This is a genomic window from Streptomyces sp. NBC_00986, assembly GCF_045162565.1.
Classification (GTDB): Bacteria; Actinomycetota; Actinomycetes; order Streptomycetales; family Streptomycetaceae; genus Streptomyces.
The window spans coordinates 8,088,651-8,317,404 of sequence record NZ_CP108733.1 but is presented as its reverse complement, the minus strand read 5'-3'; the positions used below and the strand labels follow the sequence as shown (position 1 = coordinate 8,317,404).

General features: G+C 70.1%; 205 protein-coding genes, 1 tRNA gene, 1 other RNA gene and 1 pseudogene (2 of these 208 only partly in view). 110 read left to right on the top strand and 98 right to left on the bottom strand.

What is annotated here, in order from left to right; translation table 11 throughout:
* A protein-coding gene (locus tag OG504_RS37240; protein WP_405993737.1) for an AfsR/SARP family transcriptional regulator crosses the window boundary here: on the bottom strand, positions 1 to 418 show its beginning. The gene continues 3,098 nt to the left of window position 1, outside the view; the window shows 418 of its 3,516 coding nt (coding positions 1-418); the start codon lies at positions 416 to 418; its stop codon lies beyond the left edge, outside the window.
* Between the two features lie 285 nt (positions 419 to 703).
* On the opposite strand from OG504_RS37240, the gene OG504_RS37235 reads away from it, so the two are divergent.
* Complete coding sequence (locus OG504_RS37235) at positions 704 to 1,474, top strand: site-2 protease family protein (RefSeq protein ID WP_405993736.1); 771 nt, start codon at positions 704 to 706, stop codon at positions 1,472 to 1,474.
* On the opposite strand, the gene OG504_RS37230 is transcribed toward OG504_RS37235, so the two are convergent.
* The 3 genes from OG504_RS37230 to OG504_RS37220 all read right to left on the bottom strand — a co-directional run bounded on the left by OG504_RS37230 (position 1,471) and on the right by OG504_RS37220 (position 3,577).
* A complete protein-coding gene (locus OG504_RS37230) occupies positions 1,471 to 1,635 on the bottom strand; it encodes a hypothetical protein (RefSeq protein ID WP_405993735.1) in 165 nt (54 codons plus the stop codon). The two genes, OG504_RS37235 and OG504_RS37230, sit on opposite strands and share 4 nt — an antisense overlap.
* Before the next feature lie 81 nt (positions 1,636 to 1,716).
* The gene (gene npdG / locus OG504_RS37225) at positions 1,717 to 2,457 is read right to left on the bottom strand and encodes an NADPH-dependent F420 reductase (protein WP_405993734.1); all 741 of its coding nucleotides are present in this window, start codon (positions 2,455 to 2,457) and stop codon (positions 1,717 to 1,719) included.
* 37 nt (positions 2,458 to 2,494) lie between these two features.
* Positions 2,495 to 3,577 (bottom strand): exo-alpha-sialidase, encoded by a 1,083-nt coding sequence (locus tag OG504_RS37220; RefSeq protein WP_405993733.1) that lies wholly within the window; start codon positions 3,575 to 3,577, stop codon positions 2,495 to 2,497.
* A 105-nt stretch (positions 3,578 to 3,682) separates the two neighbouring features.
* Between OG504_RS37220 and OG504_RS37215 the strand changes: the two genes are divergently transcribed.
* The gene (locus tag OG504_RS37215) at positions 3,683 to 4,285 is read left to right on the top strand and encodes a hypothetical protein (protein WP_405993732.1); all 603 of its coding nucleotides are present in this window, start codon (positions 3,683 to 3,685) and stop codon (positions 4,283 to 4,285) included.
* 411 nt (positions 4,286 to 4,696) lie between these two features.
* Entirely contained in the window at positions 4,697 to 6,049 is a 1,353-nt protein-coding gene (locus tag OG504_RS37210) for an MFS transporter (protein ID WP_405993731.1), read from the top strand.
* A gap of 72 nt (positions 6,050 to 6,121) precedes the next feature.
* Here OG504_RS37210 and OG504_RS37205 read toward each other — a convergent pair whose 3' ends face one another.
* Entirely contained in the window at positions 6,122 to 6,349 is a 228-nt protein-coding gene (locus OG504_RS37205; RefSeq protein WP_390159017.1) for a hypothetical protein, read from the bottom strand.
* Between the two features lie 58 nt (positions 6,350 to 6,407).
* Between OG504_RS37205 and map the strand changes: the two genes are divergently transcribed.
* Together map and OG504_RS37195 are read left to right on the top strand one after the other, a co-directional pair.
* Positions 6,408 to 7,265 carry a type I methionyl aminopeptidase gene (gene map / locus OG504_RS37200; RefSeq protein WP_405993730.1) on the top strand — a complete coding sequence of 286 codons (858 nt, stop codon included), beginning with the start codon at positions 6,408 to 6,410 and terminating at the stop codon, positions 7,263 to 7,265.
* A gap of 137 nt (positions 7,266 to 7,402) precedes the next feature.
* Positions 7,403 to 8,050 carry a heme oxygenase (biliverdin-producing) gene (locus OG504_RS37195; RefSeq protein WP_405993729.1) on the top strand — a complete coding sequence of 216 codons (648 nt, stop codon included), beginning with the start codon at positions 7,403 to 7,405 and terminating at the stop codon, positions 8,048 to 8,050.
* Positions 8,051 to 8,225: 175 nt separating this feature from the next.
* Here the strand turns inward: OG504_RS37195 and OG504_RS37190 are convergent, their stop codons facing one another.
* The 4 genes from OG504_RS37190 to OG504_RS37175 are packed head-to-tail and all read right to left on the bottom strand — an operon-like array spanning position 8,226 to position 12,773.
* On the bottom strand, positions 8,226 to 8,870 hold the full coding sequence (locus OG504_RS37190) for a PhzF family phenazine biosynthesis protein (RefSeq protein WP_405993728.1): 645 nt from the start codon (positions 8,868 to 8,870) through the stop codon (positions 8,226 to 8,228).
* Positions 8,863 to 9,738, bottom strand: a complete 876-nt coding sequence (locus tag OG504_RS37185) for a hypothetical protein (protein WP_405993727.1) — start codon at positions 9,736 to 9,738, stop codon at positions 8,863 to 8,865. Before OG504_RS37185 ends, OG504_RS37190 begins: the two co-directional genes overlap by 8 nt.
* An 11-nt stretch (positions 9,739 to 9,749) precedes the next feature.
* A complete protein-coding gene (locus tag OG504_RS37180; protein WP_405993726.1) occupies positions 9,750 to 11,255 on the bottom strand; it encodes an HtaA domain-containing protein in 1,506 nt (501 codons plus the stop codon).
* A gap of 60 nt (positions 11,256 to 11,315) precedes the next feature.
* A complete protein-coding gene (locus OG504_RS37175; protein ID WP_405993725.1) occupies positions 11,316 to 12,773 on the bottom strand; it encodes an HtaA domain-containing protein in 1,458 nt (485 codons plus the stop codon).
* 99 nt (positions 12,774 to 12,872) lie between these two features.
* Between OG504_RS37175 and OG504_RS37170 the strand changes: the two genes are divergently transcribed.
* The 7 genes from OG504_RS37170 to OG504_RS37140 all read left to right on the top strand — a co-directional run bounded on the left by OG504_RS37170 (position 12,873) and on the right by OG504_RS37140 (position 20,636).
* On the top strand, positions 12,873 to 13,901 hold the full coding sequence (locus OG504_RS37170; protein WP_405993724.1) for a hemin ABC transporter substrate-binding protein: 1,029 nt from the start codon (positions 12,873 to 12,875) through the stop codon (positions 13,899 to 13,901).
* Positions 13,898 to 14,983: a FecCD family ABC transporter permease gene (locus tag OG504_RS37165; protein WP_405993723.1), complete on the top strand. Its 1,086-nt coding sequence runs from the start codon at positions 13,898 to 13,900 to the stop codon at positions 14,981 to 14,983. Before OG504_RS37170 ends, OG504_RS37165 begins: the two co-directional genes overlap by 4 nt.
* Before the next feature lie 376 nt (positions 14,984 to 15,359).
* Entirely contained in the window at positions 15,360 to 16,178 is an 819-nt protein-coding gene (locus OG504_RS37160; protein ID WP_405993722.1) for a heme ABC transporter ATP-binding protein, read from the top strand.
* 187 nt (positions 16,179 to 16,365) lie between these two features.
* Positions 16,366 to 17,502, top strand: coding sequence for an iron uptake system protein EfeO (gene efeO, locus OG504_RS37155; protein WP_405993721.1), 1,137 nt, complete (start codon positions 16,366 to 16,368; stop codon positions 17,500 to 17,502).
* 7 nt (positions 17,503 to 17,509) lie between these two features.
* Positions 17,510 to 18,811, top strand: coding sequence for an iron uptake transporter deferrochelatase/peroxidase subunit (gene efeB, locus OG504_RS37150; RefSeq protein ID WP_405993720.1), 1,302 nt, complete (start codon positions 17,510 to 17,512; stop codon positions 18,809 to 18,811).
* A gap of 3 nt (positions 18,812 to 18,814) precedes the next feature.
* Entirely contained in the window at positions 18,815 to 19,687 is an 873-nt protein-coding gene (gene efeU / locus OG504_RS37145) for an iron uptake transporter permease EfeU (protein WP_405993719.1), read from the top strand.
* Positions 19,647 to 20,636, top strand: a complete 990-nt coding sequence (locus OG504_RS37140) for a hypothetical protein (RefSeq protein WP_405993718.1) — start codon at positions 19,647 to 19,649, stop codon at positions 20,634 to 20,636. The genes efeU and OG504_RS37140 overlap by 41 nt, the downstream gene beginning before the upstream one ends.
* A gap of 10 nt (positions 20,637 to 20,646) precedes the next feature.
* Here OG504_RS37140 and OG504_RS37135 read toward each other — a convergent pair whose 3' ends face one another.
* From OG504_RS37135 to OG504_RS37120, 4 genes are all read right to left on the bottom strand, one after another.
* The gene (locus OG504_RS37135) at positions 20,647 to 21,384 is read right to left on the bottom strand and encodes a bifunctional DNA primase/polymerase (protein WP_405993717.1); all 738 of its coding nucleotides are present in this window, start codon (positions 21,382 to 21,384) and stop codon (positions 20,647 to 20,649) included.
* A 163-nt stretch (positions 21,385 to 21,547) separates the two neighbouring features.
* The gene (locus OG504_RS37130) at positions 21,548 to 22,534 is read right to left on the bottom strand and encodes a small ribosomal subunit Rsm22 family protein (RefSeq protein ID WP_405993716.1); all 987 of its coding nucleotides are present in this window, start codon (positions 22,532 to 22,534) and stop codon (positions 21,548 to 21,550) included.
* A 272-nt stretch (positions 22,535 to 22,806) separates the two neighbouring features.
* Positions 22,807 to 23,979, bottom strand: coding sequence for a serine hydrolase domain-containing protein (locus OG504_RS37125; RefSeq protein ID WP_405993715.1), 1,173 nt, complete (start codon positions 23,977 to 23,979; stop codon positions 22,807 to 22,809).
* Entirely contained in the window at positions 23,931 to 25,226 is a 1,296-nt protein-coding gene (locus OG504_RS37120; RefSeq protein ID WP_405993714.1) for a multidrug effflux MFS transporter, read from the bottom strand. Before OG504_RS37120 ends, OG504_RS37125 begins: the two co-directional genes overlap by 49 nt.
* Before the next feature lie 87 nt (positions 25,227 to 25,313).
* Between OG504_RS37120 and OG504_RS37115 the strand changes: the two genes are divergently transcribed.
* Positions 25,314 to 26,312: a Gfo/Idh/MocA family protein gene (locus OG504_RS37115; RefSeq protein ID WP_405993713.1), complete on the top strand. Its 999-nt coding sequence runs from the start codon at positions 25,314 to 25,316 to the stop codon at positions 26,310 to 26,312.
* A gap of 16 nt (positions 26,313 to 26,328) precedes the next feature.
* Complete coding sequence (locus tag OG504_RS37110) at positions 26,329 to 27,090, top strand: SDR family oxidoreductase (protein WP_405993712.1); 762 nt, start codon at positions 26,329 to 26,331, stop codon at positions 27,088 to 27,090.
* 242 nt (positions 27,091 to 27,332) lie between these two features.
* On the opposite strand, the gene OG504_RS37105 is transcribed toward OG504_RS37110, so the two are convergent.
* Positions 27,333 to 28,511, bottom strand: coding sequence for a D-alanyl-D-alanine carboxypeptidase family protein (locus tag OG504_RS37105; protein WP_405993711.1), 1,179 nt, complete (start codon positions 28,509 to 28,511; stop codon positions 27,333 to 27,335).
* 274 nt (positions 28,512 to 28,785) lie between these two features.
* Between OG504_RS37105 and OG504_RS37100 the strand changes: the two genes are divergently transcribed.
* Together OG504_RS37100 and OG504_RS37095 are read left to right on the top strand one after the other, a co-directional pair.
* Positions 28,786 to 30,276, top strand: a complete 1,491-nt coding sequence (locus OG504_RS37100) for an ABC transporter permease (RefSeq protein WP_405993710.1) — start codon at positions 28,786 to 28,788, stop codon at positions 30,274 to 30,276.
* A 152-nt stretch (positions 30,277 to 30,428) separates the two neighbouring features.
* Positions 30,429 to 31,163: an ABC transporter ATP-binding protein gene (locus OG504_RS37095; protein WP_405993709.1), complete on the top strand. Its 735-nt coding sequence runs from the start codon at positions 30,429 to 30,431 to the stop codon at positions 31,161 to 31,163.
* A gap of 156 nt (positions 31,164 to 31,319) precedes the next feature.
* Here OG504_RS37095 and OG504_RS37090 read toward each other — a convergent pair whose 3' ends face one another.
* Together OG504_RS37090 and OG504_RS37085 are read right to left on the bottom strand one after the other, a co-directional pair.
* A complete protein-coding gene (locus OG504_RS37090; protein WP_405993708.1) occupies positions 31,320 to 32,315 on the bottom strand; it encodes an aldo/keto reductase in 996 nt (331 codons plus the stop codon).
* Between the two features lie 88 nt (positions 32,316 to 32,403).
* Entirely contained in the window at positions 32,404 to 32,730 is a 327-nt protein-coding gene (locus tag OG504_RS37085) for a nuclear transport factor 2 family protein (protein WP_405993707.1), read from the bottom strand.
* Between the two features lie 122 nt (positions 32,731 to 32,852).
* On the opposite strand from OG504_RS37085, the gene OG504_RS37080 reads away from it, so the two are divergent.
* The 5 genes from OG504_RS37080 to OG504_RS37060 all read left to right on the top strand — a co-directional run bounded on the left by OG504_RS37080 (position 32,853) and on the right by OG504_RS37060 (position 36,996).
* Complete coding sequence (locus OG504_RS37080; protein ID WP_405993706.1) at positions 32,853 to 33,398, top strand: DoxX family membrane protein; 546 nt, start codon at positions 32,853 to 32,855, stop codon at positions 33,396 to 33,398.
* A 30-nt stretch (positions 33,399 to 33,428) separates the two neighbouring features.
* Complete coding sequence (locus tag OG504_RS37075) at positions 33,429 to 33,821, top strand: MazG-like family protein (RefSeq protein WP_405993705.1); 393 nt, start codon at positions 33,429 to 33,431, stop codon at positions 33,819 to 33,821.
* Positions 33,822 to 33,858: 37 nt separating this feature from the next.
* Positions 33,859 to 35,265 (top strand): DUF3616 domain-containing protein, encoded by a 1,407-nt coding sequence (locus OG504_RS37070; protein WP_405993704.1) that lies wholly within the window; start codon positions 33,859 to 33,861, stop codon positions 35,263 to 35,265.
* A gap of 89 nt (positions 35,266 to 35,354) precedes the next feature.
* Entirely contained in the window at positions 35,355 to 36,233 is an 879-nt protein-coding gene (locus OG504_RS37065; protein ID WP_405993703.1) for an NAD(P)-dependent oxidoreductase, read from the top strand.
* 115 nt (positions 36,234 to 36,348) lie between these two features.
* On the top strand, positions 36,349 to 36,996 hold the full coding sequence (locus OG504_RS37060; RefSeq protein ID WP_405993702.1) for a DUF4232 domain-containing protein: 648 nt from the start codon (positions 36,349 to 36,351) through the stop codon (positions 36,994 to 36,996).
* An 18-nt stretch (positions 36,997 to 37,014) separates the two neighbouring features.
* On the opposite strand, the gene OG504_RS37055 is transcribed toward OG504_RS37060, so the two are convergent.
* The 7 genes from OG504_RS37055 to OG504_RS37025 form a co-directional block, all read right to left on the bottom strand.
* Complete coding sequence (locus tag OG504_RS37055; protein ID WP_405993701.1) at positions 37,015 to 37,632, bottom strand: GTP-binding protein; 618 nt, start codon at positions 37,630 to 37,632, stop codon at positions 37,015 to 37,017.
* Positions 37,613 to 37,987 (bottom strand): DUF742 domain-containing protein, encoded by a 375-nt coding sequence (locus tag OG504_RS37050; RefSeq protein WP_405993700.1) that lies wholly within the window; start codon positions 37,985 to 37,987, stop codon positions 37,613 to 37,615. The genes OG504_RS37055 and OG504_RS37050 overlap by 20 nt, the downstream gene beginning before the upstream one ends.
* Positions 37,984 to 38,421, bottom strand: coding sequence for a roadblock/LC7 domain-containing protein (locus OG504_RS37045; RefSeq protein WP_405993699.1), 438 nt, complete (start codon positions 38,419 to 38,421; stop codon positions 37,984 to 37,986). Before OG504_RS37045 ends, OG504_RS37050 begins: the two co-directional genes overlap by 4 nt.
* The gene (locus OG504_RS37040; RefSeq protein ID WP_405993698.1) at positions 38,418 to 41,165 is read right to left on the bottom strand and encodes a nitrate- and nitrite sensing domain-containing protein; all 2,748 of its coding nucleotides are present in this window, start codon (positions 41,163 to 41,165) and stop codon (positions 38,418 to 38,420) included. The genes OG504_RS37045 and OG504_RS37040 overlap by 4 nt, the downstream gene beginning before the upstream one ends.
* A gap of 568 nt (positions 41,166 to 41,733) precedes the next feature.
* On the bottom strand, positions 41,734 to 43,626 hold the full coding sequence (locus tag OG504_RS37035; protein ID WP_405993697.1) for a helix-turn-helix domain-containing protein: 1,893 nt from the start codon (positions 43,624 to 43,626) through the stop codon (positions 41,734 to 41,736).
* A gap of 312 nt (positions 43,627 to 43,938) precedes the next feature.
* Positions 43,939 to 44,397 carry a hypothetical protein gene (locus tag OG504_RS37030; RefSeq protein WP_405993696.1) on the bottom strand — a complete coding sequence of 153 codons (459 nt, stop codon included), beginning with the start codon at positions 44,395 to 44,397 and terminating at the stop codon, positions 43,939 to 43,941.
* Between the two features lie 149 nt (positions 44,398 to 44,546).
* On the bottom strand, positions 44,547 to 45,434 hold the full coding sequence (locus OG504_RS37025; protein ID WP_405993695.1) for a hypothetical protein: 888 nt from the start codon (positions 45,432 to 45,434) through the stop codon (positions 44,547 to 44,549).
* Between the two features lie 402 nt (positions 45,435 to 45,836).
* Between OG504_RS37025 and OG504_RS37020 the strand changes: the two genes are divergently transcribed.
* From OG504_RS37020 to OG504_RS36995, 6 genes are all read left to right on the top strand, one after another.
* Entirely contained in the window at positions 45,837 to 48,956 is a 3,120-nt protein-coding gene (locus tag OG504_RS37020; RefSeq protein ID WP_405993694.1) for an AfsR/SARP family transcriptional regulator, read from the top strand.
* Positions 48,957 to 49,173: 217 nt separating this feature from the next.
* On the top strand, positions 49,174 to 49,866 hold the full coding sequence (locus tag OG504_RS37015) for a M15 family metallopeptidase (RefSeq protein WP_405993693.1): 693 nt from the start codon (positions 49,174 to 49,176) through the stop codon (positions 49,864 to 49,866).
* Positions 49,867 to 50,030: 164 nt separating this feature from the next.
* Entirely contained in the window at positions 50,031 to 50,567 is a 537-nt protein-coding gene (locus tag OG504_RS37010; RefSeq protein ID WP_405993692.1) for an RNA polymerase sigma factor, read from the top strand.
* A gap of 116 nt (positions 50,568 to 50,683) precedes the next feature.
* Complete coding sequence (locus OG504_RS37005; protein WP_405993691.1) at positions 50,684 to 51,820, top strand: C40 family peptidase; 1,137 nt, start codon at positions 50,684 to 50,686, stop codon at positions 51,818 to 51,820.
* A gap of 269 nt (positions 51,821 to 52,089) precedes the next feature.
* The gene (locus tag OG504_RS37000; protein ID WP_405993690.1) at positions 52,090 to 52,362 is read left to right on the top strand and encodes a type II toxin-antitoxin system Phd/YefM family antitoxin; all 273 of its coding nucleotides are present in this window, start codon (positions 52,090 to 52,092) and stop codon (positions 52,360 to 52,362) included.
* Complete coding sequence (locus OG504_RS36995; RefSeq protein WP_405993689.1) at positions 52,359 to 52,622, top strand: Txe/YoeB family addiction module toxin; 264 nt, start codon at positions 52,359 to 52,361, stop codon at positions 52,620 to 52,622. The genes OG504_RS37000 and OG504_RS36995 overlap by 4 nt, the downstream gene beginning before the upstream one ends.
* A gap of 674 nt (positions 52,623 to 53,296) precedes the next feature.
* Here the strand turns inward: OG504_RS36995 and OG504_RS36990 are convergent.
* Together OG504_RS36990 and OG504_RS36985 are read right to left on the bottom strand one after the other, a co-directional pair.
* The gene (locus OG504_RS36990; protein ID WP_405993688.1) at positions 53,297 to 55,114 is read right to left on the bottom strand and encodes an ATP-dependent nuclease; all 1,818 of its coding nucleotides are present in this window, start codon (positions 55,112 to 55,114) and stop codon (positions 53,297 to 53,299) included.
* A 17-nt stretch (positions 55,115 to 55,131) separates the two neighbouring features.
* Entirely contained in the window at positions 55,132 to 57,213 is a 2,082-nt protein-coding gene (locus tag OG504_RS36985; RefSeq protein ID WP_405993687.1) for a 3'-5' exonuclease, read from the bottom strand.
* A 125-nt stretch (positions 57,214 to 57,338) separates the two neighbouring features.
* On the opposite strand from OG504_RS36985, the gene OG504_RS36980 reads away from it, so the two are divergent.
* The 5 genes from OG504_RS36980 to OG504_RS36960 all read left to right on the top strand — a co-directional run bounded on the left by OG504_RS36980 (position 57,339) and on the right by OG504_RS36960 (position 67,091).
* A complete protein-coding gene (locus tag OG504_RS36980) occupies positions 57,339 to 59,786 on the top strand; it encodes an N-6 DNA methylase (protein WP_405993686.1) in 2,448 nt (815 codons plus the stop codon).
* Positions 59,779 to 60,987, top strand: coding sequence for a restriction endonuclease subunit S (locus tag OG504_RS36975; protein ID WP_405993685.1), 1,209 nt, complete (start codon positions 59,779 to 59,781; stop codon positions 60,985 to 60,987). Before OG504_RS36980 ends, OG504_RS36975 begins: the two co-directional genes overlap by 8 nt.
* 544 nt (positions 60,988 to 61,531) lie before the next feature.
* Positions 61,532 to 64,789, top strand: coding sequence for a type I restriction endonuclease subunit R (locus OG504_RS36970; RefSeq protein ID WP_405993684.1), 3,258 nt, complete (start codon positions 61,532 to 61,534; stop codon positions 64,787 to 64,789).
* Positions 64,790 to 64,837: 48 nt separating this feature from the next.
* Positions 64,838 to 65,563 (top strand): M48 family metallopeptidase, encoded by a 726-nt coding sequence (locus tag OG504_RS36965; RefSeq protein ID WP_405993683.1) that lies wholly within the window; start codon positions 64,838 to 64,840, stop codon positions 65,561 to 65,563.
* Between the two features lie 283 nt (positions 65,564 to 65,846).
* Complete coding sequence (locus tag OG504_RS36960; RefSeq protein ID WP_405989060.1) at positions 65,847 to 67,091, top strand: IS256 family transposase; 1,245 nt, start codon at positions 65,847 to 65,849, stop codon at positions 67,089 to 67,091.
* 479 nt (positions 67,092 to 67,570) lie between these two features.
* Here the strand turns inward: OG504_RS36960 and rnpB are convergent.
* From rnpB to OG504_RS36940, 4 genes are all read right to left on the bottom strand, one after another.
* Positions 67,571 to 67,996: RNase P RNA component class A (gene rnpB, locus OG504_RS36955), an RNA gene on the bottom strand.
* A gap of 202 nt (positions 67,997 to 68,198) precedes the next feature.
* Entirely contained in the window at positions 68,199 to 69,173 is a 975-nt protein-coding gene (locus tag OG504_RS36950) for a DMT family transporter (protein ID WP_405993682.1), read from the bottom strand.
* 22 nt (positions 69,174 to 69,195) lie between these two features.
* Entirely contained in the window at positions 69,196 to 70,026 is an 831-nt protein-coding gene (locus OG504_RS36945) for a helix-turn-helix domain-containing protein (RefSeq protein WP_405993681.1), read from the bottom strand.
* A gap of 49 nt (positions 70,027 to 70,075) precedes the next feature.
* Positions 70,076 to 70,735 (bottom strand): TetR/AcrR family transcriptional regulator, encoded by a 660-nt coding sequence (locus OG504_RS36940; RefSeq protein ID WP_405993680.1) that lies wholly within the window; start codon positions 70,733 to 70,735, stop codon positions 70,076 to 70,078.
* A gap of 46 nt (positions 70,736 to 70,781) precedes the next feature.
* Between OG504_RS36940 and OG504_RS36935 the strand changes: the two genes are divergently transcribed.
* Together OG504_RS36935 and OG504_RS36930 are read left to right on the top strand one after the other, a co-directional pair.
* Entirely contained in the window at positions 70,782 to 72,368 is a 1,587-nt protein-coding gene (locus tag OG504_RS36935) for an FAD-dependent monooxygenase (RefSeq protein WP_405993679.1), read from the top strand.
* Between the two features lie 33 nt (positions 72,369 to 72,401).
* Positions 72,402 to 72,956, top strand: coding sequence for a hypothetical protein (locus tag OG504_RS36930; RefSeq protein ID WP_405993678.1), 555 nt, complete (start codon positions 72,402 to 72,404; stop codon positions 72,954 to 72,956).
* Here OG504_RS36930 and OG504_RS36925 read toward each other — a convergent pair.
* Positions 72,907 to 74,346, bottom strand: coding sequence for an RNB domain-containing ribonuclease (locus OG504_RS36925; protein WP_405993677.1), 1,440 nt, complete (start codon positions 74,344 to 74,346; stop codon positions 72,907 to 72,909). The genes OG504_RS36930 and OG504_RS36925 overlap by 50 nt on opposite strands.
* A 108-nt stretch (positions 74,347 to 74,454) precedes the next feature.
* On the opposite strand from OG504_RS36925, the gene yaaA reads away from it, so the two are divergent.
* Positions 74,455 to 75,237 carry a peroxide stress protein YaaA gene (gene yaaA, locus OG504_RS36920; RefSeq protein WP_405993676.1) on the top strand — a complete coding sequence of 261 codons (783 nt, stop codon included), beginning with the start codon at positions 74,455 to 74,457 and terminating at the stop codon, positions 75,235 to 75,237.
* Between the two features lie 75 nt (positions 75,238 to 75,312).
* A complete protein-coding gene (locus OG504_RS36915) occupies positions 75,313 to 75,939 on the top strand; it encodes a bifunctional 4-hydroxy-2-oxoglutarate aldolase/2-dehydro-3-deoxy-phosphogluconate aldolase (protein ID WP_405993675.1) in 627 nt (208 codons plus the stop codon).
* Here OG504_RS36915 and OG504_RS36910 read toward each other — a convergent pair.
* From OG504_RS36910 to OG504_RS36900, 3 genes are read right to left on the bottom strand one after another with little or no spacing between them, the layout of a single operon-like run.
* Positions 75,931 to 77,631: a bifunctional RNase H/acid phosphatase gene (locus OG504_RS36910; protein WP_405993674.1), complete on the bottom strand. Its 1,701-nt coding sequence runs from the start codon at positions 77,629 to 77,631 to the stop codon at positions 75,931 to 75,933. The two genes, OG504_RS36915 and OG504_RS36910, sit on opposite strands and share 9 nt — an antisense overlap.
* A 12-nt stretch (positions 77,632 to 77,643) precedes the next feature.
* Positions 77,644 to 78,387 carry a C4-type zinc ribbon domain-containing protein gene (locus OG504_RS36905; RefSeq protein ID WP_327407303.1) on the bottom strand — a complete coding sequence of 248 codons (744 nt, stop codon included), beginning with the start codon at positions 78,385 to 78,387 and terminating at the stop codon, positions 77,644 to 77,646.
* Positions 78,384 to 79,256 (bottom strand): Nif3-like dinuclear metal center hexameric protein, encoded by an 873-nt coding sequence (locus OG504_RS36900; RefSeq protein ID WP_405993673.1) that lies wholly within the window; start codon positions 79,254 to 79,256, stop codon positions 78,384 to 78,386. The genes OG504_RS36905 and OG504_RS36900 overlap by 4 nt, the downstream gene beginning before the upstream one ends.
* A gap of 198 nt (positions 79,257 to 79,454) precedes the next feature.
* Here OG504_RS36900 and OG504_RS36895 point away from each other — a divergent pair, with 198 nt between their 5' ends.
* Positions 79,455 to 80,747: a hypothetical protein gene (locus OG504_RS36895; protein WP_405993672.1), complete on the top strand. Its 1,293-nt coding sequence runs from the start codon at positions 79,455 to 79,457 to the stop codon at positions 80,745 to 80,747.
* Between the two features lie 125 nt (positions 80,748 to 80,872).
* Entirely contained in the window at positions 80,873 to 81,040 is a 168-nt protein-coding gene (locus OG504_RS36890) for a hypothetical protein (RefSeq protein WP_405993671.1), read from the top strand.
* Positions 81,041 to 81,117: 77 nt separating this feature from the next.
* On the opposite strand, the gene OG504_RS36885 is transcribed toward OG504_RS36890, so the two are convergent.
* Genes OG504_RS36885 through OG504_RS36875 form a run of 3 tightly spaced genes read right to left on the bottom strand, consistent with a single transcriptional unit; the run spans position 81,118 to position 84,055 of the window.
* Complete coding sequence (locus tag OG504_RS36885; RefSeq protein WP_405993670.1) at positions 81,118 to 82,068, bottom strand: 3-oxoacyl-ACP reductase; 951 nt, start codon at positions 82,066 to 82,068, stop codon at positions 81,118 to 81,120.
* Positions 82,069 to 82,077: 9 nt separating this feature from the next.
* Positions 82,078 to 83,154 carry a Zn-dependent alcohol dehydrogenase gene (locus OG504_RS36880; RefSeq protein WP_019064374.1) on the bottom strand — a complete coding sequence of 359 codons (1,077 nt, stop codon included), beginning with the start codon at positions 83,152 to 83,154 and terminating at the stop codon, positions 82,078 to 82,080.
* Between the two features lie 40 nt (positions 83,155 to 83,194).
* A complete protein-coding gene (locus OG504_RS36875) occupies positions 83,195 to 84,055 on the bottom strand; it encodes a MaoC/PaaZ C-terminal domain-containing protein (RefSeq protein ID WP_405993669.1) in 861 nt (286 codons plus the stop codon).
* A gap of 267 nt (positions 84,056 to 84,322) precedes the next feature.
* On the opposite strand from OG504_RS36875, the gene OG504_RS36870 reads away from it, so the two are divergent.
* The 3 genes from OG504_RS36870 to OG504_RS36860 all read left to right on the top strand — a co-directional run bounded on the left by OG504_RS36870 (position 84,323) and on the right by OG504_RS36860 (position 87,400).
* Positions 84,323 to 85,246: an ABC transporter ATP-binding protein gene (locus OG504_RS36870; RefSeq protein WP_405993668.1), complete on the top strand. Its 924-nt coding sequence runs from the start codon at positions 84,323 to 84,325 to the stop codon at positions 85,244 to 85,246.
* Between the two features lie 154 nt (positions 85,247 to 85,400).
* A complete protein-coding gene (locus tag OG504_RS36865) occupies positions 85,401 to 86,117 on the top strand; it encodes an ABC transporter permease (RefSeq protein ID WP_405993667.1) in 717 nt (238 codons plus the stop codon).
* Positions 86,118 to 86,134: 17 nt separating this feature from the next.
* Positions 86,135 to 87,400, top strand: a complete 1,266-nt coding sequence (locus tag OG504_RS36860; protein WP_405993666.1) for a sensor histidine kinase — start codon at positions 86,135 to 86,137, stop codon at positions 87,398 to 87,400.
* On the opposite strand, the gene OG504_RS36855 is transcribed toward OG504_RS36860, so the two are convergent.
* Complete coding sequence (locus OG504_RS36855) at positions 87,378 to 88,940, bottom strand: alpha-L-arabinofuranosidase B (protein ID WP_405993665.1); 1,563 nt, start codon at positions 88,938 to 88,940, stop codon at positions 87,378 to 87,380. The genes OG504_RS36860 and OG504_RS36855 overlap by 23 nt on opposite strands.
* 357 nt (positions 88,941 to 89,297) lie before the next feature.
* On the opposite strand from OG504_RS36855, the gene OG504_RS36850 reads away from it, so the two are divergent.
* The gene (locus OG504_RS36850) at positions 89,298 to 89,930 is read left to right on the top strand and encodes a response regulator (RefSeq protein ID WP_405996537.1); all 633 of its coding nucleotides are present in this window, start codon (positions 89,298 to 89,300) and stop codon (positions 89,928 to 89,930) included.
* A gap of 467 nt (positions 89,931 to 90,397) precedes the next feature.
* Here OG504_RS36850 and OG504_RS36845 read toward each other — a convergent pair whose 3' ends face one another.
* From OG504_RS36845 to OG504_RS36815, 7 genes are all read right to left on the bottom strand, one after another.
* Positions 90,398 to 91,213, bottom strand: a complete 816-nt coding sequence (locus OG504_RS36845) for a class I SAM-dependent methyltransferase (RefSeq protein ID WP_405993664.1) — start codon at positions 91,211 to 91,213, stop codon at positions 90,398 to 90,400.
* Positions 91,214 to 91,499: 286 nt separating this feature from the next.
* On the bottom strand, positions 91,500 to 91,985 hold the full coding sequence (locus tag OG504_RS36840) for a hypothetical protein (protein ID WP_405993663.1): 486 nt from the start codon (positions 91,983 to 91,985) through the stop codon (positions 91,500 to 91,502).
* Between the two features lie 93 nt (positions 91,986 to 92,078).
* Positions 92,079 to 93,032, bottom strand: coding sequence for a GNAT family N-acetyltransferase (locus tag OG504_RS36835; protein ID WP_405993662.1), 954 nt, complete (start codon positions 93,030 to 93,032; stop codon positions 92,079 to 92,081).
* A gap of 131 nt (positions 93,033 to 93,163) precedes the next feature.
* The gene (locus OG504_RS36830; RefSeq protein ID WP_405993661.1) at positions 93,164 to 93,970 is read right to left on the bottom strand and encodes a hypothetical protein; all 807 of its coding nucleotides are present in this window, start codon (positions 93,968 to 93,970) and stop codon (positions 93,164 to 93,166) included.
* 29 nt (positions 93,971 to 93,999) lie between these two features.
* On the bottom strand, positions 94,000 to 94,548 hold the full coding sequence (locus tag OG504_RS36825; protein ID WP_405993660.1) for a SigE family RNA polymerase sigma factor: 549 nt from the start codon (positions 94,546 to 94,548) through the stop codon (positions 94,000 to 94,002).
* A 73-nt stretch (positions 94,549 to 94,621) separates the two neighbouring features.
* Positions 94,622 to 96,214 (bottom strand): MFS transporter, encoded by a 1,593-nt coding sequence (locus OG504_RS36820; protein ID WP_405993659.1) that lies wholly within the window; start codon positions 96,212 to 96,214, stop codon positions 94,622 to 94,624.
* Positions 96,215 to 96,316: 102 nt separating this feature from the next.
* The gene (locus OG504_RS36815; RefSeq protein WP_405993658.1) at positions 96,317 to 97,522 is read right to left on the bottom strand and encodes a lipid-transfer protein; all 1,206 of its coding nucleotides are present in this window, start codon (positions 97,520 to 97,522) and stop codon (positions 96,317 to 96,319) included.
* Positions 97,523 to 97,727: 205 nt separating this feature from the next.
* Here OG504_RS36815 and OG504_RS36810 point away from each other — a divergent pair, with 205 nt between their 5' ends.
* Complete coding sequence (locus OG504_RS36810; protein WP_405993657.1) at positions 97,728 to 99,461, top strand: MFS transporter; 1,734 nt, start codon at positions 97,728 to 97,730, stop codon at positions 99,459 to 99,461.
* A gap of 139 nt (positions 99,462 to 99,600) precedes the next feature.
* Complete coding sequence (locus tag OG504_RS36805) at positions 99,601 to 100,251, top strand: class I SAM-dependent methyltransferase (protein ID WP_405993656.1); 651 nt, start codon at positions 99,601 to 99,603, stop codon at positions 100,249 to 100,251.
* A gap of 2 nt (positions 100,252 to 100,253) precedes the next feature.
* Here the strand turns inward: OG504_RS36805 and OG504_RS36800 are convergent, their stop codons facing one another.
* Positions 100,254 to 101,231, bottom strand: coding sequence for an alpha/beta fold hydrolase (locus OG504_RS36800; protein WP_405993655.1), 978 nt, complete (start codon positions 101,229 to 101,231; stop codon positions 100,254 to 100,256).
* Positions 101,232 to 101,344: 113 nt separating this feature from the next.
* On the opposite strand from OG504_RS36800, the gene OG504_RS36795 reads away from it, so the two are divergent.
* From OG504_RS36795 to OG504_RS36785, 3 genes are all read left to right on the top strand, one after another.
* Complete coding sequence (locus tag OG504_RS36795; RefSeq protein ID WP_405993654.1) at positions 101,345 to 102,259, top strand: N-acetylmuramoyl-L-alanine amidase; 915 nt, start codon at positions 101,345 to 101,347, stop codon at positions 102,257 to 102,259.
* An 86-nt stretch (positions 102,260 to 102,345) separates the two neighbouring features.
* A complete protein-coding gene (locus OG504_RS36790; RefSeq protein WP_405993653.1) occupies positions 102,346 to 103,125 on the top strand; it encodes a hypothetical protein in 780 nt (259 codons plus the stop codon).
* 120 nt (positions 103,126 to 103,245) lie between these two features.
* A complete protein-coding gene (locus OG504_RS36785) occupies positions 103,246 to 104,250 on the top strand; it encodes an LLM class F420-dependent oxidoreductase (protein ID WP_405993652.1) in 1,005 nt (334 codons plus the stop codon).
* 18 nt (positions 104,251 to 104,268) lie between these two features.
* Here the strand turns inward: OG504_RS36785 and OG504_RS36780 are convergent, their stop codons facing one another.
* A complete protein-coding gene (locus tag OG504_RS36780) occupies positions 104,269 to 104,844 on the bottom strand; it encodes a hypothetical protein (RefSeq protein WP_393757011.1) in 576 nt (191 codons plus the stop codon).
* Positions 104,845 to 104,972: 128 nt separating this feature from the next.
* Between OG504_RS36780 and OG504_RS36775 the strand changes: the two genes are divergently transcribed.
* Positions 104,973 to 105,263 (top strand): hypothetical protein, encoded by a 291-nt coding sequence (locus OG504_RS36775; RefSeq protein WP_033281865.1) that lies wholly within the window; start codon positions 104,973 to 104,975, stop codon positions 105,261 to 105,263.
* A 122-nt stretch (positions 105,264 to 105,385) separates the two neighbouring features.
* Here OG504_RS36775 and OG504_RS36770 read toward each other — a convergent pair whose 3' ends face one another.
* Genes OG504_RS36770 through OG504_RS36760 form a run of 3 tightly spaced genes read right to left on the bottom strand, consistent with a single transcriptional unit; the run spans position 105,386 to position 108,578 of the window.
* Positions 105,386 to 106,453 carry a prenyltransferase/squalene oxidase repeat-containing protein gene (locus tag OG504_RS36770; RefSeq protein WP_405993651.1) on the bottom strand — a complete coding sequence of 356 codons (1,068 nt, stop codon included), beginning with the start codon at positions 106,451 to 106,453 and terminating at the stop codon, positions 105,386 to 105,388.
* Entirely contained in the window at positions 106,450 to 107,184 is a 735-nt protein-coding gene (locus OG504_RS36765) for a class I SAM-dependent methyltransferase (protein WP_033281863.1), read from the bottom strand. The genes OG504_RS36770 and OG504_RS36765 overlap by 4 nt, the downstream gene beginning before the upstream one ends.
* On the bottom strand, positions 107,178 to 108,578 hold the full coding sequence (locus OG504_RS36760) for a glycosyltransferase family 4 protein (RefSeq protein ID WP_405993650.1): 1,401 nt from the start codon (positions 108,576 to 108,578) through the stop codon (positions 107,178 to 107,180). Before OG504_RS36760 ends, OG504_RS36765 begins: the two co-directional genes overlap by 7 nt.
* Positions 108,579 to 108,788: 210 nt before the next feature.
* Between OG504_RS36760 and OG504_RS36755 the strand changes: the two genes are divergently transcribed.
* Together OG504_RS36755 and OG504_RS36750 are read left to right on the top strand one after the other, a co-directional pair.
* Entirely contained in the window at positions 108,789 to 109,430 is a 642-nt protein-coding gene (locus OG504_RS36755; RefSeq protein ID WP_405993649.1) for a TetR family transcriptional regulator, read from the top strand.
* 32 nt (positions 109,431 to 109,462) lie between these two features.
* Entirely contained in the window at positions 109,463 to 110,092 is a 630-nt protein-coding gene (locus OG504_RS36750) for a maltokinase N-terminal cap-like domain-containing protein (protein WP_405993648.1), read from the top strand.
* 276 nt (positions 110,093 to 110,368) lie between these two features.
* Here the strand turns inward: OG504_RS36750 and OG504_RS36745 are convergent, their stop codons facing one another.
* Positions 110,369 to 110,533: a hypothetical protein gene (locus OG504_RS36745; RefSeq protein ID WP_405993647.1), complete on the bottom strand. Its 165-nt coding sequence runs from the start codon at positions 110,531 to 110,533 to the stop codon at positions 110,369 to 110,371.
* A 235-nt stretch (positions 110,534 to 110,768) separates the two neighbouring features.
* On the opposite strand from OG504_RS36745, the gene OG504_RS36740 reads away from it, so the two are divergent.
* Positions 110,769 to 114,020, top strand: a complete 3,252-nt coding sequence (locus tag OG504_RS36740; RefSeq protein WP_405993646.1) for an AfsR/SARP family transcriptional regulator — start codon at positions 110,769 to 110,771, stop codon at positions 114,018 to 114,020.
* Positions 114,021 to 114,031: 11 nt separating this feature from the next.
* On the opposite strand, the gene OG504_RS36735 is transcribed toward OG504_RS36740, so the two are convergent.
* Both OG504_RS36735 and OG504_RS36730 read right to left on the bottom strand, forming a co-directional pair.
* Complete coding sequence (locus OG504_RS36735) at positions 114,032 to 114,265, bottom strand: ferredoxin (RefSeq protein WP_033281857.1); 234 nt, start codon at positions 114,263 to 114,265, stop codon at positions 114,032 to 114,034.
* 7 nt (positions 114,266 to 114,272) lie between these two features.
* Entirely contained in the window at positions 114,273 to 115,730 is a 1,458-nt protein-coding gene (locus OG504_RS36730) for an aldehyde dehydrogenase (RefSeq protein WP_405993645.1), read from the bottom strand.
* Positions 115,731 to 115,855: 125 nt separating this feature from the next.
* Between OG504_RS36730 and OG504_RS36725 the strand changes: the two genes are divergently transcribed.
* Both OG504_RS36725 and OG504_RS36720 read left to right on the top strand, forming a co-directional pair.
* The gene (locus OG504_RS36725; RefSeq protein ID WP_405996536.1) at positions 115,856 to 116,881 is read left to right on the top strand and encodes an MBL fold metallo-hydrolase; all 1,026 of its coding nucleotides are present in this window, start codon (positions 115,856 to 115,858) and stop codon (positions 116,879 to 116,881) included.
* Positions 116,882 to 116,944: 63 nt separating this feature from the next.
* On the top strand, positions 116,945 to 117,391 hold the full coding sequence (locus OG504_RS36720) for a nuclear transport factor 2 family protein (protein ID WP_405993644.1): 447 nt from the start codon (positions 116,945 to 116,947) through the stop codon (positions 117,389 to 117,391).
* Between the two features lie 6 nt (positions 117,392 to 117,397).
* Here OG504_RS36720 and OG504_RS36715 read toward each other — a convergent pair whose 3' ends face one another.
* Positions 117,398 to 119,560: an ATP-binding protein gene (locus OG504_RS36715; RefSeq protein ID WP_405993643.1), complete on the bottom strand. Its 2,163-nt coding sequence runs from the start codon at positions 119,558 to 119,560 to the stop codon at positions 117,398 to 117,400.
* A 307-nt stretch (positions 119,561 to 119,867) separates the two neighbouring features.
* On the opposite strand from OG504_RS36715, the gene OG504_RS36710 reads away from it, so the two are divergent.
* On the top strand, positions 119,868 to 120,896 hold the full coding sequence (locus OG504_RS36710; protein ID WP_405993642.1) for a PP2C family protein-serine/threonine phosphatase: 1,029 nt from the start codon (positions 119,868 to 119,870) through the stop codon (positions 120,894 to 120,896).
* A 12-nt stretch (positions 120,897 to 120,908) separates the two neighbouring features.
* On the opposite strand, the gene OG504_RS36705 is transcribed toward OG504_RS36710, so the two are convergent.
* The gene (locus OG504_RS36705) at positions 120,909 to 121,634 is read right to left on the bottom strand and encodes an alpha/beta fold hydrolase (RefSeq protein ID WP_405993641.1); all 726 of its coding nucleotides are present in this window, start codon (positions 121,632 to 121,634) and stop codon (positions 120,909 to 120,911) included.
* Between the two features lie 169 nt (positions 121,635 to 121,803).
* Here OG504_RS36705 and OG504_RS36700 point away from each other — a divergent pair, with 169 nt between their 5' ends.
* The gene (locus tag OG504_RS36700; protein WP_405993640.1) at positions 121,804 to 122,706 is read left to right on the top strand and encodes a helix-turn-helix domain-containing protein; all 903 of its coding nucleotides are present in this window, start codon (positions 121,804 to 121,806) and stop codon (positions 122,704 to 122,706) included.
* Here the strand turns inward: OG504_RS36700 and OG504_RS36695 are convergent.
* The gene (locus tag OG504_RS36695; RefSeq protein ID WP_405993639.1) at positions 122,624 to 123,307 is read right to left on the bottom strand and encodes a phosphotransferase; all 684 of its coding nucleotides are present in this window, start codon (positions 123,305 to 123,307) and stop codon (positions 122,624 to 122,626) included. The genes OG504_RS36700 and OG504_RS36695 overlap by 83 nt on opposite strands.
* A 364-nt stretch (positions 123,308 to 123,671) precedes the next feature.
* Between OG504_RS36695 and OG504_RS36690 the strand changes: the two genes are divergently transcribed.
* From OG504_RS36690 to OG504_RS36680, 3 genes are all read left to right on the top strand, one after another.
* Positions 123,672 to 124,088, top strand: a complete 417-nt coding sequence (locus tag OG504_RS36690) for a transglycosylase SLT domain-containing protein (RefSeq protein ID WP_329248674.1) — start codon at positions 123,672 to 123,674, stop codon at positions 124,086 to 124,088.
* 71 nt (positions 124,089 to 124,159) lie between these two features.
* Positions 124,160 to 124,852: a YoaK family protein gene (locus tag OG504_RS36685; RefSeq protein WP_405993638.1), complete on the top strand. Its 693-nt coding sequence runs from the start codon at positions 124,160 to 124,162 to the stop codon at positions 124,850 to 124,852.
* A 67-nt stretch (positions 124,853 to 124,919) separates the two neighbouring features.
* Positions 124,920 to 125,504: a TerD family protein gene (locus OG504_RS36680; protein ID WP_318016048.1), complete on the top strand. Its 585-nt coding sequence runs from the start codon at positions 124,920 to 124,922 to the stop codon at positions 125,502 to 125,504.
* A gap of 86 nt (positions 125,505 to 125,590) precedes the next feature.
* Here OG504_RS36680 and OG504_RS36675 read toward each other — a convergent pair whose 3' ends face one another.
* A complete protein-coding gene (locus OG504_RS36675) occupies positions 125,591 to 126,826 on the bottom strand; it encodes a cytochrome P450 (protein ID WP_405993637.1) in 1,236 nt (411 codons plus the stop codon).
* 241 nt (positions 126,827 to 127,067) lie between these two features.
* Between OG504_RS36675 and OG504_RS36670 the strand changes: the two genes are divergently transcribed.
* The gene (locus OG504_RS36670; RefSeq protein ID WP_405993636.1) at positions 127,068 to 128,237 is read left to right on the top strand and encodes a steroid 3-ketoacyl-CoA thiolase; all 1,170 of its coding nucleotides are present in this window, start codon (positions 127,068 to 127,070) and stop codon (positions 128,235 to 128,237) included.
* On the opposite strand, the gene OG504_RS36665 is transcribed toward OG504_RS36670, so the two are convergent.
* A complete protein-coding gene (locus OG504_RS36665) occupies positions 128,221 to 129,120 on the bottom strand; it encodes a LysR family transcriptional regulator (RefSeq protein WP_405993635.1) in 900 nt (299 codons plus the stop codon). The two genes, OG504_RS36670 and OG504_RS36665, sit on opposite strands and share 17 nt — an antisense overlap.
* Positions 129,121 to 129,267: 147 nt before the next feature.
* Here OG504_RS36665 and OG504_RS36660 point away from each other — a divergent pair, with 147 nt between their 5' ends.
* Positions 129,268 to 130,161: an SDR family oxidoreductase gene (locus tag OG504_RS36660; protein ID WP_405993634.1), complete on the top strand. Its 894-nt coding sequence runs from the start codon at positions 129,268 to 129,270 to the stop codon at positions 130,159 to 130,161.
* Here OG504_RS36660 and OG504_RS36655 read toward each other — a convergent pair.
* Both OG504_RS36655 and OG504_RS36650 read right to left on the bottom strand, forming a co-directional pair.
* Positions 130,145 to 130,426 (bottom strand): DUF397 domain-containing protein, encoded by a 282-nt coding sequence (locus OG504_RS36655; RefSeq protein ID WP_405993633.1) that lies wholly within the window; start codon positions 130,424 to 130,426, stop codon positions 130,145 to 130,147. The genes OG504_RS36660 and OG504_RS36655 overlap by 17 nt on opposite strands.
* Positions 130,383 to 131,246, bottom strand: a complete 864-nt coding sequence (locus tag OG504_RS36650; protein ID WP_405993632.1) for a Scr1 family TA system antitoxin-like transcriptional regulator — start codon at positions 131,244 to 131,246, stop codon at positions 130,383 to 130,385. The genes OG504_RS36655 and OG504_RS36650 overlap by 44 nt, the downstream gene beginning before the upstream one ends.
* 98 nt (positions 131,247 to 131,344) lie before the next feature.
* Between OG504_RS36650 and OG504_RS36645 the strand changes: the two genes are divergently transcribed.
* Positions 131,345 to 131,800 (top strand): ATP-binding protein, encoded by a 456-nt coding sequence (locus OG504_RS36645; protein WP_405993631.1) that lies wholly within the window; start codon positions 131,345 to 131,347, stop codon positions 131,798 to 131,800.
* 190 nt (positions 131,801 to 131,990) lie between these two features.
* On the opposite strand, the gene OG504_RS36640 is transcribed toward OG504_RS36645, so the two are convergent.
* The gene (locus OG504_RS36640) at positions 131,991 to 134,051 is read right to left on the bottom strand and encodes a bifunctional glycosyltransferase 87/phosphatase PAP2 family protein (RefSeq protein ID WP_405993630.1); all 2,061 of its coding nucleotides are present in this window, start codon (positions 134,049 to 134,051) and stop codon (positions 131,991 to 131,993) included.
* 226 nt (positions 134,052 to 134,277) lie between these two features.
* On the opposite strand from OG504_RS36640, the gene OG504_RS36635 reads away from it, so the two are divergent.
* Both OG504_RS36635 and OG504_RS36630 read left to right on the top strand, forming a co-directional pair.
* Complete coding sequence (locus tag OG504_RS36635; RefSeq protein WP_405993629.1) at positions 134,278 to 135,465, top strand: DUF2330 domain-containing protein; 1,188 nt, start codon at positions 134,278 to 134,280, stop codon at positions 135,463 to 135,465.
* Positions 135,466 to 135,518: 53 nt separating this feature from the next.
* Entirely contained in the window at positions 135,519 to 136,199 is a 681-nt protein-coding gene (locus tag OG504_RS36630) for an O-methyltransferase (protein ID WP_405993628.1), read from the top strand.
* 34 nt (positions 136,200 to 136,233) lie between these two features.
* On the opposite strand, the gene OG504_RS36625 is transcribed toward OG504_RS36630, so the two are convergent.
* Positions 136,234 to 136,626: a hypothetical protein gene (locus tag OG504_RS36625; protein WP_405993627.1), complete on the bottom strand. Its 393-nt coding sequence runs from the start codon at positions 136,624 to 136,626 to the stop codon at positions 136,234 to 136,236.
* A gap of 83 nt (positions 136,627 to 136,709) precedes the next feature.
* Between OG504_RS36625 and OG504_RS36620 the strand changes: the two genes are divergently transcribed.
* Positions 136,710 to 137,147, top strand: coding sequence for a DUF1992 domain-containing protein (locus OG504_RS36620; protein WP_405993626.1), 438 nt, complete (start codon positions 136,710 to 136,712; stop codon positions 137,145 to 137,147).
* Here OG504_RS36620 and OG504_RS36615 read toward each other — a convergent pair.
* Both OG504_RS36615 and OG504_RS36610 read right to left on the bottom strand, forming a co-directional pair.
* A complete protein-coding gene (locus OG504_RS36615; protein ID WP_405993625.1) occupies positions 137,136 to 137,924 on the bottom strand; it encodes a hypothetical protein in 789 nt (262 codons plus the stop codon). The two genes, OG504_RS36620 and OG504_RS36615, sit on opposite strands and share 12 nt — an antisense overlap.
* Before the next feature lie 5 nt (positions 137,925 to 137,929).
* Positions 137,930 to 138,568: a hypothetical protein gene (locus tag OG504_RS36610; RefSeq protein ID WP_405993624.1), complete on the bottom strand. Its 639-nt coding sequence runs from the start codon at positions 138,566 to 138,568 to the stop codon at positions 137,930 to 137,932.
* Between the two features lie 177 nt (positions 138,569 to 138,745).
* On the opposite strand from OG504_RS36610, the gene OG504_RS36605 reads away from it, so the two are divergent.
* A complete protein-coding gene (locus OG504_RS36605; RefSeq protein ID WP_405993623.1) occupies positions 138,746 to 139,372 on the top strand; it encodes a dihydrofolate reductase family protein in 627 nt (208 codons plus the stop codon).
* A 10-nt stretch (positions 139,373 to 139,382) separates the two neighbouring features.
* Complete coding sequence (locus OG504_RS36600; RefSeq protein WP_405993622.1) at positions 139,383 to 139,874, top strand: GNAT family N-acetyltransferase; 492 nt, start codon at positions 139,383 to 139,385, stop codon at positions 139,872 to 139,874.
* A gap of 22 nt (positions 139,875 to 139,896) precedes the next feature.
* Here OG504_RS36600 and OG504_RS36595 read toward each other — a convergent pair whose 3' ends face one another.
* Complete coding sequence (locus OG504_RS36595) at positions 139,897 to 141,978, bottom strand: DHA2 family efflux MFS transporter permease subunit (RefSeq protein WP_405993621.1); 2,082 nt, start codon at positions 141,976 to 141,978, stop codon at positions 139,897 to 139,899.
* Positions 141,979 to 142,135: 157 nt separating this feature from the next.
* Between OG504_RS36595 and OG504_RS36590 the strand changes: the two genes are divergently transcribed.
* On the top strand, positions 142,136 to 143,191 hold the full coding sequence (locus OG504_RS36590) for a peptidoglycan-binding protein (protein WP_405993620.1): 1,056 nt from the start codon (positions 142,136 to 142,138) through the stop codon (positions 143,189 to 143,191).
* 387 nt (positions 143,192 to 143,578) lie between these two features.
* Here OG504_RS36590 and OG504_RS36585 read toward each other — a convergent pair whose 3' ends face one another.
* Both OG504_RS36585 and OG504_RS36580 read right to left on the bottom strand, forming a co-directional pair.
* Positions 143,579 to 144,238: an HAD-IA family hydrolase gene (locus tag OG504_RS36585; RefSeq protein WP_405993619.1), complete on the bottom strand. Its 660-nt coding sequence runs from the start codon at positions 144,236 to 144,238 to the stop codon at positions 143,579 to 143,581.
* A 206-nt stretch (positions 144,239 to 144,444) separates the two neighbouring features.
* Positions 144,445 to 145,026, bottom strand: a complete 582-nt coding sequence (locus OG504_RS36580) for a TMEM165/GDT1 family protein (protein ID WP_405993618.1) — start codon at positions 145,024 to 145,026, stop codon at positions 144,445 to 144,447.
* Positions 145,027 to 145,422: 396 nt separating this feature from the next.
* Here OG504_RS36580 and OG504_RS36575 point away from each other — a divergent pair, with 396 nt between their 5' ends.
* From OG504_RS36575 to OG504_RS36560, 4 genes are all read left to right on the top strand, one after another.
* Positions 145,423 to 146,070, top strand: a complete 648-nt coding sequence (locus tag OG504_RS36575; protein ID WP_405993617.1) for an HNH endonuclease family protein — start codon at positions 145,423 to 145,425, stop codon at positions 146,068 to 146,070.
* Positions 146,071 to 146,151: 81 nt separating this feature from the next.
* Entirely contained in the window at positions 146,152 to 147,780 is a 1,629-nt protein-coding gene (locus OG504_RS36570) for an alkaline phosphatase D family protein (protein WP_405993616.1), read from the top strand.
* An 89-nt stretch (positions 147,781 to 147,869) separates the two neighbouring features.
* Positions 147,870 to 149,795, top strand: a complete 1,926-nt coding sequence (locus OG504_RS36565) for an FAD/NAD(P)-binding protein (RefSeq protein WP_405993615.1) — start codon at positions 147,870 to 147,872, stop codon at positions 149,793 to 149,795.
* 97 nt (positions 149,796 to 149,892) lie between these two features.
* Positions 149,893 to 150,354, top strand: a complete 462-nt coding sequence (locus OG504_RS36560) for a DoxX family protein (RefSeq protein WP_405996535.1) — start codon at positions 149,893 to 149,895, stop codon at positions 150,352 to 150,354.
* A gap of 51 nt (positions 150,355 to 150,405) precedes the next feature.
* Here OG504_RS36560 and OG504_RS36555 read toward each other — a convergent pair whose 3' ends face one another.
* Positions 150,406 to 150,942 carry a superoxide dismutase family protein gene (locus OG504_RS36555; RefSeq protein WP_405993614.1) on the bottom strand — a complete coding sequence of 179 codons (537 nt, stop codon included), beginning with the start codon at positions 150,940 to 150,942 and terminating at the stop codon, positions 150,406 to 150,408.
* Positions 150,943 to 151,171: 229 nt separating this feature from the next.
* Here OG504_RS36555 and OG504_RS36550 point away from each other — a divergent pair, with 229 nt between their 5' ends.
* On the top strand, positions 151,172 to 151,813 hold the full coding sequence (locus OG504_RS36550) for a DedA family protein (protein ID WP_405993613.1): 642 nt from the start codon (positions 151,172 to 151,174) through the stop codon (positions 151,811 to 151,813).
* A 415-nt stretch (positions 151,814 to 152,228) separates the two neighbouring features.
* Here the strand turns inward: OG504_RS36550 and OG504_RS36545 are convergent, their stop codons facing one another.
* Positions 152,229 to 152,453, bottom strand: coding sequence for a DUF2277 domain-containing protein (locus OG504_RS36545; RefSeq protein WP_405993612.1), 225 nt, complete (start codon positions 152,451 to 152,453; stop codon positions 152,229 to 152,231).
* Between the two features lie 122 nt (positions 152,454 to 152,575).
* Between OG504_RS36545 and OG504_RS36540 the strand changes: the two genes are divergently transcribed.
* Positions 152,576 to 153,481, top strand: a complete 906-nt coding sequence (locus OG504_RS36540) for a ketopantoate reductase family protein (protein ID WP_405993611.1) — start codon at positions 152,576 to 152,578, stop codon at positions 153,479 to 153,481.
* A 30-nt stretch (positions 153,482 to 153,511) separates the two neighbouring features.
* Here the strand turns inward: OG504_RS36540 and OG504_RS36535 are convergent, their stop codons facing one another.
* From OG504_RS36535 to OG504_RS36525, 3 genes are all read right to left on the bottom strand, one after another.
* On the bottom strand, positions 153,512 to 154,012 hold the full coding sequence (locus tag OG504_RS36535) for a GNAT family N-acetyltransferase (protein WP_405993610.1): 501 nt from the start codon (positions 154,010 to 154,012) through the stop codon (positions 153,512 to 153,514).
* Positions 154,013 to 154,053: 41 nt separating this feature from the next.
* Entirely contained in the window at positions 154,054 to 156,846 is a 2,793-nt protein-coding gene (locus OG504_RS36530; RefSeq protein ID WP_405993609.1) for an ATP-binding protein, read from the bottom strand.
* Between the two features lie 67 nt (positions 156,847 to 156,913).
* Entirely contained in the window at positions 156,914 to 157,825 is a 912-nt protein-coding gene (locus OG504_RS36525; protein ID WP_405993608.1) for an NADP-dependent oxidoreductase, read from the bottom strand.
* Positions 157,826 to 158,103: 278 nt separating this feature from the next.
* Here OG504_RS36525 and OG504_RS36520 point away from each other — a divergent pair, with 278 nt between their 5' ends.
* Entirely contained in the window at positions 158,104 to 158,454 is a 351-nt protein-coding gene (locus OG504_RS36520) for a hypothetical protein (RefSeq protein WP_405993607.1), read from the top strand.
* A 136-nt stretch (positions 158,455 to 158,590) separates the two neighbouring features.
* Here the strand turns inward: OG504_RS36520 and OG504_RS36515 are convergent, their stop codons facing one another.
* Together OG504_RS36515 and OG504_RS36510 are read right to left on the bottom strand one after the other, a co-directional pair.
* Positions 158,591 to 158,944: a hypothetical protein gene (locus tag OG504_RS36515; protein WP_327404389.1), complete on the bottom strand. Its 354-nt coding sequence runs from the start codon at positions 158,942 to 158,944 to the stop codon at positions 158,591 to 158,593.
* Positions 158,945 to 159,001: 57 nt separating this feature from the next.
* Complete coding sequence (locus OG504_RS36510; RefSeq protein ID WP_405993606.1) at positions 159,002 to 159,892, bottom strand: SDR family NAD(P)-dependent oxidoreductase; 891 nt, start codon at positions 159,890 to 159,892, stop codon at positions 159,002 to 159,004.
* Between the two features lie 151 nt (positions 159,893 to 160,043).
* On the opposite strand from OG504_RS36510, the gene OG504_RS36505 reads away from it, so the two are divergent.
* The 3 genes from OG504_RS36505 to OG504_RS36495 all read left to right on the top strand — a co-directional run bounded on the left by OG504_RS36505 (position 160,044) and on the right by OG504_RS36495 (position 162,221).
* Complete coding sequence (locus tag OG504_RS36505) at positions 160,044 to 160,523, top strand: MarR family winged helix-turn-helix transcriptional regulator (protein ID WP_405993605.1); 480 nt, start codon at positions 160,044 to 160,046, stop codon at positions 160,521 to 160,523.
* A 62-nt stretch (positions 160,524 to 160,585) separates the two neighbouring features.
* Positions 160,586 to 161,458 (top strand): hypothetical protein, encoded by an 873-nt coding sequence (locus OG504_RS36500; RefSeq protein ID WP_405993604.1) that lies wholly within the window; start codon positions 160,586 to 160,588, stop codon positions 161,456 to 161,458.
* Positions 161,459 to 161,468: 10 nt separating this feature from the next.
* On the top strand, positions 161,469 to 162,221 hold the full coding sequence (locus OG504_RS36495; RefSeq protein ID WP_405993603.1) for an HAD family hydrolase: 753 nt from the start codon (positions 161,469 to 161,471) through the stop codon (positions 162,219 to 162,221).
* 14 nt (positions 162,222 to 162,235) lie between these two features.
* On the opposite strand, the gene OG504_RS36490 is transcribed toward OG504_RS36495, so the two are convergent.
* A tRNA-Val gene (locus OG504_RS36490) sits at positions 162,236 to 162,310 on the bottom strand.
* A gap of 192 nt (positions 162,311 to 162,502) precedes the next feature.
* Here OG504_RS36490 and OG504_RS36485 point away from each other — a divergent pair.
* From OG504_RS36485 to OG504_RS36475, 3 genes are all read left to right on the top strand, one after another.
* Complete coding sequence (locus tag OG504_RS36485; RefSeq protein ID WP_405993602.1) at positions 162,503 to 163,312, top strand: DUF4097 family beta strand repeat-containing protein; 810 nt, start codon at positions 162,503 to 162,505, stop codon at positions 163,310 to 163,312.
* A 71-nt stretch (positions 163,313 to 163,383) separates the two neighbouring features.
* The gene (locus OG504_RS36480; protein ID WP_405993601.1) at positions 163,384 to 164,943 is read left to right on the top strand and encodes a hypothetical protein; all 1,560 of its coding nucleotides are present in this window, start codon (positions 163,384 to 163,386) and stop codon (positions 164,941 to 164,943) included.
* Positions 164,944 to 164,980: 37 nt separating this feature from the next.
* A complete protein-coding gene (locus tag OG504_RS36475) occupies positions 164,981 to 165,268 on the top strand; it encodes a hypothetical protein (RefSeq protein ID WP_405993600.1) in 288 nt (95 codons plus the stop codon).
* Positions 165,269 to 165,337: 69 nt separating this feature from the next.
* Here the strand turns inward: OG504_RS36475 and OG504_RS36470 are convergent, their stop codons facing one another.
* The 3 genes from OG504_RS36470 to OG504_RS36460 all read right to left on the bottom strand — a co-directional run bounded on the left by OG504_RS36470 (position 165,338) and on the right by OG504_RS36460 (position 170,127).
* Positions 165,338 to 166,507: an amidase domain-containing protein gene (locus OG504_RS36470; protein WP_318016082.1), complete on the bottom strand. Its 1,170-nt coding sequence runs from the start codon at positions 166,505 to 166,507 to the stop codon at positions 165,338 to 165,340.
* 109 nt (positions 166,508 to 166,616) lie between these two features.
* Entirely contained in the window at positions 166,617 to 167,900 is a 1,284-nt protein-coding gene (locus OG504_RS36465) for a hypothetical protein (RefSeq protein WP_405993599.1), read from the bottom strand.
* Positions 167,901 to 167,943: 43 nt separating this feature from the next.
* Positions 167,944 to 170,127 (bottom strand): transglycosylase domain-containing protein, encoded by a 2,184-nt coding sequence (locus OG504_RS36460; protein WP_405996534.1) that lies wholly within the window; start codon positions 170,125 to 170,127, stop codon positions 167,944 to 167,946.
* Positions 170,128 to 170,427: 300 nt separating this feature from the next.
* Here OG504_RS36460 and OG504_RS36455 point away from each other — a divergent pair, with 300 nt between their 5' ends.
* Entirely contained in the window at positions 170,428 to 170,640 is a 213-nt protein-coding gene (locus OG504_RS36455; protein WP_033286894.1) for a zinc ribbon domain-containing protein, read from the top strand.
* A gap of 62 nt (positions 170,641 to 170,702) precedes the next feature.
* On the opposite strand, the gene OG504_RS36450 is transcribed toward OG504_RS36455, so the two are convergent.
* The 3 genes from OG504_RS36450 to OG504_RS36440 are packed head-to-tail and all read right to left on the bottom strand — an operon-like array spanning position 170,703 to position 175,413.
* Positions 170,703 to 171,515, bottom strand: a complete 813-nt coding sequence (locus OG504_RS36450) for an HAD family hydrolase (RefSeq protein ID WP_405993598.1) — start codon at positions 171,513 to 171,515, stop codon at positions 170,703 to 170,705.
* Positions 171,515 to 174,232, bottom strand: coding sequence for a phosphoribosyltransferase (locus OG504_RS36445; protein WP_405993597.1), 2,718 nt, complete (start codon positions 174,230 to 174,232; stop codon positions 171,515 to 171,517). Before OG504_RS36445 ends, OG504_RS36450 begins: the two co-directional genes overlap by 1 nt.
* 14 nt (positions 174,233 to 174,246) lie before the next feature.
* Positions 174,247 to 175,413, bottom strand: a complete 1,167-nt coding sequence (locus OG504_RS36440; protein WP_390159196.1) for an HpcH/HpaI aldolase/citrate lyase family protein — start codon at positions 175,411 to 175,413, stop codon at positions 174,247 to 174,249.
* A 176-nt stretch (positions 175,414 to 175,589) separates the two neighbouring features.
* Between OG504_RS36440 and OG504_RS36435 the strand changes: the two genes are divergently transcribed.
* Positions 175,590 to 176,363, top strand: coding sequence for a TerD family protein (locus OG504_RS36435; RefSeq protein ID WP_405993596.1), 774 nt, complete (start codon positions 175,590 to 175,592; stop codon positions 176,361 to 176,363).
* A 91-nt stretch (positions 176,364 to 176,454) separates the two neighbouring features.
* On the opposite strand, the gene OG504_RS36430 is transcribed toward OG504_RS36435, so the two are convergent.
* From OG504_RS36430 to OG504_RS36405, 6 genes are all read right to left on the bottom strand, one after another.
* A complete protein-coding gene (locus OG504_RS36430) occupies positions 176,455 to 177,189 on the bottom strand; it encodes a Tellurium resistance (protein ID WP_033286889.1) in 735 nt (244 codons plus the stop codon).
* Positions 177,190 to 177,305: 116 nt separating this feature from the next.
* Positions 177,306 to 178,451, bottom strand: coding sequence for a DUF475 domain-containing protein (locus OG504_RS36425; RefSeq protein WP_365300011.1), 1,146 nt, complete (start codon positions 178,449 to 178,451; stop codon positions 177,306 to 177,308).
* Positions 178,452 to 178,604: 153 nt separating this feature from the next.
* The gene (locus tag OG504_RS36420; protein WP_033286888.1) at positions 178,605 to 179,180 is read right to left on the bottom strand and encodes a TerD family protein; all 576 of its coding nucleotides are present in this window, start codon (positions 179,178 to 179,180) and stop codon (positions 178,605 to 178,607) included.
* 160 nt (positions 179,181 to 179,340) lie between these two features.
* Positions 179,341 to 179,916 (bottom strand): TerD family protein, encoded by a 576-nt coding sequence (locus OG504_RS36415; protein ID WP_019060360.1) that lies wholly within the window; start codon positions 179,914 to 179,916, stop codon positions 179,341 to 179,343.
* A 113-nt stretch (positions 179,917 to 180,029) separates the two neighbouring features.
* Positions 180,030 to 180,488 (bottom strand): peroxiredoxin, encoded by a 459-nt coding sequence (locus OG504_RS36410; protein ID WP_318016088.1) that lies wholly within the window; start codon positions 180,486 to 180,488, stop codon positions 180,030 to 180,032.
* Between the two features lie 138 nt (positions 180,489 to 180,626).
* A complete protein-coding gene (locus OG504_RS36405) occupies positions 180,627 to 181,064 on the bottom strand; it encodes a DUF3052 domain-containing protein (RefSeq protein ID WP_019060358.1) in 438 nt (145 codons plus the stop codon).
* Between the two features lie 429 nt (positions 181,065 to 181,493).
* Between OG504_RS36405 and aceE the strand changes: the two genes are divergently transcribed.
* Both aceE and OG504_RS36395 read left to right on the top strand, forming a co-directional pair.
* On the top strand, positions 181,494 to 184,241 hold the full coding sequence (gene aceE / locus OG504_RS36400; protein WP_405993595.1) for a pyruvate dehydrogenase (acetyl-transferring), homodimeric type: 2,748 nt from the start codon (positions 181,494 to 181,496) through the stop codon (positions 184,239 to 184,241).
* Positions 184,242 to 184,366: 125 nt separating this feature from the next.
* Positions 184,367 to 185,095, top strand: a pseudogene (locus tag OG504_RS36395) (potassium channel family protein); the annotation flags it as partial.
* Positions 185,096 to 186,402: 1,307 nt separating this feature from the next.
* On the opposite strand, the gene OG504_RS36390 reads toward OG504_RS36395, so the two are convergent.
* On the bottom strand, positions 186,403 to 186,681 hold the full coding sequence (locus tag OG504_RS36390) for a small hydrophobic protein (RefSeq protein ID WP_405993594.1): 279 nt from the start codon (positions 186,679 to 186,681) through the stop codon (positions 186,403 to 186,405).
* Between the two features lie 389 nt (positions 186,682 to 187,070).
* Positions 187,071 to 188,690, bottom strand: a complete 1,620-nt coding sequence (locus tag OG504_RS36385; RefSeq protein ID WP_405993593.1) for an MFS transporter — start codon at positions 188,688 to 188,690, stop codon at positions 187,071 to 187,073.
* Positions 188,691 to 188,773: 83 nt separating this feature from the next.
* Here OG504_RS36385 and OG504_RS36380 point away from each other — a divergent pair, with 83 nt between their 5' ends.
* The 3 genes from OG504_RS36380 (at position 188,774) to OG504_RS36370 (ending at position 191,639) form a co-directional block, all read left to right on the top strand.
* Positions 188,774 to 189,409 carry a TetR family transcriptional regulator gene (locus OG504_RS36380; protein WP_405993592.1) on the top strand — a complete coding sequence of 212 codons (636 nt, stop codon included), beginning with the start codon at positions 188,774 to 188,776 and terminating at the stop codon, positions 189,407 to 189,409.
* 93 nt (positions 189,410 to 189,502) lie between these two features.
* Positions 189,503 to 190,735, top strand: coding sequence for an alpha/beta hydrolase (locus OG504_RS36375; protein ID WP_405993591.1), 1,233 nt, complete (start codon positions 189,503 to 189,505; stop codon positions 190,733 to 190,735).
* Positions 190,736 to 190,793: 58 nt separating this feature from the next.
* Entirely contained in the window at positions 190,794 to 191,639 is an 846-nt protein-coding gene (locus OG504_RS36370; protein ID WP_405996533.1) for a DUF4429 domain-containing protein, read from the top strand.
* Between the two features lie 53 nt (positions 191,640 to 191,692).
* Here the strand turns inward: OG504_RS36370 and OG504_RS36365 are convergent, their stop codons facing one another.
* Together OG504_RS36365 and OG504_RS36360 are read right to left on the bottom strand one after the other, a co-directional pair.
* Complete coding sequence (locus OG504_RS36365) at positions 191,693 to 192,709, bottom strand: aldo/keto reductase (protein WP_405993590.1); 1,017 nt, start codon at positions 192,707 to 192,709, stop codon at positions 191,693 to 191,695.
* On the bottom strand, positions 192,706 to 193,167 hold the full coding sequence (locus OG504_RS36360; RefSeq protein ID WP_405993589.1) for a MerR family transcriptional regulator: 462 nt from the start codon (positions 193,165 to 193,167) through the stop codon (positions 192,706 to 192,708). The genes OG504_RS36365 and OG504_RS36360 overlap by 4 nt, the downstream gene beginning before the upstream one ends.
* 97 nt (positions 193,168 to 193,264) lie before the next feature.
* On the opposite strand from OG504_RS36360, the gene OG504_RS36355 reads away from it, so the two are divergent.
* Together OG504_RS36355 and OG504_RS36350 are read left to right on the top strand one after the other, a co-directional pair.
* On the top strand, positions 193,265 to 193,732 hold the full coding sequence (locus OG504_RS36355) for a GNAT family N-acetyltransferase (protein WP_405993588.1): 468 nt from the start codon (positions 193,265 to 193,267) through the stop codon (positions 193,730 to 193,732).
* Positions 193,733 to 193,751: 19 nt separating this feature from the next.
* Complete coding sequence (locus OG504_RS36350; RefSeq protein ID WP_405993587.1) at positions 193,752 to 194,582, top strand: serine hydrolase domain-containing protein; 831 nt, start codon at positions 193,752 to 193,754, stop codon at positions 194,580 to 194,582.
* Positions 194,583 to 194,602: 20 nt separating this feature from the next.
* Here the strand turns inward: OG504_RS36350 and OG504_RS36345 are convergent, their stop codons facing one another.
* Entirely contained in the window at positions 194,603 to 195,256 is a 654-nt protein-coding gene (locus OG504_RS36345) for a pirin family protein (RefSeq protein WP_405996532.1), read from the bottom strand.
* A 986-nt stretch (positions 195,257 to 196,242) separates the two neighbouring features.
* Here OG504_RS36345 and fasR point away from each other — a divergent pair.
* From fasR to OG504_RS36320, 5 genes are all read left to right on the top strand, one after another.
* Positions 196,243 to 197,448 carry a fatty acid biosynthesis transcriptional regulator FasR gene (gene fasR / locus OG504_RS36340; protein WP_390159220.1) on the top strand — a complete coding sequence of 402 codons (1,206 nt, stop codon included), beginning with the start codon at positions 196,243 to 196,245 and terminating at the stop codon, positions 197,446 to 197,448.
* Positions 197,449 to 197,537: 89 nt separating this feature from the next.
* Complete coding sequence (locus OG504_RS36335; protein WP_405996531.1) at positions 197,538 to 198,455, top strand: ACP S-malonyltransferase; 918 nt, start codon at positions 197,538 to 197,540, stop codon at positions 198,453 to 198,455.
* An 18-nt stretch (positions 198,456 to 198,473) separates the two neighbouring features.
* Complete coding sequence (locus OG504_RS36330) at positions 198,474 to 199,469, top strand: ketoacyl-ACP synthase III (RefSeq protein ID WP_033286875.1); 996 nt, start codon at positions 198,474 to 198,476, stop codon at positions 199,467 to 199,469.
* Between the two features lie 106 nt (positions 199,470 to 199,575).
* A complete protein-coding gene (locus tag OG504_RS36325) occupies positions 199,576 to 199,824 on the top strand; it encodes an acyl carrier protein (protein ID WP_015660680.1) in 249 nt (82 codons plus the stop codon).
* Between the two features lie 115 nt (positions 199,825 to 199,939).
* A complete protein-coding gene (locus tag OG504_RS36320) occupies positions 199,940 to 201,211 on the top strand; it encodes a beta-ketoacyl-[acyl-carrier-protein] synthase family protein (protein WP_405993586.1) in 1,272 nt (423 codons plus the stop codon).
* Positions 201,212 to 201,373: 162 nt separating this feature from the next.
* Here the strand turns inward: OG504_RS36320 and OG504_RS36315 are convergent, their stop codons facing one another.
* A complete protein-coding gene (locus tag OG504_RS36315) occupies positions 201,374 to 201,868 on the bottom strand; it encodes a DUF3145 domain-containing protein (protein ID WP_405993585.1) in 495 nt (164 codons plus the stop codon).
* Positions 201,869 to 202,123: 255 nt separating this feature from the next.
* Between OG504_RS36315 and OG504_RS36310 the strand changes: the two genes are divergently transcribed.
* Together OG504_RS36310 and OG504_RS36305 are read left to right on the top strand one after the other, a co-directional pair.
* Positions 202,124 to 203,029: an SGNH/GDSL hydrolase family protein gene (locus tag OG504_RS36310; protein ID WP_405993584.1), complete on the top strand. Its 906-nt coding sequence runs from the start codon at positions 202,124 to 202,126 to the stop codon at positions 203,027 to 203,029.
* Positions 203,030 to 203,039: 10 nt separating this feature from the next.
* Entirely contained in the window at positions 203,040 to 204,020 is a 981-nt protein-coding gene (locus tag OG504_RS36305) for an aldose epimerase family protein (protein ID WP_405993583.1), read from the top strand.
* Positions 204,021 to 204,100: 80 nt separating this feature from the next.
* Here the strand turns inward: OG504_RS36305 and OG504_RS36300 are convergent, their stop codons facing one another.
* Positions 204,101 to 206,575: a beta-glucosidase gene (locus OG504_RS36300; protein ID WP_405993582.1), complete on the bottom strand. Its 2,475-nt coding sequence runs from the start codon at positions 206,573 to 206,575 to the stop codon at positions 204,101 to 204,103.
* 107 nt (positions 206,576 to 206,682) lie between these two features.
* On the opposite strand from OG504_RS36300, the gene OG504_RS36295 reads away from it, so the two are divergent.
* Positions 206,683 to 207,288: a TetR/AcrR family transcriptional regulator gene (locus OG504_RS36295; RefSeq protein ID WP_405993581.1), complete on the top strand. Its 606-nt coding sequence runs from the start codon at positions 206,683 to 206,685 to the stop codon at positions 207,286 to 207,288.
* A 36-nt stretch (positions 207,289 to 207,324) separates the two neighbouring features.
* On the opposite strand, the gene OG504_RS36290 is transcribed toward OG504_RS36295, so the two are convergent.
* Positions 207,325 to 207,690, bottom strand: coding sequence for a YrdB family protein (locus OG504_RS36290; protein ID WP_405993580.1), 366 nt, complete (start codon positions 207,688 to 207,690; stop codon positions 207,325 to 207,327).
* A gap of 154 nt (positions 207,691 to 207,844) precedes the next feature.
* Between OG504_RS36290 and OG504_RS36285 the strand changes: the two genes are divergently transcribed.
* Complete coding sequence (locus OG504_RS36285) at positions 207,845 to 208,549, top strand: LysR substrate-binding domain-containing protein (protein WP_405993579.1); 705 nt, start codon at positions 207,845 to 207,847, stop codon at positions 208,547 to 208,549.
* Between the two features lie 76 nt (positions 208,550 to 208,625).
* Positions 208,626 to 209,879, top strand: coding sequence for a pyroglutamyl peptidase (locus tag OG504_RS36280; RefSeq protein ID WP_405993578.1), 1,254 nt, complete (start codon positions 208,626 to 208,628; stop codon positions 209,877 to 209,879).
* Here the strand turns inward: OG504_RS36280 and OG504_RS36275 are convergent.
* Positions 209,865 to 210,686 (bottom strand): EI24 domain-containing protein, encoded by an 822-nt coding sequence (locus OG504_RS36275; protein WP_405993577.1) that lies wholly within the window; start codon positions 210,684 to 210,686, stop codon positions 209,865 to 209,867. The genes OG504_RS36280 and OG504_RS36275 overlap by 15 nt on opposite strands.
* 41 nt (positions 210,687 to 210,727) lie before the next feature.
* A complete protein-coding gene (locus OG504_RS36270; protein ID WP_405993576.1) occupies positions 210,728 to 211,597 on the bottom strand; it encodes a hypothetical protein in 870 nt (289 codons plus the stop codon).
* Between the two features lie 239 nt (positions 211,598 to 211,836).
* Between OG504_RS36270 and OG504_RS36265 the strand changes: the two genes are divergently transcribed.
* Together OG504_RS36265 and OG504_RS36260 are read left to right on the top strand one after the other, a co-directional pair.
* Positions 211,837 to 214,440 (top strand): M14 family zinc carboxypeptidase, encoded by a 2,604-nt coding sequence (locus OG504_RS36265; protein WP_405993575.1) that lies wholly within the window; start codon positions 211,837 to 211,839, stop codon positions 214,438 to 214,440.
* Complete coding sequence (locus OG504_RS36260; protein ID WP_405993574.1) at positions 214,437 to 215,591, top strand: serine hydrolase domain-containing protein; 1,155 nt, start codon at positions 214,437 to 214,439, stop codon at positions 215,589 to 215,591. Before OG504_RS36265 ends, OG504_RS36260 begins: the two co-directional genes overlap by 4 nt.
* Positions 215,592 to 215,649: 58 nt before the next feature.
* Here the strand turns inward: OG504_RS36260 and OG504_RS36255 are convergent, their stop codons facing one another.
* Entirely contained in the window at positions 215,650 to 216,648 is a 999-nt protein-coding gene (locus tag OG504_RS36255; RefSeq protein WP_405993573.1) for an NADP-dependent oxidoreductase, read from the bottom strand.
* A 126-nt stretch (positions 216,649 to 216,774) separates the two neighbouring features.
* On the opposite strand from OG504_RS36255, the gene OG504_RS36250 reads away from it, so the two are divergent.
* Positions 216,775 to 217,212 (top strand): MarR family transcriptional regulator, encoded by a 438-nt coding sequence (locus OG504_RS36250; protein ID WP_327404352.1) that lies wholly within the window; start codon positions 216,775 to 216,777, stop codon positions 217,210 to 217,212.
* A gap of 54 nt (positions 217,213 to 217,266) precedes the next feature.
* Here the strand turns inward: OG504_RS36250 and OG504_RS36245 are convergent, their stop codons facing one another.
* Entirely contained in the window at positions 217,267 to 218,175 is a 909-nt protein-coding gene (locus OG504_RS36245) for a hypothetical protein (protein WP_405993572.1), read from the bottom strand.
* A 255-nt stretch (positions 218,176 to 218,430) separates the two neighbouring features.
* Here OG504_RS36245 and OG504_RS36240 point away from each other — a divergent pair, with 255 nt between their 5' ends.
* From OG504_RS36240 to OG504_RS36205, 8 genes are all read left to right on the top strand, one after another.
* Entirely contained in the window at positions 218,431 to 219,588 is a 1,158-nt protein-coding gene (locus tag OG504_RS36240; protein ID WP_405993571.1) for a mandelate racemase/muconate lactonizing enzyme family protein, read from the top strand.
* Positions 219,585 to 220,589: a zinc-binding dehydrogenase gene (locus OG504_RS36235; protein ID WP_405993570.1), complete on the top strand. Its 1,005-nt coding sequence runs from the start codon at positions 219,585 to 219,587 to the stop codon at positions 220,587 to 220,589. Before OG504_RS36240 ends, OG504_RS36235 begins: the two co-directional genes overlap by 4 nt.
* A 121-nt stretch (positions 220,590 to 220,710) precedes the next feature.
* The gene (locus tag OG504_RS36230) at positions 220,711 to 221,685 is read left to right on the top strand and encodes a hypothetical protein (protein WP_405993569.1); all 975 of its coding nucleotides are present in this window, start codon (positions 220,711 to 220,713) and stop codon (positions 221,683 to 221,685) included.
* A 373-nt stretch (positions 221,686 to 222,058) separates the two neighbouring features.
* Complete coding sequence (gene chvE, locus OG504_RS36225; RefSeq protein ID WP_405993568.1) at positions 222,059 to 223,168, top strand: multiple monosaccharide ABC transporter substrate-binding protein; 1,110 nt, start codon at positions 222,059 to 222,061, stop codon at positions 223,166 to 223,168.
* Positions 223,169 to 223,215: 47 nt separating this feature from the next.
* On the top strand, positions 223,216 to 224,766 hold the full coding sequence (gene mmsA, locus OG504_RS36220; protein WP_405993567.1) for a multiple monosaccharide ABC transporter ATP-binding protein: 1,551 nt from the start codon (positions 223,216 to 223,218) through the stop codon (positions 224,764 to 224,766).
* Positions 224,763 to 226,007: a multiple monosaccharide ABC transporter permease gene (gene mmsB, locus OG504_RS36215; protein ID WP_405993566.1), complete on the top strand. Its 1,245-nt coding sequence runs from the start codon at positions 224,763 to 224,765 to the stop codon at positions 226,005 to 226,007. The genes mmsA and mmsB overlap by 4 nt, the downstream gene beginning before the upstream one ends.
* Positions 226,008 to 226,166: 159 nt before the next feature.
* Positions 226,167 to 227,321 carry an aldose epimerase family protein gene (locus OG504_RS36210; RefSeq protein WP_405993565.1) on the top strand — a complete coding sequence of 385 codons (1,155 nt, stop codon included), beginning with the start codon at positions 226,167 to 226,169 and terminating at the stop codon, positions 227,319 to 227,321.
* A gap of 237 nt (positions 227,322 to 227,558) precedes the next feature.
* A protein-coding gene (locus OG504_RS36205) for a pyridoxal phosphate-dependent aminotransferase (RefSeq protein WP_405996530.1) crosses the window boundary here: on the top strand, positions 227,559 to 228,754 show its 5' portion. 415 nt of this gene lie beyond the right edge of the window; only the first 1,196 of its 1,611 coding nucleotides appear in the window; its start codon is at positions 227,559 to 227,561; its stop codon lies off the right edge, out of view.

Genomic DNA, 228,754 nt, shown 5'->3' with positions numbered 1-228,754 from the left:
CGGCCAGGGCCGGGCCGTTCCACAGGGCGAGCGCGTCGTCCAGGACCTCGGCCGCCTTCGCGGGGTTGCCGTCGGCCAGCGCCCGCAGCCCCTCCCCCGTCAGCCGCTCGAAACGGTGCAGGTCGATGTCGTCGGGGGCGACGGCGAGCCGGTAGCCGCTCTCCGCCGAGGTGACCGCGTCGGCGCCGAGCGCCCGGCGCAGCCTGCCCACCAGCGCCTGCAGCGCGCCGGTCGCGTCGGCGGGCGTGTCCACGCCCCACACCTCGTCCACCAGGAGGCTCGCGGGTACGGCCTTGCCGGGGCGCAGGGCGAGCACGGTGAGCAGGGCGCGCAGCCGCGCCCCGCCGACCGGGACGGGGGTGCCGTCGGGGCGGAGTGCCTGGGTGGTGCCGAGAATGCGATAGCGCACGGGGTCCATTGTCTCCGGTGGCGTGGAAAGCGGTCACGGGGTTACGGCGGCGCGGCGCCGGACGCGGTACGACGACCCCTGAGAAGCCCCCCAAGAAGTCCCCTGGGGGTGACGGGGTCGTAGAACGCGTGTCAGAGTCCCATGTCCCCACCTTCCCCCGGTCCTCGTCCCCTGCGCACGTCCCCAACGTCCCCTTACCTTCCCCGGAACCGACGGCCGCTCGCGAGACGTTTTCCCCTAGTGCCCGGTACCGTCGGGCTTCGCGTCCACCGACCCAGCAGGGAGCCCGCCCCCATGACCGCCACCACCACCCGCCCCAGCGACCGGCGGATCAGTCCCGTCTTCCTCGGGATCCTGGCTGTCACGGCGGTGACCGGCTGGGCCACCTGGACCGGGTTCGCCGAGCAGCCGGGCGTCGCCGTGTTCCTGTTCGTGACGGCGGCCTGGATCGTCTCCCTGTGCCTGCACGAGTACGCGCACGCGCGCACCGCCCTGCACAGCGGTGACATCTCGATCGGCTCGAAGGGCTATCTGACCCTCAACCCGCTGAAGTACACGCACGCCCTGCTCAGCATCGTGCTCCCGGTGATCTTCGTCATCATGGGCGGCATCGGTCTGCCGGGCGGCGCGGTGTTCATCGAGCGGGCCCGCATCCACGGCCGTTGGAAGCACAGCCTGATCTCGGCGGCGGGCCCGCTGACGAACGTGCTGTTCGCGGCGGTCTGCACGGCGCCCTTCTGGCTGCACGCACTCGACGGGGTGCCGGCCGACTTCCAGTACGCGCTGGCCTTCCTGGCCCTGCTCCAGGTGACCGCGGCGATCCTGAACTTCCTGCCGGTGCCGGGCCTGGACGGCTACGGCGTGATCGAGCCCTGGCTGTCGAACGACATCAAGCGGCAGGTCGAGCCGTTCGCGCCGTTCGGCCTCCTGTTCGTGTTCGCGCTGCTGTGGGTGCCGTCGATCAACCGGGAGTTCTTCGACATGATCGACGCGATCCTGCGGGGGCTGGGCGTCAGCGACTCGGAGACGTCGAACGGCTACAGCCTCTACCAGTTCTGGCGCTAGGCGGCGCGACCGCGCTTGAGGTAGTACCAGCACATGTTGGACGAGAGCCCCGCGATCAGCACCCACACGATCCCGAGCAGGCTGCCCTGTACGAACGAGACGACCGCCGCGGCCACGGCGAGCAGGCAGACGACGAGGGCGTAGAGGGCGAGGCGGGGCATGGGATCGGCTCCTGTCGGCAGTACAAGGGGCAAAGCTGAGGGGACACTGGTGGTTGGTCGCCACCAGTGTCCCCCACCCGCTCAGACGTCCGTGACGCGCAGTCCCGCGTGTGCCTTGTAGCGGCGGTTGACGGAGATCAGGTTCGCGACCAGGGACTCCACCTGGTGCGCGTTGCGCAGCCGGCCGGCGAAGACGCCGCGCATGCCGGGGATACGGCCGGCCAGCGCCTGCACGATCTCGACGTCGGCGCGCTCCTCGCCCAGGACCATGACATCCGTGTCGATCTCGGCGATCTCCTGGTCCATGAGCAGCACCGCCGACAGGTGGTGGAAGGCGGCGGCGACCCGCGAGTCGGGCAGCAGGGCGGCGGCCTGTTCGGCGGCGCTGCCCTCCTCCGGCTTCAGCGCGTAGGCGCCCTTCTTGTCGAAGCCGAGCGGGTTGACGCAGTCGACGACGAGCTTGCCGGCCAGTTCCTCGCGCAGCGACTCCAGGGTCTTGCCGTGGCCGTCCCAGGGCACGGCGACGATCACGACGTCGCTGCGGCGCGCGGTCTCCGCGTTGTCGGCGCCCTCGACGCCGTGGCCGAGCTCCTCGGCGGCGGCCTGCGCGCGGTCGGCGGCGCGGGAGCCGATGATCACCTGCTGGCCGGCCTTGGCGAGCCGGTAGGCGAGGCCCTTGCCCTGCGGCCCGGTCCCGCCGAGCACGCCGACGACCAGTCCGGAGACGTCGGGGAGGTCCCACGGGTCCTTGGCGGGGGCCTTCGCGGGAGCGGTCCCGGAGTCCGTCGCGGGGGTCTGTGCAGCACTGTCGGTAGAGGTCATGGGCCGACTTTACGTCCGCCTCCGCACCCGTATCGGCTCAGGTGAGGTCCGTCACGGGGACCCGTCGGAACGTGATCGTCTCGTACGGCCCGAAGTCGCCGGTCTCGTAGAGGAGCCCGACCGTGTCGTCGTCGATCCGGACCAGGTCGGAGTAGGCGGCGGGCAGTCCGTCGACCGTGTGCACCGGGCGCCAGGTGGTGCCGGCGTCGGTGGAGGCGCGCAGGGTCATCAGGGCGCGGGCGGCCGGGTCGCCGGGGCCGGAGTACAACAGCACGTCGGGGTCGCGGAGTTGGAGGACACTGGCCTCGCAGATCGGGGCGGTGAGGCCGGCCTGCGGGCGGAAGGGTTCCGTCAGCGTCCTGCCGCCGTCCGCCGAGTACGCGTCGGCTCGGTGGCCGGGGGCCGTCGCGTCGTTGCGGGTGTTGAAGTAGACGCGCCCGTCGGGGAGTTCGGCGGCGGTGGTCTCGTTGCAGTTGACGTAGCCGTCCGGGTTCTCGTCGACGTAACCGATCGACCAGTTCTCGCCCTTGTCGTCGCTGAGCAGACAGTGACCGCTGTTGTACTTCGCCTCATTGCCTACGTCGGTGCCGGTCGGCGGGATCGTGTGGTTGGCGGCGACGACCACCCGGCCGGTGCTCAACTGGATCGCGTGCCCGGGCGTGGTGGCGTACCAGCGCCACTCGGGCCTCTTCACCTGGGCGGTGATCTCCTTCGAACTCGACCAGGTGACACCGTCGTCGTCGCTGTAGCGCACCCAGATCCGGCGCCCGTCGGCCGCCGACACCTGGCCGCGCAGGATGGCGTCCTCGGTGGCGGTCGCGGTCGCGCGGACGTACACGAGCAGGATGCGGCCGGAGTCGAGGACGACGGGGGCCGGATTGCCCGCGAGGTGGGGGCCGTTGGTGGCGGCGGCGGTGAGCGGGCCCCAGGTGCGGCCGCCGTCCGTGGAACGCCGTAGGACGATCTCGATGTGGCCGTGGTCGCTGGCGGAGTCGACGCGGCCCTCGCAGAACGCGAGGAGGGTGCCGGCGGCGGTCACCACGACGGCCGGGATCCGGTAACTCGCGTAGCCTCCCTGGCCGGCGACGAAGGGGACGGATACTTCTGCGTTTTCTGTCATGAGGTGACTCCTTGTGCGGCCTATGAGTCCGCACCATCCCCAAGTCGGGCGAATTCGTGGTGAACTCCACGTCACGAACGGCCGGTTGGGGCAGGATGCGCGGGCATGGATGCCGTACGGGTCGCGTTGTTGCGTGAAGTGCTCGCCGGGACCGAGTGGTTGGGGGCCACGCGACGGTTCGCGGGGGTGTTGCGCGGGTCGGTGGTGTCGCACGGGGGTGGGCTGTTGCTGGTGGGTACGCCCGCGTACGAGCCGTGGCATCTCGCGGCGCATCTCGTCGACGAGGCCGCGTGGTCGGGTACGCCGGAGTTGGCGCCGACTCTTGTACGGCACGATGCGCGTCCCTCGGATCCGGCGCACCTTGCGGTCGGGCTGGGGCGGATCGAGGCGGCCCGGCGTGGTGAGACGCTGCTGGTGGTGTCGCCGGAGGGCCCGGGTGACCCGCTCCTGGAGCGGGTGCACGACGCGCGCCGGGCGGGGGCGACCGTCCTCGCGCTGGGCTCCGGTGACCGTGAACTCGTCTCCCTGGCCCACGAGTCGCTCCCCGTACCCGAGGGCACGGACCTGGACCTGGACACCGTGCAGCACCTGGTGAGCGCGGCGGCCGGGGAGAACGTGCTGCCGGTGACGCGGGGGCGCCGCCGGTTCCGGGACCGGGTGTCCCGCCTGACGGACCACTTGACGGCACCGCCGCCTGCGCCCTGGTAGGGGGGTTTCCCACCCACCCGTCTTGGTCAGTTGAGAAGTGGACGAGAAGAGCCGTGCCGGACCGCCGCGCACAAGTGACCTCGCCGGATCGCCACCACCCACTCCGCCACCACCAGACCACCGGCCACCCGCTGTCCGACCGCCACCCGCCCGCCCCTCTCGGTCAGTTGAGACGCGGACGAGGAAAACGATGCCAGGCCGCCGCCCCCAAGTGACCGAGGCAGGTCGTCACCACCGACTCCCCGCACCACCCAGCCACCGCCCGCCCGCCTGTCGCCTACTGCTCCCCCGCCAGCTGCCCACCCCATCGACAGACCGCCCAACACCCCATCCAAATCCAGTCACCCCGCCCGAAGCCCCCCGAAAAAATCCGCTTGCCACCCCCACCCCCCACCCCGACCATTGCCCCTCGTGACCGACAGCACCGATCCCCCCGCCGAACCCCCCACGGGCCTCCGCACCCTCCTCCCCGACCTCACCCCCTGGCACGCCTCCGCCGACTTCCGCAGGCTCTGGATCGCGGGGCTGATCTCCAACTTCGGGAGCTTCCTGACGTTCGTGGCGCTGCCGGTGCAGATCAAGGAACTCACCGACTCCGCCGCGGCGGTGGGCGCGGTCGGGGCCGTGGAACTGGTGCCGCTCATCGTGTTCGGGCTCTACGGCGGCGCCCTCGCCGACGCGTGGGACAAGCGGAAGCTGATCATCTGGACCGAGGTCGGACTGGGCGTGCTGTGCGGGGCGTTGCTCTTCAACTCGCTGCTGTCGCACCCCGCCGTGTGGCCGCTCTATGTGATCGCCGCCCTGACCTCCGTCCTCGGTGCGATCCAGCGGCCCGCGCTGGACTCGCTGTGGCCGCGGATCGTGGCGCACGAGCACATGACGGCCGCGTCCGCGCTCAACTCCCTGCGCTGGACGGTCGGCGGGGTCACGGGACCGGCGGTGGCGGGGGTGGTCGTGGCGTTCGCGGGGCTGCCGTACGCGTTCGCGGCGGACACGGTGACGTATGCGATATCCGTGGTCCTGATCTTCCGTATCGCCGCCTCGCCAGGCGCCCACGAGGCGCGGAAGCCGTCGCTGAGGTCGATCGCCGAGGGCGCCCGGTACGCGTGGAGCCGCAAGGAACTCCTCGGGACCTACGCCATCGACCTCGCGGCGATGTTCTTCGCGATGCCGCTCGCCGTGCTGCCGTTCCTCGCGGACGATCTGCACGCCCCGTGGGCGCTGGGGCTGATGTACTCGACCGTTCCGGCCGGTGCCCTGCTGGTGAGCGTGACCAGCGGCTGGACCTCGCGGATCCACCGGCACGGGCGGATGGTGGTGCTGGCGGCGGCGCTGTGGGGCGCGGCGATCGCCTGCGCGGGCGCGGTCGGCAACGTGTGGCTGGTGCTGCTGTTCCTCACCGTCGCGGGCGGCTGCGACATGGTGAGCGGCATCTTCCGCGGGGTCATCTGGAACCAGACGATCCCGGACGAGCTGCGTGGCCGGCTCGCCGGGATCGAGCTGCTGTCCTACTCGGTGGGGCCGCAGCTGGGCCAGGTCAGATCCGGTGGCATGGCCGCCCTGTCCGGGGTGCGGACCTCGGTGTGGGCGGGCGGCCTGATGTGCGTGGGCGCGGTGGGGCTGCTGGCCGTAGGACTGCCGAAGCTGATGTCGTACGACGCGAGGACGGACGAGCACGCGCTGCGGCTGAAGGCGCGGCGGGCGGCGGCGACTCCTCCGACCCGTACGCCCCCTACGACCCCCGCAGCCCCGGCCGACGCCTGAGCGGTCGCCGCCGGTGCCCGTCGTAGCGCCGTCTGATCAGTCACCGCCGGAGCCCGTCATAGCGCGAGCCGGTCAGTCGTCGTCCGTGCCCTTCGCCGCGTCGTGCCACTTGGGGTCGTTCTCCCACTCCAGGTTGCGCTCGCGGGCCGTCTCCATCGCGTGTTCGGCCTCGGCGCGGGTGGTGTACGGCCCGAACCGGTCCTTGGCGGGGCACTCCGGCCCCTCCTCGACCTTCTTGTGTTCGAGGCAGTAGTACCACTCGCCGGGCTTCCCGACCGTGCGCTTCTTGAACAGGGCCATCAACGGCTCCTTTCCCTACGGCCATGTTCCCCCATGTCCGCTGGTTAGACTCGCTGGCATGTCTGGCCAGTCGCTGCTCGTACCAGGGGAGCTCTCCCCCACCCGTCCCGTGCCCGGAAACATCCGTCGCCCCGAGTACGTCGGCAAGCCCGCGCCGACCCCGTACACCGGGCCGGAGGTGCAGACCCCCGAGACGATCGAGGCGATGCGCGTCGCCGGGCGGATCGCCGCGCGGGCGATGGCGGAGGCCGCGAAGATCATCTCGCCGGGGGTGACCACGGACGAACTCGACCGCGTGGCGCACGAGTACATGTGCGACCACGGCGCGTACCCCTCCACGCTCGGCTACCGCGGTTTCCCCAAGTCCCTGTGCACGTCGCTCAACGAGGTGATCTGCCACGGCATTCCGGACTCCACGGTGCTGCGCGACGGCGACATCATCAACCTCGACGTGACGGCGTACATCGGCGGCGTGCACGGCGACAACAACGCGACCTACCTGGTCGGTGACGTCGACGAGGAGTCCCGGCTGCTGGTCGAGCGCACGCGTGAGTCCCTGGACCGCGCGATCAAGGCCGTGAAGCCGGGCCGGCAGATCAACATCATCGGGCGGGTCATCGAGTCGTACGCCAAGCGCTTCGGGTACGGCGTGGTCCGGGACTTCACCGGCCACGGCATCAACTCGTCCTTCCACTCCGGCCTGATCGTCCCGCACTACGACAGCCCGCACGCGACGACGGTCATCCAGCCCGGGATGACGTTCACGATCGAGCCGATGCTGACGCTCGGGACGTACGAGTACGACATGTGGGACGACGGGTGGACGGTCGTCACGAAGGACCGGAAGCGGACGGCGCAGTTCGAGCACACGTTGGTGGTGACGGAGACGGGCGCGGAGGTCCTGACCCTGCCGTAGGGCTCCTGCCGGGCTCCCGTGCCTGGTCACGACGGCTCGCTCCCTCGTGGGGCGGGCCGTTTTTCGGTACGCTTTTACCGACAGGGTGTCGGCAAACCTGTTGACTTAGGTAAGCCTTGCCTTAGAGGATAGGGCTCATGGACTCCTTCTCGACAGTCATCCGCACCGCGTCCCACGAACAGCACGTGGAGGCCGAGACCTCCACCTTCATGAGCGACCTGCTCGGCGGCCGGCTGGGCGTGGACGCGTACGCCCGGTACACCGAGCAACTGTGGTTCGTCTACGAGGCGTTGGAGACCGGGGCGGAGCGGCTCGCGGCGGATCCGGTGGCCGGGGCGTTCATCCAGGCCGAGTTGTTCCGGCTGCCCGCGCTGGAGCGGGACCTTGCGCATCTGCGGGGTGCGGACTGGCGGTCCGGGCTGACCGCACTCCCCGCGACCCGGGCCTACGCGGACCGGGTGCGGGAGTGCGCGGAGTCGTGGCCGGCCGGGTACATCGCCCATCACTACACCCGCTACCTCGGGGACCTCTCCGGCGGGCAGATCATCCGGGACAAGGCGGAGCGGACGTGGGGGTTCTCCCGTAAGGGGGACGGAGTGCGGTTCTATGTGTTCGAGGAGATCGGCAACCCGGCGGCGTTCAAGCGGGGGTATCGGGAGTTGCTGGACGGGGTTCAGGTCGACGATCTGGAGAAGCAGCGGATCGTGACCGAGTGCAAGCGGGCGTTCGCGTTGAACACCGGGGTGTTTCGGGCTCTGGGTGAGGAGTTCCCGCTGTCGGCGTGAGCGGTTGGTTGTCTACGGGAGCGATTGTCTGCGGGAGCGTTGCTGGGGGCTGCCGCCCCCAGACCCCCGCTTCGGCCCTGAAGGGGCCTCGTCCTCAAACGTCGGACGGGCTGAATATTGCCGGCCTGCGTGGTGAAGTAACCGCCGTTGCGGAGGAGTTGGCGTCGCGGAGCCGTCAGCGCTCCAGGAACACCCGCCCCCCGACCTCCACCCAACCCCCCGGCTGCGGAGCCGTAAGTATCTGAGACCCCGCGCCCTGCGTGATGTTGAGAGCCCGGCCCAACTGGTCGGTCAGCAACAACGCCGCCGCGCCCGTCGCCTCGTCCTCGTGGATGCCGTCGTCTCGGCCGGGGAAGGCGCGGGCGCGGATGCGGCCCGCCGACTCGTCCTCCCAGGCCCAGGCGTAGATCCACTCGCCGGGTGGGGGGACGGGGAGGGCGTCTACCTCGGGGGCGGTGGCGTACTGGCGGAGGGTGCGGGGCGGGGCCCACTCCGGGAGGGCCTCGATCCAGCTGAACTCGCCGTCCAGGCGGGCGCCCACGATGCCTGCGGGGGTGACCAGTTCGGGGATGTCCAGGAGCCAGGCCGTGCCCACGCAGGGGTGGCCGGCGAAGGGCAGGCGGGTGGTCGGGGTGTAGATGTCGATGACTCCGCGCTCGGGGTCGTCGACGAACACCGTCTCGCTGAAGCCGAGTTTCCCGGCGAACACCTGCCGCTCGTCCGGGTCCGGCATGACGGAACCCTCGCGGACGACGCCGAGTTCGTTGCCGTATCCGCCGCTGGGGCCGCAGAAGACACGCAGTACGTCGTAGTCAGTCACGGGGGCATTCAAACACCGCGCGGGCGGCGAGGTCATCCCAGGTGGGGGCTCCGCCGGGGACGGGCCAGGTGAGGGTGGGGGCGGGGTCGTAGGGCAGCGAGGCCAGGGCGTCCCCGAAACCCCCTTCCAGGGTGGCCAGTTGGTGGGTGGGGCGGTCGGCCAGGTGTCGCGTGTGGTGTGCGTGTGCCTCGGTCAGGTCCTCGGCTGTGCGGCGCCAGTCCTCGTCGTCCGGTACACGGCTCAACTCCACGCACACCGGGGGCGCGCCCTCCGCCAGCGCGGCTACGGCACGGTCGTGGCCGTCGAGGATCAGCCAGCCGTCGAGGAACGTCACCCACCACAGCAGGACCGGCGCGAGGGTGCCGTCGCGGGCGTGCTTGCGATACGCCTTCACGCGCGGGGCGTCCGGCGGGGAGAGGCGGCGCAGGGGCAGGATGCCGTGCCAACCTCCGCCGCAGTGCAGCTCCAGGGTGCCGTTCGGCCAGTCCTGGACGAAGTCCGTCGTCCAGATGCCGGGCGCGAAGCCCGCCCGCTCCTTCAGGCTCCAACGGCCGTCGTGCAGAGGGCCGTCGGGTGCGTCCTCCAGCCAACGGGCGTACTGGTGGACCCAGTTGACGTCCGACCGCAGTCGCGCGGCGCGCAGGGGTGGCAGGGGTGAGCGGTAACCGTTGAAGCGGTGCAGGGCGAGGTCGTGGCAGCAGCCCTCGCCGTCCAACCGGCCCAACGCCAGCGGGCGTTCACCCTGCCGCAGCAGTCTCCGCCCGCCCTCCGCCGTCTCGAAACGCAGCGGGGACGGACCGGGCCGGCCTGTCACGGCCAGCACCAGTCCGTCCTCCGACAGGAATTCCCTGTGCCCCCTGGTGTCCACGGGGCACAGTCTTACGCCTCCGTACGGCGCCTGCGCATCGCGAACACCACGCCCGCGCCCGCCGCCACGGTCACCGCGGCCGCCGTGCCCAGCGCCGCCGCCGGGATCTCGGAACCGGTCGAGGCCAGCGAGCCGTTCACGCTGCCCGTCGTGGAGCCGGTGACGCCGCCGCCCGAAGTCGAGCCCGTCGTACCGGAGTTGGCGGTGCTGCCGGAGCTTCCGGAAGAGCCCGTGCCGGTCGTCGAGGACGAGCCGTCCGTGGGGAGGGTCGCGTCCGCCGTGAGGGCCACCGAGAGGTCGAGGGGGTCCAGTTCGGCGCCGGTCTGGTAGAAGCCGCCGAAGGCCTTCGCGCCGGCTGCGGTCAAGGTCGCGGTGACGTCGTCGAGGGTGATGACGTCACTCTTCGCGGTGAGGTCGGTCGAGTCCGCCTTCAGGTCGGCCAGGGCCACGTCCTCGGACTTCTCGCCCAGGCTCGTCACGTCCGCCGTCAGTTTGCCGGTGCCGTTGTCGAGGGTCGCCTTGAGGTCGGTGAAGGTGAGGTCGAGGCCGTAAGTGCCGTTGTCCTCATGGCCCTTGAAGTTCACCGCGCCCTTGAAAGCGGCGGAGAGGGTGTCCGCGTCGGTGTCGTAGGTACCGGTCGCGTCGGTGAAGGTGAAGACGCCGTTGCCGGTCGCCTGGGTCGCGCCCGCCGACGTCGTGATCTTGCCGTTGGCGACGCTGCCGACGACGTAGGAGCGGAAGGACTCCTTCACGCCCCAGTCGAGCTTGCCGTCCGCGATCTCGCCCTTGGTGGCGGCCGGTTGGGACGCCGTGTCCGAGGGGCTCGCGCTGTCGGGGGGCGTGACGGACGGGGTGGTCGTGGCCGACGGGGTGGTCGAGGCGGGCGGGGACGCCGGCTGCGACGGCGTCGGCGATACGGGCGTGCTCGGGGTCGGGGACGTCGTCGACACCGGCTTGACCGCCGAGAGCGGGTCTCCGGCCGCGTTCGCGTACGTGTCGCTGCCGAGGAACGTGCCCGCCGCCGCGGTGAGTGTGGTGGCCAGGTCCTTCAGGTCCTGGCTGGTCGGTGCGGCGACCGTCGCGAGCGTCACGTCCTGCTGCTTGGTGCCGCCGTCCGCGACGAGATCGGCGGTGAGGGTGCCCGCCGCGCTGTCGTACTGGAAGTCGGACATCTCCCGCACGAAGCCGTGCAGCGTCGACTTGGCGGTGACGGTGCCCTTGAAGGTGAGGTGCACGGCATGGCTGGTGGTGTCGTAAGTGCCCGTGCCGTCGGTGAAGGTGAAGGCGCCGTTGTTCGCGGCCTGCGAGGCGCCGTCCGTGGCGGTGAAGGAGCCCTGCGCGTAGGTGCTCACGTACGTGCGGTACGACTGCTTGATGCCCCAGGTCAACTCGTAGCCGCTGAGCGGGACTTCGGCCGCCGACGCGGTGGTCGTGGCGAGCGCCGTGGCGCCGAACGCGGCGGCGGTCGCGACGGCCGCGGCGAGGGCGAAGGAAAGTCGAGGGCGTCTGACGGGCATGGCCGTGGTTCTCCTTGAGGTGAGTGGATGGTCCGCCAAGACGCGGACCGGGTAAGGGGGTTACTCCGCTTCCGGCGATGCGCTCTCGGCCGCCGGACGGGAGGTGCGGCGCCTGCGGACGACCAGCACCGACAGCGCGGCCGCCACCAGCAGGCCACCGGCCGCCAGGCCGATCGGCAGCGCGGCCGAAGTGCCGTTGCCACCACCGGAGTTGTCGGCTACCGGCTCGGCGGACACCGAGGGGTGGGCCGACTGTTCCTCCGGGGTCTCGCTCGCCGTGGGCGTGGTGCCGAGGTCCGGCAGTGCGGGCAGTTTCGCGTCGTCGGTGAGGACTACGGCAAGGGACACCGGGTCCATGTCGGTGCCCGCCGGGTACATCCCGCCGAAGGCCTTCACGCCCTGCGCGGTGAGTTTCGCGGGCGCCTCGGTGACCTTCGCCAGGCCCTTGGCCGCCTTGAAGCCCTTGGCCGTGAAGGTGACCAGCGGGACCTTCTTGCCGGTGAAGTCGGCGCCCGCGCCATCGGTACCGGTGACATCGGCGTAGAGCGTGCCCTTGCCGTCCTCGACCGCCGCCCGGACACCGCTGAGCGTCAGATCGAGGCCCTCCGCGCCGGTGAAGCGCACCGCGCCCTTGAACGAGGCCGTCAACTCCCCGTTCTTGTACGTCCCTTCACCACCCGGGAAACGGAAGAGGGCGCCGCCGTCCTCGGCTCCCGCCGACAGAGTCCACTTGCCCTTGGCGATGTCCCCGGTGACGTACTCCCGGAAGGTGCGGCGCACGCCCCAGTCGACGGCACCGTCCGCGATCGCGCCGTTCTGCGCCTTTTTCGGATCCTCCTTCGCGGCGGACCTGGCGGGGGTCGGGGTGGGGGTGGCGGTCTTGGTGGCCGCGGCCTGCACGTCCGCCGAGAGGCTCACCGGGTCCAGCGCGGTGCCGGCCGTGTAGTAGCCGGCGAAGGACTTCGCGCCCTGTGCGGTGAGTATGGCGGGCAGGTTGTTGAGGACGACCGCGTTGCCGCCGCCCTTCATGTCGATGCCGCCCAACGAGAGCGAGGCGAAGGGCACTTGAGAGGACGTCGTGACCGCCCCCGTGCCCTTCGCCTTGCTCGTGATGTCCAGGTAGAGGGTGCCGGTGGAGCCCGAGATACGGACCGTGGGGCGGCTCAGGGTGAGGTCGAGTTCGTAGCTGCCGTCGGTCTTCCTGTGGCCGACGAAGTGCACCCCGCCCGCGAAGGACGAGCGGAACGCGCCCGTCGAGCCGTCGTACGAACCCGTCGCCGAAGGGAAGCGGAACTGGCTGCTGCCCACGGTCGCCGCGCCGCCCGTGAGGGAGTAACTCCCGCTCGCGATGGGGCCGGTGACGTAGCTCTGGAACGAGGACTTGATGCCCCAGTCGAGCCGGCCACCCTGCACGGTACGGCTCTCGGCGTGGGCGAGGGCCGCGGGGAGCAGGGCGGCAAGGACGGTCAGGACGGCCGTGCACACCACGGTGACCAGGGCTCTTGGGCGCGCGGGCATGGGTGGGTCCTCCGGATGACGACTGCCGGTAGCGAACGAAGGTAAGGCTAACCTAAGCTTTCCTCACCTGAAACGACAGTGCCCGAGAGATGTCGAGAGATGCCGAGAGAGACGGACGGGACCGTGCCACGCTTGCGCACACGACTGGCGGGAGCACTGTTGTCCGTGCTCGCGCTCACGCTCACCGGATGCGGGGGCGCGGCCACGTCCGCGGCCACCTCCTCGGCGAAGGCCTCCGCACCGGCCAACCGCGTGGAGCCGCTGACCGACACCCCGGACCCCCGACTCCCGGTCACCGTGAGCTCCGCCGACGGCAAGAAGGTCACCGTCGAGAACGCGCGGCGCGTCGTCCCGCTCTCCGGCAGCCTCAGCGAGATCGTGTTCACGCTCGGGCTCGGTGACCGGGTCGTGGCCCGGGACATCACCGCGACCTTCCAACAGGCCGCGAAACTCCCCCTGGTGACCCGCAACCACGACGTCTCGGCGGAGAGCGTGCTGTCCCTCAAGCCCGACCTCGTCCTCGCCGAGACCACCACCGGACCGTCCGAGGCGATGGGTCAGATCCGCGCCGCCGGCATCCCGGTCCTTGTCGTCGACCCGGCGAAGGGGCTCTCGGACGTAGGTCCGCGTATCCAGGCGGTGGCCGACGCGCTCGGCGTACCGGCCGCGGGCAAGGAGCTGACCAAGCGCTCCGAGGACCGGATCGCCGCTGTCCGCAAGGCGATTCCGCGGCACAAGGAGAAGCCTCGGGTCGCGTTCCTGTATCTGCGCGGGTCCGCCTCCGTGTATCTCATCGGCGGCAAGGGCTCGGGCGCGACCTCCCTCCTGGAGGCGGCCGGGGCGGTCGACGCGGGTGCGGAGTCGGGCCTGAAGAAGGACTTCACCGCCATCACCACCGAGGCGCTCGCGCAGGCCGCGCCCGACGCGATTCTCGTCATGACCAAGGGACTTGAGTCGGTCGGCGGCCTCGACGGACTGGTGAAGATCCCCGGTGTCGCACAGACCCCGGCCGGGATGAACCGGCGGGTCGTGTCCATCGAGGACGGGGTGCTCCTCAACTACGGGCCGCGCACCGACCAGGTGCTCAGGTCGCTGGTGGACCAGTTGTACGGAGGCGGGAGCGAATGACCGTACTGGACAAGGGGGTTGAGGCAGCCCCCTCCTCAACTCCCCCGCGAAGACGGCGCAGTAGAGGCTGGATGCTCACCGTCGGGCTGCTGCTCGCCCTGTTGATCCTGGTGCCGGTGGCCGCCGGACTGGGCGCGTATCCGATCCCGACCGGGGACGTCCTGGCCTCGGTGCAGCACCAACTCGGGCTCGGGGGCAGGGCGTTGGACCGCGTGCCGGAGTCGGTCCTCTGGAACGTGCGCTTCCCGCGGATCATGCTTGCGCTGCTCGTCGGGGCCTCGCTGGGGTGCGCGGGGGCGTTGATGCAGGGCGTGTTCGGGAATCCGCTCGCGGAGCCGGGGGTCATCGGGGTGTCCTCGGGGGCGGCGGTGGGCGCGGTCGCGGTGATCGCGTTCGGGCTCGACTTCCTCGGGACGTGGACGGTGTCGGCGGTGGCGTTCGTCTCCGGGCTCGCCGCGGTGCTGCTGGTCTACGCGATGTCACGCTCGGGCGGGCGTACGGAAGTTGTGACGCTGATCCTGACCGGGATCGCGCTGAACGCGTTCGCGGGGGCGCTGATCGGGCTGTTCCTGTTCTTCGCGGACACGGCGGCCGTCAACCAGATCACCTTCTGGCAGCTCGGTTCGCTCTCGCAGGCGACCTGGCCGAAGGTCCTCGCGATCCTTCCGTGCGCGGCGCTGGGTCTGGCCCTCGCGCCGCTGTACGCCGGCCGCCTCGACCTCCTCGCCCTCGGTGAACGCCCCGCCCGCCACTTGGGAGTTGACGTCGAACGGCTCCGGATCATCCTGGTGCTGGTCATCGCCCTGCTCACGGCGGCGGCGGTCAGCGTCTCCGGGATCATCAGCTTCGTGGGGCTCGTCGTACCTCACCTGCTCCGCATGGCGGCGGGGCCCGGCCACCGTTTCCTGATCCCGGCCGGCGCGCTGCTCGGTGCGCTGGTGCTGCTGGCCGCGGATCTGACGGCTCGGACGATCGCGGCGCCGGCGGAACTTCCGCTGGGTGTCTTGACGGCCCTTCTCGGCAGCCCGTTCTTCTTCTGGCTGCTGCGCAGGACGCGGCGCAGGCAGGGGGGTTGGGCGTGAACCAGGTTCCCGGGAACCCTTGCCGGCCGCGGCTTCAGGTTGCCGGGGGTCCTCCACCGTTTCCCGGCTGAGACTGCCACTGGATGCGCGTTGGGGGGTGCGGGTCGTCGGTGGCTGGTCGCGCAGTTCCCCGCGCCCCTGAAGGGGCGCTCAGGTTGCCCGGCGGATCAAGTACGACGCGTCTTTGTCCGCCGCTCCGTTCCGCCTCCGCCTCTCCTCCAACGCCCTCCGAGTCTTCTCCACCACCCCGTTCCACCTCCGCGCCCTCTCCGCCGCCCGCCAACTCTTCTCCGCCGCAACGACGCCCAGCCCCCGCGAACCATCCCGGCGGTGCCGAACAGCCCTCACCCCTCCCTCCCTCACAAGGAGCCCGCGCATGAGACTCCTGCGCAGCCGCCCCGTACCCCCCGCCCCCGCCGAACCGGGTGACGTCCTCGCCGAGGCTGAAGACCTGCACGTCCAACTCGGCGGGCGCGCCGTCCTTCACGGCGTCTCCGTGTCCGTCCGCGCCGGGGAGGTGCTTGCCCTCGTCGGGCCCAACGGGGCTGGGAAATCAACCCTGTTGGGCGCACTCGCCGCAGACATTCCACCAGTCACCGGTGTCGTACGGATCAACGGGCGGCCCGCCACGGAGTGGTCCGCGCCCGAACTCGCCCTTCGGCGCGCCGTGCTTCCCCAATCGGCCACGCTCTCCTTCCCGTTCACGGTCGAGGACGTCGTACGGATGGGGCGGGCGCCGCACGCCACCGGCCCGGCCGAGGACGAGATCGCCGTAGCCGAGGCGATGGCGCGCGCGGAGGTCACCAGCTTTGCTCTACGGCCGTTCTCCGCGCTCAGTGGTGGTGAGCGGGCCCGGGTCGCGCTCGCGCGGGTGCTGGCTCAGCGGGCGCCGCTGCTGTTGCTCGATGAGCCGACCGCCGCGCTCGATCTGCGGCATCAGGAGCTGGTCCTGCGCCTGTGCCGGGAAAGGGCGCACGCGGGGGACGCGGTGGTCGTGGTGCTGCACGATCTCGCGCTGGCCGCCGCCTACGCGCACCGGGTCGCGATTCTGCGCGCCGGTCGTGTCGCCGCCGACGGCCCGCCGGGTGTCGTATTCACCGAGGAGTTGTTGTCGGACGTCTACGACCAGGCAGTCGAGGTGTTCCCGCATCCGCGCACGGGGGCGGTCGTCGTGACGCCGAAACGCCTCGCTTGACCTTCCCTTGACCATCCCTTGCCGTCCGTTTTCCGCCATCGAGATCAAGCCGTGTCTGTGATTTTTCTGTGGGCAGTGAATACCGGACCGGACGGGTATGACTGAGGTAAGCCTCAGGTAAGTTAGGGCAGCCTCACCACACTGCCCCAACCCAACACCTCGTCACACACTTCCGCTTGGAGCCTGCATGCGTGCCGTCCGACTTCCCGTCGCCACCGCCGTCGCCGCCGCGGCCGCACTGACCGCCGTCACGGCGTGCACCGCGAAGAGCGACGCCAAGGACGGCGACGCGATCCAGGTGACCGCGGCCGACTCCAAGTGCACGACCTCGGCGAAGTCGATGCCGGCCGGACAGGTCACGCTGAAGATCGAGAACACCGGCTCGAAGGCGACCGAGGTCGAGATCCTCTTCCCGGACGACCGGATCGTCTCCGAGAAGGAGAACATCGGGCCGGGGACCAAGTACACGCTCACCGCCGAGGTGAAGGCGGGGTCGTACGAGATCGCCTGCCGGCCGGGGATGAAGGGTCACGGTGTGCGGCAGAAGCTGACCGTCACCGGGGGCAGCGTCGCCAAGCGGGATCCGAAGCTGGACGCGGCCGTCGCCGCCTACCGCGAGTACGCGCAGGAGCAGGCCGACGCGACGATCCCGAAGGTGGAGACGTTCGCGAACGCCATCAAGGCGGGCGACCTCACCGCCGCCAAGAACGCCTACGCGCCCTCCCGTTACGGCTGGGAGGCCACCGAGCCGATCGCCGAGTCGTTCGGGGACATCGACCCGAAGACCGACACCCGCGTCAACGACCTGGAGAAGGGCCAGAAGTGGACCGGCTGGCACGCGCTGGAGAAGGCCCTGTGGACCGACAAGAAGACCGGTGCCGAACAGAAGGCCCTGGCCGCCGAGTTGGTCACGGATCTGAAGGACTGGCAGAAGCGCGTCGGCAAGGCCGAGATCACCCCGACCTCCATGGCCAACGGTGCCAAGGAACTCCTCGACGAGGTCGCCACCGGCAAGGTCACCGGTGAGGAGGACCGTTACTCGCACACCGACCTGAGCGACTTCAAGGCCAACGTCGAGGGCGCGCAGAAGGCGTACGAGCTGCTGAAGCCGGTCGCGCAGAAGAACGACGCGGCCCTCACCACCGAGCTGGACAAGCAGTTCGCGGCGCTCGACACGCTGCTCGACAAGTACCGCTCGACCTCGACCTCGGACGGCTTCGTGTCGTACGACAAGGTCACCACGGACCAGCGCAAGGAGCTGTCGGACGCGGTCAACGCGCTTGCGGAGCCGCTGTCGAAGCTCGCCGCCGCCGTCGTGAAGTAGGGCTGAGATGACCGACGTTCAGAAGAGCGAAGTCCAGGAGAGCGAAGTTCAGGAGAGCGGTTCGCCATCCCGTCGTTCGCTCATCGGCTGGGGCGGTGCCGGGCTCGCGCTCGGTGCCGTCGCGGCCGGTGGTGCGGTCGCGATGACCCGGGTCGGCGACAACGTCGATCCGGCCGGTGCCGACACCGGTGCCGCGGTCGCCTTCCACGGCGCGAACCAGGCCGGCATCGCCACGCCCGTGCAGGACCGGCTGCACTTCGCCGCGTTCGACGTGAAGACCGACGACCGCGCCGAGTTCGTGCGGATGCTGAAGGACTGGACGGCCGCCGCCCGCCGGATGACCGGTGGGCACGCGGTCGGCGACGGGGCCTACGGTGGGCTCGCCGAGGCGCCGCCGGACGACACCGGTGAGGCGCTGGGGCTGAAACCCTCGCGGCTGACGCTGACGATCGGCTTCGGGCCGTCGTTCTTCGACCACTTCGGGCTGAGCGGCAGTCGTCCTGACGCCCTCGTCGATCTGCCGCAGTTCCCCGGCGACAACTTCGACAAGTCCCGTACGGGCGGCGACCTTTGCGTCCAGGCCTGTGCGGACGATCCGCAGGTCGCCGTGCACGCGATCCGCAACCTGGCCCGTATCGGGTTCGGCAAGGTCGCCATCCGGTGGTCCCAACTCGGGTTCGGGAAGACCTCGTCGACGACCCCGGGGGCCCAAACCCCCCGCAATCTCATGGGGTTCAAGGACGGCACCCGCAACATCGCGGGGACCGAGACCGACCGGCTGAAGAAGTTCGTGTGGGTGGGCGAGGGCGACACCAGCGCGAAGTCGGCCTGGATGACCGGGGGTTCGTATCTCGTCGCCCGGCGGATCCGGATGAACATCGAGACCTGGGACCGGACCTCGTTGCAGGAGCAGGAGGACGTCTTCGGGCGGGACAAGGGCGAGGGCGCTCCGGTCGGCAAGGCGAAGGAGCACGACGCGCCGTTCCTGAAGGCGATGAAGCCCGACGCGCATGTGCGGCTCGCGCACCCCGACTCCAACAGCGGGGTCACGATCCTGCGCCGGGGCTACTCCTTCACCGACGGCACCGACGGCCTCGGCCGTCTCGAAGCGGGCCTGTTCTTCCTGGCCTACCAGCGTGACGTACGCAAGGGGTTCATCCCGCTGCAGCGGAGGCTGTCGGCGTCCGACGCGCTCAACGAGTACATCCAGCACGTGGGTTCGGCGGTCTTCGCCGTTCCGCCGGGCGTCCGTGACAAGGACGACTGGTGGGGCAGCACGCTGTTCTCCAAGGACGCGAAGGAGTCGTAGACCGTGTTCTCGAACTATCTGATCGGTCTGCGCGAGGGCCTGGAAGCCAGTCTCGTCGTCTGCATCCTGATCGCCTATCTCGTCAAGACCGACCGGCGGGACGCGCTGAGGCCGATCTGGATCGGCATCGTCGTCGCCGTCCTCATCGCGATGGGCTTCGGGTGCGCGCTCGAATTCGGCTCGCAGGAGATGACGTTCCAGGCGCAGGAGGCGCTCGGCGGTTCGCTGTCGATCCTCGCGGTCGGTCTGGTGACGTGGATGGTGTTCTGGATGCGGCGCACCGCCCGGCATCTGAAGGCCGAACTGCACGGCAAGCTGGACGCGGCGCTCGCGATGGGCACAGGCGCGCTGGTCGCCACCGCGTTCCTCGCCGTCGGCCGTGAGGGCCTGGAGACCGCGCTGTTCGTGTGGGCGTCGGTGCACGCGGCGAGCGACGGCACCCCGCGCCCGCTCGTCGGCGTAGGACTGGGGCTGGCCACGGCCGTGTTCCTGGGCTGGCTGTTCTACCGGGGCGCGTTGAAGATCAACCTCGCGAAGTTCTTCACCTGGACCGGGGCGATGCTGGTCGTCGTCGCGGCGGGTGTACTGGCGTACGGCTTCCACGACCTGCAGGAGGCCGACTGGCTTCCTGGGCTGACGAAGCTGGCGTTCGACATCAGTGACACGATCCCGCCGGACAGCTGGTACGGCACCCTCCTGAAGGGCGTCTTCAACTTCCAGCCGGACCCGACCGTCCTGCAGATCACGGTGTGGCTGCTGTACCTGGTCCCCACGCTCGCCCTGTTCTTCGCCCCGGTAGGGTTCGCCTCCGGGAAGGGGAAGGTGAAGACACCTGATGAGCAGGGATCGCAGCCCTCGAAGGCTCCGCAGGCTTGACCGGCGCGTACTGATAGCGGCCTCGGTGACCGCTTTGTCGCTGACGGCGAGCGGTTGCGTGGTGGTCCACGGCGAGCGGGAGGTCCTCCCGGCCACCACCCGTGCCGAGGCCGCGACAGCGCTCCAGCAGTTCACGACCGCGTACAACGCGGCCGACAAGGCGTACGACAGTTCCCTGGACGCGGCTCATGTCACCGGCGCGCTCGGTGACATCGACGCGGCGCGGCTGAAGGCGGGGCACACCAACTCGCCGTCCGGGAACGCGAGTTACTCGCCGCTGGAGCTGACGGACGCGAAGTTCACCATCCCGAAGAAGGCCGGCTGGCCGCGCTGGTTCGTGGCCGACACCGCCGCCAACAAGGGTGGCGGGGCCCGGTGGTTGCTGGTCTTCACGCGCAACGACCTCTCCGAGCCGTGGCAGGTGGCGTATCTCACGCTGCTCGCGCCCAGCGCCGTACCGAAGTTCAAGACCGACAAGGACGGCTGGGCGGAGGCCGTACCGGCGAACTCGGCCGAACTGGCCGTCGCGCCCGGCAAGTTGAGCCAGAGCTACGCGACGTATCTGAAGAGCGGCGGGGCGGACTTCGCGGACGGCGCGCACACCAGTGGGTGGCGGGCGGACCGGGAGAAGGCCACCAAGCCGGGGCTGGCCGTCCAGTTCCTCGACCAGCCGCTGACGAGCGGTGACTACGCGCCGCTGGCGCTGCGTACGGCGGACGGCGGGGCGCTGGTGTTCTTCACCACGCGGTACTTCCAGAAGGAGACCGCGGCCGAGGGCACGTCGGTGCCGACGCAGAACAAGGACGTCCAGGCGCTGACGACGGGTGAGGTGGAGCAGTCCCTCACCCTTCAACTCATCTCCAACGAGGTGGCGTTGGACCCCAAGCGGGGCGGGAAGGTGTCGGTGCTCGGGCGGATCGAGGGGCTGACCTCGGCGCAGGGCGGCTGACCTCAGGAGGTCAACGGCCCAGCGGCCAGGCCGAGTTCGCGTGGTCCGGCTCCGCTCCCGCGTGGCGGGCGCAGGCGTCCGTGAGGGTTTCGAGGAGGGTCAGCGGGTCCGGCAGGGGATGCTCGGGGCCGCGTACCCAGTGAACGGACTGGTTCTCGCCCGGGAGTTGGGCCGGGGGGACAAGGACGTAGGAGCCGCGGCAGTGCCAGCGCAGGCCGGGGTGTTCGTCCATCGTCTCGGGGTGGCAGTCCAGTTCGCACGGCCACCACTCGTCCTCGTCCTCGGGGGTGCCCCGGGTGAGAGTGAAGAAGAGCAGCCGTCCGTCGTCGCTCGCGGCGACCGGACCGACGTCGACACCGGCGGCGAGCAGCCGCTCCAGTGCCTCGTGGCCCGCTTCGAGGGGGACGTCCAGGACGTCGTTGACCATGCCGGTCGCGGTGATGAAGTTGGCCTGCGGCTGGTGGCGGGCCCAGCGCTCGATCTGGGCGCGGTCCGTGGTGGACTGCGTCTGCCAGGCGAACGACACGGGGTGGCGGGCAGGTGTGGGGCAGCCCACACGGTCGCACGAACATCGGTAGCCCGGGGCCGGGTGCGCGGCGGGCGCGAGCGGCAGTCCCGCCTCGGCGGCGGCCAGCAGCAGCGCCTCGCGTCCGCTGCCGTCGTCGGGGGCCTCCTGCGGGCGGCGTCCGCGCAGCCACGAGGAGAGTTTGCCCTGCCGACCGGTCCGGCCACCGAACGTCGCGCTCATCTATCTCCTCGCCCTGCCGTCTTGCCCTGCCGTTGTGCGGAGAAGTCCTGCCGTTGTGCGGAGAACTTCCCCTATGGTCCCACCATCCTGCGCCTTGAGAGGCGGGACCTCGTATCCGGGGTGGGTGGGACGAGACACACGTGTGACACTTTCGGCGTAAGTGTCACGCTTTTTCCGGCCAGGGGTCTCCCCAGCTCACGTCCCGGGCCGCCTTGTACAGCTCGCCGTGGCGTTTGGTGACCATCGTGCGGCGCAGCTGTTCGTCGGTCTCGCAGAGGTCGAGGAGTACCTGGCCCTTGCGGATCTGCGGGCGGCGTACGACGCGGGCGGGGGCGGGTTCGACGGGGAAGCGGGCGGCGGCCACGTAGCTGAACTTCTCGTCCTCGTACGGCAGGGAGCCGCCCTTGACCTGGCGGTGCAGGGAGGAACGGCTGACCCGTGCCGAGAAGTGGCACCAGTCCTCGCCGGGGGTGATCGGGCAGGCGGCGCTGTGGGGGCAGGGGGCGGCGATGTGGAAACCGGCGGCGATGAGCTGGTCCCGGGCCTCGATGACGCGGGCGTAACCGGCGGGGGTGCCGGCTTCGACGATCACGACTGCCTGGGCTGCGGATGCGGCGGCGTCGACGAGGGCGGTGCGGTCGGGGGCGGTGAGTTCGTTGAGGACGTAGGAGACGGTGACGAGGTCGGTGGGGTCGAGGGTGAGCGCGGATCCGATGCGTGCGCGTTGCCAACTGACCTGGCTCAGCGCCGGGTTGGTGGCGGCGATCTCCTTACCCAGGGCGAGCGCGGGCTCGGCCCAGTCGAGGACTGTCACCGGGCGATCACCGTCCCAGGTGGCGGCTACGGCCCAGGTGGCTGCGCCGGTCCCGCCACCGACATCCACGTGTCCCTGCGGGGCCCAGTCGGGTACGGCGTCCGCGAAGGCGTCCAGCGCGGAACGTACGGCTTCGAAGGTCGCCGGCATCCGGTACGCCGCGTAGGCCGCCACGTCCGCACGGTCCCGCAGGATCGGGGCGTCGGTCGGGGTGACCCCCCGGTAGCTGGCGATCAGCCGGTCCACAGCACCGGCGGCCTGCCTGGGCGGAAGCCCGTCGAGCAGGCGGGCCAGAGCGGTACGCAGGGTTTCGGCGGGAGCCGCGGGGTCGTTCACCCGCCGATTCTAAGTGCCCCGGGGTTCCAGCCGAGGTCCCTGGGGGCTCCGCCCCCAGACCCCCGAGGCCTATGCCCACCCACCGCCCATGGCGGGGCATTGAAAGGCTCGGCTCACAACCCCGACCCACCCGGCAACTCGACGAGCCCCCCGCACACCCCTCAAACACAGCCCCGCTACCGAAGGGGCGCGGGGCTGTGACATCAGCGGCTCCGCCGCGGGGCGCGACCAGCCCCCACCGGGCCGCACCACACACCACAACCGGCACCCCGTCACCCCCTGACCGCCCGAGCCACCCTCGTCCCCGCAGCCGCCCGAGGCCCACTGTCCGCCCCCCGTCTCCGCGGATGCACCGTGTTCGCCAGCAACACCAAAAACGTGTCCGTAGCCGGGTCCAGCACCACCGACGTCCCCGTGAACCCCGTGTGCCCCACCGCCCCCCGCCCCGCCAACTCCCCCATGAACCACGCCTGATCGACCCCGAAGCCCAGCCCCGGCGGGGTCAGCAGCAGCTCCACGAAGTCGGATCCCAGGATGCGGGCGGGGCCGTAGGAACCCCCCGCCAGCAACGTGCGGCAGAAGATCGCCAGGTCTCGGCCCGTCGAGAAGAGGCCCGCGTGGCCGGCCACGCCACCCAACGCCCACGCGTTCTCGTCGTGGACGACCCCCCGCAGCATCCCCCGGTCCGCCTTGGCCCACGGGCGGCGCTGGTCCTCCGTCGCCGCCGCGCCCGGGCACGGGCCGAAGTCCGTAGACGTCATCCCCAGCGGGCGGGTGATGCCGTCGTGGATGAGAACGTCCAGCGTGCGGCCGCTGATGCGTTCCAGGACGAACTGGAGCAGGAGGAGGTTCAGGTCGGAGTAGACGTACTCGCCCGGCTCCCCCACCGGCGCCTCTGTTCGGAGCATCGACAGGCGTTCGGCGTCGTCGACACAGTCGTAGAGCGGGAGTTCGGGGCGCAGACCCGAGGTGTGCGTGAGGAGTTGGCGGACTGTGATGCCGTGGCGGGCCGCGGCCCGGAAGTCCGGCAAGTACGCGCCCACCCTCGCGTCGATGCCCAGCGTGCCCCGCTCGATCTGCTGCATCGCCGCCACCGCCGTGAACAGCTTGGTCACGGAAGCCAGGTCGAAGGGGGTGTCCACCGTGGTCGGGACGCGGGACGCCGGCGGCAATTCGACGCCCCGGTCGGTCTCCGGGTCGTAGGCCGCATACCGTACGGCCCAGCCCGCCGCCTCCTCCACGGCGATCACCGGGCCGCGGCCGGCGACCACGACGGTGCCCGCCGCCCAGGGGCGGTCGCCGGTGGTGAGGTCGTGGACCTGCCGGACCAGGTGGCGGAGCTCCTCGGGGTCGAGGCCGGCCCGTTCCGGGGTGTCGTTGCGCAGTCTCGGGGCGCTCAGCTCCCCACTCCCTCCGCGGTCGTACGTGTGTTCCAAGGACGGCACATTCCCACGAAGCAGGCCACCGCCACCAGTGCGGCCACCAGTTGGACGACCGCCATCGGGACGGCGGTGTGCTCGCCCGCGATGCCGACCAACGGGGAGGCGATCGCACCTATCAGGAAGGATGACGTGCCCAACAGCGCGGACGCCGAACCCGCCGAGTGGCGCGTGCGCATCAACGCCAGGGTCTGGGCGTTCGGAAGCGTCACGCCCATCGCCGACATCAGGACGAAGAGCCCCGCCGCCACCGGAACCAGGCCCACCTCCCCGAACGCTCCCGTCGCCATCAGCAGCAGCGCCGTCGCCGCCAGCAGCACCACCGCCAGTCCCGCGCCCAGGACCTTGTCCATCGAGACCCTGCCCACCAGCAGTTTTCCGTTGATCTGGCCCACTGCCACCAGGCCTACCGAGTTGATGCCGAAGAGGAGGCTGAAGGTCTGCGGGGTCGCGCCGTAGATCTCCTGGACGACGAAGGGGGACGCCGAGATGTACGCGAACAACGCCGCGAAGGAGAAGCCGCCGGTGAGCATGTAGCCCGTGAAGGGGAGGTCGGACAGGAGGGCGCGCATGCCGCGCAGGGCCTCCGCCGTGCCGCCCGCGTGGCGGTCCGCCGGGGCGAGGGTCTCGGGGAGGCGGGTCCAGACGAGGACCGCGAGCGCCGTCCCGACGAACGTCAGGACCACGAACACGCCCCGCCAGTCCGTGACCCGCAGGATCTGGCCGCCCACCAGCGGCGCGACGATCGGGGCCACCCCGGAGACCAGCATCAGGGTGGAGAAGAAGCGGGCCATCGCCACACCGTCGTACAGGTCGCGTACGACCGCCCTCGCGATCACTATTCCGGCCGCGCCCGCCAGGCCCTGGACCAGTCGGAAGGCGACCAGGGATTCGACGTTCGGCGCGATCGCGCACAGGGCCGTCGCCACGACGTAGACCGCGAGGCCGGTCAGCAGCGGGCGTCTGCGGCCCCACTTGTCGCTCATCGGGCCCACCGCCAGCTGGCCCAGCGCCATGCCCGCCAGGCAGGCGGTGAGCGTGAGTTGGACGGTCGCGGCGGGGGCGTGCAGGGAGCGGGTGACCGCCGGGAGCGCGGGGAGGTACATGTCCATCGACAGCGGCGGGGTCGCCGTGAGGCCGCCGAGGACGAGGATCATGAAGAGGCCCGCGCGACGGGTCGACTTCAGCGATGACGGTGACGACGGTACGGCGGACTGCGGCACGGCCGGCGTCTGCGCCCCCTGCTCGGGCATGTGCCCCTCCCTCTCCGAGTGATCCGCCACCTATGCTCTCAGGTCGTACAGGGTGCCGAGGGTCTGGTGAGCGAGGGTGGGGCCGCGATGACGGAACAGAGGGTGCGCTGGGGGATCCTGGCCACCGGTGGGATCGCCGCCGCGTTCACGGCGGACCTGGTCGATCTGCCGGACGCCGAGGTGGTCGCGGTGGCTTCGCGGACGGAGGCCTCGGCGAAGGCCTTCGCGGAACGGTTCGGGATCGAGCGGGCCTACGGCGGCTGGGACGCGCTGGCGAACGACGCGGACATCGATGTCGTCTACGTCGCCACCCCGCACTCGGCGCACCGCGCGGCGGCCGGTCTCTGCCTGGAGGCCGGGCGGAACGTGCTCGTCGAGAAGGCCTTCACCCTGAACTCCCGCGAGGCCGTCGAACTGGTCGCGCTGGCGGGCGAGCGCGGCGGCTTCCTGATGGAGGCCATGTGGATGTACTGCAATCCGCTCGTACGGCGGTTGAAGTCCCTCGTCGACGACGGGGCCATCGGTGAAGTCCGCACCGTCCAGGCCGACTTCGGGCTCGCCGGGCCCTTCCCGCCCGCGCACCGGCTGCGCGATCCGGCACAGGGCGGCGGCGCGCTGCTGGACCTCGGGGTGTACCCGGTGTCGTTCGCGCATCTGCTGCTCGGTGAGCCCGCCGACATCAAGGCTTCGGCCGTGCTCTCCCCCGAGGGTGCCGACCTCCAGACCGCGGCCCTGTTCTCCTGGGACAGCGGGGCGCTGGCCGCGCTGCACTGTTCGATCGTCGGCGGTACGGGGACCTCGGCGTCGGTGACCGGTTCGCTGGGGCGGATCGACATCCCGGACGGCTTCTTCCACCCGGAGCGGTTCGTGCTGCACCGGGACGGGCGCGACCCCGAGGAGTTCGTGCTCGACCCGGCGGACGGGCCGCGCAACACGTTGCGGCACGAGGCGTCCGAGGTGATGCGGGCGGTGCGGGCCGGGGAGACCGAGTCGCCGTTGGTGCCGCTGGAGGGCACCCTCGCGGTGATGCGGACGCTGGACGCGGTGCGGGAGCGGATCGGGGTGCGGTACCCGCAGGAGGGGTGACTCGTAGGCTGCGGCCATGAACGCTGAGCACGCATCGAAGATCGCCGTGGTGACCGGCGCCGGATCCGGCATCGGGCGCGCGGTCGCCGTGGAACTGTTGCGCGCGGGCTGGTCGTTGGCGCTGGCCGGCCGCCGCACCGAACCGCTTGAGGAGACGGCCGCGCTGGTACCCGAGGGCGCCTCCCTCGCCGTAGCAACGGATGTGGCGCGGCCGGAGGACGTGGACGGGCTGTTCGACGCCGTCGTGGAGCGGTTCGGGCGGGTGGATCTGCTGTTCAACAACGCGGGGACCTTCGGGCCCGGTGGGGTGCCGGTCGAGGAGTTGTCGTACGACGCTTGGCGGCATGTGGTGGACACCAACCTCAACGGGGCGTTCCTGTGTGCGCAGGCTGCCTACCGGCGGATGAAGGAGCAGGTGCCGCAGGGCGGGCGGATCATCAACAACGGGTCTATTTCCGCCCATACGCCTCGGCCGCACTCCGTTGCCTACACCGCGACCAAGCACGCGTTGACGGGGCTCACCAAGTCGCTGTCGCTGGACGGGCGGCCGTACTCGATCGCGGTCGGGCAGATCGACATCGGGAACGCGGCGACCGAGATGACGGCCCGGATGGAGACCGGTGCGTTGCAGGCCAACGGGGTGGTCACCCCGGAACCGGTGATGGATGTCGCCGATGTGGCGCGCACCGTGCGGCACATGGCGGAGCTGCCGTTGGGGGCGAACGTGCAGTTCGCGACGGTGCTGGCGACCGCGATGCCGTATGTCGGGCGCGGCTAGGACAAGTTGCACAAGCGGAATTTGACCGTCCGTACCATTGCGGTCGGTTGCTGACTTATGCTCAACTCTCTCCATCAAAGCTTCACACTTGGAGCACAAGGCTTCCGCACTGTCGGAACCTTGCGTTCCGCAGGCCAATCCGAGGGGGGAGAGGCGACAGTCGTTCCACGGCCCGGGTGGGGGTGGAGCCCGCGTGGGACCGCGGGTTACGCACCGGACCGTGGAGCGGCTGTCGCGTCACATCAACTCCCGTCGAGTTCCCGGGACTTGGCCGCCGCTACGGCCGCCCGCCGCCGGCGCAGCGCGAACGCGCCGCCCGTGAGCACCGCGACCGCCCCCGCCGCACCGCCCAGCATCGGCCAGGGCGAGGAGCCGTCCGACGAGGACGCGGCGGCTCCGGAGGCGCCCGGCGCCCCCTTGGCACCCTTCCCCGACGGTGTCGGGCTCGCGACCGCCCCGCCCTCGCTCAGCGGCTCGACCAGCGTGCCCACCGCCTGGGCCGAACTCCCTTTGCCGAAGCCCCAGTCGAGGAGCGCGGCGGTCTCCTTGTAGACCTCGTTGCCGCCGTTCGCGGGGTGCATCACGGTGACGAGGAGGGTGCGGCCGTCGCGGGTGGCGGCGCCGGTGAAGGTGTTGCCGGCGTGGCTGGTGTAGCCGTTCTTCACGCCGATGATGCCCGGGTACGGGTGCAGGCCGTAGGCACCGCTGAGCAGGCGGTCGGTGTTCTGGATCTGGAAGGTCTTCTTGCCACCGGCCGGGAAGTTCGCGACCCGGGTCGAGCAGTACGCGCTGAAGTCGTCGTCGTGCAGCCCGTGCCGGGCGAAGAGCGTGAGGTCGTACGCCGACGAGACCTGCCCGGGGTGGTCGAAGCCGTCCGGGCTCACCACGTGCGTGTCCAGGGCCTGGAGGTCCTTCGCCTTGGCCTGCATCTCGGCGACCGTCGCCGCGATCCCGCCGTTCATGTGGGCCAGCACGTGCACGGCGTCGTTGCCGGAGCGCAGGAAGACGCCCTGCCACAACTGGTGGACGCTGTACAGGATTCCGGGCTTCACACCGACGAGGCTGGAGCCGGAGGGGACGTCGGCGAGGTCGGCGTCGGTGACCCGGTAGGTGCGGGTCCGCTCGAACTTCCCCAGCACGGTGTCGGCGAACAGCATCTTCAGCGTGGACGCGGGCGCGAGCCGCTGGTGCGCGCGGTACGAGGCGAGCACCTCGCCCGTCCTGTGGTCGGCGACCAGCCACGCGCGGGCGGTGAGCTTCTTGGGCAGCGTGGAGGCATCGCCGACCTGGATTCCGGCGCGGGCCAGTCGCTCACCGCCTATCGCGGTCGCCGCGGACGCGGGTGCGGCCGCCGCCAGGGGAAGAGCGGCGGCGGTCAGGCCGAGAGCGGCACGCCGGGTGAGCCGAGAGGAATCGCGCATCCCGGGACCGTACAAAATGAGGGCGCGGGCGTGCACGGCGGGGTCCGTCGCGGGGCGTCGAAAGGATGATCGGCGGCCCATGTCAGCAAGCCATTGAACAGGGGTTTCCTGGCAGGAAGCCCTCGGCAGCTTAGGAATGAGCTGTCTGACGCAATTCTGATTTCGGGCCTCTTTTTCTCAGGCCAGACACATCCTTTACTCAGGTCGACTCAAAGGTTCCTCCATAGCTTGTGGCCGCGCCCACAGCGGGCGCCAAGAACCTTTGGGGAATGGGATGTTTGGCATCTATCTCAAGCGCGAGCTGAGCCGTCGCAAGAAGGCGGCCCTGGTCATCGCGATGGGTCTGGCGCTCGGTATCGCGCTGGTCATCACCGTCAACTCGGTGTCGGCCGGCATGAATCAGGCTCAGGACAAGGTCCTCAAGTCTCTTTACGGTCTCGGAACCGACATGACCGTGACCAAGGCGCAGTCGGCCCCCAAGGCCGGCAGCTCGCAGGGTCCCAGCTTCAAGTTCGGCGCCACCTCCTCCAGCAGCAGCTCGCAGAGCTCGGACCGGGTGAACACGCAGGGTGGTCAGGCCCTCGCGTCCTCCCTGGTCACCAAGGTCGGCTCGCAGAAGGGCGTGTCCGCCGCGGTCGGCGCGCTCACCCTGAACGTCACCAAGGTCGACGGCTCCTTCACCCAGGGCAAGGCCAAGTCCTCCACCACGTCCGGCTCTTCGGGTTCCTCGCAGCAGGGCGGCCCCGGCGGCGGTGGCGGAACCAGCAGCACCGGTGCACCGCAGGTGCAGGGCGGCGGCGCCAACTTCAACGTGAACTCGTACTCGGTCGCGGGTATCGACGTCACCGACCAGACGCTCGGCCCGCTGTCTACCTCGAAGATCACCACCGGCAAGACGTTCACGACCGCGCAGACCGACGCGAAGGTCGCGGTCGTCAGCAAGTCGTACGCCAAGTCGAAGAAGTACAAGGTCGGTTCGACCTTCTCGATCTCCGGCACCAAGTTCACGGTCATCGGTATCGCGACGCCCAACAGCAGCGAGTCCACGATCGACGTGTACGTGCCGCTGAAGCAGGCGCAGACGCTGGGCGACTCGAAGAACAAGGTCACCACGATCTACGTCAAGGCGACCGACTCGAAGCAGATCTCGGCCGTCAAGACGACGATCCAGAAGAACATCTCGGGTACGACGGTCACCACCTCCGCCGACCTCGCGTCCACGGTCTCCGGTTCGCTGTCCACCGCCTCCAACCTCGCGACCAGCGTGGGCAAGTGGCTGTCGATCGCGGTGCTGATCGCCGCGTTCCTCGTCGCCGCGCTGCTCACCTCGTCGGCGGTCTCGCGCCGGGTGCGTGAGTTCGGCACGCTGAAGGCGCTCGGCTGGCCGAGCCGCAAGGTGACCCGGCAGGTCGTCGGCGAGTCCATGGTCAACGGCCTGATCGGCGGCGGTCTCGGTATCGCGCTGGGCCTCCTGGCGGCCTACACGGTCACCGCGATCAGCCCCAAGCTGACCGCGCAGCTCGGCTCCACCTCCACCGGCGGTGGCGGCGGCATGGGCGGCGGCCCCGGTGGCGGCGGCCAGGGCGGTCCCGGCCAGCAGGCCACCTCCAACACCCTGGAGATCGCGCTGAACGCGCCGGTCTCGCTGACCACGATCGCCCTCGCGGTGGGCCTGGCCGTCACCGGCGGACTGATCGCCGGCGCGATGGGCGGCTGGCGCGCCTCCCGGATGCGTCCGGCGGACGCGCTGCGCAGCGTGTCGTAGCGCGGCCGCGGTGGCGTGGTCCGGCGGACGTGGCTCGTGACGCCGCCGACGCCGACCGTGCCGCACCCCTGAACCGGGGCGCCGCCACCGTTCCCCCCGGGCGGCGGCGCCCCGACCCTCTTCTTCTTCACAGACGTATCGACGGAGATCCCATGTACAAGCTCACCGGCGTGACCAAGCGCTACTCGCGGGGCAAGGAGACGGTCGAGGCGCTGCGGGGCGTCGACCTCACGATCGAGGACGGCGACCAGCTCGTCATCCAGGGCCCCACCGGCGGCGGCAAGTCGACGCTGCTGCAGATGATCGGCGGCCTGGACCGGCCCTCCGAGGGCAGTGTCGAGCTGGACGGCGTCAACCTCGCCACCATCAGCGAGGCCAAGCTGACCCGGCTGCGGGCCGAGAAGATCGGCATCATCTTCCAGTCCTTCAACCTCATCCCGACGCTCACCGCGCAGGAGAACGTCGAGACGGCCCTCGTCCCGCTCGGCGTCAAGCCGGCCGAGCGCCGCGAGCGGGCGGCCGAGGCACTGACCTCGGTGGGCCTCGGCGACCGCCTCAAGCACGCCCCGTCCGAACTCTCCGGCGGCCAGCAGCAGCGCGTCGCGATCGCCCGCGCGCTGGTGAAGAAGCCGAAGGTCCTCCTCGCCGACGAGCCCACCGGCAACCTCGACGAGGGCACCCGCGACGACATCATGGGCCTGCTCGAAGGCCTCTGGCACGAGTACGGGCTGACCTTCGTCATGGTCACCCACGACTCGTCGATCGCCCGCCGCGCACCGCGCCTGGCGACCATCAAGGCCGGCCAGATCACCCTCACCGAGCAGGGCCGGGGCGGCCAGTTCACCCCTCAGCAGCAGTACGCGGAACACGGCAACCAGGGTTACTGAGCCGGGCCCGCGACAACCGGGCCGGGTTGTCGCGCCCGTCAGCCGGGACCCTGGTTGAGAAAGTGTGACACTTTCGCCAGAAGTGTCACACTTTTTCGGATGGGGTGCCCCGGCCGCGCCGGACCCGCCCACAGCATCGCGGTCCCGTCGGGCCGCTCACCGTCCGAGCACCTGGTCGACCTCCGCCAACTGCTCAGCGGTGAGCGGCCCCTTCGCGATGGCGCCCGCGTTCTGCTCCGCCTGGGTGACCGAGCGGAAGCCCGGGATCGGGACGGTGCGGGGGCTGCGGGCCCAGAGCCAGGCGAGGGCGCCCTGGGCGGGGGTGCGGCCGTCGGAGGTGAGGATCTCACGCAGGGCGTCCACGCGGGCCACGTAGTCCTCGTCGGCGCCCGCGCCCTGCTTGAAGCCCTGCATCCAGGCCGGGGGCGTGTTGCGGATGTCGCCGGCCTCCAACTCCCGTCCCGGCGCCTGCTTTCCGGTGAGCAGGCCCATCGCGAGAGGGCTGCGGTTGATGCTGGCCAGGCCCAACTCCTCGCACAGGGCGAACATTTCGGGGGCGTCCTGCAACACGTTCGCCGCGTGCTGCACGGCCGCGCAGTGCTCCCCCTCGGCGAACACGGCGGCGCGGGCGGGGTCGTCGGTGCTCCAGGCGTAGGCGCGGATCAGGCCCTCCCGTACGAACTCCTCGCACTGGTCACGGAGTTGGGCGGCGCGCTCCAAGCCGGCGTCGGACAGGTGGAGTTGGTACAGGTCGATGTGGTCGGTGTCGAGTCGCTTCAGCGATGCGGTGAGCGCGCGGCGGGCGTACTCCGGGGAGTCGTCGGAGCCGGTGAGGGTGCGGGTCTCCTCGTCGAAGACGTTGCCCCACTTGGTGGCGAGGACGACGTCATCGCGGCGCTTGCCCAGCGCACGGCCGAGGACGCGTTCGCTGTGCCCCGCGCCGTAGGTGTCGGCGGTGTCGAAGAACGTCACGCCCAGATCGAGGGCACGCCGGACCGCCCGTACGGACTCCTCGTCGTCGACCTTGCCCCAGCCGAGCGGCTGCCCGCTCGCGTCCTGCCACTCACCGCCGATCGCCCAGCAGCCGAAGCCGAGAGCGCTCACGTCGATGCCACTGCGTCCGAGGGTCCTGATGTTCGACTTCGTCTCCATGCCTGTGGACAGTAGGAGTTGGAGCGCACTTCAGGGCAAGAGCTTTTCGGCTTTCCACGGCGGTTTTCTACGGGGCTTTCTACGTCGGTCAGGCCTGGCCCGTCTCGAAGCGGGCGATCCTGCCGTCGTCGCCGACCGTGAAACGCCACGAGGTGCGCATCTCGCCCCAGGTGTCGTTGGAGTAGCCGGCGACGAGGGAGCGGCCGCCGTCGGACTCGCGGTCGACCTCCATGTGGCCGTGGGAGGAGAAGATCTCCCGGTCGATCCAGTCGGTGAGGTCACGGTCGGTGCCGTCGTCCGCCATCGTCGCGTCCGGCGCGAGCAGCGCCAGGAAGGCGTCCCGGTCATGGGCGTTGACGGCGCTGACGAACGCCCGGACGGCCGGATCGCTGAGTTTGGCTGGCTGAATCGTCATGCCGGTCAGACTCACACCGTTCGCGGGACCCCGCCACCCGAACGGCCGCGCGAATCCGCCCGCCGGGCACCCGGGGTGCGACGGTGGAGGGACCGTCCCCGCCGCCTGTTCAGGGAGTCACCGTGACCTGTTACGACCGAGAAGATCTGGGCCTGCTGCTGCTCCGGCTGGGTACCGGAGGCGTGCTGGCGGCGCACGGCGCGCAGAAGCTGTTCGGCTGGTTCGGCGGGGGCGGGATCGAGGGCACCGGCGCGGCCATGGAGGCGATGGGGTACTCCCCCGGCAAGCAGAGCGCCGTGCTGGCAGGCCTCTCCGAGGCGGGCGGCGGCGCGCTGCTCGCGCTGGGTCTGGCGACCCCGGCGGCGGGCGCGGCGGCGGCCGGTGCGATGGCGGGAGCGGCCGCCGTGCACGCGCCCAACGGCTTCTTCGCGGCGGCCGGCGGCTACGAGTACGCGGCCTCCCTCGCCCTGACCGCGGCCGGCCTCGCGGTCACGGGCCCGGGCCGCCTCTCCCTGGACCACGCGCTCGGGCACGCGGTGAACCGGGGCTGGATGGTCCCGGCGGCGCTCGCGGTGACGGGGGCGGCCACGGCCGTGGTGGTGGGCCTGCGGAACAGACGGGTGCGGGAGGCGGCGGAGTTCGGGCAGGAGACGTTGTTCGACGAGTGACCAGTGGGTCGGTGATGGCAGGCTGGGCCCATGAGCGAGCAGAACGACCGATCCCCCGAACTCTGGTCCGGTATCGACGACTTGTGCACCTGGGTGGAGGCCGGCCAACCCGTCGGCGGCCGCGAGGGCCTGCTCCTGGGCATGCTGAAACTGTCCGAGGAGGTCGGTGAGGTCGCCGAGGCGGTGATCGGAGCGACCGGCCAGAACCAGCGCAAGGGCGTCACCCACACCTGGGACGACGTGCAGGCGGAACTGTGCGACGTCGTGATCACCGCGCTGGTGGCGTTGCGCATGCTGACCCCCGACACGCAGGAGGTCTTCACCCGTCACCTGGCCCGGGTGATGGAGCGCTCCCTCGGCCCGTCCGCCGTTGTTCACCCTCAGGACCTGCCCACAGCCCGCGGAGTTGGTGAAGTCCGCTGAACCTTCTCGTCGACACCGAGCCGACGAAGGGGTCCCAGTGCAGGACTACGTTTTCACCAGCGGGCGCAGGACGGTCGCCGTGGCGGGCAGCTGCCTCGCCCTCGCCGCCCTGAGCCTGAACCTGGGTCTGAACAGCCAGGCGCACGCGGCGAGTTACGGCACCCCGACCATCTCCCTGTCGGCCACCTACCTTTCAGGTGCGGTGGGCGCGGTCGGTGATCCGACGGTCCAGGTGACGGTCGCCCAGAGCGGTGCGGACGTCGGCGCGTTGACGGTCGCGGCCAGCAAGAGCAGCAAGACGTCCGTGGCGCCGACGAGCGCGGTGACCGTCTCCGGCAGCGGTGCCACCCGCCAACTCGCCGTCGCGGCGGCCGCGCAGGGCTACACCGACCTGACGGTGAAGGTCACCGGCCTCGGCGGCAAGACGGCCACGAAGACCCTGCACTACGCGGCCTCCGCAGCCGCCCAACAGCCCGCCGACACCCGCTACTTCACCGGCTCCAGCGACGCCTCCGCCGCGGTCGACGTGGGCGGCGGCTACGTCGTCGTAGCGGATGACGAGTCCAACGTCCTGCGCCTGTACGACCGTTCGGCCTCCGGCGCGCCGGTCAGGACCTGGGACTTCAGCGACGACATCGACGTCGACAAGGAGATCGACATCGAGGGCGCGGCCCGCGTCGGCGACACGATCTACTGGACCGGCTCGCTCGGCAACAACAAGGACGGCGAGTACAAGTCGGCCCGCAACACGGTCTTCACCACGAAGGTGACCGGCACCGGCGCCAACACGACGCTGTCCTACGGCAGTTCGTACGGCAAGCTCCGCGACAACCTGGTGGCGTGGGACAAGGCGAACGGGAACCGGTACGGCTTCGCGGCGGGCACGGCGGACGGCCAAATCCCCAAGGAGATCAACGGGTTCAACGTGGAGGGCCTTGAGTTCGCGCCGGGCTCCACGACCACGGCGTATCTCGGTTTCCGGGCGCCGCTCGCCCCGGCGGTGGAAGGCGGCAAGGCGCTCCTGGTCCCAGTCACCAACATCGACAAGGTGGTGGCGAACGGCACGGCGGCGACCTTCGGCACGCCGATCGAGCTGGACCTCGGCGGGCTCTCGGTGCGCGACATCCGCAAGAACGCGGCGAACCAGTACCTGATCGTCGCCGGTTCCTGGGCCGCCGACGACAACTCCGACCCGTACGCCCTCTACTCCTGGACCGGCAACGCCGCCGACAGGCCGGTCAAGCTGCGCGACCTGCCGACGACCGACCCCGGCGCCTGGGAGGCGGTCGTGGACGTACCGGACCTGACGGCCGCGGGCGCCCGCGCCCAGCTGATCACCGACGACGGCGCGGCCGACCTGTACGGAGACGGCACCGAGGCGAAGGACCTCACCCACGAGGAGTGGCAGAAGTCCCGCTCGACGTGGTTCACGGTCACGGGCTGACGGGCGCCGCGCGCCCCGCCGGGAGGCCGGGCGCGCGTCACCCTGGCACCCTGGTCCTCGACAACACCGTCGAGGACGAAAGCCGAGTCATGACCACCGAGAAGCTCACCGTAGGCGTCCTGGGCACCGGCATCATGGGCGCCGCGATGGCCCGCAACCTCGCCCGCGCCGGTCACACCGTGCACGCCTGGAACCGCACCCGCGCCAAGGCCGCCCCCCTGTCCGCCGACGGCGCGCACGTCCGTGACACGGTGGCGGAGGCCGTGCGCGACGCGGACGTCATCCTCACGATGCTCTACGACGGCGACGCCGTCCTCGATGTGATGCGCGAGGCCGCACCCGTCCTGCGCCCCGGCGCGGCGTGGGTCCAGTCGACGACGTCGAGCCTCGAATCGGTCGGCGAACTGGCCGAGTTCGCGAACCGGCACGAGCTCGTCTTCTACGACGCCCCCGTCCTCGGCACCCGCCAGCCCGCCGAGGCCGGTCAACTCACGGTCCTGGCAGCGGGACCGGAGTCCGGCCGCGCGACGGTCACCCCGGTCTTCGACGCGGTCGGCGTCCGCACGATGTGGGTGGGCGAGGACGGCGCGGCGGCGACGGCGACCCGGCTGAAGCTGGTCGCCAACAGCTGGGTCCTGGCGGTGACGAACGCCGCGGGCGAGGCCCTGGCCCTGTCCAAGGCCCTGGACGTGAACCCCCAGAGCTTCCTCGACCTCATCGCCGGCGGCCCGCTCGACATGGGCTACCTGCACGCCAAGTCGGCCGCCATCCTCAACGACCAGCTGACCCCGGCGAGTTTCGCGGTCACCACGGCGGAGAAGGACGCCCGCCTGATCGTGCAGGCGGGCGCGGCGAACGGCGTACGGCTGGACGTGGCCGCGGCGGGCGCGGAACGGTTCGCGCGGGCGGCGGCGCAAGGGCACGGGGACGAGGACATGGCGGCGGCCTATTTCGCCAGCTTCGACTGAGCGTCACCGTTACGTCACAGATGGTGCACGGCCGGAACCCCGGGTGCGGCGGACCTGTCTCCCTCCGCGAGCGCCGGCGAAGTCCGGCCCGTGCACAACCAGTTCGGGGGACGTCATGGAGAACAACAGCATCCGTAGGGCCGTGATGGCGGTGGCCGCGCTGTCGGCGGCGATGGTGATGACGGCGTGCCAGCCGGGCGACGCAGAGAGCGGGGCCGACGGCTCGTCGGACGCGCCGGCCGCGACGGCCTCCCCCATCTCCTCCGGGTCCACGGGAACGTCCGGGTCCACGGGATCGACCGGCTCCACCGGAAACGCGGTCAAGACCTGCGCGGCAACGGCCCTGAAGGCGAGCGCCTATCAGGCCGCCGACCGACCCGTCGGTACCGGGACCGGGGCGGCGATCGTCCAGTTCACCAACACCGGCGGCAGGGCCTGCGTCCTCCAGGGGCACCCCACCGTCGCCGGTGCGGCGAACGGTTCGCCGGAGCTCAACGTCCCCCTCCAGGTCACGCCCGTCGGTACCGCCTCCCCCGTGAAGCTCACCCCCGGTGGTCAGGCCTGGCTGAAGCTGACCTTCGTGCAGGTGCAGGGTGAGGGCGACGGTTACTGCAAGTCCGGTTCGGCGCCCGTCCTCTACCCGACGATGGTGATCGGCCTGCCGGGTGCCGGGGCGCACCAAGTCGCCCTGGACGACGGGCAGTTCGCGGAGTGCGACGGCACGTTGACCGCGACGGCCGTGTCGGCGACGAAGCCTTCATGACCGTACGGCTGTAGCCAGTCACACCGGCTGGCGGTCGCCCGACGCCTCCGCCGCCAGCCCCCGCATGACGTGTTCGAGGAGGGCGAGCAGGACCGTCTTCACCGACTCCTTGTCGCGGGCGTCGCACAGGACGAGGGGGATGTCGGGGGCGAGGTCGAGGGCGGCGCGGATCTCCTCGGGGTCCTCCTCGCAGACGCCGTTGAAGCAGTTGACGCCCACGGCGAAGGGGATGCCGCGGTGCTCGAAGAAGTCGACGGAGGGGAAGCAGTTCTCCAGGCGGCGGGTGTCGGCGAGGACGACCGCGCCGAGCGCGCCGCGCGACAGGTCGTCCCACATGAACCAGAAGCGGTCCTGCCCGGGCGCCCCGAAGAGGTAGACCACGAGGGCCGAACTGAGCGTGATCCGGCCGAAGTCCATGGCGACCGTCGTGGTGGTCTTCTGCTCCACCCCGGCGAGGTTGTCGACACCGACGCTGGCCTCGGTGATGAGCTCCTCGGTGCGCAGCGGCGTGGTCTCGCTGATCGCGCCGACGAGGGTGGTCTTGCCGACGCCGAAGCCGCCCGCGACGAGGATCTTGGCGGTGGCGGCGTTGGGCGCGACGGTGGTGGCGCGGCGGTCAGATTCTGCGTATGCCATCGATCACTGCCTGGAGGAAACGGGCGTCGGGGGTACCGGCCGCGGCGGGCGGGGAGACGGAGACGAGTTCGTTGTCCAGGAGGTCATCGAGCAACACCCGTATGACCGCGACGGGTTGATCGAGCCGGGCGGCGACCTCCACCAGCGCGGTGGGCGTACGGCACAGCGCGAGCAGCCTGTTCTGTTCGGGCTGGAGGCGCTGGGCGCGGGTCGGCGGCCGGACGGTGCTGATCAGGGTGATCAGTTCGATACCGGAGTGGAAGGTCGGGGTGCGGCCGCCGGTCACCGTGTACGGGCGGACGAGCAGCGCGGGGTCTTCGTCCTCCCACGGGTCTTCCTCGGACCAATGTCTCATTCATGCTCACCCACGAAGGGCGCGCCGCTGTACTCCGGGAACCGCGGTGGCGCGCTGAGGAACTGCCCCACCTGCCGTACGACCATGGTCATCTCGTAGCCGACGTTGCCGACGTCAACCTGCGAGGTGGCGAGGACGGCGAGGCGGGCGCCGCCGCCGGCGGTGGTGACGAAGAGGAAGAGGTCGTCCATCTCGATGACGGTCTGCTGCACGCGCCCGCCGCCGAAGTGCCGGCTGGTGCCCAGCGCGAGCGAGTGAACTCCCGAGGAAATGGCGGCGAGTTGCTCGGCGTCGTCCTGCGCGAGCCGTTCGGAGGAGCCGACGAGGAGCCCGTCCTCGGACAGGACGATGGCGTGCAGGGTTTCGGGGATCCGCTCGATCAGGTTGTCCAGCAGCCAGGCCAGTCCGCCGTGCGTGGTGTTGGGCGCAGTCATGGGGTGTTCCTTGTCGGACGGGGACGGGTGGGCAACTGACGGCGCTCGGACGGGGCCGTGTTCCAGGTGGGCGCGGGGGCTTCCGCTTGCGGGGGCCCGGGGCGGGGGGCGTCGCCCCGCGACGACTTCGGCCAGGCCGCGTCTCCGCGCAGCGACGAGGGCCAGGCGGGCGCGGGCACGTCCTCCTGCTCGCGGGCCCTACGGGTCCCGTCCCGCAACGCGGCCAGCATCGACCGGGCCTGCTCGGGCCGCCGCTCGGCCTCCCGCCCGGCCCCGTGCTCGCCGTTCGCCTCGTCCGGCCGCGCTCTCAACTGCGGTGCGAGATGGGCCTGTCGCACGCGGCGCGGGAGCCGGCTGGTGCCGGAACCGCCGGTGCGGGGGCCTGCGGGAGGGGCGGCCGGGCGGGGGTCCTTGGGAGAACCGGACGCGCCGGAGGTGCGGGGGTGCGGGAAGGGCACGGCCCCGCGGGGCGAAGCGGGGGCCGCCGCCTCCGCACTCGGTGCCGCCGGACCCGACGCGGGCTGGGCTTGGGGCGCGGTTCGCGTACGGGTGCGCATCGGCATACCGCCGGCCGTCACCCCGGCGCGCCCCGCACCGGTGACCGGCCCGGTGGCCGTACCGCCGGCCGAGCCCATGGCCATACCTGCGCCCATGCCCATGCCCGAACCACCGCCCGAGCCCGCCCCTGAACCCGTCGCCGAACCCGTCCCGGAACCGGTCCCCGGCTCCGAAAACGCCCCCGCGACCGACGCCAGATGCCGCTCCGCCCGCGCGTCCAGCGTCGGCGGCACCGCGTCCGCCGCCGACTCCGTGAGGGCGTGCGGGAGGACGACGACGGCCAGCGAGCCGCCGTACGAGGACGCTTGCAGGCTGGCTGTGATGCCGTGGCGCTGGGCGAGGTGGCCGACGGTGAAGAGGCCGAGGCGGGGGTCCTCGCCGAGGGTGGTGAAGCTGAAGTCCTTGGGGTGGTGCAGGAGTTCGTTGGCCGCCGCGTACTCGTCCGCCGTCAGACCGAGTCCCCGGTCCTCCACCTCGACGGCGTAGCCCTGCGCCACCGGCAGTGCGCGGACCCGTACTTCGGTGTGCGGGGGCGAGAACGTCACGCCGTTCTCGATGAGTTCGGCCATGAGGTGGATCGTGTCGCCGACGGCGGGGCCCAACACCGCGATGGGCGGGAGGGGTTCGACCACGACCCGGGTGTACCCCTCGATCTCGGAGACCGCGCTGCGCAGCAGATCCGCGAGCGGCACCGCCTGCTTCCAGCGGCGCCGGGGGGACGCGCCGGACAGCACGGTCAGGCTCTCCGCGTTGCGCCGCATCCGGGTGGCGAGGTGGTCGACACGGTAGAGATCGGAGAGGAGTTGAGGGTCCTGCTCCTTGCGTTCCATGGAGTCGATCACCGTGAGCTGGCGGTGCACGAGGAGCTGGATACGGCGGGACATGTTGTGGAAGACCAGCCGTGCCCCCTCCCGCAGCGCGGCCTGCTCCAGCGCGACGCTCACGGCGGTGCGCTGGGCGCTGTTGAACGCCTCCGCGACCTTGCCCAACTCGTCGGTGCCGTAGTCGAGTTCGGGCAGGTCGTCGAGTTCGGCGCGTTTGCCCTGGGTGCGCAGCCGGGTGATCAGTTCGGGCAGCTTCTCCTCGGCCAGTTCGAGCGTCGCCGCGCGCAGCCCGGACATCCGGCCGATGAGGGACCGCGTGATGCGCCAGGACAGCAGGCCCACGGCGAGTACGGCCACGAACGCCAGCGCGCTGCCGAGCATCGCCTTGACCAGCACCTGGTGGGTCCGGTGCGCGGAGTCCTGGGTGACCTTGACCAGGAACTGGCCCTCCACGGCCTGCACCGCGCCGGACACGCGTCCCGGGGCGGCGGCGCGGGCGGCCGGGACGGCGGGCACGCCGATCGTGCCGTCGTGCGCGGCGGACGCCGAGGCGACGGTCTCCTCGAAGGCCGTCATGGCGGTCCAGTCCTGGCCGCCCATGGTCTTGCCCAGCTGGGCACCCAAGTCGGCGGGCAGATACGGCTCCACTTCGTTGGACAGCACGGAGACCCGGACGGCCTGGGCGGCGGCCAGCGCCGACCGCTCCTGGACGCTCAACTTCCGTGACGCGGCGACCCCGTTGAGGATCGCCTCCTCCTGCGAGAGCGCCTCAGCGCCGCGCAGGAACGCCAGCGCGTGACTGGCGTCGGCTGCGGTGGCCGCGTCGCCGCTGTCGGTGCTGAGCATCCCGAAGAGGTTCAGCGCCGAGGACACGGCGTCGGAATAGACGGTGTAGGCCTGCTGCCGGGTGGTCTTCCCGTCGTCGACCGCGGTCCGTTCGGTGGTCAGCCCGGTGAGCCGCTTCCGTACGGTGGCCAACTGGGCCTGGTACTGGGCCGATCCGGCTCCGGCGGAGGCGGCGTCCGCCTTGCGGAACCCGGCGAGTACGGCGTCCGTCCGGCGCCGCTGCGCCGCCAGAGCGGCGGGGCTGCCGTGCGAGGCCAACAGGCTGACCGTCAGCTGCCGTTCCTTCTGGAATTCGCCGACCGCCGGCACCAGGGCGTACGTGGTCTTCGCCGCCTGCCCGACGCTGTTGGCGTTGTGCCACTGGTCGAAGAGCGCGTAAGAACCACTGGCCCACAGCAGGACCATCGCCGTCGCCGGCACCACCGCGAGCGTGATGAGCGAGGCCCGGATACTGCGCCCCCGCCCGCCTCCGGCTCCCGCCTCGGCCGGTGCGGCCGTACCCCGATGCCGGCTCACCTCGCCCACCGGCACCCGACGGCACGGCAGAGAAGGGGAGCTGCGGTGAAGAACTGCGACACCGGCTTTTTCCTTTCCGGGGTGGCGCGCGACGTATCGGGACGGGCCGGCAGACACGTCAACACGCCTGCACACACTGGGGAGTTGACGGCGCGGCACGCCAGGAACGCCAAGGACACCCTGCGGATTTCACGACGGGCGCCCGAGCCCCCCGCGCAGTTGGTTAGGTATGAAACCGAGCCATCCCACCCGGGTCAAGGGACCCCACGAACACGCCGGGCGTACAGGTTTAGGCCGCTCAGTACACTATGCGCGTAGATAATCCGAGGCTCCTCGCCCCCAACCCCACGGCCACAAAGACGTTTTGGCTGACTACCCAGGGTGAGGCGAGGGGGAGAGGGTGGTTCGGGGGGCGTGGGGGGCGGGAGTTCGACTGCGGGGCGAGTGGCCCCAAGCAGAGGCGACTGTGACCTAGTTCACAGCATGAACACGGTCCAAGCACATCAACTCCATCGGTCTCCGGGGTCGTTGGGCAGGCGCCGTACGAAACGCCCCCGCTCCCCCACACTCACCCCCGCCCCAACAACCCCTCGCACTGCGCCCCCAACCAAGTCATCCCATACGTCTCCGCCCCCCGAGCCGCCTCCCGCAGCAACCGCACCGCGTTCGGTTCGCTCCCCGGGCCCCCCACCCGCCGTACCGCGCGGGCCTGGGCCAGGCGGAGGCGGGCGAGTTCGGGCTGGGAGGAGCGGGCCGGGACCGCGGCCTGGCGGAAGTGTTCGAGGGCGGTCTCCGGTTCGCCCGCGGCGAGGGCGAGGACGCCGCAGGCGCGGGCGGTGGGGCCGACGAGGACCGAGGGCCAGCCGCCCAGGGCGAGCTGCTGGCCGTCGTGCGGGGCGAGGCGCGCGCGGAGCGTGGGCAGTACCGGCGCCAACTCGGCCTCGAATCCGCCCTCCAGGTCCAGCGCCGCGCAGACCTCCGCGAGCAGGACCAGCGCGGGGACGGCCCAGCCCGACGGCGGGAAGCGGTCGACGTCGGCGACGCAGCCGAGGAACAGGTCCGCGCCCTCGGCGTGCTGCCCGGTCTCGCACAGGGCGAGGGCCAGACCGGCCCGCCAGACCGGGAAGTAGGCGTGCCGCTCGACGTCGCCGGCGAGGTCGGAGGTGAAGAGTTCGGCCAGTCTGCCCTGTTGTCTCAGCAGCCAGTAGGCCTGGCCGAGGCGGGTCTGGGTGAGGTTGTCCGCGGGGACGGCGTAGTCGGCACGGAGCAGTTCGATGAACTTCAGCGACTCCACGAAGATCCACTCGGCGGCGGCGTCGAAGCGGCCGTGCCACAGGTCGAGGAGGGCGTCGAGGGTGTGCCGCTGCCACAGGGCGAGGGCGCTCTGGGTCTCGGCGGCGTGTTTGCGGTACTGGTTCGCGGTGGCGAGGGCGCTGAAGATCCTGCCGTTGCGGAGCTGGTCGATGGCGACGGCCATGAGGGCCTCACCGCGGAAGTAGGGCGAGTCCTGCCGGGCCGCGGCCTCGCGCAGTTGCTCGGAGAGGGTCAGCGACTCGGGGGCCGGCATGAAGTCGTAGCGCGCCCAGCGGCACTCGGTGAGGACCTCGCAGCGCACCTCGTCGTCGCCGTCGTCGGGTAATCGGCGCAGTGTCTCCTCGGCGAGCCGCGCTCCCTCGGCGGGCCCCGCCAGTCCCGCCGCGGTGTCCTGGCTGACCGCCAGGGCCATCTTCTTCGCGAGGTGCGCTTCGAGCCGCAGCCGCAGCCCCGCCGCCTCGGAGCTCCGGTCGCCGTCCAGCGCGGCCAGGCAGCCCCGGATCGACTGGAGCAGCTCACGGTCGACCTGCCCGGGGTCGGACCAGCGGCGCGCCATCCTGATCACGGCCTCGGCCTGCGCGCGCGGGTCGCCCTCGGCGCTGTGGTAGGCGGCGGTGTAGTGCCGTTCGGCCTCGCGCATCTCGCCCGCGGTATGGCTGAGGTCCCCGCGCCGCAGCAGCCGGCGGAACTCGGCGCGGTCCGGCGCGACGGCCGAACGCCCGTCCCTCTCCGGCGACTTGACCGCCCCGGACGCCTTCTCACCCACCCCGCCCCGGACCGCCTTCGGTACGGCGTCGGAACCGGGCGACGGCGCCAGTCCGACCAGCGCGCCCTTCGCACCCAGCACCTCGTCGCACAGCTGGGCCAACTCCAGGGACGCCCTGCGGCGCCCGTTCTCCACGCGGCTCAGGAAGCTGCGGCTGCAGTACACCTTGCCCGCCAGCTCGCTCAGCGACATGCCTGCCGCGATGCGGCGCCTGCGTAACTCGGCGCCGAATCCGTCGTACTCGATGACCGTCCCCCCAACAACACACCGCCCGAACGGTGTTGCCAAATACCCGCTGGCAACACCCGACCCCTCCGGACCGGCCCGATGACCGGGGAAGCTGTCTGTGCCGGAGCCTACGGGCACGGGGGCGCGCCCCATGGGGGAACGGGCGCACTGATCATGCCTTCGGACGAACCCGAGGCGCGTGCTGCGGTCGATATGCCGGGGGCATCCGACCGCAGCACATCCGGCGCCAATCCCTCCGTGTTCCACGGGGCACCGAAGAGCTGAACGACGACGGGGAATGGGGGGTCCACGGTCCGGGGCGCGCGGGGGGCGCTCCGGACCCCGGATCACCCCGACGCCACCGCCGACTCGCTTCCCCCGTCCACCGGGGCGCCCCACACACGCAGACGCGGGTCGCCCCGGTACACCTGTGCGCGGGCGTACCGGGGCGAGACCGTCGGGTCCTCAGCCCTGGCTGCAGTAGTCCACCCAGCGGTGCGAGGAGATGTTGTTGTTGACGCTCTTGCCGAACTGGTCCAGGCCCGCGCCGTAGGTGAAGCGGTACTCGCCGGTCGTGGTGTCGGGCCAGCTGTCGCCCTGGCTGATGCAGGCGTGCGCGCCGCCGGCGCCGGGGGCGGTGTACAGGTCTACGGCGTCGAGGCCACCCGCGTAGCCGTTGTTCCAGATGTCGGAGGTCAGGTTGCGGCAGCTGCCCCAGTTGTCGGAGTTGCCGGACCACTTGCACTCGCGGCCGCCGCCGTAGGGCTGGGTGTAGACGTGGAGGTAGCCGTCGCCGGAGGCGAGCCGCGCGGTCGCGGTCGACTGGGAACCCGCGTCCAGCGCGCTGGCGCTGGAGACCGGGGAGAAGAGCGCGGCGACGGCGGCGGCCGAGGCCGCGACGGTGAGGAGACGCTTGACGGACATGGTTTCCCTCGTTTCGTTGTGGTGGGGTGATGCGCCCACGGTCGGGCGATACGCCCAAGGTGGGGTGATGCGCCCACGGCTCCACGGCCGTGGTGGTCTGTGTGTGCGGAGGAGAAGGAAAAGGAGAAGGAAGGGGAGGCGGGCCGGGCTCAGTCGCCGCGTGCGACGATCGCGCGGGCCCGGGGCAGCGCCTCGCGCTTGAGGCGTGCGAGATCGGCCGTCTCCCGGGGATGGCTCCGCCGTAGCCGGTCCCGGTACTCGGAGTCCAGGGACTCGGCCACGGACGACAGGCCGCTGGAGACGGCACAGGCCGCCTCGGCCGAGGCCAGCCGTACCTCCTTGGCGTGCGGCCACGGAGTCTCCGGCAGGGTGGCCGCGGCGCGGGCCCGGGCGGGGTCCGCGTAGGTGTAGGTCCGTTCGCGCATACAGCGCGCCCAGGGTTTGACGGCCGCCTTGTACCGCTCGTCGTCCGTCACGAGGCCGACGCGCATGCCGGCCAGGCTGTCGGCGACCCGGGTCGCCCGGAACCAGGCCTGGAGATCGCCGTACAGCTGCCGTTGGGCGGTGGCCTGGCAGCCCTGGTCGCTGTGGGTGACCCGTATGCCGTTCGGGAGCCGGGCCGAAAGTCCTTGCGGCCGCGCCCCGTTGAGGTCGCTGACCAGGACGGCCCTGGCCTCGGCCGGCACGGAGTGGAAGTACCGCTGGTTGGGATCGCTCCGGACCTCGGCCTCCCGCTGCCGCCGCAGGTCGGTGCCGTAGCCGTGGGCCGTGGCCCAGGCCGGGTCGTCCACGACGTAGGGGAACCGGGCCGAGACGTCGTCGGGGCTGGGCGGCTCGATCCAGTACTTGTGTCCCTCCTTCTCCATGCACGTCTTGATGAGGAGCTGCTCCGCGAGCCGTAGCGTCTCCGCCGTGCTGCCCGCGGCCCGGGGTGTGCCGTCGGCGGACGCCCCGGGGGTGGTCGTGGTGCCCGCGCATCCGGTGGCCGTCGTCGCCAGCAGACCGGCGGTCAGCAGGGCCAAGGTCCAGCGGTGCATGGGGCGGCTCCCGGGGCTCTGATCGAACGGACGTGGTGCTTTCGAGCCGTTGACGCCCCACGGGTCCCGTCCGTATGCCCCTGGACCACAAGGTTTTTTTCTTACTCCGGCGCTCATACGAGGGCCGCCGAAGAACCGTCTTTCCTGCACGCGACGGGCATCGCCGACCGTCGAAAACCGGCCAACCGGCGTGCGGAGGGAGGAGCGCCGCCCCCTTGGGCGGAGGCGCGCGCGACAGACGTCACCTGCCCTGACGTCGCAGGTGAGGGACACCGGCCCGCCGAATCGATCGAATCCGGTCACGACGGTCCGGCCGTTGCTGTGCCTTCGCTATGTCGTGGGCATGTTCGCCGTTATCTTTGCCGTGCTCCATCGGGCGGGTGGTGCGGCGATCGGGGAACGATGTTCGAAGTGCGGCTGCTCGGTCCGGTGGAGGTGTGGGCCGGTGACCGGCGGGCCCCGCTCGGCGGTGTCAGACCCCTCGCGGTCCTGTCGGCACTCGTCGTCCACCTCGGCGAGGTGCTCTCCACCGAGCGGCTCGTGGACTGCGTCTGGGACGAGCGGGCGCCGGCCACCGCGGGCGCCCTGGTGGCCACCCATGTCTCCGCCGTACGCCGGGCACTGGCCCAGGTCACGCAGGACGCCGTGGTGCGGACGCGGCCGCCGGGATATGTCGCCGACCTCGACCCGTCGCAGATCGACGCCCGCCGGTTCGAGGACCTGCTCGCCTCGGGCCGGACCGCTGCCGCGGCGGGCCGCCACGAGGAGGCCGCCGACCTGCTGGGCGAGGCGCTGGCGCTGTGGCGCGGCCAGGAAGCACTGGAGGGGCTGGGCCAGTCGTTCGCCCGGATCGAGGCGTCCCGGCTGGCCGAACTGCGGGTCGTCGCCCAGGAGGAGACCTTCGGACTGCATCTCGAGCTGGGCCGCGCGGACCGGACGATCGCCCCGCTGCTCGCGCACGTCGCCGCCCACCCCCTGCGGGAACGGCCACGCGGCCAGCTGATGACCGCGCTGGTCCGCACCGGCCGCGTCTCCGACGCCCTGCGCACCTACCGGGAGGGCCGCACGGTCCTGCGCGAGGAGCTGGGCATAGATCCCGGCCCGGAGCTGCAGGCCCTGCACCAGGCCGCGCTGACCAACGACACACAGGTGGCGGGCACCCCGCGCCCCCCCGGCACCGCCCGCACGCACAGCACCGGGCGGGAACCCGCGGCGCCCCCGAAGTCACCGCCGGGCGGCGGCCGGGCCACGCCCGAACCCCGGGCGTGGCCCGCACCGTCCCATCTCCCGCCGGACATCGCCGACTTCGTGGGCCGCACCGAGCAGATCGCCTGGGCCGCCTCGCTGGTGGGCGGGGTCGACGAGGCGGGCCGTACCGCTCCGCCGATCGGCGTGATCTCCGGCCGGTCCGGCACGGGCAAGACCGCGCTCGCCGTGCACGTCGGCCACCGTACGGCCGAACTCTTCCCGGACGGCCGCCTGTTCGTGGACCTGCGGGCGGCCGACACCGCGCCGCTGCAACCCGCCGACGCCCTCGCCCGGCTGCTGCGCGCCATGGGCGCCGACCCCGAGACCCTGCCGACCTCGGTCGAGGAGCTGACCGGGCTGTACCGCACCCACATCGGACACCGGCGCGTCCTGCTGATCCTGGACAACGCGGCGGGCGAGGCGCACGTACGTCCGCTGCTGCCCCCCGGCCCGGGCTGCGCCGTCCTCGTCACGAGCCGGCGCCGGCTGGTGGCGCTGGAGGGTTCCGCCCACCTGGACCTGGCCGTGCCCGGTCAGGCGGAGGCGCTCGAACTGCTGCGCCGGGTCGCCGGAGCTGACCGTACGAGCGCCGAGCCGGAGCGGGCCGCGGAGATCGTCTCGCTGTGCGGACGGCTGCCGCTGGCCGTGCGCATCGCGGGTGCCCGGCTGGCGGCCCGCCCGCACTGGGCGCCCGGCCGGCTCGCCGACCGGCTGCGCGACGAACGCCGCCGGCTGAGCGAACTGCGCGCCGGGGACCTGGAGTTGCGCACCAGCCTCGAACTCGGCTACGCCGACCTGGAGTTGCCCGAGCGCCGGGCGCTGCGCCGGCTGGCCCTGCTCGACCTGCCGGACTTCGCGGCCTGGATCGCCGCCCCGCTGCTGGACATCGGCACGGAGGAGGCCGAGGAGGCGGTGGAGCGGCTGGTGGACTGCCACTTCATCGACGTGATCGGCGTCGACGAGACGGGACGCAGCCGGTACCGCATCCATGACCTGGCCCGCGAACACGCCCGCGAGCGCTGCCTGTCCGAGGAGAGCGCCGAGGAGCGTACGGCGGCCGTGCTGCGGCTGGTGGCGTCCTGGCTGGGTCTCGCCGAGAAGGCGGCCGCCCTCGGCCCGGGCGGCGCCGCCCGGCGCTTCCCCGAACCGGCCGCCGTACGGGCCCTCGACGCGGAGACCGAGGAGGAGCTGCTGGAGCGGCCCACGTCCTGGTTCGCCGCCGAACAGGCCTGTCTGCTCGCGGCGGTCGAGTACTGCGCCGACCACGGCATGGTCCGCGCCGCCCGCGACCTGGCCGGAGCGCTGATCGCGAGTTCGGCCGCCCTGTACAACCAGTTCGACGCCTGGTCCCGCTCACACGCCGCGGCCATGGCCGCCGTACACCGCGGCGGGGACGACGAGGGCGAGGCGTGGCTGCTCGCGGGGATGGGCCAACTGCGCTACGAACAGGACGAGTTCGAGGATTCGTACACCTACTTCGGCGAGGCCCTGCGGCTGTTCGAGGCGCGTGGTGACGTACCCGAGGGCGCGGCGCTCGCCCTCGCCGGGATGGGGACGGCCCGCCGCGAACAGGCCGGGTACGCCGAGGCGTCGGAGCTGCTGGACGTGGCGCTGGAGCGGTACGGGGAGTCCGCCGGGCGAGGCGCCCGGGCCCGGGTGCTGTACGGCATCGGATACGTGCACCGGGAACAGGGGCGCGGCGCGCAGGCCCGCGAAGCTCTCGCGCGGGCACTGGAGTTGTACCGCGCGGAGGGCGACCGGCACGGCGAGGCGCTGACCCTGCGGTCGCTGGCCCTGTGCGACCGGGCCGAGGACGCGCTCACGGACGCCGAGCGGACGCTGCACGAGGCACTGAAGATCTTCTCGGCTCTGCGGGACACCTTCGGGGTGATGTACACCGAACAGTCGCTGGCCAAGACGGAGTTGAGGCTCGGCCGCCTCGACGAGGCACGGGCGCGGCTCGGCCGGTGCCTGACCGTGGCCCGGGAGCGCCAGGACCGCTTCGGCGAGGCCCTCGTCCTGCGCACGCTCGGCGAGTGGCATCTCGCCGCCGGCGATCCGGACAGCGCGCAAGAGCCGCTGGAACGGGCCCTGTCGACATGGGAGACCCTGCGGCTGCCCCTGTGGCGGGCCCGCACACTCCGGGACCTCGCCGAGGTACGGGAGGCACACGGCGACGCGTCGGCGGCGCGGGCGTACAGGGCCGAAGCACTCGACGTCTTCCGGGAGTTGGGCTGCCGCGAGGCACAGGAGCCGGCTGCGGGCGCTCGGTAGTCCGTACGCGGCCACGGCGCCTTCATCCCGCCCCGCCGGAGGCGACTCCGGCGGGTCCCGGTGTGCGAAGGCCGCTCCGAGGCGACCTGAACCGGCCCCGCCCATGGCCGGCCCGGATGAAGTCGCCGTAGCCGTCCGCCCGTCTGCAGAAGCCCTGGTGGGCCGCCTACAGGCAACTTGCAGAGCACTTGCAGCGCGGTCCGCGATGCTGATGCACGTGACAGAGATCATCACGCTCTCGGACGCCCGGGTCGCCGCCGTCGCGGAGGACGACTGCGGCGAACCGCTGGTCGACCTGCGCGACACGGGCGACCTGCGGATCGACCCCCGGCAGGCCGACGACGACGGCCACTACGCCCACCTCAGGGCCGGTGCGCTACGGCGGCTGGTGCGGGCCCAGCGGCTGCTGCCGGCCGGGGTCCGGTTCCTTGTGGTGGAGGGGTACCGGCCGCCCGAACTGCAGCGCCGGTACTTCGAGCAGTACGCGGGGACCATGCGCCGGGCCCACCCGGACGCGTCGCCGGAGCGGATCCGCGAACTGGCGAGCGCGTACATCTCCCCACCGGAGGTCGCACCGCACGTCAGCGGCGGGGCCGTCGACCTGACGCTGTGCGACCGGGACGGCCGGGAACTGCCGCTGGGCACGGAGGTCAATGCGACCCCCGAGGAGAGCGACGGCGCCTGCCGCACCCAGGCACCCGGCATCAGCGCCGAGGCACGCGCCAACCGGGCCCTCATGAGCTGGGCCCTCGACGCGACCGGCTTCGTCAACTACCCGACCGAATGGTGGCACTGGTCGTACGGCGACCGGTACTGGGCGCTGCTGCGCCGGGCACCGGCCGCCCGCTACGGCCCCGCCGCCCCACCCGGCCCGACGACCTGGGGTGCTGGAAGCCGGGGGCAAATCTAACCACCGCAGTGGGATTTTACTGGTTAGAAAAGACCCCAGCCTCCAGCACTCCAGGCCGCCGCGCCCCCGGCCCGACGGCCTGACCAGCCACCGACCGGAACGCACAACGACCGCACCGTACGGCCGAGTTCACGACCGAGGTTCACGACCGAGGGGGAAACAGCATGGAGACCAGAACCTGCGCCGTCCCGCCACCGCAGCGCGAGGACGGCGACCGGATGAGCCCGAAGGACTTCGACGCGTCCTTCGCCGCCGACATGCCACGCCTGCGCCGCCGCCTGCTGGCCCTGACCGGCAACCCGCACGACGCCGACGACCTGCTCCAGGAGACCTACCTACGGCTCTCCCGACGCGCCCGCACCCAGAACCTGACGGTGCAGCAGCACCCGTACGCCTACACCTGCACCGTCGCCCTGAACCTGCTGCGCGACGCGTGGCAGCACCCCTCCCGGCGCGAGCAGTCCACCGACCGGCTGCCCGAATCGGGCTGGGACGGCGGGCTCGCCTCCTACGAGGCGTCCCAGACCACGCTGGCACTGCTGGGCGTGCTCTCCGAGAAGGAGGCCGCGGCGGTGATCCTCGTGGACCTGGAGGGCCTCAGCCACGACACCGCGGGCGAACGCCTCGGCGCCCACCGCGGAACGGTCCAGCGCAACCGGATGCGCGGCCTGGCCAAGATGCGCGACGCGCTCGGCCTCTAGCCCGTGCCGCTCCCCCACGGGGGTGGGGAGCGGCACGCACGTCCCCACGGCCGTCCCGGCCCGCCCGGCGACGCCACCCATACGGCACGCACACGACCATGCGAAGGAAGACTTCCTTGAACACCAGCAGCACGCGCCGCCGGACCAGCGGCGCGCTCCTGGGGGCCTCGGTCCTCGCCCTGTCCGCGTTCGTCTCCGCCCCGGCCCACGCCGCCGCGCAGGACGCCACCTGCGGTGTCCTGGCACCGGGCGCCTCGGCCGTCGCGCAGGCCGCGGTGAACGCCGCCTGTTCGCAGATCGGCGTCTGGTACAGCTGGGGCGGCGGCCACGCGGCCACGCCGGGCGCCAGCTACGGCTACTACGACGGCTCGGACCCCGACAGCCTCCACGACAACGAGCGCAAGGGCTTCGACTGCTCCGGCCTGACCCGCTACGCCTACTACCAGGCCACCGGTAGGGACCTGCTCAACGGCACGGCGGACGACCAGTTCCACAGCTCGCAGGCCTCGGCCCGCTTCTCCGCCGCGCAGGGCAGTGCCCCGCTGCTGCCGGGCGACCTGATGTTCTGGGGCAGCGGGCACATCCACCACGTCGCCATGTACCTGGGCAACGGACAGATGGTCGAGGCGTACGAGTCGGGCACCCACATCCGGGTCGCCCCCGTCCGCACCGGCGGCGACTACGCGGGCGCGATCCGGGTCAACGGCTCGGGCACGCCCACTCCCCCGCCCGCGAACGGCGGCACGGTCTTCGAGACCTGGGGCACGGGGGTGCGCACCCGCTCCACGCCGAGTGTGCGCGGTGCCGTGGTGGACACCTTCGCCGGTCCGACCCAGGTGTCCGTCCAGTGCCAGGAGCACGCCGAGACCGTCACCGCCGAGGGCTACACCAACGACATCTGGTCCAAGCTGGCCGACGGTTCGTGGCTGACCAACATCTACATCAAGGGCCCGGCCTCACTGCCCGGCATCCCGGACTGCGGCGGCAGCACCACCCCGCCGCCCTCAGGAGGCAGCAAGCCCTTCCAGACCTGGGGCACCGGCGTCCGCACCCACAGCCAGCCGAACGTCAACGCCGGCGTGGTCGACTACTTCGCCCAGCCCACCACGGTCAACGTCGTCTGCCAGGCACACGCCCAGGAGGTCACGGCCGAGGGCTACACCAACGACGCCTGGTCCAAGCTGACGGACGGTTCCTGGATGACCAACATCTACATCAAGGGCGCGGCCTGGCTGGACGTACCTACCTGCTGAGCTGGAGCCGAGACCGCGGGCCGCCGTATGCCTTGAGGGGTGTGCGGTGGCCGGCGGTCGGAGACGGGGCGGCAGACGAGCCGGGCCGTACGCCGGGGATAGTTTCGATATCTGAGGAAGCGTCCCCTGAGCTGCGCGGGCGTTCCGCGTGACCAGAGGCCGTGCACATCGCGTGCACACTAACCCGAATGACCACCTCCCCAAGCGGTACGAATTTCCGTACCAGTCCGGTACGATGTCGGGTACCATTCCGCGAGAGGACCTGCGCCATGACCCTTACCGCCAGCGAGGCGCGCAAGGAACTTTTCCCCCTGATCAAGAAGGTCAACGACGACCACGCGCCAGTGCGGATTCACTCCAAGAACGGCGACGCCATCCTCATGTCGGCAGAGGACTACGACGCCTGGCAGGAGACCATCTACCTCCTGCGTTCACCGGCCAACGCCCGCCGCCTTATGGAAGCCGTCGCCCGCGACCGTGCGGGCCAGACAGCGGTCACCAAAACCCTGGAGGAACTCCAGGAACTGGCCGGTGACGAGTGAGGGACGTCAACTTCGACCCAGCCGCCTGGGACGACTTCCAGCACTGGCTCGCGACCAACCGCAAGATGGTGCGCCGCATCGTCCGCCTGATCGGCGAGATCCAGCGCGATCCGTTCAACGGCATCGGCAAGCCCGAACCGTTGAAGGGGGACCTCTCCGGCTACTGGTCTCGCCGCATCGACGACGAACACCGCCTCGTCTACCGAGCCGACAGCAAAGAGGTCAAGATCCTCAAGGCTCGTTACCATTACAACGACTAGACCACTCATGCCTGGCGCCGTGAGACCACCTCGCGGGCCCCATGCCGTTTCGCTTGCATGCCTGGTGACACGTAGCGCGGTGCCGTATGTGGTAAACGCATTCCGATGCCCCGTGACTATGGCAATCGCGAAGGCCGAGCAGCATGCTGCCAGCAAACCATCCGGACTGCACGCCGCGGATAGATGAGAGTTTGGCGAAAGCACCTTCTTAAGCTGCGCAAACTCTTCGCGTGACAAGAGGCCGTGCACGTCACGTGCACACTCCCGCATGGTCCAGAACCCTGCACGGTCGATAAGGCCAGGCGATCCCAACGTCCAGGGCAACAGCCCATCACACGTTCCGTCACGCAGCTTCAGCCCGATGTGGCGCGTCGGCTGCGTCCGCCTATGCGACCGACAGCCTCGCATACCAAGTTGCCGCCTGGACCAAGTACTCAGGCTGGAAGCTGATGCACGGGTTGGATTGGCGGAGAAAGGTCGAGGGTCGCCAAGCCGCTGTTCTCCGCCATCGTCCTGGCGTCCAACTACTCCACGATGTCCAGCGCAGCGAGACGGTCCGCGATCTTCATCGTCTCCAGACTGACTGTGACGATCCGCGTGAGGAGGTCGATAATGCAGAGAAGGCCTACGTCGTGGCTAGGACGGCCGGGCTTCACGGTTTTACCACCGGACAATCAGATGACTCGTGGCCACGCGGGTAGGGGGCAACTGCAAGTTTGACGCGGGAAAGTCGCAATCTCGAGTGTCAAGTCACCGGCCAGTGGAGGCAGGGAAGACGAGATCAGCGCACCCCGAAACTCCGGCAACTGCTGGTAGGAAGCGATGTCCCGACCCACGAACAGGTCTTCGAGCACAGCAAGCAGACTGTTGACCCGTGCCGGCAGCGGTGAAGATGGGGCCGCGTAGGCTTGGCTGAGAGACGCGCCGATGTTGGCTGCCTTCCAGGGATTGGCCTGCTCCTCGGTTATGCCGAGCCAGCGCTCGATGGTGCCGGTGAGACGAACCGCCCCGGCGAAGGATGACCCTGAATCGTTGGCGGACGCCGCCAACGCGGTTAATGCCGATGCGTCCTCGCACAGCCGCTTCTTGAGGGTGCTCTGGGTTGTAGCCATGACCGCATCCTCGTCCCAGAGGACAACGTGTGGGATGCCGAACAGGGACAGGGTGCTCGCCGCACGGTGGAGCTCGAATTTGCCAAACGCACTGAGGACGCCGACATTGTGGCCAAGTTTGGCCAGGAGACCCCGACGGGCCAGCCACTCAAAGAACAACACATCGCTAGGACCTTCGACGACGATCACCCGGTCAGCGAAGAATGCGGCGGCCCGGTGCGCGTCCAGGTCGTAGAGAACCCGGTCCCGTTCCTCATTGGCCGGGGTAAGACGGGCAGTCTTGAAACAGGAGCGGGAGCCCATGGCGTAGGTCGAGCGGGTGTGTATGTCCGAGAGAACCCTGCTCACAAGAGCGGGAGAAGGCGATGCCACTTCGATCCGGTGCAGTGAACGACGCACCCGGGTGATCGCTTCAGGGGAGGTCTCGGCAGCCGCGATCACAGACGCATTGTGCGTGGTGATCGTCACTGCCGTGTTGCCTGCATCAACGAGCTGGTGCAGGTCGTGGGCAAGTCGTGTCACCTGGGAAGGGTGGAGGAATGCCTCAGGCTCCTCGAAGAGGACCCACCGGAACGCACCCTCCTTGGCCTGGGCCCGTAGCCGTGCCGCCGCTTGGATCAGCGCAGCAACCATGGTGCGCTGCACGCCGGATCCCTGGGTCTCCAGCGGACGGTGAGAGCCGTCTTGGTGGAGTCGCAACTCGATGAGGTGTCGCATGATCAGCTCGTTGGACAACTCTCCGACGTCGACCTTCGCGGACAGGCCCCAGGGCATCAGCGCCTCGTCAAGATCGCTCTCAAGGTCAGTGATGGGCCCTTCCTGCAAGGCACTACTCAGCGTTCCGAGCGCAGCTCTAGCGGTCACGAGCATGGTCTCGATGTGCCGCTCGGAGAAGGCAAGGAGCAGTACGTCCCGCAAAGGCGAGGGACCGGTAAGCGACATGTGGTCGGCCATCTTGCTGATCGCCGGAATGTAGACGCACTGACCGAGCTTGGCAGCACTAGTCCAGCCGGTCGGCTGTGGTTCACCGCCGTCCTGGGGAATCAGGTAGTAGGCCCCGGCAAGACGGTCTGTGGTCTTGGTGAACCAGCGCCGGATCCGGAGGAGATCGCCATCGCCGGGGTCGACGCCGATCTGCTTGGCCTCGGCGGCGTCAACGCTGTAGTCGATCTCCACCCAGGATTCTGCACCAGGCTCCGCGTGCCAGGGGAGGTCTCGGGTTTCGTCCCAGTCCAGTGCACCATAGAACAGCAGGACGGCATCCATCAGAGTGGACTTCCCCGCGTTGTTCGGACCGATCAGCGCGCCAAACGGACGCATGTGCAGTTCGACGTCGAGGGCGCCGCGAACGTTCCGGACGGCCACGCGTAGGGGGCGCATGGGGAGGCTCCTCGAGGTCAGCGGGGGAGGAACGGGCTGGGAGCCCCGGAATAGGACACGTACAGCCGGTCACGGGCACGAGTGCACGCGACATAGAGCACGCATCGCTCCCTCTGCACACTCTCCAGGTGGGCGGCCCTGTCGACTTCCAACGGAACGATCGCCCGATCGTGCGGCACCACCTTGTCTTGGACTCCGACGACGGCAACGCACTGGAATTCCAGCCCCTTCATGCTGTGCATCGTGCCGACCTGGACCCGACCGCCGGAGGGCCCCGGCGGCTCGGGCTCTATGCCCGCGGAGCGAAGTGCGCCCGCCACGTCGTCGGACTTGGCGTTGACCCGGGCCGCAACGGCGATCGCACCCGGTTCGACGCCGTCAGCTAGCCAGGCCCGGACTTGGGAGACCACGGCAGCGCGTTCCTCGGACCACTCGGTGAACCGCCGGACGATCGGCCGGCGGCCGTGCATCGGCGACTCGTAGCCTTCTCGGCTGTCGGGCCAGCCATCGAGGTCCTCCTCGGACACAAGTCCCAGCACCCGGACGGCCCAGGTGAGGATCTCCTGTGTGGTGCGGTAGCTGACGGTGAGTCGCTGTGTCCGGCCGACGATGTTGATCCCAGTGTTCTTCAGCGGTACCCGATGCTGCCAGATCCGCTGATGCGGATCCGCAACGAGGAACAGATCGTCCGCGCCCGGGCGGACGGCCGCCCGGAGCAACCGCCACTGCGCGGGATGTAGGTCCTGACCTTCGTCGACGATGATGTGCTGGTAGACGGCAGGCCCGTCTACCTGTCGCAGGATTCGTGCCGCCTCATCGGCTACCTGCAGGAACGACCAACGCCCGAGGTCGCTCAGCTGAGTCCGCAACGCCTCGATGGCAGCCCAGACGGACGACCGCTCCGAGCGAGTTAGACCCTGGCCTCGGCCGGTGCGTGCTGCCGCTAGATACGCCTCCAACGTAGTGACGTCCTGGGCGAGTAACACCTGCTCCCATTCATCGACCAGGAATTCCCCGGCGTAGTCCGGGTGCACGGTGTCGGCCAGGCTGACCAGTTCACGCGACGTGAGCACCGCAGGGCGACTTCCACGCTGGTCGCTGACAACCCGGCCAGCAAGCTGATCAGTGGTGATCACCTCGATCCGGTCGCGGTCCTCGGGGTTCTCGACGAGTTGGTCCAGCTGACGAGCCAACTCCGCGGTCAGCGGGCGGCTGTAGGTGGTCAGCAGGATCGGCGCGCCGCTGTCGTGGAACCCGGCGAGGTGCGCAGCCCGGTGCAGGGCGGTCACCGTCTTGCCAGTCCCCGCACCACCGGTGATCATCACTGAGCCGAGATAGGGGTCGTGGTAAGCGATCCGGCGCTGCATCGGATGCAGAAAGATCCTCCACAGCGCAAACGGGGGGCGCAGCAGCTTCTCAAGTTCTTCGGGGCCGCTGACGAGCGCGACTTGGTCGGGGGTCCGTCCGATCGCTGCGGACAAGTCGTCCGGCTCAACCCGGTCGGGCTTGGCGGCGTTGACGAGATGCTTGCTGACCTCTCCCCAAGTCTCCTCGATCGTCATACCCGAGGCCAGCGCGACGAGGACGTCGTACTGGAGTGACGGCAACATGTGCTGGAGGGCGTCCAGGTGCGCCTCCCGAGTCAACAATCGGACAATCGGCAGCACTTGGTCGTCGATACCGAGTGCTCGGAAGTCTGAATCCTTGACATGGTCGAAGAGCCTGGCTGGTGTAGCTTCGGCGGCCAGACGCAGTGTGCTGCTCATGTTCTGCAGCTGCGTCTCGTCGCGCACTTCCAGGACGCCGAGAACCTGGTTGACGGTGAACAACCTCGTCGTGGCCCAAGCAATGGCGTCGTCATGCGGCAGGACACGCAACAGGCAGTAGAGGTCTCCTGTCGCCGGCGCCAGGACGACCCCACGATAGAACTGATTAATCCGGATTGTCCTGATCCGAGGGTCTTCGGCCCGGTTGAGCTTCTCCAGATGCAGTCCCGCATGGGTGGCCTGGGCGAACTTCCCGAGCGCGGCCTGCACAGCCTTCTGGACCGGCTTCTCCAGCTTGGCGTACTCGGAGAGGAACTCCTTGGCGATCGCCAACGGCGGCACGGACACTCCTCCGACGGGGTGGACGACCCTCATAGTAAGTCGTTGATGATCCGTGCGGGGCAGTATCGTAAGGGGCTCCGTGACCCGCCTTGACTGACGACTGGGGGGCTCCGCCTGTGGCGAAGCTGACGTTGCCGCAATTGGAAGCGCATCTGTTCGGTGCGGCCGACATCCTGCGCGGCAAGATGGACGCCTCGGAGTTCAAGGAATACATCTTCGGGATGTTGTTCCTCAAGCGCTGCTCCGACCAGTTCGACACGATCTGGGGCCGGGTCATCGCCGAGCAGATCGAGGCGGGCCGGACACAGGCACAGGCCGAAGAGATCGCCGACAACCGGGCGTTCTACCGGGGCGGCGACTTCTTCGTGCCAACGGCGGCCCGATGGAGACACCTGGTCGGCAAGTCGGCCGAGAACGGCGTCGCGGACCTGCTTAACAAGGCCTTGGCCGCGCTGGAGACCGCCAACGCCACAGCACTGCAGGGCGTGGTCGGGCACATCGACTTCAACCGCAAGGTCGGCAAGACGTCGCTGTCGGACCAGAAACTGCAGGCCCTGATCAGGCACTTCGCCCACTACCGGCTCCGCAACGAGGACTTCGAGTTCCCCGACCTGCTGGGCGCCGCGTATGAGTACCTCATCGGCGAGTTCGCCGACTCGGCGGGCAAGAAGGGCGGGGAGTTTTACACCCCGCGCGGCGTCGTCCGGATGATGGCGCGCCTAGTCGAACCGCACTCGGGGATGCGGGTGTACGACCCGTGCGCTGGCTCCGGAGGCATGCTGATCATGTCGAAGGAGTACGTCGCGGAGGCAGGCGAGGACGCTCAGGACCTACGCCTGTACGGCCAGGAGGCCAACGGCGGCACCTGGGCCATCTCGAAGATGAACATGATCCTTCACGGCATCGTCAACGCCGACCTGGAGAACGACGACACCCTCGCCAATCCGTTGCATATCGAGCCGGATGGTTCGACGCTGACGCTCTTCGACCGGGTGCTCACGAATCCCCCGTTCTCACAGAACTACGTGCGCGCCGGGATGAAGCACGCCGACCGATTCGAATATGGCCGGACTCCGGAGACCGGCAAGAAGGCTGACTGGATGTTTGCCCAGCATGTGCTCTCCGTGCTCAGGCCCGACGGCATTGGCGCCACGGTCATGCCGCACGGAGTGCTGTTCCGGGGCGGCGAGGAACAGGCGATCCGGAGGAAGGTCATCCAGGCCGACCGGCTAGAGGCGGTCATCGGCCTAGCTTCGAATCTCTTCTACGGCACTGGTATCCCGGCGTGCATCCTCATCCTGCGCGGCCCCGGCCCCCGCCCGGCCTCACACCGGGGCAAGGTTTTGTTCATCAACGCCGACCGCGAGTACTTGTCCGGCCGCGCCCAGAACTACCTTGAACCCGAGCACGCTGAGAAGATCGTCGCTGCCTATCGGGCCTATCTGACCGACCCGGCCCACGACATCCCTGGCTTCGCCCGCGTGGTGTCGCTCGATGAACTCGAAGACAACCAGTTCAACCTCAACATTCGGCGATACGTCGACAACACCCCGCCGCCGGAGCCCCAAGACGTACGGGCCCACCTGCACGGCGGCGTCCCGAAGCCCGAGGTCCATGAGCACGAGGCCGCGTTCCAAGCTTACGGCGTGGACGTGCGCTCCCTGTTCGTCGAACGGAATGCTAACTACTACGACTTCCCGGCAGATGGCTGGCGATCGGCTGCCGCCCGTATTCCTGAGCTGGCCGCGCCCGCCGAAGCGCGAGTGCGGGACGCGTTCGATGACTGGTGGGGCCGGCACAGCAAACGGCTGAGCGAGCTGCCCGGCACACACAAAGTCATGGACACCCGAGCCGAGTTGCTCGAGTCTTTCGTCGCAGAACTCGAACCCCTCGGCACACTCGACCGCTTCCAGCTCTCGGGCGCGGTTGCCTCCTGGTGGGGCAGCGTTCAATACGACATCCGTACTCTGGCCTTCCACCAGTTCAGTGGAGTCGTCCAGGGTTGGCTGGCAACGATCCAGACCGCTTTCGCGGATGACGACGCGGCGGTACTGAACGCCCAGCGCCAGGCAGCCGCCAAACGCAAGGCTCAGGAACACCCGCTGGTCCCGTACGTCCTCGCCGACTACCTCAACGAGCTTGAGGAAGCCGAGAATCTACGGGCTGAACTCGATGTCAAGGTCAAAGCCGCCACAACTCCCCCCGATGACGATGGCAGCGAGACCGAAGAAGTCGACCCCGTCGCGTTGAAGCGCCTGCGCACCCAGCTTCTCGCGGCCAAGTCCAAGGTCCGCAAACTGGAGGCCACATTCGTCGACCAGCTCGGCAGGGGCGTCCGAGAGATCCACAAGGCCGAGACCGAACCCGACCTGGTCATGCGCATCCTCAAGGCCGACCTAAGCCGCCGCCTCAACACCCGTCTCGCTACCGGCCGCAGAGCTCTGATCGACCGCTACGGCATGTGGGCCTCCAAGTACTCGGTGACCCTTCCCGAACTCGAAGCCCAGCGCGCGGCTGCGGCCATCCGAGTCGACAAGATGCTGCGGGAGCTCGGCTATGCGTGATCGTGAGTACCCGTGGCCTGAAGTATGCCTCCGAGAGATCGGCGAGATCAGCGCTGGGGGAACGCCGTCGCGCGATGACCCCAGTCTGTGGAATGGAGCAATTCCGTGGCTAACTCCGGGAGATCTGACAAAGAATCCTCAGACTGTCACCACTGAGAGCGCGGAGTACATTACAAGGGCAGGTCTCAACAGGTCTGCCGCTGCGCTAATGCCAGCCGGGGCACTGCTCGTCACTACGCGGGCAACTCTCGGGGCCAGGACCATCGCAGGTGTTCCAATGGCCACAAATCAGGGATTCAAGAACATTTCCTTCAATTCCAATTTGGCCGAATCCAGATTCTACTTCCATCTGTTCAGACGACTGACGTCAGAGCTAGTGCGTCGCGCCTCGGGCACGACATTTCTAGAGATTTCCGGGAAAGAGTTCGGAGAGATCACAGTTCCGCTCCCACCTCTTTCAGAGCAGCGACACATCGTGGAGATCCTCGATGCGGTCGATATGAGGATCGATCTGGCTTCTGCAGAGCACGACAAGGCCAAGGCGTGCGCTGAGGCACTCGCTCAATCTTTGATTCCGATTGACCCCAACCCGCAAGATCTAGGAGATGGTTGGGATTTGCTGGCGCTTTCTGAAGTTATTCCGTCCGTTGAGTACGGAATTTCGAGCCCACTCGAACTGGGCATGGACGGGATCCCTACCCTCAGAATGAACAATCTCGAGGGCGGCAAGATGCGGCTGCATGAAGTGAAAGTTTCAGTGGAGGCCGTCCCGCCCGATCTCCTTCTTCGGGACAGAGATGTCCTCTTCAATAGAACGAATAGCCTCGAGCATGTTGGCCGCACTTCCCTGTGGCGCTCGGAGATTCCTGTCGCGACGTTCGCCTCATATCTTGTACGCCTCAATCCTGATCATCGCCGCCTATGCCCAGAATACTTGGTCCGCTGGTTGAACCGACCTGCTGTACAACAGCGCATTCGGCGATTCGCGACGCCCGGCGTTCATCAGGTCAATATTAATCCGACGAGTCTACGTAGGACGCTCATCGAGCTACCGATCGACGTTCGACGGCAACAGCAAATTGTGGCTGAGTTGGATGCCATCGATGCGGTTGTCTCCAGTCTTCAGTCCGAGCATCGGCGCTTGCTGGAGTTCAAACAGGGCTTGATGGAAGACCTACTGAGTGGCCGAGTACGGGTTTGAAGCCAGGTAGGCATGCGTACCCAGATAACTTTGCCTCGGCAGGCGAGTGGGAGGTGAGCACCGGCTTCTTCGGCGCAGGCTGGGACGATAGTGCGACCTCGCCCCGTATCGGCGGTGTCGGAGCGGCACGTGGCGGGGGGCGCCGGGGGGCGGTCTCAGCGATCGAGAACTGGGACCACGGCAAAACTTGTCGCAAGCGAGGGTCAATGATAGGGGCTCTGCCAGGAGAGTCAGCCGGATCTCGGCGGAACCCAAAGCAGGGATCGGAGGGTCGTCCAGCGACATGAACGACCAGACCTGCGTGAAGCTTGCGAAGCTTTGGCCAGCTACGTCGGGGCCAGGGACCCAAATAACCCTGAGGGTGGGCGGCTTGGCCGGCGGCGGGGCACCGTTCGGCGGGCTGCTGGAGCGACTGAAGCGCGGGGAACTCTGACTTAGCGAGGGACCTGCCCGACTGTTTAGGAATGTCCGTGGCGTATAGCGGTCTCCGCAAGGAATGATGGGACCCCTGTGATCACACGCTGACTTGAAGCGAGGGACGCTCGTGTCCGGGCCCGAGTACGTACAGGTTGAGGCTCCGCTGCTCCGGCAGCTGGCTCTGATGGGTTGGGAACACCTGCAGGGCCAGATGAAGGGCGCGTTCAAGCCGGAGGACCCGATGGAGTCCGGGCGCGAATCATTCGCCGAGGTGCTGATGGAGTCGCGGCTGCGTAAGGCGCTGCGCGGCATCAACCCGGGGCCGGATGGGGAACCCTGGCTGGACGACGCTCGGATCAGCCAGGCGCTGGGCGAGCTGACTCGGATCAGGGCCAGGGGTCTGTTGGAGGCCAACGAGCTGACGACCGAGTTACTGATCAAGGGTGTCACCGTGCCGGGTCGGCCGGGCTGGGACGGAGGCCGGGATCAGCGCGTCCATTTCATCGACTGGAAGCACTGGCAGCGCAACGAATTCGTTGTCGTGTCTCAGTTCCGGATCGACGTGCCAGGCACGAGCGGGCTGAAGCACATCGCACCCGACGAGGTGCTACTGGTCAACGGCATCCCCCTGGTCGTCGTGGAGTGCAAGAAGCCCAGTAAGGGTGACGCTATCGCCGCGGCCGTGACGCAGCTCCGGCGGTACGCCGGCCAGGGCCGCGGCCGGGTCCCTAATGGCAATCCAAAGCTCTTCCACACCGTCCAGCTGACCGTGGCGACCTGCGGAGAGCGGGCACGTCTGGGCACGTTCACAGGCGACACTGAGCACTACACGCCGTGGCGTGACCCGTACCCGTTGACCGACGTGGTCATCGCCGCCCAGCTCGGGTGCGATGAGCGGTCGGTTACCGACCAGAACCGGCTCGCTGCGGTGGTACTCCACCCCAAGCGGCTCTTGCAGATCATCCACGATTACGTCACGTTCATGACGCTGGACAACGGCATCCGAATCAAGGCCGCACCGCGCTACCAGCAGTACCGCGCGGTCGAGAAGACCTTGGAGCGCCTACTGACGGGTGACACGCGCGAGGAGGACGGTGCCCAAGACCGGCGGGGCGGCATCATCTGGCACACCCAGGGTTCCGGTAAGAGCCTCACGATGACGTTCCTCGTCCGCCGTATGCGGTCGATAGCGGAACTGTCCGCGGTCAAGGTCGTGTTGGTCACGGACCGGACCCAGCTACAGAAACAGTTGTCCGAGACACTCCGGCTCACCGGTGAAGAGGTCGAAGAAGCCAAGCGGGTCAAGGAGGCCAAGCGGCTGTTGGCGGCCGACGGCCCGGGCATCGTCGCCGTGATGATCCAGAAGCAGCAGGACGTAGCCTCGCGGTCCACCAATGGCGAGCTGGGCGAGGTTGTCCCCTCACTTGGGGAGCTCAACGACAGCAGCGCGATTGTGGTCCTCATCGATGAGGCGCACCGGTCGCACAGCTCCACCCTGCACATGAACCTGTTGGAGGCGCTGCCCAACTGCGCCCGGATCGGTTTCACCGGAACCCCGATCATCATGGGCAAGCAGAAGAAGACCTCTCAGATCTTCGGTAGCGTCATCGACACCTACCGGCTGGCCGACGCCGAGGCCGACGGCGCGGTCGTGCGGATCTTCTACGAGGGCAACACCGTCAAGGGCGCCGTCAAAGACGGACGTGACCTCGACGAGGTCTTCGAGGACCTGTTCGCCGAGCAGAGCAACGAGGACCGCGAGGCTCTGCAACGCCGTTACGCCACTAAGGGCGATGTGCTCGAATCAGAAGAGCTGATCACGGCCAAGGCAAGGCACCTCCTCCGGCACTACGTCACGTCCGTGTTGCCCGGCGGGTTCAAGGCCCAGCTGGTGGCGAACAGCCGGGAGGCGACGCTGCGATACCGAACGGCTCTGCTCGCCGCGAGGGACGAACTGGTCCACCATGCCGAGACAGTCCCAGCGCGGTTGCTCGATTCTCCACTGGACCAGCTGACCGCCCGACAGATCGCACAGGTCAACGCGCACCGAAATCTCGATCTGCTCCGCGCCATGGACTTCGTGCCGGTCATCTCACCGGGCACGGACGAGCAAGAAGAGCGCTTCGCTGAGTGGACCGCGCAGACGTCACAGGAACGCATGGTCGACGACTTCACGAAGTCGTTTCCGGCGGAACTCGGCCCGGACGAGCACCCGGTCGCATTCCTGATCGTCAAGTCAATGCTGTTGACAGGCTTCGACGCGCCGATCGAACAGGTGCTCTACATCGACCGCTCGCTCAAGCAGGCTGAGCTGTTGCAAGCGGTGGCCCGCGTCAACCGACCGGCCAAGGACAAGAAGTGCGGTTATGTCGTCGACTACTTCGGGGTCGCCAATCATCTGACCGAAGCGCTCAAGGCCTACGCTGCCGACGATGTCGATGGGGTCCTCGTCGACCTCCGCGAGGAAGTCGCCAAGCTGGGTCCGATGCGTCGCCGCCTCCAAGCGGTATTCACCGACCACGGTGTGTCCCCTTCCGGAACGACCCTGGAGGATTGTGTGCTTCTGTTGAACGACGGGGCCCGGTTCGACAGGTTCGAGGCTGAGCTCAAGCGGTTTCTCACCACTATCGACGTCATCCTGCCCGAACCAACCGTGCGCCCCTTCCTCAAAGACGCCACCCTCTACGCGGAGATCGCGATGCGGGCCAAGCGCAGGTTCCGGGTGGACGGTGGCGACTTCGACCCTGCCGCGTACGGCGCGAAGGTCCGGCAACTGCTCGACGATCACCTGCTGTCGCTCGGCATCGACCAGAAGCTGCCGCCAGTGTCACTGACAGCGGACGATTTCGAGGAGAAGGTAGCGGCACTGCCCGGTGCGCGAACCCGTGCCTCGGAGATGGAGCACGCCGTACGGGATCACATCGAGATCAACCAGGGCAAGGACCCACGCTTCTACAAGCTGCTCAGTCAGCGCCTCGAAGAGATTCTGCGCGAGTACGCCGAGAACTGGGAACAGCAAGCCGCGCTCCTAGCCGACTTGGTCGCCGAGTTGCGAACGGACCGCCCCGCGCCGGATGATCCGCTCAGCCCTGTCGAACGGGCCCTGTACGGCGTAATGTTGGAGGAAACCGCGCAAGACGGAGTGGTCGACCCTGAGACCGACCAGTTGTTGTGTGACATAAGCACCGGCGTCTACACCCTCGCCCAGCAGGTGACCCATCGGCGCGACTTCTGGCGTAGCCCGGTCGACCAGGAGGACTTCCGACGCCAGACCGTTCAGTTACTGATCACCAAGGATGCGGCGGCGATCGACAAGGTCGACTCGCTGGCCGACCAGCTGGTGGAAGTGATCGGACACCGTCGTACGGAGATTCCGCGCCCTTGAACGCCAGGCCTGGCAGGGAATGTCAGTGACGGGTGCCAGGATGTGGCCGTGAAACGTTCAGCGGCCATCGAGGTCCTGCGAGTCGACGACCTCGATGTACAGGTGCGGGTCAGCGAGCGACGGCGACAGATCAGGCTGACCGTCGAGCGTGACTCGACCGTCAGCGTCACCGTCCCTCCGGGGACCGAGCAAGCCGAACTGGTCAAGCTGATCAGAAGCCGGCGGCAGTGGCTGTACGGCAAGCTCGCCGAACGCGAGTCCCTGAGCGAGGACAGACCTCCCCGAGAATATGTCTCCGGAGAGGGCTTTCTCTACTTGGGGCGCAGCCACCGGCTGCTAGTCGTCGAGACCAGCCCGACCGATGTGCGGTTGCTGCGAGGCCGGCTGGAGATCCGCCAGGACGTGCTCCGCAATGCGTCCAGAGCCCTGATTTCCTGGTACACCCGGCGTGGTGCGAGCTGGCTGCCAGCTCGGCTCCGGCCGTGGGCTCGGCGGATAGACGTGGCTTGCGGTGAACTCCGGGTCCGGCCTCTGGGCTACCGCTGGGGGTCGTGCTCGCTCCAAGGCGATCTCAACATCCATTGGGCGACAATGCAGCTTCCACCCGATCTCATCGACTATGTGCTCGTGCACGAACTCGCCCATGTGCATGTGCCCGATCACAGCGAACGATTCTGGCGGACGGTTCAGCGGGCCATGCCCGACTGCCAGGCCCGTCGCGACCGGCTGAAACGACTCGGGCCCGATCTCTGGCTTCCAGAAACGAAGACATAAAACCCTTGGCCAGCCAGAGCACGCGGATTCTTGGGTTGAGGTGCCCAGACCACCCGCCGCATCAGTCAGCTGAGCAGCCAGACAGTGCACCAGGAGACCGTCCGTCGACCAGCACTGGTTCTCATGATCGCGTCCCATGAGGTGGTGTAGTCGGGCACGGTCCCGGAACGCGCGGGTGTCTGCCCGGGGCGTGCATCCGCTGGCGGTGCATGCTCCCTGAACAAGGGCAGGCCATCGCGCAAGTCTCCCTGGTGAACGGGCGGTTCAACCGGAGGAGCACGCGATGGCCTTGTCCCAGTCTGAGCTGATGCGGCTGCTGGAGTCACTACGTCGGGCCGAGGGAGTTGAAGCAATCAGGGTGGTGTGCGAGCGCATCCTGCAGGAGCTGATCGAGGCCGAGGCCACCGATGTGATCGGTGCCGCGCCGCGTGAGCACACCGAGACGCGCACGACCTGGCGCAACGGACACCGGGAGAGGCTGCTGACCACGCAGGCCGGTGACCTGGATCTGAAGATCCCGAAGGTGCGGAGCGGGTCGTTCTTCCCGTCTCTGCTGGAACGCCGGCGGCGGATCGACCGGGCGTTGTTCGCCGTGGTGATGGAGGCATACGTGCACGGGGTCTCGACCCGCTCGGTCGATGACCTGGTCAAAGCACTGGGTGCGGACAGCGGGATCTCCAAGTCCGAGGTCTCGCGGATCTGCGGCGAACTGGACGAGGAACTGACCGCGTTCAAGGAACGGCCACTGGATCACACCGTCTTCCCCTACGTCTTCTTGGATGCCACCTACTGCAAGGCGAGGGTGAATCACCGGATCGCCTCGCAGGCCGTGGTCATCGCGACCGGCATTTCCGCCACCGGGCACCGCGAGATCCTCGGCCTGATGGTCGGCGACAGCGAGTCGAAGCCGTTCTGGACGAAGTTCCTGCGCTCGCTTCGGGCCCGAGGCCTGGACAACGTCCAGCTGGTCATCTCCGACAGCCACAGTGGTCTGGTGGCCGCGATCCGCACCGTTTTCCTCGGCGCGGCCTGGCAACGCTGCCGGGTTCACTTCGTCCGGGACGTGTTCTCGGTGATCGAGAGGGGTTCCGGAGAGATGGTCGCCGCCACCATCCGCACGATCTTCGCGCAGACCACCGGCGAGCAGGTGCGCACCCAGCTGAACGTGGTCGCCGACATGCTCGGACGGCAGTTCCCAAGGGTCAAGACGATGCTGCTGGACGCCGCAACCGACATCACCGCGTTCGCCGACTTCCCGTCGGCGCACTGGAAGAAGATCTGGTCGACCAACCCGCTGGAGCGGCTGAACCGGGAGATCAAACGGCGGGCCGACGTCGTCCAGGTCTTCCCCAACCCCGCCGCCCTGGACCGGCTCGCCGCCGCAGTGCTGGCCGAACTCCACGACGAATGGCAGGTCTTCGACCGCCGCTACCTCTCCGAAGCCTCCATGGCCGAACTCCTCACCACCAAGCCAACCGAACCCGAACCGCAGATCACCACACAACCGGAACCGAAACAGCTGCCGTGACTACACCACCCCGCGGGACATGACCGTTCTCATTCCAGAGCAAGTGCTGCTGCGATGTTCGCGGTCAGAGCACATTATCCAGCGGGAACACCGACCGCACCGCGCCCCGGTTCCAGCGCATGCGGGGTACCGTAGCCAGGAGGCCAGCGGTCGTCCACAGACAGCGGCCACAACAAAGCACTGACCGCATCGGCTCCACCCTCCAGAGCAACTCCCGCTGGTGCTCTTGCAAGGCGTAGGCGACGACGAGGCCACACGGGGCCAGATCCACGCGTCGAGGTCGAAGCGTCTGCTTCCGCCAACCCCCTCCAGCAGCTCGACAGCATCACTCAATAAACCGATCATCCAGGACTCTCCCAGTACACAACACGTGCACACATCCGCAGGAACTCCGGGGAACTACCGGGTAGATGCGGGAAGCCCTCAGACGCCGGAAAGGGCCCCGGCCAGGCCATAAGGCCAGGTCAAAGCCCTGCCGACAGACGAGCCGGGCTGTACGCCGGGTTCTGTCACCCAACCGCCTCGCGGCAGCCGGGGAGACGGCCATCCATCTAGGACCGGTGTTGCCACCGGCCTCGTGCGGTCTACCCGCGGACTCGGGCGGGCAGCCCTCGAACGTCCGCGCAGAGCGCGCTTTTCACGGCGGCGCTCCTTTTGACCTTGCTCCGGGTGGGGTTTACCTAGCCGCCTGAGTCACCTCAGGCGCTGGTGGTCTCTTACACCACCGTTTCACCCTTACCGAGGAGCGCCCTCTTTCGAGAGCACAGCCCCGGCGGTCTGTTTTCTGTGGCACTGTCCCGCGGGTCACCCCGGGTGGCCGTTAGCCATCACCCTGCCCTGTGGAGCCCGGACGTTCCTCGGGAAGTCCCCCTAGGGGCACTCCACGCGACCGTCCGCCCGGCTCGTCTGCCGTGTCGACCATGCTACCGGGCGGGCGCCGGCCCCTCGACCGTCACCCGATACTGCCGGCCCCCACCGGTCGACCAGTCCCACCGATCCTTCCGGTCCAACCGGTTCACTCAATCCCACCGATCCTTCCGGTCCAACCGGTTCACTCAATCCCACCGATCCTTCCGGTCCCACAGGTTCGACCAGCCCCGCCGACCCTTACGGCCCCACCAGCTCACTCAATCCCGCCGATCCTCCAGGTACCGCCGATCCCATCGCCTCTCCCGGAACCACCGACCTCACCGGTTCACCCGGCCCCGACGATCCCCCCGATCCGCCCGGACCCGCCGTCGCCAGCACCGACCCCGCCAGGATCAACGTGAACGCCACCGCGATGCCCACCGTCAGGCTCTCCCCCAGGAACAGCGCGCCCGCCGCCACCGCCACCGCCGGGTTGACGTACGTGATCACCGTCGAACGCGTCGGGCCAACCTCCTTGATCAGCTCCAGGAAGGCCACGAACGCCACCGCCGTGCAGATCACCCCCAGGCCGGCGAGGGAGGCCAGCACCTGGGGGGACGGGACCGAGGACGGCCAGGTCAGCGCCGCCGCGGGGGCGTAGACGATCGCCGCCAACGCCAGGCACGGTGCGGTCAGTTGGAGGGTCGGGACGTCCTTCAGGTAACGGGCCGCTATCAGCGGCGCCGTCGCATAGCCCAGCACCGTCACCAGCACCTCCGCCAGCGAGCGCGCGTCGCCGCCGGTCAGATGCGGGACCGTGAGGACGGTGACCCCGGCCAGCCCCAGCGTCAGGCCCGCCACGCGCCGGGCGCCCAGCCGCTCCGTGTCGCCGAAGAAGCGCGCCATGAGCACGCCGACGATCGGTACGCCCGCGATGAGCAGACCGGCGGTGGAGCTGGACAGATGGCGCTCCGCGTCCGTCAGCGTGAACCACGGGCCGATGATCTCGATGCACGCGAAGGCCAGCATCGGGCGCCAGTGCGCGCGGACCGTCCCGGCCAGGCCGCCTTGCCGTAGCGCGAAGGGCAGCAGGAGTACGGCGCCCAGGGCGCAGCGGGTGAAGACGACCATGGACGGGGAGAGCGGGGCGTCCACCGCCACCTTGATCATCAGGTAGGGGATGCCCCACACCACTCCCATCAGGGAGAACAGGAACCAGCCGCGTGCAGTCATACGGCGAGTCTGCGCCGACCCCTCACAGGGAGTCTTGAACGCTGTTGCGGTACGCCGCCGGCGTCACCCCCAGCACCCGCCGGAACCACCGCGTCAGATGCGCCTGGTCCGCGAAGCCCACCTGTGCCGCCACCTCGGCGGGCCGCCCGCCCGCGTCCAGCAGACCGCGCGCCCGGGTCACCCGGTACTGGGCGAGCCAGGCGTACGGCGGTATCCCCATCGTCGTACGGAAGGCGCGCAGGAGCTGGTAGCGGGACAGGCCGAAGTCCGCGGCCAGGGACGAGAGCGACGGCGGGGTCAGCAGTTCGTCCGCCAGGCGGTCCCTGACCGCGTGGGCCACCCAGGCCGCGCCCGGGATCTCGTCCGGCGCCGGGCGGGATGTGGAGTGGCGGCGGGTGAGGGCCGTGAGAAGCCATGGGAGGCGGGACTCCGCCTCCAACGGGTCGGGGCACGCGCTGAGTTGGGTGTGCGCCACGCGCAGTGCCACGGCGAGTTCGGCGTCGTCGAGGAGCGGCTCGCGGAAGTGCGGGAGGGCCGCGCCGAGGATGCCGTCGGTGAGGAGGGCCGGGTCGGCGTAGAGGGCTCGGTAGGCGTAGCCGTCGGTGGTGCTGCCGGGGCCGCCCGTGTGCATTTCGCCGGGGGCCAGTACGACGATGGAGCCCGGGGTCGCACGGATGCGGCCGCCGCGGTAGTCGATGAGTTCCGAGCCGCCTACGCAGACGCCGATCGTGAACTCCTCGTGCGCGTGCGGGGCATAGACGTGCCGGTCGAAGCGGGCCGTCAGGAGGTCGAGCGGCGGGCCGCAGCGGCCCAGTCTCGCCCTCGTCCACAGTGCCTGCTCACGTGGGCTCACCGGCCGCACCCCCTTGTCTCCACAGGGTGCAACGCGCGGGGGCCGCGTGTCATGCCGGGGCGAGCGCCCGTTCCAACGCGTCGAAGGCCGCGCAGATCCGTGCCCGGTGGTCCGCTACGAGTCCCTCCGCGCCCTCTCCCGCGAAGACGCGGCGCGCGGTGGTGACGTAGACCGCGCGGTACGCGGCGACGGTCAGCGCCGCGGTCAGGGCGGGGTCGGGGGTCTCCGGGGCGGTCTCGGCGAGGGCGGTGGTCAGGGCGTTCTCGATCTCCTCCAGGGCTTCGCGGCCCCGGGCGCGCAGGGCGGGCGAGTCGGCCACGACCTCCCAGAAGTCCGGGAATCCGCTGTCGGGGCCGGCCAACGGGTGGCGCCGGTCGAGGAGTTCGAGGGCGAGGCGGCGGAGCGCGGCGAGCGGGGTCTCGCCGGGGGCGCGGTCGCGTACGGCCCCGCTGAACATCTCGACCGCCTCCGGGATGCGGTCGAGGAACAGGTCCTCCTTGCGCGGGAAGTAGTTGAAGACGGTCATCGTCGACACCTCGGCGGCACGCGCGACCTCCGCGACCGACACCTGGTCGAAGCCGCGCTCCCGGAACAGCGCCGAGGCGACGTTCGAGATCCGCTGCCGTGTCGCCCGCTTCTTGCGCTCCCTCAACGGCAGCTCGGCGGCGTCCTTGGTTTCGTTCACGCTCTCGTTCCTGGTCTCGCTCACGAGAACAGTGTAGCCAATATAATTTTTTAGTGACTACACTCTAGGTATGAGCACTGACACGAACACCGACATCACCATCGGTACGGACTACGACGTCGTCATCGCCGGAGCCGGGCCCATCGGGCTGCTGCTGGCCTGTGAGCTGCGGCTCGGCGGGGCGCGGGTGCTGGTCGCGGAGCGGCTGGCCGAGGTGGACGAGACGATCAAGGCGGGCGGGATCAACACCCTCACCGCCGTCTCCCTCTACCGGCGGGGGCTGCTGCCCGCGCTGACCGAGGTGCAGGTCGAGACGGCGAACGGCATGAAGGAGTTCCTGCGGACGCAGAGCGGCGGTGAGGGCGCCGCCCCGCCGCCGAAGTCCGCCGGGCACTTCGCCGGGATCACCCTGCGGGCCGATCTGCTCGACGCGTCGGACCCCGCCTTCGCGGAGGTCGGTCCGCCCGGCGAGGTCGGCCGGTTCGTCCCGCAGGCCCCGCTGGAGCGACTGCTCGGCCGGCGCGCCGACGAACTCGGCGTCGAGGTGCGCAGGCAGGTCGAGTTGACCGGCTACGACGCGGACGACGAGGGGGTGACCGTCCACCTCGCCGCTACGGACGGATCGGCGCCGCAGGCCGTCCGCGCGGGCTGGCTGGTCGGCTGCGACGGCGGCCGCAGCCTCGTGCGCAAGCTCGCCGGGATCGAATTCCCGGGCACCGCACCGGAGATCACCGGCTACCAGGCGATCGCCGACATGACCGGCACCGAGGGCCTGAGCAAGGGCTGGAACGCCACCGGCGCGGGGATGTACACCTACGGCCCGATGCCGGGACGGGTGGTCTCCATCGAGTTCTCCGGGCCGCCCGCCGACCGTCAGTCCCCGGTCACCACCGAGGAGTTGCAGGCCAGTGTGCGCCGGGTGACCGGCGTCGACGTCACCGTGCACGCGCTGCACACGGCGACCCGGTTCACCGACAACTGCCGTCAGGCGGACACCTATCGCTCGGGCCGGGTCCTGCTCGCGGGCGACGCGGCGCATGTGCACTCGCCGTTCGGCGGACAGGGGCTCAACCTCGGTGTCGGGGACGCGATGAACCTCGGCTGGAAACTCGCCCTGGTGGTGAGCGGCCGGGCCCCGGTGGACCTGCTGGACACCTACACGGCGGAACGGCATCCGATCGGCGCCTGGGTTCTGGACTGGACGCGTGCCCAGATCGCGATCATGCGCCCCGACGCGCACGCCCGTGCCCTGCGCGGGATCGTCGGCGACCTCGCGGGGACGGCCGACGGCACGACGTACTTCGTCAAGCGGATCTCCGGTGCCTGGCAGCGCTACGACCTCCCCGGCGACCACCCGCTGACCGGCCGCAGCGCCCCCGACCTCGAACTCGCCGACGGCACCCGCCTCGGCGACCACCTCCACACCGGCCGCGCCCTCCTCCTCGATCTCGCCGACGACCCCAAACTCCGTGCCCGCGCGGCCGGTTACGAGGGCCTGGTGGACGTGCTGACCACCAGCTGCCCCCAACACCCCGAACTGGCCGGGCTGTTGGTGCGCCCCGACGGGTTCACCGCCTGGGCGTCGGACACGGACAGCACCGAGGACGACCCGACGGAGGCACTGCGCCTGTGGTTCGGCGCGCCGCTTGGCGCTTGACACTGCCGCGACGTCAGCATCTGAACTGACCCCATGAGGACCAACTGGGCAGGCGGCTGGCAGGTGTTCGGGTATGCGCGGGCGCGACGGGCCATGGTGGCCGGCTCGGCGCTCGCGTGCGTCCTGGAGACGCTCACCATGTCGGTGCTGCTGCGGGGCTGGCCACTGCTCCACCAAGTGGTCCCGGTCCTGGGCCTGTTCGCGGTCGCGTCCGTCGCCGCCCTGCACGCGGCCGCTGTCGCCCGCCCGCACCTGCTGGACCCCCAGGGGCTACGGCTCCGGCGGGCCGCCCGCGCCGACGTGATCGTCCCGCTGGGTGATATCGCCTCCGCCCGGGGCGAGTTGCGGGCGATCCGCCGCCGGGCCGACGGCGAACTCGACCTCCCCGTCGGCTTCCACACCTCGGTCACGCTCGAACTGACCGCCCCCGTAATCCACTTCACGCTCCTCGGCCGAAGGCGGGAGGTCGACACCGTCCGCTTCCACGCCGACGACGCCGACCGCGTCGTAGCGACCCTTCAGGCCCGTCTGGAAGCGGTCAGGCGGGCGCGAACCGTACCTTCGACGTGCCCGGGTCCGCCTGGGTGAGGCGGACCCGCAGCCGTTCCCCCAACGGTAGCGGGGTCGCGCCGCCTTCGAGGCGGGCGACGACGGCCGGGGTGTCCAACTGCACCTTTCCCACGGTGGGTTGGCGTTCCTCGACGTCCACCACATAGCCGTCGAAGAGGTCGCCGACGCGGTCCTGCAGCAGCGCCGCCTCGACGATGTCCACGCACTCGCGCTCGACGGTGCCCGCGAGGCGGTTGCCGTCGGCCATCTGTTTGGGGAGGGCGTCGAGGCCGGCCAGGACCCAGGCGGGTGGGTTGCCGGGGGCGAGGCAGAGTTCGGAGGCGTAGCGGTCGACCAGTCGCCGTAGGGGCGCCGTGCAGTGGGTGTAGGGGGCGGCCACCGCCGCGTGGGTGGTGACGGGCGGGAGGTTGCCGTCGCGGAAGACCGTGTAGCCGGCGCCGCGCAGCAGGGTCGTGCACTCCTGGAGGAAGGCCGCGTGGTGCGGGAGGTGCGGGTCGAGGGAGCGGATGAGCTGCGCGTACGACATGTGGTGCGGCCAGTCGATGTGCAGGGCGTGCGCGGTGCGGTGCAGGCGGCCGACGGCGCCGTCCGGGGCCGTGGGCAGGGTGCGCAGAACGCCCGTGCCGTGCTTGAGCATGAGCTCGGCCGCGGCCATGCCGGTGAGGAGGGAGATCTGGGCGTTCCAGCCGTCGGCGGGAAGCGGGGCGCGGTAGGCGAGTTCGTAGGTGTCGTCCCGCTCGACGATCTCCTGCTCGGGCACGTTGAGGGAGATGCCGCCGCGCTCCACCTCAAGACGCTCTCTTGCCTCGCCGATGTCCTTCAGCAGCGCGAGCGGCTCCTCGGCGGTGCCCGTGTCGATCCGCCGCTGCGCGGTCGCGTAGTCGAGTTTGGCCCGGCTGCGGACGAGCGCGCGGCGGACGTCGACGGCGGACGTACGACCGTCCGCGTCCAGGTCGATCGTCCACAGCACCGCGGGCCTCGTCACGTCCGGCAACAGGCTCGCGGCGCCCTCGCTCAGCAGGGGCGGGTGCAGCGGGGTCTTCTCGTCGGGGAAGTAGAGGGTGGTCACACGACGGTGGGCCTCCGCGTCCAGCGCGCCGCCGGGGACCACGAAGGCGGCGACGTCGGCGATGGCGTACCGGACCCGGAAACCAGTCCTCCCGGTCCCCCTACGGGACAGGTGCATCGCCTGGTCCAGGTCCATGGACGTGGGCGGGTCGATGGTGAAGAAGGGGATGTCGGTCGCGTCCTCGGCGGGCGGGGCCGGTGCCTTCGCGGCGCGTTCCGCCTCCGCCAGTACCTCCGGCGGAAAGGTCTCGGGTACGCCGAGTTCGGTGCGGAGTGCGGTGAGGGCGGCCCGGAGCGGGGCTTCGGGGGTGCCGGTCACCCGGATACGGCGGCTGGGCATGACACGAGCGTAGGCACAATCCGCAGGCCCGCACCCTTTACGCTGGCGCAAGCCCCTCCCGCGTGAGCCAGAAGTTCCCTCCAGAAGTTCCCTAAGGAGAAACCCGCCGTGCTCGTCCTGCTGCCGCCGTCCGAAGGCAAGGCCTCCTCCGGCCGCGGTGCCCCCCTCAAGCCGGAATCGCTCTCCCTGCCGGGACTCACCGACGCCCGCGCGGCCGTACTCGACGAACTCGTCGACCTCTGCGCCGCCGACGAGGACAAGGCACGCGACGTCCTCGGGCTGAGCGAGGGGCTGCGCGGCGAGATCGCGAAGAACGTCGACCTGCGGACGGCGGGCGCACGGCCCGCCGGGGAGATCTATACGGGAGTCCTCTACGACGCCCTCGACCTGGCCTCGCTCGAACCCGCCGCGAAGAAGCGGGCCGCGCGCTCGCTGCTCGTCTTCTCCGGGTTGTGGGGCGCGGTGCGGGTGACGGACCGGATTCCGTCGTACCGCTGCTCGATGGGGGTACGGCTGCCCGGGCTCGGCGCGTTGGGCGCGCACTGGCGGACCCCGATGGCGGCTGTGCTGCCGGAGGTCGCCGGGGAGGGGCTGGTGCTGGATCTGCGGTCGTCGGCGTACGCGGCGGCGTGGAAGCCGAAGGGGGAGGTCGCGGGGCGGACGGCGACCGTGCGGGTGTTGCATGCGCCTACGCGGAAGGTCGTCAGCCACTTCAACAAGGCGACGAAGGGGCGGATCGTGCGGAGTCTGTTGACCTCGGCGGGGGCGCCGGGGACGCCGGGTGAGCTCGTGGAGGCGTTGCGGGACTTGGGGTATGTGGTGGAGGCGGAGGCGCCCTCGCAGGCGGGGCGGGCTTGGGCGTTGGATGTGTTGGTGGACGAGATTCACTGAGCGATCCACCAAGCATGCGTTGCAGTGTGTGCAACGAGCTTTGCGCACACTGCATCACCTCGGCAGGATGAGGCCATGACTTCCTCCTCCCTGCTCGATCTCGCTCCCGTGCTGCCCGTCGTCGTCATCGACGACGTCGCCGATGCGGTGCCGCTCGCGCGGGCGTTGGTGGCGGGTGGGTTGCCGGCGATCGAGGTGACGTTGCGGACGCCGGGCGCGCTGGAGGCCTTGCGGGCTATCGCGGGTGAGGTGCCGGGGGCCGTGGTGGGGGCCGGGACCGTGTTGACTCCGGGGCAGGTGAAGGAGTGCGTGCGGGCGGGGGCGCGGTTCCTTGTCAGTCCCGGGTGGACCGAGTTGCTGTTGGAGGCCATGCAGGGGGCCGGGGTGCCGTTCCTGCCGGGGGTGTCGACCACGTCCGAGGTGGTCGCGCTGTTGGAGCGCGGGGTGCGGGAGATGAAGTTCTTCCCGGCTCAGGCCTCGGGGGGTACGGCGTATCTCAAGGCGCTGGCGGGGCCGTTGCCACAGGCACGGTTCTGTCCTACCGGGGGGATAGGGGTCGACTCCGCGCCCGACTACCTGGCGTTGCCCAACGTCGGGTGTGTGGGCGGGAGTTGGATGATTCCGGCGGATGCGGTGGCCGCGCGGGACTGGGGGCGGATCGAGGTGCTGGCCCGGGAGGCGGCGGGGCTGCGCTCAGCGTAGGTGGGACGTGTCGTTGAAGAGTCGTACGCTCGCGTTGCCGTCGGCGTAGTACGCCACCGCGGAGATCGAGGCGGCCGAGAGTTCCATGCGGAACAGGGACTCCGGCGGGGCGCCCAGGGCGAGTTGGACGAACGTCTTGATCGGGGTGACGTGGGTGACGAGGAGGACCGTGCGGCCCGCGTAGGCCGCGGTCAGCTTGTCCCGGGTGGCGGCGATTCGGGTCGCCGTGTCCGCGAAACTCTCGCCTCCGCCGGTGGGTTGGGCCGTGGGGTCGGCCAGCCAGGTGGTCAGGTCTTCGGGGTGGCGCTCGCGTACCTCGCCGAAGGTGAGGCCTTCCCAGGCGCCGAAGTCCGTTTCGCGTAGGCCCTCTTCGATCGTCACGTCCAGGCCGAGGCGCTGCGCTACGGCTTCGGCGGTTTCCCTGGTGCGGGTGAGGGGGGACGCGATGATGTGCTGGATGGTGCCTCGGGCTGCCAACGCGGTTGCGGCTCGCTCGGCTTGGTCCCTTCCCACGTTGGAGAGGGAGGGGTTGGTGCCGCCGCTGCCCGAGAAGCGCTTCTGGGGGGTCAGGGGGGTTTCGCCGTGGCGTAGGAGGACGAAGGTTGCGGGGGCGCCCATGTCTGCGGGGGCCCAACCGGCGCTGGGGGTCGCTACGTTGCGGGCTGCGCGGGTGTCGGCGGTGGATTTGTCGGTTGTCGTCACAGTGCGGGTGAGTGGGGGCTGGTCGCGCAGTTCCCCGCGCCCCTTAAGGGCGTCACCTGAGCCTGCGTTGGAAAGCTCGCCGTGTCCGCGCCCCTTAGGTGTCTCGCCTGAGCCTGCGTTGGAAGGCCCCGCATGTGTCCCGCGCCCCTTAAGGGCGTCACCTGAGCCTGCGCTGGAAAGCTCGCCGTGTCCGCGCCCCTTAGGTGTCTCGCCTGAGCCTGCGTTGGAAGACCCCGCATGTGTCCCGCGCCCCTTAAGGGCGTCACCTGAGCCTGCGCTGGAAAGCTCGCCGTGTCCGCGCCCCTTAGGTGTCTCGCCTGAGCCTGCGTTGGAAGACCCCGCATGTGTCCCGCGCCCCTTAAGGGCGTCACCTGAGCCTGCGCTGGAAAGCTCGCCGTGTCCGCGCCCCTTAGGTGTCTCGCCTGAGCCTGCGTTGGAAGACCCCGCATGTGTCCCGCGCCCCTTAAGGGCGTCACCTGAGCCTGCGCTGGAAAGCTGGGCGCGTCCGCGGCCCTGAAGAGTCTCAGCTGAGCCTGTGCTGCGGAGTTCGGCCGTTGAATTTGCTGCCGACCACTGCTCGCCGCGCTTCCCCGCGTCCATCGCCTCGTTGGCCAAGCGGTCCGCGTGTTTGTTCTCGGCCCTCGGGATCCACTCGTACGTCACCTGCTCGGCCGGGAAGACGGTGGCCGCCGCTGCCGCCAGCGGCTTCATGTCAGGGTGTTTGATCTTCCAGCGGCCCGACATCTGTTCCACGACGAGCTTGGAGTCCATGCGGACGTGGATGGACGCGGCGGGGTCCAGGGCGTGGGCCGTGCGGAGGCCGGCCAACAAGCCGCGGTACTCGGCGACGTTGTTCGTGGCGATGCCGATGTACTCGGCCGCCTCCGCCAGCGTCTCCCCCGTCGTCGCGTCGATGACGACGGAACCGTAGCCCGCGGGGCCCGGGTTTCCCCGGGAACCGCCGTCCGCCTCGACGATGAACTCCCGCACGGCGAACGCTCCTTACAGGCCGGACTCGGACGTGCGCACCAGGATGCGGCGGCAGTTCTCGCAGCGGACAACCGTGTCGGGGGCCGCCGCGCGGACCTCGTTGAAGTCGGTGATGGCGAGCTCCTGGCGGCAGCCCTGGCAGGTGCGCTGGTACAGCTTGGCCGCGCCGATGCCGCCCTGCTGCTGGCGGAGCTTGTCGTAGAGCTTGAGGAGGTCCGCGGGGATGGTGGCCGAGACGACCTCGCGCTCCTTCTCGGCCGTGGCCTCGTCGGCGTCGAGGGTCTCGTAGGCGGCCTCGCGGCGGGCGGTCGCGTCGTCGATCCTGCCCTGTACGGAACCGACCCGTTCGGTCAGTTCGGCGGTGCGCTCCTGCGCGGACTCACGGCGCTCCATGACCTCGAGGACGATGTCCTCCAGGTCGCCCTGGCGCTTGGCGAGGGAGACGATCTCGCGCTGGAGGTTCTCCAGGTCCTTGGGCGAGGTGACGGCACCGGAGTCGAGGCGCTGCTGGTCGCGGGTGGCGCGCTGGCGCACCTGGTCCACGTCCTGCTCGGCCTTGGTCTGCTCGCGGGCGCAGTCGCTCTCCTCGGTCTGCACGGCCACGAGCAGGTCGCGCAGCTGGGTGAGGTCCTTGGTCAGCGAGTCGATCTCGGCGTGCTCGGGCAGGGAGTTGCGCTTGTGCGCGAGCTGCGACAGGCGTACGTCGAGGGCCTGGACGTCGAGAAGTCGGATCTGGTCGGCGGGCGCGGCGTTCAGTTGGGGGCTCCCATTGAGTCAGGTGTGGCGGTGGACGCCGCGTGGGCGGTCCAGGGGTCGGTGACCGTCTTGGAGACGTGGACCCTGAGGTCCCATCCCTCTCGGTCGGAGATCTCGTCGAGCTGGGCGGCGGCCAGCTCGCACCAGGGCCACTCGGTGGCCCAGTGCGCCGCGTCGAGCAGCGCCAGAGAAGTGTGGGAACGGGCCTCGGACACCGGGTGGTGGCGGAGGTCCGCTGTGAGGAAGGCGTCCACGCCTGCCGCTCGTACGTCGTCGAAGAGGCTGTCACCGGAGCCGCCACTCACCGCGATCCGGTGGACCAGGGCGTCGGGGTCGCCCGCGACGCGGATGCCCTGCGCGGTGGCGGGCAGGCGCTCGGCGGCTCGGGTCGCGAGGTCGCGGACGGTCAGGGGGTGGTCCAGCTCGCAGATCCGGCCCAGGCCCCGGCGTCCTTCCGGATCGGTCGGGTCCGGTACGAGCGGTCCTACGACCCTGAGGTCCAGCGCGCCCGCGAGGGCGTCGGAGACTCCCGGGTCGGCGCGGTCGGCGTTGGTGTGGGCGACGTGCAGCGCGACGTCGTGCTTGATCAGGGTGTGCACCACGCGGCCCTTGAAGGTGGAGGCCGCGACCGTGGTCGTACCGCGCAGGTAGAGGGGGTGGTGGGTGACCAGCAGGTCGGCGCCCAGCTTCACGGCCTCGTCGACGATCTCCTGGACCGGGTCGACGGCGAACAGCACGCGGGTGACGTCCTGGTCCGGGTCGCCCACGACGGTGCCGACCGCGTCCCAGGACTCGGCCCGCTCGGCGGGCCACAGGTTCTCCAGCGCGGCGATGACTTCGGACAGGCGGGGTACGGACTGACGGGGCACGGGGAAAGGCTACCTGGCCGCACTGTGCGGCTGAACCGCTGAAGCGGTCGTATGCGGGCCTACGGCCCCGTTCAGCACACCCGCCCCGGTTTCCTCAGGCGAATCGTTACTTGGCCACCCTTATTGGTGAAGCGGCTGCTCATCGGTCCCACGTCCGTACGTGCGAAAACTAGTTTCGTGGCCGGAGGTGACCGAACCATGACGGCCTGTGCGATCGAGCCCACGGCGGCGGACGAGGACGGGGACGAACTCGGGGACGAGTGCGGGGACCCGCGGAACGGTGGCACCGCGTGTGCGATCACCGCGGACGGGGCGTACGCCGCCCGCCTCGCGCCGGCCGGCGACTGTCTGTTCCCGGAGCGGTGGACGCTGGACGGCCCCGAGCCGTACGCCGTACCGCTGCCCGGCAACCAGCCGGAGGAGCCCGGCACCGAGGTGCAGCCGATGGGCGACGGGCGGGTGCTCATCCGGCGGCTGGTCGACGGGCGGCACGCGTTCTCGCTGCTGTACCCGACCGGCCCGGGCACGGGTGAGCTGCCGCTCGGCGCGGTCGAGTGCCCGGACCCGGACACCCGGCTGCGGCTGCTGCCGCCCGCGCCGGGGGGCGAGAAGGCGTACGCCCTCGCCGTGGGCCGGCGCTCGACCGCCGTGTGGCTGGTGGCGGGCGGGGCGTTCGGTCCTGAGCATCTCGCGATGGTCCCGGGGCGGTGTTCGGGCGGGGTCTGGCTGGACCGGGCCGGGCGGATGCTGGCCCTGGACCGGGAGGTCGGCGGGCGGACCAAGGCGATCGTGGTCGACCTGGAGCGGGACGGGGAGGTGTCGCCGCTGCTGCAGATCGCCGCGGACAGCGACGACCGGCTGCTCGCGGCCGATCCCGACAGCGGGCTGCTGCTGATCGGCTCGGACGCGCCGTCGCCCGGGCGGGGGGAACGGCTGGGCTGGGGGGTGGTCGGGTCAACGCTGCCGGTGCGGTTCCCGGAGTGCCTGCGGCTGCCGGACTGCACGGTGACGCCGTTCGCGATCCAGCCGGGGCAGGTGCTGATGCCGGAGAACTGCGGGGTCGCCCTGCGCGTCGACGGGCCAGCCGGTACCTGGTTCGCCGTATGGCGGCCCGCCGAGCGGCAGTTGCTCCAACTCCCGGCGCCCGAGGGCTGGTTGACGGGCGCCGGGCTGTGGACCGAGGACGGGGTGCTGCGACTGCCGTACGCCACACAGGAAGTGCCGTGCGGTGTGGCGCGGTTCGCGGTGCCCAGGGGGGCGGGGGGAACGGGGGAAGCAGGGGACGCGGGATCCCCTGCGGTAACGGGGGGCGTGGGGGGTACGGGGGAAACACGCCCGGAGGATCCGGTTCGGGACGGGGCGGGGGGCGCGCCTGGGGAGGCCGCGCCGTCGCCGTCGGCACCGTCACAACCGGATCCTCCGGTGCCGGTCGCGCCGCGTCCGGTGCCCTTGCGGGAAGCGCCACTCAAAGGCCGGGTGGCCGTCGGGTAACAAAGTGGTGCGGCTCGGTAACGAAGTCGTTCCGGACGGCAATCCGCCTCGCTTCACCCCGGGAACGGCTGGATAAGATCGCCGGGCTGTAAGAAGGATCATGTTGCTACGGGGTGAAGTATCCGATGAACGACTCGAACACCGCGCAGACCATGTCTGCCGACACACATGAGGCCTCCGGTCACGGCAAGCACCGGGGCCCGGTCTCGGCGCAGGACGGCGATTCGGCCGCCCACGGCCGTCACCGCAAGCCGTCCGAGCAGTCCACGCAGTCGAAGTACGCGGCTGTCTGACGACACGTCAGAAGCCTTGCACCACCTCGCACGACACGGCCCCGCTCGTCTCCGGACGGGCGGGGCCGCAGCGTTCCCTATGCCGTGCCCGGCTCCCGCTTGAGTCCCAGTACCTCGGCCGCCGCGAACGTCTCCCCCGGCGGTCGCTCCGCGTAGTGCGGAGTGAGTACGGCGTCCAGCTCGTCGTAGCTGAAGATGTCCTGCTTGCTGTCGAACTTGGCCTGGACGTGCGGGCGTTCGACGATCGCGACTATGCCGCCGTGGACGACGAGGAGCTGGCCGTTGATGCGTTCGGCGGCGGGTGAGGCCAAGTAGCCGACGAGCGGGGCGACATGCTCGGGCGCGAGCGGGTCCAGGCCGTCGCCGTTCTCCCCGAACCCGGCGAAGACGTCCTCGGTCATCCGGGTGCGGGCGCGCGGGCAGATGGCGTTCGCGGTCACGCCGTACTTGGCCAGCGCGAGGGCCGTGGAGGTGGTCAGGCCGACGATTCCGCCTTTGGCGGCCGCGTAGTTGGGCTGTCCCGCCGAACCGGCGAGGTACGCCTCGGACGAGGTGTTCACGATCCGGCCGTACACCGGTGCGCCGGTCGCCTTGGACCGCTCGCGCCAGTGCCTGGCGGCGAAGTGGGTCGTGTTGAAGTGGCCCTTGAGGTGGACCCGGATCACCGCGTCCCACTCGCCCTCCGTCATGGAGAAGACCATGCGGTCGCGCAGGATGCCGGCGTTGTTGACGAGGATGTCGAGCCTGCCGAACTCGGCGATCGCCAACTCGACCAGTTCGGCGGCCTGTTGGAAGTCGGCGACGTCCCCGGTGTGGGCGGTGGCGCGTCCGCCCGCCGCGCGGATCTCGGCGGCGACCTCTTCGGCGGGACCGGCGGACGCCTCCCCCGAACCGTCCCGGCCCGGCTGCCCGTAGTCGTTGACGACGACGGCCGCGCCGAGCCGGCCGAGTTCCAGCGCCTCGGCCCGGCCGAGCCCGCGTCCGGCGCCGGTGACGATCGCGGCAAGTCCCTCAAGTGGCAACGTCATACCCGGCCCTCAGATCTCGATGCACGTGCGCAGGGCCGTCCCCTGGCGCATCTGGTCGAGGGCCTCGTTGATGTCGGCCAGCGGCACCCGGTGGGTGATCAGGCTCTCCAGGTCGACGCGGCCCGCCCGCCACAGCGCGATCGTGCGCTCGTAGGAACGCAACACGTCTCCCCCGCCGTACATCGAGGGCAGGATGCGCTTCTCGTCGAAGAACAGCTCGAACATGCTGAGTTGGAGGTAGTCGTCCAGGGCGCCCGCGCCGACGACGACGAGGGTGCCGCCGCGCCGGGTGTTCTCGTAGGCGGTGCGGGCGGTGGCGGAGCGGCCGACGACCTCGAAGACGTAGTCGAACCCCTCGCCGCCGGTGACCTGTTGCTTGGCGTCGGGCAGCTCGTCCGGCGAAATCGCCCTCGTGGCACCGAACTTGAGCGCGGCCTCACGGCGCGAGGCGACGGGGTCGACGGCGACGATCTCGGCGGCGCCCTTGAGCCGGGCACCCTGGATCGCGGAGATGCCGACACCGCCGCAGCCGATCACGGCGACCGACGAACCGGCTTCCACGTCAGCGGTGTTGAGGGCCGCGCCGAGTCCGGTGGTGACGCCGCAGCCGATGAGGGCGGCGATGTCGAAGGGCACGTCGTCGGGGATCGGTACGGCGCAGCCCGCGTCGACGACGACCTCCTCGGCGAAGGTTCCGGTGCCCGCGAAGCCGAAGACATCGCCGCTGGGGCGCTTGAAGTTGGGGGTGCCCGCGTTCATGAATCCGGCCAGGCACAGCTGGGTCTGACCGCGCTTGCAGGCGGGACACACCCCGCAGGCCGGCAGCCAGCAGACGACGACCCGGTCACCGGGCTTCAAGTGGCTTACGCCCTCGCCGACTTCGAGGATCTCGCCGGCACCCTCGTGCCCGGGTACGAAGGGAGCGGGCTGTGGCAGTACGCCCGCCATCGCGGACAGGTCCGAGTGGCACAGCCCCGTGGCGCGCACCCGGATCCTGACCCGGCCGGGCCCGAAGCCCGTCGCCTCGACGTCGTCGAGGACCTCCAGTTTGTCCTGGCCTATCTCGTGCAGTACGGCTGCGAGCATGGTGCGGCTCCCCTCAAACTCTGGTCAACTCTGGCCTGGATCAGGAGTGTTCGACGGTCGTGTCGGCGAGGACGGGCGCGTCGTCCCGCTCTACGGCGCTCACCGCGACCCGTACTTCGCCCTCACCCTGCCGCCACATCCGGATGCGCAGCGTCTCGCCGGGGAACACCACTCCGGCGAACCGTGTGTCGTACGCGCGCACCCGGCTCACATCGCCGCCGAGCAGCGTGTCGACGACCGCCTTCAGCGTCATGCCGTAGGTGCACAGCCCGTGCAGGATGGGCCGGTCGAAGCCGGCGAGCTTGGCGAACTCGGGGTCGGCGTGCAGCGGGTTCCAGTCGCCGGAGAGGCGGTAGAGAAGGGCCTGGTCCTCGCGGATGGCACGCTCAACGACCTTGTCGGGGGCGCCTGTTGGGGGTTCGAGGCGGGTGGAGGGGCCGCGGTCGCCACCCCATCCGCCCTCCCCCCGTACGAAGATCTGCGCGTCGTTGGTCCACAACGGGCCGTCCGCGTCGGCGACTTCGGTGCGCATGACGAGGACGGCCGCCTTGCCTTTGTCGTAGACGGCGGCGATATGACTGGTGCTGGTCGCGGTGCCCTGGGCCGGGATCGGGCGGTGCAGGCGCAGGGACTGGCCGCCGTGCAGGACGCGGGCGAGGTCGACCTCGATGCCGGGCATGGACAGGCCGCTGATGACGCCGGGTGAGCCGTTGCCCGCGACGGTGGCGAAACTCGGCAGGACGTGCAGCCGGGACTCCAGGGTGTAGCGCAGCTCGTCGGGGTCGGTCGCGGGGGTGCCCGCGCCGAGGCCGAGGTGGTAGAGCTGGACGTCCTTGGTGGTCCAGGAGATCTCACCGGTCCGGGGTTCGGCCGCGAGGGCCTGGGCTGCGTCGATGGGCATGGGGCTCCTGATCGCCGGTGGTCGAAGACCTCGGTGCGGCCGTCCGCACCGTCGGCCGCACCGAGGTCGTCACGGGCCGACCTAGAACGCGTTCCAGTCCGGCGCCCTTCTGTATAGCCGAGCGCCCCGCACTTGTGAAGGCTCCTGACGGTGCGTCAGGTGGGTGTCGGTTCCGGTGTCCGTACCGGCACCCGTGACATTTGTCCCGCCCGAGTCCGTACATGCGCATCTGCCGGGCGAGGGGCGCGGATCCGTAGCGTCGTAGCCATGACACAGACAAGTGGGGCGGCGGACCGGACAGAGCGTGCCGTGTCCTTCGCGGGGGCGGTCAAGACCTTCGGCGCGGTGCGCGCCGTGGACGGTGTGGACCTGGAGATCGGGCGCGGCGAGACGGTCGCGCTGCTCGGCCGCAACGGCGCGGGCAAGTCGACGACGATCTCCCTGCTGCTCGGGCTGAACGCGCCCGACGCCGGCACGGTCGAACTCTTCGGCTCCGCGCCCGAGTTGGCCGTACGGAACGGCCTGGTCGGGGCGATGCTGCAGGAGGCGCGGGCGCTACCCCGGGTCACCGTCGGCGAACTGGTCGCCTTCGTCGCCCGGCGTTATCCGAAGCCGATGCCGGTCGCGCAGGCCCTGGAACTGGCCGGTATCGCCGAGCTGGCCGGGCGGCGGGTGGACCGCTTGTCGGGCGGGCAGACACAGCGGGTGCGGTTCGCCGTGGCGCTGGCCGGGAACCCGTCGCTGATCGTCCTCGACGAGCCGACGGCGGCGCTGGACGTGGAGGCTCGGCACGCGTTCTGGCAGTCGATGCGGGCCTTCGCCCGGCGCGGGCACACCGTCCTGTTCTCCACGCACTACCTGGAGGAGGCGGACGCGCACGCCGACCGGATCATCGTCATCGACCGCGGCCGGATCGTCGCGGACGGCACCGGCGAGCAGCTCAAGCGCGCGGCCGGCGGCAGCCTCGTCTCCTTCGACCTGGCGGGCGGCTCCACCGAGGGTCTCGCCCAGCTGCCCGGCGTACGCACCCTCGAAGTACGCGGCGACCGCGCGCTGTTGCGCACCGACGACTCGGACGCGACCGTGATCGCCCTCGCCGCCCGCAACGCGATCCGCGGCCTTGAGGTCACCCCGGCGTCCCTCGACGACGCGTTCCTCGCCCTGACGACACACGAACTGGAGACGGTGTGATGCTCGACCGCCTGCGGCTCGCAGACCGCCGGACCACGCGTAGCCCCGGTTCGATGACCGGCCGCACTGACACCGGCCGCCCGCTCGACGCCACCCCGGCAACCTCGCACCGCCGTATCCCCACCATGACGACCACCGAGACGGAGACCGTGTGATGCTCGACTACCTGCGCCTCGAAGTACGCCGGACCCTGCGCGACGTCGGCTTCGTGATCGGCGGGATCGCGATGCCCGTGATGATGTACCTGCTGTTCACGAACCTCGGCGGTGACGACAGTGGCTACAAGGCCACGGCGATGGTCGGCATGGCCGCCTACGGCGCCGTCGGCTCCGCCCTCAACACCGGCGGCGGGGTCGCCGAGGACCGGGCGATCGGGTGGCTGCGGCAGTTGCGGGTGACCCCGATGACCCCGCGGCAGGTCGTGCTCGGCCGGGCGCTGACCGGTTCGGTGACCGTGCTGCCCTCGATCGTCGCGGTGCTCGCGGCGGGCGGACTGGTGAACGGCGTACGCCTCGACGCCTGGCAGTGGGCGGCGATCGCGCTGCTGCTGTGGCTCGGCTCGATCCCCTTCACCCTGCTGGGCCTCGGCAACGGCTACGGGCTCACCTCCCAGACCACCGGCGTCACGAACATGGCCTGCAACCTGGGGCTCTCGGTGATCGGCGGCCTGTGGTTCCCGATCAGCCTGTTCCCCGGCTGGCTGCGCGCGGTCTCCCACTACACCCCGACCAACCGCTTCGCCGAACTCGGCACCTCCGTCGCCGACGGGCACGCCCCGGCACTCGGCGCGATCGTGGTGCTGACGGCTTGGCTGTTCGCGTTCGGTTCGTACGCTGTGCTGGCGTACCGCCGGACCGGGCGGACCGTGTGACCGGGGGAGCGAGAGAGATGTCCTGGATGCGAGGAATCACCTGCCAGCTACAGCAGTGGAAGGCCGCGCGGACCCAGTGGAAGGCCGACATGGCGGAGTTCAAGATCGCGCAGAAGGAGGCCCGCCGCAAGGGCGAGCGGCCCGAGAACCCGGGTCCGCCGCCGACCGGCTTCTCCCTGCTGCCCTGGCTGCTGATGGGCATGGGCTCCTTCTCCAACCTCCTCCAGGGCAAGACCTCCAACCCGTGGATCGGCGGCCTGGGCCTCTTCCTCTTCAACTCCCTCTACATCTATGTGGTGTTCCGCTCCTTCGTGAAGGAGAAGCGCCAGGCGGTCTCCACACTGGTGGCGCTGGTCGTGATGGGCCTGATCACCTGCGGCCTCGCCCTCGGCTACGGCGGCAGCTGGCTCTACTTCTTCCCCCTCCTCGGCCTCGCCACGGGCGCCGTCGTCCGCGGCCCGCGCCTCGGCCAGGTCGGCCTCGCCCTGACGGCGCTCGCCGCCGCGGTCTCCGTGTACCGGGCGGGCTGGGACGCCATCAACGTCGCCTACGGCACGTTCCTGTCGACGATGGTGACCGCGGCGATCCTCTCCCTCTCCGAGGCCGTACGCGAACTGCGCGCCGCTCGCGAGGAGTTGGCCCGCCGCGCGGTCGAGAAGGAACGGATTCGGTTCTCCCGCGACCTGCACGACCTGCTCGGGCACACCCTCTCGGTGATCGTCGTGAAGTCGGAGGCGGCCCGGCGCCTCGCACCCCGCGACATGGAGGCCGCGCTCGACCAGATCACCGACATCGAGGCCGTGGGCCGACAGGCGCTCACCGAGATCCGCGAGGCCGTCACCGGTTACCGCGAGGGCAGCCTCGCCACCGAACTCGACCGCGCCCGCTCCGCCCTGTCCGCCGCCGACATCGACCCGGTGGTCCGCCAGTCGGGCCCGCTCCTGACCCCGCAGAACGAGGCCCTGCTGGGCTGGGTGGTCCGCGAGGCGGTCACCAACGTCGTACGGCACAGCGGCGCGACCCGCTGCGAGATCACGTTCGACGGGGTCATGGACCGCGTCCGCCTGACGATCGCGGACGACGGTCCCGGGGACGGGGGCTCCCCTGGGACCGGCCCCACCGAGGGCATCGGCGGGACCGGTCTGAAGGGCCTCACGGAACGCCTCGCGGTGGCGGGCGGCTCCCTGCGGGCCGGCCCGTCACCACGCGGCGGCTTCACGGTCACCGCCGAACTCCCGGTGGAGTCGGCGGAGTTGGCCGCTACGGCGCCCAGGGAGCCGTGACCACCCAGCTCACGTCGTCCGTCCACGAGGTGGCACTGTCGAAGGCGTTGGAGCCGCCGTCACTCGCGATGTAGACGTTGTAGTTGTAGTGCCGGAGATATCTGGTCGGGTAGTTGTACGACGCGAACGACGTGCCCGTGCCGCTCTTGCCGGTCGACGCGCAGAACGTGGCGTCCTGTCTGAACTGCGTTGTCCCGACCATGGGTTGGCGATAGAGCTGGTAGTTGTAGTGGCGCAGGAAGTCGCCGGGATAGTTCCGGGACTCGAACGAATAGCAGGAGCTGTCGGCGAGCCCCCTGCGGACGATCCAGGTCGCGTCGCCCTTGTCGAGCGCCGCGCTGCTGGACGTAATGGCGGAGAGCACCGCCGCGTTGTTCTGGTGGCGGATGTAGTCGCCGGTGCAGCACGAGGTGGTCGCGCGCAGCGAGATCTCCGAACCGGCCGCCAGTGTCCCGGTGGTGCCGGTCGACGCGCCGTAGCCGACGGACACGATGTTCGCCTGCACGGAGTTGTCGGCGGCGTCGGTCGGGATGCCGGCGGTCATGACGCCCTCGAAGAACGAACCGATGGAGCCGTTGCTGTTGTCCCCGCCGGTGCCCAGGACGATCGCGCCTTCCTGATGCATGGGCGAGTAACCACTCGTGGTGGGTTCACCCCCGGAATAGGAGGTCGTGAGACTCCCCGACTGCGCGTTTCCGGATTTCAGCGCGAAATGGTCCTGACCGTTGTTTTTCAGCAAAGCGGTGACGAACGGTATCGCCCCGGTACCGGTGTTCGCCGTGTTCTTGCTGTACCCGGAGTCCGACTGGAACAGCCCGTTCTCCAGGTCGGCCTGCACCCAGGGACCGCTGCCGTAGCAGGGCGCGAACCAGCACTCCGTACCGAAGTTGATCGCGTCCATGTGACCGTTGCCGGTGTCCTGGTTGTTGGTCTCGGCGTTGCCGTAGTCGAAGCAGCAACTGCCGTTGACATGGGTGCCGGACGTCACCATGTACATCCCCTCGGCGGCGCCGTTCGTGGCCACGCCCGAGGTGGAGTTGTCGCGGTAGCCCATGCCGGCCGAGATCTCCAGGCCGTAGACCTGATGCCCGCCGGCGGTCACCGGCAGCGCGTCCGCGGGCGCCCCGACATCGGCGACACCGGCCCCGCCCGCACCCTCGATCGTGAGGTCGTTGTGGCGCGCGGACTGGTCGTAGATCTTGGTGATGATGCACGTCGTACCGGCACAGAACGAGTCCTGCGCCGCCGCGTTCGCATACCCCCCGGCCGCCAGCAGACCGATGTTCGCGGTGGCACTGTCGGAGGCCCGCTGCACCTGGTACAGCGAGCCGTTGTACGACGAGTAGAGCGCCCTGACGAGACTGTGCGCGGCGACGCAGGGCGTCCCGGCGGTGGCGTAGATGTCGCACGGCAGCGAGGTGGCGGCCGAGGCCTGCGGCACGCCGACGGCCAGCGCGAGGACGGTCACGAGCGCGGACAGGGCGGCGAGGGTGGCGTTTCTCAGCCGGCGCGGCCGGGTGCGGAGGAATCTCAGGAACACGGTGCACCTCTTCTGTTGCGGGTAGGCGGTGCGGGTGGTTGGCGCGGGTGAAGCGGGGTGCCTGGCGCGGGTGGAGCGGAGCGCCTGGAGTTGCAGTACGAGTGGCTGGTCGATATACCGAACCTCGTTCGATCGATATACCGAACCCATTCGCGATCGAAATGTCGAACTGCCGAAAGTTTGTCGAAAGGTTTCCGGAATCGGCCCGGTACGGGAAATTCCTGGGGTGATTGCAGAATGCCGAGGCGATTGTTTGCCCGGAGCCGGAGACCGTCAAGACTCGCGGACGCGAACAATGAAGAGTTTTTGACAACCGTCCCGGGTCTCCCTGGGCCTTACGCTTGCCCCGTGGATGAGATGCCCCGGGACCACCGGCCCGCCAAGTCCGTCAGAGTGCTGCTCGCCGAGGACCAGGGCATGATGCGCGGCGCCCTCGCCCTGCTGCTCGGCATGGAGGCGGACCTGGAGGTCGTCGCCCAGGTCGGGACCGGTGACACGATCGTGGACGCCGCCCTGACCCACCGCCCCGACGTCGCCCTTCTCGACATCGAACTCCCCGGCATGAGCGGCCTGGACGCTGCCGCCGAACTCCGCGAACAGGCCCCGGACTGCCGGGTGTTGATCCTCACGACCTTCGGCCGCCCCGGTTATCTGCGCCGGGCGATGGAGGCGGGCGCGGCGGGCTTCCTGGTGAAGGACGGCCCGGTGGAGGACCTCGCCGCAGCGATCCGCCGCGTCCTGACCGGCGAGACGGTCATCGACCCGGCGCTGGCCGCCGCCGCGTTGAGCGCGGGCCCCAATCCGCTCACCGCCCGCGAGTGCGACGTCCTCAAGGCCTCGGTGGACGGCGCGACGGTCTCCGACATCGCCACGAAGCTCCACCTCTCCGAGTCCACCGTCCGCAACTACCTCTCGTCGGCAATCGGCAAAACAGGAACCCGCAACCGCATGGAGGCCATGCGAGAGGCCCGGCAGCAGGGGTGGTTGTAGGCCCCGCCCTACGTGCTCGTAAAGGGATCTCGTCGAGGTCTGCCGGCGGGACGTTGGTACTCTCCGCATCTACGGCAAGGCGGGGGGGATGACCGTGGGAACAGAGCCGTCGAGTCCTCCGAGCGGCTGGTTCAGAGGTACCGGCTTCGGGGTCCTCTTCGGTGGGCTGACCGCAGTGGTGTGCACTGCTGCCATCGGGAGGGCATGGGCTGCTTGCGACGTCGGCATCAACGCAGCAGCCAACAGCATGAGTTTGCTGTTTCTTGCGCCTCTCATATGGCTCGCCGCTGCGATTCCATGGGTGATCCTGCACGGCACCCTCGGAAGACGTCATCGCGGGACAGCCCTTACTGCAGGGCTCATCTTCACCCTGTGGTTCGCCTGGTTCCTGGTCACATGGCTCGGCATGCCGGACTCCTACCCGGCCCCGTTGTGCCCGGGCAACGTCCCACCCTGGTGGCCGAGCTTCATCCCGGCGTGACTCGGCGGCGGAACAACGCCGTCCAGAGGAACTCCTCCCCGAAGCACGGCGAGGCGTCCGCTTCGTCGCGCATCCGACGCAGCTCGACCACCTCCAACTCCCCGAATATCCAGCGCAGTTCATCGGACGTGTAGGCCAACCCGCCCTGAAGCCCGGAGCCGCGGTAGAACTCGGCATCGGGCAGCTCGGAGCCCATGCCTCCGGCGGCGAAGCACGTGAGCGCGAAGTACCCACCGGGGGCGAGGACTTGGTCCAGCAGAGCGAGGTAGCTGACGCGCCGGTGCGGGGGCAGGTGGTGGAAACAGCCGGAGTCGTAGACGAGGTCGTAGGGGCCGGGGAGTCGGGTACCGGCGAGGGCGAAGGCGTCCCCGCAGTGGAAGTGCACCTGGGGGCCCTCCCCCTCCCCTCCCCCCGCCTCCCTCCCCCGCTCCAGGTCGCACGCCCACTCCCGCGCCCGCTCCTCCGCCCACGCGACAGCCGTCGGCGACAGGTCCACGCCGTCCACCTCGAAGCCCCGCGCGGCCAGTTGAAGGGCGTTGCGCCCAGGACCACACCCCAGGTCCAGAGCACGGCCACCCCCACCTATCAGCCCCCGATCGAAATACCCGACCAGGTTCTCGTCCGGCTTCGCCACAAAGAACGGCACCGGCTTGTCCCGGTCGGCGTAGAACCCGTCCCACCAGGAGGCGCCCCGTGAACTCCAACGGTCGGCCTCCGGCGCGAACAGCCCGTCCAGGAGCCGGAGTACGTCGTCGACCGTCCGAATGTCACGCCCACGCCGGTTCCGATCCGTCCGGTCCATCCGGACCCCCTCTCCGATGCGCCGATCGTAGAAGCGGACGGGTCCAAGGCCCAGGTCAGCGCGGATCCGGGACGCTCGCACGAATGCCGCCAACACCCTTGTACGAGGCGGGAGTCGACCCCGGAGGGCCACCATTCCGGGGACAGGCCGAAACGCCGTCGACACCCCACCCGAAGGCCACCAGGACCCCGGTCCCGGCCACCCCCGGCCCTACTTTTCAAGCATCGGATCCGGGGGCCACCGGGCCGGAACGGCACCCTCTACCGGTCCCGGCCGGCCGCCGCCGTCAGCTGAGCGGTGGGGCCGCCAACAGCACCACGCGGTCGATCACTGGGTCGAACCCGAGTACCGGATTCCCGTAATCGCCTTCGGCGGTCATGCCCACCGGCTTGCCCAGTCGGCGGCCGATCGTGCACAGGAAGTCGCACAGAACGTCCACTCCCGCCTGGCCCTGCAGTTCGTGAAGGTCGACGTCGAAGTCGATCTCGTCACCGGACATCGGACGGAAGATCACCAGCACATCCGGGACCGGCCAGACCCGCAGATCGACCGTCTCCGCGTCAGCGGGACGCGACAGCACCTCCGCCGCCGACGGCAGTGGCCCGGCGACTCCGCCCACCGAGTACTCCCACGTCCATCCGTTCGACCGAACCAGGTCGAACACGACCTGCCAGTCCTCGACCGAGGCACCTGCCACGCACACGTCCGGCAGGGCACCCATCAGTTCAGGGTCGAAGAAGTCCCTGACGTCGTCCCACAGCAGATCCGGCATCCCGCCATGCTGCCCACCAGGCCGCCCTGGCGCAGCCCGATTTCCTTGACGAACCCCATGGAGGCACCTCCCGACCCACCCCGGACACCCCCCTCAGTCCACAACCCCGGCCTTCACGAGCGGTGCGTCCCGCGACAACTCCCGGAACCCGAGGCCGAAGTACAGCCCGCGTGCCCGGGGATGCCCCGGCGCGCCCAGACACGCGACCGTCGCGTGCGTGGCCCCGGCGGCCCGCGCCCGATGCATCCCGTGCAGGAGCATCGCCCTCGCCAACCCCAGGCGCCGGTACTCCGGATGCGTTCCGACCGGCTCGAACTCCGCCGTCCTGTTCGCCTCGTCGAGCCACATGATCGTCGAGGAGGCCATCGTCCCGTCCGGTGCCTCCACCAGGATGTGCAGGTCGCCGCGGTAGCCCGGTGTCCGCCGGACGCTCTCGTAGCTCTCGGCCGTGTATGCCGAGGGAGACCAGGCGTCGAGGTGGGCCTGGACCGCGGCCCCGGGGCCGGCCTCGTCGGCGGTGCGGAAGCTGAACCCCTGTGGAAGTACCGGCTGTTCCAGGTCCGTCAGGTCCCGCTCGTTGAGCTGGGTCCAGGAACCCGTGTCGCCGAGCGCGGCCGAGTCGGTCTCGTAGCCGTGCGCCGCCCATCGCTCCAGGGCGAACCCGTCCGCGGCGCTGGGCATCACCGTCCGCTCGATGCCCGCCGCCGTACCGTCGTACCAGTCGATCACCTCGTCGATCAGTCCGGCGTGGTCGGGGTGGACCTGGTAGGTGAGGCAGGCCTCGGTGATGTCCTTCACCGAACCGTCGTTCCGCCGTATCCGGTGCGGAAGACGGGCCCAGCCCCAGGCCACCAGCTCCCCGTCGGAGAGCCACAGCCGACGTGGCCGGCCCCTGTCCTCGTCTGCGTGCCCCTTGCCCCAGTTCCAGGCCAGCTCGCCGAACATCGCTTCGGCGTTCACCAGCTCCGGGCGGACGGCGGTGACACGCTGCGCCAGCCCCTGCATGAGCCGCAGGTCCGCGGCGGTGACAAGCTCGACGTTCGTCATGGTGGGTCACTGTGTCAGGGCCCCGCGAAGTCGGCGAACCGTTTTCCGGGGCGCCGACATCCACCGCCGCGCGTCACAACATCCTCAGCGCCAACACGCCCTGCTTCAGAGCCAGTTCACCTGCGCCGGCGCTACTTCGTCACCTTCACCGAGTCGAACGTCGTCCCCTCCGGCCCGACGCACACGAACCAGTCGGCCGCCGAACCGGCCACCGGTCGGATCGCCGATTCGTCGCTGTTGACGTCGGCGCCCTCCGCGACCCTGCGGGCGACGGTCGAGCTGCCGTCCTTCCAACTGCACGTGACCTCCTGGGCGGTCTTGGCGACCTGGCCGATCACCAGGCGCTGCGGGGTGGTGCGCTTCGGGTCCAGGGAGAGCGCGGCCGAATCGAGGTCGGTGCCCGCCATCCTGTCCTTCGTGTCGACCGAGTTCTCCGTGAGGATGGCCTCCTTCCCGTCCCCGATGGTCCGGCTCGCGAAGAACGAGTACTTGCCGACCAGTTGGGACGTCTTGCCCGCAGTCACGCCTACCGGCACCTCGCCGAACGCCTTCATGCGCTGGAACTGGGCCCAGGCCTCCCCCTCCGTGCGCGGGGCGCCCCACACGTCGACGGTGACCTGCCACTCCTTGCCGCCGACATCGCCGATGCCGATCACGGTCCCCTGCGGCTCGTACACATTCCGCTCCTCGGGAGTCAACGGCTCGGTCGACTCCTGCTTCACCGCCGGTGACACCTCGACGCCGCTCCCATCACGCAGCCCGGCCAGGGCCAGCGTGCCCGACCCGCCGACGATCACCAGTGCGGCGGCCGTGGCGAGTGCCCAGCGGCGGGCCCGGCGTCGGCGGCCGCCGCGGATCACCGCCTGGTAGGGGGCTATACCGATCTCGACCTCGTCCGCGGCGTCGGCCAGCAGGAGGGCGATGTCTCTGTCCGTCATGGTCTGGTTCGTCTCCCGGTCCGCGCTCATCACTGCCGCCCTCCCTGCGTCACCATCTCGGCGAGTCCCGGTATGGCGCGGAGTTTCGCGATCCCCTTGGCCGCGTTGCTCTTCACCGCGCCGACCGAGCAGCCCATCGCCTGGGCCGTCTGTGTCTCGGTCAGGTCCTCCCAGTACCGCAGCACCACCGCTTCCCGCTGCCTGGGCGGCAGTTGGGCCAGTGCCTGCAACAGGGCGCTGCGGTCCTCGGCCTGGGCGATGCGGTCACCGGTGTCGGCGATCTCGCGCACCAGGCCCGAGTCGTCCTTGGGCGCCAGGAACTCCTTGAGTCGTCTGCGGTGTTTGCGTGCGTGCGCGTTGATCATCACGCGCCGTACGTACGCCTCCGGATCGTCGGCCGAGCCGACCTTGCGCCAGGCCACAAAGGTCTGTTCGAGCGTCGACTGGACCAGATCCTCCGCGGCGTGCTGCTCCCCCGTCAGAAGAAATGCCGTCCGCATCAGCCGCGGCCAGCGGCCGATGACAAAGCTCTGGAACCCGTCATCCCGAGCCTCCCGAGCCTGCTTGCGATCCCCCATGGGCACCTCCTAGATATCTAAAGGAGTCCATGAGCCGCCCGGACCGTTGCCTCACTTCTCGAAAACCGTCGCCTCACTTCTCGAGACTCGTGGAAGCCGCGCCGTCCGAGGCCACCGCCGGGCCCGCACTCTCCACGCCCTCCGCGCCCTCCGCGCCCTCCGCGTCCACCACGACCTCCCCGTCCGCGCTCGTGCTCACCCGGGCCACGGCAGGCCCCGCCCCCTTCCCCCACGGCAGCCACACCACCATCAGCACCACCCCGCCGAGCAGCACCCCCGCCCCCGTACGGAACGCCAGCGCATACCCCTCCGTCAGCGCCCCCGGCGTAACCGCACCGCCGCCCGACACCCGCGCCGTACGCGCCGCGGCGATCGTCGACATCACGGCGAGCCCCAGCGAACCTCCCATCGTGCGCGAGGTGTTGATCAGCCCGGAGACCAGACCGGCCTCCCCCGGCGCGGCCCTGGACGTGGCGAGAGCGGCGAGCGGGGTGGCCGTCAGGCCGGCGCCGAGCATCATCAGGATTCCGGGGAACATGATCTCGGTGAGGTAGTCGCCCCGTGCGGTCATCAGGGACTGCCAGCCGAAGCCCACCGCCGCGAGCAGCGTCCCGAGGACGGCCACGTTGCGCGCGCCGAGCACCGGCATGAAGCGGGGTGCCGACTTGGAGCCGAGGAGGACCGCCAGCGAACTCGGCACCAGCGCGAGCCCCGCCTCCAGCGGGGTGTACCCGAGCACGTTCTGTGCGTACAGGGTCATGAAGAACCACATGCAGAACATCGCGGAGCCGGACAGGAACATCGCCGCGTTCGCCGACGACACCGCGCGTGCCCGGAACAGTCCGAGCGGCATCAGCGGAGCCGCCGTACGCGCTTCGACGACGAGGAAGAGCGCGATCAGCGCGAGTCCGGCGGCCAGCGGCACCAGGGTGGCCGCGGCCGTCCAGCCCTCGGCCTCGGTCTGCGAGATGCCGTAGGCCAGCACGCCGAGCCCCGCCGTGACCAGGACGGCGCCGGGCAGGTCGAGCCGTCGCCGGTCTCCGGCGCGGCTCTCCGGGAGCCGGCGCAGTGAGCTGAGCAGCACCACCGCACCGACGGGCACGTTGATGAGGAGCACCCACCGCCAGGACAGGGTGTCCACGAGGACCCCGCCGACGAGTCCGCCCGCGGCCCCGCCACCGGCGCCGACGGCCGTCCAGGTGGCGATGGCCCGTGCACGGGCGGCGCCCTCCGCGACCGCCGAGGTGACGATGGTCAGGGTCGAGGGTGCCAGCACCGCGGCCCCCAGTCCCTGGACGGCCCGGGCGAGCAGCAGCTGCCAGCCGTCCTGGGCCAGTCCGCCGCACAGCGAGGCCAGGGTGAACAGCGCGAGCCCGACCAGGAACATCCGCTTGCGGCCGTAGAGGTCACCGGCCCGGCCGCCGAGGAGCATGAACCCGGCGAAGGCGATGGCGTACGCGTTGACCACCCACTGCAGCCCGGACGCGCTCATCCCCAGGTCGGACCGCATCGACGGCAGCGCCACGTTGACGACGGACACGTCGAGCACGACGAGGAACTGCCCGGCGCACGCGAGCGCCACGACCAGCCAGGTGGGCGGCGCCGCGCCGCGGGGGAACAGGCGGGATATTCGGGAGACGTCAGCGGCTCGGGGCATGGTGGTCATACTCTCAACCGGCCTGTGCCCCTTGCATCGGCATTTCGCCCGGGTCGTGGGACGGCCGTAGGTCCTAGACCACAGGACCCCGTAGGACCTACACCACAGGACCTACGTCGCCCGCAGCAAGGTGACCACGGCCGCCCCGCCCAGCCCGATGTTGTGCGCGAGCCCCACCTCGGCCCCCGGCACCTGCCGCTCCCCCGCCGTCCCCCTCAACTGCCATACCAGCTCGGCGACTTGGGCGATCCCGGTGGCCCCCAGCGGATGCCCCTTGGAGATCAGCCCGCCGGACGGGTTCACGACCCACCGCCCGCCGTACGTCGTCCCCCCGGACTCGACGAGCTTCCCGGACTCCCCGGGCTCGCACATGCCGAGCGCCTCGTACGTCAGCAGTTCGTTGATCGAGAAGCAGTCGTGGAGTTCTACGACGTCCACGTCGTCGATGCCGAGTCCGGACCGTTCGTAGACCTGGCGGGCGGCGGCCCGGGACATCGGTTGGCCGACGACGTCGATGCACGAGCCGGAGGCGAAGGAGTCCTCGGTGTCGGTGGTCATCGCCTGGGCGACGATCTCGACCGGCGAGCCCGCATCCGCCCCCGCACCCAACTCCCGCTGCTCCGCGAAGCGTTCGGAGACCACGACCGCCGCCGCGGCGCCGTCCGAGGTCGGTGAGCACTGGAGTTTCGTGAGTGGGTGGTGGACGACCCGGGCCGCGAGGATGTCGTCGACGTCGTACACGTCCTGGAACTGGGCGTACGGGTTGTGCGCGGAGTGCCGGTGGTTCTTGGCGGCGACGGCCGCGAGCTGTGCCTCGGTGGTGCCGTACTTCTCCATGTGTTCGCGGGCCGCGTCGCCGAAGATCTGGGCGGTGGGCGGGGTCATCTCGAAGCCGTGGCGGGCGGCCATGATGCCGTAGTGCCGGGCGACGGGGGACGTGGAGAAGTCCCCGCTGTCCGCTCCCCCGCCCAGCGCGCCCCGCTTCATCTTCTCGAAGCCCAGCGCCAGCACGCAGTCCGCCGCCCCGCCCTCCACCAGCTGCCGGGCGAGCATCAGGGCGGTCGAGCCGGTGGCGCAGTTGTTGTTGACGTTGTAGACGGGGATGCCGGTGAGACCTAGCTCATAGGCGGCGCGCTGGCCGGCGGTCGAGGGCTGGAAGCAGTAGCCGACGGGAACCTGTTCTACGTCGGCGTAGGAGATCCCGGCGTCCGCGAGGGCGGCGTTCCCCGCCTCGCGCACCATGTCCCAGTACTGCCACTCCCGGGTCTCGGGCTTCTCGAACCTCGTCATCCCGACGCCTGCGACATAGGCCTTCATGGCGGGCGAGATTAGAACACGTTTCAGTGAATGACCAGACCTGACGATGGGTCAGATATTCATGGGCCGGTCAAGGATTCGTTAGTACGCCGAAGCATCGGAATAGTTGCCCGTGCATACGAGGTTTACCGTGCACTTATCTCGCACGGATCGACCGGCTCCACCCACGTTCCACCCCACTCCCCAGGCCTGGAGGCCTCACTTCATGACGCACACGTCGACCGACCAGCCCGCACGGAGGCCGTCCGGCGCCGTCGTGCCGGTGCTCGCCTTCGCGGGCATCGTTGTCGCGGTGATGCAGACCCTGCTCGTCCCGGTCATCAAGGACCTGCCGCAGCTGCTGAGCACCGAGCCCAGCAACGCCACCTGGGTCCTGACCTCGACCCTCCTCTCCGGAGCCGTCGCCACGCCGATCATGGGCCGCCTCGGCGACCTCTACGGCAAGCGTCGGATGCTGATCCTCAGCCTGGCCATCATGGTCGTAGGAGCGCTGGTCAGCGCCCTCACCAGCGACCTGCTCACGATGATCGCGGGCCGCGCGCTCCAGGGCTTCGCCATGGGCGCGATCCCCCTGGGCATCGGCCTGATGCGCGACATGCTGCCCCGCGAGAAGCTCGGCTCGGCGATGGCCCTGATGAGTTCCTCGATCGGCGTCGGCGGCGGCCTCGCGCTGCCGGCCGCGGCGCTCGTCGCCCAGCACGCCGACTGGCACGCCCTCTTCTACGGCGCCGCCGGCCTCGGTGTCCTCGCGATCGGCCTCACCCTCCTCGTCGTACCGGAGTCCCCGATGCGCGCGGAGGGCACCTTCGACGTGCTCGGCGCGATCGGTCTCTCAGCGGGCCTTGTCCTCTTCCTCCTGCCCATCACCAAGGGCAGCGACTGGGGCTGGACCTCCGGCACCACGCTCGGCCTGTTCGCCGCGGCGGCCGTCGTCCTGCTCCTGTGGGGCGTGATGGAGCTGCGTCTGAAGGCCCCGCTGGTCGACCTGCGCACCACGGCCCGTCCGGCGGTCCTCTTCACCAACCTCGCCTCGATCATGGTCGGCGTCTCCTTCTACGTCGTCTCCCTCGTCCTGCCCCAGCTCCTCCAGCTGCCGAAGTCCACGGGCTACGGTCTCGGGCAGTCGATGGTCACCGCCGGTCTGCTGGTGGCTCCGCTCGGCCTGACGATGATGTTCACGGCGCCCGTCTACGCCCGTCTCTCGGCGAAGTACGGGCCCAAGGTCACCCTGATCCTCGGCATGCTGATCATCGGCATCGGCTACGGCGCGGGGCTGGGCCTCATGAGTGCGGCCTGGCAGTCCCTTGTCATCGCCGTGGTTCTCGGTGCGGGCATCGGGCTCGCTTACTCGTCGTTGCCCGCGTTGATCGTGGGGGCAGTGCCTGCCTCAGAGACCGGTGCGGCGAACGGGCTCAACACCCTTATGCGGTCCATCGGTACGTCCGTGTCCAGTGCGGTGATCGGGATGGTGCTGGCGAACACCGCGAACCATGTGGGCGGGGTCGCGATCCCGACCATGCACGGGTTCCATGTGTCGTTCCTGATCGCTACGGGTGCGGTTGCTGTCGGCCTGTTGATGGCGCTGTTCCTTCCCAAGCCGAATCGGGCGCCGCAGTTGAACTTCAGCAGCGAGGAGGAGGCGAACCTTGAGCGGGCCGAGGAGGTTCTGCGGGGGTTCCGGGGGCGGGTGTTGAGCGCGGACGGGGTTCCTGTTGCCCGGGCCAAGGTCACGCTGATCGACCGTCGTGGGCGGCAGGCCGGGGCGACGCTCTCCGAGGAGGACGGGAGTTACGTGCTCGCTGTGCCGTCTCAGGGGGCGTATGTGTTGGCGGCGCGGGCTTCAGGGCACGGTCCGTTGGCCTCGTCTGCGACGCATGCGGGGGACTCCGTCGCGGTTGACCTGGATCTGTCGTTGCCCGGCGAGACCGTCAGCGCGTAGTCGGGTTCGTCGTTTTCCGCGGGTGCGTGGGGGCTGGTCGCGCAGTTCCCCGCGCCCCTGAAAGCACACGGCACCCCCTGTCGAATTGCTCGGCAGGGGGTGCGGCAGCATATGCGTACGACCCGCCGAAAGGACCCCTGTGCCCTCGACACCCAAGCCCGAGATCCTTGCCGCGTTCGAGGCCGCCAAGGGGTTCATGCCGGTCGGTGAAGGGCTCGCCCTGTACGCCGCCGCCGTGGAAGCCGGAGGCCTCGGCCTCCCCCTTCTCGAAGTCGGGACGTACTGCGGGCGTTCGACGATCCTTCTTGCCGATGCTGCCCGTGAGGCCGGTGTCACCGCGCTCACCCTGGACCATCACCGGGGTAGTGAGGAGCAGCAGCCGGGGTGGGACTTTCACGACCCGGAGACCGTCGACCCGGAGATCGGGCTGATGGATACGCTGCCGACCTTCCGCAGGACCCTGCACCGGTCCGGGCTGGAGGAGCACGTGGTTGCCCTCGTCGGGCGGTCGCCGCAGGTCTCGCGGATCTGGGGCACCCCCCTCGGCCTCGTCTTCATCGACGGTGGGCACACCGACGAGCATGCGAACGGGGACTACGAGGGGTGGGCGCCCCATGTCGCCGAGGGCGGGCTGCTCGTGATCCATGACGTGTTTCCGGAGCCGGAGGACGAGTTCACCGGGCAGGCCCCGTACCGGGTGTATCTCCGGGCGCTGGAGTCCGGCGCGTTCACGGAGGTGTCGGCGACGGACTCGCTGCGTGTCCTACGGCGCACCGGTACCGGTGTCTGAGGTCAACTCGGCAGCCCGGCCAGCCAGTTGAGCAGGTGCTGGTTGACCTCTGCCGGGCGCTCCTGCTGGATCCAGTGGCCGCAGCCCTCCAGGACATGCGAGCCGCGCAGGCCGGGCAGGGTCACCGGGTACGCGGCGATCGCGTCGGACAGCCAGGTGGTGGACGCGTCCAGGGAACCGCCCAGGAACAGGGACGGCTGGGGGATCGGGGCGCCGTCGTAGGCCGCCAGGTCCTCCCAGTCCTGGTCCATGTTGCGGTAGCGGTTCAGGGCGGTGGTCAAGCCCGTTCGCTCGAACTCTCCCGCGTAGACGTCCAGTTCGGCCTCGCCCAGCCAAGTGGGCCGCTCCGTCGGGAAGCGGTCGCGCAGGGTGCCGCCGGCCCGGCTGACGAAGTGCGGGTCGGGGGCGCCGGGTCGGGGCATCGTGTCGGCGGAGAACGCGGCGTAGAAACCTGCCAGCCAGCCGCGTACGTCCGGTTCGGTCTCCGCCTCCGCCCGGCCCGGCTGCTGGAAGTAGGAGACGTAGAACTCCTCGTCCCCGCCCATCCCCGCGAAGATCTCGCTGGGGCGCGGGCCGCCGCGGGGCGCGTAGGGGACGCTCAGCAGTCCCACGGCTCGGAAGACGTCCGGCCTGAGGAGGGCGGAGTTCGCCGCGATGCCCGCGCCCCAGTCGTGGCCGACGATCACCGCCGACCGCTCGCCGAGCGCGTGCACGACCGCCACGGCGTCCTCGACCAGGTCGGGCATCCGGTACGCCGACACGTCCCCGGGGCGCGAGGAGCGGCCGTAGCCGCGTACGTCGACGGCGACCGCGCGGTAGCCCGCCGCGGCCAGTGCCGGGAGCTGGTGGCGCCACGAGTACCAGGACTCCGGGAAGCCGTGCACCAGGAGGACCAGGGGGCCGGTGCCCTGTTCCACGAGGTGGACGCGGCCCGCGGGGGCGGGGACGAGTCGGTGTGTGACGTCCTTGACCATGGTCATGAGTCCTCCGGGACGGGGGCTGGTCCATCGATCCTCCGCCGGGGCCGGGAAGGCGCGCGACTCCTGTTGCCGCTTCAGCAAACCCACCCTGTGAGGCGGCTAGGGTGGCTCCCGTGTCGTACGTAGGTCCGGACTTCGATCCTCCACAGCCCCGCCGTCCCCGTCGTGGGCCCCTGACCGTGGCGCTGGCCGCGCTGGTCCCGGGGGCGCTGATCGGGTGGTTCGTGTACGAGGCCGTGGGCGGCCCGGGCGACAGCTCGGGCAACGCGTCCTCCGCCTCCGCCGCCTCGTCCAGCGCGCCCGTGTCCCCCACGGGCACCGCGTCCAACGACGACAAGCCGCCGGGGCCGAGTCCCCTCAAGGGCAAGGTCGTTGTCATCGACCCGGGGCACAACGTCACCAACTTCCAGCACAGCGCCGAGATCAACCGCAAGGTGGACATCGGCACGAACTGGAAGGAGTGCGACACGACCGGGACGTCGACCAACGCGGGTTACGCGGAAGCCCGGTTCACGATGGACGTGTCCCACCGGCTGAAGGCGATCCTCGAAAAGCAGGGCGTCACGGTGAAGTTGACGCACGACGGTGACTCGCCGTCCTGGGGGCCGTGCGTGGACCAGCGGGCCAGGATCGGCAACGACGCGCACGCGGACGCCGCGATCTCCATCCACGCCGACGGCGCACCGGTCGGCGACCGGGGTTTCCATGTGATCCTGCCGGCCTCCGTGCACGCGGGCGGCGCCGACACCCGCGCCATCGTCGGACCCTCCGCCGTCCTCGGCAAGGGCATCGCGGGCGATTACCGTCGCGCGACGGGCGAACAGTTCTCGAATTACATCGGCGAAGGCACCGGTCTCGTCACGCGTAAGGACCTGGGCGGTCTCAATCTGTCAACGGTTCCCAAGGTGTTCATCGAGTGCGGCAACATGCGCGATAGCAATGATGCTGCACTACTGACGAACGGCGCCTGGCGACAGAAGGCGGCGCAGGGAATCTCTGAGGGAATCGTGAGTTTCCTGCGCGGGTAGCGATCAGTGGGCTGATCCGGGCGGACACCCCGACAGGGTGGACGATAGGGTCAACCGACGACGAGACGACCTACGAAGGACCTGAAGTGAATATCCGCTCCCTCACACGAGGCGACGGCGTGGTGATCGGAGCAGCGGTATTGCTCTTCATCGCGTCGTTTCTCAGCTTCTACACGGCCGCCGGTTACAGCGACGCTCCGACCGCCTGGGACTATCTCGGCGACGCCCTGGGCCTCTACATCGGTGGGGTCATCGGCGCTGCCCTGATCGTCGTCAATCGCGCCCTGCCGCAGCCGCGCAAGATCGCGGGAATCGAACTGGGCCAGGCAGGCGTCGCGTTCTCGGTCCTGGTGGTCTGGTCCCTGTTCTGGACCCTCGTGGATGTCCCGGACGGCGCCAGCGCCGGTGCCGGTCTCATCCTCGGTTTCATCGCGTCCCTCGTCCTGGCCGGCGGCGCCATCGCCACCCCCCTGCTCCCGCCCCTCCAGGCCGCCCTCGTCCCGGCCCCCAAGCCGGCCGCCCCGCAGCCCTACGGCGCCCAGCCGCCCGGTGGTTACGGCTACCCGGGCGCCGGCCCCGGCGCACCGCAGCAGCCCTCGTACGGCACTCCGCCCCAACAGGCGCAGGCCGCGCAGCCGTTCGGGCAGCCCGCGCCGGCTCCGGCCGGGGACTTCTCGCCGTTCTGGTTCGCGGTGCCGGTGGCCCGGCCGCTGTTCGCGGAGGACGGTTCGCCGTCACCGATCGCCGAACTGGCGCCGGGTACCTGGTACTTGGCCGTGGAGCAGCGTGGTCCGGCGCTCGTCGCGCAGACCCAGGACGGCCGTCGTGGTGTCCTGCAGGACACGTCGGGGATCCAGCGCGGCTGAGCCTCCCTCCCAGTTTCGACCGCGGCCCCTCGCCCTTCCGGGTGGGGGGCCGTTGTCGTACAGTCGCAGCCGTCGATCGATTGACTGACACACCGTCAGATCGGTGTCTCTGGAGGCGATATGCGGCTCGGTCTCGCACTCGGGTACTGGGGGCGCGGGCCCTCCGCCGACCATGTACCGCTGGCCCAGGAGGCCGAGCGGCTCGGATACGACTCCGTGTGGACGGCCGAGTCGTGGGGCTCCGACGCCTTCACTCCCCTCACCTGGATCGCGGCGCAGACCTCAACGATCAAGCTGGGTACGGCCGTTGCACAGATGGCGGCCCGCTCGCCGACCACCACCGCGATGCACGCGCTCACCCTCGACCATCTCTCCGGCGGCCGCGTGCTGCTCGGGCTCGGGCTGTCGGGGCCGCAGGTGGTCGAGGGGTGGTACGGGCGGCCGTTCCCCAAGTCACCGCTGACCGCGACCCGGGAGTACGTCGAGGTCGTACGGCAGGTGCTGCGGCGGGAGGCGCCGGTCGAGGTGGACGGACGGTTCCACGCGCATCCGTACCGGGGCGCGGACGGTACGGGGCTCGGCAAGCCGCTCAAGTCCATTACCCACCCGCTCCGTTCGGACCTGCCCGTGCTGCTCGGCGCGGAGGGCCCGAAGAACGTGGCACAGACCGCCCAAATCGCGGACGGGTGGCTGCCGTTGTACTGGTCGCCGAGCCGCCCCGAGGTCTACGGGACCACCACGTTCCGCGACGGCTTCCTCGTCGCGCCCATGGCACAGGCGAAGGTCTGCGACGACATCGCCGAAGGCCTCCTCCCCGTGAAGATGATGCTCGGCTTCTACATCGGCGGGATGGGGCACGCGGCCCGGAACTTCCACGCCGACCTGATGGCGCGCATGGGGTACGAGGAAGAGGCCCGGCGGATACAGGAGTTGTTCCTCGCGGGCCGCCGGGAGGAGGCCGTGCTCGCCGTGCCGGACGCGTTCGCCGACGAGATCTCGCTCGTCGGGCCGCGTGAACGGATAGCGGAGCGGCTGGAGTTGTGGCGCAAGGGCCCGGTGACGGACCTGCTGGCCCTTGCGCCCGACCCGCACACGCTGCGGGTGCTGGCGGAGCTGAACTCCTAGGAGCCGCTCAACTCATCGTCAGCCGCCCGCCAGTTGGCCTGCCGACGGCACCTTGTCGGTCACCTCGGCGCCGGCGCTCTTCCCGGCGTCCTTGACCTTGTTGATGATGTCGTCGAAGGAACCCGCCGTGGCGTCGGTCGAGTCGCCCTTGCGGAGCTTGGACGGCAGGTCCTTGAGGGAGTCGATGCCGGCGCTGAGCGGCGCGACCGCCTTGGCGAGCGTGGGGTCGCCCTTGGCGTTCTTGGTGGCCGCCTTGAGCCGGTTGTACGCGAACGCGCCCGCGAGACCCGCCTTGATGAGCGCGAACCTGCGTCCGCTCGCGCCCTTCTTGAACTTGCCCGCCTTCCAGGGCTTCACGATCCACTGGTAGGTGGCACCGGCGGCGAGGCCCGCGTTCGCGACGAAGCGGGTCTTGGCGAACTTCTGCCGTTCGGCGGAGGTACTGGGGCTCGGGGTCGCCGCGGCGGCCGCGGCCACGACGGCCGCGGTGTCCTGCGTGGCGTCATCGGTGGCGCTGCCGCAGGCCGTGGCTCCGGCGAGCAGGGCGCAGCACAGAGTGAGCGCCACGAAGAGGCGCCGTATCGGTACGGGCACGAGGTCCTCCGGGGTGTTCTCCCCGAGTGGGTGTCCTTACCCCGGCAGCCTCACCCGGCGCGGGCGCTCGCGCCACCCGGGCGGGACCGTTCGGGTTTCATCCGGCCGGAAGCGGCAATCCGCTTGGCATGTCCCCCTACTACCGACGCGGTTCGAATTCAGTCGGCAACGTCATAGTGATCATCGCCGACATCATGGCCCTCATCCTGGCCCTCTGGATTCTGATGTACCTGTTGGACGCCAACCGCGCGAACGACCTCGTGCAGTTCGTCCACCGCTCGGCCAACTGGCTCGCCGGCTGGTCCCGCGACCTGTTCACCTTCGACGAGGCGTGGGCGCGAGTGATTTGCGGCTACGGCTTGGCAGCGGTGGTGTACCTGTTCATCGGCCACGCGATCGCCAACAAGGTCCACCGTTAAGCACCGGCCGGTGGGGGGCTGGTCGCGCAGTTCCCCGCGCCCCTAAAAGATGGCCCGTTTAGGCCGACCTGCTTTTAAGGGGCGCGGGGAACTGCGCGACCAGCCCCCCACCGGGCCCGCACTCAACAACAATCCGGATCCAGCCCCAACGGCAAATGCTCGGCTCCGAACACCGCACACGTCGCGTCATGGCCCCCCAACGCAGCCACCGCAAGCAACAACGACCCCGCAGTCCACGTAGTCAGCTCACGAGGCCACACCGCGTCGTCATCGAAGACGTACCCGGTCCAGTACAGCCCGGTCTCCGCATCCCGCAGATGCTGAATGGACTGGAGAATCTCCAACGCCCGATCCGACTCCCCCAACACCCAGAGCGCCAGGGCGAGTTCAGCCGACTCCCCACCGGTCACCCACGGGTTGGGAACGACACACCGCACCCCAAGACCCGGCACGACGAACCGGCTCCACCCCTCCTCCACCCGGGACTTGGCCTCCGCACCGGTCAACGCACCACCCAGCACCGGGTAGTACCAGTCCATCGAGTAACGGCCCTTGTCCAGGAACCGTTCAGGATGCCGCCGGATGGCATGCCGCAGCGCCCCGACCGCCAACTCCCAGTCGGGCTGCGGCTCTTCACGCTGTTCGGCGATGGCGAGGGCGCAACGCAACGCCTGATGGATCGACGAGGAACCCGTCAACAGCGCGTCCGCCGTGTCCGTACCGTCGTCCTCCCGCTTCCACCCGATCTGCCCACCCGGCTGCTGAAGCCGCAGCACGAACTCGACCGCCGCGAACACCGTGGGCCACAACCGGTCCAGAAACGTGTCGTCACCAGTCGAGAGGTAGTGGTGCCAGACACCCACGGCGATGTAGGCGACGAAGTTGGTCTCGCGCCCCCGGTCGGTCACATCGCCCGCGTCGCCGTCCGCGTAGGCCGCGAACCAGGACCCGTCCTCGTTCTGGTGCCGGGCAAGCCAGGTGTACGCCCGCTCCGCCGCCTCGTGTTCACCCGCCGCGTCCAGCGCCATCGCGGCCTCGGTGTGGTCCCACGGGTCGAGGTGATGGCCCCGGAACCACGGGATCGCCCCGTCCTCCCGCTGCACGGCGAGGATGCCGGCGACGGTCGCGGCGGCCTGCTCCGCGGTGAGGACCCCGGGCAGGACGAGGTGTTCTGTCCGGGGAGTGGTCACTTGGCTTCCGCCAGGGGAAGGTGCGGCTTGGTCGCGTAGGCGACGAAGCTCTTGCCGATCAGCGGGTTCAGCGCCTGTTCGGCGACCCGGGTGGCGAGGGGTTTCTTCATGATGTCCCAGACCAGGAGCTTGTGGTACGCCTGCACCGGCAGCGCCTTGTCGTTGTCCACGCCGAACGCGCACTTCAGCCACCAGTACGGCGAGTGCAGCCCGTGCGCGTGGTGCGTGCCGTACGGCTTGAGGCCCGCCTCGCGGATCTTGGCGAGGAGTTCGTCCGCCTTGTAGATGCGGATGTGACCGCCCTCGACCTCGTGGTAGGCGTCGGACAGGGCCCAGCAGACCTTCTCGGGGCCGTAGCGCGGGACGGTGATCGCGATACGGCCGCCGGGCTTCAGCACCCGGACCATCTCGGCGAGCACTCCCTTGTCGTCCGGGATGTGCTCCATGACCTCGGAGATGATCACGACGTCGAACGACTCGTCCGGGAAGGGGAGTTGGAGCGCGTCGCCCTCCATCGCGGTCGCCGTGGCTCCGGCGGGGGCCTCACCGGCCTCCTTCATCGCCGCGAACCACTTGGCGACCTCGCGGATCTCCTCGGCGTTCTGGTCGAGGGCGACGACCTGTGCCCCTCGCCGATAACACTCGAACGCGTGCCGCCCGGCACCGCACCCGAGGTCCAGGACACGGTCGCCAGGGGCGAGCGGGAACCGGGAGAAGTCGACGGTCAGCACGTGGCCCTGCTTTCGGGATAGACACCGGTGTCACTTGTCGGGGTCGGGGGGTCGACCTCCTGAGGGGCCGCGGAGCGGCCGGGAAGCTTGGCGGCGGAGCCGCGCATGGCCTCGCGGTAGCGCAGGACCGTGCCCTCTGCGGCTCGCGACCAGGTGAACCGGGCCAGTACCCGCTCACGCCCGGCTCGGCCGAGTCGCCCTCTCAGCTCCGGGTCGGCCAGGAGTCGGCTCAGCGCGGTCGCCAGCGCCCCGGGGTCCCCCGGCGGTACCGTCAGGCAGGTCTCGCCGTCGCGTCCGGCGACCTCCGGGATCGCCCCGCCCGTCGTGGCGACGAGGGGCGTACCCGTGGCCATCGCCTCCGCCGCCGGGAGGGAGAAGCCCTCGTACAGCGACGGCACGCACGCGACCTCCGCCGAGCGGACCAGGTCGACGAGTTCGGCGTCCGAGATGCCCTTCACGAAGTCGACGGCGCCTTCGAGGCCGTAGCGCTCGACGGCTTGGGCGACCGGGCCCTCGGTGGGGCGTTTGCCCACGACGATCAGGTGGGCGTCGGGGTGTTCGGTGCGGACCTTCGCGAGGGCCTCGACGAGGAAGACGAGGCCCTTGAGGGGGACGTCCGCGCTGGACGTCGTCACGATCCGGCCCGGCACCTGCGGGACCGCCGGGTTCGGGGAGAACAGGTCGGTGTCGGCCCCGATGTGGACGACGTGGATGCGGTCGTCGCGGACGCCGAGGTGGTCGATGATCTCCTGGCGCGAGGTGCCGGAGACGGTGAGCACGGAGGGCAGGCGGCGGGCGACCCGCTTCTGCATCTGCGTGAAGGAGTACCAGCGGCGCTTGGACATGCGCTGGCGCCAGTTCTCCGCCGCGTCCAGCTCCAACTGCCGGTCCACGGTGATGGGGTGGTGGATCGTCGTCACCAGCGGGGCGCCGACATCCCCCAACAACCCATAACCCAGCGTCTGGTTGTCGTGCACGATGTCGAACTCGCCCTGCCTGGCGCGGAGATGACGGCGGGCGCGGAGCGAGAACGTGAGGGGCTCGGGGAAGCCGCCGGTCCACATCGTGGCGACTTCGAGGGCGTCGATCCAGTCCCGGTACTCGTCGCGCTTCGGGGTGCGGAAGGGGTCCGGTGAGCGGTACAGGTCGAGCGAGGGCAGCTCGGTCAGGGAGATGCCGTCGTAGCCCTCGTCGAGGACGGGGTAGGGCTGCGAGCCGATGACCTCGACGCGGTGCCCGAGGCGGGCCAACTCGCGGGAGAGGTGTCGGACGTAGACGCCCTGGCCCCCGCAGAACGGGTTCCCCTTATAGGTGAGGAGTGCGATACGGAGCGGTCGCTCGCCGTCGGCTGCCGAGTCCTCCTGGGGACCCGCCTGACTGGCCTCAGCGGTCACTCTGAGCCCCCTTCTCCCTGCACTGTCCCGCGAGATTACGCCGGGACGCTAATCTAGAACAAGTTTCAGACTTGATCGTCCAGGAGGTTCTGAATCTACCGGCCGGTACAGGCGCTGTGAGAAGTGGATCAGGTGATTCACACCACGGCCGAGGCCCTGCCATGATCGGTGCGATCACTCGCCCTCACCGACAGTCACGGATCGGGAGCCATGCCAGCGCAAGCCAAGCCCGAAGCCACTGCGCGGACCTCGCCGCCCCTCACCGAGCGGCAGGAGGCCCGGCGCCGGCGGATCCTGCACGCGAGCGCCCAGCTGGCCAGCCGGGGCGGTTTCGACGCGGTGCAGATGCGGGAGGTCGCGGAGTCCTCGCAGGTCGCGCTCGGCACGCTGTACCGGTACTTCCCGTCCAAGGTGCATCTGCTGGTGGCCACGATGCAGGACCAGTTGGAGCACATGCACGGCACGCTGCGGAAGAAGCCCCCGGGCGGTGACACGGCGGCCGAGCGGGTCGCGGAGACCCTGATGCGGGCCTTCCGCGCGCTCCAGCGCGAGCCGCATCTCGCCGACGCGATGGTCCGCGCGCTGACCTTCGCGGACCGCAGCGTCTCCCCCGAGGTCGACCAGGTGTCGAGGCAGACCACGGTGATCATCCTGGACGCGATGGGCCTCGAACACCCCACGCCGGAACAGCTGTCGGCGGTCCGGGTCATCGAGCACACCTGGCACTCGGCGCTCATCACGTGGCTCTCGGGCCGCGCGTCCATCGCACAGGTGAAGATCGACATCGAGACGGTCTGCCGGTTGATCGATCTCACGGAGCCGGGCGGGGCCGGGACCGATGATTCTCACTGAGCCGGGCGGGGCCGGGGGCCGATAATTCCCCCATGGCTGTCATCCACCAGACCTACGTCAGGCCCACCAAACTCGAACTCCTGGCCCCCTGGCTGCCCACCCGCCCCTGGTACCACGGCTCCCCCGAACCGGAGTTGGTGAAGGCCGGCGGGTTCCGGCTCGACGATCCCGAGGGTGAGGTCGGCATCGAGTTCATGGTCGTCACCGACGGCCCGGACGCCTACCTCGTGCCGCTCACCTACCGCGCCGCCCCGCTCCCCGGCGCCGAACACGCCCTCGTCGGCACCATGGAGCACGGCGTCCTCGGCCCGCGCTGGGCCTACGACGGCTGCCACGACCCGGTACTGACCGCGGGGTTGGCGGCGCTCGTCGAGGGGCGCGTGGAGGCGCAGGCGCAGAGCGTCTCCCACACCCCGGACCGCGAGGTCGCCCGCGCCTGGACCGGTGCGGCCCGCGTCCCCGCCCTCGGCGCCCCGACCGACACCGACGGGACCACCGAGTTCGCCGCACCGGACGGCCCTGCCCTGCGACTGCACCGGGTGCTGACTCCCGGCTCCACGGCCCCCGAGGACGCGCTCGGCCAGATCACCGGCGCCTGGACACAGCCCGACGGCTCCCGGGTCCGAGCGCCGTTCGCCGTGCTCCAGCAAGGGAGCCGGTGAGCAGGCCGTAGGGGTTGGTCTCCTCGCCGCGGGCGGAGGCGGTGCGGGGCCGTGCCGTGCAGGTCCGGCCGCGGGCGCTCATGCGGGCGGCGACGGCTCGTTCCTCGTGGTCGTGCAGGCGTAAGGCGTCGGCGTACGTGGACGCGGTGGCGCCCGGCAGGGGACGGACGTCGGATGCCTCGGGCCCGCGGGCCGGCTGCTCACCCCCGTGAAGCAGCCGGCCGCGGACAGTACGAGGAGCAACGCGAGCAGTGTCCGCCCGCGCCGTGGTTGGGCTCACACCCGCCAGTCGTCGGAGGCGACGTTGTGCCGGTACACGGTGTTCGCCGGCGGGCCGTTGCAGTAGTTCTCGGCGAGGATGCAGCTGGACCCCGTGCAGCCGGTGGCGGCCAGGGCCACGCCTCCCAGAGCGATGCCGGCCTCGGCCAGGATCCGCTTCATACTCTGTGTTCCTCCATCGCCCGGGGGAGCTTCCCACAGGACCAAGTCAGCTGTGGCGCAAGCGAGTTGCCGTGTCCAAGGTGGCGGAGGGAGGTGGCCGTGGACCTTGCGTAAACCTTGTCCCGCGGGTGGGCAGATGGTTGGGTGCGCGGTGGAGAACCTGTGAAGCGCGTGGGGTGGGGCTGTGGAGACAGGCGTGAGGGGATTTCGGCTGCTGGGGCCCGTGGAGTTATGGGTGGCGGGCCGTCCGGTCGATCTGGGCCCCGCCAAGCGGCGTACGGTCCTGGCGGCGCTGCTGGTGGACGCGGGCCGCTGGGTGCCGGCCGAGACCCTGATCGACCGGGTGTGGGGCGAGGACCCGCCCGCGCAGGTGCGCGGCACGTTGTACGCCCATGTCGCGCGTATCCGCCGGGTCCTGGCGGAGAACGGGCCAGGGCTCCACGGCGGTGCGGGCATCCCGTCCACGGCGTCGGAGGGCGACGAGTGCGACACCGAAGTCCCCTCCCCCGCACCGGAGTTGGTACGCGGCCCGGCGGGCTACCGGCTGGACATGGCGCCGGACCTGGTCGACGTGCACCGCTTCCGGAACCTGATCACGCGGGCCCGCCGGACCAAAGGCTCCGACGGGGCACGGGTGTTGACGCTGCGGGAGGCGATGGGCCTGTGGCAGGGCACGCCGTTGGCCGGGCTGCCCGGTGAGTGGGCGGCGCGGACCCGGGAGAGCTGGCTGCGTCAGTACGTCGACGCCGTGCTCGCCTGGGCGGAGGCCGAACTCCGGGTCGGTGGGCACCTGGTGGTGGTCGACACGCTGTCCGTCCTCGTCGCCGAGCACCCGCTGGTCGAGCCGCTCGCAGTGACGCTGATCCGGGCGCTGGACGCCGCCGGGCGCGCCCCGGAGGCACTCGCCTGCTACGGCGCCCTCCGCAAGCGGCTGGCCGACGAACTCGGCACGACTCCGGGGGCGGAGGCCCAGCGGGCACACCAGGCGGTCCTGCGCGAAAAGGCCGCCCCGCGCCGGCCGTCGGGGACCGGCACCGGGCGCGCCAAGGCTGTCGTACCCGCTCAACTCCCCCTGGATGTCGCCGGGTTCACGGGTCGCGAGGAGGAACTGGCCCGGCTGGAGAAGGTCTTGGGGGCGAGCGCGCAGCGGCCCACCGCCGTCGTGGTGTCGGCGGTGTCCGGGACGGCGGGCGTGGGCAAGACCGCCCTGGCCGTGCACTGGGCGCACCGGGTACGGGACCGGTTCCCGGACGGCCAGTTGTATGTGAACCTGCGCGGCTACGACCCCGGCCGCCCGATGACCGCCCCCGACGCCCTGATCCGGTTCCTGACCGCGCTCGGGGTGTCCGAACAGGACATCCCGCCGGAGCCGGACGACCGGGCGGCGCGCTACCGCACCGAGGTCGCGGACCGGCGGATGCTGATCGTGCTGGACAACGCCGCGACCGTGGAGCAGGTCCGTCCGCTGCTGCCCGGCACCGGTTCCTGCGCGGTGCTGGTGACCAGCCGCGACAGCCTGGCCGGGCTGGTCGCGCGGGAGGGCGCCCAGCGTCTCGACCTCGACCCGCTGCCCGCCGACGCGGCCCGGACGCTCCTGCGCCGGCTCATCGGACCCCGTGCCGAGGCCGAACCCGCCGCCGTGGACACCCTCGCCGCACAGTGCGCCCGACTGCCCCTTGCCCTGCGGGTCGCCGCGGAACTCGCCGCCGCCCGCCCCGGCACCCCGCTGACCGACCTCGTCGCCGAACTCGCCGACCGGCAGGGGCGGTTGTTCCTCCTCGACGCGGAAGGCGACCCCCGGGCCGCCGTAGTCACGGTGTTCTCCTGGTCCCTACGGCAACTGCCCACGGCGGCGGCGCGCACGTTCCGCCTGCTCGGCCTGCCCCCCGGCCCCGACCTCGACGCACACGCGACCGCAGCACTGACCGGCAGCACGGTGCCGGACGCCCGCCGCGCCCTGGAGGTCCTCGCCCGCGCCCATCTGGTGCAGCGCGTGGACACGACCCCCGTACCGACCGGCACGTCCACGCCGGACGCCCCCGCCCAACCCGTCCAGCGCGCAGACACCGCCCCCGCGCGGACCGGCACGCCCACCGCAGACACCCGCCGCACCCTCGACGCCCCCACCCCCACCCACCTGACCCAGCGCGCAGACACCGCCCGGTACGGCATGCACGACCTGCTGCGTGCCTACGCCGCCGGGCTTGCGACGGCCCAGGACCCGCTGGAGGAGCGGGAGTCGGCGCTGGACCGGCTCTTCGACCACTACCTCGCGACCGCGGCCGCCGCGATGGACCAACTCCACCCGGCCGAGGCCCACTTGCGTCCCGCCGCTCCCGAAACCTCGACCCCTGTCCCCGACTTGTCGGATCCGGACGCGGCACGCGCCTGGCTGGACGCCGAGCGCACCTGCCTGACCGCGATGTCCGCGCACACCGCCACCCACGACCGGCCCACGCATGCCGTCCGGCTCTCCCTCACCCTGTACCGGCACCTCATCAGCGGCCACCACACCGACGGCCTCACGATCCACGGCCACGCGCGCGACGCCGCCCGCCTGCTCGAAGACCCGGCGGCCGAGGCCCGCGCCCTGCTCGGTATCGGCACCGCCCACTACCAGCTGGCCCGTCACGAACCGGCCCGCCGCCACCTCCAGGAGGCCCTGACCCGGTTCCGCGAGGCCGACGACCCCACCGGCCAGGCCCGCGCCCTGACCAACCTCGGCCTGGTCGACGAACGCCTGGGCCGCTTCCTGTCCGCCGTCGAGTACCTGGAACAGGCCCTGCTGCTGTACCGAAGTGTCGAGGACACCTCGGGCGAGTCGATCGCGCTGAAGAATCTCGCCCATGTCGAGGGCCAGTTGGGCCGCTACGACGAGTCCGCCGACCACCTCCACCAGTCCCTGGCCCTGCTGCGCCGCGCAGGCAACCGCTACTTGGAGGCCCACGCGCTCATGGACCTCGGCACGGTCGAGACGCGCCTCGACCGCCTCGACGAGGCGGCTCACCACCAGGAACAGGCCCTGGCCCTGCTCAGAGAGGTGGGCGACGGCTACGGCGAGGCCGGGGCCCTGCACGGCCTGGGCATCGTCCACTCCCGCCGCGGCCACCCCACACAGGCCGCCGAATGCCACCGCCAGGCACTCGCCCTCTACTCCCGCAACGGCGACCGCGACGGCGAGGCCAGAGCCCTCAACGGCCTCGGCGAAGCCGCCCGGGCCGCCGGCCACCCCACCGACGCCCTCACCCACCACACCGACGCCCTCACCATCGCCGAGGACATAGGCAACCCGGGCCAACAGGCGCACGCGCACGGTGGATTGGCCGAAGCCCACCTCACACTCGACGACACCGCCCGAGCCGTCCACCACTACGAGCACGCGCTCGCCCTGTACACGGAACACGGGATGCCGGAGGCGGACACGATCAGGAAGCGGCTGGCCGCTGTGGCCCCCGGAATTCGTCCTCCCGGGGCCACCAGCCGCTGAACCAGGGCGAGTTACTCCTCCGGCGGGAACACCGGCTCCCCGCTCCCCAGCAACGTGATCATGATGGCCTCCACCGGGCACCCCTCCGCCGCCGCGAGGATCCGCTCGTTGGCGTCGGTCTCCGGTTCGGCCGGGTGGGACTGCATGGCCGCGTCGAGGTGGAAGCGGTCGGGGGCCTGGTGGGTGCACTGGGCCGAGCCGATGCAGATGGAGCGGTCGACCTCTACCTGCCAGCGGTCGCCCATCGTCCGGTCACCCCTCCCAGCCGGCCGGGAGGTGGATCATCTTGTGTTCGAGGAACTCGGAGTAGCCCTCGGGCCCGAACTCCCGTCCCAGACCGCTGTTCTTGTAGCCGCCGAAGGGGCCGAGCATGTCGAGGCTGAAGGTGTTGACGGAGTAGGTGCCGGTGCGGACCTGGCGGGCGATGTCGATGCCGTGGGCCACGTCTCCCGTCCAGACGCTGCCGCTGAGGCCGTAGTCGGAGTCGTTCGCGATCTTCACGGCCTCCGTCTCGTCGCCGTACGGGAGGAGGCAGATGACCGGGCCGAAGATCTCCTCGCGGGCTATGCGCATGGAGTTGTCGACGTCGCCGAAGAGGGTCGGCTCCACGTACCAGCCGCGGTCCAGGCCAGGTGGACGGCCGCCGCCCGTAAGGATCTTGGCGCCTTCCTCCTGGCCGATGCGGATGTAGTCGAGGTTGCGCTGCTGCTGGCGCTTGGCGACCAACGGGCCTACCTGGGTGGCCGGGTCGAGGGGGTCGCCGACCACCAGCGCGCTCGCCGCCGTCGCGAACGCGTCCGCGAACTCGTCGTAGCGCGAGCGCGGGACCAGGATGCGGGTCTGGGCCACGCACGCCTGGCCGTTGTTCATCCAGGCGGCCGAGACGATGCCGGGCACTGCGGTCGTGATGTCCGCGTCGGGCAGGACGATCGCCGCCGACTTGCCGCCCAACTCCAGTGTCACGCGCGTGAGATGGCGGGCCGCGACCTCCATCACCCGCTTGCCGGCCGGGACCGAACCGGTGAAGGAGACCTTGTCGATGTCGGGGTGTCCGACGAGGTACTCACTGACCTCGCGGTCGGCGGGGAGGATGGACAGGACACCCTCCGGCAGGCCTGCCTCCTTCGCTATCTCGCCCAACAGATAGGCATCCAGGGGTGATTCGGGCGACGGTTTGAGGATCGCCGTGCAGCCGGTGAGCAGCGCGGGCGCGAGCTTGGCGGCGGCCACGAACTGCGGGACGTTCCACGGGACTACGGCCGCCACGACACCAACTGGCTCCCGGCGGACGAGAATCTGCCCGAGGACTCCGTCCCGCCGCTCCTCGTAGGTGAAGCCCTTCGCGACGGTGATCGCCGCGTCCCACACCATCATCGCGCCGAGGGCCTGCCCGAGGATGCTCCAGGAGTACGGCGACCCGTTCTCGGAGGAGATGACGCGGCCGATCTCCTCGTACCGGGCGGCGATCGCGTCCTTGATGCGGGTGACGACCGCGATCCGTTCGTCGAGGGTCATGCGCGGCCAGGGCCCCTCGTCGAAGGCGCGGCGGGCGACCGCGACCGCCCGGTCCACGTCCGCCGTGGACGCGTGCGGGACGCGTCCGATGACCTCCTCGGTGTGCGGGGAGATCACCTCGATGACGTCCTTGCCCAGGGGATCGGTCAACTCCCCGCCGATGAACAGCTGTCGGTGTTCCACGAGCTCGGTCATGGCCGATTGCCTCCCCGGTACCGCTGTCTGACGATCCATCAGATACGAAGACTGAATACCAGTTCCGGTCGATGGAGTCCACGTATAGTGGCCGGAAGGCGGCGATTGGGGAGTCCATGACGTCCATGGGGCAGGTCCACGACCACGGCGGCGGCGTCCGCTCCATCGAAGTCCCCATCCCCGACAACCCACTTGGGACCACGCTCGTCTACCTCGTCGACACCGATCGCGGACCGGTCCTGGTCGACACGGGCTGGGACGACCCGGCCTCCTGGGACACCCTGGTCCAGGGGCTGTCGGCCTGCGGGACATCGGTCGGCGAGGTCCACGGCGTGCTCATCACCCACCACCACCCCGACCACCACGGCCTGTCCGGGCGGGTGCGCGAGGCGTCCGGCGCGTGGCTCGCGATGCACGCGGCGGACACGGCGATCGTCCGGCGGGCCCGTTCGACCGAACCGGGCCGCTGGCTGGCGTACATGACCGCGAAGCTCACGGCGGCCGGTGCCCCCGAGGAACACCTCGCGCCTCTGCGCGCCGCCCGCCCGCGCAGTGTGCCGGGCCTGGCGCCCGCCCTGCCCGACCGCGAGATCGTCCCCGGCGAACTCCTCGACCTGGCCGGGCGTCGACTGCGCGCGATCTGGACCCCGGGCCACACCCCCGGACACGTCTGCCTGCACCTGGAGGAGAGCCACCCGGCCCAACTCCCGGGCCACGGACGCCTGTTCTCCGGCGACCACCTGCTCCCCGAGATCACCCCGCACATCGGCCTGTACGAGGACCCGGACGACGACACGCTCCCCGATCCGCTCGGCGACTACCTCGACTCGCTGGAGCGGATCGGGCGGCTGGGCGCGGCGGAGGTGCTCCCGGCCCACCAGCACACCTTCACCGACGCGGCCGGTCGTGTGAGGGAGTTGCTCGCCCACCACGAGGACCGCCTGGCCGACCTCCTCTCCCTCCTCTCCGAACCCCTCACGCCCTGGCAGGTCGCCGAGCGGATGGAGTGGAACCGCCCCTGGTCCCAAATCCCGTACCAGTCAAGGAACATCGCGGTCTCGGAGGCCGAGGCGCACCTCCGCCGACTGGTCAAACTGGGCCAGGCGGAGGAGATGACGGGGAGCGAACCGGTGACGTACGTGGCGGTGTAGTCGGTTCGGCCGCGGGGGTAATTCGGTCGTGGCGCGACGGGTACAGCTGGTACCAACGACCGCATGGACCTTGACCCCTTGCAACGCCTCCTCGCCGAACGCGCCTGTGAGCGCGTGATCCTGGACTTCGTCCGCCGCCTCGATCTCGGTGAACCCTCCTCCGTCGCCGAGTTGTTCACGGAGGACGGCGCCTGGGAGTGGCCGGACGGCGAGCGGCGGGTCGAGGGGCGGGGGGCGTTGCGGAAGTACTTCGGTTCGCGTCCCGCCGGGCGGCTCTCGCGGCGGCTGATGTCGAACGTCCTCGTCAGCCTCACCTCCCCCGACACGGCGATCTCGACGGCGTACTTCACGACGTACCGGATCGACGGCCACCGCGGTGGCACGGTCCCCGCCGGTCCCCCGGTCCAGGTCGGGCACTATGAAGACAACTTCCGGCTGCTGGAAGGGAGTTGGCTGATCGCGACCCGGACCCTGTTCCTGCCGTTCGGCGGCCCCACCCCGCGTCACTGACCCCCGTCACTGACCGCCCGGCCGACTCGTCGCGTACGCGATTCCCTCGTCGTACGACATCGCCAGGCCCTCCCGGTATCCCGTCTCGTACGCGTCGTCGCCGAGGTGTTCGCGGACGCGGAGTTCGCAGGTGCGGCGGGTGGCGATGAGGTCCGGGGAGTCCATCTGGGCGCGGCCGGTGAGTTCCCAGAGGCGGGTGCCGATGCCGAGGAGGCGGGCGGCGCGGTGGGCGTCGCCGGTCGCGACGACGGCGGCGGCCAGGAGGTCGAGGGACATGGCCGCGCCGGCCGTGTTGTGCAGCAGGGCGTGGCCCGCGATCGAGGTGCGGGCGCCGCGCACCGCGGCCGGTGTGTCACCGCGCCCCAGGTCCGCCTGGGCGATCAGGTAGTCGGCGTAGGCCCCGCACCAGTACTCGCCCTGCTTCCGGCTGGCCGTGCGGATCTCGTCGGCGACCTCGCGGCCCCGCCCGTACTCGCCGCGCAGGACGAGCGCGAGGGAGAGCGCGAGCCGGACCTGGAGCTGGGCGGCCCCGAACGCGTCGTCCTGGACGGGGAGTTGGGGTGCGGCGGCGAGGACGTCGATCGCCTCGGCGAGGCGGCCGGTGAGGGCCAGCTGGCCGCCCCTCACGTACACGGCGGCGACCGCGGCGACCGGGGAGCCCTGGTCGCGGGCCGCGTCGGCGCAGCGGACCGCCCAGTTGGCGGCCGCTTCCTGGTCGCCCTGGAGGATGGCGACGGCGCCGCGCGACCACAGGGCGAGGGTGCGGCCGTGGCCGGGTGGCGGGTCGGCGGCGAGGGCCTGGTCGAGGCAGGCCTGGGCCTCGCGGAGGTAGCCGCAGTGCCGCCACAGGAAGCCGACGTGGCCCGCCATCTCCACGGCCGCCGTCCGGTCGGGTTCGGCGAGCGCGCTCTGGACCGCCGCCCGGAAGTTGGCGTGTTCGCTCAGCACGCGCTCGCACCAGGCGACCTGCCGGCCGGTGTTCCACTCGGCGCAGCCCTGCTGGGCGAGGCGTGCGTAGTGCTCGCGGTGGCGGCGGCGTACGGCGCGTTCCTCGCCGAGGGCGTGCAGCCAGTCGGTGCCGTACTCGCGGACGGTGTCGAGCATCCGGTAGCGGGCCGAGATGACGGGGTCGGGCAGCACGATGGACTGCGCGACGAGCCGGGCGAGCAGTCCGGCGATCCGCTCCGGGGCCAACGGGCCGCCCGCGCACACCTGTTGGACGGTCTCCGCGCAGAAGCCGCCGGTGAAGACGGAGAGCCGCGCCCACAGCAGGCGTTCGAGGGGCGCGCAGAGTTCGTGGCTCCAGCCGATGGCGGTGCGCAACGTCTGGTGGCGGGGCGGGCGTTCACCGGGAACGGAGCTCAACAGGTCCAGGGGCGAGGCCAGATCGGAGGGCGAGGGCAGGTCGGCGGGTGAGGGCAGGCGTTCGCCGAGGCGGGCGTGGAGTTGGTCGAGGGTGAGGTCGGCGAGGCGGGCGGCGGCGAGTTCGAGGGCGAGGGGGATGCCGTCGAGGCGCCGGCAGACGGCGGCGGCGAGCGCGCGGCCGGCCACGTCGTCGCCGCCGAGCGGGCGCCCGGCGTCGGCGGCGCGCTCGGCGAACAGGGCGACGGCGTCACCGGTGGGGGCACTCTCGTCGGCGCCGCCGTCCACGGGGAGCGGTTCGAGGTGGAGGACCTCCTCGCCGGGCAGGGCGAGCCGTTCCCGGCTGGTGACGAGGATGCGCAGCTCGGGTGCCCGGGACAGCAGCGCGGCGGCGGCCTTCGCGCAGTCGGCGAGGAGGTGTTCGCAGGAGTCGAGGACGATCAACAGCCGTTTGCGGTGGGCCCATTCGGCGATGACGTCGATCACGGGGCGGGTCGACTGGTCGGCGAGCCGGAGGGTCTCCATGACGGCGAGGTCGACGAGCCCGGGCGTGTGCAAGGGCGACAACTCGGTCAGCCAGACACCGTCGGGATACGCGTCCCGAACCTCCGCCGCCGCACGCAGGGCAAGCCGTGTCTTACCGACCCCACCGACCCCGACCACACTGACCAGCCGCCCCGCCGGACCGCCGTCCGGGTCCAACAGCGCCCGGAGCAGGGCGAGTTCGGCGCGCCGCCCGACGAAACTATGGGTCTCGGGCGGCAGATTCCCGAGGTTCCCGGGGTTCGGGTGAGTCGTGTCCGGCACGAGGCCCAGTGTGTCCGCCCACCACCGACTCCACGCGCGTGTCCCGGAACGCGGTCCACGGCTGCCCGGAATAGTCGCGATACCCACAAAATAGCCGTCCCTTACGACCACTTGCGGGTCACTTTCGACACGTCGTGATCGAGAGCTGATCAACTCCCGGTTGACGCAGGTGAGGAGACGGAAATTCAGCGATCGTCATGGCGTGAACGCGATGGATGGGAGACGCCGAATCCGCAGGACGCCGACGAGAGTCCGCACGGCACGGGCAGGATTCCGCAGGGCACCGGCGGGATTCCTGGCCGGCCCGATGGGCTTTCTCGTGGCCCCTGTCGGCTGCCTGCTCGCGGCCGCCCCGGGGCTGTTGATCGGGCGGGTGCAGCCGATCCTGCCGTTGCTGGCGATCGGGCCGCTGATGGCCGCTACGTTCCTGGGCGCCCGGCGTACGTTCTTCGTCGGTTGCTGGACGATCCTGCTCGCGCTCGCGGCGGGGCTCGGCGCGGGGACGCAGGTGAGTGCCGGGTTCGCCGTCCGGTGGGGTGGGTTACTGCTGGGGTGCGCGTGCAGTGTGTACGCGGCGTGGCAGCGTGGGCGGTTGCGGGAGCGGCTCGCGGAGGCGCGGGAGGTGGCCCGGATCACCCAGGAGGCGATTCTGCGGCCCGTCTCCCGCAGCCTCTCCGGCACGCATGTCTCCACCCGCTACCACTGCGCGAGCCGTGAGTCGTCCGTCGGCGGTGATCTCTACGACCTCGCGGTGACGCCGTACGGCCTGCGTGTGCTGGTCGGGGACGCGCGCGGGCATGGGCTCGACGCGTTGCGTACGGCGTCCGACACGGTCACCGCGTTCCGTGAACTCGCCTACACCGCACCGGATCTGACCACCCTCGCGAGAGGGCTCGACACCCGGCTCTCTCCCCATCTCGCCCCCGAGGACTTCGTCACGGCGGTGCTGGTGGAGTTCGGGCCGGGTGAGGTGCGGCTGGTCAACTGCGGTCATCCGGCGCCTCTTCGCTCCGGACAGCGGCTGGAACTGCTCGAACCCCGGGTGCCCGCACTGCCGTTGGGGCTGCACCCGGAGCCGCGGCAGTACCGGGTCCGGCTCCAGCCCGGTGACCGCCTCCTCCTCTACACGGACGGCCTCACCGAGTCCCGCGCCCCGGACGGCACCCCGTTCGCCCTCCTCACCGAGTCCGCCACGGCCCTGAGCGAGCCGACGCCGGACGCGGCCCTGCACGCCCTGTACGAGCGGCTGCTCGCCCACACCGGCGGGCCGCCCACCGACGATCTGGCGCTCGTGCTGTGCCAGCCGACGGGGGTGCCCGCGCCGGTGCGGGTCTGAGGCCCGACCGGTTCAGCCCAACTTGAGGAGCAGGTCGGTGAGTTCGGCCGGCTTGGTGACCATGCAGTCGTGGCCGGTCTCCAGTTCCCACACCTGTGCCGCCGTGCCGTTGGGCTGGATCGCGGGGACGGGACGGCGTTCGAAGCCCTCCGGTTCGCTGCCCACGCAGTGGATGTGGGTGCGGGGGATCGCGTTCGCGGCGGGGTTGTCCAGGTGGACGGGCTGCTGGAGGCAGAGCGCCGGGTGGTCCGAGACGATCGTGCGCAGCCAGGCGATGTCCGCCGGGTCGGTGACCCCGAACAGGCCACCGGGCGGCGGGAGTTCGGGCAGCGGCGGAATCCGCCAGGGGGTGTCGGACTGCGCGGCCAGGTCGATCAGGACCTGGGTCACGGGCAGGATGTCGGTCGCGCGCTCGCCGTCCACCGGGACCATCGCGTCGAGGTGGACGAGCTGGGCGATCCGGTCCGGGAGTCTGTTGGCGACGGACGAGACGACCAGCCCGGCGTAGCTGTGCCCCACGAGGACCACGTCCGTGAGGTCCTCCTCGGTGATCAGCCCGACGACGTCGTCGACGTGGGTGTCGAGACCCACGTCGGGGCCGAGCAGTCCCGCCTTGTCGCCGTAGCCGGTGAGGGACGGTGCGAACACCCGGTGGCCGGCCGCCGTCAGCAGCGGGACCACCCGGTCCCAGGCCCGCCCGCTGTGCCAGGCGCCGTGTACCAGCAGATATGTGGACATGCTTGTCGCTCCTCGTCGTGGTGGCCCGGGTTGCCGAGCGGTGATGACCGGCGTCTCCGACCGGCCACCGACGACGCTGCCGCCCGCCCCGCACCCCAGCCAGGGCCCCGCCGACCCTGGGGGTGACAGGACCAGGCAGGCCCCCACCCAGCCGCTTTACAGTGAGGAGATGGCCGACGAACCGAATCTGCTGGGCGAGTACGTGCGCGCCCGCCGCGAACTCGTCACGCCCGCACAGGCCGGTATCCCGGTCTTCGGGGTCCGGCGGGTGCCGGGCCTGCGCCGCGAGGAGGTCGCGATGCTGGCCGGCATCAGCGCCGACTACTACCTGCGTCTGGAACAGGGCCGCGACCGCAACCCCTCCGCGCAGGTCCTCGAAGCCATCGCCCGCGTGCTGCGGCTCGACGACACCGCGACGGCCCATCTGCTGCGCCTCGGCGCCGACGGCCCCCGCAGGCAGCGCGCCCGCCCCCAGCGTCGCAGGGAGACGGTCCCGGCGAGCATCACCAAGCTGCTCACGACGCTCCCGCTGCCGGCCCTGGTCGAGGGCCGCTACTTCGACGTCCTCGCCGCCAACACCCTCGCGACCGCCCTGTCACCACGCTTCACGGCGGGCGCCAACCGCCTGCGGTCCCTGTTCCTCGACCCCGCCGAGCAGGCACTCCACCCGCAGTGGGAGAACTCCAGCGGAGGCATCGTCGCCGCCTTCCGCGAGGCGGTCGGCACCGACACCGACGACCCCCGGTTCATCGAGCTGGTCGGTGAACTCTCCCTGGCCAGCCCCCTGTTCAGCCGGCTCTGGGCCCGCCACGACGTCCAGTCCTGCCAGGCCGCGCCCAAGTACCTCGACCACCCCCAGGTCGGCGCCCTCCACCTGAACCGCGAACGCCTGAGCATCGACGGCGCCCCGGGCCGGACCCTCGTCGTCTACCACCCGGACCCGGGCACCGACGCGGCCGACAAGCTCGCCCTCCTGGCCTCCTCCGCCGCTACGACAGAAGGGCGACCGACCGCACCAACTCCTCCGCGACACCGAGCAGTTCGACCTCACGCGCAGTCATCGTCGGATTGACCGCCCGCCTCCTCCGCGCCTCGGCCAGCCCCTCCCCCGTGAGCCCGGAAGGATCCGCGAGCAGCGAGACGAGCATCGCGCGGGCCGGTTCGGCGACCGGCTGATCGTCGTCCACGGCGACCTGGGCGAGGATGATCGCGGAGAGCCCCCAGTCCAGCCCGGGGTCACCGTCCTCCGCCGTGGCCCAGTCGATGACGCGGGGCCCGTCCGGGGTGAGCAGGACGTTCTCCGGGTGCAGGTCGAGGTGCAGCACGCGGGTGCCGGGGCGCCGACCGGGGATCGCGTGCAGCTGCCGTAGCAGAGAAGCGAGCACGGTCCCGGCCTCCACCGCGTCGATCGCACCCGCGACGATCGCCTCCACCATGGTGGGCCCGGTCAGCCGCTCCATCACGAGATCGGTACGTGAGGTACGCGAGGTGCCCGGGTCCTCCGTGCGCACCCGGGGCACGGGATAGCCGTAGGCCCGCACACGTTCCATCACCGCACCCTCGGCCGCCGCGTCCCCCCAGTCCTCGCGATTGCGGCGCAGCACCCACGCCTCGTCGATCTCGTAGACGTCGGCGGTACGGCCGGAGCCGATCAGCTTCCCCGTGGCTGGCATGGCCAGAAATCTAACCCCTGCGTGAGGCGCCGCGCACCGGCCGTCACAGAGGTGGTGAAGCGGCCCACATGACCCATGTCACGAACTACTGGGATTAGTAGTGTTTAGGCATGTCATGTACGCGCCCCAAACACCCTTTGACCTGGGGTTTGAGAGCCACGTCACACAGTTCATCTTTCACCCACATGCGACCACAACTAGTAAAAGGGGTCTTTGCGGACACGGATCGAGAGTGTTTCTCTGGAGCAGTCGCACGGCGCCGACGAGTCCTCACGGGCCTCGGCGCCGACGCATTGCCCCCGCCGCGCACCGCGTGACACCGGCAGGCGTACGACGCCTCTGTCCCCGAAGAAACAGGTTCTCCGTGTCCGTCTCCCGCATCGTCGCTCGCATCGCCTCCCCGAAGAAGGCCCTGACCGCCGCCGCTCTGGCCGCCGCCACCACCGGTCTCGTGCTGACCTCGGCTCCCGCCCAGGCCGCGACGACCTCCGCCTCCTCCGCTCAGTCGATCGCGCACAAGATGATCCCGAGCGCCGCGCAGTACAACGCGTTCAGCAAGATCGTCGAGCACGAGAGCGGCTGGAACGTCACTGCCACGAACTCCTCCTCCGGCGCCTACGGCCTGGTCCAGGCCCTCCCGGGCTCGAAGATGGCCTCGGCCGGCTCCGACTGGAAGACCAACGCCGCCACCCAGATCAAGTGGGGCCTGGACTACATGAACTCCCGCTACGGCAGCCCGACGGCCGCCTGGAGCTTCTGGCAGTCCAACGGCTGGTACTGATCACCAGCCCCACACACGCACCACACAGCGGCGGTCCCCGGCACACCGGGGGCCGCCGCTACATTGCGTTCATGGCCGAGAACACACCACCCCAGTCCTACGACCGTGAAGCTCGCGGAGTCCGGCTGGTGGCCGTGCTGCTGGGCCTGACCGTGGTCAGCGGGCTCATCGACGCCGTCAGTTATCTGGGCCTCGGGCATGTCTTCGTGGCGAACATGACCGGCAATGTGGTGGTGCTGGGCTTCGCCGCCGCCGGGGCGCCCGGGTTCTCGGTGCTCCACAACCTCACCTCGCTCGGCGCCTTTCTCGTGGGCGTGGTGGCCGGTGGCCGGATCTCGGTGCGGATGGACACCGGGTCGCGGCGCAAGTGGGCCCGGGTGAGTCTCGGCGCGGAGGCGGTGCTGGTGGGTGTGGCGGCCGTCATCGCCTTCGCCTCACCGGGGGACCATGCCACCGCCTACCCCCTCATCGCCCTCACCGCCTTCGCGATGGGGCTGCGCAACGCGGCGGTCCGCACGCTCAAGGTCACCGACATCTCGACCACCACGGTCCTGACGTCGACCCTGACCGCACTGGTCGCCGACTCGGTCGCGGGCAACGGCTGGGGCCCCGGTTCGCTCCGCCGGGGCCTCGCGGTCGTCGGCATGATCGCGGGCGCGTTCCTGGGCGCCTGGCTCACTCTGCACCACGGCCTGCGCTACCCACTCCTGCTCGCGGCCCTGGCCGCCGGAGTGTTCGCGATGACCGCATCTGGCCGGGAGTAGCCCAAAGGCCGGTCAAGAGGGCAGAATTCGTGCGTCTGAGTCCCACGATCAAGAGGATCGATCACGCATGATCACGCTCACGAAGGAAGACGGTCCGGCGGATCTGGACGGAGTGACCCATCTGGAGATCGGGGCGTCCTGGGACCCGACCGTCGGCAGCAGCGGCGGCTTCGTCGGGAAGCTGCGCCAGAAGGCCGGTACGGACCTCGACCTGATCGCCATCGCGATGCAGGGCCAGGACCCGGTACGGCTCGCGGGACTCGACTCCGTGGACCCGCTGGGCAACGGCTCGCTGGTGCACAGCGGTGACAACCAGACCGGCAAGGGCGAGGGCGACGACGAGACGGTGACCGTCGACCTCGCGCGGATACCCGGCAACATCTCGTCGATCGTCTTCGTCGCCGCCGCCTACAAGAAGGGCAGTTCCTTCCGGAAGGCCCGCAACATCGCCTTCAAGGTCTACGACGCGACGGGCGGCAGCACCCAGCAGGTGGCCGAGATCTGGCCCAACCTGCTCAGCGACCACAACGGCTGCGCGGTCGCCAAGGCGATCCGCGAGGGCGGGAGTTGGAAGCTCCAGGTCATCAATGAGACCGGCAACATCAAGCAGGGGGACGAGCGGGAGCTCATGAAGTTCGCCGTACGGAAGTAAGCGACAGCCTTGCGGACATGAGCAGGGGACGGGCCGGCGGCGCCGGGATGCCGCCGGCCCGAGCTGTGAGGTCGACCGGGGTCACCTCAACCGGCGGTCACCTGAAGCTCTTTGACCCCGTTGATCCACGCGGAACGCAGCCGGCGCGGGTCGCCCGTCAGCGTCAGGTCGGGCATCGCGTCCGCGATCGCGTTGAAGATCAGGTCGATTTCGAGAACCGCCAGGGACTTGCCGAGGCAGTAGTGCGGGCCTCCGCCGCCGAAGCCCAGGTGCGGGTTCGGGTCGCGCATGACGTCGAACCGGTCCGGGTTCTCGAAGACTTCGGGGTCGTGGTTGGCGGAGGCGTAGAAGATGCCGACGCGGTCGCCCTTTTTGATCGACTTGCCGCCCAGTTCGGTGTCCTGGGTCGCCGTGCGCTGGAAGGCGTTGACCGGGGTCGCCCAGCGGACGATCTCCTCGGCGGCGGTCGACGGGCGCTCCCGCTTGTACAGCTCCCACTGCTCGGGGTGGGTGAGGAACGCGTGCATGCCGTGGGTGATGGCGTTGCGGGTGGTCTCATTTCCGGCCACCGAGAGCATCAGCACGAAGAAGCCGAACTCGTCGGAGTTCAGGTTGCCCTCGTCCTCGGCGGCGACCAGGGTGCTGACGATGTCGTGGGCCGGGCACTGCTTGCGCTCGGCGGCCATTCCCATGGCGTAGGCGATGAGTTCGGCGGCTGACTCGGCGCCGACCTGCTCCGTGATGGCGTACTCGGGATCGTCGTACGCGATCATCTTGTTGGACCACTCGAAGATCTTGACGCGGTCCTCCTGCGGGATGCCGATGAGTTCGGCGATGGCCTGGAGGGGCAGTTCGCAGGCGACCTCGGTGACGAAGTCGAAGGGGCCGGAGTGGGCGCGGGCGCCCGCCACGATCGAGTGGGCCCGGTCACGCAGGCGTTCCTCCAGGGCGCGGATCGCCCTTGGGGTGAAGCCGCGTTGGACGATCTGGCGGACGCGGGTGTGCTCGGGCGGGTCCATGTTGAGCAGGATCAGCCGCTGGACGTCGATCGACTCGCGGGTCATGTGCTCGCCGAAGCGGATGATCGCGGTGTTGAGGGTCGAGGAGAAGAGCTCCGGGTGCGTGGAGACGTACCGGACGTCGGCGTGCCGGGTCACGGCCCAGTAGCCCTCGTCCTGGAACCCCGCGATGTTGAGGGGCTGCGGTATCCAGCGCACCGGCTCGGCCGCGCGCAGTTCGGCGAACTCCGGTAGCGGGACGCGGTGGTGGAGCAGGTCCGGGTCGGTGAAGTCGAACCCGTCGGGGAGAGCTGGACAGGGCATGAGTGACTCCGGCTGAGTACCGATGGCTTCTGACGGTCCATCAGGAACGTAGGACGCCCGTGAAGGTAATAACGGGTTCTACAAGTCGCAAGAGGCATGGCGAGTCGAATTCCCTGCACGACCCTTGCGGTTGTGGACGGCCTGTCAGCAGACTGCACACAGAACTAGAACGCGTACTAGTTTGCGTGGCGGGTGGCCGGGACGCCCGCGCCGCGCGGTGTACGAGGAGAGGACGTGTCCCATGGTCGCGGAACCCGTCATCGTGGAAGCCGTACGCACCCCCATCGGCAAGCGCGGCGGAGCGCTCGCCAACCTCCATCCCGCCTATCTCCTGGGCGAGACCTACCGTGAACTCCTAGGACGCACCGGCATTCACGCCGACTGCGTCGAGCAGGTCGTCGGCGGCACGGTGACCCACGCCGGCGAACAGTCCATGAACCCCGCGCGCAACGCCTGGCTGGCCATGGGCCTGCCGTACGAGACGGCGGCCACGACGGTCGACTGTCAGTGCGGCTCCTCGCAGCAGGCCTCGCACATGACCGCCAACATGATCGCGGCGGGCGTCATCGACGTCGGGATCAGCTGTGGCGTCGAGGCGATGTCACGGGTGCCGCTGGGGTCGGGGTCGAAGCACGGGCCGGGGAAGCCGTTCCCGGACGAGTGGAACGTCGACCTGCCCAACCAGTTCGAGGCCGCCGAACGCATCGCCCGCAACCGGCAGTTGACCCGCGAGAACGTCGACTCGCTCGGCCTCATCTCGCAGGAGCGGGCGTCCATCGCCTGGTCCGAGGAACGCTTCAAGAAGGAGACGTTCGCCGTCCAGGTGCCGACGACGGAGGACGAACAGCGCGCGGGCCACGGCATGTGGCGACTGGTCGACCGCGACGAGGGCCTGCGCGACACGTCGATGGAGGCGCTGGCGCGACTGAAGCCGGTCATGCCGACGGCCGTCCACACGGCGGGCAACTCCTCGCAGATCAGCGACGGCGCCTCGGCGATCATGTGGGCGTCGAAGCGGATGGCGCGGGCGCTGAAGCTGCGGCCCCGGGCGCGGATAGTGGCTCAGGCGCTGGTTGGATCGGACCCGCACTACCACCTCGACGGGCCGATCGACGCGACGCGTGCCGTGCTCGGCAAGGCGGGCATGACGCTCAAGGACATCGACATCGTCGAGATCAACGAGGCGTTCGCCTCAGTGGTGTTGAGCTGGGCGCAGGTCTTCGAACAGGACCTGGAGAAGGTCAACGTGAACGGCGGTGCGATCGCCCTCGGCCATCCAGTCGGTGCGACAGGCGCCCGCCTGATCACCACGGCCCTTCACGAACTGGAGCGCTCCGACAAGGAGTTCGCGCTGATCACGATGTGCGCGGGCGGGGCGCTGGCGACGGGCACGATCATTCAGCGTCTGTAGCAAGCCAGTTGTCGGGGTGCAGGTGCTCCTCGGCGCAGGCGCGGAAGGCCGCGAGGAGTGGGCGGCGCTCCTCGCCCGCACGGACGGCCAACACGACCGGGACCGGGGCCACGCCGTCGATCGGGACCGTCGTCAGATCGAGCCGCAGGCCCTTTCTGACGGCGCCCGCCGGAACGATCGCCACCGCCTCGCCCGCCGCGATGACTTCGAGCTTGTCCTCCAGCTCCCGGACGAACGGCCCGTCCGGCGCGGGGCGGCCGTCCGGGCGGGGGTCGACGCGCCAGAACGCGTTGAACTCCTCGTCGGGGAACCGGGGTACGGGCTCGTCGGCGATGTCGTCGATGCTGACGCGCTCCTTGCCGGCCAGCCGGTGACCGACCGGCATCAGCAGCATCCGGGGCTCCTCGCAGAGGACGCTGACGCTCAACCCCTCGGTGGCGAAGGGGAGTCGGCCCACCACCACGTCGACCCGGTGCTCCAGCAGGGCGGACGGCAGCTCGCCCCAGCCGAGGAAGCGGCTGTGCACGTCGGCCTCCGGGTGCCCGGCGCGCAGGGCGCGCACGGCCGGGGTGATGATGAGCCCGGTCATGAACCCGATGACGACCCGGCTGGGCTGCGCGACCTCCCGCACCACGGCCGCCGCCTCCTCCGCCGACCGCAACAGCGCGTGGGCCCGGGGCAGGAACGCCCGCCCCGCTTCGGTGAGTTGAGTGCCCTGCGTGGCCCGGTCGAAGAGCTGGACGCCCAACTCGCCCTCCAGGCGCCGGACATGACGACTGAGGGACGGCTGCGCGAGATGCAGGACGGCCGCCGCCCGGCCGAAGTGCAGTTCCTCGGCGACGACGGTGAAGCAGCGGACGAGGCGCAGGTCCAGGTCACTCATACATTGACTCTACGACGGTACGAGCTGCGCTGATACCGGAAATGAATCACGTGTTCCGGAGCCGGTCTTGGACGGGCGGGGTGCGGCGGGCGCAGGCTGAAGGCACACCGAATTTTCCGACCCGACTTAGATCTGGGTGATTTCGTCATGCGTGTTTTCGTCACCGGAGCGACCGGATTCGTGGGCAGCGCGGTCGTCCGCGAACTGCTCGCCAACGGCCACCAAGTGCTGGGCCTGGCGCGTTCCGACGCGTCGGCCGAACGGCTCGCGGCGACCGGGGCGGAGGTGCACCGGGGTTCGCTGGAGGACCTCGACGCGCTCCGCGCGGGCGCGTCAGCGTCCGACGGTGTGATCCACACCGGTTTCATCCACGACTTCTCGAACTACGCCGCGTGCGTGGCGATCGACCTGAGCGCGGTGCGGGCCCTCACGGAGACCCTCGCCGGCTCTGACCGCCCGCTCGTCATCAGCTCCGTGATGAGCCACGGCCGGACAGAGGACGACGTACCCGACCCCACCGCCCGCCCCGACCTGGTCCGCCTCCCGGCCGAGGTGACCGCCCTGACGGCGGCGGCACGGGGCGTCCGTTCGTCGGTCATCCGGCTGCCGCAGGTGCACGGCGAGGGCGATCACGCCTTCGTCCCCGGCGTCATCGAGATCGCCCGCACCAAGGGCGTCTCCGCCTACCCCGGCGAGGGCACGAACGCCTGGGCCGCCGTCCATCGCGACGACGCGGCGGTCCTCTTCCGGCTGGCCCTGGAGAACGCCCCGGCGGGCACGGTCCTGCACGCGGTCGACGACGAGGGCGTCCCCGTACGGGAGATCGCCGAGGTCATCGGCAAGCGGCTGGACCTACCGGTGAAGAGCGTGCCGGTCGAGGAGGCCGGGGCCCACTTCGGCTGGCTGGGCCACTTCTACGCGTCCGACCTGGTCGGCACGAGCACGGTGACCCGGGAACGGTTCGGCTGGACCCCGACCCGGATCGGTCTGCTCGCGGACCTCGACCACGACTACTACTTCGAGGTCAACCAGCCGTCGTAGCGGACCAGTTGACGAAGGTCGTGAACGCGGCGGGGCCGAGGGTGAGGATCGGCCCCGCCGGGGTCTTGGAGTCGCGGATGGCGAGAGTGGTGGGGGTGGAGGAGGTGGGGCAGGCGGTTTCGGCGATCTCTAGGCAGTTGCCGCCCTGGTCGCTGCTGTACGAGGACTTGCGCCAGGCGAGCGGGCCGAGCGGCGCGCACTCGACGCACTGCCCGCCCTGGTCACTGCTGTAGCTGGACTTCCGCCACTGAGTCGCCTTCGGCATCGCGTTGTTCCCCATAACGTTCCTCCATCACGCGCCGGATCAGCTCCGCCGAGTCCCTGAGGGACAGGGCGGCGGCCTGCAGATGATCGTAACGGAGCGAACAGTCCTTGACAGTGTCTGGGTTAGCCGTGGGATGCGCGCTTCCGTAGCCCTCGGTGTAGACGATGGGCGGGTCGCTCGGGAAGCGGTAGAGGTCATACGAGCCTGTCAGTCCCGCGTGCGCTCCGGCCGAGTGCGGCAGGATCTGGATGTTGATCCGAGGATCGTCCTCATAGGTCAACAGGCGGGCCAGTTGGTTCCTCATGGTCTGTCGGCCGCCGATCTCCAGATGCAGCGCGGCCTCGCTCAGGATCGCCCAGAAGACCGGCGGCTCGCTCTTCTCGAAGATGCGCTGACGAGCCATGCGTACGGCGGTCCGGTCGTCCAGGTTGCTCTTGTCCAGCGTGCCGAGCACGGCGCGGGCGTACTCCTCGGTCTGGAGGAGACCGTGGATCATCTGCGCCTCGAAGGAGCAGATGTCGACGGCCCGCGCCTGCAGTTCGGCAACTTGCTGGAACCACGCGGGGAGTTGGCTGCGCAGCACCAGGTCGAGCAACCGGGTCAGCAACCCACCCGTGTCGAGCGCGGCGTCCACCTGCCTGCTGAACTCCAGCGTGGGGAGCTTCTTCGCCGTCTCGATCTGGCCGATCAGTGACCCGGTGTAGTTGATGATGACGCCGAGCTGCCGTTGCGTGAGACCGGCCGCTTCTCGATAGCGGCGCAACTCGTAGCCGTAGTAGTCCAGCGGCGAAGCCCCTGGATCAAGCGTGGCGATGTGCACGCGAAGCCCCCTGTCTCCGTCTCCCGACAATGCGCACCCGTAAACGGGTTGTATTCATGCCATTGCCGAGGGTAGCGACGGGGCGTCAGTCTCGTAGCGTGAACGAACCAATTCCCCCCGCCATGCTGGCCGTTCCCCACCGCCAGCAGTACGTCATGCACCTCACCGTGGGTGAACACTCGGCCCGGCACATCCGCCGTATCGTCCGCTCGTTCCTCCTGGAGTGGGGCATGCCGGAGCTGTCCGACACCGTCGAACTCGCCGTGACGGAGCTGGTCGCCAATGTCGTACGGCATGTTCCGAACCGGCGCTGTGGGCTGCTGTTGCTGTGCCAGACGGGCGGCGTACGCGTCGAGGTGAGCGACAGCTCGTCCCAACTCCCGGACCTGCACACCGACTTCGACGCCGAGTCGGAGAACGGGCGCGGGCTGGTCATCCTGGACGCGGTGACGGACAAGTGGGGGGTGACCCGGGCTTCCGGAGGGGGAAAGTCGGTGTGGTTCGAATGCCAGCGCCCCCCATCTCTCCAAGCTGGGGTCATTTCTAACCAGTAAGAGCTCATGACACCGGTTAGATTTACCCCCAGCTTCCAGCAACCACCCACCCGGGGTTGGCCGCTGAGCCGAGGCGGCGTGCTGGCGAGACGCGAGCGCGCCTCCCCACCCCGGCCCGCGACGCAGCCCACCCGACGAGCTCCCCACCTGGGCCCCCACGGCCACTTCTACTTCCCCGCGCCCGCGCCCCTCAAAGCCGCTGCACATCCCCCGCACTCACCGGCTCGGCGTTGATCTCAAGGGGTTTCGGCCGCAGCGACCGCGCCCGCGGCCCCTGGAAGAGATACGCGAGACCGAAGCCCGCGGCGACGACCGCCGCGCCGCCCGCCGCGTCCAGCACCCAGTGGTTGCCGGTCGCGACGATCGCGGAAACAGTGAAAAACGGGTGCAGCAGACCCAGCGCCTTCATCCACCACTTGGGGGCGAGGGCGAAGATCACGACACCGCACCACAGCGACCAGCCGAAGTGCAGCGACGGCATCGCCGCGTACTGGTTGGTGAGGGCGGTGAGGGTGCCGTAGTCCGGCTTGGAGAAGTCCTGAACGCCGTGGACCGTGTCGATGATGCCGAGGCCGGGAAGAAGCCGCGGCGGAGCCAGCGGATAGAGCCAAAAGCCGACCAGGGCCAGCAAAGTAGCGAAGCCCAGCGCCGAACGGGCCCACCGGTAGTCGACCGGCCGACGCCAGTACAGGACGGCCATCACCGTCAGCGGCACCACGAAGTGGAACGACTCGTAGTAGAAGTTGAAGAAGTCCTTGAGGAAGTCGACCTTCACTACCCAGTGGTTGACCGCGTGCTCGATGTCGATGTGCAGGAAGCGCTCGATCGAGAGGATCTCGTGGCCGTGGTGCTCTGCCGTGGCCCGGCCGCCCGAGTTCGTGCCGCCCGTCGCCGCGAGGCGGACCTTCTGGTAGGCGGCGTAGGTGACACGGATCAGAAGGAGTTCGAGCAGCAGGTTCGGACGGGTCAGAACGCGCCGCAGGAACGGCAGCAGCGGAACGTGCTTCCAGCGCGTCGGGACCGGCTCGGCGTACTCGGTGGGGATCGGCCGCCGGTAGTACTCCGACGTACGGGACAGGAACGGCACGACGGTCGCGGCGGCGAGCGCCATGAGCAGGACTACGTTGTCACGCAGCGAGTAGAGGGCCGCCATGTTCGGCAGCATCATCTTCGCGGGCAGCGTGACCACGAGGACCACGGCCACCGGCCACACATACCGGTCCGAGGCCCGCTTGCCGACCCGGCCGACCACCGCGAGCAGCACCCACAGCAGCTGGTGCTGCCAGGTCGTCGGCGACACGGCGATCGCCGCGCAGCCGGTGACCGCGACGGCGAGCAGCAGCTGCCCGTCGCGCGCGTACCGCACGGCCCGGCGCAGGCCCAGGTACGTGACGGCCGCGCCGAGGGCCAGGAACAGGCCGATCTCCAGCGGGCCGGTGAGACCGAGCCGCAGCAGCGCGCCGTGCAGCGACTGGTTGCCGAGACCGTCCGCCGCTCCGCCGAGGCCGGCACCGGCCATGTGGTGCACCCAGTAGGTGTACGAGTCGTGCGGCATCGCCGCCCACGCGATCGCCACGCTCGCGGCGAACGTCAGCGCGGAGGTGATCGCGGCCCGGCGCCGTCCGGTGAACCACAGCAGCGGCGCGAACAGCAGCACGGTCGGCTGGAGCGCGGCGGCGAGGCCGATCAGCACGCCGCCGGCCCGCTCGCCGCGCACGGTGAAGCAGCCGAGCAGCACGAGCAGGACCGGGATGATGCTGGTCTGGCCGAGCCAGAGCGTGTTGCGCACCGGCAGCGACAGCATGAGCAGGCTGATCGCGACGGGCGCGGCAAGCAGCGAGGCACGGCGGGTGACGGGCTTGGGCAGGGCGCGGGAGACGACCAGGCCGAGCGCGACGACCAGCAGCAGCGTGCCGAAGGTCCAGCCCCAGCCGAGGGCCTGTTCGGCCGCCCGGGTGAGCGGTTTGAGAACGAGCCCGCCGAAGGGGGTGCCGGTGAACTGCGTCGAGTCGTACAGCGAGCCCTTCACATGCAGCACGCCGTTCGGCCCGACCCAGGTCTCCAGGTCGGTCAGCCGGTCCCCCTGCGGGGTGCTGAGGACCACGGCCACCTGCCGTACGGCGAGGACCGCGGCGACCAGCCACAGGCCCAGGCGCGCCACGCGCAGCCGCGCCCTGGCCGTCTGGGCCGCACTCGACCCGAATGCTCCCGCGGCTCCCGCCGGTCGCCCGCTGTGCTCCACGTTCGCCACGCCTCGTAGGCCTCCGCCCCGCTCGTCCCACGCGTCACGCGCGTGGTTGTTCCCTCTGGGAACCCTATGAGGTTCGCACCCCCTGCGGGAGAGACGCAGGCAACCCCCCCTTCACCTGACGGCCGCCCCCCTTTTGTCCGGACGACGATAGTCGGCCCCGGGTTGCCTGGGCAGAGCAAATAACCGCGCGCTTCCGACCGGCCCGAAGGCCCGATAACTTGTGGACATGATCGGTTTACTGATCGTTTCACTGCGGGGGTCGATCCGGAGGGTGACGCGGGGGCGGGCACGCGCGCGCGTGACGGCCGTCGTCCTGGCGCTGCTCGCCCTGCAGCTCGGATCGCTGGTGTCCCCGGCCTGGGCATGCGGCTGCGGGGCCCTGGTGCCGGGCGGTTCGCAGCAGGTCACGGTGGGGCGCGAGGAGTCCGTGGTGCGCTGGGACGGGCGCCAGGAGCAGATCGTGATGCGGCTCACTGTCTCCGGGGATGCGCGCCGGGCCGCGTGGATCATGCCGGTGCCGCACCGGGCGACGGCCACACTGGCCGACCCCAAGCTCTTCGACGCGCTGGACACGCTCACCGCGCCCGTGCACCGCGCCCGCTCGCACTTCTGGCCCCAGGACGGCGACTGGCCGCTCGTCTCCGGCGACCCCGGCGGAGGCCCCCCGCCCGGCGCCGTGACGGCCCCCGGAGTGGGCGTGGTCGGCCGTGAGCGACTCGGCCCCTTCGACGTGGCCCGGCTGACGGCCACCGACCCGGACGCACTCGGCGACTGGTTGCACACGAACGGGTTCGTTCTGCCGTCCCGCCTTGACCAGGCCCTTCAGCCGTACGTCGACCAGCGCTGGGAGTACGTCGCGATCCGCCTCGCCCCCGCGACCGCCGGCACCCCGCTCCAGGGCGCCCTCGACCCGCTGCACCTCACCTTCGCCGCCGAGTCCCCGGTCTACCCGATGCGCCTCTCCCGCCTGGCCCGCACCCCGCAGTCGCTCGGCCTGTACATCCTCGCCGCCCACCGCATGGAACCCAGCGGCACGATCGGCGGCTCGCCGCCCCAGGTCGCCTACGCCGGCCGCGTCACCACCACCTCGGGCCCGCTGGCCGCCCTCGCCAAGGGCACCCCGTTCCTGACCGCCGTCAACCAGGAGTTCCCCGACCCGACCCGCATCACCGGCGACCACCTGCTACGCCGCACGACGACGGACGCCACGTTCCAGCAGGTGATCTACGAGGACCATCTGAGCAAGGTCGCGGGCGTCCCGGCGTGGCTGTTGACGATCGGCGGGGGCCTGGCCGCGCTCACGACGACCGGCGTCCTGCTGGCCGTACGGCGGTCCCGGCGGACGCGTCGGCCGGTGATCCCACCGCCACCGGCGTTTCCACCGCCGCCGGCGCACGCGCCGCCGGGCAATTGACCATGCTCACCGGGGTAAGCACATCTCACCGGACACACGAAAGGCACGAGCACATGAGCGAGTCGCAGCTGTGGGACGACGTGGACGACTACTTCATCGGCCAACTCTCCCCGGACGACGAGGTGTTGGAAGCAGCCCTGCGCGACAGCGAGGCCGCCGGACTCCCGCAGATCGCCGTGAGCGCCGCCGAGGGCAAGCTGCTGCACCTCCTGGCCCAGATCCAGGGCGCCTCGCGCGTCCTGGAGATCGGCACGCTCGGCGGTTACAGCACGATCTGGCTGGCCCGCGCGCTGCCCGCCGACGGGCGGCTGATCTCCCTGGAGTACAGCCCGAAGCACGCGGAGGTCGCCACCCGCAACCTCGCCCGCGCCGGCCTCGACAAGGTCGTCGAGGTGCGGGTGGGCCCGGCCCTGGAGTCCCTGGCCGAACTCGCCGACGAGACCGCCGAGAACCCGGCCCCCTTCGACCTGGTCTTCATCGACGCCGACAAGGTCAACAACCCGCACTACGTGGAGTGGGCCCTCAAGCTCACCCGCCCCGGCAGCCTGATCATCGTCGACAACGTGGTCCGCGGCGGCCGGGTGGCCGACCCGGACAACGCGTCGCCGGACGTCCAAGGCACGCGCACCGCCATCGAGTTGATCGGCTCGCACGCACGCCTGTCGGCGACGGCGATCCAGACGGTGGGCAAGAAGGGCTACGACGGTTTCGCGCTGGCGCGCGTACTGGCCTAGCCCCCTCCCGGCCCTCCCGGCCCTCCCGGGTGCCTCAACCCTCGTGATAGAAGCCGACGTTGACGCTGCGCGGCCCGGTGCGGTCCTGGATGACGATCTCGCCGCTCCCGCCGCGCGGCAACGGCACGCTGCCGCCGTAGCCGACGGTCTGGGCGTACTCGCCGACGATCAGGCGTACTTCGGAGGACGGGTCGGGCTGGGAGCCTCTCAGCCAGCTCACCTGCCAGATGCCCTCGGGTCCGCACAGGAACTCCAGATGGACCCGCGAGATGAACAGCCAGTCGTCCGGTGTCGCCAGCCGGCACACCGTCTCGTCGCGGCCCACCCGCAGCACCGCGCCCGGGTCACTGGGCGCCTCGGCCATCAGCATGCCGGCCGTGGCGCCCTCGTCCGTCCCGGAGACCGAGGCCATGGTGAGTTCGAGCACGTGCGCTCCCCTATGAAGTGTCCTTACAGCAGCGGGCGCATGATAAATCGCCCGGCGCCACCGCGTCCGGCACAATTGAAGTCATGACCGAGCGAAAGCCACCGGGTGTGTCCTTCGAGTCCTGGGTCGACAAGCAGATCCGGGACGCCGAGCAGGCCGGAGAGTTCGCCCAACTCCCGGGCGCGGGCAAGCCGTTGCCGTCCGGCGCCGACACGACGTACGACGAACTGTGGTGGATCAAGCAGAAGATGGCCCGCGAGGGCATCTCCGTGCTGCCGCCGACGCTGGCGCTGCGCAAAGAGGCCGAGGACGCCCTTGCTGCGGCGTACTCGGCCTCTTCGGAGCGGATCGCGCGGAAGATCATCACCGAAGTCAACGTGAAGATCCGCGAGATGATGTTCAAGCCGCCGCCCGGCCCCCCGTTGGGAATGAAGCCGTACGACGTCGAAGAGGTCGTACGGGAGTGGCGGGAGCGCCGGGCGGTTGACGGAACAGGTGGATCCGGCGGGTCAGATGTGTAGCAGCCGCTCGGTCAGTTCGCGGTAGTCCCGCAGGGCCAGGCGGAGTTGCTCGGTGTCGTCCGAGCCGTCGGTGCCCTTGGACTCCCAGGAGCCGTGCAGGGTGGCGCGGCGCTTGGTGACGGCCTCCGTGAAGCGGGCGGCGACCTCTTCCAGTACGTGGTCGGCCTCCTCCACGGCGGACCGGGGCTCGTCGACGAACCCGGTGACCGCGTGCTGCAGCCGCAGGCTGAACTTGTCGCTCTCGTCGTGCGCCAGCAGGCTGCCGTTCTCGGCGTCCTGCGGGACGCGCCGTCCGTTGCCGGAGGCGGCACCGGTGCTGACGGCAGGGGCGGGCTCGGGGGCGTGGACGGGGCGGTCCGACTGCTCGGTGCGGTCGGTGCGCTCGGAGCGGTCGGTGCCGGTCGTGTCGCCGGTGCGCGGGCTCGGGATCGCCCGGTCGGCGTCGCGCGACGAGGTCGTCGATGACGTGGACGACGCGGCTGCCGTCGACGGAGCAACCGGGGTCGATGCCGTCGGCGTCCTCTCGGAGGACCCGAGCGGTGTCACCTTCTCGGACCCTCGCGGTGCCGACTTGTCGTCGGTGGTCCTGCTGCCGAACGGCTTGCTGCCGGTCCCGGCGTCACGCGACGCCTTCTCGGCATCCCGCTGCTCGGCGGTCTTGTCCATGGTCCTGTCGGTCCTGTCGGTCCTGTCGGTTTCCTTGCGGTCGGCGCGCTCCGCGTTCGTGCTCGCGTTCGCGTCCGTGTTGTCGCCGGTCGGCCGTATCGCGTCGGACATATAGCTCAACTCCCCTTCAGTGCCTGCTTGTTGAATGCGCCGATCGAGTGGCGGCCGCCACGCCCGTGGCCGTTGCCGTTGCGGCTGTCGTCGCTCACCAGGTCGTCGAAGAGGGCACGGGCCTCGAGCATGGCCTCACGCATCTCCTCGGTGCCGGCCTGGCTCTCCGGTGTGCCGTTCGTCCGCGCGGTGACGACGCGGTGCACGCGCCGGTAGCCGTGGACGTGGTCCGCGTGGTGCACGGACAGCGCGTCGAACTGCTTGTCGTACTCCTGGACATCGGGGAAGCCCCGGGCTCCGGCGACCTCGCCGAGCAGCTGGTCGACGTCGGCCATCGCCTGGCGAGGCGAGTCGACGAAGAGCTCCTGGGCGGAGGCCCAGCGGGCCTGGTACTGCTCGCGGGCCGCGGGCTCCAGCGGCTGCTCCTGCAGCGAACCGTGCTCCTGGACGCGCGCGCCGAGCTCCTGCTCGGCGGCCTTCGCGTCGCCGTCGTGCCGAGCCACGGTCCGGTCGTACTCCGGCCCGAAGCGGCGCTTCAGGCCCGAGCCGCCGGTCGCGCCTCGGGCACGCAACGCCAGGGCGGCCGCGGCAGCGACCACGCCGACCACGATCACGATCAAAACGATGATCACGCCTGTGGACATGAGTGCCTTCCGGGTTTTGGGCCAACCGGCTCTCGTAGTCGGTCGGTTCCTCTACCGGGTTGCCGTAAAGGCCCTCTTCAAACGACGACCACACCTCGGCGGAATTCATGGTGCCGGTGTGTCGATTCCGCCCCGCCCCGTTCGACGCACGGGTAAGGACCGATCGAGGAGGTTGTCATGGGCGAGGTCGTCGCACGGCTGGCCGTGTCGCTGGACGGGTACATCGCGGGCCCGGAGTCGGGGCGGGAGCATCCGCTGGGCATCGGCGGGGAACGGCTGCACACGTGGGTGTTCGGGCTGCGGAGCTTCCGCCGGATGCAGGGGATGACGGGCGGGGCGGGCGGTCCGGACGACGAGCTGCTCGCCGAGTGGGTCGCGCGGCTGGGGCCGGTGGTCATGGGGCACGGGATGTTCGTCACCGGGGAGATCCCGTGGGGTGACGAACCGCCGTTCCACGCCCCGGTGTTCGTGGTCACCCACCAGCCACGCGAGTCGGTGGTGAAGAAGGGCGGCACGACCTACCACTTCGTCACCGAAGGCCCCGGCCACGCACTGGAGCTGGCCCGCGAGGCGGCCGGCGACAAGGACGTCTCCCTGGCCGGGGGCGCCGATCTGGTCCAGCAGTTCATCCGTGCCGGGTGGCTGGACGAACTCCTCCTGCACCTCGTACCCGTCCTCGTGTGCGGCGGGCGCCGCCTGTTCGACAACGTGGGCGACGCGCAGATCGAGTGGCGGAAGACCCAGGTCCTGGACTCCCCCGAGGTGACCCATATCCGGTTGCGCCGCACCCCCACCGGCTCCTGACAATGGCGGCATGACCTGGACGATCACCCCGGAACCCCACGACTCCCCCGTCGCCGCCGCGCTCTGGCGGGCGTACTACACCGAGGTCAGCGACCGCTGGTACCTGCTGCACGAGAACCACCGCACGGATCCCGCCGAACTGGAACGCGAGATCGCCGCCCGCACCGGCGCCGAACTCGCCCCGCCCGGCGGCCAGTTGCTGGTGGGATGGTACGAGGGTGCGGCGGCCGGGTCGGCGGGCGTACGGCTGCTCGACGCGACGACGGCCGAGCTGACGAGGGTCTTCGTCCACGAGGGGACGCGCGGCCGGGGCGGCGCCCCGAGGCTCGTGACGGCCGCCGAGGACGCCGCCCGCGGGCTGGGCGCCAAGGTGATGATCCTCGACACCCGGAACGACCTGGTGGAGGCGCGTGCCCTGTACGCACGGCTCGGCTACGAGGAGACCGAACGGCACAACGAGGACCCGTACGCGGAACACTGGTTCCGCAAGAACCTCGACTGACCTCGACCGACGCCGACTGACCTCAACCGAGCGTCGCAGCCGTCCCGTTGTGCGGCTGTTCGCTGTCCGAGCCGCACAACTCCCCGTTCAGCTCCTTCACCAGCTGGATCAGGTCGGTGGGCCGGTCCGGGCCCCACCAGTCGCCCAGCGTCTCCGCGAGGGACTCCTCACGGGCCTGGGACAGCTTCTCGGCCATTTCCCTTCCCTGGTCGGTCAGTTGGAGGTCGAGGCCCTCCCGTACGGCAAGGCGGCGGCCCTCGATCTGACGGACGGCGGCGAGGATGACGGGCAGCGGCACAGAGCTGCGCTCGGCGAGCACACCCGGTTCCGCCCAGCCGTCCCGCTTGATGCGCAGAAGCAGCCAACTCGCCGCCGGCTGAAGGTCGTAGCCCGCCTTCGCGGTGATCGTCTTGTAGATCTCGCGGCGGCCCTCCCGCGTGCCGAGCACGGACAGCGCGCGGCACACCTCGTCGTAGGAGGACCGCTGGACGGGGTTGCTGGCGAGGGTCTCGGTGACGTCCGGGGCCGTGACCGAGCCGCGCAGCTTGTCCTCCTTGAGGAACCACGCCAGGACGAAGCCGACCAGGGCGACGGGAGCGGCGTAGAGGAAGACGTCGGTGATGGAGGAGGCGTAGGCGTGGAGGGCCTCCGGGCGGACAGCGGACGGGAGTTGGGAGATTCCGCGCGGGTCGGATTCCAAGCCGTTCGGGGTGACGCCGGGTGGCAGCGAGGTACCCCGGAGGGCATCCGTGAGCTTGTCACCCAGCCGGCTCGCGAAGATCGTGCCGAAGATGGCGACGCCGAACGAGGCCCCGATGGACCGGAAGAAGGTCGCGCCGGAGGTGGCGACGCCGAGATCCTCGTAGGAGACGGCGTTCTGCACGATGAGCACCAACACCTGCATGACCAGGCCGAGTCCGAGCCCGAAGACGAAGAAGTACACGCTCATCTCGGCGGTGGAACTGCCCTCGTCGAGGCGGTGCAGCAGGAGCAGGCCGAGGGCGGTGATGCCGGTGCCCGCGATGGGGAACACCTTCCAGCGGCCGGTGCGGCTGACGATCTGGCCGGAGGCGGTGGACGAGATCAGCATGCCGAACACCATCGGCAGCATGTGGACGCCGGACATGGTCGGGGTGATGCCCTGCACGACCTGGAGGAAGGTCGGCAGATAGGTCATCGCGCCGAACATCGCGAAGCCCACGATGAAACTGATGACGGCGGCGAGGGTGAAGGTGCGGACGCGGAAGAGTTTCAGCGGGAGGACGGGTTCGGCGGCCCGGCGCTCGACGGCGACGAACGCGACGATGAGCACCACACCCAGCACCGCGAGCCCGATGATCTGCGGCGAGCCCCAGCCCCAGGTCGTGCCGCCGAGCGAGGCGACGAGGACCAGACAGGTCGCCACCGCGGCGATGAGGAAGGTGCCGAGGTAGTCGATGACGTGCCGGGTCGACTTGCGCGGGATGTGCAGCGCGGTCGCGATGACGGCGAGGGCGACGACACCGACGGGGAGGTTGATGTAGAAGACCCAGCGCCAGCTCAGATGCTCGGTGAACAGCCCGCCGAGCAGCGGCCCGAGGACACTAGTCGCACCGAAGACGGCACCGAACAGCCCCTGGTAGCGCCCGCGTTCACGCGGTGAGACGACGTCACCGACGATCGCCATCGACAGCACGATCAGCCCGCCGCCGCCGAGCCCCTGCAACGCCCGGAAGCCGATCAACTGGGGCATGTTCTGCGCGGCACCGCACAACGCCGAGCCGATCAGGAAGATCACGATCGCGATCTGGAAGAGCCGTTTCCGTCCGTACTGGTCGCCGAGCTTGCCCCAGAGCGGGGTCGCGGCGGTGGAGGCCAGCAGATACGCGGTGACCACCCACGACAGGTGCTCCAGCCCGCCGAGATCGCTGACGATCGTCGGCAGCGCGGTCGACACGATGGTCTGGTCGAGGGCGGCGAGCAGCAGCCCGAGGAGCAGCGCCCCGATCGAGACGAGGACGTTGCCCGACACGTGTTCCTGGGCGGAACTGCCCCGCTGCGGGGGCCTCTCCGGTGGCTGCGCGTCCTGCACATTCCCCGTCATACCGTGCGCATCGCCGGCCATGAAGACCTCCTGCGGCTCTCGTTACACATCCATGGTGATCGGTACGGCGTGTTATGGCCTGTTGAGTCCGATTGGAAGCCCGCATTCCGGGGGTCGGAGGAGACGGCGTGAAGGAGATCCGCATAACCTCTGGAGTTCGACGGGGAGGGACGAACACGTGAACGAGGCGAAGGGCCACATATGCCCGCAGTGCGGGGCACCCCGGGCAGCCGACGGCTCCCCGTCCTGCGCCTGCACCCAACGGGCGTCCGACGCCCTGCGCGACGCGCGCACGGCGGAGGCGGCAGCGGCTGAGGACTTCGACCCGCTGCGGATCAGACCGTATGTGGAACTGGACAGCCCCGCGCGGGAGCAGCCGCCCGCACCGGCGACACCGTCGGCACCCGAGGGTGAGACCCAGCAGCTCCCTGCGGTCGAGGAGACGATGCTGCTGCGAGCGGTGCCGCCGAACCCGGCCGCACCGGCTTCTCAGGCGGAGACATCGGTCCTCCCCACTCTGCGATCACCGTCGGAAACCGCCCCCATCCCGACGGACCTGAGCCTGCTCGCGGACGGCGGGAGCGGCGAGGGCGCCGGGGACACCCCGGAATCCCCGACGGACGACGAGGAACGCCCGCGCCGCCGCCGCACTGTCCTCCTCGCCGTCACGGGAGCCGTCGTGGCGGTGGCGGCGGTGGCGGGTTTCGCGAGCGGCATGTTCTCGTACGAGACCCCGTCACGGGACGAGGCAGCCCCCCAGGACGTACGGGGAAGCGTCCCGACGGCGTCGAAGAGCGCGGCACGGGCCACACCGTCCACAACCAGCTCCACGTCCGCCCGGCCGACGTCGGCATCCCCGACCCCGTCACCCAGCGAGACCCCGTCACCGACGGCGTCATCGACCCCATCGGCTACGGCATCGCAGTCCGCGAACGCCAGCAAGACCCCGACCCCCACCACCACCGCGTCTACGGCCGCCGCCACGAACCGCCAGAGCAGCGCCACCCCCGCCCCGGTCCTCCAACGCGGCGACGAAGGCCCCGAGGTAACCGAACTCCAGCTCCGCCTAACCCAGTTGAGGCTCTACACCGGCCCCGACAACGGCATCTTCGACAAACAGGTCCAGACGTCCGTACGTACCTACCAGGTGGCCCGAGGCATCACATCCGACACGCTGGGGGTGTACGGGGCGGCTACGCGGGCGCGGCTGGAATCGGAGACCACTGAGCCGTGACGCTGCGCTGGCTGGGGGGAGAGGCGCCGGGGTTGTGGCTGGGTGGTTTGGGCTGTGTGCGGGGTGCGGGTGGGTGGGGGCTGAGCGCGCAGTTCCCCGCGCCCCTAGGGGATTGGGGTGCGGGGAGCTGAGAGGCGCCGGGGTTGCGGCTGGGTGGGGGCTGGGCGCGCAGTTCCCCGCGCCCCTGGGGGGTTGGGGTGGGGGGAACTGAGACGGCCGGGCAGAGCCGAGAGGCGTCGGGCCGTGCGGGGAGTGCCAGGGGCACGCACGGCCCGTAGGGCACCCCCCGAGGAGCAGCCCCCAAAGGGGCGCGGGGAACTGCGCGACCAGCCCCCACGCCGCAGCACCCGCGAAAAAACCCAAGGCGGCACAACCAACGGCGCCCCCTCACCCCACGTGCAGCCGAATCCCCCCACCCCCCAAATCCTCAACCCGCACCGCACGCAAATCCCGCACCACAACATCCGCCCGATGGAACCCGGCCTGCGGCCCGACCCCCACCACCCGCATCCCAGCAGCCCGCCCGGCCGCAATACCCGCCCCGGAGTCCTCGAAGACAATGCAGTCCGCGGGCGCAACGCCCAACTCGGCGGCCCCCTTCAGGAACCCCTCGGGATCAGGCTTGCTCGCGCCGACGGACTCCGCCGTGATCCGAACCTCCGGCAGCTCCAACCCCGCCGCCCCCATCCGCGCCGTGGACAACGCGACATCCGCCGACGTGACGAGCGCGTGCGGCAGCCCCCGCAGAGACGCCAGGAACTCCCGCGCCCCCGGGATAGGCACGACGCCCTCGACGTCAGCGGTCTCCTCGGCCAGCATGCGCGCGTTCTCGGCGTGGTTCTGCTCCATCGGCCGGTCAGGCAGCAGCAGCGCCATCGACGCGTACCCCTGCCGCCCGTGCACGACCTTCATGACCTCGTCCGCGTTCAGCCCGTGCCGGTCGGACCAGCGTCGCCAGATCCGCTCGACGACGGCGTGCGAGTCGACGAGGGTGCCGTCCATGTCCAGCAGGAGGGCGCGGGCGGTGAGCACGGTGGTGGCCGTCATCGGCAGGCTCCAAGGAACGGGAGAGAAGAACGCGGGGCAACCCCCGGAGGGACAAGGTGGCCCCGCCCGCCGGTCAGGGAAAACGGACGGGAACCACTTTGTTCCTCCACGGTACAAAACAGAACCGGCATCGCGCCACCGCCCCCCGGAACAGTTCACCCACAGTTCAGGTCACCGCGCCGAACCAAAGCCCCCATCAGCCCCCGTCACCCGGCGATGGCCTCCCACAGACTCCACGCCCCCAGCGCCAGCATCAGCACCGCCGCGATCTGCGTGATCAACTTCAACGGCACCCGCTTCATCAGCGCCTTCCCGCCCACGATGCCCAGCCCGGCCACCGCCCACAGCGCCAGCACCGCACCGAGCCCGACGGAGAACGGGTCGTCGTAACGGGCCGCGAGGTTGGCCGTCATGATCTGGGTCAGGTCACCGAACTCGGCGACCAGGATGAGCATGAAACCGGCACCGGACACCCGCCAGAAGGACTGGTCCCTCGGCTTGCGGACCTCCTCCTCGTCGTCACCCTTCTTGAAGAGGAGCACCGCGGCCCCGCCCAGGAAGAGCACACCGGTCACCGCGGCCACCAACTGCTGCGGCAGCAGCGTCAGTACGCTGCCCGCCGCCACCGCGAGCACGACATGCAGAAGGAACGCGGCGGCCACGCCGGCGAAGACGTACGACGCGCGATAACGGGTGCCGAGGACGAGTCCGGCGAGCGCGGTCTTGTCGGGGAGTTCGGCGAGAAAGACGACGCCGAAGACGAGCGCCGTCACGCTGATGCTGATCAAGATTCCTCAATCGGTCGGGGCTGCCCCACCGAGAGTGTGATTGCTGTCCGCGGACACCTCGGCACGGCAGCGCACACGAAAAACGACTAGTGCACTGCTTTACCGAAGGTCTCGCTGGCCGACCCATCCCACCTGCGAGATGAACCTGCCTCCGGGCGCCGGCTCAGACGAGCTGAGCAGTATGTCGACGGTCCGGCGAAGAGCTACTCCCCTTCTGCGCCATCCACTGTACGCGAGGACCGGCCCTGCCCACCCGTGAGGAAAGTCTCGTCACGCCCCTTGTTGTGTCATGAGCACGTCACTAGCTTCTTACCGGACGCACACCTCCCCGCAACACGGCACCGCGAGCATTTCCCCGCTCGCACTCCAACACCCCCACACCACAAGGGAGTTCGCATGCCGAAGTTCTACGCGCGTCGACGACGGCTCAGCATACTCGCGACACTGACCGGCCTCATAGCCTTCGCCGGACTCTTCAACGGTCCGACCGCCTCCGCCGCCCTCCCCACCCCGGTCAGCGCCGCCACCGCCCGCACCTACCTCGCCTCGCTCACGGTGGCGACCGAGGTCAGGACCGGCTACGAGCGTGACCTGTTCCCGACCTGGGACACCATCAGCGGTACCTGCAACACCCGTGAGTGGATCCTCAAGCGCGACGGTACGAACGTCGTCACCACCTCCGCCTGCGTCGCCACCAGCGGCAGCTGGTACTCCCCCTACGACGGTGCCACCTGGACCGCCGCCTCCGACGTCGACATCGACCACCTCGTCCCGCTGGCCGAGGCCTGGGACTCCGGTGCCCGCAACTGGACCACCGCCCAGCGCGAGTCCTTCGCCAACGACGTGACCCGCCCGCAGCTCCTCGCGGTCACCGACAACGTCAACCAGTCCAAGGGCGACAAGGACCCGGCCGAGTGGATGCCCTCGCTCACCTCGTACGCCTGCACCTACGTGCGTGCCTGGGTCCAGGTGAAGTACTACTACAACCTCTCGGTCGACACCGCCGAGAAGACCAAGCTCACCTCGGTCCTCAGCGGCTGCTGATCCTTTTTGGCAGCCCCGGAACCTGGTCACTGACCTCCGTCGTTCCGTACCGTACGGGGCGACGGAGGAAGGTGATCTACCGTGGCCGGACTGAGTCTTGGACCACTGCTTCGCTACGCCGACGGCTCGTCCGCGACCGTATGGGTCGAGGCGAGCCGTCCGTGCACCGCCGAGGTGCGCTGCGCGGACGGCGCCGGGGGCACCGCCCGGACCTTCCAAGTGGCGGGCCACCACTACGCGTTGGTGCCGGTGGAGGGCCTCACGCCGGGGACGTCGACGCCGTACGAGGTTTTCCTGGACGGCGCGCACGTGTGGCCGCTGCCCGACTCCCCCTTCCCGCCGTCCGTGATCCACACCCCGGACGCCGACGGGACCGTCCGCGTCGCGTTCGGCTCCTGTCGCTGGGCCGCGCCGGCCGCCGACACCCACGACCCGGTGGGCCCGGACGCCCTGGACACGCTGGCCTCCCGCGTCGCCGGCGACCCGAAGGCCGAACGGCCGGACGTACTCGTCCTGTTGGGCGACCAGGTGTACGCCGACGAGGTCTCCGACGCGACCCGCCGCTGGCTCTCCGCCCGCCGCGACCTGCGCGAGCCGCCGGGCAGCGAGGTCGCGGACTACGAGGAGTACACGCGCCTCTACTACGAGTCCTGGCTGGACCCGGAGATCCGCTGGCTGCTCTCCACCGTGCCGTCGTGCATGATCTTCGACGACCACGACGTCATCGACGACTGGAACACCAGCGCCGCCTGGCTGGCCGACATGCGGGACACCCCGTGGTGGCGCGAGCGGCTGCTCAGCGGCCTCATGTCGTACTGGGTCCACCAGCACCTCGGGAACCTCTCCCCTACCGAACTCGCCGCCGATCCCCTCTACTTGGCGGTCCGCAGCGCCCCCGACGGCACCGACGAACTCCGTGCCTTCGCCTGCCGCGCCGACGCCGACCCGGCCACCGTCCGCTGGAGCTACCGGCGCGACTTCGGCCGCGTCCGGCTGCTGATGGTGGACAGCAGGGCGGCCCGCGTCCTCGACGAACAGAACCGCGCGATGCTCGACCCCGGCGAGGCCGACTGGCTGCGCACCGAGGCACTGAAGGACCCCGGTTCCTACGACCACCTCCTCATCGGCACCTCCCTCCCCTGGCTGCTGCCCCACCTCGTCCACGACGCCGAGTCCTGGGACGCGGCCCTGTGCCGTGGCGAACGGGGCGCCCGCTGGGCCGAGTTCGGCGAGAAGCTGCGCCGCGCGGCCGACCTGGAGCACTGGGCGGCGTTCCCCGAGTCCTTCGAGAGCCTGGCGGACCTGATCGCCGAGGTGGGGACGGGAGACGGGGCACCGGCGTCGGTGCTCGTGCTGTCCGGAGACGTACATCACGCGTACGTCGCGGAACCCAAGTGGCAGACGGGCGGTCCGAGTTCACGCGTCCTCCAGCTCACCTGCTCCCCCGTCCACAACTCCATCCCCTCCTACATACGCGTCGGCTTCCGCTTCGGCTGGAGCGCGGTCGCCCGCGGTCTGGGCCGCCGCCTGGCCCGGCACGGCCATTGCGCGCAGCCCTCGGTCAAGTGGCGCAAGACGGGCGGCCCTTGGTTCGGCAACCAGCTCATGACCCTTACGCTGCACGGTCGTTCGGCCCGGTTGCGGCTGGAGCAGGCGCGGGCGGACCGGACGCTGAAGACCGTGGAGGAGTCCCCGCTGACACCCCCGTGACCTCGGTCGGGGCATGATGAGGCGGGCCGTCCGCTTTCCCAGTGGGCGGTCTGCTCCATTGCGCCCCCACACGCCCGGGAGTCACCCCTTTGTCTGCAGTGAACGCGTCCGACGGCGAACCGGCCCCGGCCTCCGTCTCGGTCGCCGTGGTCGGCGCCGGTCCGCGCGGCACCAGCGTCCTGGAACGCCTCTGCGCCTCGGCGCCGGAACTCCTCCCGCCCGGCGCCCGGCTCACCGTCCACGTCGTCGACCCGGCGCCCCCGGGCCCCGGCCGCGTCTGGCGCTCCGCGCAGTCCCCCGAGCTGCTGATGAACACCGTGGCCTCCCAGGTGACCCTCTTCACCGATGCCAGCGTCGACTGCTCCGGCCCGGTCCGCCCCGGCCCGAGCCTGCACGAGTGGGCGCCCGCCGAACTGGGCCCGGACGACTACCCCACCCGCGCGCACTACGGCCGCTACCTGGAGTGGGTGTTCGCCCGCACGGTCCGCGAGGCCCCCGAGTCCGTCCAGGTCGCGACGCACAGGGCACGCGCGGTACGCCTCGACGACACGACGGACGGCCACCAGGCCCTCACCCTCGACAACGGCCGTACGCTGTCCGCCCTTTCGGCCGTGGTCCTGGCACAGGGCCACCTCCCGACGGCCCCGGACACCCCCCACCGCCGCCTCACCTCCTACGCCGACCGCCACGGCCTGCGCCACATCCCGCCCGCCAACCCGGCCGACGTCGACCTGTCCGTCGTACGCCCCGGCGAACCAGTCCTGTTGCGCGGCCTGGGCCTCAACTTCTTCGACCACACAGCCCTGTTGACGACGGGCAGAGGCGGCCGTTTCGTCCGCACGGAGGACGGCGGTCTGCGCTACGTTCCCTCGGGCAACGAGCCCCGCCTGTACGCCGGTTCACGCCGAGGCATCCCGTACCAGGCCCGCGGCGACAACGCGAAGGGCCCCTACGGCCGCCACACCCCGCTCGTCCTCACCCCCGAGGCGATATCCGCCTTCCGCAAACGCGCCGACTCGGCCGAGCCGCCCGAATTCCTCACGGAGATATGGCCGTTGGTGGCGAAGGAGGTGGAGACGGTCTACTACGCGGCTCTGCTACGCCCCTCCCGGCGCCCGGAGTTGGCGGAATTCACGGAGCGTTTCCTCTCCGTCCCGCACCGGGACCCCCAAGAGGCCCTGATCCTCGACGAGTTCGGGGTCGTGGCCGCCGACCGCTGGTGCTGGGACCGGCTGGCGCGGCCGTATACGGAACGCGATCTCGCGGACCCGGCGGCCTGGCGGGACTGGCTGCTGTCGTATCTGCGTGAGGACGCCGAGCACGCGGCGCTCGGCAATGTGGACGGCCCCCTCAAGGCGGCCCTGGACGTGCTGCGCGATCTGCGCAACGAACTCCGGCTGGTCGTCGACCACGGTGGTCTGGCGGGCGCCTCGCGCCGTGACCACCTGGACCGCTGGTACACGCCGCTCAACGCGTTCCTGTCCATCGGCCCGCCCCGGCGCCGTATCGAGGAACTGGCCGCGCTGGTGGCGGCGGGCGTGGTGGAGGTGCTCGGGCCGCGGCTGGACGTGCGGGAGACGGACGGCGCCTGGGTGGCGCGCTCCCAAGCGGTGCCGGGCTCGGCGGTGCGTGTGACAACCCTCATAGAGGCGCGGCTCCCCGAACCGGATCTGCGCCGTACCGCCGACGAACTGCTCGGCCGGCTGCTGAGGACGGGCCGGTGCCGGCCGCACACGGTGGACGGTTACGAAACGGGAGGACTCGACGTAACACCACGTCCGTACCGTCTGATCGACCGTCAAGGAGGCGTCCACGCAAGGCGGTTCGCGTTCGGGGTGCCCACGGAGGGCGTGCACTGGGTGACCGCGGCGGGCGCTCGTCCAGGGGTGGATTCGGTCACGCTTTCGGACGCCGACGCGGTGGCGAGAGCGGTTCTACGTGCGGCGACGGCCGAACCGGAACCCCAAACGGAAGCTGAACAGTGGCCAAATGTTGAACTTGCAAGCATTGATTAGGTCCACCTAACGTTGACCGCTCACTCGGCTCGTCCCCAGACCGGTCCGCGACCCGGACCGGCCCGACCGAAGGAGCACCCCCCACGTGACCCCTCACATCAACGGCCGCCTCAACAAGGCCCAGCCGTACGCCGTCGGCCTGTTCCGGATCGTCGTCGGCCTGCTCTTCGCCTGCCACGGAGCGGCCTCGCTCTTCGGCATCCTCGGCGGTGCCGCCGGCACCGACGGCGGCACCCTCGACGCGGGCACCTGGCCCGGCTGGTACGCGGCCGTGATCCAGCTCGTCGGCGGCACGTTCGTCCTGCTCGGCCTCGGCACCCGCGTGGCCGCGCTGATCACCTCGGGCTCGATGGCGTACGCGTACTTCGACGTCCACCAGCAGGCGGCCCTGTGGCCGATCCAGAACGGCGGCGAGGCCTCGGCGATGTTCTGCTGGGCGTTCCTGCTGCTGGTGTTCACGGGGTCCGGCGCGCTGGGCGTGGACCGGCTGTTCGCGAGGCGGTCCGCCACGGCGGCCGGTGAGCGGACGTCGGCGGACCAGACGCCGATAGCCGCCTGACCTACTGAGCGACTGGCCGGTGCCCCTGGGATGGGGCACCGGCCAGTCGCGTCAGGGAGCCCAGCCGAACGGCACCGTGAAGCAGGCGGCGCGGGTGTGGCTGCCGGGCATGTCGTGGATGACGACGGAGGACGCCTCGCCCTGCCGGAAGCCCCAGTCGTGCCGGGCGCTCGCCTCGGCGGCACCGTGCTCGTCGGCCGTGAAGTCGAGCCACACCTCGTTGTCGGCGTTGGTGGCGGCCGGGTCCGTGGACGGCTTGTGCTGGAAGTGCCCGCCCGCGGCGGCCGGGTCGGCACCGCACGGCTTCTGGTGCACATGGACGCCGTAAGCGTGCCCGGGCACCATCCCGTCCACCTTCAGCCGCACGGTCGTAGCACCGCTGACAGCCGTGCGCTGACTGACCTGGATCCAAGCGGCGGCCGGAACCAGCTTGCTGTCGTACGTCACCGCCGCCGACGGCACGAGGGCGGCGACCGGAGCGAACCGGGCGTCCGTCCGCATCCAGTACCCGTCAGGAGCACCACTGCCTCCTCCGCCGCTCGCCAGGAGGGCCGCGACGACGGCGCCCGCACATATACCTGCCACCATGATGTGTACCGTTCCTCACGTTCGGATGTGCTTGGGTGCGTTTGGATCCCCTTTACGTTGCTACGGGATGCGAGCCCGCCCCGCCCCTCGGGACAGGGCAGCCGGGTGAACACGCTGTGCGGATCACACGCGCCCCCCGTGAATCTCCTGTCCCCGCCCAGGCGTACGCTGTATGGCTGTCACTGGCCGTCTTTGGCGCGGCCCACGGGGGAGTTCACGGGGAGACGCGTTGTTCGAGAGTGTGGGGTCGCTGACCGGCAGCCCATGGATCTACGCCATGGTCGCCCTGTCCGTACTCCTTGATGTGTTCCTGCCGGTTCTGCCGAGCGGGGTCCTGGTCATCGCGGCCGCGACGGCGGCGGCAGCGGGCACCGGCGCGGCGGCGGACGCCGTTCCCGTCCCGCACGAGGTCCCCAGCATCCTGGCGCTGATCGCGTGCGCGGCGACCGCGTCCGTCCTGGGCGACCTCGTCGCGTACCGGCTGGCCTGGCGCGGCGGCGCCCGCCTGGACCGCGCGATCTCCCGCTCCCGCCGCCTCACCACCGCGCAGGAACGTCTCGGCCTGGCCTTGGCCCGCGGCGGCGGAGCCCTGGTCATCCTGGCCCGCTTCGCCCCCGCCGGCCGCTCAGTCGTCTCCCTCGGCGCAGGCGCCGCCCACCGCCGAGCCCGAGACTTCCTCCCCTGGTCAGCCCTGGCGGGCCTGTCCTGGGCGGCGTACAGCGTGGCCCTGGGCTACTACGGGGCCCAGTGGCTGGGCACCACCTGGCTGGCGACGGGGGTTTCGCTGCTGGCGTTGTTCGGGGCGGGGGCGGGGGCGGCGTTCGTGATGCGGAGGCAACCCGGGGTGACGGCGGAGGTTGGCGCGCCTTAGGGGGCGGGATTGTTACCGCTCGGGGGGCCGTGATTGTTACGGCTCCGGGGGCGGGTTTGTTACGGCTCGGGGGCGCGCCTTCGTTTTGGCTCGGGGGCGCGCGTCCGTCTTTTAGGGGCACGGGGCTGTATCGATGTGCAGCTCCGCCGCGTGGGCGCGACCAACCCCCACCGGCCCGCGGATGCGTTACGGACCGGAAGCGCGGAGTCGTTTCCCAGGGACACGGCTTCGCTACGGATCAGGGCGCGCGCGTCCGTTCTCAAGGGGCGCGAGGAACTGCGCGACCAGCCCCCACCGACCCGCGGATTCGTTACAGACCGGCGGCGCGGGCTCGTTTTGGATCAGGGGCGCGCATCCGTCCTTCAGGGGCGCGGGGAACTGCGCGACCAGCCCCCACCGACCCCCGCTTCCACCACTACGCTCCCCTCGCCGCGCCCCTCACCTCAAGCCCGGCCAACAACTCAGCCGTAGCCTCGGCGATCACATCAACCGCGTGGTCGAAGACCTCGCGATTGTGCGCGGCAGGCGCCCGGAACCCGGAGACCTTGCGCACGTACTGCAACGCGGCAGCGCGAACCTCCTCCTCCGTGGCCTCGTCGGGCAGAACAGGCGGTCGAAGCGTCTTGATACTGCGGCACATACCCCCAGTCTCGCGCGTCCACAGCGATACCGCCGCCCCTCTCCCGAACACACCTGCGATGATCCCTCCGAGGCGGCCACCGTCACCACGCACGGGGCCGACCGACGAGAGGACACAACAACATGGCGAACAACGAACTCACCGTGGCGGTACTGGGCCCCGGCGGCGTAGGCGGCCTGCTCGCGGCGCTCCTGTCGCGCGCCGGCCACCGAGTGATCTGCCTGGCCGGAGAAGAAACGGCCGACACCCTCCGCACGAACGGAATCCAGGTCCGCAGCGCCCATTTCGGCGACTTCACGGCCCCGGTGGAGGCGGACACGGAACTACGTGAACCGGTGAACGCCTGCCTGATCACGGTCAAGGCGACAGCCCTGGACGCGGCCCTCACCCGAGTCCCCGCGAAGACCCTGGGAGACGGCCTCCTCGTCCCGTTCCTGAACGGCGTAGAACACCCGACACACCTACGCGCCCACTACACCCCCACCCAGGTCGCCCCCGCGATCATCCGGGTCGAATCAACTCGCACCGCCCCAGGGGTGATTGACCACGGCAGCCCGTTCGCGGAGATCGACCTGACGGGCGACACGGTCCCCCGCGACCGCCTGAACACCCTGGCGGCAGCCCTGCGCGAGGCCGGCCCCACCACCCAAGTCCTGCCCGACGAAACGGCCGCGCTCTGGGCCAAGATGACATTCCTGGCCCCCCTCGCCCTCCTCACCACCCGCTACACCCTCCCCCTGGGCGACGTACGCACGCGCCACCGCGAGGAGTTGACGTCCCTGCTGGAGGAAACGGCGGCGGTGAGCCGTTCGTACGGCGGCCCGTCGGACGCGGCGGGCGCACTGGCCCGCTACGACACCTTCCCGCCGCAGACCAAGTCGTCGATGCAGCGCGACGCGGAGGCGGGCCGCCCGCTCGAACTGGACGCGATCGGCGGGGCCTTGCTGCGAGCGGCGGAACGACAGGGCATCGCGGTACCGGTAACGGCAAGACTGGTAAGGGAGTTGGAGACCCGGACCACCAACTGACGGACGGATCCCCGTCAAACGGCCGGCGGGTCACCCCTGGAGATCGACCCGCCAGTCGTTGGAGGTCATCCAGCACCCCTTGGGGTACTCGAACTCCACCTCACCGAGCAGCGTGAACCCGGCTTTCCGGCACACCGAGTTCGACGCGGGATGGCCGACGCCCGGGAAGGCATGCAGATACCGGTGCCGCCCATCGGCCCGCGCGACGTCGGCAACGGCCCGGGCCGCCCGGGCGGCGAGCCCACGCCCCTGGAACTCGGGCAGGACACCCCACCCGGTCTCCCACACGGACTCGCCCCGCCACTCCCGCTCCCAGAACCCGATCGACCCCACGGTCTCCCCGCTCCCCGCCAACTCGACCCGGTACATGCACCCCCGCTCCAGCCCGAGATACCGCCGATGCCGGGCATCGAGCTGCGCCGCACTCTCGGGACCCCCCAAGTGCGCCGTCATCTCAAGGCTGTTGTTCCGCTCCAGCAACCAGAAGTCACCCTCACCCCAGGGCTGAAGCCGTACGAGTTCCACGTCCATGCCGAGCACACTAGGCGGCCCCACTGACACCCTCGACCCCCTCAGCTCTCGCCCCCGGCGCCCAAGGCGTCACGGAGGGCCGCTCGGGAGGTGATGCCCAGTTTCGGGAAGACCTGGTAGAGGTGGGCGGCGACGGTGCGTGGGGAGAGGAAGAGGCGGGCGGCGATCTCCTTGTTGGTGTGACCGGCTGCCGCGAGGTGGGCGATCTGGCGTTGCTGCGGGGTCAGGGCGCCGAGGCCGGAGTCGGCGGTGGTGGAGACGGTGATGCCGGTGGCCCGTAGTTCGCGGTCGGCGCGGGCCGTCCAGGGGGTGGCGCCCAGGCCGCGGAAGATCTCGGCCGCCTCGGCGAGATGACGGCGGGCGTCGGCGATCCGCTTCAGGCGGCGCAGATGGGAGCCGTGGCCGAGCTGAACACGGGCCAGATCAAAGGGGTGTTGGCCGGTCTCGGGGGCCAGGATCACCGCTTCCAGAGCGGACTCCGCGGACTCCTCGGACGTGCCCGGAGCGGTGAGCGCCTCGCCCGCCAGGACGATCAGGCGCAGTCGCGGGGACAGGCTGTCGAGGTGGTGGCCGCGGGCTGCGGCGAGATGAGCCCGCGCCTCCGCGTCACGGCCGGTGTGGACGGCCGCCTCGACGAGGTCGTGGAACACCGCCAGGGCATGTGGAGCGTACGGGGCGAAGGTGCCCGCGGGGCTCACCGCCGAGGCGTTGCGGAAGGCGGTGTCGAACTCGCCGCGCCCCAGCGCCGTGAGCGAACGCACGTGGGACGCGTACGAGTTGACGATCCCGGCGCGACGGGGCGCGGCCCAGGCGTCCATGTCGCGGGCGGTGTCCGCGGCCGCCTCGAAGTCACCGCGCGCCGCCGCCAGCAGGGCGCCGGTGAGCCGGCCGGTCCAGGAGAGCAGGGCGTAGCCGTGGACACTGCACAACTCCAGCCCCTCGCCGGACAGTTGCCGCGCTTCGTCCCAGCGGCCGGTGTCGAAGGCGTCCTGCGCGAGGAGGAACAGCGCCTCGATGGCCGAGGTGACCGCGCCGCCCTCCCGGCCGTGCCGGACGACCCGCTGGAGGGCCTCGCGGCACGCGGGCAACCGGTCGAGCGGAGCGGCCGCCGTGGCCGTACGGACGATGCGGGCGGGGCTGATCTCGTACCCGAGGCCGGTCACGGCGGTGTCGGCGAGCGCGAGGGTCTCCGGGGTGTGGCGGGCCAGGTCGCTCAACGTCCTTGCGGGGAGCGTCAGTTCGGCCGGGGCAGGCGGAGGCAGATCGTCGAGGGCTCGGTGCAGGGGTGGCCAGAGTTCGGCGCGGCCACCGGCGGAGCAGATCATGGTCAGGGTGTGCAGTGCCTCGACGCGGACCTGGCCGCCGTCGGTGTCGTGCGGGGGTGTCGGCCGCTCGCGGAGGGCCGTGGTCAGCAGGCGGTGCGCGGTGTCCACGTCGCCGTCGCCGTGCAGGAGCCGATAGGCGGTCGCGACGGTGGCGACGAGGGGTTCGTCGGGGCCGGGGTGGGCGGAGCGGGCCCGCTCGATCAGGCCCGGGGCGTCCCGCAGATCACCGGTGACGAGGGACCCGAGATAGGCGGCCTCGGCGAGCCGGCCGCTGCGGACGCGGCCGGGCGGGCTGAGCTGGGCCGCGCGCAGCAGCTTGGCGACGGCACCGGTGTAGTCGCCGCGCCGTAGATTCCGGTGGGCGACGTCGTCGAGGAGGGCGGCGACCTGTTCGTCGGGCTTCTCGGTGGCTTCGGCCAGGTGCCAGGCGTGCCGTTCGGGCTGGCAGTGGGCGAAGCGGGCGGCGAGCACGGTGTGGGCGCGGCGGCGCTGGTCGCTGGTCGACAGTTCCACCACCGCCGCCTGGATCAGCGGGTGCCGGAAGGTGAGCCGCCCGGCGGACTCGTCCACCCGCACCAGACCGGCGTGCTCGGCGGGTGCCAGTCCCTCGCCGCCCCGGTCGGCGGCCACCGCCCGGACGACGCGCAGATCCGCCTGCCCGTCCAGTGCGGACAGCACCAGCAACTCGTAGGCGCTGTCCGGGAGTTCCCTGACGCGGGAACTGAAGACCCGTTGCAGCCGGTCGGTCAGGGGCAGTGCGGTGGGCAGGGTGCCGGCGGTGGTCAAGTCGCCGAGCGGGAGGGGGAGTTCGAGGAGTGCGAGCGGGTTGCCCAGGGCCGCGTCGAGGAGGCGTCGCCGTACGCGCGGGGCCATTTCGGGGTGGCGGCCGGCCAGCAGTTCGGCCGCCGCCCGCTCCGGCAGGGGTGCCACCTGGACGGTCGGCGGGTTCCCCTGGTCGAAGAAGTCGGCCTCGCCGGTGCGGCAGGCCGCGAGCAGCGCCACCGGCATGCCGGTGAGACGCCGGGCCACCATGCCCAGGACCAGCGCGCTCGCCCGGTCCAGCCACTGCGGATCGTCCACGACGAGCAGCAACGGCCGTTCCCCGGCCGCCCGTCGCAGCAGTTCCAGGACGGCGTTGGCGGCGAGCAGCCGGGTGGGCGCCGGGCCGGTGCCGAGGCCCAGTGCCACCTTCAGCGCCCCGGCCAACTGCGGTTTCACCGCGTCCAGTTGATCCAGTTCGGGCAGGCACGGCTGGAGCAGCTGGTGCAGGGCGGCGTACGAGATGTCCGCCTCGAACTGCGCGCCGGTCGCCCGCAGGACCCCGGCCCCGGCGCCGGTGGCCAGGGCGGCGGCTTGATCGAGCAGTGCGGTCTTGCCGACACCCGGGTCACCGGTGAACAGCAGCGTGTCACCGGCCCCCGAGGCGATCCGGCCGACGAGCGTCTCCAGCCGCCGGATCTCCGGTTCACGCCCGATCAACGTGCCGGGTCCGGGTCCAGGTCCGTCCACTGCCCGCTCCTCTGTCGGATCCGCACCCCGCACTCCCCTCACTCCCCCGTTCCTGGCCTCCGGCCCCTCACCCCACGGTGATCACGATCTTCCCCTGCCGGTGTCCAGTCTCCACCCGTGCGTACGCCCGCGCCGCCTCCGCCAGCGGGAACTCCGCCTCGACAGGCAGAACGACCCGGCCGGCCTCGATGAGCGGCAGTACGGACGCCATGACCTCCGGGACGGGGAAGGACTCGATGGACAGGTGCACGCCGTGTTCGGACGCGGTCGGGTCGGCCAGGGTGACGACCCGGCCCGGGTCGCCGGTCAGGTCGACCGACAGGCCGAGCACCCCGTGGCCGTACGCGTCGAGGACGTGGTCGATGTGCGGCGCCGCCGCGCGGATGCGGTCGGCGAGGCCGTCGGAGGCGTAGTCGACGGGGATGCCGCCGAGCTTGAGGTAGGCCGCCCGGTTGGCGTCGCTGACCGTGCCGACGACCGTGAGTCCTTCGATGAGCGCGAGCTGGGTGGCGACGAGACCGACCGCGCCGGAGGCGCCGTGGATCAGCAGGGTCGCGCCGGGGCCGACACCGAGCTGACGGAGACCCCGGTAGGCGGTCTCCACGGCGATCGGAAGGGCGGCGGCCTGCGCGTGGGTGAGCCGGTCCGGCTTGGCGACCAGGTCGTCGGCCGGGGCGAGCGCGTGGGTGGCGACGGCGTCCCGGGTCACCGAGCGCCCGAACACGGGCTGCCCGACGCGCCAGGCGTCCACACCGTCTCCTACGGCGTCGACGACGCCGGACAGTTCCATGCCCAGCCCGGCCGGGTGAGCGAGCGGCTCGGACGCGAACCGCCCGCCGCGCAGCTTGGCGTCCCTCGGATTGACGCCGGCCGCCCGTACGGCGACCCGCACCTGCCCCGGTCCGGGCTCGACCAACGGCACGTCGACGAGCCGCAACACCTCGGGACCGCCGTACTCCGCGTACTGAAGTGCCTGCATGGTTTCTCCCTGGCCGATGTCGGAGTGGATGTTCACTCCGTCCACGGTGCCGGGAACGGCGCGCGCTGGAATGTGTCAAATGACTGAGGTTCCGCGAGGCACGGGGGCGACCGGAGGAACACGGTCCGATCTGCGCGGCAGCCCGCCCGTGCGGCTGGGTGCGCCTGCGCGCGGCAGAGCCCGCGGCGGCCGGCTCGCCCTTCGGCGGCCCCCACCCGTTCGTATGAAGTCCCTGAAGGAACTCGCGACCCAAATTCGAACAGGCGTAGCATTAGCGCGTGGCTACGACCTATGACTTCCCGAGTGACCTCCTCGCCGGTCAGGAGGAGCTGCATCAGGTCCGAAACGAGCTGTCGGCCCTGCTGAAGCGGCTGCCCTGGTCGGTCGAGCCCCTGGACGGGTTCAGCGACGTGGGCGGCTGGCGCAAGGTGGAGCGCCCCGCGTCGCCCGGCTGGACGCCCGACGAACAGGCCGAGGTGGAGAAGCTCCGGCAGCGCGAGCACGAACTCGCGGTCTTCGTCAGCGGCCACCGCTTCTGGACGGAGGTGGCGGCGACGGAGCGCGTGGAGACACGGATGAGGCTGAAGCACGCCCACGAGACGCCTCCGGCGGACGACCAGGGCGACTGAGGGGACCGGGGTGCCTGGGGCAACCGGGGCGGCACGAGTCGACGTTAGCCGTGGCGAGTTGACGTAGGCCTTGGATCGTCGAAGCAACCGCGGGGCGGCGATCACAAGTGCGGGCAGCCCTGCCGCCCGCCCCCAACTACGGCTTCCGCAGCGCCCGTTGAGCCACCAGCAGAACCGTCACAGCCCCCACCGCCCCCACGGCACCGACACCGACGGCCCGGAAGCCCCGCGTGGAGCGCCACGACAGCACCGACCACCGCGACTGCGCGGACAGCACGGACCCCGTGCTCAGCCACGACCCGGCCGAGACCAACGACAGGGCCGAGCCGATCGACCCGACCGACAGCGCGCTCCCGATCGACCCGACGGACAGGCTCGACCCGACGGACCCGATGGACAGCACCGACCCCACCGAGCCGATGGACAACACCGAGTCCTTCGACCAGAGGGACAACACGGAGCCCGAGGCGGTCGTGCCAGGTTCGCTCATGCGCCCATCCTGCCCATCACCCCCGGAAACCGCGAGACCGCCGCACGAAGCCGCCGTTCAGAGGCCGCGCGGACGACGGGCACCCTGGACGAGTTCGGCCGTGGCCCTCCACAGCGCCCCCTGAACGGCTTCGCCGCACCCCGGTTCAGGGCACCGCAGAGCCTTCGCACCCTTGGCGGCGAAGTACCCGCCGGCACTCTCGGCGAACGCGGGATCGGGGTCGGTCGCGAGTTTCACGATGATGTCGGCACCGTGCTGGGGATCGCCGATGTTCAGCGAGGTGAGAACCTTCTCCAGGGTTCCGGCGAGGGGCAGTTCGCGTCCCAGACCGGTGGTGTTGAACCCTGGGCAGCAACAGGTGACGGCGACCCCCGTGCCCTTCAGCTGACGCCCGAGTTCCTCCGTGAACATGATGTCCAGAAGCTTGGAGCGGCCGTAGAGCAGGCTCGAACCGCGACGCGTGAACTCCGCCGTATCGGTCAGGTCGGCGGGCAGGTCGAGGACACCGGCCCGCGACGAGGCCCGGGAGGCGACGGTGACGATCCGGGCGGGCGCGGACGCCACGAGCCGTTCGCGCAGGGCGTCGGTGAGGACCCAGGGCGCGAGATAGTTCACGGCGGTCATCTCGGCGTGGCCCTCGGGGGTGACCCGCTGGGAGAAGGCGTGCAGGCCCGCGTTGTTGATCAGTACGTCGATCCGCGGATACCGGGCGGCGATCTCCTCGCCCGCCCGCCGCACCTCGGCGAGCAACGACAGATCCGCGAGGAAGACATCGACAGCGGCGCCCGGCACAAGCCGCCCGATCTCCTCCCGCACCGCATCCGCCTTCGCCCGGCTCCGGGCGACGACACCGAGGCGGACACCGCGCCGAGCCAGCTCGAACGCGGCGAGCCGGCCCATACCGTTCGTCGCACCGGTCATGACGATCACGGGCGGCTGGTCAGCCATGCGATCGGCCATACGATCCACCTCCTGGCCGTATTATTGAGGTACCTCATCAAGTACACGAACAACGTAACACTCGATGAGGTACCTCACCAATGAAGCCCGAAGGCCCCGAGGCCCAGAAGGAAACGATGAAAACGAGGACCGCGGAACAATGACGGCGAGCGACCGCACCCCAACCACCGCCACCACCCCCACCCCCACCCCCGCCGAGGTCGGGCTGCGCTACCTGTCCCTCGCACACCACCTGCGCAAGACGGTCGACGACACCATGACGGCCGCCGGTCTCTCCCTCGCCCGCACGAAGGTCCTCCAGGTGCTCGAACTCCGGGGCGCCGTACGCCAGTCGATACTCGCGCAGGAGTTGGGCCAGGCCCCCCGGTCGGTCACCCAGTCCATCGAGGCACTGGAGCGCGAGGGACTGATCGAACGGACACCGGATCCCGAGGACGGCCGATCGAAGCTGGTCCACCTCACACCGAGGGGCACCAAGGCACTGACGGCGGGGACGGCAGCCGGCGAAGAGGCTCTGCGGAAAGCCCTCGGCCCGTTGGGACACGACCAACTGGCAGTACTGGACCGCCTCCTGGACACGATCGAGACAGGCCTGTCGACTCCGCCGCGCCGGCCGTGACCCTTGCCACGGCCTCAACTCCCCACCTCGGCAAGGGAGGTGTCAGGGTTAGCCTGACGGGCATGACCGATGCCGAAGACGCGTCCTCCATGCCCGTACCGGCCTCACCCGAGCTCCACAGGCTGTCGCCGCGCGACGAGTCACGCGTGGCACTCGCCCTGACGCTCCGTCAAATGGCCGACGCGGTACTGGATGCCGTACCGGTCGAGCCGGACCCCGCACCCGGCGACCTGCTCCGAACCGCCCTGCAGCTCCAGCGCCGTATGGACGACGTCGTACGCGAGGCGGTGGTCGCCGAGCGCGAACGCGGCACCACGTGGAACCAGATCGGTGACGCCGCCGGCATCACCCGGCAGTCCGCCCACGAGAAGTGGTACAGCGACGTCCACGGCTGGGCGGCCATCGGGCGCAGCGCCCTGCCGCCGGAACTGAAGACGCTGGAGGTCGCGGCCGAGGCGGACGCCCGCTACGCCGGGCTGCGCCCCGACCGACCGCACGCGGTCACCTCGGGCCTGGACGCGATCCGCTTCCCCGGCTCCCACGCCTACGAGGCCAGCCTGCGCGCCCGCGGCTCCGCCCTCCACATCCGCCGCACCGACCTGGACGCACGGGCCACCCAACTCAACGACGAATACAGCGACTTGCACGCGCACGGCCCGACCTCCGCCCCCATCGGAGACGACCCACTCCTGATAGAAACCCACCGCGGCCACGCGGACGCGGTACGCGCCAACCGCCTCGCGATCGCCGCGGTCCACGACGAGATATCCACCATCTACGACGAACTCACCACCGCGGAACCCTCCTTGGCGGACGAACACAACACCCAGTCCACCTGGCACCACAACGCCGCGGACCAGGCCCGCAGTTACGCCGCCCTTCTCAACGGCAGGAAGAGCCAGCCGTCCGCAGACCACTGGGGGCACGCTCCGTAGGATGCCGTACGTGACCAAGAGCGTCGTGCTGTGGGACTTCGACGGGACCCTGGCGTTCCGGGGCGGTAGGTGGCGTGGGTGTCTGGTGGAGGCGTTGGACGAGGTGGCGCCTGGGCATGGTGTGATCGCTGCCGATGTGAAGCCGGGGCTGCGTGACGGTTTTCCCTGGCATCGACCCGAGAGCGGGCATCCCGAGCTGGGCACACCTGACGCGTGGTGGGGCGCTCTTCAGCCGCTCTTCGTGAAGGCCTACGTCGGTGCGGGCGGCGATGCCCCGACGGCCGCCCGCGCCGCACAGGGCGTACGGGCCCACTACACCGACGCGAGTCGCTGGGCCGTCTTCCCCGACGCTGTCCCCGCGCTGGAGGAACTCTCCGCCGCCGGCTGGCTTCACGTCGTCGTCAGTAATCATGTGCCGGAGTTGGACGGTCTGCTTCGGGATCTCGGGCTCGGTCGGCACTTCGCGGCTGTCGTCAACTCCTCGCTCGTCGGGTGGGAGAAGCCGCACCGTCGGATCTTCGAGGTGGCGTTGGAACGGGCCGGGTCTCCCGGGCGGGTCTGGATGGTCGGTGACAACCCGGTGGCCGATGTCGCCGGTGCCCAGGCCCTCGGGATCCCCGCGATCCTCGTCAGTCCGGCGGAGAGTGGGTTGCGACCGGCTGTGCGGCGCATCCTCGACGGCGATGACGATGGCGATGTGGACTCCATGTGGACTCCGGCCACGGAAAGAGGCCTCCCGGAGATCTCCCCGGAAGGCCTCTGACCTGCTGTTTATCCTGGTGGGCGCGGACGGTTTCGAACCGCCGACATTCGCCTTGTAAGGGCGACGCTCTACCCCTGAGCTACGCGCCCAGGACGAGTCGACAGCCTACATTGCCGGGGGGCCTGTCCTGCAAACCCGTATCCCCACGGAGAGATCCCGGGGGTTTTCCCCACCCCGAGTCCGGGAGCGCGCCGGATGCCCCCGCCGGGCGCCGCTCTCTACGGTCGAAGGGCGCCGTAGGAGTCACCAGGACTCCGCGTCCGTCCCAGGGGGAAATCACCGTGACCCGCACCGGCACCCACACCCGTAGCCGCGCCCGCGCCCGCACCACCCGCGCCCTCACCGCCACCAGCACCCTCGCCCTGCTCCTCCTCACCGCCACCGGCTGCGGAACCGCCTCCGCCGGGGACGACAAGCACCCCGATCACCGCACCTTCGGCCTGGCCGGTCGTACCCTCACCGTCGACTCCGACGACTCCGCGCTGGAAGTCGTCGCCGCGGACTCGAATCCGAGCGGGAAGATCGAGGTCACCCGGTGGTGGCAAGGGAGCGTGGCGATCGGGTCGGATCCCAAGGTGACCTGGGCGATGGACGGCGACCGGCTGGTGTTGCGGACGAAGTGTTCCGGGGTGATCGCCGACTGTTCGGTCAAGCACCGGATCGAGGTGCCGCGCGGGGTCGCCGTGAAGGTGGAGGACGGGGACGGGAGTGTGCGGGCCCGGGGGTTCGCGGACGCGCTCAGCGTTCGTACGCACGACGGGTCCGTCCATGTCACCGACTCCACCGGGCCGCTGATCCTGCACACGGGGGACGGGTCCGTGCACGCCGAGGTGTCGTCCCGGGAGGTGCACACGACCACCGGTGACGGGTCCGTGCACCTCGAACTCGGCGCCGTACCCGACCTGGTGGAGTCCAGCAGTGGCGACGGGTCCGTGACGGTCGCGTTGCCCGCGGGCGCCGCCGAGTACCGCGTGACCACCAAGACCGGGGACGGATCGGTGGATGTGTCGGTGCCCCGGGACTCGTCGAGTTCTCATGTGGTGACCGCCCACACCGGCGACGGGAAAGTCACGGTGCGGAACGCGAACTGACCGGCCCGTGTGTTCGTCCTCTACCGGTGGGAGAATGACAACGGTCAGGATGGAAGACACGGGAGAGGGATGTGACGGCGACACCAGCGCAGCCGTATTCGCCGCTCACACGGCCCCGGCGTCGGCCCGGGGCCCAGCCGCGGCCCCGGCACGGTTCCGCCGCTGGCCGCGCCCCACATCCCGACGCCTCCCTCGCTGACGCGCGCCAAGACGCCTCCCCCACCGAGCCGCGCCAAAGCGTCCCCGCACGTGACCCGCGCCGTGACGCTTCCGCCGGTGCCCCGCGCCCCGGTGCCACCACCCGCGCCGCCCTCGACACCCTCACCCTGATCAGCCTCCCCCTGCTCGCCGCCCTCGCGCTCGCCCTCCCCGCCACCTTCGCCGGCGGCGGCACCCGGCGCTGGTTCGGCGGGCGGGCCGAGAGTCAGCGGGCCGAGGCGCAGGCGGCGAAGGACGCGGCGGCGGCCGCGTTCTACGAGCTGGACACCGCCCAGCGGGATCTGCGGATCTCGATAGACACCATCACCGCGGTCGACGACTCGCCGGCCGCCCGCCGCGCCGTCACCGACTTCGAGGCGCTGGGCCGCCGCATCGACGACGCCAGCGGCCGGTACATCAACGCCGTCGACGCGCACGACCTCGACCGCGACGACCTGGAAGCCGCCGCAGCGAACCGCGCCCGCACCGAACTGACCGCCGCCAAGGACCAGTTGGGGCAGGTCAAGCAGGAGCTGGACCGGTTCGAGAGCGGGCTCGGGCCGCTGCTCGGCAAGGCCGAGACCCAGCTCGCCCTGCTGGCGCCCGCCGTCGAGCGCGCCCGGCAGGCACTGCTCGCCGCCTCCAACGCGCTGGACGCCGTACGGGCATCCGGGCTGCGCGCCGACGCTCTGGCCGCCCGGCTCGCCGCGCTCGGGCCGGAGCTGACGAAGCTGAACCAGGGTGCCGGGCAGCACGGCGTACCGCAGACGCTGGAGCGGGCCACGCAGGTCGCCCGGGAGGCGGAGGCCATTCGCGCCGAGGCCGACGGCCTGCCCGAGCGGGCCGCCGAGATCGACCACCGGCTCGTCTCCCTCCGCACCCGCGCCCAGGCGCTCACCACCCGCGCCGGCCAGGTCGACCCGGTGCTCAGCGAGCTGCGGCGGCGCTTCTCCGCCGCCTGCTGGCAGGACCTCCAGCACGTCCCCGATCAGGCCGGCGAGAACGTACGGCAGGCCGAGCTGAAGCTGAAGGAGGCGCAGGCCGCCCGGGACGCGCAGCGCTGGCCGGACGCCACGTCCCTGCTGTCGACGGTACGGGCGCTGCTGAACACCACCGACGAGGCCGTGTCGGCCGCCGGTGACCGGCTGCGCCGGCTGAACGCCGTGCAGAAGGACCCCCAGCAGGAGATCGACCGCACCCGCTTCGCCATCCGCGACGCCCAACGCCTCGCGATGTCCGGCCGCACCACACCCGACCCCCGCCACGCCCGCCCCCTCGACGACGCCGTAGCCCGCCTCGACCGCGCCATCACCACACTGGAGGGCCGCCACCCCGACTACTGGCACTTCCTGACGGAGACGGAGGCGGTACGCCAGACCGTGGCGAGGGTCGTCAGCCAGATCCGCGAGGAACGCGGAACCCCGGGCCACTGACCCCGGGAAGTGGAGCGCCCCAAAGGGGCGCGGGGCTGTGACATTTGCGGCTCCGCCGCGTGGGCGCGACCAGCCCCCACCGGGCCCGCAGATCCAACACAACCGAGCCGGCGAGGAGCGGGCCGCGCAGCTCGTGCACGCGGCCGGCAGCGGTACGGTGATCAGTCTCGTCGGCCTGCCCGAGGCCCCGGTGAGCGACCACCCCGGGCCGGTCCCCGCCGCCGTAGCCCTGCGTGCCGTACTCCAGCGGACCGACGTCCTCACCGACGGCGAGCTGAGCCTGCTGCGGGAGTGGCTCGACCGGATCGCCCGCAGCACGACGTGACCACAGAACGGCCCCCCGTCGCGTACCGAAGCGACGGGGGGCCGGTGAAGCTGTGCCCGACTACGGACCTCAGGTGCGGTAGGCGTAGTAGTACGCGTTCGGGTACGACGCGATGAGGCTCGCCACCGACCTGCGCAGGGTGTTGTTCGAGTGGTACGTGACGTACGGGACGCCGTTGCTCTTGGCCGTCACGATCATCGTGTGGTCCTTGGCGCCGTCGCGGTCGAAGTCCATCTGGAGGACGTCGCCGACCTCCAGCTGGTAGACGTTCGCGAGCGGGGTGGTGCGCTTGGAGTTCTGCGCGAACCAGGACCACTCGTTGACGCCGACGAAGGAGTCCGACTGGATGTCGGCGGTGCCGAACCACTTCGTGTAGTCGTAGACGTAGCCCGGGACGTGCTTCCAGCCGCCGGCCTTCAGGGACTGGCTGACGAAGTTGGTGCAGTCGCCGCCGTCCGCGTGGCCGTTGAAGTCCGGGTAGGCGGTGTTGTAGACGTTCCAGTACTTCTCGGCGTACGCCGCCATCGCCTTGTAGTCGTACGTCGTGCTCGTCTTCGGGACCGCCACCGGGTTGCGGGTGGTGGCCGCGCGCGGCGCGTCCGGCGTGGTGTTGCCGTCGTCGGCCGGGGCGGGCGACGCCTTGACCGCGGGCTTGGCCACCGTGTTGACGGCGAGGCCGCCGGTGTCCGTGTCCTGGATGTTCGAGAGCTGCCAGGTGCCCTGCTGGTCGGCCTTGAAGGTCAGTTCGTGGTGGGCCTGGAAGCCGGTGGTCTTCGGCTCGTTGCCCGTGGCCTTCGCGTACGTCAGCGTGGTCGTCTCGGTGACGTCGGCCTTCGCCGTGCGGCCGGTCACCCGGGTCGCGTCCAGCGTGACCTTGGTGGCGCCCGTGCTGTACGTCTCGCCGAGCTTCGCGATGCTGCTCTGGCGGCCGCGCAGCTGGCTCAGCGCCGACTTCTCGTCGCGCGACTGGGTGCTGGAGAGGCGGACGTCGCCGGAGAAGCGCGAGGTGCTCTGCTTCGTCGTGGCCCCGTGGACGAGCGCCTGGGTGCGGTCGGTGAAGACCGCGTCGGCGAGCTTCTGGAAGGTCGCCTTGGTCGCGGCGTTCACGGTCGGGTCGTCGACGACGGCAGCGCCCGCGCTCCAGTTGGGCACGAGGGCGACGCCGGCGACGACCGAGGCGGCGGCCGCCGAGATTATGGCCGTACGGCTCCGCTTACGGCTCAGTTTTCTGGATTTCAATGGTGTTCCCCTCTACGCCGGTACGCCTACCGGGCGAGGGCATCTTCGCACGCGGTGTGTGGCTCCTGTGAAGGGGGTTGCACATGGTCAGTTCACCAGTCCCGAGAGGTCACTTGACCACCGTGGACCAGTCGGGCGACTGGGCGGGGTCCAGACTGCGCAACTGCTGCAAAGTCTGCGGCGACTGAACGTCCATCCAGTCCGAAAGCTCCCTGAAGGACACGCACTTGACGCCCTTCTTCGTGCAGATCTTCGGGATGATCTGGTCGATGGCCTTCATGTAGATGCTGTCGTTCCAGTTCTCGAAGTGGTTGCCGATGAACAGGGGCGCCCGGCTGCCGTAGTAGACGCGGTTGAAGCCGGCCATGTACGAGTCGACGGTCTTCTTCTCCCAGTCGGCGAACTTCGAGGGGTCGCCCTGGGTGGCGCCGCCCGACTGGTTGTAGAGGAAGTTGAAGTCCATCGACAGGGCCTGGATGTTGTCCCCGTAGGGGAGCAGTTCGAGCGGGAAGTCCCAGAGGCCGTCCTTCTTGGTGGGCCATATCTGGAAGTCGCCCGGGGAGCTCGCGTCGTAGCGCCAGCCGTAACCCTTCAGCGCCTTCAGGAGGTTGGGCTGGCCCTCCAGGCAGGGGGCGCGGCCGCCGACGACCTCCTTCTTGAAGTCGAAGGGCAGGGCCGGGATGTCGGTGTAGCCGGTGTTGGTCTTCCAGTTCTCGACGAAGGAGAAGAACTGGTCGATCTCGCTCTTCCACTGCGCGACGCTCCAGTCACCGCCGCCCTTGGCCTCGCAGAAGTGGCCGTTGAAGTGGGTGCCGATGTCGTTGCCCTGCTCGTAGGCCAGGCGGAGCTGCTCCAGCGTGTCCCGGATGTGCTGGTCGGTCGGGAAGTCGATCGCCGCCGAGCCCACCGGGTGCATCGGCGGGTGGTAGAGGTCCCTCTTGCTCTTGGGCAGCAGATAGATGCCCGTGAGGAAGAAGGTCATGTGGGCGTTGTACTCCTTCGCCATCTCCCGGTAGTGCGAGAAGAGTTTGTCGTCCCCCTGCAGCGCGCCGTCCCAGGAGAAGACCACGAACTGGGGTGGTTTCTCACCGGGCTTGAGCGGCACGGCCTTCAACTGGTCCTTCTGCGGCCCCGTGTACGAGGTCGAGCCGTCCCCCAGCACCTGCGTCTTGCCGTCCCACGCGGGTTCCTTGGTCGACTTGGGCTCGGCGTTCTTGCCCGCCGACGCGGTGGGCGCCGTGTTGTCCCGGTTCAGCGCCAGGTACCCGGTCACCAGCGAGGCGACGACGAGGAACACGGCCAGGGTGAGGAACCCCGGCTTGGGGGTACGCCGAGGACGCGGTTCAGGGGCTCTGCGGCGGCGGCCGGACGGTGCCTTCGTCCGAGGCTTCATGGGCGGCTCATTCTGCGAGGAGGTGGCGGTTGCGCTGCGGTGGTCAGCCGAGCGAGGTCATGGCTCTCGACCAGATGCCGTAGGGGACGTCGGTTGCTGGGGTGCCGGAAACTCCCTTCAGCGGCAGCGGTTCGAGGCTCTTGCTCAGGTCGATGCGGTAGACGACGACGGCGGTCGACACGGACTGGGCCGTCCCGACGTACCAGGCCGCGGTGTCGTCCTGGGTGGTGCCGGTCTTGCCCGCCACCTCGGCCCCGGCGGTCTTGGCGGCGGTGGGATGCGCCAGGCCGAAGGAGTCCACGAGCGCGTCCGTCACCTCGCCCGCGGTGGTCCTGCTCATCGCCCGGACCGGCTCCGGCCGCTCCAGGGCGACCGCGGCGCCGTTACGGGTGATACGGCGGACCGAGTACGGCTCCGTGTGGACGCCCCCGGCGTCGAACGTGCCGTACGCGCTCGCCATGCGCAAGGCACTGGGCGTGGCATTGCCCAGCGACAGCGCGGGTACCTGTGCCCCGAAGCTGGAGGAGAGCAGCCCGGCGTCCTCGGCGGTCTTCCGTACGGTCGTCAGGCCGGTGTCCATGCCGAGCTGCATGAACGGGGTGTTCACGGACTGGGCCAGGGCCTGGCGCAGACTGATCTGCCCGTAGGACTTCTTGCCGTCGTTGTGCGCGGCGACCTTCTTGCCGCTGCGGTCCCAGTACGGCCCCTCCGGAGTGGTGACCGGCACGCCGTCGTCCCCGTCGTACAGCGTGTCCGGGGTGACCGAAGTCGGCGGTCTGCCACGGGTCTTGGTGACCCCGTGCTCCAGGGCGGCCGCGTAGACGAACGGCTCGAAGGCCGAACCGGCGGGCACCGTGGTCGAGTTGGAGTCGTTGTAGCCCTGCGTACGGTGGTCGGGGCCGCCGTAGACGGCGAGGATCCGGCCGTCCGAGGCCACCGAGGAGGCGCCGTAGTGGGCGGTCTTCGCCGTGCCGGGGTTCTTGTCCAGCGCGTCCTTGCGGGCCTTGGTGACGGCGTCCGTCAGCTCGGTCTCCCGGTTGCGGTCGAAGGTCGTGTAGATCTGGTAGCCGCCGAGGTCGAAGTCCTTGTCCGAGATGTGCGCGGTCTTCTTCACGTACTGCGTGGCCAGTTCGACCAGGTAGTCGCTCTGCTTGCCGGTGTCGTAGGTCTTCGACTGCTTGAGCGGCTCGGGGAAGGTCTTGTACGTGGCGCGCTCGGCCGGCGACAGCTTGCCGATCTTCACCATGCGGTCGAGGATCCACGACCAACGGGCCACCGCCCGGGCGTGGTTGGCCTTGCTGAGCGTCGGGTCGTAGAGGCCCGCGCCCTTCAACAGCGAGGCGAGGAAGGCGCCTTGGCTCGCGTTGAGCTGGCTCACGTCCTTGCCGTAGTACGCCTGCGAGGCGCGCTGCAGGCCGTAGGTTCCGCGGCCGAACCAGCTGGTGTTGAGATAGCCCTCGAGGATCTTGTCCTTGCTCATCTTGTTGTCGAGCTTGAGGGAGATCATCGCCTCGGTGAACTTGCGGCTCACCGTCTGGTTCTGCGTCAGATAGACGTTCTTCACGTACTGCTGGGTGATCGTCGAGCCGCCCTCGGTGTCCCCCTCACCGACCGTGCGGTACAGGGCGCGGGCGATGCCCTTCATGGAGATGCCGGGGTCGCTGTAGAAGCTCTCGTTCTCCGCGGCGAGCACCGCCCAGCGGACGTCGGTCGGGATGTCCTTCAGCGGCATCGCCTGCCGCTGCACCCAGCCGGTCCGGGCCATGGGCGTCCCGTCGGACCAGAAGTACACGTTGTCCTGCTGGGTGGCGTACGTGTTGAGGTTCGAGGGGATGTCGGTGGTCGCGTAGGCGACGACCAGGAACAGTCCGCTGAGTCCTACGGCGGCCAGGACACCCCCGACCGACTGCCGCCAGGAGGGTATCCAGCGGCGCCAGTCCGTACGGCCCGGGCGCGGGTAGATCGGGCGCAGCTTGCGGACGTACGGCGTGAGGAAGATCACGGCCGGGGCGAGGCGGGCGGCGACGGGGGCGAGGCGGGTGCGGAGGATCGCGGCGAGGCGGGAGAGACGGCTGCGGAGGGACGCGCGGTGGGCCTTGCGGCCCCGGTGGCGCACCGGTTTCGTCTCCCCCTCGGGTATCTCCGGCGCCTCCGGTATCTCCAGGTCGGACAAGCGCAGCTGCATGGTCTCGTCCGGCCTGAATCCGGCGGGGAGCTTCAACTGCATGGTCTCGTCCGGTGCCTGGCGCTCCTCCCCGTCCCCCTCGTGGGTCACGACGCGACTCCCCTCCGCACTCCTATTGCTCGCACAGGCAGACGCATTGACGTACGAGGGACTGAAATGGTTGCCATGAACACGACTGCAAATCCCGGTTCCCCCCGGCCTCACAGATCACGCGGCGCCCTCAAATTACCAGTGGTCTTCGCAAGTTCTCCATATAAGAAAACGACAGAACAGGACACAGCCGAAACCTTCATGAAAAAACAAGGTGCCGTACTCATGTGAGGTGGGGGTTAGCCTGAGGCCATGCCTCGCTACGAGTACCGCTGCCGCACGTGCGGATCTACGTTCGAACTGAGTCGGCCTATGGCGGAGTCGTCCGCGCCGGCGGATTGCCCCGCAGGGCACGGCGACACCGTGAAGCTGCTTTCTGCCGTTGCCGTGGGCGGTGCGGCGTCCGCCCCCTCGCCTGGAGCGGGCGGAGGGGGCGGTTGTTGTGGTGGAGGGTGCTGCGGCTAGGCAGAACCTGTGCGTTGTCGGGTGCGGGTGCGTGGGGGCTGGGCGCGCAGTTCCCCGCGCCCCTAGGGGGTTGCCCTCAGGAACTCCTGGAGGATCCGTTCTCCCGCCAGGACTCCTCGCTCGGGTAGGGCCGTGACGTTGGGGGCTGTCCAGGACTCGTCCGCCAACTCTCCGTGGCCCGGGCGCCAGGCCTTGTCTGCTGCCAGCAGGAGGTCGGCGTCCAGTAGGGAGTCGCCGGCCGCGAGGGTCAGTTCGGCCCCGGTGCGGTGGGCCACCTCTCGCATCGCCGCGCTCTTGGTGAGGGGCTTGGGGACGGCGTAGATCTTGCGGCCCTGGAGCGAGACCGTCCAGCCGCGGTTCTCCGCCCAGACCGCGAGTTCCTTCACCCACTCCTCGGGGAGCAGTTCGCGTTCGACGACGAGGTAGGCGAAGAGGTCCTCGGCGATGCGGTGCTTGCGGACCCAGGCCGGGTCGGCGGTGTCGGCGAGGTACTGCCGGACCTCCTCCAGCGGGGCGCACTCGGCGGCCAGCTTTGCCTGTACCCGTGCGTGCCAGTCCTCGTCGGTGACGCCGTCCACCAGGAGGTGGCCGCCGTTGGCGCAGATCGCGAACTCCGGTTCCGGGCCGGGCAGGTTGATGCGCTGGTACTGCTTGCGGGTGCGGGTGGTGGTCGGCACGAAGACGGCCGCGGCACCGAGTCCGCCGAGTTCGGTGAGCAGTTCGGCCGACGTCTCCGTCATGAAGGACAGCGGCTTGCTCTCGTGCACCTCGACGCAGAGCAGCCGGGGCGCCTGCGCGTCCGGCATGGTCAGGGCGAGGGCGGCCGAGGAGTAGATGAGCGTACGGTCGAGGTCGCTCGCGACGAGTACCGGCATCAGACCGCCACCGCCTTGCCGTCGGCACCGGTCGCACCGCGCGTGTACTTGGGGTGGATCAACCCCACGCAGGTGTACGGCAGTTCGGCCACCTCCTCGACGGGCACGCCCCGCTGCTCGGCGAGCAGTCTGACGTGGTCCAGGTCGGCACCCGCACCGGCCCGCGCGAGGATCTTCCAGGGCACCCGGCGCAGCAGCACCCGGGTGGTCTCGCCGACGCCGGGCTTGACGAGGTTCACGTCGTGGATGCCGTACTCCTCGCTGATCCGTTCAACTGCCGCCCAGCCCTCCCACGTTGGGGTGCGGTCGGCGGCCAGCAGTTCCTTGGCGAGGACGGTCACCGCGTCGGACACCTCCGGGAAGCGGGCGGCCACGGCGTCCAGGAAGTCCACCGAGACGTCCGCGCCGGCGAGTTCGCGGTAGAACTTGGCGCCGTGGAAGTCGTGCGGGCCGACCAGGTCCGAGCGGAGCACCGTACGCGAAATCAGGCCCGACACGGTCGAGTTGAGGCAGGCGGAGGGGATGAGGAAGTCCTCGCGCGTGCCGTACGTCTGCACGCAGGAACCGGGGTCGGCGAGCACCGCGATCTCCGGGTCGAAGCCGGTGATGCCGTCGGACTCCTCGAACTCCCGGATCGCTTCGGTGAGTTCGCGGGTGATGGCGCCCTTGCCGGTCCAGCCGTCGACGAACACGACGTCGGCGGGGTCGTGGTGGGCGGCGAGCCAGCGGAGCGCGTTGGCGTCGATGCCTCGGCCGCGCACGATCGACACGGCGTAGTGCGGGAGGTCGAGACCGTGGCGGTGCTGGGCCCAGCGGCGCATCAGGACGCCTACGGGGGTACCGGCGCGGGCGAGGGAGACGAGCACGGGGTGCGGGGAGCGTTCGGCGAGGACGAGTTCGGTGACGGCGCCCACCGCCAGGGCGAGCCTGCCCGCCGCCTCGTCCAGGGCGGTGTGGAACAGCTCCTGGTACTGCTCGCTCGGCTGGTACTCCACCGGGAGCGACTCCGCGTAGTGGGCTCCGCCGCTCTGGATGGCCTCCTCGCGCTCCTCGGTCGGCGCCTCCAGCGTCACGTCCGAGAGGTCCTGGAGCAGCCAGCCGACCTCTTCCGGCGCGTACGAGGAGAAGGCGGGGCCGCGGAGGGGGTCGGGGAGCATGGGGGGCCTTTCGGGGACGTACGAGGGGATCACCGCGAGGACCACGTGCGGGGTGTGTTCGGCGAGCCTCGCCAACAGGCCGTCCGGGGCGTGGAGTTCGGGGGTGTCTGCGGTGTCGTCGATCACGGCGACGACTGCGTCGAAACCGGCGCCGGCGATGTTGTAGGCGTAGCGGTCGCCCGGGCCGTCCGCGGGGGTGTCGTGGGCCGGGAAGGTGAGGCGGGTGCGGATCGCGTAGCCGGGGTCGTCCACCGCGAGTACCGGTGAGCGGGTGGTGGTGGAGTAGGTGACTCCGGCGTCTACGACCTGTTCCAGCTCGCGGGCCAGGCGGAGGGGGGCGTACATCAGCTCTTCGAAGCCGAGGATGTGTACGCGGTGGGCGTCTTCCGGGAGTGCGTCTGCGAGGCGGGCGGCCATGGCGGGGAGGGCCCGGTCGAGACGTATTCGGTGATGCGGGGTGAAGCCGTGTCTTCCGCCGTCCGGGAGGTTTCTGGGCCAGCGGAGTTCGACCTGGGTGATCCGGTTGTCGATCGGGTGCGGGCCGGTGGGGGCCGGTCGCGCAGTTCCCCGCGCCCCTGGGGGATCAGCGTCCAGGTCGGCTTTCAGGGGCGCGGGGAACTGCGCGGCCAGCCCGGACGGCGCTGCAGACGACGAACCACCTGCCCCGGCACCCCCGAACTCGTCTTCGGCTTTCAGGGGCGCGGGGAACTGCGCGGCCAGCCCGGACGGCGCTGCAGACGACGAAACACCTGCCCCGGCACCCCCGAACTCGTCTTCGGCTTTCAGGGGCGCGGGGAACTGCGCGGCCAGCCCGGACGGCGCTGCAGGCGACCGACTACCTGCCTCGTACCTCGCCACCAGTTCCTGGCCCTTCTCGAGGACCCCGTCCGGCAGGCTCACCGTCCCCGATGCCGCTGCCACCAGGTCGACCCTCGCGCCTATCTCCCGCGCGAACTCCTCCAGACGGCCCGCGTCCGACGCCGAGCGCATGTCCACCAGGGCGACGACCACGTACCGGTGCCGCGGATAGCGCTCGTGCAGGTCGCGGATCGTGTTCAGGACCGTGTTGCCCGTCGAGAACTCGTCGTCCACCAGGACCAACGGGCCCTCGCCCGAGAGGAGTTCGGGGTTCTCGGGGAGGAGGAGATGGGACGTCGCGTGGGAGTGGGACTCCTCGAAGCCGCCTGCCGTGGCGACGCCGGCGACAGGGCGGCGGGTGGAGTGGAGGTAGGGCGCGAGGGCGATGCCGTCCGCCACCGCGTGGCCCAGGCCCGTCGCCGTCTCCGCGTAGCCGAGGACCACCGCCCGGGCGGATTCCTCGGCGCCTAGGAGTTCGCGTACCCGGCGGCCCAGGGTGAAGCCGTAGCCGTAGACGATCGACGGGGACTGCGGGACGTGCTTGCCGAGTACGTTCGACACGAGGAGGTGGGCCCGCTTGGGGTTGCGGCGGAGTGCCAGGCCCAGGAGGTCGGTCAGCTCGGGATCGCCGAGCAGTTCGACACCGAGCCGCTCCGCGACCCAACTGCCCGACCAGACCCCGTCGTTCACTGCCTTGTTCATACGTCCCTTGCGATTCAGCCGGGGATTCCGGCGGCGAGCAGCTCCACGAAGCCGACGTCCTCGCGTGCGACCCCGAAGATCTCGGCGCGCAGCATCGTCCGCTCGGCCCAGGCGCGGTGCGGCTTCACCTCGTTCATCTTGTTCGTGTACGCCGAGCGCAGCACGCCCCCGCCGCCCCGCTCCGGCCGCAGGATGTCCTGCGCGTCGCAGAACTCCTCGTGGCTGACCACGGACAGCGCGTGCACGGGCAGCACGTGGGTGGGGTGGATGCAGGTCTTGCCCAGCAGCCCGTTGGCCTGGTCGAGGGCGATCTCGCGCAGCAGGCCGTCCATGGCGTGCTCGATCAGTGCCTCGCGCAGTTCCTCCGCCTGGCCCTCCAGGAAGGGGCTGCGGCGCAGCTGCGGCTTGAACATGCGCTCCTGGACCCGGAAGTACTCCCACACCGGTCCGGTCACCGTGAAGCCGGTGCCGTCGGCGCGGCCCAGCATGTTCACCACGTCACCGATCACGTTGGCGACGATCTGGACGTCGTAGGCCGTCATGTCGGAGGCGCGGCGCAGGCCGTAGGAGGAGCAGAAGTCCGTCACGCCGAGGCGCAGGGCGAGGACGCGGTCGCGGTACTTGTCGACCGCGCGGGAGATGCCCTCCAGGGTCTCGACGCGCGACTCGCGGTACAGCAGCTCGGGCGACTCCAGGACCGGCATGCCGAACAGCCGGTGGCCGCTCGCCGCCTCCGCGGCGGCCAGCGCCTCCAGGAAGGGGGTGCCGCTCTCCTCGGTGAACTTCGGCATCACGAAGCCGGAGAGCAGTTCTACGGCCGGGCCCATGCGGCGGACGAGATCGGGGATCTGCTCGGGCACGCGGACCCGGATGAACAGCAGCGGGAGCTCGGTGTCCGGGCGGGCGGCCAGCTCGGTGAACTGCTGGACCAGGTTCTCCTCGGCGGCCGGTACGTCCTCGTCGCCGATCGAGTCCTCCAGGCACAGCACCATCGACACCACGCCGCGGCCCGCCAGCTTGACGATGTCGTCGGCGAGGTGGGGCCGGGTGGCCGGGCTGTAGAGCGTGGCGCCCAGGGCCGCGGCGAGCAGCCGGGCCGGGGAGTCCGCGTCGAACTCGCACGGCTCCTGGAAGAAGAGACGCTGCCGTACCTCAGGGGCAATGTGCCCGAAATGACGCATAAAGCTCCCCCGTGGTGCCGTTGTGGTTCGTGATTGTTTTCGATAGGTGGCCGGTAATAGTACGTACAAACCCATGTCGAGGGTTCCCACCGGGCATGAACTTCAGGTAACTCGGCCGTGTCGGTGTCCGAACCCCCACGTTGTCGTGACCAGGACCGAGAGGGCAGGATGACCGCATGACGCACGCGATGCTGAAGGGGTCGAACGTCCCGCTGGAAGCCACCACGGTACGTGCCGTGCTGCGCTGGACTCCCGGGCAGGGGGTCCCGGACGTGGATGCCTCCGCGCTGCTCCTCGGCCCCGCCGGTCAGGTGCGTTCCGACGAGGACTTCGTCTTCTACAACCAGCCCCGGCACCCCTCCGGGAAGGTCTGGTGGCTCGGCAAGAAGCGTGTCGCGGAGGGTCCCACCGACACGATCCAGACAGATCTCGCCGGTGTCGAGTCCGAAGTCAGCCGGATTCTGGTGGTCGCTTCGGCGGAGGACAACACCTTCGACCGCGTACAGGGGCTGCGCATCCTGCTGTACGACGCGGGTGTCGCCGAGGGTGAGCCGCTGCTGTATTTCGACATCAAGCCGGAGACCGGCGAGGAGACCGCGCTGATCTGCGGGGAGTTGTACCGGCGGGGTGACGGGTGGAAGTTCCGGGCGCTGGGTGAGGGGTACGCCAACGGGTTGCGTGGGCTGGCGATGGACTTCGGGATCACGGTGGACGAGTCGGAGGGGGTCGCTGCGGGGGCCGTTCCGGAGGTTTCGCAGCCGTTGCCTCCGGCGGTTCCCGTGCAGTCCGGGTACGGGTACCCCCCGGCTGAGGAGCCCGTGACTCAGCCGGCGTACGGGTATCCGCAGACGGCGCCGGCGGGGACGTATGGGTATCCGCAGCCGGTGCCTTCGGCGATGGCACCGGATCCTGACTTCCGGATGCCGCCGCAGGGGCCGCAGTTCATCTGAGGGTGAGTGCGGTCGCTTTTTGGCTGCCGGCCGGTGGGGGCTGGGCGCGCAGTTCCCCGCGCCCCTTTGGGACGCTGCCCCTGAAGGGTGACTAGCGCTCGACCTTTGTTTTGTAGCCTCGGCCCCACTGCAGGCCCCAGCCGTACAAGCGGTCCAGTTCTGCCTGGAAGCCGTAGACGAACTTGACCTCGCGGCGGACGACCAACTCACCCTTGACGTTCTCGATCATCACTACCGCGCAGGAACGCGCCTGGGGGTGGCGTTCGTCGAGGCCTATTTCGATGCGGGGGCCGTTGCTGGGGTAGAGGGTGACGATGGCGTGGGTGCGGTCGAAGGCGGGGGTCTGGTCGTAGATGTAGACGAAGACCAGGAGACGCTTGATCTGGTCGCGGTGGTCGAGGTTGACGTACATCGTCTCGCCGGACGCGGAGCCGAAGCGGTCGTCGCCGCTGAGCTTCACGTACGGGGGTGAGTTGACGTCTCCCAAGAGGCCGCCGAGGGGTTGCACTACGCCCTTGGTGCCGTCCATCAGCTCGTAGAGGCAGCCCAGGTCGAGGTCGACGTTGACCATGCTCTGGCTGTGGCCCATGACCTCGGGGGGCTTGAGGGCCTTGAAGGGGTGGCGCAGGAGGCTGTCGCGCTGGAGGCCGCCTATGTCGGAGGTCCGCATCCGCCAGGTGAGGTTGACGCGGAGGTTGCCGGTGGCCGCGCCCTGCTTGGTGAGCGAGACCTGGTGGTGCCGCTTGGTCAGTTCGATCGCGTTGCTGGCCGCGCTGCCCGAGTCGAAGTCGGCCTCGCGCCGCCAGATTCCGTCGAAGAAGCCCATTCCCGCCCCCACGTTCGCATCCACACTGCGTATGACAAAGCCGTCGGGGCGGCCTGACAGAGGACATGTCCTCGACGGCCGCCCCGAACAGAAGCGTTCCCTTACCAGGGAGCTTGTCACACCCCGGACGGGACCTCAGTCTTCTCGTCCGAGCCTGCTTTTCCCTCGGCTTCCGCGAGGGCCTTGTTCCTGCGGACCGAGGACCAGAAGGACCAGCCGATCAGGACCACGCCGACCAGGCCGGTGATGACCTCGTTGATCTGGTACTGGATGGTGACCATCAGGATCACGGCCAGGGCGCCGATCGCGTAGTGCGCGCCGTGCTCCAGGTAGACGTAGTCGTCGAGCGTGCCCTGGCGGACCAGGTAGACCGTCAGCGAGCGGACGTACATCGCGCCGATGCCCAGGCCGAGGGCCATGAGGACGATGTCGTTGGTGATGGCGAACGCGCCGATCACGCCGTCGAAGGAGAAGGACGCGTCCAGGACTTCCAGGTACAGGAACATGAAGAAGGCTGCCTGGCCGGCGAGGACGACCGCCGAGCGCTGCTTGCCGGTGCGCGCGGCCTCTTCCTCCTCCTCGTGCTCCCGCTCCTCCTCTTCCTCGAGCTTGTCCTCGAAGTAGCCGGAGAGTCCGCCGACGATCATGTACGTGATCAGGCCGGAGATACCGGCGATCAGGACCGTCTGCGCCTTGTCGGCGTGGGCGCCGCCGTGCTGGTGGGCGTGGGCCGCGAAGGTGAACGAGGTGATCAGCAGGACGATCAGCGCGATGCAGACCGACAGCATGTCGACCTTGCCGAGCTTGGCGAGCGGGCGCTCGATCCAGCGCAGCCACTGGATGTCCCGGTCCTCGAAGATGAAGTCGAGGAAGATCATCAGCAGGAACATGCCGCCGAAGGCCGCGATCGCCGGGTGGGCGTCGGTGACCAGCTGCTGGTAGTGGTCCTTGTTGTTGAGCGCGAGGTCGACCGCGTCGATCGGGCCGATCTTGGCGGTGACCGCGACGATGACGACGGGGAACACCAGCCGCATGCCGAAGACGGCGATCAGGACACCGATGGTGAGGAAGATCTTCTGCCAGAAGGCGGACATCTTCTTCAGGATCCCGGCGTTGACCACCGCGTTGTCGAAGGACAGCGAGATCTCCAGGACGGCCAGGATCGCCACGATGCCGAAGGCTTCCCACCCCCCGTAGAACGCCGCTGCGACAAGGCCGAGCGCGGTGACCGCGAACGACCAGCCGAAGGTTTTCAGAAGCACTGGCTACCCAATCGTGTGTTGGGGGTTCCCCCAGACGGAGTCTGGGGGAGGGTCTTCCCCCGCGCCGCACTCGGCTTTACTTAAAATTTGACGTCGAGCACTGAGTCTAGAGGGAGACTCCGCCGACCGGGACAGCCGGTGTGGATAACGCCTTTACGAGACGTTGACCCCGAAGTCCAGGGCGATGCCCCGCAGTCCCGACGCATACCCCTGGCCGACCGCCCTGAACTTCCACTCGCCCTGGTAGCGGTAGAGCTCGCCGAAGATCATGGCCGTTTCGGTGGAGGCGTCCTCGGAGAGGTCGTAGCGGGCCAGCTCCTGGCCGTCGGCCTGGTTGACGACGCGGATGAAGGCGTTGCTGACCTGGCCGAAGGTCTGGCCGCGGTTGTCGGCGTCGTGGATGGAGACCGGGAAGACGATCTTGTCGACGTTGGCCGGCACCTTGGCGAGGTCGACCAGGATCGACTCGTCGTCACCCTCGCCCTCACCGGTGAGGTTGTCGCCGGTGTGTTCCACCGAACCGTCCGGGCTCGTGAGCTGGTTGTAGAAGATGAACCACTCGTCGCCCAGCACCCGGCCGCCGTTGCACAGCAGCGCGCTGGCGTCGAGGTCGAAGTCGGCTCCGGTGGTGGAGCGTGCGTCCCAGCCGAGGCCGATCAGGACGTTCGTGAGGTTCGGTGCGGCCTTGGACAGGGAGACATTGCCCCCCTTGGCGAGCGTGACGCCCATAGTGCTGGTCCTCCCCGAGGTGATGCTTCTTTGGTTGTCCTGCGCTCCCCCAGAGGGGGACCCCCGGGCGCCGCACGCGAACCGTGCGGCGCCCGGGCGGTGAAGCCTCCGTACGTCAGGCGCCCATGCGTCGGACGCCCGTACGGCAGACGCCCGGACGTCAGACGTTGACGCCGAAGTCCTGGGCGATGCCGCGCAGGCCCGAGGCGTAGCCCTGGCCGATGGCGCGGAACTTCCACTCCGCACCGTTGCGGTAGAGCTCGCCGAAGACCATCGCGGTCTCGGTCGAGGCGTCCTCGGAGAGGTCGTAGCGGGCGATCTCGGCGCCGCCGGCCTGGTTCACCACGCGGATGAACGCGTTGCGGACCTGGCCGAAGGACTGCTGGCGGTTCTCGGCGTCGTAGATCGAGACCGGGAAGGTGATCTTGTCGACGTCGGCCGGGACCGCCGCGAGGTTCACCTTGATCGCCTCGTCGTCGCCCTCGCCCTCACCGGTGGTGTTGTCACCGGTGTGCTCGACGGAACCGTCGGGGCTCTTGAGGTTGTTGAAGAAGACGAAGTTCGCGTCACTGGCGACCTTGCCCGCGCTGTTCAGCAGGAGTGCGCTGGCGTCGAGGTCGAAGTCGGTGCCGGTGGTGGTGCGGACGTCCCACCCCAGACCGACGATGACCGCGGTCAGGCCCGGGGCCTCCTTGGTCAGTGATACGTTGCCGCCCTTGCTGAGGCTGACTCCCACGAGTCCTCCATTGGTGTCCAGGGGCGGGGATGCCCCGTAGTGCGTCGGTATCGGATCAACGTCTCGATCCTAGTGACGGGTTCCCGACCCTCGCAGGCTCTGGAACCTAACAATCACAGGCTGTCGAGCGCCTTCACGTACTCGTTGAGGTCCCGCGCGTCCGGCAGGCCGTTCACGACCGTCCAGCGCACGACGCCCTCCTTGTCGATGACGAAGGTCCCGCGCACGGCGCAGCCCTTGTCCTCGTCGAAGACGCCGTAGGCACGCGAAGTGTTGCCGTGCGGCCAGAAGTCGGAGAGCAGCGGGTACTCCAGGCCCTCCTGCTCGGCGAAGACGCGCAGGGTGTGGATGGAGTCGTTCGAGACCGCGAGGAGCTGGGTGTCGCGGTCGGTGAACTGCGGGAGGTTGTCACGCAGGGAGCACAGCTCGCCGGTGCAGACGCCGGTGAAGGCGAAGGGGTAGAAGAGCAGCACCACGTTCTTCTCGCCCCGGAAGTCGGACAGCTTCACGGTGGCGCCGTGGTTGTCCTTGAGCTCGAAATCGGGGGCCTTGTCGCCGACCTGGATCGCCATGTCGTCCTGCATCCCTTCGGTGGGGCTGTTCGGGTGAGTCCACCCTGCGACCACCCTACGCAGCGATCACCGCATGCGGACGGACGGGCTGGCATGGCCAGCCCGTCCGGGATTCAACGATCGAGGTACCTCCGGCGACTACCTCTTGGACTTGGCTGCCTTGGGCGTCACCAGCCGGCTGCCACTCCAGTCCTTGCCCACGCTGACGCTCTTGGCCGCGGAAAGGCCCGCGGTCGTGGCGGCTTCCGAGATGTCGCTGGGCTCGACGTAGCCGTCACGGCCGGTCTTCGGCGTCAGCAGCAGGATCGAGCCGCCCTCCTCGACGTACGAGATGGCGTCCACCAGCACGTCGGTCAGGTCGCCGTCCTCGTCGCGGAACCACAGCACCACGGCATCGGCGACGTCGTCGTAGTCCTCGTCCACCAGGTCGCTGCCGATGACTTCTTCAATGGCCTCGCGGAGTTCCTGGTCTACGTCGTCGTCGTAGCCGATCTCCTGGACCACCTGCTCGGGCTGGAACCCCAGCCTGACGGCAGGGTTCGTCCGCTCCTCCGCGTGGTCCGCGGTCGCGCTCACGGGTTGCCTCCTGATCATGTCTTGATGAATGTCCAGCCACGCGCGTGCGCGAAGCATTGGCCGTAGTCCACACGGACGGGCCGGATCGCGCAAGTACCCGGCGATTCGGAACGCCGAAACGGTGACGATCCTGGCCGTGTCGCCGCAACTCCAGGCACGCTATCGCGGCCGCCGGTGACGTACACCACAGCGTTCTGCCCGGTTTGCACGTTTGAGAACCCTCCGAGGGTACGCGACTCGAATGACTTTGCTAAACGAGTCACGGTTACCTCACGGTAGAGATGACGATTGCCGTCCTGCGGTAGACCATGGGGAACGGTGCGGAACCATGGAAATCCAGCGCCTATAAGCCTCAATAAGCCCCCATCAGGTCCCCATCAGCCTCAGACAGCCCCCTCACACAGCTCCCTCTGACAGGTAAGGAACAGCGTGGCTTCCGGATCCGATCGCAATCCGATCATCATTGGCGGCCTTCCGAGTCAGGTTCCTGACTTCGATCCCGAAGAGACCCAGGAGTGGCTCGACTCGCTCGACGCCGCCGTGGACCAGCGCGGCCGTGAGCGGGCCCGCTATCTGATGCTCCGGCTGATCGAGCGGGCCCGCGAGAAGCGCGTGGCCGTGCCCGAGATGCGCAGCACGGACTACGTCAACACGATCGCCACCAAGGACGAGCCGTTCTTCCCCGGCAACGAGGAGATCGAGCGCAAGATCCTGAACGCGACCCGCTGGAACGCCGCGGTGATGGTGTCGAGGGCCCAGCGTCCCGGCATCGGCGTCGGCGGCCACATCGCCACGTTCGCCTCCTCCGCCTCGCTCTACGACGTGGGCTTCAACCACTTCTTCCGGGGCAAGGACCAGGGCGACGGCGGCGACCAGATCTTCTTCCAGGGGCACGCCTCGCCGGGCATCTACGCCCGCGCGTTCCTCCTGGACCGGCTCAGCGAGCAGCAGCTGGACGCGTTCCGCCAGGAGAAGTCGAAGGCGCCGTACGGGCTGTCCTCGTACCCGCACCCGCGGTCGATGCCGGACTTCTGGGAGTTCCCGACCGTGTCGATGGGCCTCGGCCCGCTCGGCGCGATCTTCCAGGCGCGGATGAACCGCTACATGGAGGCGCGCGGGATCGCTGACACGTCGCGGTCGCACGTGTGGGCGTTCCTCGGCGACGGCGAGATGGACGAGCCGGAGTCGCTCGGCCAGCTGTCGATCGCGGCGCGCGAGGGCCTGGACAACCTGACCTTCGTCGTCAACTGCAACCTCCAGCGGCTCGACGGCCCGGTACGCGGCAACGGCAAGATCATCCAGGAGCTGGAGTCGCAGTTCCGGGGCGCCGGCTGGAACGTCATCAAGCTGGTCTGGGACCGCACCTGGGACCCACTGCTCGCCCAGGACCGCGACGGCGTGCTGGTCAACCAGCTCAACACCACGCCGGACGGCCAGTTCCAGACGTACGCCACGGAGACCGGCGCGTACATCCGCGAGCACTTCTTCGGGCACGACCACCGGCTGCGCGCGATGGTCGAGAACATGACCGACGACCAGATCCTGCACCTGGGGCGCGGCGGGCACGACCACCAGAAGGTGTACGCGGCCTTCGAGGCGGCCAAGCAGCACCAGGGCCAGCCGACCGTCGTTCTCGCCCAGACGGTCAAGGGCTGGACGCTGGGCCCCAACTTCGAGGGCCGCAACGCCACGCACCAGATGAAGAAGCTGACGGTCGCCGACCTCAAGGGCTTCCGCGACCGGCTGCACCTGCCGATCACCGACCAGGAGCTGGAGTCCGGCGCGCCGCCGTACTTCCACCCGGGCCGGAACTCGGAGGAGATCCAGTACATGCACGACCGGCGCAACGCGCTGGGCGGCTACGTCCCGACGCGTGTCGTCCGCTCGAAGCCGCTGGCGCTGCCCGAGGACAAGACGTACGCGAGTGTGAAGAAGGGTTCGGGCCAGCAGTCGATCGCCACCACCATGGCGTTCGTACGACTGCTCAAGGACCTCATGCGGGACAAGGAGATCGGCCGGCGGTTCGTGCTGATCGCGCCGGACGAGTACCGCACGTTCGGCATGGACTCGTTCTTCCCGAGCGCGAAGATCTACAACCCGCTGGGCCAGCAGTACGAGTCCGTGGACCGTGAACTCCTGCTCGCCTACAAGGAGTCGCCGACCGGCCAGATGCTGCACGACGGCATCTCGGAGGCGGGCTGCACGGCCTCGCTGATCGCGGCGGGTTCGGCGTACGCGACGCACGGCGAGCCGCTCATCCCGGTCTACGTCTTCTACTCGATGTTCGGTTTCCAGCGCACCGGTGACCAGTTCTGGCAGATGGCCGACCAGTTGGCGCGCGGTTTCGTACTGGGCGCGACCGCGGGTCGTACGACGCTGACCGGTGAGGGTCTGCAACACGCGGACGGGCACTCGCAGTTGCTGGCGTCGACCAACCCGGGGTGTGTCGCCTACGACCCGGCGTACTCGTACGAGATCGCGTACATCGTGCAGGACGGGCTGCGGCGGATGTACGGCTCGGACGCGGAACACCCGCACGGCGAGGACGTCTTCTACTACCTCACCGTCTACAACGAGCCGATCCAGCACCCGGCCGAGCCCGCGGACGTCGACGTGGAGGGCATCCTCAAGGGCGTCCACCGGATCAGTCAGGGCGCTTCGGGGACGGTTCCGGCGCAGATCATGGCGTCCGGGGTCGCGGTGCCGTGGGCGATCGAGGCGCAGCGGATCCTCGCCGAGGACTGGAACGTGCGGGCCGACGTCTGGTCCGCGACCTCCTGGAACGAGCTGCGGCGCGAGGCGGTCGAGGTCGAGCGGCACAATCTGCTGCATCCCGAGGAGGAGCAGCGGGTTCCTTATGTCACGCGGAAGTTGAGCGGGGCGGAGGGGCCGTTCGTGGCTGTTTCGGACTGGATGCGGTCGGTTCCCGACCAGATCTCGCGGTGGGTGCCCGGCACTTATCAGTCGTTGGGGGCTGATGGGTTCGGGTTCGCTGACACTCGGGGGGCGGCTCGGCGGTTCTTCCACATCGACGCGCAGTCGATCGTGGTGGCCGTGCTGACGGAGTTGGCCCGGGAGGGGAAGGTCGACCGGTCCGTGTTGAAGCAGGCGGTTGATCGGTACCAGTTGCTGGATGTTTCCTCGGCTGATCCTGGTGCGGCTGGAGGAGATGCGTAGTTTTTTGCCTGCGGGTGCGTGGGGGCTGGTCGCGCAGTTCCCCGCGCCCCTGAAGGGCGGCCCCTTCGGGGCGCCCACATTCTCGGGCGCCCGTCGGGGCGCTCCCCTCCACCTAACATGCCGTCATGAACGAACCATCGGCACAAGCCCGTTGGGAACAACGCACCCAACGGCCCCTGCTGGCGCTCGCGGTGGGGTTCGCCGTGGCCTATGCCGTGCCGATCGTGGACTCGACCGCCGGGCACCGGCTGACGACGGTGTGCACGGTGGTCGAGTGGGTGGTGTGGGGGGCGTTCGCCGCCGACTATCTGATGCGGCTGGCGATGTCCCGGAACCGCCGGCGGTTCGTGCGGACGCACTGGATGGACCTGTGCGCGGTCGTGCTGCCGATACTGCAGCCGCTACGGCTCCTGCGCATGGTGTCGACGCTGATACTCGTCGGGCGCCGGGCACGGATGGCCTCGCAGATCCAGCTCACGACGTACGTCGCCGGCGCGGTGATCGGCCTGCTGATGTTCGGTTCGCTGGCGGTCCTCTCGGTCGAACGCGACTCCCCCAACGGGAACATCCGGACGCTGGGTGACGCCGTGTGGTGGTCCTTCACCACGATGACGACGGTGGGCTACGGCGACCACGCCCCGACCACCGGCCTCGGCCGGATGATCGCCGTCGGCCTGATGCTCTCCGGGATCGCGCTGCTCGGTGTGGTCACCGCGAACATCGCCACGTGGTTCATCGCCCGCTTCGAGAAGGACGACGTGGAGGAACGCCGCCAGACCCTCGCGATCGAGGCGCTGACGGAGGAGGTGCGGGCGTTGCGGGAGGAGGTGGCGGCGTTGTCGGGGGTGGAGGTGGCGGCTGGCTCTGGGACAGGGGGGACGGCCGGCTCTGGGGCAGGAACGGCAGTCGACTCCGGGGCGGGGGTGATGGTCGGCTCTGAGACAGAGGTGGTGGCTGGCTCCGCAGGGGTGGCGGCCGGCTCCGGGGCGGGGGTGTTGGTCGGCTCTGAGACAGAGGTGGTGGCTGGCTCCGCGGGGGTGGTGGCCGGCTCCGGGGCGGGGGTGATGGTCGGCTCTGAGACAGAGGTGGTGGCTGGTTCCGCAGGGGTGGCGGCCGGCTCCGGGGCGGGGGTGATGGTCGGCTCTGAGACAGAGGTTGTGGCTGGCTCCGCGGGGGTGGTGGCCGGCTCCGGGGCAGAGGTGGCGGACCTGTCTGTGGCGTCGGAAGCGGATCCCTCCGGGTCGTCGGAAGCGGTGCCCTCCGGGGCGGGGCGGTAGTTCTCTCTGGGCGGGGCAGCGGTCTTCCGGGGCGGAGGCGGTGGTCCCGTCCGGGGCGGGGCAGCGGCTCTCCGGGGCGGAGGCGGTGGTCCCGTCCGGGGCGGGGCAGCGGCTCTCCGGGGCGGAGGCGGTGGTCCCGTCCGGGGCGGGGCAGCGGCTCTCCGGGGCGGAGGCGGTGGTCCCGTCCGGGGCGGGGCAGCGGCTCTCCGGGGCGGAGGCGGTGGTCCCGTCCGGGGCGGGGCAGCGGTCCTCCGGGGCGGAGGCGGTGGTCCCGTCCGGGGCGGGGCAGCGGTCCTCCGGGGCGGAGGCGGTGGTCCCGTCCGGGGCGGGGCAGCGGCTCTCCGGGACGGAGGCGGTGGGGTTCCGCTGGCGGCCGGGGACGAGTTGTCCCGTCAGCCGCGGTTCAGAAGGCGTCCGCTCAGGCGCGGCTCAGGGGAACGGACGCTCAGCCCTGGCCCAGAAGGTCCGCTCAACTCCGGTTCAGATCGACATCCGCTCAGCCGCGGCTCAGGGGAAGGCACGCTTGGCCTCGGCGCAGAAGAACGTCCACCCAGCCTCAGCCCAGAGCCCACGGCCGCTCAGCCGCGGCTCAAGGAAAGGCACGCTTGACCTCGGCTCGAGGGAACGGCCACCCGGCGCTGACCCAGACGAACGTCCGCTCGACCTTGGCTCAGAAGAAGCTCCACCTCGCCTCCGCCCGGAAGAAGATCCGCCCAGCCTCAGCCAGAGCGACATCCGCTCAGCCGTGGCCCAGGAGAAGGTCCCCTCGGCCTCGGCTCAGCAGAAGCTCCGGCTCGGCTCGGACGGGCATCCGCTCGGCTCGGACGGGCATCCACTTGGCTCGGACGGGCATCCGCTCAGAAGCAGATCCGCTCAGCCCGCGCTCAGAAGAACGTCCACATGACCACCGCCACCGTGTCGATCGCGCCCAGGATCAGGGCCACCAGGGCCATCGCTCGGCGGGAGCCCGTCCACCTGCGGCCCATGGCCAGCCAGCCGCAGACCACGGCGATCGGGCCGAGGAGGATTCCCAGGGTGAAGAAGCCCGCTATCGCGCAGACCAGGCCGATGATGCCGAGCGTCGCGCGGTCCGGCCCGCTCCCTGACCCCATGCGGCCACGCGAGCGGGGGTTCCTGCGCGTTCCGTTGCCGAAGCCCGTCATCGTCAACTCCCTGGGCGTCCGGGCCAGTTCGGCCGGTTCAGCGAATTTCGGTTACGACGACCGGATACCCGCGTACACGCAAAAAAAGCCTGCTTGCGCGCTGCCCCCCTCCGGCAGCGCGCCGCAGACCACCCCGTCCCCCCTGCCCTGCGGAGGACTTGACCCACTGTGACCTGCGGCGCGTGCCGAGTGCCAGGAATCTTTAGCGGAGTCATCCTGATAGGCGAACTCGGCCCGAATCAGGGTTAGGACCTGTTCGGCGGACCATGCCGCAGACGCGGGTCCGGCACACATATCCGCGGCATCGTCGTCACTCACCGGCGCCGGTCGAACCCCGCCGATTTCCTGCGATCCAATCCGCCGGACAGGCCCAGCAGGCCGTACAGGCCCTAGATGTGCGCCGCCCCCGCGCCCGCCTCCGCGTTCTCGCCGCGCTTGGTCAGGAGCGCGACGAACACCGCGACCACCGCTACGCCGGCCGCGACCAGGCAGGCCAGGCTCATGCCGGAGATGAACGTGTCGTGGGCGACCGTCGTGATCTTCGCGGCGATCGTCTCCGGGGTGTTCGGCGCGACCGGGGCCACGCCGACCTGGACCGCCTCGGCGGCCGCGTCGAGTTGGGGCTGGGTGAGCTTGGGCAGGCCCGCGTCCGTCCAGTTGCCGGCGAGGTCGCTGTCGACGCGGGAGGCCATCACGGCGCCGAGGACGGCCGTACCGAGGCTGCCGCCGATCTGCATCGCGGCCTGCTGGAGACCGCCGGCGACACCGGACAGCTCCATGGGCGCGTTGCCCACGATGACCTCGGTCGCGCCGACCATCACCGGGGCTAGGCCGAAGCCCAGCAGGGCGAACCAGATCGACATGACGCCGCTGCCGGTGTTCGAGGTGAGGGTGGACATGCCGTACATCGCGATCGCGGTCGCCGCCATGCCTCCCGCCAGCGGGATGCGCGGGCCGAGCTTGGTGATCGCCGCGCCGGCGAGCGGTGAGCCGACGATCATCATCCCGGTCAGCGGGAGGAGGTGGAGACCGGCGTCGATAGGGCTCATACCGTGCACGTTCTGCAGATAGAACGTCACGAAGAACAGGCCGCCCATGAAGGCGATCGCCATCAGGACCATGAGGACCACGCCCGCGGACAGCGGGACCGAGCGGAACAGGCCCAGGGGGATGAGGGGTTCCGCGACCTTCTGCTCCCAGAAGGCGAACAGGGCGAAGCCCAGTACCGACACGGCGAGGAACGTCCAGGTCGTGCCGGAGCCCCAGCCCCAGGTGGGCGCCTTGATGAGGGCCCAGACGAGGCAGAACATCGCGCCGGAGAGCAGCACGATGCCGAGGATGTCGAAGGAGCGCGGCGCGTTCTCGGCGCGGTGGTCCCGGAGGATCAGCAGGCCGAGGATCAGCGCGATGGCGCCGACCGGCACGTTGATGAAGAACACCGACTGCCAGTTGACGTGCTCGACGAGCACGCCGCCGAGGATCGGGCCGCCCGCGGTGGAGGCACCGATGACCATGCCCCACAGACCGATGGCCATGTTGAGCTTCTCGGCCGGGAAGGTGGCCCGCAGCAGACCGAGCGCGGCCGGCATCAGCAGCGCGCCGAACAGCCCCTGGAGCACGCGGAACGTGACGACGAACGCGATGCTGTGCGAGAGGCCGATCGCGCCGGACGCGAGGGCGAAGCCGCTCACGCCGATCAGGAAGGTCTGGCGGTGGCCGAAGCGGTCACCGAGCTTGCCGGCGGTGATGAGGGAGACCGCGAGGGCGAGGAAGTAGCCGTTGGTGATCCACTGGACGTCGGCGAAGCTGGCGCCGAGGTCCTTCTGGATGGCCGGGTTGGCGATGGCGACGATGGTGCCGTCGAGGGCCACCATCATGACGCCGACGGCGACGGTTATGAGGGTGAACCACGGATGGCCGCGCAGCCCCGTGGACGGCGTCGGGTCGGACGGGGTGGCTGGTGCCTTGTCCCCCGGCCCCGTCGCGCTGATGGTGGTCTGACTAGTCATACGCGCGAGGCTAATGTCAGCCACTGACAGTTGACAAACAGGTTCAGATGTCGGCGACTGTCAACAATCGCGAGGAGAACAGCATGGAGACGTTGCGCGAGCGCAAGAAGGCCCGTACGCGGGACGCGCTGCTGCACGCCGCGCTCGAACTGTTCACCACCAAGGGCTACGAGCGGACCACCGTCGACGAGATCGCCGAGACCGTCGACGTCTCGCAGCGCACCTTCTTCCGCTACTTCGCGAGCAAGGAGGAGGCCGCGTTCTTCGTGCCCCGGCTCACGGAGACGCACTTCATCACGGCCGTCCGCGCCCGCCCGCCGCACGAGGCCCCGCTGGAGGCACTGCGCCGGGCCGTCCTGGAGAGCTGGGACACCATCAACGAGGCGATCCAGCAGGTCGTACCGCTGGACCTGCACATGCGCACCTACCGCGTGATCGAGTCGACGCCCGCGCTGCTCGCCGCGCATCTGCGGCGCTCGCAGGAGCTGGAGGAGGAGCTGGCGCAGATCATCGCCCGGCGCGAGGGGCTCGACGTGGACACGGACCCCCGGCCGCGGCTGGTCGTGGCCGTGTTCGGCGGGGTGATGCGGGTGGTGGAGCGGATGTGGATCGCGGGTGACGACCTCAGCATCGAGGCGATGCGCGAGCTGACCGCCGACTACCTGGACGGGGTGGGACCTGCGCTCGCCGGGAACTGGCGCACGAGCCGTACGAGGTGAGTCGTACTGAGTTTCTCGTCACGCCCCACTGAAACGTGATCCCCATCACTCGGTTAACGCGAGACCCTCTCGTTCTCCTAGTGTGTCCTCCCAGTGACTTCCTTCGACTCCTCCCCCACGCTGAACGCCTGGCGCGCACTGGCCGCGCTGGCCGTGGTGTTCGTGATGCTGGCGACCACCGGCTGGACCGCGGTCCGCAGCCACCCCGGGAAAACGGCGCTCCAAACCTCCCTCTCCGCATGGGAGCACGGCCACATCAACGGGCGCGAGCTGCCCGACCCGGACGCCTCCCCGACCCGGCTGGCCCGGTTCTTCGCCTCGCTCACCGCGCAGCAGCGGACGCGCCTCGCGCACCGCTACCCGCTCGCGGTCGGCAACATGAACGGCGCCCCGGTCTCGCTGCGCTACCGCGCCAACCGCGTCGCCCTCGACCAGCAGCGCAAGGTCGAGAAGAAGCGCATGCACGACAACCGCCTCACGCCGCTGGGCCAGCAGGACGCGGGCCGCCTCATGCACCGCTTCGAGGCGCTGATGACCGAGGGCCGTCACATCCTGGCCTTCGACCCCGAGGGTTCGGGCCGGATCGCCGAGGTCTTCGGCGACCTGGACACCGCTCAGCGCGTCTCGGTCATCGTCCCCGGCGTAGACACCGACCTGCTCACGTTCCAGAAGACGAACAAGAACTACTCGGCACCGGTCGGCATGGCCCAGAACCTGTACGTGGCCGAGAACACGGCGAAGTCAGCGACGGACACGACCGGCACACGTACGGCGGTCATCGCCTGGGCCGACTACACCTCCCCCGGTGGCCTCGGCATCGACTCGGCCACCGCGGGACGCGCCGAGGCAGGCGCCGTACGGCTGAACGCGCTGGTGCAAGCGCTGCCCGGGACCTCGCAGGTCGCGCTGTTCTGCCACAGCTACGGCTCGGTGGTGTGCGGGGTCGCCGCGCACGAGCTGCCGGCGCGGGTGACCGACATCGCGGTGGCGGGCAGCCCCGGGATGCGCACCTCCAAGGCCTCCCACCTGCACACGCGGGCGCGGGTGTGGGCGATGCGGGACGCCGACGACTGGATCCAGGACGTGCCGTACATGGAGGTCGGCGGCCTCGGGCACGGCGAGGACCCGGTGTCGAACGCCTTCGGTGCGCGCGTGCTGTCGGCGAAGGACGCCGAGGGTCACACCGGTTACTTCGCGGCGGGCACCGACAGTCTCGCCAACTTCGCCGACATCGGGGTTGGCGCGTACCGCTCGGTGACGTGCGCGCACGAAGGTGACACCTGCCGAGAGGGTTTGTCCGGCGCCTCGGCGGCCGGACGCGCGTAGAAACAGCAGGAAGTGCGGTCTGCGCGGGGATGGGACGGAGGAGCGTGTGCCGCCTACGATGAGCCGCATGGGTGACGTACTGGCCGGATTTCATGCCGCCTGGGAGTTCGAGTCCGACTCCGTGGTCATCCGTTACGAACGTGGCATTCGAACACCCAAGCTATTTCAGGCGCTCGGTGAACGCCGGATCCCCTTCGAGGCGATCGAGGCGGTGGCGCTCACGCCCGGCCGGCGCGGCACGGTCGTGCTCCGCGCGGTGCCCCGGCCGGGTGCCGATCCGCTGATGGAGGCGGCCGCGGGTCAGCTGAAGGAGAGCTGCGATCCCTATCGGCTGGTGTTGCCCGCCGAGCGCGAGACGCTCGCCGAGTACTACGCCGACGAGTTGCGGGCGCAGCTGAAGCCGGAGGGCCCTGCCGAGCGGTTCGTGGTGGCCGCGCCCGAGGTGCCCTTGCGGTTCAAGGCGTACGACGGGAAGGCGTCCTTCGACGGGAAGACCGTGTCGTTCCGGTGGTTCTGGACGGGGGCGTCGTCCGCGAAGTGGAAGGCCGGCGACCAGAGCTTCGCGATCGCCGACCTGAACGGGGTCGAGTGGCGGTCGCCCGAAGTCTTTGAGGGGCATCTACGGCTGTTGCGCGGGGCCGAGTCGCTTCTGCCGGTCGATCAGGATCCGGCCGCCGTGGTGTTCGGGCTCGGGTATGGGCCTGTGCACGAGTCTCTGCCGTTCGCGGCGGCGGTGCTTACGGCGGTGCGGTCTGGGCGGTCTGTGGCTGTGGTGCCGGTCGCTCGGCGTGATCCTGGGGACATCGCGGAGCGGATCCGGCACCTTGGTGAGTTGCATGCGGCGGGGCTGGTGACGGATGAGGAGTTCTCCGTGAAGAAAGCGGAGCTGCTGGCAGAACTTTGACTGCGGGCCGGTGGGGGCTGGTCGCGCAGTTCCCCGCGCCCCTAAAGCTTGCCCTACTCCCTGCTGGAAGAGGCGAAGGTCATGTCCGCGTAGCGGTCCCCCGCCACCTTTCCCGCGATCGGCTCCAGCAAGGTCAGCTCCTCGTCCGTCAGGACAATCGCTGTCGCCGCCGTGTTCTCCTCCACCCTGCCCGGCTTGGTCGTGCCCGGGATCGGGATGACCGGGAGGCCGTGGACCTGGGAGCGCTGTTGGACCCAGGCCAGGGCGATCTGGCCCAGCGAAGCCCCGTGCGCCTCGGCGACCGTCCGCACCGGCTCCAGGAGCGCGCCGTTGGCGGCCGCGTTCTCGCCGGTGAAGCGGGGCTGCGTGCGGCGGTAGTCGCCCTCTGTCAGGTCCTGGTCGGCGTTCGAGAACGAACCCGTGAGGAAGCCTCGGCCGAGGGGTGAGTACGGAACGACCGCCACGCCCAGGTCGGCCGCGGCGCCCACCAGGCTGATCTCGACGTCGCGGCTGAACAGTGACCACTCCGACTGGACGGCGGCGATGGGGTGGACGGCGTGGGCGGTCCGCAGTTCCGCACCCGTGACCTCGCTCAGGCCGAGGTGCTTCACCTTGCCCTCGGCCACCAGTTCCGCCATCGCGCCGACGGTGTCCTCGATGGGGACGGCCGGGTCGCGGCGGTGCATGTAGTAGAGGTCGATGACGTCGACGCCGAGGCGCTTGAGGCTCGCCTCGACCGCCTGGCGGATGTACGGGCGGTCGTTGCGGATGACGCGCCGGGTGGGCTCGCCGGACGGGATCGACAGGGCGAACTTGGTGGCGATGACGAGCTGGTCGCGGTGCGCCTTGAAGAACGGCGACAGGAACCGCTCGTTCTCTCCCTGGCCGTACGCGTCCGCCGTGTCGTACAGGGTCACGCCCAGGTCGAACGCGCGGTCCAGGGCGGCCTGCGACTGCTTCGCGTCCGAGGGGCCGTAGGCGAAGCTCATGCCCATGCATCCGAGGCCCTGGACGCCGACCTCGGGGCCGGCCGCGCCGAGCCGTGCGGTCGGGATCGGGGTGTCGGTCATCCGGCTTTCTCCTTCTCGTATGCGTGGGCCTCGCCGTAGAAGGCGATCTTCCGGTCGAGTACGGCGAGGGTGTCGTGCAGCTCGGCGATCCTGGCCAGGACGTCGCGGCGGGTCGCCTCCAGCAGGTCGAAGCGGTCGCCGTAGGTGTGGTCGCCCTCGCGGACCAGCTCGGCGTAGCGGACCATGTCGGCGACCGGCATGCCGGTCAGGCGGAGCTTGCCGACGAGGTCGAGCCAGTCGAGGTCGTGGTTGCTGTAGCGGCGCTGGCCGGTGTGCGAGCGGTCGATGTGCGGCATCAGCCCGATGCGCTCGTACCAGCGCAGGGTGTGTGCCGTCAGGCCGGTGAAGGCGACGACCTCGCTGATCGTGTAGCTGTCCTCGCCGTCCGGACGCCGCTCGCCCTGCGGCGGGCCCGCGCAAGTGTCGGTACTGGTACCCGTGGTCTCCATCACCGTCATGGCCACCACGCTATGGCCTTGGAGTGCACTCGAAGCAAGCGGAACCGGTAAGAAATCGACGGGACGCGCCAGGGGTGCGGTGGATAGCGTGCGGGACATGAGTCTCGTACGACGGGCAGCCCCCGACGATGCCGCCGAACTGCTGCGACTGCGCCAGGTGATGATCGACGCGCTGCCGGGTTCGGACCCCGGTACGGACTGGCACGCGGAGTCCCTGCCGACGCTGCGGAAGCGGCTCGCGTCGGACGAGGACTTCGGGGCGTTCGTCGTGGACCACCCCGATCGGCCGGGATCGCTGGCGGCCCTGGTCGTCGGCACGGTGGACTACCGGATCGGGAAGGCGGAGAACCCGCAGGGGAAGGCCGGGTTCGTCTTCAGCGTGGCCACCGACCCGGACGCGCGGCGCCGGGGGTACGCGCGCGCGTGCATGGAGGAGCTGCTCCAGTGGTTCCGCGAGCGCGGCGCGGGCCAGGTCCTCCTCACCGCCTCCCCCGACGCCGAGCCGCTCTACGCGTCCCTCGGCTTCACCCGCAAGCCCGACCCCATGATGGGGCTCATGCTCTGAACCACTTAGGCTCGGCGGCATGTCCTTGCAGAGCCTCGCGCTGATCGAGAACTGGCCGGTACCGACCGCGGCCGCGGGTGTCGTACGAGCCGACGGGACCGTCCTCGGGGCCCACGGCCCGGCCGGCCACCGCTTCCCGCTCGCCTCGGTCACCAAGCCGCTCGCGGCGTACGCCGCCCTCGTCGCGTACGAGGAGGGCGCGATCGAGCTGGACGAACCGGCGGGCCCGCCCGGCTCCACGGTCCGCCATCTCCTCGCCCACACCTCGGGGCTGGCCTTCGACGAACACCGCGTGACGGCCCCGCCCGGACAGCGCCGTCTGTACTCGAACGCGGGCTTCGAGCAACTCGGCGACCACCTCGCGAAGGCGACGGAGATCCCGTTCGCGGAGTACCTGCACCAGGCGGTCCTCGCCCCCCTGGGCATGACGTCGACGACGATGGAAGGCGCCAACTCCCCGGCGAAGGACGGCGTTTCGACGGTCGAGGACCTCCTCCGCTTCGCCGCCGAAGTCCAGGCCCCCCGCCTCCTCGACCCCCGCACGGTCGCCGAGGCGATGACGGTCCAGTACCCCGGCACGAAGGGCGTCCTCCCGGGCTACGGCCACCAGAACCCCAACGACTGGGGCCTCGGCTTCGAAATCCGCGACTCCAAGTCCCCGCACTGGACGGGGAGTTCGTCGTCCCCGCGCACGTTCGGTCACTTCGGCCAGTCCGGTACGTTCCTGTGGGTCGACCCGGCCGCGGGCGCGGCCTGCGTCGCCCTGACGGACCGGGCGTTCGGACCGTGGGCGGTGGAGGCGTGGCCACCGTTCACGGACGCGGTGCTGGCCGAACTCTCCCCACACTGACGGGCGTTGGCTCTCCGGCGCTAGGTCATCTCCCACATCAACACCTCGGCCCCGGTAGCCGCCGCCTCCACCACCAGATCCCGCGCGTCCGTGATCCGGGCCGCATCCCCCGGCCCCAACTTCTCCCCGCCCAGGCCCACTTCACCGCGCACCACATGGACGTACACATGCACGGCGTCCGGTACGGCCGTGCGTTCACCGGGTACGAGCCGGCGCACATGCAGCATCGCGCCGGCCTCCGGCACCGCGTACGGCGTGGAGTCGGCGATGCCGTGCACGATCCCGTACGACGGTTCGCCACCCGGCTCCAGTGGGGCGAGCCACATCTGCACGAAGGTCAGGGGGCTGTCGGCGTCGTTCCGCTCGACGTGCCGAACGCCGGCCGCCGAGCTGAGGCGCTGGACGTCACCGGGCCGGACCCGCGTCAAATGCCCCGTGGAGTCGCGATGGCTCAACTCCCCTTCCACTACCCAGGTGATGATCTCGGTGTGGCTGTGCGGGTGCTCGTCGAAACCGGCACCAGGAGCGAGCCGTTCCTCATTACACGCGATGATCGCGCCGAACCGCAGGTTGTCGGGGTCATAGTGCGGCCCGAAGGAAAAGGCATGCCACGACTGAATCCCGGCCTGCGGGTCACCCCCTGGGTAGCGCTCGCCGGAGCGCCGTACGTCCATCACGGGGACAACGGTAGCCCTGGGGGGCGGGGCTGATCCCAACGGCGGGTGGGCGGAGCGGGGCGAGTGCGGGTGTACCGCTCGGCGTATCGAGTGGGGCGCGGGTGCGTCTCCTGCCCCACTAGCCGATTGCGGCTGCGCCTCCTGACCCGCCGAGCCGAACGCCGGTACACCTCTCAACCCACCGGGCCAGCCCGTAGCCCACCTCCAAACCCACCGGGTCCAACGCCGGACCACCCCACCCACTGAGCCGAGCGCTGGCACACCCCTCGCCCCACCGAGCCGAACGCGGTTGCACCTCCCAATCCACCGAGCCGAACGCCGGTACACCTCTCAACCCACCGGGCCAGCCCGTAGCCCACCTCCAAACCCACCGGGTCCAACGCCGGACCACCCCACCCACTGAGCCGAGCGCTGGCACACCCCTCGCCCCACCGAGCCGAACGCGGTTGCACCTCCCAATCCACCGAGCCGAGCGCCGGTACACCCCTCAATCCACCGAGCCAACCTGCGGCCCACTTCCAAACCCACCGAGCCGAACACCGGCACACCCACCGAGCCAGCCCGCGGCCACCTCGCCACCCACCGAGTCGAACACGGGCCCACCCCCGACCCACCGAGCCTGCCCATGGCCCACCTTCCAACCCACCGAGTCGGGTGGTGGGTGGGCATAGGCTTGGGGGTCTGGGGGCGGAGCCCCCAGGGACGGCGACCGCGACACCGGCCCAGGCAATCGCGACACCGGTCCAGGGACGACAACCCGACCCCGGCCCACGCACCCGCGACTCCGGCCCAGGTACGCCAACCTCAGTCCCGGCCCACCCAACCCCGGCCCAGGTACGCCAACCTCACCCCCAGCCCAGGTACGCCAACCCCAACCCCGGCCACACACCCGGCACCGTAAGCCCGCCCCCGTACCCGCCTCCAAAAGCCCGGCGCAGCCACCCGCACCGCACAGCCCCGCCCGGATAAGGCAGTCTTGTCCCGTGCCCGAACCCGAAACCAGCAGACCCGCAGGCCCCCTGCCCCGTGCCCACTCGCACCCGGCGACTCTGAAGCGGCTGGAGCAGTCGTCCGGGAGTCTCGCCGCCCAGGCCATCGCGCGCATGGACGAGACGCTGCCGTGGTACCGGGCGATGCCACCGGAGAACCGTTCCTGGATCGGGCTGGTCGCGCAGGCCGGTATCGCCGCGTTCACCGAGTGGTTCCGGCACCCGGACGCGCCGCAGGCCATCTCCACCGATGTCTTCGGAACCGCTCCCCGTGAGCTGACCCGCGCCATCACGCTCCGGCAGACCGTCGAGATGGTGCGGACGACCATCGAGGTCATGGAGTCCGCCATCGACGAAGTCGCCGCCCCCGGCGACGAGTCCGTACTCCGCGAGGCGCTCCTCGTCTACGCCCGGGAGATCGCCTTCGCCACCGCCCAGGTGTACGCGCAGGCCGCCGAGGCCCGCGGCGCGTGGGACGCCCGGCTGGAGTCCCTCGTCGTGAACGCCGTGCTGAGTGGGGAAGCCGATGAGGGGGCCGTCAGCCGGGCCGCCGCGCTCGGGTGGAACTCGCCCGAGCATGTCTGTGTCGTCCTGGGGACCGCTCCCGACGGCGACAGTGAGCTGACCGTCGAGGCGATTCGGCGGGCCGCCCGGCACGCCAAGCTCCAAGTGCTCACCGGGGTGCTCGGGGACCGGCTCGTCGTCATCGCCGGTGGGAGCGACAACCCGCTCGCCGTCGCCAAGTCGCTGATCGGGCCTTATGCCGCCGGACCCGTCGTCGCCGGCCCCATCGTGCCCGACCTGCTCGCCGCCACCCGCTCCGCGCAGGCCGCCGCCGCCGGGCTCAAGGCGTGCTCCGCCTGGCAGGACGCCCCGCGCCCGGTACTGGCGGACGACCTGCTTCCGGAACGCGCGATGGCCGGTGACCCCAGCGCCCGGGACCAGTTGGTGGAGGAGATCTACAGACCACTTGAAGAGGCCGGGTCCGCGCTCCTGGAGACGCTCAGTGTCTATCTGGAGCAGGCGAGCAGCCTCGAAGGTGCCGCGCGGATGCTGTTCGTCCATCCCAACACCGTGCGCTACCGGCTTCGACGTGTGACTGACGTCACCGGCTGGTCGCCGTCGGATGTACGGTCGGCGTTCACGCTGCGGATCGCGCTGATCCTGGGACGTCTGGCCGATGGAGATCCCCAGAACTAGCCTTTTGTCGGGGCTCCACAAAACCCCTTCCCGTTCTTCGTCCCTGTCCCCACGGGCGGCCGTGCCCGTCCCCAAGAGAGAGTGTGAGAGTGCTCGTACTCGTCGCTCCCGGCCAGGGCGCCCAGACGCCCGGCTTCCTGACCCCCTGGCTCGACCTCCCCGGTGTCGAGGACCGTCTGCGTGCCCTCTCGGCCGCCGCCGACCTCGACCTGGTGCACTACGGCACGGACGCCGACGCGGACGAGATCCGTGACACCGCCGTCGCCCAGCCGCTGCTCGTCGCCGCCGGACTGGTCTCCGCGGCCGCCCTCGGTGACGTGACACCGGGTGCCGTCGCCGGTCACAGCGTCGGCGAGATCACCGCCGCCGTCCTCGCGGGCGTCCTGGACGACACGGCCGCCCTGACCCTCGTACGCAAGCGCGGTCTGGCGATGGCCGAGGCTGCCGCGATCACCCCGACCGGGATGTCCGCGCTGCTCGGCGGCGACCCGGACACGACGGTCGCGCACCTGGAGAAGCTGGGCCTGACCCCGGCGAACGTGAACGGCGCGGGCCAGATCGTGGCCGCCGGCACGCTGGAGCAGCTCGCCGCCCTGGAGGCCGACAAGCCCGAGGGCGTGCGACGGGTCGTAGCCCTGAAGGTGGCCGGCGCGTTCCACACACGGCACATGGCCCCGGCGGTCGACACGCTCGCCAAGGCCGCGCAGGAACTGACGCCGGGCGACCCGACGATCACGTACGTCTCGAACAAGGACGGCAGGACCGTCGCCACCGGTGCCGAGGTGCTGGAGCGGCTGGTCGGCCAGGTCGCCAACCCGGTCCGCTGGGACCTGTGCATGGAGACCTTCAAGGAGCTCGGCGTCACCGCGCTCCTGGAGGTGTGCCCCGGCGGCACCCTGACCGGCCTCGCCAAGCGTGCCCTGCCCGGCGTGAAGACGCTGGCCCTGAAGACCCCGGACGACCTCGACGCGGCCCGCGAGCTCATCGCCGAGCACGCCAACGCCTGAAGAAGGAGCCGTACGAACATGTCGAAGATCAAGCCGAGCAAGGGCGCACCGTACGCGCGCATCCTCGGTGTGGGCGGTTACCGTCCGGTCCGTGTCGTCCCGAACGAGGTGATCCTGGAGACGATCGACTCGTCCGACGAGTGGATCCGCTCCCGTTCGGGCATCGAGACGCGGCACTGGGCGAACGACGAGGAGACCGTCGCCGCGATGTCCATCGAGGCGTCCGGCAAGGCGATCGCGGACGCGGGTATCACCGCCGAGCAGATCGGCGGCGTGATCGTGTCCACGGTCTCGCACTTCAAGCAGACCCCGGCCGTGGCGACGGAGATCGCCGACAAGCTGGGCACGAACAAGGCCGCCGCGTTCGACATCTCGGCGGGCTGCGCGGGCTTCGGCTACGGCCTCACCCTCGCGAAGGGCATGGTCGTCGAGGGCAGCGCGGAGTACGTGCTCGTCATCGGCGTGGAGCGGCTGTCCGACCTGACCGACCTGGAGGACCGCGCGACGGCCTTCCTGTTCGGTGACGGCGCGGGCGCGGTCGTGGTCGGCCCCGCCAAGGAGCCGATGATCGGTCCGACCGTGTGGGGTTCGGAGGGCGACAAGTCCGACACCATCAAGCAGACCGTGCCGTGGACCGAGTACGACAGCACGGGCAAGTTCCCTGCGATCACGCAGGAGGGCCAGGCGGTGTTCCGCTGGGCCGTGTTCGAGATGGCGAAGGTCGCCCAGCAGGCGCTGGACGCGGCCGGGATCACCCCGGACGACCTGGATGTCTTCATTCCCCACCAGGCCAACGAGCGGATCATCGACTCGATGGTGAAGACGCTGAAACTGCCGGAGCACGTCACGGTCGCGCGTGACGTACGCACCACCGGCAACACCTCGGCCGCCTCGATTCCGCTCGCTATGGAGCGGCTTCTGGCGACCGGCGAGGCCAAGAGCGGCGACACCGCGCTCGTCATCGGCTTCGGGGCGGGTCTCGTGTACGCCGCGACGGTCGTTACCCTCCCCTAGGCACTCCGTGCCGGATCATCATCGGATCCGGTACGGCAGAACTCACCCGCCGCTGCCGCGGCGGGCAACGCCACACCCTCTGGATCACAAAGAAGGAGCGCCTGACATGGCCGCCACTCAGGAAGAGATCGTCGCCGGTCTCGCCGACATCGTGAACGAGATCGCCGGCATCCCGGTTGAGGACGTCCAGCTGGACAAGTCCTTCACCGACGACCTGGACGTCGACTCGCTGTCCATGGTCGAGGTCGTCGTCGCCGCCGAAGAGCGCTTCGACGTCAAGATCCCCGACGAGGACGTCAAGAACCTCAAGACGGTCGGCGACGCGACCGACTACATCCTCAAGCACCAGGCCTGAGCCACCTCATAGGCCCGGACCACCTGGTCCGAGCCGCCCCATAGGCCCGGCTGCATGGCCCCGCCACCCGGCGGTGGCGCCGCTTAATCCTCGTACCGTTGGAGAAAGAATTCCCGTGAGCCCGACCAATCGCACCGTGGTCGTCACCGGTATCGGCGCAACCACACCGCTGGGTGGCGACGCAGCCTCGACCTGGGAAGGCATGGTCGCCGGCAAGTCCGGCGTGAAGCCCCTGGAGCAGGAGTGGGCCGCCGAGCAGGCCGTCCGTATCGCCGCGCCGGCCGCTGTGGACCCCTCCGAGGTGATCCCGCGTCCGCAGGCCCGCCGTCTGGACCGCTCGGCGCAGTTCGCGCTGATCGCGGCCAAGGAGGCCTGGGCGGACGCCGGTTTCACCGACAAGGCCGGTGAGGACCCCGCCGTCGACCCCGACCGGCTGGGCACCGTCATCGCCTCCGGCATCGGCGGTGTGACGACCCTGCTCGACCAGTACGACGTGCTGAAGGAGAAGGGCGTACGCCGCGTCTCCCCGCACACCGTCCCCATGCTGATGCCGAACGGCCCGTCCGCCAACGTGGGTCTGCTCGTGGGCGCCCGCGCGGGCGTGCACACGCCGGTCTCCGCCTGCGCGTCGGGCGCCGAGGCCATCGGCTACGCCATCGAGATGATCCGCACCGGCCGCGCCGACGTCGTCGTCGCGGGTGGCACGGAGGCGGCGATCCACCCGCTGCCCATCGCCGCGTTCGGCAACATGATGGCGATGTCCAAGAACAACGACGACCCGCAGGGCGCCTCGCGTCCCTACGACACCGGCCGCGACGGCTTCGTCCTCGGCGAGGGCGCGGGTGTCCTCGTCCTGGAGTCCGCCGAGCACGCCGCGAAGCGCGGTGCCCGGGTGTACGCCGAGGCGGTCGGGCAGGGCATCTCCGCCGACGGCCACGACATCGTGCAGCCGGAGCCGGAGGGGCGTGGCATCTCCCAGGCCCTGCGGAACCTGATGTCCAACACCGACCTCGACGCGGCGGAGATCGTGCACGTGAACGCGCACGCGACGTCCACGCCGGCGGGTGACGTGGCCGAACTCAAGGCCCTGCGCAAGGTGTTCGGTGACGACGCGGACCACATGGCTGTCTCGGCCACGAAGTCGATGACCGGGCATCTGCTGGGTGGTGCGGGGGGTGTCGAGTCGGTCGCCACCGTGCTCGCGCTGTACAACCGGATCGCTCCGCCGACCATCAATGTCGAGAACCTCGACCCGGAGGCCGAGGCCAACGCGGATGTTGTTCGCGGGGAGGCTCGGAAGCTGCCGGTCGAGGGGCGGATTGCCGCTCTGAACGACTCGTTCGGGTTTGGTGGGCACAACGTGGTGTTGGCGTTCCGGACGGTCTGAGGCGGTTGCTGAACTGTGTGTGGCCCGCCCCCTGGGTATTGGGGGCGGGCCACATGTCGTTTGTCGGCTTACGGCCGGTGGGGGCTGGTCGCGCCCACGCGGCGGAGCCGCATATCGATACAGCCCCGCGCCCCTAAAAGCAGCGCCCCTGACCGGCGATTTTCAGACCACCTGGTGCAGCCAGCGGACCGGGGCGCCCTCGCCCGCGTATCTGAAAGGCTCCAGCTCGTCGTCCCAGGGCTTGCCCAGGAGTTTGGCGATTTCCGCTTCCAGGTCCGTCTCGCCCTGCTGAGACCGCGTCAGAGCCGCCCGCAGGCGGTCCTCCGGGATCAGGATGTCGCCGTGGATGCCGGTTACCGCGTGGAAGATGCCCAGTTCGGGGGTGCAGCTGTAGCGCTCGCCCTCGGCGGTGGGGTTGGGCTCGGCGGTCACCTCGAAGCGGAGGAGGTGCCAGCCGCGGAGGGCGGAGGCGAGCTTGGAGGCCGTGCCCGCCTCGGCCTGCCAGGAGAATTCGGAGCGCCACGTTCCGGGCGCCGCGGGCTGTCGGATCCAGTCGAGGCTGACGCGGATGCCGAGCACCCCGGCGACGGCCCACTCGACGTGCGGGCACAGCGCGCGCGGCGCGGAGTGCACGTACAGAACTCCACGTGTCGTCACCGGGACCTCCGGACAGAGCGGGGCATCTTGCTGACTGGCGAACGGCGGCGGCAGGGCAGCCACGTTGAGGGCGAGGCTACCGTGCGGCGGCGCGCGGAGTGTGACGTACCGTCCCTCCCGGTGTCAGGAAACGCCGCCATTCACCCATGGGGACGCTTGTACGGGGGTGTGCCGTTGCATCGCACACGTGCGGGAACCCTCGCGCGTTGTCATGGGAGGGGACCGCTACACGACATCAAGGGGCTGGGCCAGGGCATGCGAAACCGACGTCACCGTTCACAGGCCGTGCTCGCCGTCCTGGTGGCGACCGTCCTGGGAGCCGCAGGCTGCGACTCCGGCGGAGGTGGCTCCGCCGACGCGCACAGCAAGAGCGGTACGGCGGCCAAGGCGAAGCCCTCCCCCGCCCCGCTGTGGGACAGCAGCCCGTCCTCGGTCGCGGCGGTCGGTGACTCCATCACCCGCGGCTTCGACGCCTGTTCGGTCCTGTCGGACTGCCCTGAGGTGTCCTGGGCGACGGGCAGCTCCGCCTCGGTCGACAGTCTCGCCGTACGGCTGCTGGGGAAGGCGGGCGCGGCCACGCGCAGCTGGAACTACGCGGAGACCGGGGCGCGGATGGCCGACCTGCCCGCGCAGATCGGCCAGGCGGCGGCCCGCAAGCCGCAGTTGGTCACGGTGATGGTGGGGGCCAATGACGCCTGCGCGGCCTCGACCTCGGCCATGACCTCCGTCCCGGACTTCCGCGCCGACTTCGAGACCTCGCTGAAGACGCTCCGCCGGGCACTGCCGAAGACGCAGGTCTACGTCGCGAGCGTGCCGAATCTCAAGCGGCTCTGGTCGCAGGGGCGGACGAACCCGATGGGCAAGGAGGTGTGGAAGCTGGGCATCTGCCCCTCGATGCTGGCCGACGCGGACGCCCTGGACTCGGCGGCGACGGAGCGGCGCGACACGGTACTGGACCGGGTGGAGGCGTACAACAAGGTCCTTGGGCAGGTGTGCGCGACGGACGAGCGGTGCCGTTTCGACGGAGGCGCGGTCTACGACTACCGCTTCGGCACGGACCAGTTGAGCCACTGGGACTGGTTCCACCCCAGCACGGACGGCCAGGCACGGCTCGCCGAGATCGCCTACCGTCACGTCACCGCGCGCACACCCGTGACCTAGGGTTTCCCTCATGAGCGAACTTTTCGGCACCCTTCCCGACGGCACGCCCGTGCACCGCTGGACGTTGGAGCGGGCCGGTGTGCGGGTGCGGGTGCTGTCGTACGGCGGGATCGTGCAGTCGGTGGAGGTGCCGGACCGGGACGGGCACGCGGCGGACGTGGTACTCGGGTTCGCTGATCTGGACGGGTATCTCGCCCATCCCGAGCCGTATCTGGGGGCGTTGGTCGGGCGGTACGCGAACCGGATCGCGGGCGGCCGTTTCCCGCTGGAGGGCGTCACGTACTCGCTGGCGCAGAACAACGCGCCCAACTCCCTGCACGGCGGCGAGCACGGCTTCGACAAGCGCGTGTGGGACGTCGAGCCCGTCGAGCACGGGGTGCGGCTCAGCCGGGTCAGCGCCCACGGCGAGGAGGGCTTCCCGGGGCGCCTCGCCGTCACGGCGACGTACACGCTGGACGCGTCGGGCGCGCTCCACTTCGTCTACGAGGCGACGACGGACGCGCCGACCGTCGTGAACCTCACCAACCACAGCTACTTCGACCTGAGCGGCGCGGGCAGCACGGGCGGCGCGGGTGGTCATGAACTCCGGCTCGCCGCTTCCCGGTTCACGCCGGTCGACGGCGACCTGATCCCGACCGGTGCGCTCGACGACGTGACGGGCACGCGCTTCGACTTCCGTGAGGCGCGGAAGGTGGGTTCCGGCTACGACCACAACTTCGTGCTGGACAAGGGCCTGACCCCGGCCCCGGTCGAGATCGCCGAGCTGTACGACCCGGCGTCCGGGCGGGTGTTGACGGTGGCGACGACCGAGCCCGGCATCCAGCTCTACACCGGTGAGCACCTGGCCGACCCGTTCGCCCCGGGTGCCGGGATCGCCCTGGAGACCCAGCACTTCCCGGACTCCCCCAACCGCCCGGAGTTCCCGAGCACGGAACTGCGCCCGGGCGACACGTACCGCTCGGAGACGGTGTACGGCTTCGCGGCCCGCTGAGTTGGGGCCCGGGCAGGAATGAGCCCCGGTCCAGGGGTCAGGTCCCGGACCGGGGCTGTCTGAGGGGACGGCGTCCCGGGTCAGACGTTAATCGTCGTCGCGACCCTGCGGTCGGTGATCGAGCGCCCGGCCTGGATCTCGTACGAACCCTTTACAAATGCCCACGCGTTCGCCGTCTCATCCCAGATCTCGAAAGATCGGCGCGGAAGTTCGACGACCACGTCGACACTCTCACCGGGCCCGGCCTCGACCCCGGCGAATCCGGCCAGCCAGCGGGCGGGACGCTCCGGGTCGGCCTCGACGGGGGCGTCGGCGGGGGCCAGATAGACCTGGACGACCTCACGGCCGTGCCGGGCACCGGAGTTGGTGACGCGGACGGTGACGGACGTACCGCCGCCCTCGGTCTCCGCCTCAATGGCGTCGTAGCTCCAGTCGGTGTAACCGAGGCCGTGCCCGAAGGGGTACGACGGGGTGCGGCCCGCCTTCTCCCAGGCGCGGTAGCCGATGAACACGCCCTCGGTGTACGGGAGTTCGCCGTTCTCGGGGACGACCTGGGTGACCGGGGCGTCGGTGAGGGAGCCCCAGGTGGTGGGGAGCCGGCCGCCGGGTTCGTGGATGCCGGTGAGGACGTCGGCGAGGGCGGCGCCACCCTCCTGGCCGGGGAACCAGCCGAGCAGGACGGCGGCGACCTCGTCGCGCCAGGGCAGTTCGACCGGGGAGCCGGAGTTGACGATCACGACGGTGTTCGGGTTGGCGGCGGCGACGGCGTGCACCAAGTCGTCCTGGCGGCCGGGGAGTTGGAGGTCCGTCCGGTCGTAGCCCTCGGACTCGACGCGTTCGGTGGTGGCGACCACGACGACGGCGGTGTCGGCGGTGCGGGCCAACTCGACGGCCTCGGCGATGAGTTCGTCGGGGTCGCGCTGCGGTTCCTGGTGGACGAGGGTGAAGCCGACGACCTTGAGGTCGCGGTTCTCGGCGAAGCTCACGACGTAGGTCAGGGACACCTCGACCGGGGTGCCGGCGGTGAGGTCGACGCGGGCGCGGGGTTCGGGGGCGCCGAAGAAGGAGCTGAACGGGTCGTCCTTGAGGGGGCGTTGGACGTCGTCGTAGTACGTCGTGCCGTCGACGGTGAGGGTGAAGGCGCCGAGTCCCTTGATGCCGAAGGTGTGTTGGCCGGTGTCGCGCGGGGTGAAGGTGCCGGCGAGTTCGACGGTGTGCAGGGTGTCGTGGGTGACGCCCTCGGGGAGGTCGTCACCCATCCACCGGAGCTGTCCGCTGGGCGCGGAGGCGGTGCCGATGACCTGGCCCGCCGTGTCCCGGCAGACGGCGCGCAGCTCGAACCCCTTGTCGGCGTCGGCGAGTTCGGTGTTCGGGTCGGCGCCGACGGCGTAGGTGAGGGTGCCGTCGGGGAGGGCGGCGGTGAGGCCGTCGAGCGGGGAGACGACGTGGGGCGGGAAGACGATGGCGGAGCCGCCGCCGAGGACGCGGGCGTCGCGGGCGGCGGCGCCGAGGAGAGCGACGGTGCCGTTCGGCTTCAGCGGGAGGGCGTCGTTCTCGTTCCGGACGAGGACGAAGGAGCGGCGGGCGATCTCGCGGGCGAGGGCCTCGCCGTCGACAGGGGAAGGGAGTTGGGCTTCCGCCACGACAGGCTCGGCGCCGTCCAGGATGCCGACGCGGGCGGCGAGGCGCAGCACGTTCCGTACAGCGGTGTCGACGGTGGTCTCCTCGACCTCGCCGTCGCGCACGGCCCGGGCGAGGGCCTCGCCGTAGACGGTCTTCGGGCCGGGCATGGCGGCGTCGAGGCCGCCCTCGATGGTGCCGACGGTGGAGCGGGCGGCGGTCCAGTCGGAGACGTTGAAGCCGTCGAAGCCCCATTCGCCGCGCAGGATCTCGTTCACCAGGTAGCGGTGCTCGGTCATCGTCGTGCCGTTGACCGTGTTGTAGGCGGTCATGATGCCCCAGGGGTGGGCGTTCTCGACGATGAGCTCGAAGGGGGCCAAGTACAGCTCGCGCAGGGTGCGTTGGGAGATCACGTTGTCGACGGTGAAGCGGTCGGTCTCGGCGTCGTTGGCGACGAAGTGCTTGACGGTGGTGCCGACACCGCCGGACTGGACGCCCTCGACGTACCCGACGCCGATCCGTCCGGTGAGGTACGGGTCCTCGCTGTACGCCTCGAAGTGCCGTCCGCCGAGCGGGGAACGGTGGAGGTTGACGGTCGGCGCGAGCAGGACGTGAACGCCCTTGCGGCGGGCCTCCTGGGCGAGCAACACGCCCGCACGGTGGGCGAGTTCGGGGTCCCAACTCGCGGCGAGGGCGGTGGGGGACGGCAGCGCGACGGACGGATCGTCGGCGGTCCAGCGCACACCGCGGACGCCGATCGGGCCGTCGGACATGACGAGGGACTTGAGGCCGATCTCCGGGAGCGCGGGCAGCGACCACATGTCCTGCCCGGCGAGCAGCCGCGCCTTGGCATCCAGGTCGAGCTTGCCGAGGGCCGCCTCGACGACCGCCTCTACCGCTCCGACCGCTTCGACTGCCTTACGGGGTCCCGCCATCCCGGTGCCTCCTCGCTGAGTCCGTGTGGTGCCGTGCCTCCATCGTGCATCGGTTACCTGTAGAGCGGTAGGTTTCGTAACCTTGCTGTTATGTGAACGGTCACCGGGTGTCGTACGGTGACGCCATGAACGCCACGAACTCCAGGACCCGGCGCGAGGAACGACGCGCCGAGATCGTGCGGGCGACCCTGGAGGTGATCGCCGAGCGCGGCTACCGGGGCACGAGCCTGGCGGCGGTGGCGGAACGCGTCGGTCTGACCCAGCAGGGCCTGCTGCACTACTTCCCCACGAAGGACGCGCTGCTCGTGGCCGTCCTGGAGGAACGGGACCAGTGGGACGCCGTACCGGACAGCCGGTGGCGCGTCGACCTGCTGGCGTCCCTGGTCGAGTACAACGCGATGCGGCCCGGGATCATCCAGACGTTCTCCGCCCTCCTCGGCGAGAGCGTGACGGAGGGGCATCCGGCGCGGGACTACTTCAGCGAGCGGTACGTCCGCGTCCGGGCGAGCATGGCGGGGGTCCTGCGCGCCGAGTACGGCGACCGCCTGCCGAACGGCCTGACGCCCGAGCGGGCGGCTCCGCTGCTGGTCGCGGTGATGGACGGGTTGCAGTACCAGTGGCTGCTGGATCCGGAGTCGGTGGACATGCCGGGGGCGTTCCGGGACTTCTTGGCGCTGCTGGGCGAGGAAGTACAGGGGGGCACGGAGACGTAGGAGGTTCGGCCGGCTCCGGGCCGGTCAACTCCCTCGCTACTGCCGCCAGATGACGGCCAGCGTCTTGCTCACCACACACACGAGAGCGAGGACGAGGGCCCAGTCGTAAGCACCTGCAAGACCCAGCGCGGCGACCCCGGCCCCGAACCACACCACCTCGAACCCGACCCGCCCGGCGCCCCGCACCTTGTACTTGGCCTTCGGCGACCCGCACAACCCCCACAACACGGCCAGCACGACGGGCCCACCGACACCGAGCAGCCAGGTCAGCGGCGTGGCGAGATCCCGCGTGAACCCCCAGTAGCCGACGGCCACGAGGGCGCCGACCTCGATGGCGAAGAGAACACCGAGGTTCGCCGCCTTGGCCGTGTCCACTGGCTTCACTGCCTTCGCTGCCGTCATGGGCGGCAGTATCGCTCGGAGGGGATCACGCTGTCGCGGGTGCGACGGCCACGACTTCGACCAGCGCCTCCAGCCGGAACGGGCCAGGAACTGCCTTCTCACGGTGCCGTATTCGTCGAGCCTGGTGATGTCGGTCAGGTGGATGCGGATGTTGATGACGTCGACGAGGAGGTACGAACGCCGGTCTGTGGAAATCGGCCCGTTGGAGGTCGCCGGTGAGCGGGTGGGGTTCAGGGCGTTCGCCACCGCGGACTCGGCGCTGGTGCCGCGCGCTCTCGCCGCGTTCTGGGACCGGCACCCGGGTGTACTGCTGTCCCGTGAGGAGGGCCTCACCCCGCGTCTCCTGGACCGGCCGGCCTCCGGGCACCTCGACCTGGCGATCGTCTCCACGACGGGACGCGCTCCGCTCGACGCGTACGAACTCCACCATCTTCTCGACGAGTCGCTGTACGTCGCTGTACCGGCCGACCACCCCCTCGCCGACCAGGGACCGGTCCGACTCTCCCAACTCGCCGACGCAGACTGGATATCGGGCAGCACCCGCCCCGAGGGCACCCTCCTCGACGCGGCCCTCCGACAGGGGTTCCGGCCGCGTGTCGCCCACGTCGTCGCCGAGTGGACCGCGAAGGAGGGGTACGTCGCCGCCGGCCTCGGTGTGACCCTGGTGCCGGCCCTCGCCGCCGACTCCGGACGACCGGACATCGTGCTGCTGCCGCTGCTGGACGAGGGGGCGCCGGCGCGGGCGGTGTATGCGGCGACGGTTCGGGGGCGGGCGCTGTCGGTGGCGGGGGCGGCGTTCCTCGGGGTGCTGGAGGAGGAGGTGGGGCGGATCGGATCGCCCGTCGCACCCGTGGCGTAGACCACTCCCGTCACGCGATACTGCGGCCGTCCGGCACCGCACCGCACCCCACTGCGAACGGAAGGCCTCAACCACCTTGAACGTCATACGAGTTCGGACCAGCATCCTCGGACTGGCCCTGCTGGCCGGTTTCTCCGCCCCCAGTACCGGGGCGGCGGCCGACACCACCCTGTCCCCGACCGTCGAGGAGCAACGGCTCGACAAGGAAGTCCCCCAGGAGATCCTTGAGCACTCCGGATTCGACACCGTGGCCCCGGAGTTCACCCACGCGCTCGAAGGGGCGCGCAGTTACGCGCAGGCCCGCCGGATCGTCGTACGCGAGGGAACCGCGCTGTGGCGGCGGGCCGTGGCGCGGGCTCAGGGGCGGGGGCCCGCCGGCGGGGATCTGTCCCGGGACGACGATCGGCCGTTGTACTGGGCCCGGTTGGGGATGACTCGGGAAGTGCGGGAGTGGGAGCCCGAGTTCGGTATCTCGGAGGGGCAACGGGCCGCTCTGCTCGGGCAGTTGGAAGTGACCTCGCGGGGGCAGAGCAGTATCCGGTATCCGCACGAGAAGGGGATCAAGCGGATTCTCGTGACCGGGTTCGACCCGTTCACGCTCGACGCGGACATCCGGATCTCCAATCCGTCCGGGGCCACCGCGCTCGCGCTCGACGGCACGGTGATCCGGACGGCGGACGGACCGGCGCGGATCGAGACGGCCATGTTCCCGGTGCGGTGGGCGGACTTCGCGGACGGGACCGTGGAGCGGGCGTTGCGGCCGTATCTGCCGAAGGTGGATCTGTTCACCACCGTGAGCCAGGGGCGGGTCGGCCGGTTCGACGTCGAGCGGACCAACGGGGCCTGGCGGGGCGGGTATCCGGACAACGACAACGTGTCGAAGACCGGGACCGTGCCTGTCGACGATCCGGGCTCGCAGCCCCAGTGGACGTCGACGACCCTGCCGTACAAGGCGATTGTGGCCGCCGACACCGGGCGGTTCCCCGTGTACGACCACACCGAGGTGACCGAGATACCGGCCGGGGCGACCGATCCCGTCGTACGGCCGGACGGGCCCACCGCGGGGTCCACGGCCCGTGCCGGGGGTGGCGGGAACTACCTCTCCAACGAGATCGCCTACCGCGCCACGCTGCTCCGGGACCGGCTCGGGCTGCACGATTCGCTGCCGGGTGGTCATATCCACACGCCGGTACTGCAGTTCGGGGCGGGGAACACGGACCCGGCGACGGGGACGATCACCGATCCGGAGTTCGTGCGGAACCGGGTGGACATCATCGCGCAGGTCAGGGCGATGGTGACCGTGGCGATGGACGCGTCACTGAGCGACTGACGCGGGGCCGGCTTCCGGGCCTCGCTCTTCCCTGTCCCCCTCTTCCCCGTCCCCCTCCTCGGTCTCCTCCCCCAACAGCTCCCGCGCCATCATCGTCGCCCCCGCCACCGCCCCCGGCATCAGGAACACCGCGACGAACGGGACCAGGAAGGAGAGGCCGAGGGGGGTGCCGAAGCCCCAGATCAGGGTCTTGCGGCTGCGGAGGAGGGTGAGGCGGGCGCGGAGGTCGATGCCTCTGCGTTGGAGGGCGACCGCCGTCAGCTCCTCCGTGAGGAAGAAGCCCGTGACGAAGAAACCGATCACCGGGATCGCCGTCTGGCCGATGAACGGGACGAAGCCCAGGGCGAAGAGGAGGACGCCCCACAGCACCGCGCGGACCAGGATGCGGAGGCTGTCGCGGGCCGAGATCCACAGTTCGCGCCAGAGGGGGAGGCCCGATTCGGGGGCCGTGCCGTCCGGGGAGACGTCCCGGTCGACCTTCTCGGAGAGGGTCTCGTAGAAGGGCTGGCCTATGAGGAGGGTGACGGCCGTGAAGGTCAACACCGAGAGCAGCAGGGCCAGTACGAACAGCACCGCCGTGAGGAAGCCGCGGAACAGGCCCTGCCACGGGCTCGACCAGTCGTCCGCGAAGGGCGTCGTCCAGGTGACGAAGTCCTGGCCCCAGAGCGCCAGCGCGACCAGCGCCGCCACGTACAGGACCAGCGTGATCAGGCCGGGGATCAGCCCGAAACCGTAGTGCCTCCCGTGCCGCGCCATCCAGCGCTGGCCCTTCAGGAGATAGCCGAACCCCGCGCCAAGATCATGCATGGGGCGAACTTTACGGTGCGCCTCACGCTCGGTCGACACCGCTACGCACCCGCGTTCGACACCGCCACCACAACCCCCCGGTCCGCCGCCGGCGCCACCGCCGCCGTCACCCGTACCGCCGTCGCCCGGGCCACCCGGCCCGCGCGGGAGGTCGCCGCGAGAAGAGCCGGTTGGACGCGTTCCAGGGCGGAGACGAGGAGTTCCTCGCCCGCGATCAACACCGGTCCTGCCACCTTAGTAGTCGCCGCTGCGGCTTCCGTGAGGTCGGCCAGGGGCGGGAGCGCTGCCCGGACCACGTTCACGCCCGCGGTCGCCGCCCGTTGCGCAAGGGCGACCTGGAACGGCAGCAGCGGAGCCAGCGCCGCCGTCAACGCCTCGGCCACGCGCCGGAGTTCGGGCGACGCGTCGGCCAGGGTGTCGGCCAGCGCGCGGATCAGCGGGGTGAGGGCCAGCAGCACGCCCGCGGCCACTCCCGCCGCCGCCGGCAACAGCGGGGAAGCCGCCTCGACCAGGTCACCGAGTGCCGTGGCGAACTCCTCGACCGCCGGTTCCACCGCGTCCAGGATCGGCAGCAGGCTGTCACCGATCACCGTCAGCAGCGCCTGCGCCGGTGCGCTCACCGGGTGCACGGCCAGCGGGGCACCGGTCGTGCCGAGCCGGGTCAGGGTGTCGACGATGCGGTAGAACGCCTCCTGGGCCTGCGGCGACGCGCTCGCCTCGGCCAGTTCGGCGGTGGTCTCGCGCAGGACCCGTAGCGCCTCCGCGCCCGAACCGTCCCGTGGATCAAGGGTGTTGATCGCGATCCTGGTGATGTTCCCGGCCGTGTCCAGGAGTTGGCCGGTGATGTCGGTGGTGCTGCGTGCCATGCGCAGCACCTCGTCCCTGCTGGGGATCGAAGGAATCGTTGCCATGGGACCTGGGACCTCCTCGCCGTACGCAGACGTGCGCAGCGGTACGTGGACGAACACGACCAGGCCCAACCGGCCGCACCCGCTGCCCGGTACCGGTGGCCTCTGCTCAGCATGCCCCGTCCCCGGCCCCCCGAATGCGCCATCCGGGGCATCGACGACACCAACAACTTCCTGTTCACCGTTGAGTCGAACAGGTGCGGCTCGCCGTACCGATCTCTGGAACCAAAGAGGAGGTACGCGTGCGCACCATTGCCCGAGCCGTCCCCCCGACACCCGTTCTGCTCACCGCCGTCGCCCTGACCACCGCCGCCGGTTCGCTCCTGCTCCAGCCCCGCACCGCGGACGCCGCTCCCCGTCCCGTCCCGCGCCGGGGTTCCGCGCCCGACCCCACCATTCGTGAGGGCTCCGGCCCCGACCGGTACGCCGGCCTCGCGCCCGCCACCGCCGCCCGCCGCGCCCTCACCGCCACCGTCCCGCGCATCGACCCCCGCCTCGGCTACCCCCGCCGCCACCTCCTCTCCCCCGACCCGGCGAACCCCGCCGACACGTCACTGAAGCTCGGCCTCACCCCGTACCACGCCCTCGCCCCGCGCCTGAACTCCCTTCAACAGCTGGGCGATCGGGTGAGTGTCGAGGTCGCGGGTGTCTCGGTCGGCGGGCACCGGCTCTACCTCGTCACGGTCACCGCCCCGGAGACCGCCGACCAGGCCACCGCCCAGGAACGGATGCGCGAGCTCATCGAGAACGCGCCGGCCACCGCCGCCAAGTCCCCGGAGATCAAGGCCGGTTACAAGACCCCGGTGCTCTTCGACAACAACATCCACGGCGACGAACGCGAGGGCACCGACGCCTCCCTCGACCTCATCCAGCAGCTCGCGACCTCCAACGACGCCCGGACCAACGACCTGTTGGCGCACAGCCGCCTCTACTTCAACATCACCGCGAACCCGGACGGCCGTATCGCGGGCACCCGCACGAACGCCAACGGCTTCGATCTCAACCGGGACTTGATCACCGCCTCACAGCCGGAGGCCCGCGCGATCCGCGCGCTCACGATCGACAAACAGCCCGCCGTCCTGCTCGACCTGCACGGTTACGTCAACGGCACCCTCATCGAGCCGACCACTCCCCCGCACGGCGAGAACTACGAGTACGACCTCTTCCTCAAGAACACCTACGCCAACGCCCTGGGCATGGAGACCGCCGTCAACGGCCTCGGCTACACACCGGCCAAGGACGGCGTCGAGCCCGCCCAGATCCCCTTCCGCGACCAGGCGGAGGGCTGGGACGACTGGCCCCCTGTCTTCACCCCGCAGTACGCCGCCTTCCAGGGCGCGGTCGCCGCCCACACGGTCGAGATCCCGCTCCAGGTCGACAACTCGGCCTACGACACCCTCCCCACCACCGAGTTGCACCGCCGAGCCGCGATCAACGTGGCCGTAGCGGGCGCGGCCATGCGCGCCACTCTCGACTTCGCCCGCTCCCACCGCAGTTCGCTCATCGCCGACCAGATCGAGATGTTCCGGCGGGGAGCGGCGGGCGCCGAACAAGTACCCGTGTCGGCGCGGACCGTCCCGGGAGTCCCGGGCATCGGCCCCGAGGACGTCTGCACGACCGACTTCCCCCGCGCCTACACCATTGCGGCCGACACCGAGGGCGCCCGTCTCGTCGCGCACCTCATCGCCAACGACGTCCGCGTGCTACGCGCGGCGACCGGCGCGTACGTCGTCGACATGCACCAGCCCAAACGGGGCCTGGCGAACGCCCTGTTGGCCGACGGCCGTGACATCAGCGACAAGGTGACGGCGATGTACGACATCTCGGCCTGGAGCCTGGGCCGCCTGTGGGGCGCCAAGGTCGAGCCCGTACCCAGCCTCCCCGCCACGCCTCTCACCACCGTCGCCGCCCCCTCCCCCGTCGCCCACGTCGCCCCGCACGGCGACCTCCGCCTCCGCCTCACCGACCCGGCCGAGTTCGCGGCCCTCAACTCCCTGCTCCGCCAAGGGATTCCGGTACGACGGTCGGCGGACGGCAGCGCGATCGTGCCGGAGCCGGAGACCGAGGCGGCACGGGCGAAGGTGACCGAGGCCGCGACGGCCTACGACGTGGCATTCGAGCCCGCCGCCCCCTCAGCCCTCACCGGTACCACCGCACTCCACCCCCTCCGCGTCGCAGCAGCCGTCACCCCGGGTGAACTGTTCGCACTGCGGGAGATGGGCTTCGACGTCACACCCGTGTCGACGGACATCCTGAACGCCGGTTTCGACTGGTCGAAGGCCGATGTGCTGTTCGTCTCAACGGAGTTGGAGTACGGCGACCTGACCCCGACCGCCCGCACAGCCCTCGGCGCCTTCCTCTCCTCCGGGCACGGACTCGTCGGCCGGGGCGTCACCGGCGCCGCGCTCAGCTCGGCGACCGGGCTGCTCACGGCGACTCCCGTCGAGGGCGCCGAGGAGGCCAACGGCGTTGTACGGGTGGTGAATTCGGGGCCGATCACGACCGGCGCCCCGCCCTACGGCTTCGTCTACGCGCCGGTGTGGTTCACCGGACTCGGCGCCGGAGTCCGCGTGGAGCAGTCGTACGCGACCGGGAATCCGCTCCTCGCCGGGCACTGGCGGACGCGGGCGACAGACGGCTCCGGCGGTCCCGGGGACGCGGCGGGGCGGCCCTCGGTCGTCAGTGGCCGACACGCCGTGCTGTTCGGCACGGAGCCGCTCTTCCGGGATCATCCCAAGGGGGAACTCCCGCAGGTCGGGCGGGCGTTGTTCACCATGGCACACACGAGCGACGGCACACGCGCATTGGCACACGCGAGCAGCGGATCAGTCGAGGAGAGCAGATGACCCAGGAGATCCACGGCACCGTAGCCGACGGCTTCGAGGCGGTGCGGGAGGAGTTCGCCGCGGTGGTGGCGGTCGAACGCGCCGATTATGAGGGCCAGTTGTGTGCATACGTACACGGCCGGCGGGTCGTCGACCTGTGGGCGGGGCCACCTGGTACCGACGGCGACTCGCTCTATGGCGTGTTCTCGTCCACGAAGGGCGCCGCGCACCTCGTGGTGGCGCTCCTCGTGCAGGACGGCACGCTGGAGCTGGACCGCAAAGTGACGTACTACTGGCCGGAGTTCGCGTCCGAGGGCAAGGGCGCCCTGACACTGCGCGAGCTGCTCGCGCACCGGGCGGGGCTGGTCGGCACGGACACGGGCTTCACACTCGACGAGCTGGCCGACGACCGGGCGGTCGCCGAACGCCTCGCCGACCAGCGGCCGTTCTGGCGCCCGGGCACGGCCTTCGGCTATCACGCCCTGGTGATCGGCGCGTTGACCGGCGAGATCGTACGGCGGGCCACGGGCCGTTCACTCCGGGAGGTGCACGAGGAGAGAGTGCGGGCGCCGTACGGGCTGGACTTCTTCCTCGGGCTGCCCGCGGTGCACGAGCCCCGATTCCGCACCGTCCAGCCCCAGTTGCTCACCTCCGAGCAGGAGGCCGCGCGTGCCGCGGAGCCGGCCGGGCCGCACAGTCTCGCCGCGATCGCGTTCAACGAGCACGCGGCGCAGCCGACCGTCCTGGAGTCGCTGCCGAACGAGCGGGTGATCCGGGCGAAGGGTCCCGCGTCGGTCGGCGGGGTGGCGTCGGCGCGCGGACTCGCCGGGCTGTACGCGGCGGCGATCAGCGAAGTCGACGACCGGGCCGCGCTGTTGAAGCCGGACACGGCGGCCGAGTTCGGGCAGCTGCACTCCGTCGGGTACGACGTGGTGACCGGCACGCACCGGGCGTACGGCCTGGGTTTCCAGGCGACCGCGGACGCCTGGTACCCGTTCCTGGGCGCCGGCACCATCGGCCACAGCGGCGCGGCCGGCTCCCAGGCCTTCGCCGATCCCCGCAGCGGCCTGGCCTACGGCTACACCAGGCGCCGGTTCGCCTTCCCGGGCGGCGCGGCCCTGGAGAACGAGGGGTTGGTACGGGCGGTGCACAGCGCGGCGCTGGCCCAGTGACGGACGGAGGCCGCACCCCACGTCCAGGGGTGCGGCCTCGTCGTGGAAACGTCCTGCGTCAGAGCTTGACGATCATCTTCCCGGTGTTCTCCCCGCGCAGCTGCCCGAGGAACGCCTCCAGGTTGTTCTCGATGCCCTCGACGACCGTCTCGCGGTACTTCAGCTCGCCGGACGCGACCCACGCGCCGACCTCCTGGACGAACTGCGGCTGCAGGTCGTAGTGGTCGCCGACGAGGAAGCCCTCGATGCGGCCGCGGGTCTGGATGAGGCGGCTGAGGTTCTTCGGGCCGGGGGCGGGCTCGGTGTTGTTGTAGACCGAGATCATGCCGCAGATCGCGATGCGGCCGCGCTCGTTCAGAGAGCCGATCGCCGCCTCCAGGTGGTCGCCGCCGACGTTGTCGAAGTACACGTCGACGCCGTCCGGGGCGGCCTCGCGCAGCTGCTTGGCAACTGGGCCGTTCTTGTAGTTGAAGGCCGCGTCGAAGCCGTACTCCTCGACGAGGAGCTTGACCTTCTCGTCCGAGCCGGCCGAGCCGATGACCCGGGAGGCGCCCTTGAGCTTGGCGATCTGGCCAACCTGGCTGCCCACGGCACCCGCGGCGCCGGAGACGAAGACCGAGTCGCCCTCCTTGAAGGACGCGGTGCGCAGCAGACCGGCGTAGGCGGTGAGGCCGGTCATGCCGAGGACGCCGAGGTAGGTGGAGAGCGGGGCGAGGTCGGGGTCGACCTTGACCGCGCCCTTGGCGTCGATGGTCGCGTACTCGCGCCAGCCGCCGAAGTGCAGCACGTGGTCGCCGGGCGCGAAGCCCTCGGCGTTCGACTCGACGATCTCGCCGACCGCGCCGCCCTGCATGACCTTGCCGAGCTCGAAGGGGGCGGCGTACGACTTGCGATCGCTCATGCGCCCGCGCATGTACGGGTCGACGGACAGGTACTTGTTCCGCACCAGCACCTGGCCCTCGGCCGGGGCCCGGGTCTCGGTCTCCACCAGGGCGAAGTCCTCGGGCTTCGGCCAGCCGACCGGGCGGCTGAGCAGGTGCCATTCGCGGTTGATCATCACAAGCGCCTTTCGTAGTGCAGGGGGCCGTGCGGGGTGACTCGCATACTGCCAAATACTTCAGTACCTGAAACAACCATGCGCCTGAATATTTCATGATGTCAAGTAACGGGGTACTCTGAGCCCATGGCCACACCCGAAAAGACGCGCCGCTCCGACCCCGTGACCGTGGAGGTCGTCGAGCTGATCGGCGATGTCGTGGCGCGGTTCTACGCGGACTACGAGGAGGCGGCCGGCGACCACAGGCTGACCGGCGCGCAGGCCAGACTGCTCAGCCTGCTGTCCCTGGAGCCGCTGCCGATGCGCAAGCTGGCGCTGAAGCTGAAGTGCGAGCCGTCGAACGTCACCGGGATCGTGGACCGGCTGGAGACCCGCGGCCTGGTCGAGCGCCGCCCCGACCCCGCCGACCGCCGCGTGAAGCTGGCGGCGGCCACGGACGAGGGGCGCCGGGTGGCCCGTAGCCTGCGGGAGTCTCTACGGTTCGCCCGCGAGCCGCTGGCCGGATTGTCGGACGAGGAGCGGCTGGCGTTGCGGGGGTTGCTGCGGCGGATGCTGGAGGTCTGAGCCGGGTCACCCACGGGCGTCCGAGCCGAGCGGCTCAGCGGCACCGCTCGGGCCCTAGGAACACCACCACAGGATCTGCTTGCAGGTCTCCGAGGGCGACGGGGTGGGGCTCGGGTCCGAGGACGACGGGTCCGAGGACGGGGTGGTCGTCGGGTCCGTCGTGGACGTGGACGCGGGGGACGTGGCGCCGCCGCCGGTGTCCGTCGTGGGGGTCAGCGACGCCTTGGGGTCCTTCGTCTCCTTCGCGGACTTCGAAGGTGACGCGGACGGCGATGCCGACGCGTCCGCAGACGCCGTACCCGCGCTGGTTCCGACGGTCTTCGTGACGTCCAGGGGCTCCGCGGTCTGGCTGGCCTCCGCGTCCGAACCGCCTTCCGCGGACGCGCCCGGCGCCGCGGACCTGGAGGTCGAGAACGGCGCGTCCGTGCCGAGCTCTGCCAGGCTCAGGCCGCCCGCCGCCAGTACGAAACCAGCCGTTATCAGCAGCACCCGGCGCCGGCGCCTCCGGTGTGCCGCGGCCTTGCGATCGCGACGGCTCGCGCCCGCCGCGTCCGGGCTCTCCGCATCGCCGTCGTCGTCCCCGGCCATGTCCCAGGCGGTGTCGACCCGCCCGCGCCCGCGATTCCTCCGCCGCGCGGCACGCCCCTGGGGTTCGTCGTCCGCATCGTCCGGGCTCTCGGTGTCACCGTCCCCGACCGCGCCGAGGGCACTGTCTCCCCGGCCCCGCCCCCGGCTCTTCCGCCGAGCGGCACGCCCCTGGGGCTCGCCGTTCTCGGCGTCTTCCTCATGCCCGGCGTCAGGCGCGTCCGCGTCCTCGCGCGCGGTGCCGCCCGCGTTCGGGTGCGCGTCAACTGCGCCCGTGCGGGCCTGAGTCGAGTCGGCTGACGGTTCGGCTGATGCGCCGCACCCCGGGCACGCGAGGGCGCCGTTCAGGTGCCGGCCGCAGGGGTGGCAGTAGTCCATGACGCGGGAAGACTAAGTTCCTCACAGGTAACGTTCATAGTCGCGCCTGTGAAAGTTGTGTGGGGACGCGGCGGGAAACGACAAGAATCGACACGAACCGACGCCGCCGAGCGGTACGCCGATCGCGCCTCTTGCCGAAACCGTTACATGTTCGACCCATTGACACCCCCGCCCCACCGTCCTTACTGTCTGCCCAGCATTTCGAACGTGAGCCGATATTTCGAACAGCACTGAAGAGCACAGGGGGCATCTGCCGTGCGCATCACGGGAATCAGTACGCACGTGGTCGGGACGCCATGGCGCAATCTGACGTACGTCCAAGTGCACACCGACGAGGGCGTCACCGGCGTCGGCGAGACCCGGATGCTGGGCCACACCGACGCGCTGATCGGTTACCTGCGCGAGGCCGAGGCAAACCACATTCTCGGTTCCGACCCGTTCGCCGTGGAAGACCTCGTACGCCGGATGAAGTACGGCGACTACGGCCGGGCGGGCGAAATCGTCATGTCCGGCATCGCGGTGATCGAGATGGCCTGCTGGGACATCAAGGGCAAGGCCCTCGGCGTGCCGGTGTGGCAGCTGCTCGGCGGCAAGGTCACCGACAAGGTGAAGGCGTACGCGAACGGCTGGTACACCACCGAGCGGACCCCGGAGGCCTACCACAAGGCCGCCCAGGGGGTCATGGAGCGCGGGTACAAGGCGCTGAAGATCGACCCGTTCGGCACCGGGCACTTCGAACTCGACCACGAGCAGACCCTGTACGCGGTCTCCCTCATCGAGGCCGTGCGGGACGCGATCGGTCCGGACGCCGAGCTGATGCTGGAGATGCACGGCCGGTTCTCGCCCTCCACCGCCGTACGGCTCGCGCACGAACTCGCGCCGTTCAAGCCCGCGTGGCTGGAGGAGCCGGTCCCGCCGGAGAACCTGAAGGCGCTGGAGAAGGTCGCCGCGAAGGTGGACGTCCCCATCGCGACGGGTGAGCGCATCCACGACCGGATCGAGTTCCGCGAGCTGTTCGAGAGCCAGGCCGTCGACATCATCCAGCCCGACGTCGGTCACATCGGCGGTATTTGGGAGACGCGCAAGCTGGCCGCGACCGCCGAGGCGCACTACGTCCTCGTCGCCCCGCACAACGTGGGCGGCCCTGTCCTGACCGCCGCCTCGCTCCAAGTCGGCTTCTCCTCGCCGAACTTCAAGATCCTGGAGCACTTCAACGACTTCGCGGACGCCGACATCAAGAAGGTCGTCAAGGGCGCCCCGCAGGTGATCGACGGCTACTTCCACCTCTCGGACGCGCCCGGTCTCGGCGTCGAGCTGGACACCGACGCGGCGGCCGAATTCCCGCAGCAGCAGGCCCGGTTCGACCTGTGGGCGGACGGCTGGGAGCAGCGCAAGCCGAAGGGTTCGAAGTGAGCACGGCGGTCGTCATCGAGGCACCGGGCGAGCACCGGCTGGCCTCGCACGAGCCGCGCCGGCCGGACGCGGGCGAGGCGCTGGTGCGCGTCCACGCGGTCGGCATCTGCGGCAGCGACCGCGAGGTGTACCAGGGCAACAGGCCCGAGGGCTACGTCCGTTACCCCCTCACCCCGGGTCACGAGTGGTCCGGCACGGTGGAGGTCGTGGGCGCCGGGGTGCCCGCAACTCTCGTGGGCCGCAAGGTGGTTGGCGAGGGCTTCCGCAACTGCCAGGTCTGCGACCGCTGCCACGCGGGCGAGACGACACTGTGCACGGCGGGCTACGAGGAGACCGGCTTCACCCAGCCCGGCGCGATGGCCGCCACGCTCACGCTCCCCGCCCGACTCCTCCATGTCCTCCCGGACGAGGCCGACTTGACGGCGGCGGCGCTGCTGGAGCCGGCGGCGTGCATCGCGGCTGCCGCGCTGAAGGCCAATGCCCGCCCGGGCGAGCGGGTCGCGGTGGTCGGGACCGGCACGCTCGGGATGTTCGCGGTGCAGTTCCTGAAGGCGGGCTCGCCGGCCGAGTTGCTCGTGGTGGGTTCACGCCCGGATCGGGCGGCCCTCTCCGAGCAGTTCGGCGCCACGGACTTCCGCACGAAGAACGAGCCCCTCCCGGACGACTTCGACGTGGTGATCGAGACCGCCGGCTCCGCGGACGCGGCCCGTACGGCCGCCTCCCTGCTCCGGCGCGGCGGACGCCTCGTCCTCACCGGTATCCCCGCGCCGGGCGCCGAGGGTCTCGACCCGACCGATCTCGTCGTACGGCAGCTGGAGGTGCACACCGTCTTCGGGGCACCGCCGGACGCCTGGGCGCACACGGTGCGGGTCTTCGGGGCGGGCCTGCTCGATCCACTTCCCCTGGTCACCCATGAGCTGCCGCTCGCCGAGTTCCCGCAGGCCATCGAGCTGGTGGGGTCCGGCGATCCCAAGGTCGGCAAGGTGCTGCTGCGGCCGTAGGAAACCCCAGCCGTGCGCCGGCACGGGGTGACCTGACCACCCCGTGCCGGCGTACCACCAGAGTCTTTTTCTACCCCGAGCCGCGAACCTCGTCCGAAATACCGAACGCGAAGGACAGCAAGTGACCGACACCGCCACGGCAGCCCGCCGGCCCGGGGAGCAGGCCCTCTCCGCGCTCGGCCTGGGCGCGCCCGCCCTCGACCCCGCCGACGCCTCCACCCACACCTTCCCGGACGGCGGTCGCTGGCGCACCGAGATCCCCTCGTGCGAGGGGCCCGAGGCGCTGGCGGTCATCCTCAAGGAGTCCTCGCGCCTGGACGTGCCGATCCACCGGATCAGCCAGGGCAGCGGTGTGTGGATGCTGACCGACGCCGAGATCACCGAGATGGTCGAGGCCAGCGCCGAACGCGACATCGAGCTGTGCCTGTTCACCGGTCCGCGCGGGACGTGGGACATCGGCGGGTCGGTCCGCTCCGACTCGCGCGGCGGCGGCCTGCGCGCCCGGGGCCATGACGCGGTCGCCGGGTGCATCGAAGACGCCGTACGGGCAACGGAGTTGGGCGTCAAGTGCCTGCTCGTCGCGGACGAGGGCGTGCTGTGGACGTTGCACCGGGCGCGGTTGGCGGGCATCATCCCCGCCGGCACCACCCTCAAGGTCTCGGCGTTGATCGGTCCGGTCAACCCGGCGGCGTACGCGGTGTACGAACGCCTGGGTGCGGACTCGCTCAACGTGCCGAGTGATCTGACGCTGGATCACCTGACGGAGATCCGGCGGGTGTCGGCGGCCCCCATGGACATGTACATCGAGGCGCCGGACGACCTCGGTGGCTACATCCGGATGTACGAGGTCGCGGAACTCATCCGCCGGGGCGCCCCCCTGTACCTGAAGTTCGGCCTCTCCAAGGCCCCCGGCATCTACCCGTGGGGCACCCACCTGCGCGACGTCACCCTCGACACGGCGCGCGAGCGGGTCCGCCGGGGCCGGCTGGCCCTGGACCTGCTCGCGAGGCACGGCGCGGACGGGGACATGGCTCCACTGGGGTCCAGGTTGCCGGGTTCCCTCAACCGTTTCCCGACCGAGAGTGCCACTGACTGATCGACGGGGGCTGCGGGCCGCCTGTGGCTGGTCGCGCAGTTCCCCGCGCCCCTAAGAAACGCACCCCCGGTTTCCAGGTGCGCCTCTCAAACGCAGGCCCGCTGTCCAGGGGCGCGAGGAACTGCGCGACCAGCCCCCACCGGGCCCGCACCACACAACACAACCCGCACCACCAAAGCCCGCACCACCCGCACCTCTTCAACACAGGCCCGCTTCCGAAGGGGCGCGAGGAACTGCGCGACCAGCCCTCACCGGGCCGCACCGCACAACACAACCGGCACCACCCCGCACCCGCACAACCGAACCCCGCATCCTGAACCACCCCCCACGCTCGCTGCCCCTCTCAACGACGAGAAGAATGAGGCCAGTTCACATGCGCATCCGCAGAAGCGCCCTCCCCCTGATAGCCGGCGCCGCCACCCTCGCGCTGACCCTGTCCGCGTGCGGCCAGAGCGGTTCGGGCGGCAGCAAGGAGAAGGAGAGCAGCGCCAAGGGCGGCACGATCGGCATCGCGATGCCGACGAAGTCCTCCGCGCGCTGGATCTCCGACGGCAACAACATGGTCAAGGACCTCAAGACCAAGGGCTACAAGACCAAGCTGGTCTACGGCGAGGACGACCCGGACACCCAGGTCTCGCAGATCGAGAACATGATCACCCAGGGCGTCAAGGGCCTGATCATCGCGGCCATCGACAACAAGTCCCTGAACAACGTGCTCCAGGAAGCCGCCGCCGCGAAGATCCCGGTCATCGCCTACGACCGCCTGATCCTCGGCACGAAGAACGTCGACTACTACGCCTCGTTCGACAACGAGAAGGTCGGCACCCTCCAAGGCACGTACATCGCCGAGAAGTTGGGGCTGACCACCGGCAAGAAGGGCCCGTTCAACATCGAGCTGTTCGCCGGCTCGAACGACGACAACAACACCAAGTACTTCTTCGACGGCGCGATGAAGGTGCTCCAGCCGTACATCGACAAGAAGGAACTGGTCGTCAAGTCCGGGCAGACCGCGCTCAACAAGGTCACCACCCTGCGCTGGGACGGCACCAAGGCGCAGAACCGCATGGAGGACATCCTCACCGGCTCCTACAAGAGCGGCCGGGTCGACGCGGTGCTGTCGCCCTACGACGGCATCTCCATCGGCATCCTGTCCGCGCTGAAGTCGGACGGCTACGGCTCGTCCAGCAAGCCGCTGCCGGTCATCACCGGCCAGGACGCCGAGCTGGCCTCGGTGAAGTCGATCATCGCCGGTGAGCAGACGCAGACCGTCTACAAGGACACCCGCCAGCTCGCCAAGGTCGCGGACACCATGATCGACGACGTCCTCAACAAGAAGACGCCGCAGACCAACGACACCAAGACCTACGACAACGGCACCAAGGTCGTCCCCGCCTACCTGCTGCAGCCGGTGAGCGTCGACAAGACGAACTACGAGGACGTGCTGGTCAAGGGCGGGTACTACACGGCCGCGCAACTCAAGTAAGTCCGCGGCCCGTTACCCGACCCCACACTTGATTGGTAGGCACGACCATGGCGGGACCCGTCCTGGAAATGCGCTCGATCGTCAAGACCTTTCCCGGTGTCAAAGCGCTGTCGGACGTCACCTTGACGGTCCGTCAGGGCGAGGTCCACGCCATCTGCGGTGAGAACGGCGCCGGGAAGTCCACCTTGATGAAGGTGCTCTCCGGCGTCCATCCGCACGGCAGTTACGAGGGCGACATCCTCTTCGAAGGAGAGGAGTGCCGCTTCCGCGACATCCGGGCGAGCGAGCAGCGCGGCATCGTGATCATCCACCAGGAACTGGCACTGGTGCCGTTCCTCTCCATCGCGGAGAACATCTTCCTCGGCAACGAGCACGCCTCGCGCGGGCTCATCAACTGGAACGAGACCCTGCGGCACGGCACCGAACTGCTGCGCCGGGTGGGCCTGAGCGACCACCCGGAGACCCGCGTCGCCGACATCGGCGTGGGAAAGCAGCAGCTGGTGGAGATCGCGAAGGCGCTGTCGAAGAAGGTGAAACTGCTCATCCTGGATGAGCCGACGGCGGCCCTGAACGACGAGGACAGCGGCAAACTCCTCGATCTCATCCTGGAGTTGAAGAAGCAGGGCATCACCTGCATCATCATTTCGCACAAGCTGAACGAGATCCGCAAGGTCGCCGACTCGGTGACGATCCTGCGCGACGGCCGCTCCATCGAGACCCTCGACGTGAAGGCGCCGGAGACGACCGAGGAGCGAATCATCTCCGGCATGGTCGGCCGCGACCTCGACCACCGCTTCCCCGAGCGCACTCCGTACGAGGGCGAGCCCGAGGCGGCACCCGCGCTGGAGATCCGCGGCTGGACCGTGTTCCACCCGATCGACCAACAGCGCAAGGTAGTTGACGATGTGTCAATAAATGTGCGCAGGGGCGAGATCGTCGGCATCGCCGGACTCATGGGCGCCGGCCGCACCGAACTCGCGATGAGCGTCTTCGGCCGCTCCTACGGCCGCTACGCCGGCGGCACGGTCCTCAAGGACGGCCAGGAGATCCGCACCAAGTCCGTCGCGGAGGCGGTCAAGCACGGCATCGCCTATGTCACCGAGGACCGCAAGCACTACGGCCTCAACCTCATCGACACGATCAACCGGAACATCTCGCTGGCCGCCCTGAACAAGGTCTCCCAGCGCGGTGTGGTCGACGAGCAGGAGGAACGTCAGGTCGCCGAGCGGTTCCGCAAGTCGATGAACATCAAGGCGCCGACGGTGTTCGAGCCGGTGGGCAAGCTGTCCGGCGGCAACCAGCAGAAGGTCGTCCTCAGCAAGTGGATCTTCGCGGGTCCCGAGGTGCTGATCCTGGACGAGCCCACGCGTGGTATCGACGTGGGCGCCAAGTACGAGATCTACACGGTCATCGACCAACTCGCCGCCGAGGGCAAGGCGGTGGTCTTCATCTCCTCCGAACTGCCGGAGCTGCTCGGCATGTGCGACCGCATCTACACGATGGCGGCGGGCCGGCTGACCGGTGAGGTGCCCCGGGCCGAGGCCACGCAGGAAGTGCTGATGCGCCAGATGACGAAGGACAAAGAGGTAACCCGATGAGCACGGACGTGACCGCCAAGAGCCCGGCCCCCGCGCCGCCGGGCGGGAGCGGATCGACCGCGGGCGGCGGCCTGTTGCAGCTGATACTCGGTGGCCTACGGCGCAACATGCGCCAGTACGGCATGCTGATCGCCCTCGGTCTGATCGTGATCTTCTTCGAGGTCTGGACCGGCGGGGACCTGCTGCTGCCGCGCAACGTCTCCAACCTGGTGCTGCAGAACAGCTACATCCTGATCCTCGCGATCGGCATGATGATGGTCATCATCGCCGGGCACATCGACCTGTCGGTCGGTTCGCTGACGGCGTTCGTGGGCGCCTTCGCGGCGGTCCTGATGGTCAATCACCAGGTGCCGTGGCCTGTCGCGTTGGTGCTGTGCCTGCTGATGGGCGCCGTAGCGGGCTCCGTACAGGGGCTGTTGATCGCCTACGCGGGCATACCGTCGTTCATCGTCACCCTCGCCGGCATGCTGCTCTTCCGCGGCCTCACCGAGATCCTGCTCCAGGGCCAGACGCTGGGCCCCTTCCCCAACGGCCTGCAGAAGATCGGCAACGGCTTCCTGCCCGCGGTCGGCCCGAACACCAACTACCACAACATCACGCTGCTGTTGGGGCTCGTGATGATCGCCGCGGTGGTGTGGCAGGAGGTACGCGACCGGCGCCGGCAGCAGGAGTTCTCGCTCGACGTGCCGCCCGTCAAGCTGTTCCTGCTCAAGCTCGTCGCGATCGTCGCCGCGATCGCCTGGCTCACCATGCTGCTCGCCAGCTACGACGGTGCGCCGATCATCCTGATCATCCTCGGTGTCCTGGTGGCCGGTTACGGCTACGTGATGCGCAACACCGTCTTCGGCCGCCACATCTACGCGATCGGCGGCAATCTGCCGGCCGCGAAGCTGTCCGGCGTCAAGGACAAGCGCGTCACCTTCCAGGTGTTCCTGAACATGGGCGTGCTCGCGGCCCTGGCGGGTCTGGTGGTCACCTCCCGCCTCAACGCGGCCTCGCCGAAGGCGGGCGACGGCTTCGAACTGGAGGCCATCGCCTCCTCGTTCATCGGTGGCGCGTCCATGAGCGGCGGTGTCGGCACCGTCCTCGGTGCCATCATCGGCGGTCTCGTCCTCGGCGTGCTGAACAACGGCATGAACCTCCTCAGCGTCGGCACCGACTGGCAACAGGTCATCAAGGGCCTCGCCCTGCTGACCGCGGTCGGCTTCGATGTGTGGAACAAACGCAAGTCCGGTTCGTAACTTCAGCGCGACGCTCCGCTGGGAAGGCCGTACGAAAACTGCGGGCCGTACATGGCTGGTCGCGCACACGCGGCGGTAGCCGCATTTCGATACAGCCCCGCGCCCCTTTGGGGCGCGGGCCCAGCGGGGCCCCTCCAACTCACATGGGAGAGCCGCTACATGGAAATGAACAGACGCACGGTCATTGCAGGTGCCGCGGCAGCCGGTATCGCCGCGAGCGCGCTCGGTACGGGTACGGCGGAGGCGGCCTCGGGAGGCGGAAAGCCCGTGAAGGAACTCTTCGGCACCCTCGCCGACGGGACGAAGGTCTACCGCTGGTCCCTGGCCAACGGCGGCACCCGCCTGAAGGTCCTCTCCTACGGCGGCATCATCCAGTCGCTCGAACTCCCGGACCGGCACGGCAAGTACGCCAACGTGTCGCTCGGCTACGACAACCTCGCCGCGTACGTCGCCGGCACCACGTTCTTCGGCGCGACCATCGGCCGGTACGGAAACCGCATCGCCAAGGGCCAGTTCACCCTCGACGGCAAGGCGTACCAGCTCTCCGTCAACGACGGCGTGAACAGCCTGCACGGCGGTGCCAAGGGCTTCAACACGAAGGTCTGGGACATCGAGCCCTTCACCAAGGGTTCAGACGTCGGCCTCTACCTCCACTACACCAGCGTGGACGGCGAGATGGGCTACCCCGGCACCCTCAAGACGAAGGTGACCTTCACCCTCACCAAGCACGGCGACTGGCGTATCGACTACGAGGCCACCACCGACAAGCCGACGGTCGTCAACCTCACCAACCACACGTACTTCAACCTCGCGGGCGAGGGCAGCGGCGGCATCTACGACCACGAACTCTCCATCGCCGCAAGCCGGTACACGCCCACGGACTCGGGTCTGATCCCCACGGGTGAGCTGGCACCGATCGCGGGTACGCCCTTCGACTTCCGCAAGGCCAAGCCGATCGGGCGCGACATCCGCGCCGGGCACCCGCAGCAGGTCACCGCGAAGGGGTTCGACCACAACTGGGTGCTGGACAAGGGGGTCACGGCGAAGCCCGAGCACATCGCGACGCTGCGGGACCCGTCATCGGGGCGGACGTTGAAGATCTCCACGGACCAGCCGGGGCTGCAGTTCTACTCGGGCAACTTCCTGGACGGCACGCTGATCGGCACGTCCGGCCGCACCTACCGGCAGGGCGACGGCCTGGCCCTGGAGACCCAGCACTTCCCGGACTCCCCGAACGAGCCGTCCTGGCCGACGACGGTCCTGCGCCCCGGTCAGACGTACCGCACGACGACGATCCACTCGTTCGGCAACTGATCCACTCGTTCGGCAACTGAGTTCGGACCCGGGGTTCCCGAACACACACCATTTTCACATCCGTTGAACAGCGCCACTCGCGTCTCCGTATCCATGAGTGGCCCGTGCTCCCCCGCGCGGGCCACCCAAGACGACGGGCCCGGTCGTCCCCGCCGGGCCCGCCTTCATACGGAGGTTCCATTGGTCGACTCCAACGTCACCTCGCTGTTCCGCAGTACGGCGGCGCACAGCCCGTCGATGGCGGCGTTGGCGCGTGAGAGCGACGGCACCGGGCCGGTGGACTTCTGTATCCCGTGCAACCCGTACTTCCCCACCCCCGCCATGTTCGACGACATGGCGGCCCGGCTGCGCGAGATCATCACGTACTACCCGAGCAGCGCCGACACGATAACGGCCGAGCTCTGCAACCTGCTCCAACTCCCGCCGCAGTGCGTGGCGATGGGCAACGGTTCCACCGAACTGATCACCTGGATCGACCACTTGATGGTCCGGGAGTCCCTCGCCATCCCCGTCCCCACCTTCGGCCGCTGGACCGATCAGCCCATGGAGACCGGCAAGCGGGTCGACATGTTCCCGCTCCAGGAGTCCAGCGGCTTCGCCCTCGACCTCTCCCAGTACGCGGAGTTCATCCGCAAGCGCAACACCAAGGTCGCGGTCATCTGCAACCCGAACAACCCCGACGGCGGCTTCATCCACAAGCAGGCACTGGTCCAGTTCATGGACGCCATGGCCGACTTGGACCTGATCGTCATCGACGAGTCGTTCCTGGAGTTCGCCGACGCGGAGGTCGAGCCCAGCGTCGTCCAAGAGGCGATGATCCGCCCCAACGTGGTCGTCCTGCGCAGCCTCGGCAAGAACTTCGGCCTGCACGGCATACGGTTCGGCTACCTCGTCGCGAACCCCGCCCTGGCCGGCCGTATCCGCACGATGCTGCCCAAGTGGAACCTCAACGCCTTCGCGGAACATGTGGTGTTCATCCTCAAGGAGCACGGCGCGGAGTACGCGCAGAGCCTCCAGCAGGTGCGCCGCGACCGGCTCGACATGGCGAGCCATCTCTCCGCGCTGCCCGGCCTGACGGTCTATCCGTCGCAGGGCAACTTCCTCTTCGTACGTCTCCCCGTCGGCGCCGAGGGAACCGTGGTCCGGGACCGGATGCTCACCGAGCACCGCATCCTGGTCCGCGAGTGCGGCAACAAGATCGGTTCGTCCAGCCGCTTCCTGCGGCTCGTGGTGCGCCCCCAGACGGACGTGCGTCGCCTGGTGTCCGGCATGGAACAGGTGCTCTACGGGACCAGGAGGGGAGCCGCCGTACCCGAGTTGAGTACAGGGACCAACTACAGCTCGGGTACGGCGGCCGTGGACCGCCTTGTCGGGGCGACGAACGGGGCGGGGTTGCAGAACCTCGCCGCGCAGGCCCTCGGCACGGGAACGTC

Excerpts from the sequence above, each read along its gene's own strand:
- OG504_RS37235 (WP_405993736.1), top strand. The coding sequence starts at position 704 with ATGACCGCCACCACCACCCGCCCCAGCGACCGGCGGATCAGTCCCGTC.
- OG504_RS37230 (WP_405993735.1), bottom strand. The coding sequence starts at position 1,635 with ATGCCCCGCCTCGCCCTCTACGCCCTCGTCGTCTGCCTGCTCGCCGTG.
- npdG (WP_405993734.1), bottom strand. The coding sequence starts at position 2,457 with ATGACCTCTACCGACAGTGCTGCACAGACCCCCGCGACGGACTCCGGG.
- OG504_RS37220 (WP_405993733.1), bottom strand. The coding sequence starts at position 3,577 with ATGACAGAAAACGCAGAAGTATCCGTCCCCTTCGTCGCCGGCCAGGGA.
- OG504_RS37215 (WP_405993732.1), top strand. The coding sequence starts at position 3,683 with ATGGATGCCGTACGGGTCGCGTTGTTGCGTGAAGTGCTCGCCGGGACC.
- OG504_RS37205 (WP_390159017.1), bottom strand. The coding sequence starts at position 6,349 with ATGGCCCTGTTCAAGAAGCGCACGGTCGGGAAGCCCGGCGAGTGGTAC.
- map (WP_405993730.1), top strand. The coding sequence starts at position 6,408 with ATGTCTGGCCAGTCGCTGCTCGTACCAGGGGAGCTCTCCCCCACCCGT.
- OG504_RS37195 (WP_405993729.1), top strand. The coding sequence starts at position 7,403 with ATGGACTCCTTCTCGACAGTCATCCGCACCGCGTCCCACGAACAGCAC.
- OG504_RS37180 (WP_405993726.1), bottom strand. The coding sequence starts at position 11,255 with ATGCCCGTCAGACGCCCTCGACTTTCCTTCGCCCTCGCCGCGGCCGTC.
- OG504_RS37175 (WP_405993725.1), bottom strand. The coding sequence starts at position 12,773 with ATGCCCGCGCGCCCAAGAGCCCTGGTCACCGTGGTGTGCACGGCCGTC.
- OG504_RS37170 (WP_405993724.1), top strand. The coding sequence starts at position 12,873 with ATGCCGAGAGAGACGGACGGGACCGTGCCACGCTTGCGCACACGACTG.
- OG504_RS37165 (WP_405993723.1), top strand. The coding sequence starts at position 13,898 with ATGACCGTACTGGACAAGGGGGTTGAGGCAGCCCCCTCCTCAACTCCC.
- OG504_RS37160 (WP_405993722.1), top strand. The coding sequence starts at position 15,360 with ATGAGACTCCTGCGCAGCCGCCCCGTACCCCCCGCCCCCGCCGAACCG.
- efeO (WP_405993721.1), top strand. The coding sequence starts at position 16,366 with ATGCGTGCCGTCCGACTTCCCGTCGCCACCGCCGTCGCCGCCGCGGCC.
- efeB (WP_405993720.1), top strand. The coding sequence starts at position 17,510 with ATGACCGACGTTCAGAAGAGCGAAGTCCAGGAGAGCGAAGTTCAGGAG.
- OG504_RS37140 (WP_405993718.1), top strand. The coding sequence starts at position 19,647 with ATGAGCAGGGATCGCAGCCCTCGAAGGCTCCGCAGGCTTGACCGGCGC.
- OG504_RS37135 (WP_405993717.1), bottom strand. The coding sequence starts at position 21,384 with ATGAGCGCGACGTTCGGTGGCCGGACCGGTCGGCAGGGCAAACTCTCC.
- OG504_RS37120 (WP_405993714.1), bottom strand. The coding sequence starts at position 25,226 with ATGCCCGAGCAGGGGGCGCAGACGCCGGCCGTGCCGCAGTCCGCCGTA.
- OG504_RS37115 (WP_405993713.1), top strand. The coding sequence starts at position 25,314 with ATGACGGAACAGAGGGTGCGCTGGGGGATCCTGGCCACCGGTGGGATC.
- OG504_RS37110 (WP_405993712.1), top strand. The coding sequence starts at position 26,329 with ATGAACGCTGAGCACGCATCGAAGATCGCCGTGGTGACCGGCGCCGGA.
- OG504_RS37105 (WP_405993711.1), bottom strand. The coding sequence starts at position 28,511 with ATGCGCGATTCCTCTCGGCTCACCCGGCGTGCCGCTCTCGGCCTGACC.
- OG504_RS37100 (WP_405993710.1), top strand. The coding sequence starts at position 28,786 with ATGTTTGGCATCTATCTCAAGCGCGAGCTGAGCCGTCGCAAGAAGGCG.
- OG504_RS37095 (WP_405993709.1), top strand. The coding sequence starts at position 30,429 with ATGTACAAGCTCACCGGCGTGACCAAGCGCTACTCGCGGGGCAAGGAG.
- OG504_RS37090 (WP_405993708.1), bottom strand. The coding sequence starts at position 32,315 with ATGGAGACGAAGTCGAACATCAGGACCCTCGGACGCAGTGGCATCGAC.
- OG504_RS37085 (WP_405993707.1), bottom strand. The coding sequence starts at position 32,730 with ATGACGATTCAGCCAGCCAAACTCAGCGATCCGGCCGTCCGGGCGTTC.
- OG504_RS37075 (WP_405993705.1), top strand. The coding sequence starts at position 33,429 with ATGAGCGAGCAGAACGACCGATCCCCCGAACTCTGGTCCGGTATCGAC.
- OG504_RS37065 (WP_405993703.1), top strand. The coding sequence starts at position 35,355 with ATGACCACCGAGAAGCTCACCGTAGGCGTCCTGGGCACCGGCATCATG.
- OG504_RS37060 (WP_405993702.1), top strand. The coding sequence starts at position 36,349 with ATGGAGAACAACAGCATCCGTAGGGCCGTGATGGCGGTGGCCGCGCTG.
- OG504_RS37055 (WP_405993701.1), bottom strand. The coding sequence starts at position 37,632 with ATGGCATACGCAGAATCTGACCGCCGCGCCACCACCGTCGCGCCCAAC.
- OG504_RS37050 (WP_405993700.1), bottom strand. The coding sequence starts at position 37,987 with ATGAGACATTGGTCCGAGGAAGACCCGTGGGAGGACGAAGACCCCGCG.
- OG504_RS37045 (WP_405993699.1), bottom strand. The coding sequence starts at position 38,421 with ATGACTGCGCCCAACACCACGCACGGCGGACTGGCCTGGCTGCTGGAC.
- OG504_RS37035 (WP_405993697.1), bottom strand. The coding sequence starts at position 43,626 with ATGGGGCGCGCCCCCGTGCCCGTAGGCTCCGGCACAGACAGCTTCCCC.
- OG504_RS37030 (WP_405993696.1), bottom strand. The coding sequence starts at position 44,397 with ATGTCCGTCAAGCGTCTCCTCACCGTCGCGGCCTCGGCCGCCGCCGTC.
- OG504_RS37025 (WP_405993695.1), bottom strand. The coding sequence starts at position 45,434 with ATGCACCGCTGGACCTTGGCCCTGCTGACCGCCGGTCTGCTGGCGACG.
- OG504_RS37020 (WP_405993694.1), top strand. The coding sequence starts at position 45,837 with ATGTTCGAAGTGCGGCTGCTCGGTCCGGTGGAGGTGTGGGCCGGTGAC.
- OG504_RS37010 (WP_405993692.1), top strand. The coding sequence starts at position 50,031 with ATGGAGACCAGAACCTGCGCCGTCCCGCCACCGCAGCGCGAGGACGGC.
- OG504_RS37000 (WP_405993690.1), top strand. The coding sequence starts at position 52,090 with ATGACCCTTACCGCCAGCGAGGCGCGCAAGGAACTTTTCCCCCTGATC.
- OG504_RS36990 (WP_405993688.1), bottom strand. The coding sequence starts at position 55,114 with ATGCGCCCCCTACGCGTGGCCGTCCGGAACGTTCGCGGCGCCCTCGAC.
- OG504_RS36975 (WP_405993685.1), top strand. The coding sequence starts at position 59,779 with ATGCGTGATCGTGAGTACCCGTGGCCTGAAGTATGCCTCCGAGAGATC.
- OG504_RS36960 (WP_405989060.1), top strand. The coding sequence starts at position 65,847 with ATGGCCTTGTCCCAGTCTGAGCTGATGCGGCTGCTGGAGTCACTACGT.
- OG504_RS36950 (WP_405993682.1), bottom strand. The coding sequence starts at position 69,173 with ATGACTGCACGCGGCTGGTTCCTGTTCTCCCTGATGGGAGTGGTGTGG.
- OG504_RS36935 (WP_405993679.1), top strand. The coding sequence starts at position 70,782 with ATGAGCACTGACACGAACACCGACATCACCATCGGTACGGACTACGAC.
- OG504_RS36930 (WP_405993678.1), top strand. The coding sequence starts at position 72,402 with ATGAGGACCAACTGGGCAGGCGGCTGGCAGGTGTTCGGGTATGCGCGG.
- OG504_RS36925 (WP_405993677.1), bottom strand. The coding sequence starts at position 74,346 with ATGCCCAGCCGCCGTATCCGGGTGACCGGCACCCCCGAAGCCCCGCTC.
- OG504_RS36915 (WP_405993675.1), top strand. The coding sequence starts at position 75,313 with ATGACTTCCTCCTCCCTGCTCGATCTCGCTCCCGTGCTGCCCGTCGTC.
- OG504_RS36895 (WP_405993672.1), top strand. The coding sequence starts at position 79,455 with ATGACGGCCTGTGCGATCGAGCCCACGGCGGCGGACGAGGACGGGGAC.
- OG504_RS36890 (WP_405993671.1), top strand. The coding sequence starts at position 80,873 with ATGAACGACTCGAACACCGCGCAGACCATGTCTGCCGACACACATGAG.
- OG504_RS36885 (WP_405993670.1), bottom strand. The coding sequence starts at position 82,068 with ATGACGTTGCCACTTGAGGGACTTGCCGCGATCGTCACCGGCGCCGGA.
- OG504_RS36880 (WP_019064374.1), bottom strand. The coding sequence starts at position 83,154 with ATGCTCGCAGCCGTACTGCACGAGATAGGCCAGGACAAACTGGAGGTC.
- OG504_RS36875 (WP_405993669.1), bottom strand. The coding sequence starts at position 84,055 with ATGCCCATCGACGCAGCCCAGGCCCTCGCGGCCGAACCCCGGACCGGT.
- OG504_RS36870 (WP_405993668.1), top strand. The coding sequence starts at position 84,323 with ATGACACAGACAAGTGGGGCGGCGGACCGGACAGAGCGTGCCGTGTCC.
- OG504_RS36865 (WP_405993667.1), top strand. The coding sequence starts at position 85,401 with ATGCTCGACTACCTGCGCCTCGAAGTACGCCGGACCCTGCGCGACGTC.
- OG504_RS36860 (WP_405993666.1), top strand. The coding sequence starts at position 86,135 with ATGTCCTGGATGCGAGGAATCACCTGCCAGCTACAGCAGTGGAAGGCC.
- OG504_RS36850 (WP_405996537.1), top strand. The coding sequence starts at position 89,298 with ATGCCCCGGGACCACCGGCCCGCCAAGTCCGTCAGAGTGCTGCTCGCC.
- OG504_RS36845 (WP_405993664.1), bottom strand. The coding sequence starts at position 91,213 with ATGGACCGGACGGATCGGAACCGGCGTGGGCGTGACATTCGGACGGTC.
- OG504_RS36840 (WP_405993663.1), bottom strand. The coding sequence starts at position 91,985 with ATGCCGGATCTGCTGTGGGACGACGTCAGGGACTTCTTCGACCCTGAA.
- OG504_RS36835 (WP_405993662.1), bottom strand. The coding sequence starts at position 93,032 with ATGACGAACGTCGAGCTTGTCACCGCCGCGGACCTGCGGCTCATGCAG.
- OG504_RS36830 (WP_405993661.1), bottom strand. The coding sequence starts at position 93,970 with ATGACGGACAGAGACATCGCCCTCCTGCTGGCCGACGCCGCGGACGAG.
- OG504_RS36825 (WP_405993660.1), bottom strand. The coding sequence starts at position 94,548 with ATGGGGGATCGCAAGCAGGCTCGGGAGGCTCGGGATGACGGGTTCCAG.
- OG504_RS36820 (WP_405993659.1), bottom strand. The coding sequence starts at position 96,214 with ATGACCACCATGCCCCGAGCCGCTGACGTCTCCCGAATATCCCGCCTG.
- OG504_RS36815 (WP_405993658.1), bottom strand. The coding sequence starts at position 97,522 with ATGAAGGCCTATGTCGCAGGCGTCGGGATGACGAGGTTCGAGAAGCCC.
- OG504_RS36810 (WP_405993657.1), top strand. The coding sequence starts at position 97,728 with ATGACGCACACGTCGACCGACCAGCCCGCACGGAGGCCGTCCGGCGCC.
- OG504_RS36800 (WP_405993655.1), bottom strand. The coding sequence starts at position 101,231 with ATGACCATGGTCAAGGACGTCACACACCGACTCGTCCCCGCCCCCGCG.
- OG504_RS36785 (WP_405993652.1), top strand. The coding sequence starts at position 103,246 with ATGCGGCTCGGTCTCGCACTCGGGTACTGGGGGCGCGGGCCCTCCGCC.
- OG504_RS36775 (WP_033281865.1), top strand. The coding sequence starts at position 104,973 with ATGTCCCCCTACTACCGACGCGGTTCGAATTCAGTCGGCAACGTCATA.
- OG504_RS36755 (WP_405993649.1), top strand. The coding sequence starts at position 108,789 with ATGCCAGCGCAAGCCAAGCCCGAAGCCACTGCGCGGACCTCGCCGCCC.
- OG504_RS36750 (WP_405993648.1), top strand. The coding sequence starts at position 109,463 with ATGGCTGTCATCCACCAGACCTACGTCAGGCCCACCAAACTCGAACTC.
- OG504_RS36745 (WP_405993647.1), bottom strand. The coding sequence starts at position 110,533 with ATGAAGCGGATCCTGGCCGAGGCCGGCATCGCTCTGGGAGGCGTGGCC.
- OG504_RS36735 (WP_033281857.1), bottom strand. The coding sequence starts at position 114,265 with ATGGGCGACCGCTGGCAGGTAGAGGTCGACCGCTCCATCTGCATCGGC.
- OG504_RS36730 (WP_405993645.1), bottom strand. The coding sequence starts at position 115,730 with ATGACCGAGCTCGTGGAACACCGACAGCTGTTCATCGGCGGGGAGTTG.
- OG504_RS36725 (WP_405996536.1), top strand. The coding sequence starts at position 115,856 with ATGGGGCAGGTCCACGACCACGGCGGCGGCGTCCGCTCCATCGAAGTC.
- OG504_RS36720 (WP_405993644.1), top strand. The coding sequence starts at position 116,945 with ATGGACCTTGACCCCTTGCAACGCCTCCTCGCCGAACGCGCCTGTGAG.
- OG504_RS36710 (WP_405993642.1), top strand. The coding sequence starts at position 119,868 with ATGGGCTTTCTCGTGGCCCCTGTCGGCTGCCTGCTCGCGGCCGCCCCG.
- OG504_RS36705 (WP_405993641.1), bottom strand. The coding sequence starts at position 121,634 with ATGTCCACATATCTGCTGGTACACGGCGCCTGGCACAGCGGGCGGGCC.
- OG504_RS36700 (WP_405993640.1), top strand. The coding sequence starts at position 121,804 with ATGGCCGACGAACCGAATCTGCTGGGCGAGTACGTGCGCGCCCGCCGC.
- OG504_RS36695 (WP_405993639.1), bottom strand. The coding sequence starts at position 123,307 with ATGCCAGCCACGGGGAAGCTGATCGGCTCCGGCCGTACCGCCGACGTC.
- OG504_RS36685 (WP_405993638.1), top strand. The coding sequence starts at position 124,160 with ATGGCCGAGAACACACCACCCCAGTCCTACGACCGTGAAGCTCGCGGA.
- OG504_RS36680 (WP_318016048.1), top strand. The coding sequence starts at position 124,920 with ATGATCACGCTCACGAAGGAAGACGGTCCGGCGGATCTGGACGGAGTG.
- OG504_RS36675 (WP_405993637.1), bottom strand. The coding sequence starts at position 126,826 with ATGCCCTGTCCAGCTCTCCCCGACGGGTTCGACTTCACCGACCCGGAC.
- OG504_RS36670 (WP_405993636.1), top strand. The coding sequence starts at position 127,068 with ATGGTCGCGGAACCCGTCATCGTGGAAGCCGTACGCACCCCCATCGGC.
- OG504_RS36665 (WP_405993635.1), bottom strand. The coding sequence starts at position 129,120 with ATGAGTGACCTGGACCTGCGCCTCGTCCGCTGCTTCACCGTCGTCGCC.
- OG504_RS36660 (WP_405993634.1), top strand. The coding sequence starts at position 129,268 with ATGCGTGTTTTCGTCACCGGAGCGACCGGATTCGTGGGCAGCGCGGTC.
- OG504_RS36655 (WP_405993633.1), bottom strand. The coding sequence starts at position 130,426 with ATGCCGAAGGCGACTCAGTGGCGGAAGTCCAGCTACAGCAGTGACCAG.
- OG504_RS36635 (WP_405993629.1), top strand. The coding sequence starts at position 134,278 with ATGATCGGTTTACTGATCGTTTCACTGCGGGGGTCGATCCGGAGGGTG.
- OG504_RS36630 (WP_405993628.1), top strand. The coding sequence starts at position 135,519 with ATGAGCGAGTCGCAGCTGTGGGACGACGTGGACGACTACTTCATCGGC.
- OG504_RS36620 (WP_405993626.1), top strand. The coding sequence starts at position 136,710 with ATGACCGAGCGAAAGCCACCGGGTGTGTCCTTCGAGTCCTGGGTCGAC.
- OG504_RS36615 (WP_405993625.1), bottom strand. The coding sequence starts at position 137,924 with ATGTCCGACGCGATACGGCCGACCGGCGACAACACGGACGCGAACGCG.
- OG504_RS36610 (WP_405993624.1), bottom strand. The coding sequence starts at position 138,568 with ATGTCCACAGGCGTGATCATCGTTTTGATCGTGATCGTGGTCGGCGTG.
- OG504_RS36605 (WP_405993623.1), top strand. The coding sequence starts at position 138,746 with ATGGGCGAGGTCGTCGCACGGCTGGCCGTGTCGCTGGACGGGTACATC.
- OG504_RS36600 (WP_405993622.1), top strand. The coding sequence starts at position 139,383 with ATGACCTGGACGATCACCCCGGAACCCCACGACTCCCCCGTCGCCGCC.
- OG504_RS36595 (WP_405993621.1), bottom strand. The coding sequence starts at position 141,978 with ATGGCCGGCGATGCGCACGGTATGACGGGGAATGTGCAGGACGCGCAG.
- OG504_RS36585 (WP_405993619.1), bottom strand. The coding sequence starts at position 144,238 with ATGACGGCCACCACCGTGCTCACCGCCCGCGCCCTCCTGCTGGACATG.
- OG504_RS36575 (WP_405993617.1), top strand. The coding sequence starts at position 145,423 with ATGCCGAAGTTCTACGCGCGTCGACGACGGCTCAGCATACTCGCGACA.
- OG504_RS36555 (WP_405993614.1), bottom strand. The coding sequence starts at position 150,942 with ATGGTGGCAGGTATATGTGCGGGCGCCGTCGTCGCGGCCCTCCTGGCG.
- OG504_RS36545 (WP_405993612.1), bottom strand. The coding sequence starts at position 152,453 with ATGTGCCGCAGTATCAAGACGCTTCGACCGCCTGTTCTGCCCGACGAG.
- OG504_RS36540 (WP_405993611.1), top strand. The coding sequence starts at position 152,576 with ATGGCGAACAACGAACTCACCGTGGCGGTACTGGGCCCCGGCGGCGTA.
- OG504_RS36535 (WP_405993610.1), bottom strand. The coding sequence starts at position 154,012 with ATGGACGTGGAACTCGTACGGCTTCAGCCCTGGGGTGAGGGTGACTTC.
- OG504_RS36525 (WP_405993608.1), bottom strand. The coding sequence starts at position 157,825 with ATGCAGGCACTTCAGTACGCGGAGTACGGCGGTCCCGAGGTGTTGCGG.
- OG504_RS36515 (WP_327404389.1), bottom strand. The coding sequence starts at position 158,944 with ATGAGCGAACCTGGCACGACCGCCTCGGGCTCCGTGTTGTCCCTCTGG.
- OG504_RS36510 (WP_405993606.1), bottom strand. The coding sequence starts at position 159,892 with ATGGCTGACCAGCCGCCCGTGATCGTCATGACCGGTGCGACGAACGGT.
- OG504_RS36505 (WP_405993605.1), top strand. The coding sequence starts at position 160,044 with ATGACGGCGAGCGACCGCACCCCAACCACCGCCACCACCCCCACCCCC.
- OG504_RS36500 (WP_405993604.1), top strand. The coding sequence starts at position 160,586 with ATGACCGATGCCGAAGACGCGTCCTCCATGCCCGTACCGGCCTCACCC.
- OG504_RS36465 (WP_405993599.1), bottom strand. The coding sequence starts at position 167,900 with ATGAAGCCTCGGACGAAGGCACCGTCCGGCCGCCGCCGCAGAGCCCCT.
- OG504_RS36460 (WP_405996534.1), bottom strand. The coding sequence starts at position 170,127 with ATGCAGTTGAAGCTCCCCGCCGGATTCAGGCCGGACGAGACCATGCAG.
- OG504_RS36455 (WP_033286894.1), top strand. The coding sequence starts at position 170,428 with ATGCCTCGCTACGAGTACCGCTGCCGCACGTGCGGATCTACGTTCGAA.
- OG504_RS36450 (WP_405993598.1), bottom strand. The coding sequence starts at position 171,515 with ATGCCGGTACTCGTCGCGAGCGACCTCGACCGTACGCTCATCTACTCC.
- OG504_RS36445 (WP_405993597.1), bottom strand. The coding sequence starts at position 174,232 with ATGAACAAGGCAGTGAACGACGGGGTCTGGTCGGGCAGTTGGGTCGCG.
- OG504_RS36440 (WP_390159196.1), bottom strand. The coding sequence starts at position 175,413 with ATGCGTCATTTCGGGCACATTGCCCCTGAGGTACGGCAGCGTCTCTTC.
- OG504_RS36435 (WP_405993596.1), top strand. The coding sequence starts at position 175,590 with ATGACGCACGCGATGCTGAAGGGGTCGAACGTCCCGCTGGAAGCCACC.
- OG504_RS36430 (WP_033286889.1), bottom strand. The coding sequence starts at position 177,189 with ATGGGCTTCTTCGACGGAATCTGGCGGCGCGAGGCCGACTTCGACTCG.
- OG504_RS36420 (WP_033286888.1), bottom strand. The coding sequence starts at position 179,180 with ATGGGCGTCACGCTCGCCAAGGGGGGCAATGTCTCCCTGTCCAAGGCC.
- OG504_RS36410 (WP_318016088.1), bottom strand. The coding sequence starts at position 180,488 with ATGGCGATCCAGGTCGGCGACAAGGCCCCCGATTTCGAGCTCAAGGAC.
- OG504_RS36390 (WP_405993594.1), bottom strand. The coding sequence starts at position 186,681 with ATGACGGGCTTCGGCAACGGAACGCGCAGGAACCCCCGCTCGCGTGGC.
- OG504_RS36385 (WP_405993593.1), bottom strand. The coding sequence starts at position 188,690 with ATGACTAGTCAGACCACCATCAGCGCGACGGGGCCGGGGGACAAGGCA.
- OG504_RS36380 (WP_405993592.1), top strand. The coding sequence starts at position 188,774 with ATGGAGACGTTGCGCGAGCGCAAGAAGGCCCGTACGCGGGACGCGCTG.
- OG504_RS36370 (WP_405996533.1), top strand. The coding sequence starts at position 190,794 with ATGAGCCGCATGGGTGACGTACTGGCCGGATTTCATGCCGCCTGGGAG.
- OG504_RS36365 (WP_405993590.1), bottom strand. The coding sequence starts at position 192,709 with ATGACCGACACCCCGATCCCGACCGCACGGCTCGGCGCGGCCGGCCCC.
- OG504_RS36360 (WP_405993589.1), bottom strand. The coding sequence starts at position 193,167 with ATGACGGTGATGGAGACCACGGGTACCAGTACCGACACTTGCGCGGGC.
- OG504_RS36355 (WP_405993588.1), top strand. The coding sequence starts at position 193,265 with ATGAGTCTCGTACGACGGGCAGCCCCCGACGATGCCGCCGAACTGCTG.
- OG504_RS36350 (WP_405993587.1), top strand. The coding sequence starts at position 193,752 with ATGTCCTTGCAGAGCCTCGCGCTGATCGAGAACTGGCCGGTACCGACC.
- OG504_RS36345 (WP_405996532.1), bottom strand. The coding sequence starts at position 195,256 with ATGGACGTACGGCGCTCCGGCGAGCGCTACCCAGGGGGTGACCCGCAG.
- OG504_RS36330 (WP_033286875.1), top strand. The coding sequence starts at position 198,474 with ATGTCGAAGATCAAGCCGAGCAAGGGCGCACCGTACGCGCGCATCCTC.
- OG504_RS36325 (WP_015660680.1), top strand. The coding sequence starts at position 199,576 with ATGGCCGCCACTCAGGAAGAGATCGTCGCCGGTCTCGCCGACATCGTG.
- OG504_RS36310 (WP_405993584.1), top strand. The coding sequence starts at position 202,124 with ATGCGAAACCGACGTCACCGTTCACAGGCCGTGCTCGCCGTCCTGGTG.
- OG504_RS36305 (WP_405993583.1), top strand. The coding sequence starts at position 203,040 with ATGAGCGAACTTTTCGGCACCCTTCCCGACGGCACGCCCGTGCACCGC.
- OG504_RS36300 (WP_405993582.1), bottom strand. The coding sequence starts at position 206,575 with ATGGCGGGACCCCGTAAGGCAGTCGAAGCGGTCGGAGCGGTAGAGGCG.
- OG504_RS36290 (WP_405993580.1), bottom strand. The coding sequence starts at position 207,690 with ATGACGGCAGCGAAGGCAGTGAAGCCAGTGGACACGGCCAAGGCGGCG.
- OG504_RS36285 (WP_405993579.1), top strand. The coding sequence starts at position 207,845 with ATGACGTCGACGAGGAGGTACGAACGCCGGTCTGTGGAAATCGGCCCG.
- OG504_RS36275 (WP_405993577.1), bottom strand. The coding sequence starts at position 210,686 with ATGCATGATCTTGGCGCGGGGTTCGGCTATCTCCTGAAGGGCCAGCGC.
- OG504_RS36270 (WP_405993576.1), bottom strand. The coding sequence starts at position 211,597 with ATGGCAACGATTCCTTCGATCCCCAGCAGGGACGAGGTGCTGCGCATG.
- OG504_RS36260 (WP_405993574.1), top strand. The coding sequence starts at position 214,437 with ATGACCCAGGAGATCCACGGCACCGTAGCCGACGGCTTCGAGGCGGTG.
- OG504_RS36255 (WP_405993573.1), bottom strand. The coding sequence starts at position 216,648 with ATGATCAACCGCGAATGGCACCTGCTCAGCCGCCCGGTCGGCTGGCCG.
- OG504_RS36250 (WP_327404352.1), top strand. The coding sequence starts at position 216,775 with ATGGCCACACCCGAAAAGACGCGCCGCTCCGACCCCGTGACCGTGGAG.
- OG504_RS36245 (WP_405993572.1), bottom strand. The coding sequence starts at position 218,175 with ATGGACTACTGCCACCCCTGCGGCCGGCACCTGAACGGCGCCCTCGCG.
- chvE (WP_405993568.1), top strand. The coding sequence starts at position 222,059 with ATGCGCATCCGCAGAAGCGCCCTCCCCCTGATAGCCGGCGCCGCCACC.
- mmsA (WP_405993567.1), top strand. The coding sequence starts at position 223,216 with ATGGCGGGACCCGTCCTGGAAATGCGCTCGATCGTCAAGACCTTTCCC.
- mmsB (WP_405993566.1), top strand. The coding sequence starts at position 224,763 with ATGAGCACGGACGTGACCGCCAAGAGCCCGGCCCCCGCGCCGCCGGGC.
- OG504_RS36210 (WP_405993565.1), top strand. The coding sequence starts at position 226,167 with ATGGAAATGAACAGACGCACGGTCATTGCAGGTGCCGCGGCAGCCGGT.